The sequence below is a fragment of the Pseudomonas sp. PSE14 genome (assembly GCF_029203285.1).
Classification (GTDB): domain Bacteria; phylum Pseudomonadota; class Gammaproteobacteria; order Pseudomonadales; family Pseudomonadaceae; genus Pseudomonas.
The window spans coordinates 4,645,368-4,868,277 of sequence record NZ_CP115669.1 but is presented as its reverse complement, the minus strand read 5'-3'; the positions used below and the strand labels follow the sequence as shown (position 1 = coordinate 4,868,277).

General features: G+C 65.9%; 211 protein-coding genes and 1 riboswitch (2 of these 212 only partly in view). Of the genes, 112 read left to right on the top strand and 99 right to left on the bottom strand.

The features are described from left to right. Positions 1–916 carry the 5' portion of an MFS transporter gene (locus O6P39_RS22305; protein ID WP_275608591.1) on the bottom strand. It extends 584 nt beyond the left edge of the window, so only the first 916 of its 1,500 coding nucleotides appear in the window; it begins with the start codon at positions 914–916; its stop codon lies beyond the left edge, outside the window. Positions 917–1,025: 109 nt separating this feature from the next. On the opposite strand from O6P39_RS22305, the gene O6P39_RS22300 reads away from it, so the two are divergent. The 4 genes from O6P39_RS22300 (at position 1,026) to O6P39_RS22285 (ending at position 5,098) form a co-directional block, all read left to right on the top strand. Beyond that, positions 1,026–1,931: a LysR family transcriptional regulator gene (locus O6P39_RS22300; protein WP_275608590.1), complete on the top strand. Its 906-nt coding sequence runs from the start codon at positions 1,026–1,028 to the stop codon at positions 1,929–1,931. Between the two features lie 112 nt (positions 1,932–2,043). Then, entirely contained in the window at positions 2,044–2,619 is a 576-nt protein-coding gene (locus O6P39_RS22295) for a YceI family protein (protein WP_275608589.1), read from the top strand. Next, positions 2,616–3,773 (top strand): phospholipase D-like domain-containing protein, encoded by a 1,158-nt coding sequence (locus tag O6P39_RS22290; RefSeq protein WP_275608588.1) that lies wholly within the window; start codon positions 2,616–2,618, stop codon positions 3,771–3,773. Before O6P39_RS22295 ends, O6P39_RS22290 begins: the two co-directional genes overlap by 4 nt. 44 nt (positions 3,774–3,817) lie before the next feature. Beyond that, complete coding sequence (locus O6P39_RS22285; RefSeq protein WP_275608587.1) at positions 3,818–5,098, top strand: acyltransferase; 1,281 nt, start codon at positions 3,818–3,820, stop codon at positions 5,096–5,098. Positions 5,099–5,399: 301 nt separating this feature from the next. Here O6P39_RS22285 and O6P39_RS22280 read toward each other — a convergent pair whose 3' ends face one another. Further along, a complete protein-coding gene (locus O6P39_RS22280) occupies positions 5,400–5,798 on the bottom strand; it encodes a nuclear transport factor 2 family protein (protein ID WP_275608586.1) in 399 nt (132 codons plus the stop codon). A gap of 109 nt (positions 5,799–5,907) precedes the next feature. On the opposite strand from O6P39_RS22280, the gene O6P39_RS22275 reads away from it, so the two are divergent. Together O6P39_RS22275 and O6P39_RS22270 are read left to right on the top strand one after the other, a co-directional pair. Then, complete coding sequence (locus O6P39_RS22275) at positions 5,908–6,501, top strand: GNAT family acetyltransferase (RefSeq protein ID WP_275608585.1); 594 nt, start codon at positions 5,908–5,910, stop codon at positions 6,499–6,501. Then, positions 6,501–7,391, top strand: coding sequence for a carbon-nitrogen hydrolase family protein (locus tag O6P39_RS22270; protein WP_275608584.1), 891 nt, complete (start codon positions 6,501–6,503; stop codon positions 7,389–7,391). Before O6P39_RS22275 ends, O6P39_RS22270 begins: the two co-directional genes overlap by 1 nt. Here O6P39_RS22270 and O6P39_RS22265 read toward each other — a convergent pair. Beyond that, positions 7,385–7,672: a type II toxin-antitoxin system RelE/ParE family toxin gene (locus tag O6P39_RS22265; protein WP_275608583.1), complete on the bottom strand. Its 288-nt coding sequence runs from the start codon at positions 7,670–7,672 to the stop codon at positions 7,385–7,387. The genes O6P39_RS22270 and O6P39_RS22265 overlap by 7 nt on opposite strands. Beyond that, positions 7,663–7,932, bottom strand: a complete 270-nt coding sequence (locus tag O6P39_RS22260) for a CopG family ribbon-helix-helix protein (protein ID WP_275608582.1) — start codon at positions 7,930–7,932, stop codon at positions 7,663–7,665. Before O6P39_RS22260 ends, O6P39_RS22265 begins: the two co-directional genes overlap by 10 nt. A 188-nt stretch (positions 7,933–8,120) precedes the next feature. Between O6P39_RS22260 and O6P39_RS22255 the strand changes: the two genes are divergently transcribed. The 3 genes from O6P39_RS22255 (at position 8,121) to O6P39_RS22245 (ending at position 9,723) form a co-directional block, all read left to right on the top strand. After that, positions 8,121–8,699 carry a DUF2846 domain-containing protein gene (locus tag O6P39_RS22255; protein WP_275608581.1) on the top strand — a complete coding sequence of 193 codons (579 nt, stop codon included), beginning with the start codon at positions 8,121–8,123 and terminating at the stop codon, positions 8,697–8,699. A 106-nt stretch (positions 8,700–8,805) separates the two neighbouring features. Further along, a complete protein-coding gene (locus tag O6P39_RS22250; protein ID WP_275608580.1) occupies positions 8,806–9,387 on the top strand; it encodes a DJ-1/PfpI family protein in 582 nt (193 codons plus the stop codon). A 33-nt stretch (positions 9,388–9,420) separates the two neighbouring features. After that, positions 9,421–9,723 (top strand): ribbon-helix-helix domain-containing protein, encoded by a 303-nt coding sequence (locus tag O6P39_RS22245; protein ID WP_275608579.1) that lies wholly within the window; start codon positions 9,421–9,423, stop codon positions 9,721–9,723. A 239-nt stretch (positions 9,724–9,962) separates the two neighbouring features. On the opposite strand, the gene O6P39_RS22240 is transcribed toward O6P39_RS22245, so the two are convergent. Further along, entirely contained in the window at positions 9,963–11,486 is a 1,524-nt protein-coding gene (locus O6P39_RS22240; RefSeq protein WP_275608578.1) for a fumarate hydratase, read from the bottom strand. Positions 11,487–11,746: 260 nt separating this feature from the next. On the opposite strand from O6P39_RS22240, the gene O6P39_RS22235 reads away from it, so the two are divergent. Genes O6P39_RS22235 through O6P39_RS22225 form a run of 3 tightly spaced genes read left to right on the top strand, consistent with a single transcriptional unit; the run spans position 11,747 to position 14,618 of the window. Next, on the top strand, positions 11,747–12,865 hold the full coding sequence (locus O6P39_RS22235) for a sensor domain-containing diguanylate cyclase (protein ID WP_275608577.1): 1,119 nt from the start codon (positions 11,747–11,749) through the stop codon (positions 12,863–12,865). After that, complete coding sequence (locus tag O6P39_RS22230; RefSeq protein WP_275608576.1) at positions 12,858–13,796, top strand: iron-sulfur-binding ferredoxin reductase; 939 nt, start codon at positions 12,858–12,860, stop codon at positions 13,794–13,796. The genes O6P39_RS22235 and O6P39_RS22230 overlap by 8 nt, the downstream gene beginning before the upstream one ends. Before the next feature lie 48 nt (positions 13,797–13,844). Beyond that, the gene (locus O6P39_RS22225) at positions 13,845–14,618 is read left to right on the top strand and encodes an enoyl-CoA hydratase-related protein (protein WP_275608575.1); all 774 of its coding nucleotides are present in this window, start codon (positions 13,845–13,847) and stop codon (positions 14,616–14,618) included. Positions 14,619–15,047: 429 nt separating this feature from the next. Here the strand turns inward: O6P39_RS22225 and pyk are convergent, their stop codons facing one another. The 3 genes from pyk to O6P39_RS22210 all read right to left on the bottom strand — a co-directional run bounded on the left by pyk (position 15,048) and on the right by O6P39_RS22210 (position 18,394). Next, the gene (gene pyk, locus O6P39_RS22220; RefSeq protein ID WP_275608574.1) at positions 15,048–16,499 is read right to left on the bottom strand and encodes a pyruvate kinase; all 1,452 of its coding nucleotides are present in this window, start codon (positions 16,497–16,499) and stop codon (positions 15,048–15,050) included. Positions 16,500–16,587: 88 nt separating this feature from the next. After that, on the bottom strand, positions 16,588–17,496 hold the full coding sequence (locus O6P39_RS22215) for a universal stress protein (protein ID WP_275608573.1): 909 nt from the start codon (positions 17,494–17,496) through the stop codon (positions 16,588–16,590). Positions 17,497–17,587: 91 nt separating this feature from the next. Beyond that, entirely contained in the window at positions 17,588–18,394 is an 807-nt protein-coding gene (locus O6P39_RS22210) for an outer membrane assembly lipoprotein YfiO (RefSeq protein WP_275608572.1), read from the bottom strand. 99 nt (positions 18,395–18,493) lie between these two features. Here O6P39_RS22210 and O6P39_RS22205 point away from each other — a divergent pair, with 99 nt between their 5' ends. The 3 genes from O6P39_RS22205 (at position 18,494) to O6P39_RS22195 (ending at position 19,784) form a co-directional block, all read left to right on the top strand. Next, positions 18,494–18,865: a hypothetical protein gene (locus O6P39_RS22205; RefSeq protein WP_275608571.1), complete on the top strand. Its 372-nt coding sequence runs from the start codon at positions 18,494–18,496 to the stop codon at positions 18,863–18,865. A gap of 76 nt (positions 18,866–18,941) precedes the next feature. Beyond that, positions 18,942–19,364 carry a DUF4124 domain-containing protein gene (locus O6P39_RS22200; RefSeq protein ID WP_275608570.1) on the top strand — a complete coding sequence of 141 codons (423 nt, stop codon included), beginning with the start codon at positions 18,942–18,944 and terminating at the stop codon, positions 19,362–19,364. Between the two features lie 60 nt (positions 19,365–19,424). Then, a complete protein-coding gene (locus O6P39_RS22195) occupies positions 19,425–19,784 on the top strand; it encodes a PilZ domain-containing protein (protein WP_275608569.1) in 360 nt (119 codons plus the stop codon). A 394-nt stretch (positions 19,785–20,178) separates the two neighbouring features. Here the strand turns inward: O6P39_RS22195 and O6P39_RS22190 are convergent, their stop codons facing one another. The 7 genes from O6P39_RS22190 to O6P39_RS22160 all read right to left on the bottom strand — a co-directional run bounded on the left by O6P39_RS22190 (position 20,179) and on the right by O6P39_RS22160 (position 27,913). Further along, entirely contained in the window at positions 20,179–21,507 is a 1,329-nt protein-coding gene (locus tag O6P39_RS22190; protein ID WP_275608568.1) for a DUF58 domain-containing protein, read from the bottom strand. Beyond that, the gene (locus tag O6P39_RS22185; RefSeq protein ID WP_275608567.1) at positions 21,504–22,511 is read right to left on the bottom strand and encodes a MoxR family ATPase; all 1,008 of its coding nucleotides are present in this window, start codon (positions 22,509–22,511) and stop codon (positions 21,504–21,506) included. Before O6P39_RS22185 ends, O6P39_RS22190 begins: the two co-directional genes overlap by 4 nt. Then, on the bottom strand, positions 22,508–23,773 hold the full coding sequence (locus O6P39_RS22180) for a DUF4350 domain-containing protein (protein WP_275608566.1): 1,266 nt from the start codon (positions 23,771–23,773) through the stop codon (positions 22,508–22,510). The genes O6P39_RS22185 and O6P39_RS22180 overlap by 4 nt, the downstream gene beginning before the upstream one ends. Further along, on the bottom strand, positions 23,770–25,347 hold the full coding sequence (locus O6P39_RS22175) for a DUF4129 domain-containing protein (RefSeq protein WP_275608565.1): 1,578 nt from the start codon (positions 25,345–25,347) through the stop codon (positions 23,770–23,772). Before O6P39_RS22175 ends, O6P39_RS22180 begins: the two co-directional genes overlap by 4 nt. Beyond that, positions 25,334–26,320 carry a stage II sporulation protein M gene (locus O6P39_RS22170; protein ID WP_275608564.1) on the bottom strand — a complete coding sequence of 329 codons (987 nt, stop codon included), beginning with the start codon at positions 26,318–26,320 and terminating at the stop codon, positions 25,334–25,336. Before O6P39_RS22170 ends, O6P39_RS22175 begins: the two co-directional genes overlap by 14 nt. Further along, on the bottom strand, positions 26,317–27,057 hold the full coding sequence (locus O6P39_RS22165) for an RDD family protein (RefSeq protein ID WP_275608563.1): 741 nt from the start codon (positions 27,055–27,057) through the stop codon (positions 26,317–26,319). The genes O6P39_RS22170 and O6P39_RS22165 overlap by 4 nt, the downstream gene beginning before the upstream one ends. Positions 27,058–27,145: 88 nt before the next feature. Further along, on the bottom strand, positions 27,146–27,913 hold the full coding sequence (locus tag O6P39_RS22160) for a hypothetical protein (RefSeq protein WP_275608562.1): 768 nt from the start codon (positions 27,911–27,913) through the stop codon (positions 27,146–27,148). A 428-nt stretch (positions 27,914–28,341) separates the two neighbouring features. On the opposite strand from O6P39_RS22160, the gene sbcB reads away from it, so the two are divergent. After that, positions 28,342–29,772 (top strand): exodeoxyribonuclease I, encoded by a 1,431-nt coding sequence (sbcB, locus tag O6P39_RS22155; RefSeq protein ID WP_275608561.1) that lies wholly within the window; start codon positions 28,342–28,344, stop codon positions 29,770–29,772. A gap of 60 nt (positions 29,773–29,832) precedes the next feature. On the opposite strand, the gene mvaT is transcribed toward sbcB, so the two are convergent. Beyond that, positions 29,833–30,207 (bottom strand): histone-like nucleoid-structuring protein MvaT, encoded by a 375-nt coding sequence (mvaT, locus tag O6P39_RS22150; protein WP_275608560.1) that lies wholly within the window; start codon positions 30,205–30,207, stop codon positions 29,833–29,835. Between the two features lie 260 nt (positions 30,208–30,467). On the opposite strand from mvaT, the gene purU reads away from it, so the two are divergent. Next, entirely contained in the window at positions 30,468–31,319 is an 852-nt protein-coding gene (gene purU, locus O6P39_RS22145) for a formyltetrahydrofolate deformylase (RefSeq protein WP_207886010.1), read from the top strand. Between the two features lie 90 nt (positions 31,320–31,409). Beyond that, positions 31,410–31,595, top strand: coding sequence for a hypothetical protein (locus O6P39_RS22140; RefSeq protein ID WP_275608559.1), 186 nt, complete (start codon positions 31,410–31,412; stop codon positions 31,593–31,595). Positions 31,596–31,598: 3 nt separating this feature from the next. On the opposite strand, the gene O6P39_RS22135 is transcribed toward O6P39_RS22140, so the two are convergent. From O6P39_RS22135 to upp, 3 genes are all read right to left on the bottom strand, one after another. Continuing rightward, positions 31,599–32,597, bottom strand: coding sequence for a lysylphosphatidylglycerol synthase transmembrane domain-containing protein (locus O6P39_RS22135; protein ID WP_275608558.1), 999 nt, complete (start codon positions 32,595–32,597; stop codon positions 31,599–31,601). Positions 32,598–32,757: 160 nt separating this feature from the next. After that, positions 32,758–34,059 (bottom strand): uracil-xanthine permease family protein, encoded by a 1,302-nt coding sequence (locus O6P39_RS22130; protein WP_275608557.1) that lies wholly within the window; start codon positions 34,057–34,059, stop codon positions 32,758–32,760. Positions 34,060–34,062: 3 nt separating this feature from the next. Further along, positions 34,063–34,701 (bottom strand): uracil phosphoribosyltransferase, encoded by a 639-nt coding sequence (gene upp / locus O6P39_RS22125; RefSeq protein WP_275608556.1) that lies wholly within the window; start codon positions 34,699–34,701, stop codon positions 34,063–34,065. Between the two features lie 155 nt (positions 34,702–34,856). Here upp and O6P39_RS22120 point away from each other — a divergent pair, with 155 nt between their 5' ends. The 3 genes from O6P39_RS22120 to O6P39_RS22110 all read left to right on the top strand — a co-directional run bounded on the left by O6P39_RS22120 (position 34,857) and on the right by O6P39_RS22110 (position 37,531). Beyond that, positions 34,857–35,414, top strand: a complete 558-nt coding sequence (locus O6P39_RS22120) for a hypoxanthine-guanine phosphoribosyltransferase (protein ID WP_275608555.1) — start codon at positions 34,857–34,859, stop codon at positions 35,412–35,414. 1 nt (position 35,415) lies between these two features. Then, positions 35,416–35,892, top strand: a complete 477-nt coding sequence (locus tag O6P39_RS22115; protein WP_275608554.1) for a WbuC family cupin fold metalloprotein — start codon at positions 35,416–35,418, stop codon at positions 35,890–35,892. Positions 35,893–36,106: 214 nt separating this feature from the next. Further along, the gene (locus tag O6P39_RS22110; protein WP_275608553.1) at positions 36,107–37,531 is read left to right on the top strand and encodes an aldehyde dehydrogenase family protein; all 1,425 of its coding nucleotides are present in this window, start codon (positions 36,107–36,109) and stop codon (positions 37,529–37,531) included. On the opposite strand, the gene O6P39_RS22105 is transcribed toward O6P39_RS22110, so the two are convergent. Then, entirely contained in the window at positions 37,515–38,432 is a 918-nt protein-coding gene (locus O6P39_RS22105; protein ID WP_275608552.1) for a LysR family transcriptional regulator, read from the bottom strand. The genes O6P39_RS22110 and O6P39_RS22105 overlap by 17 nt on opposite strands. 137 nt (positions 38,433–38,569) lie before the next feature. Here O6P39_RS22105 and O6P39_RS22100 point away from each other — a divergent pair, with 137 nt between their 5' ends. The 3 genes from O6P39_RS22100 to O6P39_RS22090 all read left to right on the top strand — a co-directional run bounded on the left by O6P39_RS22100 (position 38,570) and on the right by O6P39_RS22090 (position 40,383). Then, the gene (locus O6P39_RS22100) at positions 38,570–39,055 is read left to right on the top strand and encodes a hypothetical protein (protein WP_275608551.1); all 486 of its coding nucleotides are present in this window, start codon (positions 38,570–38,572) and stop codon (positions 39,053–39,055) included. A 98-nt stretch (positions 39,056–39,153) separates the two neighbouring features. After that, positions 39,154–39,441 (top strand): PA4642 family protein, encoded by a 288-nt coding sequence (locus tag O6P39_RS22095; RefSeq protein ID WP_275608550.1) that lies wholly within the window; start codon positions 39,154–39,156, stop codon positions 39,439–39,441. Positions 39,442–39,981: 540 nt separating this feature from the next. Then, the gene (locus O6P39_RS22090) at positions 39,982–40,383 is read left to right on the top strand and encodes a glyoxalase/bleomycin resistance/extradiol dioxygenase family protein (RefSeq protein ID WP_275608549.1); all 402 of its coding nucleotides are present in this window, start codon (positions 39,982–39,984) and stop codon (positions 40,381–40,383) included. A 70-nt stretch (positions 40,384–40,453) separates the two neighbouring features. Here the strand turns inward: O6P39_RS22090 and mqo are convergent, their stop codons facing one another. Beyond that, positions 40,454–41,947 (bottom strand): malate dehydrogenase (quinone), encoded by a 1,494-nt coding sequence (gene mqo, locus O6P39_RS22085; protein WP_275608548.1) that lies wholly within the window; start codon positions 41,945–41,947, stop codon positions 40,454–40,456. 811 nt (positions 41,948–42,758) lie between these two features. Here mqo and O6P39_RS22080 point away from each other — a divergent pair. Further along, complete coding sequence (locus tag O6P39_RS22080) at positions 42,759–43,346, top strand: YajG family lipoprotein (RefSeq protein ID WP_275608547.1); 588 nt, start codon at positions 42,759–42,761, stop codon at positions 43,344–43,346. Between the two features lie 66 nt (positions 43,347–43,412). Here O6P39_RS22080 and O6P39_RS22075 read toward each other — a convergent pair whose 3' ends face one another. Beyond that, a complete protein-coding gene (locus tag O6P39_RS22075; RefSeq protein ID WP_275608546.1) occupies positions 43,413–43,619 on the bottom strand; it encodes a hypothetical protein in 207 nt (68 codons plus the stop codon). Between the two features lie 268 nt (positions 43,620–43,887). On the opposite strand from O6P39_RS22075, the gene O6P39_RS22070 reads away from it, so the two are divergent. Further along, a complete protein-coding gene (locus O6P39_RS22070; RefSeq protein ID WP_275608545.1) occupies positions 43,888–44,166 on the top strand; it encodes a hypothetical protein in 279 nt (92 codons plus the stop codon). A gap of 39 nt (positions 44,167–44,205) precedes the next feature. Here O6P39_RS22070 and O6P39_RS22065 read toward each other — a convergent pair whose 3' ends face one another. Further along, positions 44,206–45,363: a 1-acyl-sn-glycerol-3-phosphate acyltransferase gene (locus O6P39_RS22065; protein WP_275608544.1), complete on the bottom strand. Its 1,158-nt coding sequence runs from the start codon at positions 45,361–45,363 to the stop codon at positions 44,206–44,208. A 142-nt stretch (positions 45,364–45,505) separates the two neighbouring features. On the opposite strand from O6P39_RS22065, the gene O6P39_RS22060 reads away from it, so the two are divergent. From O6P39_RS22060 to O6P39_RS22050, 3 genes are read left to right on the top strand one after another with little or no spacing between them, the layout of a single operon-like run. Then, positions 45,506–45,688, top strand: coding sequence for a CPXCG motif-containing cysteine-rich protein (locus O6P39_RS22060; protein ID WP_275608543.1), 183 nt, complete (start codon positions 45,506–45,508; stop codon positions 45,686–45,688). Beyond that, positions 45,688–45,954 (top strand): DUF2007 domain-containing protein, encoded by a 267-nt coding sequence (locus O6P39_RS22055; protein WP_275608542.1) that lies wholly within the window; start codon positions 45,688–45,690, stop codon positions 45,952–45,954. Before O6P39_RS22060 ends, O6P39_RS22055 begins: the two co-directional genes overlap by 1 nt. 19 nt (positions 45,955–45,973) lie before the next feature. Next, entirely contained in the window at positions 45,974–46,585 is a 612-nt protein-coding gene (locus O6P39_RS22050; RefSeq protein WP_275608541.1) for an SOS response-associated peptidase, read from the top strand. Positions 46,586–46,901: 316 nt separating this feature from the next. On the opposite strand, the gene O6P39_RS22045 is transcribed toward O6P39_RS22050, so the two are convergent. Further along, a complete protein-coding gene (locus tag O6P39_RS22045) occupies positions 46,902–49,034 on the bottom strand; it encodes a methyl-accepting chemotaxis protein (RefSeq protein ID WP_275608540.1) in 2,133 nt (710 codons plus the stop codon). Between the two features lie 189 nt (positions 49,035–49,223). Here O6P39_RS22045 and O6P39_RS22040 point away from each other — a divergent pair, with 189 nt between their 5' ends. Beyond that, entirely contained in the window at positions 49,224–50,045 is an 822-nt protein-coding gene (locus O6P39_RS22040; protein ID WP_275608539.1) for a M48 family metallopeptidase, read from the top strand. A gap of 34 nt (positions 50,046–50,079) precedes the next feature. After that, on the top strand, positions 50,080–51,087 hold the full coding sequence (locus tag O6P39_RS22035; protein WP_275608538.1) for an NAD-dependent epimerase/dehydratase family protein: 1,008 nt from the start codon (positions 50,080–50,082) through the stop codon (positions 51,085–51,087). Between the two features lie 123 nt (positions 51,088–51,210). On the opposite strand, the gene O6P39_RS22030 is transcribed toward O6P39_RS22035, so the two are convergent. The 6 genes from O6P39_RS22030 to O6P39_RS22005 all read right to left on the bottom strand — a co-directional run bounded on the left by O6P39_RS22030 (position 51,211) and on the right by O6P39_RS22005 (position 56,953). Then, positions 51,211–51,654, bottom strand: coding sequence for a ketosteroid isomerase-related protein (locus O6P39_RS22030; RefSeq protein WP_275608537.1), 444 nt, complete (start codon positions 51,652–51,654; stop codon positions 51,211–51,213). A gap of 107 nt (positions 51,655–51,761) precedes the next feature. Next, positions 51,762–52,343: a TMEM165/GDT1 family protein gene (locus O6P39_RS22025; protein WP_275608536.1), complete on the bottom strand. Its 582-nt coding sequence runs from the start codon at positions 52,341–52,343 to the stop codon at positions 51,762–51,764. Between the two features lie 90 nt (positions 52,344–52,433). Next, positions 52,434–52,550, bottom strand: a riboswitch (yybP-ykoY riboswitch). A 44-nt stretch (positions 52,551–52,594) separates the two neighbouring features. Next, the gene (locus O6P39_RS22020) at positions 52,595–54,052 is read right to left on the bottom strand and encodes an amino acid permease (RefSeq protein WP_275612008.1); all 1,458 of its coding nucleotides are present in this window, start codon (positions 54,050–54,052) and stop codon (positions 52,595–52,597) included. Between the two features lie 117 nt (positions 54,053–54,169). Next, positions 54,170–55,174, bottom strand: coding sequence for a class I SAM-dependent methyltransferase (locus O6P39_RS22015; RefSeq protein WP_275608535.1), 1,005 nt, complete (start codon positions 55,172–55,174; stop codon positions 54,170–54,172). Positions 55,175–55,226: 52 nt separating this feature from the next. After that, positions 55,227–55,991, bottom strand: coding sequence for a DUF1835 domain-containing protein (locus O6P39_RS22010; RefSeq protein WP_275608534.1), 765 nt, complete (start codon positions 55,989–55,991; stop codon positions 55,227–55,229). Further along, positions 55,988–56,953 (bottom strand): 2-hydroxyacid dehydrogenase, encoded by a 966-nt coding sequence (locus O6P39_RS22005; protein WP_275608533.1) that lies wholly within the window; start codon positions 56,951–56,953, stop codon positions 55,988–55,990. The genes O6P39_RS22010 and O6P39_RS22005 overlap by 4 nt, the downstream gene beginning before the upstream one ends. An 82-nt stretch (positions 56,954–57,035) precedes the next feature. Between O6P39_RS22005 and O6P39_RS22000 the strand changes: the two genes are divergently transcribed. Beyond that, positions 57,036–57,665 carry a LysE family transporter gene (locus tag O6P39_RS22000; protein ID WP_275608532.1) on the top strand — a complete coding sequence of 210 codons (630 nt, stop codon included), beginning with the start codon at positions 57,036–57,038 and terminating at the stop codon, positions 57,663–57,665. Between the two features lie 241 nt (positions 57,666–57,906). On the opposite strand, the gene O6P39_RS21995 is transcribed toward O6P39_RS22000, so the two are convergent. Continuing rightward, a complete protein-coding gene (locus tag O6P39_RS21995; RefSeq protein ID WP_275608531.1) occupies positions 57,907–58,683 on the bottom strand; it encodes a helix-turn-helix transcriptional regulator in 777 nt (258 codons plus the stop codon). An 88-nt stretch (positions 58,684–58,771) separates the two neighbouring features. Here O6P39_RS21995 and O6P39_RS21990 point away from each other — a divergent pair, with 88 nt between their 5' ends. After that, positions 58,772–59,956, top strand: coding sequence for an MFS transporter (locus O6P39_RS21990; protein WP_275608530.1), 1,185 nt, complete (start codon positions 58,772–58,774; stop codon positions 59,954–59,956). 50 nt (positions 59,957–60,006) lie between these two features. Here the strand turns inward: O6P39_RS21990 and O6P39_RS21985 are convergent, their stop codons facing one another. Then, the gene (locus O6P39_RS21985; RefSeq protein ID WP_275608529.1) at positions 60,007–61,182 is read right to left on the bottom strand and encodes an acetyl-CoA C-acyltransferase; all 1,176 of its coding nucleotides are present in this window, start codon (positions 61,180–61,182) and stop codon (positions 60,007–60,009) included. Between the two features lie 270 nt (positions 61,183–61,452). Between O6P39_RS21985 and O6P39_RS21980 the strand changes: the two genes are divergently transcribed. From O6P39_RS21980 to O6P39_RS21965, 4 genes are all read left to right on the top strand, one after another. Further along, a complete protein-coding gene (locus O6P39_RS21980) occupies positions 61,453–63,135 on the top strand; it encodes a fatty acid--CoA ligase (RefSeq protein WP_275608528.1) in 1,683 nt (560 codons plus the stop codon). A 206-nt stretch (positions 63,136–63,341) separates the two neighbouring features. Next, positions 63,342–65,264 (top strand): DUF1302 domain-containing protein, encoded by a 1,923-nt coding sequence (locus tag O6P39_RS21975; RefSeq protein ID WP_275608527.1) that lies wholly within the window; start codon positions 63,342–63,344, stop codon positions 65,262–65,264. Between the two features lie 152 nt (positions 65,265–65,416). Further along, a complete protein-coding gene (locus tag O6P39_RS21970) occupies positions 65,417–66,784 on the top strand; it encodes a DUF1329 domain-containing protein (RefSeq protein WP_275608526.1) in 1,368 nt (455 codons plus the stop codon). 217 nt (positions 66,785–67,001) lie between these two features. Further along, positions 67,002–69,728, top strand: coding sequence for a LuxR C-terminal-related transcriptional regulator (locus tag O6P39_RS21965; protein WP_275608525.1), 2,727 nt, complete (start codon positions 67,002–67,004; stop codon positions 69,726–69,728). Positions 69,729–69,919: 191 nt separating this feature from the next. Here O6P39_RS21965 and O6P39_RS21960 read toward each other — a convergent pair whose 3' ends face one another. Continuing rightward, on the bottom strand, positions 69,920–70,792 hold the full coding sequence (locus tag O6P39_RS21960) for a hypothetical protein (protein ID WP_275608524.1): 873 nt from the start codon (positions 70,790–70,792) through the stop codon (positions 69,920–69,922). 100 nt (positions 70,793–70,892) lie between these two features. Here O6P39_RS21960 and O6P39_RS21955 point away from each other — a divergent pair, with 100 nt between their 5' ends. After that, entirely contained in the window at positions 70,893–71,537 is a 645-nt protein-coding gene (locus tag O6P39_RS21955; protein ID WP_275608523.1) for a TetR/AcrR family transcriptional regulator, read from the top strand. Between the two features lie 72 nt (positions 71,538–71,609). Next, positions 71,610–72,548, top strand: a complete 939-nt coding sequence (locus O6P39_RS21950; RefSeq protein WP_275608522.1) for an alpha/beta hydrolase — start codon at positions 71,610–71,612, stop codon at positions 72,546–72,548. Between the two features lie 344 nt (positions 72,549–72,892). On the opposite strand, the gene O6P39_RS21945 is transcribed toward O6P39_RS21950, so the two are convergent. Then, positions 72,893–73,732 carry a metal-dependent hydrolase gene (locus O6P39_RS21945; protein WP_275608521.1) on the bottom strand — a complete coding sequence of 280 codons (840 nt, stop codon included), beginning with the start codon at positions 73,730–73,732 and terminating at the stop codon, positions 72,893–72,895. Between the two features lie 121 nt (positions 73,733–73,853). Between O6P39_RS21945 and O6P39_RS21940 the strand changes: the two genes are divergently transcribed. The 3 genes from O6P39_RS21940 to O6P39_RS21930 all read left to right on the top strand — a co-directional run bounded on the left by O6P39_RS21940 (position 73,854) and on the right by O6P39_RS21930 (position 76,388). Beyond that, a complete protein-coding gene (locus tag O6P39_RS21940; RefSeq protein WP_275608520.1) occupies positions 73,854–74,873 on the top strand; it encodes an AraC family transcriptional regulator in 1,020 nt (339 codons plus the stop codon). A gap of 70 nt (positions 74,874–74,943) precedes the next feature. Then, the gene (locus O6P39_RS21935) at positions 74,944–75,585 is read left to right on the top strand and encodes an MBL fold metallo-hydrolase (protein WP_207885970.1); all 642 of its coding nucleotides are present in this window, start codon (positions 74,944–74,946) and stop codon (positions 75,583–75,585) included. Between the two features lie 92 nt (positions 75,586–75,677). Then, on the top strand, positions 75,678–76,388 hold the full coding sequence (locus O6P39_RS21930; RefSeq protein WP_275608519.1) for an OmpA family protein: 711 nt from the start codon (positions 75,678–75,680) through the stop codon (positions 76,386–76,388). A gap of 199 nt (positions 76,389–76,587) precedes the next feature. On the opposite strand, the gene O6P39_RS21925 is transcribed toward O6P39_RS21930, so the two are convergent. The 4 genes from O6P39_RS21925 to O6P39_RS21910 form a co-directional block, all read right to left on the bottom strand. Further along, positions 76,588–77,502, bottom strand: coding sequence for an acyltransferase (locus O6P39_RS21925; RefSeq protein ID WP_275608518.1), 915 nt, complete (start codon positions 77,500–77,502; stop codon positions 76,588–76,590). Between the two features lie 79 nt (positions 77,503–77,581). After that, a complete protein-coding gene (gene pta, locus O6P39_RS21920) occupies positions 77,582–79,708 on the bottom strand; it encodes a phosphate acetyltransferase (RefSeq protein WP_275608517.1) in 2,127 nt (708 codons plus the stop codon). Between the two features lie 60 nt (positions 79,709–79,768). Next, the gene (locus O6P39_RS21915; RefSeq protein WP_275608516.1) at positions 79,769–80,959 is read right to left on the bottom strand and encodes an acetate kinase; all 1,191 of its coding nucleotides are present in this window, start codon (positions 80,957–80,959) and stop codon (positions 79,769–79,771) included. A 2-nt stretch (positions 80,960–80,961) separates the two neighbouring features. Then, complete coding sequence (locus tag O6P39_RS21910) at positions 80,962–81,294, bottom strand: DUF3565 domain-containing protein (RefSeq protein WP_243806424.1); 333 nt, start codon at positions 81,292–81,294, stop codon at positions 80,962–80,964. Between O6P39_RS21910 and O6P39_RS21905 the strand changes: the two genes are divergently transcribed. From O6P39_RS21905 to O6P39_RS21895, 3 genes are all read left to right on the top strand, one after another. After that, entirely contained in the window at positions 81,263–81,748 is a 486-nt protein-coding gene (locus tag O6P39_RS21905; protein ID WP_275608515.1) for a peptidylprolyl isomerase, read from the top strand. The two genes, O6P39_RS21910 and O6P39_RS21905, sit on opposite strands and share 32 nt — an antisense overlap. A 214-nt stretch (positions 81,749–81,962) precedes the next feature. Beyond that, positions 81,963–82,448 carry a glutathione peroxidase gene (locus O6P39_RS21900; protein ID WP_275608514.1) on the top strand — a complete coding sequence of 162 codons (486 nt, stop codon included), beginning with the start codon at positions 81,963–81,965 and terminating at the stop codon, positions 82,446–82,448. A 112-nt stretch (positions 82,449–82,560) separates the two neighbouring features. After that, a complete protein-coding gene (locus tag O6P39_RS21895; RefSeq protein ID WP_275608513.1) occupies positions 82,561–83,301 on the top strand; it encodes a nitroreductase family protein in 741 nt (246 codons plus the stop codon). Here O6P39_RS21895 and O6P39_RS21890 read toward each other — a convergent pair. Then, positions 83,288–83,695, bottom strand: coding sequence for a tautomerase family protein (locus O6P39_RS21890; protein ID WP_275608512.1), 408 nt, complete (start codon positions 83,693–83,695; stop codon positions 83,288–83,290). The two genes, O6P39_RS21895 and O6P39_RS21890, sit on opposite strands and share 14 nt — an antisense overlap. Before the next feature lie 107 nt (positions 83,696–83,802). On the opposite strand from O6P39_RS21890, the gene O6P39_RS21885 reads away from it, so the two are divergent. The 4 genes from O6P39_RS21885 to O6P39_RS21870 all read left to right on the top strand — a co-directional run bounded on the left by O6P39_RS21885 (position 83,803) and on the right by O6P39_RS21870 (position 87,990). Next, a complete protein-coding gene (locus O6P39_RS21885) occupies positions 83,803–84,693 on the top strand; it encodes a LysR substrate-binding domain-containing protein (protein ID WP_275608511.1) in 891 nt (296 codons plus the stop codon). A gap of 75 nt (positions 84,694–84,768) precedes the next feature. Then, on the top strand, positions 84,769–85,359 hold the full coding sequence (locus O6P39_RS21880; RefSeq protein ID WP_275608510.1) for a TetR/AcrR family transcriptional regulator: 591 nt from the start codon (positions 84,769–84,771) through the stop codon (positions 85,357–85,359). 81 nt (positions 85,360–85,440) lie between these two features. After that, positions 85,441–86,553, top strand: coding sequence for an NADH:flavin oxidoreductase (locus O6P39_RS21875; RefSeq protein ID WP_275608509.1), 1,113 nt, complete (start codon positions 85,441–85,443; stop codon positions 86,551–86,553). Between the two features lie 477 nt (positions 86,554–87,030). Beyond that, complete coding sequence (locus O6P39_RS21870) at positions 87,031–87,990, top strand: DegV family protein (protein WP_275608508.1); 960 nt, start codon at positions 87,031–87,033, stop codon at positions 87,988–87,990. Positions 87,991–87,992: 2 nt separating this feature from the next. Here O6P39_RS21870 and O6P39_RS21865 read toward each other — a convergent pair whose 3' ends face one another. The 3 genes from O6P39_RS21865 to O6P39_RS21855 form a co-directional block, all read right to left on the bottom strand. After that, positions 87,993–89,195 carry a glycosyltransferase family 1 protein gene (locus tag O6P39_RS21865; protein WP_275608507.1) on the bottom strand — a complete coding sequence of 401 codons (1,203 nt, stop codon included), beginning with the start codon at positions 89,193–89,195 and terminating at the stop codon, positions 87,993–87,995. A gap of 191 nt (positions 89,196–89,386) precedes the next feature. Then, positions 89,387–90,127: a sulfate transporter CysZ gene (gene cysZ, locus O6P39_RS21860; RefSeq protein ID WP_275608506.1), complete on the bottom strand. Its 741-nt coding sequence runs from the start codon at positions 90,125–90,127 to the stop codon at positions 89,387–89,389. A gap of 96 nt (positions 90,128–90,223) precedes the next feature. Continuing rightward, entirely contained in the window at positions 90,224–92,158 is a 1,935-nt protein-coding gene (locus O6P39_RS21855; protein WP_275608505.1) for a diguanylate cyclase, read from the bottom strand. A 407-nt stretch (positions 92,159–92,565) separates the two neighbouring features. Here O6P39_RS21855 and trxB point away from each other — a divergent pair, with 407 nt between their 5' ends. Continuing rightward, on the top strand, positions 92,566–93,513 hold the full coding sequence (trxB, locus tag O6P39_RS21850) for a thioredoxin-disulfide reductase (RefSeq protein WP_275608504.1): 948 nt from the start codon (positions 92,566–92,568) through the stop codon (positions 93,511–93,513). 233 nt (positions 93,514–93,746) lie between these two features. Here the strand turns inward: trxB and O6P39_RS21845 are convergent, their stop codons facing one another. From O6P39_RS21845 to folM, 5 genes are all read right to left on the bottom strand, one after another. Next, positions 93,747–94,085, bottom strand: coding sequence for a HopJ type III effector protein (locus O6P39_RS21845; protein ID WP_275608503.1), 339 nt, complete (start codon positions 94,083–94,085; stop codon positions 93,747–93,749). Between the two features lie 13 nt (positions 94,086–94,098). Continuing rightward, positions 94,099–94,410 carry a DUF1244 domain-containing protein gene (locus O6P39_RS21840; protein WP_275608502.1) on the bottom strand — a complete coding sequence of 104 codons (312 nt, stop codon included), beginning with the start codon at positions 94,408–94,410 and terminating at the stop codon, positions 94,099–94,101. 127 nt (positions 94,411–94,537) lie between these two features. Next, on the bottom strand, positions 94,538–94,909 hold the full coding sequence (folX, locus tag O6P39_RS21835) for a dihydroneopterin triphosphate 2'-epimerase (protein WP_275608501.1): 372 nt from the start codon (positions 94,907–94,909) through the stop codon (positions 94,538–94,540). Position 94,910: 1 nt separating this feature from the next. Then, a complete protein-coding gene (gene folE, locus O6P39_RS21830; protein WP_275608500.1) occupies positions 94,911–95,471 on the bottom strand; it encodes a GTP cyclohydrolase I FolE in 561 nt (186 codons plus the stop codon). Between the two features lie 31 nt (positions 95,472–95,502). After that, the gene (gene folM / locus O6P39_RS21825) at positions 95,503–96,228 is read right to left on the bottom strand and encodes a dihydromonapterin reductase (protein ID WP_275608499.1); all 726 of its coding nucleotides are present in this window, start codon (positions 96,226–96,228) and stop codon (positions 95,503–95,505) included. A 140-nt stretch (positions 96,229–96,368) separates the two neighbouring features. Here folM and O6P39_RS21820 point away from each other — a divergent pair, with 140 nt between their 5' ends. After that, complete coding sequence (locus O6P39_RS21820; RefSeq protein WP_275608498.1) at positions 96,369–96,821, top strand: flavodoxin; 453 nt, start codon at positions 96,369–96,371, stop codon at positions 96,819–96,821. Beyond that, positions 96,821–97,288 (top strand): cupin domain-containing protein, encoded by a 468-nt coding sequence (locus O6P39_RS21815; protein WP_275608497.1) that lies wholly within the window; start codon positions 96,821–96,823, stop codon positions 97,286–97,288. Before O6P39_RS21820 ends, O6P39_RS21815 begins: the two co-directional genes overlap by 1 nt. Positions 97,289–97,374: 86 nt before the next feature. On the opposite strand, the gene O6P39_RS21810 is transcribed toward O6P39_RS21815, so the two are convergent. Beyond that, a complete protein-coding gene (locus O6P39_RS21810; protein ID WP_275608496.1) occupies positions 97,375–98,271 on the bottom strand; it encodes a LysR family transcriptional regulator in 897 nt (298 codons plus the stop codon). A 113-nt stretch (positions 98,272–98,384) separates the two neighbouring features. On the opposite strand from O6P39_RS21810, the gene O6P39_RS21805 reads away from it, so the two are divergent. Both O6P39_RS21805 and O6P39_RS21800 read left to right on the top strand, forming a co-directional pair. Then, a complete protein-coding gene (locus O6P39_RS21805) occupies positions 98,385–98,762 on the top strand; it encodes a CidA/LrgA family protein (protein ID WP_207885936.1) in 378 nt (125 codons plus the stop codon). Then, positions 98,749–99,435 carry an LrgB family protein gene (locus tag O6P39_RS21800; protein WP_275608495.1) on the top strand — a complete coding sequence of 229 codons (687 nt, stop codon included), beginning with the start codon at positions 98,749–98,751 and terminating at the stop codon, positions 99,433–99,435. The genes O6P39_RS21805 and O6P39_RS21800 overlap by 14 nt, the downstream gene beginning before the upstream one ends. 3 nt (positions 99,436–99,438) lie before the next feature. Here the strand turns inward: O6P39_RS21800 and O6P39_RS21795 are convergent, their stop codons facing one another. Next, positions 99,439–99,687, bottom strand: a complete 249-nt coding sequence (locus O6P39_RS21795) for a WbqC family protein (RefSeq protein ID WP_275608494.1) — start codon at positions 99,685–99,687, stop codon at positions 99,439–99,441. Then, complete coding sequence (locus O6P39_RS21790; RefSeq protein ID WP_275608493.1) at positions 99,582–100,151, bottom strand: WbqC family protein; 570 nt, start codon at positions 100,149–100,151, stop codon at positions 99,582–99,584. The genes O6P39_RS21795 and O6P39_RS21790 overlap by 106 nt, the downstream gene beginning before the upstream one ends. A gap of 421 nt (positions 100,152–100,572) precedes the next feature. Between O6P39_RS21790 and O6P39_RS21785 the strand changes: the two genes are divergently transcribed. From O6P39_RS21785 to O6P39_RS21765, 5 genes are all read left to right on the top strand, one after another. Then, the gene (locus O6P39_RS21785; RefSeq protein ID WP_275608492.1) at positions 100,573–101,355 is read left to right on the top strand and encodes a class II aldolase/adducin family protein; all 783 of its coding nucleotides are present in this window, start codon (positions 100,573–100,575) and stop codon (positions 101,353–101,355) included. Beyond that, a complete protein-coding gene (locus O6P39_RS21780; protein WP_275608491.1) occupies positions 101,355–102,233 on the top strand; it encodes an alpha/beta hydrolase in 879 nt (292 codons plus the stop codon). The genes O6P39_RS21785 and O6P39_RS21780 overlap by 1 nt, the downstream gene beginning before the upstream one ends. A gap of 99 nt (positions 102,234–102,332) precedes the next feature. Next, the gene (locus tag O6P39_RS21775) at positions 102,333–102,626 is read left to right on the top strand and encodes a hypothetical protein (RefSeq protein WP_275608490.1); all 294 of its coding nucleotides are present in this window, start codon (positions 102,333–102,335) and stop codon (positions 102,624–102,626) included. Positions 102,627–102,732: 106 nt separating this feature from the next. After that, complete coding sequence (locus tag O6P39_RS21770) at positions 102,733–103,644, top strand: SDR family oxidoreductase (RefSeq protein ID WP_275608489.1); 912 nt, start codon at positions 102,733–102,735, stop codon at positions 103,642–103,644. 123 nt (positions 103,645–103,767) lie between these two features. Further along, on the top strand, positions 103,768–104,535 hold the full coding sequence (locus O6P39_RS21765) for a crotonase/enoyl-CoA hydratase family protein (RefSeq protein WP_275608488.1): 768 nt from the start codon (positions 103,768–103,770) through the stop codon (positions 104,533–104,535). Between the two features lie 242 nt (positions 104,536–104,777). On the opposite strand, the gene O6P39_RS21760 is transcribed toward O6P39_RS21765, so the two are convergent. The 3 genes from O6P39_RS21760 to O6P39_RS21750 form a co-directional block, all read right to left on the bottom strand. Further along, positions 104,778–105,125, bottom strand: coding sequence for a cupin domain-containing protein (locus tag O6P39_RS21760; RefSeq protein ID WP_275608487.1), 348 nt, complete (start codon positions 105,123–105,125; stop codon positions 104,778–104,780). A 33-nt stretch (positions 105,126–105,158) separates the two neighbouring features. Continuing rightward, entirely contained in the window at positions 105,159–106,580 is a 1,422-nt protein-coding gene (locus O6P39_RS21755) for an FAD-binding oxidoreductase (protein WP_275608486.1), read from the bottom strand. A gap of 113 nt (positions 106,581–106,693) precedes the next feature. Continuing rightward, positions 106,694–107,446: a nuclear transport factor 2 family protein gene (locus O6P39_RS21750; RefSeq protein ID WP_275612007.1), complete on the bottom strand. Its 753-nt coding sequence runs from the start codon at positions 107,444–107,446 to the stop codon at positions 106,694–106,696. Between the two features lie 294 nt (positions 107,447–107,740). On the opposite strand from O6P39_RS21750, the gene O6P39_RS21745 reads away from it, so the two are divergent. The 3 genes from O6P39_RS21745 to O6P39_RS21735 all read left to right on the top strand — a co-directional run bounded on the left by O6P39_RS21745 (position 107,741) and on the right by O6P39_RS21735 (position 113,657). Further along, entirely contained in the window at positions 107,741–109,549 is a 1,809-nt protein-coding gene (locus O6P39_RS21745) for a DUF1302 domain-containing protein (RefSeq protein ID WP_275608485.1), read from the top strand. A 23-nt stretch (positions 109,550–109,572) separates the two neighbouring features. After that, positions 109,573–110,943 (top strand): DUF1329 domain-containing protein, encoded by a 1,371-nt coding sequence (locus tag O6P39_RS21740; protein ID WP_275608484.1) that lies wholly within the window; start codon positions 109,573–109,575, stop codon positions 110,941–110,943. 185 nt (positions 110,944–111,128) lie between these two features. Next, a complete protein-coding gene (locus O6P39_RS21735; RefSeq protein ID WP_275608483.1) occupies positions 111,129–113,657 on the top strand; it encodes a LuxR C-terminal-related transcriptional regulator in 2,529 nt (842 codons plus the stop codon). 11 nt (positions 113,658–113,668) lie between these two features. On the opposite strand, the gene O6P39_RS21730 is transcribed toward O6P39_RS21735, so the two are convergent. Further along, on the bottom strand, positions 113,669–114,478 hold the full coding sequence (locus tag O6P39_RS21730) for a transglutaminase family protein (RefSeq protein WP_275608482.1): 810 nt from the start codon (positions 114,476–114,478) through the stop codon (positions 113,669–113,671). A 157-nt stretch (positions 114,479–114,635) separates the two neighbouring features. Here O6P39_RS21730 and O6P39_RS21725 point away from each other — a divergent pair, with 157 nt between their 5' ends. Continuing rightward, entirely contained in the window at positions 114,636–115,670 is a 1,035-nt protein-coding gene (locus O6P39_RS21725) for a Glu/Leu/Phe/Val dehydrogenase (RefSeq protein ID WP_275608481.1), read from the top strand. Between the two features lie 410 nt (positions 115,671–116,080). Here O6P39_RS21725 and O6P39_RS21720 read toward each other — a convergent pair whose 3' ends face one another. The 3 genes from O6P39_RS21720 to O6P39_RS21710 form a co-directional block, all read right to left on the bottom strand. Then, a complete protein-coding gene (locus O6P39_RS21720) occupies positions 116,081–117,010 on the bottom strand; it encodes a transposase (protein ID WP_275608156.1) in 930 nt (309 codons plus the stop codon). A 307-nt stretch (positions 117,011–117,317) separates the two neighbouring features. Then, on the bottom strand, positions 117,318–117,584 hold the full coding sequence (locus O6P39_RS21715; protein WP_275608480.1) for a YebG family protein: 267 nt from the start codon (positions 117,582–117,584) through the stop codon (positions 117,318–117,320). A 251-nt stretch (positions 117,585–117,835) separates the two neighbouring features. Further along, entirely contained in the window at positions 117,836–118,117 is a 282-nt protein-coding gene (locus O6P39_RS21710) for a DUF3509 domain-containing protein (protein ID WP_275608479.1), read from the bottom strand. A 197-nt stretch (positions 118,118–118,314) separates the two neighbouring features. On the opposite strand from O6P39_RS21710, the gene O6P39_RS21705 reads away from it, so the two are divergent. The 7 genes from O6P39_RS21705 (at position 118,315) to O6P39_RS21675 (ending at position 123,763) form a co-directional block, all read left to right on the top strand. Continuing rightward, entirely contained in the window at positions 118,315–118,794 is a 480-nt protein-coding gene (locus O6P39_RS21705) for a phosphate-starvation-inducible PsiE family protein (RefSeq protein ID WP_275608478.1), read from the top strand. A gap of 85 nt (positions 118,795–118,879) precedes the next feature. Then, positions 118,880–119,851, top strand: coding sequence for an efflux RND transporter periplasmic adaptor subunit (locus O6P39_RS21700; protein ID WP_275608477.1), 972 nt, complete (start codon positions 118,880–118,882; stop codon positions 119,849–119,851). After that, on the top strand, positions 119,833–121,005 hold the full coding sequence (locus O6P39_RS21695) for an ABC transporter permease (RefSeq protein WP_275608476.1): 1,173 nt from the start codon (positions 119,833–119,835) through the stop codon (positions 121,003–121,005). Before O6P39_RS21700 ends, O6P39_RS21695 begins: the two co-directional genes overlap by 19 nt. Positions 121,006–121,014: 9 nt before the next feature. After that, entirely contained in the window at positions 121,015–122,148 is a 1,134-nt protein-coding gene (locus O6P39_RS21690) for an ABC transporter permease (protein WP_275608475.1), read from the top strand. 24 nt (positions 122,149–122,172) lie between these two features. After that, positions 122,173–122,532 (top strand): YceK/YidQ family lipoprotein, encoded by a 360-nt coding sequence (locus O6P39_RS21685; protein WP_275608474.1) that lies wholly within the window; start codon positions 122,173–122,175, stop codon positions 122,530–122,532. A 54-nt stretch (positions 122,533–122,586) separates the two neighbouring features. Next, on the top strand, positions 122,587–122,934 hold the full coding sequence (locus O6P39_RS21680) for a YceK/YidQ family lipoprotein (protein ID WP_275608473.1): 348 nt from the start codon (positions 122,587–122,589) through the stop codon (positions 122,932–122,934). 43 nt (positions 122,935–122,977) lie between these two features. Then, the gene (locus O6P39_RS21675) at positions 122,978–123,763 is read left to right on the top strand and encodes a 3-hydroxybutyrate dehydrogenase (RefSeq protein ID WP_275608472.1); all 786 of its coding nucleotides are present in this window, start codon (positions 122,978–122,980) and stop codon (positions 123,761–123,763) included. Positions 123,764–123,803: 40 nt separating this feature from the next. Here O6P39_RS21675 and O6P39_RS21670 read toward each other — a convergent pair whose 3' ends face one another. Further along, positions 123,804–125,834 (bottom strand): DEAD/DEAH box helicase, encoded by a 2,031-nt coding sequence (locus O6P39_RS21670; RefSeq protein WP_275612006.1) that lies wholly within the window; start codon positions 125,832–125,834, stop codon positions 123,804–123,806. 440 nt (positions 125,835–126,274) lie between these two features. Beyond that, positions 126,275–127,162 (bottom strand): DMT family transporter, encoded by an 888-nt coding sequence (locus O6P39_RS21665; protein ID WP_275608471.1) that lies wholly within the window; start codon positions 127,160–127,162, stop codon positions 126,275–126,277. A gap of 138 nt (positions 127,163–127,300) precedes the next feature. Here O6P39_RS21665 and O6P39_RS21660 point away from each other — a divergent pair, with 138 nt between their 5' ends. The 4 genes from O6P39_RS21660 (at position 127,301) to O6P39_RS21645 (ending at position 131,391) form a co-directional block, all read left to right on the top strand. After that, positions 127,301–128,698, top strand: a complete 1,398-nt coding sequence (locus O6P39_RS21660) for a PLP-dependent aminotransferase family protein (protein ID WP_275608470.1) — start codon at positions 127,301–127,303, stop codon at positions 128,696–128,698. Positions 128,699–129,233: 535 nt separating this feature from the next. Next, positions 129,234–129,548: a DUF3649 domain-containing protein gene (locus O6P39_RS21655; protein WP_275608469.1), complete on the top strand. Its 315-nt coding sequence runs from the start codon at positions 129,234–129,236 to the stop codon at positions 129,546–129,548. Further along, positions 129,545–131,068 (top strand): PepSY-associated TM helix domain-containing protein, encoded by a 1,524-nt coding sequence (locus O6P39_RS21650; protein WP_275608468.1) that lies wholly within the window; start codon positions 129,545–129,547, stop codon positions 131,066–131,068. The genes O6P39_RS21655 and O6P39_RS21650 overlap by 4 nt, the downstream gene beginning before the upstream one ends. Then, on the top strand, positions 131,068–131,391 hold the full coding sequence (locus tag O6P39_RS21645) for a DUF3325 domain-containing protein (RefSeq protein ID WP_275608467.1): 324 nt from the start codon (positions 131,068–131,070) through the stop codon (positions 131,389–131,391). Before O6P39_RS21650 ends, O6P39_RS21645 begins: the two co-directional genes overlap by 1 nt. Before the next feature lie 848 nt (positions 131,392–132,239). Here the strand turns inward: O6P39_RS21645 and O6P39_RS21640 are convergent. Continuing rightward, positions 132,240–133,115 carry an AraC family transcriptional regulator gene (locus O6P39_RS21640; RefSeq protein ID WP_275608466.1) on the bottom strand — a complete coding sequence of 292 codons (876 nt, stop codon included), beginning with the start codon at positions 133,113–133,115 and terminating at the stop codon, positions 132,240–132,242. 137 nt (positions 133,116–133,252) lie between these two features. Here O6P39_RS21640 and O6P39_RS21635 point away from each other — a divergent pair, with 137 nt between their 5' ends. After that, complete coding sequence (locus O6P39_RS21635; RefSeq protein WP_275608465.1) at positions 133,253–134,152, top strand: DMT family transporter; 900 nt, start codon at positions 133,253–133,255, stop codon at positions 134,150–134,152. Positions 134,153–134,197: 45 nt separating this feature from the next. Here O6P39_RS21635 and O6P39_RS21630 read toward each other — a convergent pair whose 3' ends face one another. The 3 genes from O6P39_RS21630 to O6P39_RS21620 all read right to left on the bottom strand — a co-directional run bounded on the left by O6P39_RS21630 (position 134,198) and on the right by O6P39_RS21620 (position 137,207). Further along, positions 134,198–134,887, bottom strand: coding sequence for an alpha/beta hydrolase (locus O6P39_RS21630; RefSeq protein WP_275608464.1), 690 nt, complete (start codon positions 134,885–134,887; stop codon positions 134,198–134,200). Between the two features lie 102 nt (positions 134,888–134,989). Next, the gene (locus O6P39_RS21625) at positions 134,990–135,964 is read right to left on the bottom strand and encodes a D-glycerate dehydrogenase (RefSeq protein WP_275608463.1); all 975 of its coding nucleotides are present in this window, start codon (positions 135,962–135,964) and stop codon (positions 134,990–134,992) included. 307 nt (positions 135,965–136,271) lie between these two features. Further along, complete coding sequence (locus O6P39_RS21620; RefSeq protein ID WP_275608462.1) at positions 136,272–137,207, bottom strand: LysR family transcriptional regulator; 936 nt, start codon at positions 137,205–137,207, stop codon at positions 136,272–136,274. Between the two features lie 217 nt (positions 137,208–137,424). On the opposite strand from O6P39_RS21620, the gene O6P39_RS21615 reads away from it, so the two are divergent. From O6P39_RS21615 to O6P39_RS21600, 4 genes are read left to right on the top strand one after another with little or no spacing between them, the layout of a single operon-like run. Beyond that, positions 137,425–138,918, top strand: a complete 1,494-nt coding sequence (locus tag O6P39_RS21615) for an efflux transporter outer membrane subunit (RefSeq protein WP_275612005.1) — start codon at positions 137,425–137,427, stop codon at positions 138,916–138,918. 1 nt (position 138,919) lies between these two features. Next, positions 138,920–141,109, top strand: a complete 2,190-nt coding sequence (locus tag O6P39_RS21610) for an FUSC family protein (protein WP_275608461.1) — start codon at positions 138,920–138,922, stop codon at positions 141,107–141,109. A gap of 1 nt (position 141,110) precedes the next feature. Further along, complete coding sequence (locus O6P39_RS21605; protein WP_152228250.1) at positions 141,111–141,311, top strand: DUF1656 domain-containing protein; 201 nt, start codon at positions 141,111–141,113, stop codon at positions 141,309–141,311. Positions 141,312–141,324: 13 nt separating this feature from the next. Next, positions 141,325–142,230 (top strand): HlyD family secretion protein, encoded by a 906-nt coding sequence (locus O6P39_RS21600; protein WP_275608460.1) that lies wholly within the window; start codon positions 141,325–141,327, stop codon positions 142,228–142,230. Positions 142,231–142,397: 167 nt separating this feature from the next. Here the strand turns inward: O6P39_RS21600 and O6P39_RS21595 are convergent, their stop codons facing one another. From O6P39_RS21595 to O6P39_RS21495, 21 genes are all read right to left on the bottom strand, one after another. After that, positions 142,398–142,640 carry a hypothetical protein gene (locus tag O6P39_RS21595; RefSeq protein WP_275612004.1) on the bottom strand — a complete coding sequence of 81 codons (243 nt, stop codon included), beginning with the start codon at positions 142,638–142,640 and terminating at the stop codon, positions 142,398–142,400. Positions 142,641–142,679: 39 nt separating this feature from the next. After that, a complete protein-coding gene (locus O6P39_RS21590; RefSeq protein ID WP_275608459.1) occupies positions 142,680–143,567 on the bottom strand; it encodes a TIGR01459 family HAD-type hydrolase in 888 nt (295 codons plus the stop codon). Between the two features lie 75 nt (positions 143,568–143,642). Next, on the bottom strand, positions 143,643–144,308 hold the full coding sequence (locus tag O6P39_RS21585; RefSeq protein WP_275608458.1) for a dual specificity protein phosphatase family protein: 666 nt from the start codon (positions 144,306–144,308) through the stop codon (positions 143,643–143,645). 85 nt (positions 144,309–144,393) lie between these two features. Beyond that, complete coding sequence (locus O6P39_RS21580) at positions 144,394–144,780, bottom strand: hypothetical protein (protein WP_275608457.1); 387 nt, start codon at positions 144,778–144,780, stop codon at positions 144,394–144,396. Further along, positions 144,780–145,610, bottom strand: a complete 831-nt coding sequence (locus O6P39_RS21575; RefSeq protein ID WP_275608456.1) for an SDR family oxidoreductase — start codon at positions 145,608–145,610, stop codon at positions 144,780–144,782. Before O6P39_RS21575 ends, O6P39_RS21580 begins: the two co-directional genes overlap by 1 nt. Before the next feature lie 60 nt (positions 145,611–145,670). Next, a complete protein-coding gene (locus tag O6P39_RS21570; protein WP_275608455.1) occupies positions 145,671–146,969 on the bottom strand; it encodes a glycoside hydrolase family 3 N-terminal domain-containing protein in 1,299 nt (432 codons plus the stop codon). A 27-nt stretch (positions 146,970–146,996) separates the two neighbouring features. Continuing rightward, the gene (locus tag O6P39_RS21565; RefSeq protein WP_275608454.1) at positions 146,997–147,461 is read right to left on the bottom strand and encodes a multidrug transporter; all 465 of its coding nucleotides are present in this window, start codon (positions 147,459–147,461) and stop codon (positions 146,997–146,999) included. 1,141 nt (positions 147,462–148,602) lie between these two features. After that, on the bottom strand, positions 148,603–150,048 hold the full coding sequence (locus O6P39_RS21560; protein WP_275608453.1) for a mannose-1-phosphate guanylyltransferase/mannose-6-phosphate isomerase: 1,446 nt from the start codon (positions 150,046–150,048) through the stop codon (positions 148,603–148,605). Between the two features lie 281 nt (positions 150,049–150,329). Continuing rightward, positions 150,330–150,980 carry an alginate O-acetyltransferase AlgF gene (gene algF, locus O6P39_RS21555; RefSeq protein ID WP_275608452.1) on the bottom strand — a complete coding sequence of 217 codons (651 nt, stop codon included), beginning with the start codon at positions 150,978–150,980 and terminating at the stop codon, positions 150,330–150,332. A gap of 59 nt (positions 150,981–151,039) precedes the next feature. Then, positions 151,040–152,242 (bottom strand): alginate O-acetyltransferase, encoded by a 1,203-nt coding sequence (locus O6P39_RS21550; RefSeq protein WP_275608451.1) that lies wholly within the window; start codon positions 152,240–152,242, stop codon positions 151,040–151,042. Positions 152,243–152,255: 13 nt separating this feature from the next. Next, the gene (locus O6P39_RS21545; protein ID WP_275608450.1) at positions 152,256–153,818 is read right to left on the bottom strand and encodes an MBOAT family protein; all 1,563 of its coding nucleotides are present in this window, start codon (positions 153,816–153,818) and stop codon (positions 152,256–152,258) included. Positions 153,819–154,196: 378 nt separating this feature from the next. Continuing rightward, the gene (locus O6P39_RS21540; RefSeq protein WP_275612003.1) at positions 154,197–155,321 is read right to left on the bottom strand and encodes a mannuronate-specific alginate lyase; all 1,125 of its coding nucleotides are present in this window, start codon (positions 155,319–155,321) and stop codon (positions 154,197–154,199) included. A 38-nt stretch (positions 155,322–155,359) separates the two neighbouring features. After that, complete coding sequence (locus O6P39_RS21535; RefSeq protein ID WP_275608449.1) at positions 155,360–156,778, bottom strand: alginate O-acetyltransferase; 1,419 nt, start codon at positions 156,776–156,778, stop codon at positions 155,360–155,362. 9 nt (positions 156,779–156,787) lie between these two features. After that, complete coding sequence (gene algG / locus O6P39_RS21530; protein ID WP_275608448.1) at positions 156,788–158,473, bottom strand: mannuronan 5-epimerase AlgG; 1,686 nt, start codon at positions 158,471–158,473, stop codon at positions 156,788–156,790. 152 nt (positions 158,474–158,625) lie between these two features. After that, a complete protein-coding gene (locus tag O6P39_RS21525) occupies positions 158,626–160,059 on the bottom strand; it encodes an alginate export family protein (protein ID WP_275612002.1) in 1,434 nt (477 codons plus the stop codon). 83 nt (positions 160,060–160,142) lie between these two features. After that, complete coding sequence (gene algK / locus O6P39_RS21520; RefSeq protein ID WP_275608447.1) at positions 160,143–161,552, bottom strand: alginate biosynthesis TPR repeat lipoprotein AlgK; 1,410 nt, start codon at positions 161,550–161,552, stop codon at positions 160,143–160,145. A gap of 13 nt (positions 161,553–161,565) precedes the next feature. Further along, on the bottom strand, positions 161,566–162,735 hold the full coding sequence (locus O6P39_RS21515; protein ID WP_275608446.1) for a PilZ domain-containing protein: 1,170 nt from the start codon (positions 162,733–162,735) through the stop codon (positions 161,566–161,568). Positions 162,736–162,769: 34 nt separating this feature from the next. Beyond that, positions 162,770–164,254 (bottom strand): mannuronan synthase, encoded by a 1,485-nt coding sequence (gene alg8 / locus O6P39_RS21510; RefSeq protein WP_275612001.1) that lies wholly within the window; start codon positions 164,252–164,254, stop codon positions 162,770–162,772. Between the two features lie 147 nt (positions 164,255–164,401). Continuing rightward, a complete protein-coding gene (gene algD, locus O6P39_RS21505; protein ID WP_275608445.1) occupies positions 164,402–165,712 on the bottom strand; it encodes a GDP-mannose 6-dehydrogenase in 1,311 nt (436 codons plus the stop codon). A gap of 976 nt (positions 165,713–166,688) precedes the next feature. Continuing rightward, positions 166,689–167,468, bottom strand: a complete 780-nt coding sequence (gene yaaA, locus O6P39_RS21500) for a peroxide stress protein YaaA (RefSeq protein ID WP_275608444.1) — start codon at positions 167,466–167,468, stop codon at positions 166,689–166,691. Between the two features lie 57 nt (positions 167,469–167,525). Further along, entirely contained in the window at positions 167,526–168,482 is a 957-nt protein-coding gene (locus tag O6P39_RS21495) for a LysR family transcriptional regulator (protein ID WP_275608443.1), read from the bottom strand. A 159-nt stretch (positions 168,483–168,641) separates the two neighbouring features. On the opposite strand from O6P39_RS21495, the gene O6P39_RS21490 reads away from it, so the two are divergent. The 13 genes from O6P39_RS21490 (at position 168,642) to O6P39_RS21430 (ending at position 181,432) form a co-directional block, all read left to right on the top strand. Then, positions 168,642–169,931 (top strand): MFS transporter, encoded by a 1,290-nt coding sequence (locus tag O6P39_RS21490; protein WP_275608442.1) that lies wholly within the window; start codon positions 168,642–168,644, stop codon positions 169,929–169,931. A gap of 16 nt (positions 169,932–169,947) precedes the next feature. Further along, positions 169,948–171,177 carry a Zn-dependent hydrolase gene (locus O6P39_RS21485; protein ID WP_275608441.1) on the top strand — a complete coding sequence of 410 codons (1,230 nt, stop codon included), beginning with the start codon at positions 169,948–169,950 and terminating at the stop codon, positions 171,175–171,177. A 12-nt stretch (positions 171,178–171,189) separates the two neighbouring features. After that, a complete protein-coding gene (locus O6P39_RS21480) occupies positions 171,190–172,206 on the top strand; it encodes a histone deacetylase family protein (RefSeq protein WP_275608440.1) in 1,017 nt (338 codons plus the stop codon). A 313-nt stretch (positions 172,207–172,519) separates the two neighbouring features. Then, the gene (locus tag O6P39_RS21475; RefSeq protein ID WP_275608439.1) at positions 172,520–173,911 is read left to right on the top strand and encodes a PhoH family protein; all 1,392 of its coding nucleotides are present in this window, start codon (positions 172,520–172,522) and stop codon (positions 173,909–173,911) included. 283 nt (positions 173,912–174,194) lie between these two features. After that, positions 174,195–174,686, top strand: a complete 492-nt coding sequence (gene moaC, locus O6P39_RS21470; protein WP_275608438.1) for a cyclic pyranopterin monophosphate synthase MoaC — start codon at positions 174,195–174,197, stop codon at positions 174,684–174,686. Then, a complete protein-coding gene (locus tag O6P39_RS21465; RefSeq protein ID WP_275608437.1) occupies positions 174,683–174,931 on the top strand; it encodes a MoaD/ThiS family protein in 249 nt (82 codons plus the stop codon). Before moaC ends, O6P39_RS21465 begins: the two co-directional genes overlap by 4 nt. A 4-nt stretch (positions 174,932–174,935) precedes the next feature. Continuing rightward, a complete protein-coding gene (moaE, locus tag O6P39_RS21460) occupies positions 174,936–175,388 on the top strand; it encodes a molybdopterin synthase catalytic subunit MoaE (protein WP_275608436.1) in 453 nt (150 codons plus the stop codon). Between the two features lie 189 nt (positions 175,389–175,577). Continuing rightward, positions 175,578–177,092 (top strand): C69 family dipeptidase, encoded by a 1,515-nt coding sequence (locus O6P39_RS21455; protein ID WP_275608435.1) that lies wholly within the window; start codon positions 175,578–175,580, stop codon positions 177,090–177,092. 135 nt (positions 177,093–177,227) lie between these two features. After that, complete coding sequence (moaB, locus tag O6P39_RS21450; protein ID WP_275608434.1) at positions 177,228–177,782, top strand: molybdenum cofactor biosynthesis protein B; 555 nt, start codon at positions 177,228–177,230, stop codon at positions 177,780–177,782. Then, positions 177,779–179,014, top strand: coding sequence for a gephyrin-like molybdotransferase Glp (gene glp / locus O6P39_RS21445; protein ID WP_275608433.1), 1,236 nt, complete (start codon positions 177,779–177,781; stop codon positions 179,012–179,014). The genes moaB and glp overlap by 4 nt, the downstream gene beginning before the upstream one ends. A 54-nt stretch (positions 179,015–179,068) precedes the next feature. After that, positions 179,069–180,064 (top strand): peptidase U32 family protein, encoded by a 996-nt coding sequence (locus O6P39_RS21440; RefSeq protein WP_275608432.1) that lies wholly within the window; start codon positions 179,069–179,071, stop codon positions 180,062–180,064. Between the two features lie 10 nt (positions 180,065–180,074). Then, entirely contained in the window at positions 180,075–180,965 is an 891-nt protein-coding gene (locus O6P39_RS21435) for a U32 family peptidase (RefSeq protein ID WP_275608431.1), read from the top strand. Next, the gene (locus O6P39_RS21430; protein WP_275608430.1) at positions 180,959–181,432 is read left to right on the top strand and encodes an SCP2 sterol-binding domain-containing protein; all 474 of its coding nucleotides are present in this window, start codon (positions 180,959–180,961) and stop codon (positions 181,430–181,432) included. The genes O6P39_RS21435 and O6P39_RS21430 overlap by 7 nt, the downstream gene beginning before the upstream one ends. Before the next feature lie 3 nt (positions 181,433–181,435). On the opposite strand, the gene O6P39_RS21425 is transcribed toward O6P39_RS21430, so the two are convergent. The 3 genes from O6P39_RS21425 to O6P39_RS21415 form a co-directional block, all read right to left on the bottom strand. After that, positions 181,436–181,804, bottom strand: coding sequence for a putative zinc-binding protein (locus O6P39_RS21425; RefSeq protein ID WP_275608429.1), 369 nt, complete (start codon positions 181,802–181,804; stop codon positions 181,436–181,438). Positions 181,805–182,021: 217 nt separating this feature from the next. Further along, complete coding sequence (gene narL / locus O6P39_RS21420; RefSeq protein WP_275608428.1) at positions 182,022–182,675, bottom strand: two-component system response regulator NarL; 654 nt, start codon at positions 182,673–182,675, stop codon at positions 182,022–182,024. Continuing rightward, complete coding sequence (locus O6P39_RS21415; RefSeq protein WP_275608427.1) at positions 182,672–184,534, bottom strand: histidine kinase; 1,863 nt, start codon at positions 184,532–184,534, stop codon at positions 182,672–182,674. Before O6P39_RS21415 ends, narL begins: the two co-directional genes overlap by 4 nt. A gap of 173 nt (positions 184,535–184,707) precedes the next feature. On the opposite strand from O6P39_RS21415, the gene O6P39_RS21410 reads away from it, so the two are divergent. The 9 genes from O6P39_RS21410 to O6P39_RS21370 all read left to right on the top strand — a co-directional run bounded on the left by O6P39_RS21410 (position 184,708) and on the right by O6P39_RS21370 (position 197,662). Then, positions 184,708–186,015 carry a nitrate/nitrite transporter gene (locus O6P39_RS21410; protein ID WP_275608426.1) on the top strand — a complete coding sequence of 436 codons (1,308 nt, stop codon included), beginning with the start codon at positions 184,708–184,710 and terminating at the stop codon, positions 186,013–186,015. 7 nt (positions 186,016–186,022) lie between these two features. Continuing rightward, complete coding sequence (locus O6P39_RS21405) at positions 186,023–187,426, top strand: NarK family nitrate/nitrite MFS transporter (protein WP_275608425.1); 1,404 nt, start codon at positions 186,023–186,025, stop codon at positions 187,424–187,426. A 101-nt stretch (positions 187,427–187,527) separates the two neighbouring features. Continuing rightward, positions 187,528–191,307 (top strand): nitrate reductase subunit alpha, encoded by a 3,780-nt coding sequence (locus O6P39_RS21400; protein ID WP_275608424.1) that lies wholly within the window; start codon positions 187,528–187,530, stop codon positions 191,305–191,307. 11 nt (positions 191,308–191,318) lie between these two features. Then, a complete protein-coding gene (narH, locus tag O6P39_RS21395; RefSeq protein WP_275608423.1) occupies positions 191,319–192,854 on the top strand; it encodes a nitrate reductase subunit beta in 1,536 nt (511 codons plus the stop codon). A 17-nt stretch (positions 192,855–192,871) separates the two neighbouring features. Beyond that, on the top strand, positions 192,872–193,612 hold the full coding sequence (gene narJ, locus O6P39_RS21390) for a nitrate reductase molybdenum cofactor assembly chaperone (RefSeq protein WP_275612000.1): 741 nt from the start codon (positions 192,872–192,874) through the stop codon (positions 193,610–193,612). Positions 193,613–193,614: 2 nt separating this feature from the next. Then, the gene (narI, locus tag O6P39_RS21385; RefSeq protein ID WP_275608422.1) at positions 193,615–194,301 is read left to right on the top strand and encodes a respiratory nitrate reductase subunit gamma; all 687 of its coding nucleotides are present in this window, start codon (positions 193,615–193,617) and stop codon (positions 194,299–194,301) included. A gap of 52 nt (positions 194,302–194,353) precedes the next feature. Next, positions 194,354–195,172 (top strand): peptidylprolyl isomerase, encoded by an 819-nt coding sequence (locus tag O6P39_RS21380; protein WP_275608421.1) that lies wholly within the window; start codon positions 194,354–194,356, stop codon positions 195,170–195,172. Positions 195,173–195,294: 122 nt separating this feature from the next. Next, positions 195,295–196,281 carry a GTP 3',8-cyclase MoaA gene (moaA, locus tag O6P39_RS21375; protein WP_275608420.1) on the top strand — a complete coding sequence of 329 codons (987 nt, stop codon included), beginning with the start codon at positions 195,295–195,297 and terminating at the stop codon, positions 196,279–196,281. 604 nt (positions 196,282–196,885) lie between these two features. Beyond that, positions 196,886–197,662 carry an ABC transporter substrate-binding protein gene (locus O6P39_RS21370; protein WP_275608419.1) on the top strand — a complete coding sequence of 259 codons (777 nt, stop codon included), beginning with the start codon at positions 196,886–196,888 and terminating at the stop codon, positions 197,660–197,662. A 111-nt stretch (positions 197,663–197,773) separates the two neighbouring features. Here O6P39_RS21370 and O6P39_RS21365 read toward each other — a convergent pair whose 3' ends face one another. From O6P39_RS21365 to O6P39_RS21330, 8 genes are all read right to left on the bottom strand, one after another. After that, entirely contained in the window at positions 197,774–198,397 is a 624-nt protein-coding gene (locus O6P39_RS21365; RefSeq protein WP_275608418.1) for a transcriptional regulator, read from the bottom strand. 69 nt (positions 198,398–198,466) lie between these two features. Continuing rightward, positions 198,467–199,597, bottom strand: a complete 1,131-nt coding sequence (locus O6P39_RS21360; protein ID WP_275608417.1) for an FAD-binding oxidoreductase — start codon at positions 199,595–199,597, stop codon at positions 198,467–198,469. Between the two features lie 13 nt (positions 199,598–199,610). After that, positions 199,611–200,558, bottom strand: coding sequence for an ornithine cyclodeaminase family protein (locus O6P39_RS21355; protein ID WP_275608416.1), 948 nt, complete (start codon positions 200,556–200,558; stop codon positions 199,611–199,613). Positions 200,559–200,741: 183 nt separating this feature from the next. Further along, positions 200,742–202,700: a methyl-accepting chemotaxis protein gene (locus tag O6P39_RS21350; RefSeq protein WP_275608415.1), complete on the bottom strand. Its 1,959-nt coding sequence runs from the start codon at positions 202,698–202,700 to the stop codon at positions 200,742–200,744. Between the two features lie 300 nt (positions 202,701–203,000). Then, positions 203,001–204,527, bottom strand: coding sequence for an ATP-dependent RNA helicase RhlB (gene rhlB / locus O6P39_RS21345; protein WP_275608414.1), 1,527 nt, complete (start codon positions 204,525–204,527; stop codon positions 203,001–203,003). Positions 204,528–204,669: 142 nt separating this feature from the next. Next, entirely contained in the window at positions 204,670–205,827 is a 1,158-nt protein-coding gene (locus tag O6P39_RS21340) for a dipeptidase (protein WP_275608413.1), read from the bottom strand. Between the two features lie 93 nt (positions 205,828–205,920). Continuing rightward, positions 205,921–206,859, bottom strand: a complete 939-nt coding sequence (locus O6P39_RS21335) for a GGDEF domain-containing protein (protein ID WP_275608412.1) — start codon at positions 206,857–206,859, stop codon at positions 205,921–205,923. Between the two features lie 239 nt (positions 206,860–207,098). Next, a complete protein-coding gene (locus O6P39_RS21330) occupies positions 207,099–207,752 on the bottom strand; it encodes an alpha/beta fold hydrolase (RefSeq protein WP_275608411.1) in 654 nt (217 codons plus the stop codon). Positions 207,753–208,266: 514 nt separating this feature from the next. Between O6P39_RS21330 and O6P39_RS21325 the strand changes: the two genes are divergently transcribed. The 5 genes from O6P39_RS21325 (at position 208,267) to pcsA (ending at position 213,528) form a co-directional block, all read left to right on the top strand. Then, positions 208,267–209,295, top strand: coding sequence for an amino acid ABC transporter substrate-binding protein (locus O6P39_RS21325; RefSeq protein WP_275608410.1), 1,029 nt, complete (start codon positions 208,267–208,269; stop codon positions 209,293–209,295). A 125-nt stretch (positions 209,296–209,420) separates the two neighbouring features. Next, entirely contained in the window at positions 209,421–210,605 is a 1,185-nt protein-coding gene (locus O6P39_RS21320) for an amino acid ABC transporter permease (RefSeq protein ID WP_275608409.1), read from the top strand. 10 nt (positions 210,606–210,615) lie between these two features. Then, positions 210,616–211,713, top strand: a complete 1,098-nt coding sequence (locus tag O6P39_RS21315; protein WP_275608408.1) for an amino acid ABC transporter permease — start codon at positions 210,616–210,618, stop codon at positions 211,711–211,713. A 12-nt stretch (positions 211,714–211,725) separates the two neighbouring features. Further along, entirely contained in the window at positions 211,726–212,502 is a 777-nt protein-coding gene (locus O6P39_RS21310) for an amino acid ABC transporter ATP-binding protein (protein ID WP_275608407.1), read from the top strand. A gap of 309 nt (positions 212,503–212,811) precedes the next feature. After that, the gene (gene pcsA / locus O6P39_RS21305; protein WP_275608406.1) at positions 212,812–213,528 is read left to right on the top strand and encodes a phosphatidylcholine synthase; all 717 of its coding nucleotides are present in this window, start codon (positions 212,812–212,814) and stop codon (positions 213,526–213,528) included. 92 nt (positions 213,529–213,620) lie between these two features. Here pcsA and O6P39_RS21300 read toward each other — a convergent pair whose 3' ends face one another. Next, the gene (locus O6P39_RS21300; protein WP_275608405.1) at positions 213,621–214,577 is read right to left on the bottom strand and encodes a helix-turn-helix domain-containing protein; all 957 of its coding nucleotides are present in this window, start codon (positions 214,575–214,577) and stop codon (positions 213,621–213,623) included. Between the two features lie 112 nt (positions 214,578–214,689). Between O6P39_RS21300 and O6P39_RS21295 the strand changes: the two genes are divergently transcribed. The 4 genes from O6P39_RS21295 (at position 214,690) to O6P39_RS21280 (ending at position 217,244) form a co-directional block, all read left to right on the top strand. Beyond that, positions 214,690–215,172: a nuclear transport factor 2 family protein gene (locus tag O6P39_RS21295; RefSeq protein ID WP_275608404.1), complete on the top strand. Its 483-nt coding sequence runs from the start codon at positions 214,690–214,692 to the stop codon at positions 215,170–215,172. A 72-nt stretch (positions 215,173–215,244) separates the two neighbouring features. Then, positions 215,245–215,946 (top strand): glutathione S-transferase C-terminal domain-containing protein, encoded by a 702-nt coding sequence (locus tag O6P39_RS21290; RefSeq protein ID WP_275608403.1) that lies wholly within the window; start codon positions 215,245–215,247, stop codon positions 215,944–215,946. Beyond that, a complete protein-coding gene (locus O6P39_RS21285) occupies positions 215,943–216,245 on the top strand; it encodes a GIY-YIG nuclease family protein (RefSeq protein WP_275608402.1) in 303 nt (100 codons plus the stop codon). Before O6P39_RS21290 ends, O6P39_RS21285 begins: the two co-directional genes overlap by 4 nt. Before the next feature lie 63 nt (positions 216,246–216,308). Then, positions 216,309–217,244 carry a glutathione S-transferase family protein gene (locus O6P39_RS21280; protein WP_275608401.1) on the top strand — a complete coding sequence of 312 codons (936 nt, stop codon included), beginning with the start codon at positions 216,309–216,311 and terminating at the stop codon, positions 217,242–217,244. Here the strand turns inward: O6P39_RS21280 and O6P39_RS21275 are convergent. The 3 genes from O6P39_RS21275 to O6P39_RS21265 all read right to left on the bottom strand — a co-directional run bounded on the left by O6P39_RS21275 (position 217,225) and on the right by O6P39_RS21265 (position 220,793). Beyond that, the gene (locus O6P39_RS21275) at positions 217,225–218,145 is read right to left on the bottom strand and encodes a DUF4344 domain-containing metallopeptidase (RefSeq protein WP_275608400.1); all 921 of its coding nucleotides are present in this window, start codon (positions 218,143–218,145) and stop codon (positions 217,225–217,227) included. The two genes, O6P39_RS21280 and O6P39_RS21275, sit on opposite strands and share 20 nt — an antisense overlap. A 160-nt stretch (positions 218,146–218,305) precedes the next feature. After that, entirely contained in the window at positions 218,306–219,313 is a 1,008-nt protein-coding gene (yejK, locus tag O6P39_RS21270; protein ID WP_275608399.1) for a nucleoid-associated protein YejK, read from the bottom strand. Positions 219,314–219,428: 115 nt separating this feature from the next. Further along, positions 219,429–220,793, bottom strand: coding sequence for a TAXI family TRAP transporter solute-binding subunit (locus tag O6P39_RS21265; RefSeq protein WP_275608398.1), 1,365 nt, complete (start codon positions 220,791–220,793; stop codon positions 219,429–219,431). 133 nt (positions 220,794–220,926) lie between these two features. Here O6P39_RS21265 and sbcD point away from each other — a divergent pair, with 133 nt between their 5' ends. Then, on the top strand, positions 220,927–222,153 hold the full coding sequence (gene sbcD, locus O6P39_RS21260) for an exonuclease subunit SbcD (protein ID WP_275608397.1): 1,227 nt from the start codon (positions 220,927–220,929) through the stop codon (positions 222,151–222,153). Then, a protein-coding gene (locus tag O6P39_RS21255) for an AAA family ATPase (RefSeq protein ID WP_275608396.1) crosses the window boundary here: on the top strand, positions 222,150–222,910 show its 5' portion. The gene runs 2,689 nt beyond the window's last position; 761 of the gene's 3,450 nt are visible here — the first part of the coding sequence; its start codon is at positions 222,150–222,152; its stop codon lies off the right edge, out of view. Before sbcD ends, O6P39_RS21255 begins: the two co-directional genes overlap by 4 nt.

Genomic DNA, 222,910 nt, shown 5'->3' with positions numbered 1-222,910 from the left:
GCGACCAGCCGGCCTTCACGTCGTCGTAGCCGAGCACGCCGTGGTAGTAGACCGGCAGGTAGATCATCAACGGCCAGAAGCTCACGTTCATTCCCGCCGAGCCGAACATGGCGCCGGAGAAGGCGCGGATGCGCAGCACGGAGAAGTCGAACATCGGGTGCGCCACGCGGCGTTCGATGGCGATGAAGGCCACCAGGCAGGCGAAGCTGATCAACAGGATCGTCAGTGCGGCCGGGCTGGCGAAGCCCATGTCGGCACCCTGGATGATGTAGAAGACGGTGCCGAGCACGGCCAGCGACAGGGTCAGCATGCCGCCCAGGTCGAGCCTTTCGGCGTCCGGGTCGCGGGATTCCACCGCGCCGTACTGCGCCAGCGCCAGGGTGAGCAGGGCGAGTGGCCCGTGCACCAGGAACACCCACTGCCAACTGGCCAGGGCGACGATGGCGCTGCCGATGATCGGTCCGAAGCCCAGGCCGATGCCGAAGATCACGCCCCAGGCGGCGAAGGCGCGGACGCGCTCGGCCGGGTCGCTGAACTGGCTGGTCAGCACCGCCACCTGGCAGATCAGCATGACCCCGCCGGCGGCGCCCTGCAGGAAGCGCCCGGCGATCATGGCTGGCATGCTGGTTGCCAGCCCGCAGAGCAGCGAGGTGAGGCCGAACAGCGCCAGGCTGATGACGAACAGGCGCTTGCGGCCGAAGCGGTCGGCCAGGGTGCCGGCGGCCATCAGCACGCTGGTGACGGCGATGGTGTAGGCGTTCATCACCCATTGCAGGTCCTGGAAGTCGCCGTGCAGCACGCGCTCCAGCGCCGGCAGGCTGGCCGGCACGCTGGAGATTTCCAGGCCGAACATCATCGAGGACAGGCACACCGCCGCCAGGGCGATGAGGTTTCTGGGGTTGTGGTGGGCAGTCATGGGAGTGGGCTCCGTTTGGCGAGCCACCATTGTCGAAAAGAATGGGGTTCCCCATTGGCTCCATTTCGTCCCATCATTAGGTCTTCTCAGGATGCAAAAGGGCAGGGCGATGGATGACCGACTCGATGGCATCGCCACCTTCGTCCAGGTGGTGGATGCCGGCAGCTTCGCCCTCGCGGCGGAGCGGCTGAATCTCACGCGCTCCGCGGTGGGCAAGGCCATCGCCCGGCTGGAGGCGCGCCTGGGCGTGCGCCTGCTGCAGCGCACCACGCGCAGCCAGAACCTCACCGACGACGGCCAGGTGTTCTACGACAGCTGCGTACGCGCGCTGGCGGAGCTGGACGCCGCGCACACGGCGCTGGAGGGCGGCCGCAGGGAGCCGCGCGGGCGCTTGCGGGTCAGTGTGCCGATCTCCTTCGGCCACCTCTGCGTGGCGCCGCTGATGCTGGAGCTGGCGCGGCAGTATCCATCGCTGAAGATCGACCTGTCGTTCACCGACCGCCGCGTCGACCTAGTGGAAGAGGGCATCGACCTGGCCGTGCGCATCGGCCCGCTGAGCGACAGCGCCACACTTGCCGCACGCAAGCTGGGCGTGCAGTACACCGGCATTGGCGCCGCGCCGTCGTACATTGCCGAGCATGGCATGCCCGACCACCTGGACGATCTCGTCGGCCACGCGTCCATCAGCTATTCCGTCGCGGGCGTCACCTCGCCCTGGGACATGCGTGATGACGACGGCTATGCCAGGCGCATCGAGATGGACCCGCAGCTGAGCATGGACGACCTGCAGGCCATCACCGCCGCCGCCGTGGCCGGCTTTGGCCTGGCACGCCTGCCGACCTGGCTGCTGGCGCGGCACGTGAAGCGTGGCGAGCTGGTGGTGGTGAAGGGGCGCTGCCGGTTGCCGCCGCTGGACATCCATGCGGTGTGGCCCAAGACCCGCTACATGCCGTCGAAGATCCGCTGCGCCATCGATGCGCTGGTCGCGGGGATTCCCGCGCTGCTGGCCGACTGAACCATTGGCGCCGCCGCCTGCCCAATGGGCTCGCCGCTTGGCTGGTTTGCAAGCCGCCGCGCGGCCGCTATCGTTGGCCGTTGATCCGTCCGTTTCTCATGTAAGGGATTTCATGCGCTCGCTGTTCGCCTTCCTCCTCGCGGCCTGTTTCGCCGCTTCCGCCCAGGCCGCCTGGTACCTCGACTACGAGTCGTCGCGGCTGACCTTCGTCACCAGCAAGAACACCGACATCGCCGAGGTGAGCCGCTTCCTGGTGATGCACGGCAAGGTCGACGAGCAGGGGCAGGCCGAGCTGCGCATCGAGATGGACTCGGTGAGCACCGGCATTCCGCTGCGCGACGAGCGGGTGCGCGAGAAGCTGTTCGAGACCGAGAAGTACCCGGATGCGCGGATCACCGCCCGCCTGGACCTGCGGCCGATCACCGATCTGGCCAGCGGCGTGCAGATGGAGATGCGCCTGCCGCTGCGTCTGGAGCTGCGTGGACAATCCAGGGACTACCGCACCGACGTGCTGATCACCCGCCTGGACGAGCACCGCTTCCAGGTGGTGACTCTCTCGCCGCTGGTGGTCAATGCCGCTGACTTCGGCCTGGCGCCGGGCGTGGCCCAGCTGCGCAAACTGGCCGGGCTGAAAAGCATCGGCCTGTCGGTGCCGGTGGGCGCCGTGCTGATCTTCGCCTCGCGGTGAGCGGCCCGATCTTTCCCTGGCGAAGCGGCAATCGCTTCGCCCTGCTCTGTGATGGAGAGTGCTTCTTTCCGCGCATGTTCGAGGCCATCGACGGCGCCGAGCGGCAAGTCGAATTGGAACTCTACCTGGTGGAGAGCGGCAGCTGCGCCGAGGCATTGCTGGACCACTTGCTGGCCGCCCGCGCGCGAGGTGTGCGGGTACGCTGCCTGTTCGACGCCTTCGGCAGCCTGAAGCTTTCCAACGCCTGGACGCGGCAGCTGGTGGAGGCTGGCGGCGAGCTGCGCCACTACAACCCGCTGAACTGGAAGGCCGGGTTGCGCAATCTTTACCGCGACCATCGCAAGCTGCTGCTGGTGGACGAGCGCATCGCCTATGTCGGAGGGACCGGTGCCACCGACGAGTTCTGGTCGGCGCGGGAAAACCGCAGCGACTGGCACGAGGTGATGGTGGAGATGACCGGCACCGTCGTCGCCGACTGGCAGCGCCTGTTCGAGCGCCAGTGGCACGCCACCTTTGGCGTGCGGGCGTGGAAGCCGCGCGAGGAAGTCCTGCTGACCCGCCTGCCGCCTCGACCCAGCGAAGGGGATGGCATGGCGCGGGTCGCATACGCCGACGCCAGCCAGCACCGTGACATCCTCCAGGCGCTGGTGCGCTCATTGCGTGGGGCGCGCCAGCGGGTGTGGCTGGCGACGCCGTACTTCCTGCCGACCTGGAAGGTCCGTCGCGCGCTGCGCAAGGCGGCCCAGCGCGGTGTCGATGTGCGCCTGTTGCTCACCGGGCGGCTCACCGACCATGCGCCGGTGCGCTATGCCGGCCAGCGCTACTACCCACGCTTGCTGCGCGCCGGCGTGCGGATATACGAGTACCAGCCACGCTTTCTTCATCTGAAGATGGTACTGGTCGACGATTGGGCCAGTGTCGGCTCCTGCAACTTCGATCATTGGAACCTTCGCTTCAATCTGGAGGCCAATGTAGAAGCGTTCGATCCACAGTTCACTGCGGCGGTCGCCGATTGTTTGCGCGCTGACTTCGAGCAGAGCCGCGAGATAGACCTCGGCAGCTGGCATGCCCGGCCCTGGTGGAAGCGCCTGCGTGAACGGCTATGGGGTTCCCTGGACCGGCTGGTGGTGACTTTTCTCGACCGCCGGCGCTGATCCGGTGGAGCGCCCGAACCGATTTTTCGAAGAGGAGAGCGGCGTTGAGTACGAGTCAGAAGGAACGCTTCATCGGCCTGGAGTGGCTGCGCTTCCTGTTGGGCCTCTACGTGGTGATCTACCACACCCTGCACAGCTACCCGACGGAGCAGAAATTCGCCGGTCTCGATGACCTGACCAGTCTGGGCTTCTTTGCCACCAGCACCTTCTTCGTGCTGTCGGGCTTTCTGCTCTGCCACGTCTATGTCAGTGACGGGCAACTGCGGGAGAGCCCGCGCAGCTTCTTCACCAAGCGGCTGTCCAACCTCTATCCGCTGCACATCTTTTCGATCCTGTTGACCATCGCCGTGCTGCTGGTAGTCAGCGGCCTGGGCATAGGCCCGGACCTGGACCAGGCCACGCCGCGCTTCGTCATCTATGACACCAACGAGGTCATCGGGCGCCTGCAGCCGCAGCTGTTCCATCACTGGATGAGCGACCGCGAGCTGCTGTTCAACAGCATCCTGCAACTCACCATGATGCAGGCGTGGAATCCGTACTACCTGACCTTCAACGCGCCGCTCTGGTCGCTGTCGACGCTGTTCTTCTTCTACCTCTGCTTCCCCTATGTCGCGCCGCGGCTGGCGCGGGTGCGGCACAAGTGGCGCCTGCTGGTCATCCTCTGGCTGCTGTACCTGGTGCCGCCGTTGCTGGTGGTGGCCAGCCAGGAATACGGCATGCCCTGGACCGGCCTGCTGCACCGCAATCCGCTGCTGCGCCTGCCGGAGTTCCTCGGTGGCATCCTCGCCTATGGACTGTTCCGCCAGTACAAGGATGCCGGTCACACGCCGGGTCGCGGGCTGGCGCTATCCATGGGGGCGTTCGTGCTGGTGAATTTCCTGGTGGCGGACTACCTCTACACCCACGGCGCCAAGTTCTGGTACTTCCTGCTGCACAACGGCCTGCTGCTGCCGGCGCAGTTGATGCTGGTGTACCTCAGTGCGTTGCCGCGCGATCCGCGCAGCAGCTTGATCCGGCGCTGGTCGCCGCGCCTGGGGGCGGCGTCGCTGTCGCTGTTCGCCTTGCATGTGCCGTTGTTCACCCTGTTCTCGCGGACCGAGAAGCTGATCCGCGCACCGGGGGATTGCCTGGCCGACTGGGCCTTCTGCGTCGACGAGGCGACCCGCCAGCCGCTGTCGTTGTGGCTATACCCGCTGTTCCTGCTGTTCATGGTGACCAGCTGCGTGCTGGTGCAGGAGCGCTGCGTGGTGCCGGTGCGCAAGTGGCTGGTGCGGCATCTGCTGCCGGCGCCGCCATCGCGGTCGAGGGCGGTGACGGAGAGCTGAGCCCTGGAGTCAGCCTGCGGGGTTCGCGGACAAGGGCCGGCTATCGGTGCGCACGGTGCAGGAACGTAGGGCGTACAACCGTTCGCGGTTGTACGCCGATACGCCGTGTATCTTGTCGGCGCCATGGTCAGGCTCGGAGCGCCCTGGGCTGCGACTCCGAGATCAGCATCGGAGCGTGCCTCCAGTACGGTCAAGCGGCGTATAACGTCGAACGTTATCCGCCCTACGGTTCGGCCTGGGCGTGAGCGGCTCTTGTAGGAGCGGATTCATCCGCGATCAAGGCCGCGTCTGGGCATCCGGTTCAGCCCACCTGCGCCTGCCAGTCATTGAGGTTGTAGTAGTTGGTCACCCGCGCGACCTTGCCGTCGCGAATCTCGAAGAAGGCGCCGGCCGGCAGCACGTAGGTCTGCCCGTTGGCCGGCGGCAGGCCCTCGTCGGTGCTCAGGTATTCACCATGCACGACGAACTCCGCTGCGCCGCGCGTGCCATCCTCGCTGGCCATCACCACGATGTCCGCCAGGCGTTCGCGATAGCAGCGGTTCATGTGCTCCATGAAGCGCGCGAAGGCCTCCTTGCCATGCTGGCGCTCGCCCTGGTTGATGTCGTGTACCACCTCGTCGTGCAGCAGGCTGAGGAAGGCGGGCATGTCGCCGGCGTTGAAGGCGGCGTAGTAGGCACTGATCAGGGCCTTGGCGTGCATGGGTATGCTCCTGTCGCGGGTAGGGCTTAAGGTGAGCTCGCCGGCCATGATAGGTTGACCCGTCGGCCATCACTTTGCCGTTTGCGGCATCCAGCGGACGAAAACGACCATGCCCACGGACATCCGCCTGCTCACCGGCAGCGCCATCCGCCCGTTCATCGATGACCTGGCGCGCCTGCGGATCACCGTGTTCCGCGAATATCCCTATCTCTACGACGGCAGCCCGGAGTACGAGGCGAACTACCTCGATACCTACGTGCGCTCGCCCTGGAGCCTGTGCGTGCTGGTACTCGACGGGAAACAGGTCGTCGGCGCTTCCACCGGCCTGCCGCTTGCGGATGAGACCGAAGAGTTCCAGCGGCCCTTCCTCGAACAGGGCTGGAACCCCGAGCACATCTTCTACTTCGGCGAGTCGGTGCTGTTACCGGCGTACCGCAATACCGGCCTGGGCCTGCGCTTCTTCGAGGAACGCGAGCGCTATGCACGCGGGCTGCAGCGTTTCGACTGGTGTGCCTTCTGCGCGGTGCAGCGGCCACAGGACCACCCGGAGCGCCCCGCCGGCTACCGGACGCTGGATGAATTCTGGCGGCGCCGGGGCTTCAGCCCCCGTCCGGAATTGCACACCGAGTACCACTGGCGCGACGTGGGCGAGCCGTGCGAGAGCGCCAAGCCCATGTCCTTCTGGCTCAAGGAGCTGACCTGATGATCCGCGTTGCCGCCTGCCAGTATGCCATCGAGTTGCACGAACACTGGGAGGCCTACGCGCAGCACCTCGAAGACCTGTGCGCCGAGGCGGCGGAGCAGGGCGCGCGTCTGCTGGTGCTGCCCGAATATGCCGGGCTGGTGTTGAGCGGCCTGTTGCCCGAGGCGCAGCGCAGCGACCTGCACGGCTCCATCGCCGGTCTGCAATCGTGGTTACCGAAATGGCTGGCGCTGTGCGAATCCATCGCCCGGCGGCTGAATCTCTACCTGGTGCCCGGCTCCGCGCCGGTGCTGGACGATGACGGCCTGTATCGCAACCGCGCCTGGCTATTTGGCCCGCAGGGCCTGCTCGGCGCCCAGGACAAGCTGCTGATGACGCGCTTCGAGCGTGAGCAGTGGAACATCGTCGGCGGCGAAGGCCTGCGCGTGTTCGAAACCGAGTTCGGTCGGCTGGGCATCCTCATCTGCTACGACAACGAATTCCCGCTGCTGGCGCGCACCCTCGCCGAGCAGGAGGTCGACCTGATCCTCGCGCCCAGTTGCACGGATACCGAGGCTGGCTATCACCGCGTGCGCATCGGCGCCCAGGCCCGTGCGCTGGAGAACCAGATCGCCGTGCTGCACTCGCCGACCGTGGGGCTTGCGCCCTGGTCGCCGGCGCTGGACGAAAACGTCGGCCGCGCGGGGCTCTACGTGCCGCCGGACTACGGCATGCCCGCCGATGGCGTGCTGGCGCTGAGCGAAGAACTGATGCCGGCAACCAGCCGCTGGCTGCTGCACGACCTGGACCTGGACGAAGTCCGCCGCGTGCGCCGCGAAGGTCAGGTGTTCACCCGCCGCGACTGGCCGGAGCAGTTCACGCCGGGGCGCCTCAAGGTGTTGGATCAGTAACCGGCTTCGCGTTGGTGGCGGATGGCGAGGACCACCAGGGTTTCGCCATCGATGCGGTATCTAGCCAGGTAGCCGCTGTCGCCGAAGTCGATGGGCCATTCTCGATAAACCACGGGCAGGTCATCGATCAGCCGCCCCATCTGCGGATGCGCCCCCAGTGCCTGGGTGGCCTGGAGGATGATCTGGCCGGCGCGGCGTGCGGCAGTTGGGTTGGTCTCGCGGAGGAAGCGGCGCAAGCGCTCGAGATCGCGAAGCGCGGCGGGTGCGTAGATCACTCGCATTTCGGTGCGGCTTGTTCGTCCTCATCGCCCCAGCTGTTCAGCCAGTTCTCCACCGCTTCGGCAGTGACATGCTGGCCGGTCGCCTGGAACTCTTCCCAGGCCTGCTCGGTGTCGCGCTTGAGCTTTTCGCGCTGTTCTTCACGCACAACGTACTGGCCGATCGCCTCGCGCATGATCCAGTGCGGTGAGCGCTGGCGCAGCTCGGCCAGCTCGCGCACGCGAGCGAGCATTTCCTCGTCGAGTTTGACCGAAGTGGCCATAACGGTGCCTCTGTAGTGAAAGGTAATACCGGGTAATACTTCGTCCGAAGAGGATCAGTGTCAAACTGCACGGGATGAGCGGGGCGCCATCTCTGCACATCTGTGAACTCATCGACCCGGACTTTCGACGGGTGGCAAGGCACGGCGCCGTGGTTATGCTCCGGGCATAACCATAAGAGGGACTTTCCATGCTCCGACTGGCCCTGTGCGCCTTCCTCCTGTTGCTGGCCGGCTGCAGTTCTCCCGGTGCGTTCTTCGGTGCGCTCGATGGCCCGATGTTCAGCGCGCTGCCGAGCGATCCACAGCATGCGACGGTGTACATCTACCGCCCGCAGAACCAGTGGTCCGACGAGGAACTGGAGGCGCCGGGGCTGTTCCTCAACAACGAACTGATCGGCAGCCTGCCGAGCAACGGCTATTTCGCCATGAGCTTCGCGCCGGGCAGCTACAAGTTGCAGATGCGCCGTCCGCTGTTGGGCAGCTTCTGGACCTGCTTCGCGGGCGGCACCCTGGACTTCACCCTGATCTCCGGCTTCGCCCTGGAGGCGAAAGCTGGCCAGGTCTACTACCTGCGCTACGACGAGACCCACACGCCGCCCAAGTTCCAGCACAACGCCGGGGAGGGCGCCGGCCCGTTGAACCTGGTAGGCAATGAGCTGGGCTCGCGGGAGATACCCGCCACGCGTCAGGTGCAGGCGCCGGTGAGCATCGCCGCCAGCGGCAAGACCGTCGAGGGGCCGGGCTTTTTCGAGCGCATCGGCCTCTGAGGTGATGCGCTGTAGTAGCGGCTTATTACCCGCCGATTGCGCGACTGACTAAGCTCTCCCGCATGCCCGGTCACCACGGCCGGGCCCTGCCGGGAGGATGCCCACGATGGCCGCGAAGAAGATCCTGATGCTGGTCGGCGACTACGCCGAAGACTACGAAACCATGGTGCCGTTCCAGGCACTGCTGATGGTCGGGCATACCGTCCATGCCGTCTGCCCGGACAAGAAGGCTGGCCAGAGCATCCGCACTGCCATCCACGATTTCGAAGGCGACCAGACCTACAGCGAGAAGCCGGGCCACAACTTCGCGCTGAACGCCACCTTCGCCGAGGTGCGCGCTGAGGATTACGACGCGCTGCTGATCCCTGGCGGCCGCGCCCCGGAATACCTGCGCCTGAACGCCAAGGTGATCGAACTGGTGAAAGCCTTCGATGCCGCGAAGAAACCCATCGCCGCCGTCTGCCATGGCGCCCAGTTGCTGGCCGCTGCCGGTGTGCTCAAGGGCCGCGCCTGCAGTGCTTACCCAGCCTGTGGCCCGGAAGTGAAGCTGGCGGGTGGCGAGTACGTGGACATCCCGGTGGATGCCGCCCATGTCGACGGCAATCTGGTGACCGCGCCCGCGTGGCCGGCGCACCCGGCCTGGCTGGCGAAGTTCCTCGACGTGCTGGGCACGAAGATCAGCCTGTAAACTGGCCCCTCATCGAAGCTGGAGAAGCCGTCCATGTGCGAACTCTACGTAAAGGCCGACCCGATTCTCTATGAGTCGCGCTCCCGCTCGCTGCGCATCCGTGGCGTGGTCACCACACTGCGCCTGGAGAACCAGTTCTGGGACATCCTGCGCGAGATCGCCGAGGTGGACGGCATGACCACCAATCAACTGATCACCAAGCTCTATGACGAGGTAATGGACTATCGCGGGGAGGTGGTGAACTTCGCTTCCTTCCTGCGGGTGAGCTGCACCCGTTTTCTAGCCCAGCGCCGTGACAATGTCGTGGAACTGAACCGGGTGCCGCGCAGCGCCTGACTCCGCTGACGGCTTTTTCGTAGGAGCGAGCTTGCTCGCGAACCGCCCAGCGCCAGTGCTGCCGGGAACTCCGTTCGCGAGCAAGCTCGCTCCTACAGGGAAACACCGTTGCTGCCGGCTGTTGTAGGAGCGGATTTATCCGCGATCGGCCAGCCACAGGTCGATACCACAAAAAATTCCACCCATGAAAAAGCCCGGCACATGGCCGGGCTTTTTCATGGGGCGAAGAAGGCGAAGCCTTACTTCACTTCCACCGCCAGGTTCTCGGCGATCTTCTTCTGCCAGATGGCCGGGCCGGTGATGTGCACCGACTCGCCATTGGTGTCGACCGCGACGGTCACCGGCATGTCTTTCACGTCGAACTCGTAGATCGCTTCCATGCCCAGTTCGGCGAAGGCCAGGACCTTGGACTTCTTGATCGCCTGGGCGACCAGGTAGGCGGCGCCGCCCACAGCCATCAGATACACGGCCTTGTTGTCCTTGATCGCCTCGATGGCGATCGGGCCGCGCTCGGACTTGCCGATCATGCCCAGCAGGCCGGTGCTTTCCAGGATCTGGCGGGTGAATTTGTCCATGCGGGTCGCGGTGGTCGGGCCAGCCGGGCCAACCACTTCGTCACCGACCGGATCGACCGGGCCGACGTAGTAGATGAAGCGGCCCTTGAGGTCTACCGGCAGCTCTTCGCCCTTGTTCAGCATGTCGACCATGCGCTTGTGTGCAGCATCGCGGCCGGTGAGCATCTTGCCGTTGAGCAGCAGGGTTTCGCCCGGCTTCCAGCTCTGCACTTCTTCCGGGGTGATCTTGTCCAGGTCGACGCGGCGCGCGGAGGGACCGGCTTCCCAGACGATTTCCGGGTAGGCGTCCAGCGGCGGCGCTTCCAGCGAAGCCGGGCCGGAACCGTCGAGCACGAAGTGGGCGTGACGGGTGGCGGCGCAGTTGGGGATCATGCAGACCGGCAGGGACGCTGCGTGGGTCGGGTAGTCCATGATCTTCACGTCGAGCACGGTGGTCAGGCCGCCCAGGCCCTGGGCGCCGATGCCCAGCTGGTTGACCTTCTCGAACAGCTCCAGGCGCAGTTCCTCGATGCGGTTCTGCGGGCCGCGGGCCTTCAGCTCATGGATGTCGATCGGGTCCATCAGGACTTCCTTCGCCATCACCGCGGCCTTCTCGGCGGTACCGCCGATGCCGATGCCGAGCATGCCCGGCGGGCACCAGCCGGCGCCCATGGTCGGAACGGTCTTCAGCACCCAGTCGACGATGGAGTCGGACGGGTTGAGCATGGCCATCTTCGACTTGTTCTCGGAGCCGCCGCCCTTGGCCGCGACGTCCACTTCCACGGTGTTGCCGGGGACGATGGAGTAGTGGATCACCGCCGGGGTGTTGTCCTTGGTGTTCTTACGGCTACCTGCCGGGTCGGCCAGGATGGAGGCGCGCAGGACGTTTTCCGGCAGGTTGTAGGCGCGACGCACGCCTTCGTTGATCATGTCGTCGACGCTCATGGTGGCGCCGTCCCAGCGTACGTCCATGCCGACGCGGACGAACACGGTGACGATGCCGGTGTCCTGGCAGATCGGGCGATGGCCGGTGGCGCACATGCGCGAGTTGATCAGGATCTGCGCCATCGAGTCCCGGGCAGCCGGCGATTCTTCGCGCAGGTAGGCCTCATGCATGGCCTGGATGAAATCAACCGGGTGGTAGTAGGAGATGAACTGCAGGGCATCGGCGACGCTCTGGATCAGGTCGTCTTGCTTGATCACGGCCATGGAGCACGGTCCTCTTCAGGCGGGAAATACAGGCGCAGGGCCTGTTACATCGGGAGTACGCCGGCACGGTTCCGGCGAAAAAAGGCGCCGTAGTATACCGCTGCGGCCGCTTGCCGCGCACGCGCCAGTGATCCGACCTTGGTCACAGGGGCCTCCGCTTTTCTTTGGAAGCCACATGGGCGCCCACATTCCGATCGGCTAGGCGACCAGGCGCTTTGATAGTAGAGTGGAGGCCAGGTGCCATTACGGGATGGAGCCCCATGAGCACACTGCTGAAACAGCGCGCCTTACAAAAACTACTCATCAGGCGATTCGGCATGGCCGTTGGCACTTACGCGCTGGCGCAGCTATTGCTATGGATGGCAGTGTTTGGTGACTTCTTCCGCGGCACCGTCGCCTTCGCGCTGGGTTGCACGCTATTGGTGGTGGCCAGCCAACTGGTCTTCTTCTGGTTGTTCCTTACCGGGCGCAACCAACGCTTCTCCGACCCGAGCATGACCGAGCCGCAGGTGCTGGTCGCGCTCATCTGGCACACCCTGTTCCTGGCCAACGTCGACAGCGCGCGCGGCACCCTGATGGTGTTCTACGTGCTGATCCTGCTGTTCGGCGTGTTCCAGCTACAGCCCAGGGTGTTCGCCCGTTGCGCGGGGCTGGCGTTCATCGCCTTCGCCGGCCTGAACCTGTGGGAGGCCTTCCAGCAGCGCCTCGAATTGCCCGCCCAGGCGATCCTGCAACTGCTGGTGCTGTTCATCGTCCTGGTCTGGCTCAGCCTGTTCGCCGGCTATGTCCAGGCGCTGCGCCAGCGCATGCGCCAACGCCGCTACGCGCTGCAGGCTCACCAGGACACGCTGCGCGGGATGATGCGTCAGCTGGAGGACCTGGTGGCCACCGATGAACTGACCGGCCTGTTCAACCGCCGCCACTTCCTGCGTCTGGCCGGCCGCGCGCTGGACGAAATGCAATTGAACCAGCGTCATGGCCTGGCCCTGATCGACCTGGATCACTTCAAGCGCATCAACGACCTCCACGGCCACGCCGCCGGCGACCGTGTGTTGCAGACCTTCGCCGCGGTGGCGCGGGCCTGCCTGCGCGAGGGCGACATCCTGGCGCGCTATGGCGGCGAGGAGTTCGTCCTGCTGCTGCCCAACGCCGATGCCGACCGGCTGGCGACCTGCTGCGAACGGCTGCGCATGGCCTACGCCGACGCGCAGCCGGTAGGGGTGAATATCGAAGTGCTGAGTCTGTCGGCGGGGATGACCCTGCTGGAGCCCACCGACGATCTCGACGAGGCCTTGCAACGGGCCGACCAGGCGCTCTACCGTGCGAAACGCAGCGGACGTAACCGCTGCGATGCCGCATGGGAGTGGACGCGTGCCTGAGATACAGGCCGGATCGCAACGCTTTTCGGTAACCCCCGGAGTCAACCTGCTCGATGCCCTGCGCGGGGCCGGCGTCGCCGTGCCCTACAGTTGCCGCGCCGGCAGCTGCCACGCCTGCCTGGTGCGCTGCACGCGCGGAGAAGTCCGCGATGCATTACCCGATGCGCTGGAGGCCGCACGACGCGACGAGGGCTGGCGGTTGTCCTGCCAGTGCCAGGTCATCGAAGACCTCGCCGTGGAAGTCTTCGACCCGCAGCGCGACGGCCTGCCCGCCAGCGTCGCCGAGCTGGACTGGCCGGCGCCGGACGTACTGCGTCTTCGCCTGACGCCGCAACGCCCGCTGCGCTATCGCGCCGGGCAGCACCTGATCCTCTGGAGCACCGAGGGCGTGGCGCGGCCCTACTCGCTGGCCAGCGTACCGGGTATCGACCCCTGGCTGGAGTTCCACATCGATTGCCGTCTGCCTGGCGCGTTCAGCGGCTTTGCCCGCCAGTTGAAGGCGGGCGATAGCGTACGCCTGGGCGAGCTGCGCGGCGGCGCCCTGCACTATGACCCCGAATGGCACGACCGGCCGTTGCTGCTGATGGCCTCCGGCACCGGTCTGGCGCCGCTCTGGGGCTTGCTGCGCGAGGCGTTGCGCCAGCATCACGCAGGTCCCATCCGGGTCATTCACCAGGCTCATGACAATGCCGGCCACTACCTCGCCGAAGCGCTGCGCGAGCTTGCCGCCGTGCACCCGGAGCTGGAGGTGACGCTGATGACCGCGGCCGAGTCGGCCGAAGTTTTGGCGCAACTCCGGCTTGTTTCGCGGCGGAGCATCGCCTTACTCTGCGGCCACCCCGACAGCGTCGATGCCTTCGCCCGCCGCCTCTACCTCTGTGGCGTGCCGCGCGGCCAGACGCTGGCCGACCTGTTCCTTCCGCACGCCTGAAGCGGCGCGCGGCCCCAATAAGTAGAAGTCCAATAAGAAGGATTTGCCATGAGCGAACAGATTCTCGTCGAACGCGAACAGGGCCTGCTGACCCTGCGCCTGAACCGTCCGGACAAGATGAACGCGCTGACCCGCACCATGTACTCCGCCCTGGCCGAGGCCCTGGAGGCGGCGGAGGCGGACCGCACCGTGCGCGTGGTACTGATCACCGGCGGCGCGGAATGCTTCACCAGTGGCAATGACATCGTCGACTTCCTCCAGCAACCGCCCAGCGGCCCGGACAGCCCGGTATTCCGCTTCATGCGCGCGCTGATGGACTTCACCAAGCCGGTGGTCGCGGCGGTGGCCGGCCCCGCCGTGGGGATCGGCACCACCCTGTTGTTGCACTGCGACCAGGTCTTCGTCGCCCAGGGCTCCAAGTTCAAGATGCCCTTCGTCAACCTCGGCCTGTGCCCGGAGTTCGGCTCCAGCTTCCTGGTACCGCGCCTGGTCGGCCCTGTGAAGGCGGCCAGCCTGCTGATGCGTGGCGAAGGTTTCACCGGCGAGCAGGCGGTGGCGTACGGCATCGCCAACGAAGCGCTGGCCGACGGCGCCGCTGCCATCGAGCGTGCCCGTGAGGTCTGCCAGTCGCTGCAGCAACTGCCGCCGGCGGCGGTGGCGCTGAGTAAGCGCCTGCTCAAGGCGCCTTACATCGAGCAATTGCGCCAGGTAGTGGCGGAGGAGGGACAGCTCTTCGTCGAGCGCCTGCACTCGCCGGAGGCCCAGGAAGCGCTGAGCGCCTTCACCCAGCGTCGCCAGCCGGATTTCTCCAAGTTCCTGTAACAACTCCCGCAGGTTTGGAATGTAGGGCGTATAACGCTCCGCGTTATACGCCGCCTGGCCTTGGTCTCCATGCGCTCCGTGCTCGGTCGTGGCGCCAACGATGACGACGACGTATCGGCGTACAACCGCGAACGGTTGTACGCCCTACGGATGCACCCGGTTGCCCACACAATCTGTGGAGCGTGCTGTGGATAAGCTTTGGGGCAACCTGGCGAACCCACGTCCGCCGGGGCTTTCAGGGGGGTGGGTGGTATTTGAGCGACGCCCGGCAGGTTGCCCACACAAGATGTGGAAGGTGTTGTGGATAACCTTGGGGTCAAGACGCCAAGCCCGTACGGCGCCTGGCTTCCAAGACATTGGTTGCCCTTTGAGCAACCCGGAATGAAAAGGCCGCCCATAAGGGCGGCCTTTTTTGTTGCCGGTGCGGGATCAGACCAGCAGATCACCCACGTGCAGCACCTTCATGGTGTTGGTGCCGCCCTGGGTGGTGTAGCTGTCGCCCTTGGTCAGGATCACCCAGTCACCCTTGGTCACCACACCACGCTGCAGCAGCGCGTCGACGGCTTCCTGGCTGACCCGCTCCGGCGGCAGGGCTGCCGGGTCGAAGGGGATGGTTTCCACTCCGCGGAACAGCGCCACGCGGGCCTGGGTTTCGCGGTGCGGGGAGTAGGCGAAGATCGGTACCGAGGAGCGGATGCGCGACATGATCAGTGGGGTGTAGCCGCTTTCGGTCAGGCAGATGATCGCCTTGATGCCCGGGAAGTGGTTGGCGGTGTACATGGCCGCCAGGGCGATGCTCTCGTCGCAGCGCTCGAAGGTCTGGCCCAGGCGGTGGCTGGACTTCTTGGTGGTCGGGTGCTTCTCGGCGCCGGCACAGATGCGCGCCATGGCCTGGACCGCTTCCACCGGGTATTCGCCGGCGGCGCTCTCGGCGGAGAGCATCACGGCGTCGGTATAGTCCAGCACGGCGTTGGCCACGTCGGAGACTTCCGCGCGGGTCGGCATCGGGTTGTGGATCATCGACTCCATCATCTGGGTCGCGGTGATCACGGCCTTGTTGTAGCGGCGTGCGTGCAGAATGATTTTCTTCTGGATGCCCACCAGCTCGGCGTCGCCAATTTCCACACCGAGGTCGCCGCGGGCCACCATCACCGCGTCGCTGGCGCGAATCAGGCCGTCCAGGGCTTCGTCGTCGGCCACGGCTTCGGCGCGCTCGATCTTGGCCACCAGCCAGGCGGTGCCGCCGGCCTCGGTGAGCAGGCTACGGGCGTATTCCATGTCCTTGGCGTCACGCGGGAAGGACACGGCGACGTAGTCCAGGTCCATGCTTGCGGCGAGCTTGATGTCGGCCTTGTCCTTGTCGGTCAGGGCCGGCGCGGTGAGGCCGCCGCCACGGCGGTTGATGCCCTTGTGGTCGGACAGCGGGCCGCCGATCAGCACTTCGCAGACCAGTTCGTCCGCCTTCACTTCCTTGACCGCCATGACCACGCGACCGTCGTCCAGCAGCAGTTCGTCGCCGACGCCGCAATCCTTCACCAGATCCGGATAGTCGATGCCGACCACTTGCTGGTTGCCTTCGGTGCGCGGGTGGCTGGTGGAGAAGCGGAAGGTGTCGCCGACGGCCAGTTCGATGCGCTTGTTGGCGAACTTGGCGATACGGATCTTCGGGCCCTGCAGGTCGCCCAGCAGTGCGACGAAGCGGCCGTGCTTGGCGGCGAGGTCGCGGACCAGTTTGGCGCGGGCGCGGTGTTCATCGGGAGTACCGTGGGAGAAGTTCAGGCGGGCGACGTCGATCCCGGCGAGGATCAGCTGTTCCAGGACTTCGGGGGAGTTGCTGGCTGGGCCGAGGGTGGCGACGATCTTGGTGCGGCGAAGGGACATGCGGGACTCCTAGGGGAAAGCAGCGGTCAGGCCGCCCGGAGAGCCTGGAAAGGTTCCGAAGGCAGCCAGGACGCCATCTTACTCTCTTTCAGGTGACAGGTCTGATCACCAGCAGGTCGCATTCCACCTCTTCGAGCACCCGTTCGGCGGTCTGGCCGATCAGCGCGTTGTCGAACTGCCCGCGGGCGACCGCGCCCATCAGCAGCAGGTCGATGCCCTTGTCGCGTACGTAGGTGGGGATTACCTCTTCGGCAAAGCCCTGGCTCAGTTGGGTGCGCGCGCGGTCGATGGCCGGGTATTGCGCGAGCAGGGCGTCGAAGGCCTCGCGGTGGTGGGTTGCGGTACGTTGCACATAGTCGTCGTAGTTGGCCAGCAGTTCGGCGTTGAATGCCAGGGTCTGTGGCACTGCGACGTAGGCGTGCAGGTAATGCGCCTGCAGTTTCAGGCGTTGTTCGAACTCGCGGGCCACGCCGATCAGGCGGTGGTCCAGCTCCGCCGGCTTGTCGCTGGCGTGCAGCGGGTCGAGTGCCGCGCACAGGCGTTCGCCGCGCCATTGGCCGTGTTGCACCAGCCACAGCGGCTGCGGGCAATGGCGGATCAGCTGCCAGTCGTGGTTGGTCAGCACCAGGCGCTTGAGCAGGCTGTGGTGGTGCGCGGACTTGAGAACCAGGTCGGGCTGGCTCTGCTCGCAGTGCAGGACGACCTGCCGGTGCAGCGGTTTGCCCCAGCGAGCCTGGCATTTCACCTCAATGCCGGCCTGGCGCAGCGGCGCGGCGAGCTGCTCCAGCCAGGCCAGGCGCTGTTCGAGCAGGCTCTGCCTTCCCCGTTCGAGATCGCCCTGATCCAGCAGCAGGTTGTTGTCCAGGGCGGGATTGAACTCGCAGGCCAGCAGTTCCAGTCGCGCGCCGCTGCGTTCGGCGATCCACTGGGCGCGGGTGAGGGCGGGCTGGTCTTCGCGGGTGGGGTCGATGACGACGAGCAGATGCTGGAGTTTCATGTCGGCTTCCTCGCGCGGGCTGCGACCATTGCAGTCCAAGCCTAGCGCGTAGCGCTTGATCTGGGTCAGCGCTGCGCGCGGGAAGCCGCCCTCAGTTGCGCTGGCTGTTCAGCGCCTGGTCGAGGTGGTGCGCCGCCTTGTCGGCGAGATCGCCGTTGGGGTACTCGGCCAGTTGCCGGCGCAGGTAGGCGATGGCCTGGTCGCGGTCGGGGTGCGGGTTGTCCGGCGCCATGTACATCAAGCCGAGCTGGTACAGCGCCTTTTCGCGGATGTCCGGCGGGATGGCCGGGTCGTTGGCGCCCAGCAGGTAGAGCTGCGCGGCTTCGTCGACGCGGTCCTTGAGCACCGCGCGGCGCGACAGCAGGGTCATGTCCGGATCGAGGCTGGGCTTGTTCAGGTCGAGGTTGTACTGCGGCTTCCAATCCGCCAGCAGCTCGCGGGCGTTCTTCTGCACCGGGTCCTTGGCGCGCTGGCGGATCATCAGGATGCGCGCGTCCGCATGGGCGGCAGCCTGGGTGCCAGGGAATTCGCGGTCGATGCGCTCGAAGTACTGCAGCGCCTTCGCATCGTCGCGCTGGTCGTTGAAGCGGCTCATGTAGATCAGGCCGATCTGGTACAGCGCGATGGCGCGCACTTCCGGGCTGTAGCGGGTGTTGCCGTAGCCGGTCAGGTAGAGCTGCTCGGCCTCGGCACTCTTGTTGTCGCGGATGGCCTGGGCGCTGTAGGTCAGCAGGTCGCCTTCCTCTTCCACCGCGGCGGTCATGCGTTTGTTCTTCAGCTGCTTGTATTCGGCGACTTCACCGGTGGTGACCTGCGCGACGAACAGCGGCGTGGTGGGGGCGCAGCCGGCGAGCAGGGGAAGGAGCACCACGAAGGGCAGGGCGAAAGCTGAGCGCATGGCATCTCCTTGGCGCCGGGGCGTTATCCGCGCCAGTCTAGTGGCGGGCTTCAGTACGGCCAAGACGGGCCGATACACTTCCCAACGGAGGATATGCCCATGCGAACCCTGGCCACCCTGCTGCTGCTCCTGAGTGTTACCGGATGCACCAGTTGGTCGATGAATTACCACCTGAACAACGCCTACCGCTCGTACAAGAGCGGCGATTGCGATCGGGTCATGCTCGAACTCTCGGAAACCGAGCGCAAGAGCCGCGCGCGCCCCTGGCTGCAGCCGGAGATCTCCATGCTGCGCGGGCAATGCCTGGAACGGCAGAAATTCTTCGTCGACGCCGCGCAGACCTACCAGTTCATCATCGCCCGCTACCCCACCAGCGAGTATGCTTACCGCGCCAAGGCCCGGCTGGAAACGCTGCGCCTGAATGGCCGTCTGCCCGGCGATACGGCGCGCAGCTATCCGGTCACGCCCTGACCGCCGGTCGGTGGCGAACTTGAGCGCCCCCGATCGCTGGCTAATCTCATGGAGTGACTTCACGGAGGAGGTTGGAATGCGTGCCCTGTGGCTCTGCGTCTGGTGTTTTCCCTTGTTGGTCCACGCCGACATCTATCGCTGGACCGACGCGCAGGGCAAGGTGCATTTCAGCGAAACCCCACCGCCGGGGGCGCAGCGCATCGAAGTGAAGCCCCAGGTCGTCGAGCGTGACGCGGCGACCCGTGAGCGGGAAGAGCGCACCGCCCGCTTCTACGATGCCCGTCGTGACGAGCAGGCCGCCGCGCAAGCCAAGGCGACCGAGCAGCAGGCCAAGCTGAACGCCCAGTGCGCGCAGTGGCAGCAGAGCCTGAACAACCTCAGTCTGGGCGGTCGCTACTTCACGCAGGATAGCGACGGTAAACGGACCTACTACAGCGATGCACAGATCGACGCCGCCCGTCGCGAGCTCGAAGCGCGACTGGCGGAAGGTTGTCGTTAGGACTGGCCCCAAGCGGGCGGCATTGCCATACTGGACGATATTTCATAGCGAAACGCCATTATGCGCCATCAACGACATATCGAGCGCCATCAGCTGCCCTACTACCTGAAGGTGTTCAACAGCATCACCGACAAACCGATGGGTTACCTGGGCAACGTCTCGCTGGACGGGATGTTGCTGATCAGCCAGCTGCCGATGCTGGTGGGTGGCCGTTTCGACATGCGCCTGAAGATCCCGGGCCATGACGGCAAGCTGCAGCTGATCGAGTTCTCCGCGACGTGCCAGTGGTGCCGCGAGGACGTCAATCCGGGCAACTTCGACTCCGGCTTCAGCCTGGTGGCGCCGCCGATGGAGTACGTCGAGCTGGTCGATGCGCTACGCCGTTATTTCAGTTTTCGCCGTCAGGTGGAGTCGGTCTGAGGCGCAGGACGCGCTGAACCGACCTGGCGGTAGCGGAAGGCAGGACGCCGGGAATTCCCGCCGTCAGAACAAGGTGTGACCTCGATCCCCCGCGCTCCGAACTTGGCCCTGTCGTCGGCGGCTGAGCTCGGCGTATCGGCGTACAACCGCGAACGGTTGTACGCTCTGTGTTCCTTTCTTATCCGCTTGCAGACGGCCAACCTGTAAGCGAGCTTGCTCGCGCACAGTGTTTCCAGGCCGCATTGATGCTGGGCTGTTCGCGAGCAAGCTCGCTCCTACGAAAAGCAGAAAGCCAAAGCGGTTTCCAGCGAAACATCCGCTCGCCCGAGGGCGAAACCCAATCTTTCAGTAAACGCCGAAGCGGCGCAGAAACACCGAACAAGACGGCGTCGCCCTACAACGCCCCCGCCTTCTTCCACCCCAGGTAGCGGCTGACCAGCTCCGGTCCGAGCTGGCTGGGGCGTGCGTCCAGCACCGGCACGCCATGGGCCACCAGCTTCTCATGCAGCCCGGCGCGGGCATTCAGGTATTCCACCGTGCCGCAGTAGGCCAGCGCTTCTTCGTAGCCCTCCACGGGTGACTGCCGCAGCCGGTCGAGCACTTCCTCGCGCAGGCTGGCCACCAGCACCCGGTGTTGCCGTCCCAGCCGCTTCACCGCGGCTACCAGGTCTTCGTCATCCTCGTCGCGCAGGTTGGTGATGATCACCACCAGGGCACGGCGCCGTTGGCGGGTGAGCACGGCCTGCACCGCCGTCGCGTAGTCCGCCGCGCGCTGGCTGCTGTCGAGGTCGTAGACGCCATTGAGCAGCACGCTCAGCTGCGCGCTGCCCTTGCCTGGCGGCAGGTGCCGTGTCTGGTCGCCGGCGAAGGTCATCAGGCCCACGGCATCGCCCTGGCGCAGCGCGACATAGGCCAGCAGCAGGCTGGAGTTGAGGGCATGGTCGAAGTGCGACAGGTCGCCATCGTGGCTGCGCATGCGCCGGCCGCAGTCGAGCAGGAAGAGAATCTGCTGGTCGCGCTCGTCCTGATATTCCCGGGCGATCGGTGTGCGTTTGCGCGCGGTGGCTTTCCAGTCGATTTGCCGCAGCGTGTCGCCGTCGCGGAATTCGCGCAGCTGGTGGAACTCCAGACCCAGTCCGCGGCGCTGCCCGGCGCGTACGCCGATGCGGTTCAGCCAGTGGTCCACGGCCATCAGCTCGGCGCCGTAGATGCGCGCGAAATCGGGGTAGACGCGGGTTTCACTGCGTTCTTCCAGATAGCGCCGGCCCTTCCACAGGCGCAGCGGGCTGGACAGTTCCAGCTCGCAGCGGGGGAATACGAAATGCCCGCGCGACAGGGGACGCACGCGATAGCCCAGCTCGGTCTGCTCGCCCGGGTGGAGTTCGACCACCTGCGGCAGGTGCTCGAAGTCCATGGCGCCGGGCAGGTGATCGAACACGGTCACCCGTTGCACCTGCGCGTAGCGATGGTGCAGTTGCAGGCGTACTTCGCTCCAGCGGCCCAGTGGCAGGTTGCCGCTCATCTGTCGCTCCAGGCGCGGCGAGGGCAGGCGGCGCAGCCACAGGGCGTCGGCCAGGGCGAGCAGGCCCAGGGCGCAGAGGGCGCCCCACCAGAGGCGGCCGAGCAGCGGCGCCGGAGCGTCCAGGGCCGTCGCCGTGCCCAGGGCGATGGCCACGGCCAGCAGCACGCCGAGCAGCTCGAGAAGGGCGCGCGATGGCTTCATAGGCGCGGCGCCGGTACCTGGTCGAGCAGTTGTTGCAGCACCTGATCCACCGACAGGCCCTCGATGTCCAGCTCCGGCGACAGCCGCACGCGGTGCCGCAGCACCGCCAGGGCGCTGCCCTTGACGTCGTCCGGCAGCACGAAGTCGCCGCCGCGCAGCAGCGCCCGCGCCCGCGCGCAACGCACTAGCGCGATGGATGCGCGCGGCCCGGCGCCCAGGGCCAGGCCCGGCCAGTTGCGGGTGGTGCGGGCGATGCGCACAGCGTAGTCCAGCACTTGGTCGTCGATGGGCAGGTCGGAGGCGATCTTCTGCAGCGCCATGACGTCCTTTTCCTTGAGCAGCGGACGAATCGGCGCCACGTCGAGCATGTCGCTGCGCGCCGAGCGGGTCACCTGGCGCACCAGGGTCTGCTCCTCGGCTTCCTGCGGGTAGTCGATACGCAGCTTGAGCATGAAGCGGTCCAGCTCCGCCTCGGGCAGCGGATAGGTGCCTTCCTGCTCGATGGGGTTCTGGGTGGCCAGCACCATGAACGGCTGCGGCACCGGCAGGGCGCGGCCTTCGAGGGTGACCTGGCGTTCCTGCATGACTTCCAGCAATGCTGCCTGGGTCTTGGCCGGCGCGCGGTTGATCTCGTCGGCCAGCAGCAGGTGGGTGAATACCGGGCCCTTGCGCAGCTTGAATTGCTCGGTGGCGAGGTCGTAGACCGCGTGGCCGGTGACGTCGCTGGGCATCAGGTCGGGGGTGAACTGGATGCGCGCGAAGCCGCCGTCGAAGCAGCGGGCGAGGGCGCGCACCAGCAGGGTCTTGCCCAGGCCGGGGACGCCTTCGATGAGTACGTGGCCACCGGCGAGCAGCGCGGTCAGCACATCGTCGATCACGCCCTGCTGGCCGATCAGCGCCTTCTGCAGTTCATGGCGCAGCGCCTGGGCCAGCTGGCTGGCGCGCTGGCGCTGGGCGGCCGGATTGGATGGCGGGCTGGCTTGTTCAGGTATCTGTTCGCTCATAGGGAATTCCTGAGGCTTTGCAGGTGGGCGACCTGGCGGGTGAATTCGGCGATGGCCATGCGTTGCTGCGGATAGGGGCGCATGGCCTGGCTGATGGCGCTGACCGGCAGCCGCGTCATGCGGCCCAGGGTCTGCCATTGTTCGGCGACGGGCAGGCGCTCGAAGCCCGGCTGGCGCTGCCGCGCCCGGCGCAGGATGTCGCGTTGCAGACCCTGCAGCAGGGCAATCTGGCCGCGCTGGCGGAGGACGAAATCGGCACCGGCGCGCAAGTGCTCTTCCAGTTGCCGGCGTCCGCGCGCCGGGCTTGGTTGCAGCGGGCCCTGGCGCATGCCCTGGCGCCACAGGGCGAGCGCCAGCAGCACGGCGCAGGCGACCAGCGCTTGCGGGAAGTAGCGCGCCAGCAGGGAGAACAGGCCGTCGCCGTCGGCGCGGTAGACCAGTGTCACGCTGCTGTCCTGGGTCAGGTACCAGAGCAGCCAGGCGTTGTCGTAGTCGCTCAGCTGGTTGTTCTGCCAGATCCAGTTGTCGGTCAGTACGGTGACCAGACCCTGGCCCTGCTGCAGTTGCAGCAGGTGAGTGGCTTCCGAACTGTTGGCCCAGGCGTAGGCGACGTTCTTCGAGTCGAACAGGTGGTAGTCGGTGTCGAAGTCGATGTAGGCCGGCGCCTTTTCGTTTTCCAGGTAGAGCTTGGTCAGCTTCGGGTAGGGATCTTCTTCCTCGGCGGGGGCAGCGAGTTCGGGGTCGGCAGCGGGGGCGGCCGGCTGCTCGGCCGGCTCTTCCGGCACCGCGGGCTCCGCATCGGTCTTGTCTTCCGGCTGGGCGGCGCCCTTGTCCTTGTCGAGGTCTTCGGTGAGGAACTGCTGCACGCCGAGGCGATCGAGCAGCAGGTCGCCGCTCTTGCCTTCTTCCTCATCCCACAAGCGTTCGGCGGTGACCACCAGGTGGCCGCCGCGGGAGGTCCAGTCGAGCAGGCGTTCGGTCTGCTTCGGCGTGAGGTTCTCGCGGCTGCCGAGCAGGATCAGTGTGTGGCCCTTGCTCGGCAACTGCTCCAGCACTTCCATTCCCTTGGCCGCGTTGACCTTCAGGCCGCGTCCGCGCAGGTAGGCCTCGGCGGCCAGATAGGGATTGGCGCGGACTTCCGGCGCGGGGCCGTGCTCGATGGTCTCGGGATAGGGCTTGAGGTGGGTGTAGAGGTAGTACCCGGCGACGCCCAGTACCAGCAGGGCGGCCAGGGTGATCAGCAGGGCGACGGAGCGCTTCATGGGCGCACCTCGTTGCCGAACAGGCCGCGCCATTGCCCGCAAAGCTGCTGCTTGAGGTCGTCCCGGGGCGTGCGATGACCGTAGGCAAGCGCCTGCCAGTGCTGGGTCAGGCTGCGGGTGAAGCTGTCCAGTGGCGGGTTGTCGAGGGCTTCGACACGTACCAGCACCTCGCCTTCCGTGGTGGAGTCGCGCAGTGGCACGCGGTAGTCATGCAGCAGGCGGCTGAGCAGTGCGCGGTACAGCAGGCCCAGCGCGGCGCGCGGTTGCTCGTCCCACAGGCGCTCGGCTTCGCTGGCGACATCTTCGGGCAGGGTTTCCGGGGCCAGTTCCAGGCCGAACAGCACACTCGGCACCTCGCGGCGCTGGCGCTGCGGCAGGCCGATACGGCCGGCGAACAGTCGCAGCCACTCGCGGTAGCGCCAGATCAGCAGGGCGACAACGCTGATCAAGGCGCCCCACAGCAGCACTTCGATGATCTGCGCGATGTACTTGAACGCCTGCCAGTGCTCCAGGGCCTCGAAGAAACGCTTCAGGCTCTGTTCGTCGTCCTTGCTCGGTTTGTCCTTGTCCTTGGGATCGTTTAGTCGCCAGCGGGTCACCGTCTCGCTGTTGCGGAACGGCGGCGCCGCCAGGATGGCTTCGGCGGCGTGGCGCGATTGTTCGCTGTTCAGCACCTGGTTCTGCAGGCGGGTGGCCTGGGGGCCGTTGGGGTTCTGGTCGGGTAGCGGGCAGCTGTAACCGGGTTGGTTCGCGGCCCAGGCGCTGGAGTCGGGTAGTGGCGCCAGGCAGACGGCGGCGATCAACAGCAGGGCATAGGCGCTGCCGATCAGGCGCTGGCGCAGGCGACGCAGCACCAGCTCGATATCCCAGGCTTCCAGTTCGGTGCGCCGGTTCAGGTAGAGCGTGAAGCCGCAGGCTACGTAGACCGGTTCCCAGACCACCAGAACCAGCGCATAGAGCAGATTGCTCAGGTGTTCCAGCCAGCCCCATTCGCCGTCGGCCAGACTGATCAGCGATTGCCATTTCCAGTCCGAGACCCACTGCTGCGGCAGCAACAGGTAGAGCAGCACGGACAGCCCGAGCCACAGGGCCGATTCGAAGTGCATGCCGATCAAGGTCAGCCAGGTGGCGCCGCCGGCGTTGCGCTGACCGAGGACCACCAGGCGCTGGCTGCGGGCCTGGCCCTTGAGGCCTTCGAGCTGCAGCACCGGCAGGTCGAAGCTGCGTGTCGGGCTGAAGCGGCGCCACAGCAGGCTGGGCAGCAACTGGTTCTTGAGCAGGCCGGGGAAGGCCCGTAGGGCCTGCCCGAGGGTGGGCGTGTCGTCGAACAGGGCTCGCGACAGGATGTACAGCGGCAGGCGCTCGAAGGCTGGCTTGAGCCACCAGAACAGCAGGATCGCCCAGCCCGAATGGTTCCACAGCAGCAGGCTGAGCACGGCGAACACCGGCAGGGTGACCAGCGCCCAACTACCCATCAGCAGGCCGGCGTGGCGGCGCGCCAGGAGAATCCCCAGGTCCAGGGCTTCCCATGGGCTGCGCGGACGGATGGCGACGCTGGCGTCAGTCAGGCGCATGGCGGCTCCGTCCGGCAAGCAGGAAATAACCGCCGACCAGCAGCCAGAGGCAGGCGCCGACGATGTACTTCACGGTCGCCGGGAACTGCGTGAGCGAGGACCAGTAGCCTTCGATGAAGGCGGCGATCAGCAGCAACAGGATTACCCCGCCCACCAGTTGCACGGCTCGGGCTGCCGCCTGGCGCAGCGCATCGAGGCGACTCAGGCGACCGGGCGCGAGCAACGCCCAGCCGAGCTTGAGGCCGGCGGCGCCGGCGAAGGTGATGGCGGTCAGCTCGAAGGCGCCGTGACCGATGACGAAGGACCAGAAGGTCTCGATATAGCCGACCTGGGTCAGGTGCCCGGCCGCGGCGCCGATCATCAGGCCGTTGAACAGCAGGAAGAACAGGCTGCCCAGGCAGAACAGCAGGCCGCTGGCGAAGGTCTGAAAGGCGATGCCGATGTTGTTCATGATGTAGAAGGCGAACATCTTCCAGTCATCGCCGGTGTCCCGTTCGCTCATCGGGCCGAGGCGCCGCGCCTCAGGCGAGTACATGGTCTCCATCTCCGCAACGCGCTCGGGTGCCATCACGCTGTAGGTGAGGTCGGGGAAGTGATAGGCCAGCAGCCCCATGAGCAGGGCGCTGCCATAGAACAGCAGGCTGGCGACCGCGATGAACTGCCACTCCTCGCGCACCAGGCGCGGGAAGCCGGCGGTGATGAAGCCGAGGATGCGCGCGCCGAGATGGCTGCGGTGCCGGTAGAACTGCTGGTGCCCGCGCATGGCCAGCTGTTGCAGGTGATCGATCAGGTGGCTGCTGTAGCCGCGTTCCTGCGCCAGTGCCAGTTGCTGGCAGATGCGCCGGTAGTCCGCGGCGAATTCGTCGGGGCGCTCGGAGGCTTCCTGGCGCTTGCCGTTTTCCAGTTGTTCCAGGCGCTTGCCGAAACGCTTCCATGCACCCTGGTGGCGTTGTTCGAACAGGGCCTGCTTCATGGGGTCACCTGGCCGCTGCCGAGCAGGCCGCTGGCGATGGCATTGAGGCGTGCCTCCGCGTGTTCGGGGGGGACGCCCAGCGGTTCGGCAAGGATGCCGGCCAGTTCTTCGCGGCGTGCCGCGGACAACTGTCCGGAGCGCTCGGCGAAGCCCATCATCGCGCGCTGTTCTTCCAGGTTCAGCGGCCAGGGCGCCAGCTGCGGCGCTACCTGGGGCGGCTGCGGACGGCCCGGCGGCGGATCGCGGTAAATCACCAGGGTGCCGGCGGCCAGGTCGCCCAGACGCTTGAACGCCGGATTGGACAGGCAACTGAGCAGGCCCAGGGCGTAGCCGAACGGCAGGATGTCGGCGAAGCGCAGCAGGTTGCGCAGCAGCGAGGCGGACCAGCCGATCGGCGTGCCGTCATCGTGGACCACGCGCAGCCCCATCATCTGCTTGCCGGGCGAGCGACCCTGGTTGAGCACTTCGAAGAGCACCATGTACCACCAGGTCATGACGAAGGTGAGCAGCAAGCCCAGGCCGGTGCCGAGCTGGCCGAGGAAGGCCAGCGCCATGAACAGGGCGAACATCAGCAGGGCGCGGATACCCAGGTCGATCAGGTAGGCGATCGCTCGTGGGATAACGCCGGCGGGACGCAGCAACAGGTCGATCCCTTCCGGCGTCTCCACGTGGTAGCGGGTATCCAGCGCGGGGCTGGGCGGACGTGCGTCCGGGCGTGGAACGGCGGCTGCGGTCAAGGGGAATCGCTATCGATGGCTGAAAGGCAGATGCTAGCCAGCGCGCTGCGGCGAGGCAACCGCGCTGGCGGCAATTGGCGAACGGGGTTCAATTGGCCGGTGGCAGTACGCCGAAGATGGTGCGGTACAGCACACCGATGCAGATGATTGCCAGCGGCAGCGACCAGACCATCCCGATACCGAGCGGAATGGCGCTGACCATGATGATCACGCCGAGCACGAGGAACAGCCCGAAGACCTTGAACCAGTGCTGGGTGATGGCCTTGCGCGAAGCTTCCAGGGCCTGCCAGGGGCTGAGCTTGCGCTCCACAGCCAGCGGGATCGCCAGGATGTAGGCGATGCTCAGGTAGATGCCGGGCAGCACCAGCAGCAACATTCCCAGGTAGATCAGTACGGTCATGATCAGGCCGGTGATCAGCAGCGGGATGAACAGGCCGAAGTGGCTGAACATCTCGTTGAAGGAAACTGGCTGGTCAGCGGCGCGGCGGATCCCGAGCATGTTGATGCCTGCCAGGAAGGGATATCCCACCGCGCCAGCAATGACTCCCACGACCAACTGCAGGATAGCTACGCTGGCGCTGACTTCGGTGCCGGACGCTGCGTAGCCAATGCCTAGCACCAGCCCCAGCGCGAAGCTGATGATCTGCACGACAACCCCATAGACGATGAAGCCAGCGATGATCAGCCCCTTGGTTCCGCTGACCCGCTGCCAGGCCTCCTGGATCACGTCTCCGATGGTGAAGTCGTAGCCTCTGGCCAGTGCTTCTTCGATGCTCGGAACACTGGAGCCCCGAGCGTCGTCCTGCAGTTGGCTGGTCGGAGGAGTGAAGGGGTTGATCGCGTTTTCGTTCGACATTTGGCAGTTCCGCTCTGCTGGTAAATAGGGGCTCGAAGTGTGCCGTTTTTGCTTGATTGGTCTGTCAGGAGAAGCGATGGCCAGTTGAGCGATCTTTCCTGAAATGGGGTGGGAGGTTGGGCTGTAGCTGGGCGGATGCTGTATGGGACAGCCTGAGCGATCCAGTTGCGAAGCCGTAACTGCAGACAGACGCCGTTTCCGCGGCGCGCGCAGCGAGCATGGCGGGAATGAGGGACAGGTCGCTCTGCGGAGGACTGCAGGGATTGTGCACAGAGATATCTTGCATGGAAGTTCCTTTCCTTCAGGCGAGTCCGTTGGAGGTGAAGCATAGGATGGCAGCTGGCCATGGGCCAGGACCGCAGTTTGGAAGTGAGGCAACGCGCACTGTTAGACTGCGGCGCAATCGCACGCAGGCAAGGAAACGCGCCATGACCGCCAGTATCTTCTGGTACGACTACGAAACCACCGGTATCGACCCGCGCCGCGACCGCCCCCTGCAGGTCGCCGGCATCCGCACCGACGAAGCCCTCAACGAGATCGGCCAGTCGCTGAATCTCTACTGCCGTCCCAGCGACGACATCCTTCCCCATCCGGCGGCCTGCCTGGTCACCGGGATAGTCCCGCAGCGGCTGGAGGAACTTGGCTTGGGCGAAGCCGAGTTCATGACCCGCCTGCATGCCGAGCTGGCGCAGCCGGGCACCTGCGTCGCGGGTTACAACACCCTGCGCTTCGACGATGAAGTGACGCGCTACAGCCTGTATCGAAACTTCTTTGACCCCTACGCCCGCGAATGGCAGGGCGGCAACAGCCGCTGGGACCTGATCGACCTGGTGCGCACCTGCTATGCGTTGCGCCCGGAAGGCATCGTCTGGCCCGAGCAGGACGGCGCCGTCACCCTCAAGCTGGAGCGCCTCACCGCCGCCAATGGCATCGACCATGGCCAGGCCCACGATGCGCTGTCGGACGTGCGGGCGACCATCGCCCTGGCGCGGCTGATCCGTGCCCGTCAGCCCAAGCTCTACGACTATCTCTACCGCCTGCGCAGCAAGCAGGGCGTGCTGGATCAGATCCGTATGCACGAGCCGCTGGTGCACGTGTCCGGGCGCTTCTCCGGGGCACGCCATTATCTGTCGGTGGTCCTGCCGCTGGGCTGGCACCCCCGCAACCGCAATGCGCTGATCGTCTGTGACCTGGCCGCCGATCCAGCGCCGCTGCTGGAGCTGGACGCCGAGACCCTGCGCCAGCGCCTGTACACGCGCCGGGACGAACTCGCCGAAGGCGAGCTGCCGGTCCCGCTGAAACTGTTGCACATCAACCGCTGCCCGGTGGTGGCGCCGCTGAAGGTACTCCGTCCGCAGGATCGCGAACGCATCGGTCTGGATGTGGAGGGATGTCTGGCAGTTGCGCAGACATTGGTTCAGGCCAAGGCGGTCTGGCAGGAAAAACTGGCGCCGATCTATTCCGAGGAAAGTTTCGCGACGACCGAGGACCCGGAGCAGCAGTTGTATGACGGATTTATCGGAGACCGGGACCGCCGATTGTGTGAGCAGGTGCGTCAGGCAGATCCTATGCGACTGGCCAAAGAGCAATGGCCGTTCGATGATCCGCGACTTCCAGAACTTCTGTTCCGATACCGGGCGCGTAATTTCCCGGAAACTTTGTCTGCCACCGAACAGCAACAATGGCAGGACTTCTGCCGTTTGCGCCTGAGTGCGCCGGAGTGGGGCGCGCCGAATACTCTGTCGAACTTCGACAGCGCAATGGCCGAGCAGATGAGTAATGCCGGTGCAGCAAACCGCGTGGTGCTTGAAGCCTGGACGAAATATGCACTCGCATTGCGCGGGCGCTATGGCCTCTAGCTGTTGCCAGGCAATAAAAAACGCCAGCGCAAGGCTGGCGTTCTTTATTGCGAGAAGGGCTTAGCCCAGCAGCGTGGCCCAGCCTTCAACGGCCTCGGCGCCCCACTTGGCCTTCCACTCCTTGAGAGTCTTGTGGTTGCCGCCCTTGGTCTCGATGACTTCACCAGTGTGCGGGTTCTTGTATTGCTTGACCTTGCGAGCGCGCTTGGTCACGGTGCTCTTGGCGGCACGCGGCGATTTGCTCAGCTTCGCGTCCGGATCGAGCAGGGCGATGATATCGCGCAGGGATTTGCCGTAGCTGCCCATCAGTGCGCGGAGTTTCTCTTCGAACTCAAGCTCTTTCTTCAGCTTGTCGTCCTGTTCGAGGGATTTCAGGCGCTCTTGAAGTTCCTTGATGGCTTCTTCGGTGGCGCGGTACTCATTGATCAGCGACATGTTGGGTACCTTGTTCTTGAGGTCCAGCGGTGGCGGATAGTTTGTAGCACCCATAATAGTCAGCACAGTTGTTCAAGTAAACTGCGAAGACAACTTTTGTGGGTAATTAGTCAAGTATTTAAGTTATTAGCGCGGTGGATTTAACCGGAAAACTTAGTGCCAGGCCTAATTGGCTCTCGTCGGCCACTCCCGCGCAGTGCTGAACTTTTCCCCTCCAGCCGCTAGAATGGCGGCCTTCGCGATGTATCTGGAGTACACCCATGCGCACTTTTCGACTGGTGATCGCCTGCCCTGACGGGGTCGGCATCGTCGCCAAGGTGAGTAATTTCCTGGCCACTTACAACGGCTGGATCACCGAGGCCAGTCACCATTCCGATAATGACAACGGCTGGTTCTTCATGCGGCATGAAATCCGTGCCGATTCCCTGCCGTTCGACCTCGACGGATTCCGCCAGGCCTTCGCGCCCATCGCGCGCGAGTTCTCCATGGAATGGCGTATCACCGACTCGTCGGTGAAGAAGCGCGTGGTGCTGATGGCCAGTCGCGAGTCGCACTGCCTGGCCGACCTGCTGCACCGTTGGCACAGCGGCGAACTGGACTGCGAGATTCCCTGCGTGATCGCCAACCACGATGACCTGCGCAGCATGGTGGAGTGGCACGGTATTCCGTACTTCCACGTTCCGGTGGACCCGAAGAACAAGCAGCCGGCCTTCGAGCAGGTCTCGCGCCTGATCGACGAGCACCAGGCCGACAACGTGGTGCTGGCGCGCTACATGCAGATCCTGCCGCCGGACCTGTGCCAGAAGTACCGCCACCAGGTGATCAACATCCACCACAGCTTCCTGCCGTCCTTCGTTGGCGCCAAGCCCTACCACCAGGCTTCGCTGCGTGGGGTGAAGCTGATCGGTGCGACCTGCCACTACGTGACCGAGGAGCTGGACGCCGGCCCGATCATCGAGCAGGACGTGGTGCGCATCACCCACCGCGACAACGTCGAGGACCTGGTGCGCCTGGGCAAGGACGTGGAGAAGCTGGTGCTGGCCCGCGGCCTGCGCTACCACCTGGAAGACCGCGTGCTGGTGCACGACAACAAGACCGTGGTGTTCGACTGATTCGCAGTCGGTCGTTCGCTACACTGGGTACTCCGCATGCGCCTGCCGTCGTTTGACGGCAGGCGCTGCGCCCAACCGGAGAGTGCCACGATGAACGATCCGAAGAACCCTGGCACCGCCACCCCGCCGCCCACTCTGGGCGAAGGCTGTACCAGTCGCTACGACCCCGAAGCCTTGAGTGAAGAGGATGGCACCGAGTTTCCCGGCGCCGCCGAACTCTGGGATTCGCTGAAGCCGAAAACACCGTCCGAAGGCGATAAGCCTGCCGAAGACTGAGTCTCAGCCTTTCTCCCGCAGCCCGATCAACCTGCGCAGCAACGGCCGCCCGGCCAGCAGGGCGAATACCGGCGCGCCCATCACCAGGTAGAAGTAGTAGGTCACCACGCGCCAGATCAGGATGGCCGCGGCTGCCGTGGATTTGCCCACCAGCGGGGCGAGCAGCGCGGCGGAAGTCAACTCTGTGCCGCCGGCGCCGCCGGGTAGCAGCGTAGCCAGTCCCGCGGCCAGCGACAGCAGCTGGATGAGGAAGGTCCAGGCCCAGTGCAGGTCCACGCCCATGGCGTACAGGGTGAGGTAGAGCACCGAGAAGCGCAGCGTCCAGTGGCAGCAGGTGAGGGAGAAGATCAGCGCCAGGCGGCGCTTGGGCTGGCGCAGGCTGCTGACCAGGGTGTCGCGGAAGTGCAGGCTCTTGCGCGCCCAGTGCAGGCGCGTACGCGGCTTCATGCCCAGGCGTGCGAACAGGCGTCCGATGGCCTTGATCACCCGGCGCTGGAAGCGGGCCAAGAGCACCACACCGAAGAGAATCCCGCCCAGTAGCGCGCCGCTGGTGATCAGTGAGGTCTCCAGGTTCGGGCTGACGCTGTGCGACAGGGCCCAGACCAGTACCGCCGCCAGCGCGCAGAGGAAGAACATCAGGTCGCTGAGCTGGTCCACGGCGAAGATCGCGCTGCTGTGCGCCGGGCGCATGCCGTGGCGCGACAGCAGGGCCATCAGTGTCAACGGGCCGCCGGTCCCGCCCGGGGTGGCGTAGAAGGCGAACTCCGAGGCCATGATGATGCCAACCGACTGGACCCGGCCGATGTCGCCGGCGCGGCCATTGAGCAGCACCCGCAGTTTCTGGGCGTTGATCAGCCAGCACAGGAGGATCATGCCGAACATGATCAGCAGGCTGTCGAGGGGGAAGGCCAGGACCTGGGTGAGCATCTCCGGGCCGCCCAGGGCCAGGGGAATCAGCGAGGCGCCGACCAGGCCCAGCAACAGCCACCAGCCACGTGTCACGGGCGCGCCTCCGGCAGGGGCGGAGGAGTGGGCAGGATAGGGTGGAGCGGCAAAGTGTGCTGGGTGAGTCGCTGTTTCATGCAGAGTGGACCGTCAGCGGAGGACTGCGTTCGCCGAACTTTCCGTGGGCAGGGCGCCGCCATCGGGCGGCGCCCCTCGCTCACTCGGCGGATTTCTCTGCTGAAGAGACGCCGGCGCCTTCTTCCAGCGCCTTGTTCTCCCAACCGTCTTCGCCCGGCAGGATCAGGTTCAGCAGGATGGCGACGATGGCGCACAGGGCGATGCCCTTCAGGCCGAAGTCGTCCGGGCCGGTGCCGGTGCCGATCAGCACGCCGCCGATGCCGAACACCAGGGTGACCGAGACGATGCACAGGTTGCGCGCCTGGGACAGGTCGACCTTGTGGCGGATCAGGGTGTTCATGCCCACCGAGGCGATGGTGCCGAACAGCAGGCAGAGGATGCCGCCCATCACCGGTACCGGGATGCTCTGCAGGATGGCGCCGAACTTGCCGATGAAGGCCAGGCCGATGGCGAACACTGCCGCCCAGGTCATGATCTTCGGGTTGTAGTTCTTGGTCAGCATCACCGCGCCGGTCACTTCCGCGTAGGTGGTGTTCGGCGGGCCGCCGAACAGGCCGGCGGTGGAGGTGGCGATGCCGTCGCCCAGCAGGGTGCGGTGCAGGCCCGGAGTCTTCAGGTAGTTCTTGCCGGTCACGCCGCCCACGGCGATGACGCCGCCGATGTGCTCGATGGCCGGAGCCAGCGCCACCGGGACGATGAACAGGATGGCCTGCCAGTTGAACTCCGGCGCGGTGAACTTCGGCAGCTCCAGCCAGGGCGCGGCGACGATCTTGGCCACGTCGACCACGCCGAAGGCGAAGGACAGGCCGTAGCCCACCAGCACGCCGGCGATGATCGGCACCAGACGCAGCATGCCCTTGCCGAATACGGCGACGATCAGCGTGGTCACCAGTGCCGGCATGGAGATCAGCATGGCGGTCTTGTAGGGGATCAGTTCGCTGCCGTCACCGGCCTTGCCCATGGCCATATTCGCAGCGATCGGCGCCATGGCCAGGCCGATGGAGATGATCACCGGGCCGATCACCACCGGCGGCAGCAGGCGGTCGATGAAACCGGTGCCCTTGATCTTCACCGCCAGGCCCAGGAAGGTGTAGACGAAGCCCGCCGCCACCACGCCGCCCATGGTCGCGGCCAGGCCGAACTGGCCTTTGGCGAGGATGATCGGGGTGATGAAGGCAAAGCTGGAGGCCAGGAACACGGGCACCTGGCGCCCGGTGACGATCTGGAACATCAGGGTGCCGAAGCCGGCGGTGAACAGCGCAACGTTCGGGTCCAGGCCGGTGATCAGCGGCATCAGCACCAGCGCGCCGAAGGCCACGAAGAGCATCTGCGCGCCGGAGATCACCTGGCGCCACAGCGGTTCATTGAATTCATCGGCCATGAATCAGGTGTCCTTCTGCTTGGTGCCGAAGATCTTGTCACCGGCGTCGCCCAGGCCCGGCATGATGTAACCGTGCTCGTTCAGGCACTGGTCGATCGACGCGGTATAGATGAGCACGTCCGGATGCGCATCGTTGACCGCCTTGATGCCTTCGGGCGCGGCCACCAGCACCATGGCGCGGATGTCCTTGCTGCCGGCTTTCTTGAGCAGGTTGATGGTGGCGACCATGGAGCCGCCGGTGGCCAGCATCGGGTCGATGATCAGCGAGCGGCGCTCGGCGATGTCCGGCGCGAGCTTTTCCAGGTAGGTGTGCGCTTCGAGGGTTTCCTCATTGCGCGCGACCCCTACGGCGCTGACCTTGGCGCCCGGAATCAGGCTGAGCACGCCGTCGAGCATGCCGATGCCGGCACGCAGGATCGGCACCACGGTGATCTTCTTGCCGGCGATCTTCTCCACCTGCACGGGGCCGGCCCAGCCTTCGATCTCGTAGTTTTCCAGCGGCAGGTCCTTGGTCGCCTCGTAGGTGAGCAGGGCGCCCACTTCCTGGGCCAGCTCGCGGAAATTCTTGGTACTGATATCGTGACGGCGCATCAGTCCGATCTTGTGGCGGATCAGGGGATGGCGAATCTCGAGTACGGGCATGGGCGGGGTCTCCGGACGGGCTGGCAAAAAAATTGCGGTAGCGTAATGCATCCTAGCTACCTTGGGCCACGATTGTCGGGGACTTTCGTCCGCTGACCCTTGCCCCATGGCACGCTGATAGGTACCTTTGCGCACTTTTTCACGGGAGAACCCCCATGTCCGTCGATCTCGCGCACATTCGCCAAGTCATGGCCGAAGCCGACTGCCTGTACACCAATGCCGAGGTGGAAGCCGCCATCGCCCGCGTGGCCGAGGCCATCAACGGCACCCTGGCCGAGACCAACCCGGTGGTGTTCTGCGTGATGAACGGCGGCCTGATCTTCTCCGGCAAGCTGCTGCCGCTGCTGAACTTCCCACTGGAAGCCTCCTACCTGCATGCGACCCGTTACCGCAACGAGACCACCGGCGGCGAGCTGTTCTGGAAGGCCAAGCCGGAAATCTCCTTCATCGACCGCGACGTGCTGATCATCGACGACATCCTCGACGAAGGTCACACCCTCTCGGCGATCATCGACTTCTGCAAGCACGCCGGCGCCAAGCGCGTGCATACCGCCGTGCTGATCGACAAGGACCATGACCGCAAGGCCCGTCCGGACCTGAAGGCCGACTACGTGGGCCTGTCCTGCGTCGACCGCTACATCTTCGGCTACGGCATGGACTACAAGGGCTACTGGCGCAACGCTGCCGGCATCTTCGCGGTCAAGGGGCTCTGACATGACCGGGCCGCGTTTTCTCGACAGTGCGCTGTTCGACGAGGTCGCGGCCCGCGCCGCCGCCAGCCCCCGGCGTCGGCAGAACCACAACTTCCACGAGCAGAGCGAGCCCTGCCACCGGCTGCTCAACGCGCTGCAGCCGGACAGCTACATCCCGCCCCATTGCCATCGCCACCCGGACAAGGCCGAAAGCCTGCTGGTGGTGAAGGGCGCGCTGGGTCTGCTGATCTTCTCCGACAGCGGCGAGCTGCTGACTACCCGCGTCCTGCGCGCGGGCGGCGAATGCGTCGGCGCCGACCTGCCGCCGGGCACCTTCCACGCCATCGTGGCGCTGGAGCCGGACAGCATCATGTTCGAAGCCAAGGCCGGCCCCTTCGTGCCGCTGGGCGAGGACGAGCGCGGGCAATGGGCGCCGAGTGAGGGCGAGGCGGACGCCGCGGATTACCTGGCCTGGATGCGCTCCCAGTTTCCCGCCTGAACAGGCTCTTCGGCTTTTCGTAGGAGCGAGCTTGCTCGCGAACATCCCGGCGCCGATGGGAATGTCTGGCGCGAAGCGGTTCGCGAGCAAGCTCGCTCCTACAGATCCCTGATGCATCTATTCACATCGATGTATGCATGGGCAAGCGAGCATTTTTCCCAATGCATGCCCTGCCTATCCTGCGACCCTCACCAAAACCCGCCCCGAGGTTCGCATGTCCCGTCTTCTCTATATCGATGGCCAATGGCAGGCCGCCGACAGCGGCGCCGTACTGCGCCCGATCGCTCCCGCCACCCGTGAAGCGCTGCCGGAAGTCGCCTGTGCCGGCGTGTCCGACATCGAGCGCGCCGTGGCTGCCGCCAAGCGTGCCTTCGCTGACTGGAAGCTGACCAGCGCCGCCCAGCGCGCCGGCTATCTGCGCGCCTTCGCCGAGCAGCTGGAAGCCCGCCGCGAAGCCCTGATCACCCTGCAGATGCAGGCCAGCGGCAAGCCGCGCCTGGAAGCCGAAATCGACATCGGCGACGCCATTGCCACCTTCGCCTACTACGCCGAACTGGCCGACCAGCTGGACGCCCGGCAGAACGCCGAAGTCGCCCTGCCGGACGCCGGCTATCGCTCGCAGACCCGCTTCGAGCCCATCGGCGTGGTCGGCCTGATCGTGCCGTGGAACTTCCCGCTGGTGACCAGCGCCTGGAAGGTCGCACCGGCCCTGGCGGCGGGCTGCACCGTGGTGCTCAAGCCCTCGGAAATCACCCCGCTGATCGAGCTGGTGCTGGGCGAGATCGCCGACGCCATCGGCCTGCCTGCTGGCGTGCTGAACCTGGTGCCGGGCCTGGCCGATGCCGGCGCAGCGCTGTGCAGCCATCCGGGCATCGCCAAGCTGTCCTTCACCGGCAGCAACGTCATCGGCCGCAAGGTCATGGAAGCCGCCGCCGCGCGCACCCTGCCGGTGGGCCTGGAACTGGGTGGCAAGTCGCCCATCCTGGTGTTCGAGGACTGCGACCTGGACGACGCCGTGCAGTGGATCATCGCCGGCGTCTACTGGAACGCCGGGCAGATGTGCTCCGCCACCTCGCGCCTACTGGTGCAGGCATCCATCGCCGAGCCGCTGCTGGCCAAGCTGAAGCTGGCGGTGGAAGGCCTGCGCGTCGGCGACTCTCTGCTGGGCGAGACCGACATGGGCCCGATGACCAGCGAAGCGCAGTACCGCAAGGTGCTCGACTACTTCACCGTGGCCCGCGACGAAGGCCTGGCCTGCCTGACCGGTGGCGAAGCCGGCGAGGGCTGGTTCATCCGCCCGACCGTCTACGCCGACGTACCGGCGGACAGCCGCCTGTGGCGCGAGGAAATCTTCGGTCCGGTTCTCTGCGTACGTACCTTCAGTGATGAAGCCGACGCCCTGCGTCAGGCCAACGACAGCGACTTCGCGCTGGCCGCCACCGTGTGCAGCGCCGACCTGGAACGCGCCCAGCGCGTTGCCGAGAACCTGGAGGCCGGCAACGTCTGGCTGAACTCGCCGCAAGTCGTCTTCCCGCAGACCTCCTGGGGGGGCGGCAAGCGCAGCGGTATCGGCCGCGAGCTGGGCCCGTGGGGCCTGTCGGCGTTCTTCGACATCAAGCACATCACCGCGCCGCGCTGATCGGCGTTACGCCGTGTTCCAGGCGCAGGTCTTCCATCAGCGCCTGGAGCGCTTCGTTGTGCCCCGGCTCGTCGCGCACCACCAAGCTATGGGTGATGCCGTAGCCGAGGCTGTCCGGCAGCAGCGCGCGCATCTCGCCCTGTTCCACCCAGCGTTCGGCGTAGTGGGTCGGCAGGTAGCCCAGGTGCGTGCCTGCGCGCACCGCGTGGAGCACCGCTTCCATGTGCTGGGTAAACGCCGTGCTGCGCTGCGGGTCGGCCGGCAGTTGCACGTCGGCCACCGCATAGCCGTGCTGAATCCAGTTGCAGCTTTCCAGTTCGGCGGCGTCCTTCACCGGCTTGTCGAACAACGGGTGCTCGCTCCCGCAGAACACCGCCACGCGCTCGTGGTACAGCGGTTCGTAGCGCAGGTTCGGCAGGCGTCGGCTGAAGCAGGCGATGGCCAGGTGCAGGCGGCCACTGAGCACCAGGCGTTCCAGTTCGGTGGACGACTCGATGAGGAAGTGCAGGCGTACGTCCTGGTCGCGGCGGTTGAAGCGCGCCAGGGTCTGGTGAATGCGCGCGCCGGGCAGGGTGGCGACGTTGTCGGCCAGGCCCAGGTGCAGTTCGCCCACCAGGCGCCCGGCCAATGACTGCACCTGGTCGCGGAAGTCGCCGAGCGCGGCGAACAGATTCTGCGTGTAATCCAGCACCCGCTCGCCTTTCTCGGTCAGGCGGAAGCCGCTCTTGCCGCGCTCGCACAGGCGATAGCCCAGGCGCGTTTCCAGGCTGGCGATGTGCGTGCTGATAGTCGACTGGCCCATGCCCAGCTCGCCCTGGGCCGCGGAGAAGCCGCCGCAGCGCACCACGCAGGCGAAGATGCGCAGCAGGCGCAGGTCAAGATCGGAGACGTTGTGCAGCATGATGAGGTAGTGATTGGTCGATGTAAGAGTAGTGTTGCGTTGAAGGCTATCAATGTATCGGCGGGTGTGCCATGTGCGCCTGTCGTGGCGCTTCGGGGCCGTGCTAGAGTGCTTGGCCCTGTCCTGCGGAGGTGATGATGTCCGTTCGCATACCGGGCGCCGCGTTGGTGCTGGCGCTCTGTCTACCCCTCGCGGCCTTCGCCGCGCCGCCGATGCACAGCCAGTTCCTGCCGCCGGACGATGCTGGCCTGCGCCAGGGCGAGCCGGAGCAGCAGCAACTGCTGCAGGTCACCGAATACAGCGTGGTGCTGGGCAACCAGCGCCAGTCCAACCAGCAGCCGATCCCGATCACCACGCCGGCGTTGCTGCGCCTGAAGGGCAAGCCGTTGAACAAGGGCGCGCAGATCAGCCAGGTGGTGATCAGCTTCGATGCCGAAGGCAAGAGCCTGAAGAAGCCGGTCTATGACGACAAGACCCGGGTGCTCAGCCTCTCTTACCCCCAGGCGTCCTATCCGAGGCTGCTCGACCTGCTGCGCAACGGCACTGTCTACGTACAGTTCCTGAGCTACGGCAATGGCCATATCTGGGCCGATCTGCACACCGGGGCGGTGCGCGCGCGTTGAGCCGCGCACGGCGCAGGGTTAAACTGCCCGACCCGTGGTGCCCGGCCTGAGCCGATGCGGGCCGCGATCCCCGAGACAGCCGTAGAGAGAAGCGAGCGATGCGTAAAGACAAGAAGCAGGTGATTGGCGAAGAAATCGGCGACGACGCCATCAAGCTGTTCCTCGACGTGGAACCGGCCGACGACACCCCGGCGTCCCTGCACAAGCTGGTCAAGGCCTATCGCGGCCTGCGCATCGATGACTTCGAGCGCTTCGTCGGCTTCTTCGTCGAGGCCGGCTACGACCTCAACGCCAAGGACGCCAAGGGCCAGGATTTCGTTGCCCTGATCCAGGACCAGCGCCAGGCCGAGCCCTACATCGAAGTGATCAAGGCTGCTCGCGGCTGATCGCATCGAAGCGCTGAAAAGCCCGCCTTGTGCGGGTTTTTTCGTTTTGACGGTTCGCGAGAAGGATTGTGGGTCTCCGCTGGCCTACGAAAAGCAAAAAAGCAGTTTCCAGAGGACTGTCCGCATGCACCGGAGCGCCCCTTCAGGAGGCCGAGCGGAATCGGAGATTCAGGGGTTGAGCGGCATGGATGCCGCGAGAGCCGCGATGGGCCAGGGATGGCCCTTCGCGGCGAGCCCCTGAAGCTTCGATGGAGCGAGGGAACCCCGGCGAAGCCGGGGCCGGATGATGGGGCAGAGACTTTTGCCTACTTTGCGTCGTTTGGCAAAGTAGGTCGCCCGAGGGGGCGAAACTAGAAGTCGCAGAACACGCCGGAGCGACGCTGAAAACCCAAACAAGAAGAATCGCGGAAAGAGTCCGCTCCTACGGAGGGTGTCACTTTTAGTAGGGCCGAGGGTGTCCGGTCCTTGCTCGCGAACCCATCTCCGATTCCCCGCCTAGACTTCTCCATACAACGATAACGACAAGGCGAGGACGAAGCCGTGCAAGTACAGCCCTATCTGTTTTTCCATGGACGCGCCGATGAGGCTATTGCCTTCTACCAGCACGCCGTGGGCGCCCAACTCAACATGCTGATGCGTTACGAGGAGGCGCCCGGCCCGTCGCCGGTGCCGGACGGTTGGCTGGACAAGGTGATGCACGCCAGCCTGCGAATTGGCGAGACGGACGTCTTCCTGTCCGATGGCCGTGGCGAGCACAACTCCACCTTCAATGGATTCTCCCTGCACCTGACGCTGCGTAGCGTGGTAGCGGCGGAGCAGGCGTTTGCCGCGTTGGCGGAGGAGGGGCGGGTGGAGATGCCGCTGGAGAAAACCTTCTGGGCGCAGCGCTTCGGCATGCTCACCGACCGCTTCGGCGTAGGCTGGATGGTCAGCTGTCACTGACCTCTTGCCTGGAACGAAAGCAGAAACGAAAAAGCCCGCCGGAAGGCGGGCTTTTTCATGAGCGCGAGGCTCAGGACGCGGCGACGATCTGCAGACGGTCGGCGGTCATCTGGTTGACTTCGCGGTAGACCGCGGCGTCGGTTTCCAGCTGCTTCTCGCGGGCCGGGAAGATCTCCTTGAGCTTCGCGGTCCACTCGGTCGACTTGTAGCGCTCGGGGAAGCAGCGCTCCAGCAGGCCCAGCATGATCGACACGGTCACCGAGGCGCCCGGCGAGGCGCCGAGCAGGGCGGCGATGCTGCCGTCCTGGGCCGCCACCAGTTCGGTACCGAACTGCAGGATGCCGCCTTTCTTCGGGTCCTTCTTGATGATCTGCACACGCTGGCCGGCGGTTTCCAGACGCCAGTCGGCCGGGTTCAGTTCCGGGTAGAACTTGCGCAGGGCTTCGATACGCTGGTCCATGGACTGCATGACTTCCTTCACCAGGTAGCGGGTGAGGTCCATGTTGTCGCGGGCCACGGCGAGCATCGGCAGCAGGTTGCTGGTGCGCACCGAGAGCGGCAGGTCGAGGAACGAACCATGGCGCAGGAACTTGGTGGAGAAGCCGGCGTACGGGCCGAACAGCAGGGAGGTCTTGCCATCGACTACGCGGGTGTCCAGGTGCGGCACGGACATCGGCGGGGCGCCGACTTCGGCCTGGCTGTAGACCTTGGCCTGGTGGTGCTTGACCACTTCCGGGTTGTCGCAACGCAGCCACTGGCCGCTCACCGGGAAGCCGCCGAAGCCCTTGCTTTCCGGGATGCCGGACAGCTGCAGCAGCGGCAGTGCGCCGCCGCCGGCGCCGAGGAAGACGAACTTCGCCTTGACCTTGCGGGCCTCGCCGGTCTGGGTGTTCTTGATGTCCACCAGCCAGCCGTCAGCGCTGCGCTCAAGGCCGACCACTTTCTGGAAGTAGCGGACTGCGCTGCCTTCGCGGCTGGCCAGGTAGCTCAGCAGTTGGTTGGTCAGGGCGCCGAAGTTGACGTCGGTGCCGCTTTCCACGCGGGTCATGGCGACCTGCTCGTCGGCCGGGCGGCCGGGCATGGTCAGCGGGGCCCACTCGGCGATCTTGCCGCGGTCCTCGGTGTATTCCATCGAGGTGAAGGCATGGTGCTGGCTGAGAAGCTCGAAACGCTTCTTCAGGAACGGAATGTCCTTGCCACGCACGAAGCTCATGTGCGGAACAGGGTTGATGAAGTTACGCGGCGAGCCGAAGGCTTCCTTCCCGCTCAGGTAGGCCCAGAACTGCTTGGACACTTCGAACTGGGCGTTGATGTTCACCGCTTTCTTGATGTCGATCGAGCCATCGGCGGCCTGCGGGGTGTAGTTCAGCTCGCAGAGGCCGGCGTGGCCGGTACCGGCGTTGTTCCACGGGTTGGAACTTTCGATGGCCCCGGACTCCTGCAGTTCGACGATCTCAAGCTTGACGCTCGGATCGACTTCCTTGAGCAGGACAGCCAGGGTTGCGCTCATGATGCCGGCGCCTACCAGCAGCACGTCCATCGATTCGTAATCGTTCTGCGCCATTAACGCGTCTCCAGAAAACTATCAGCAGCCAGTTGTGACAGGGGCCTTGCGCTCACTGCGCGTGAAGCCGCCTGTCCGAATTCTTCTCGGGTCGCGTGCGACCCTCCGCGAATGCCTTCGGCCGGGATTGGAGGAGGAGAAAGCTGCACCTTCGCTCGGCAATCCACGGCGGACGATCAGGGCATCCGCAAGTGCATCGGGTGGGCGCTTATGCGCGGCTTCCGGTGCCGAAAAAGCGATTCAGTGCTGCGGGGACAGACGTTAATGGTGCTGCTACCGACGCAAAACTCTTCATTGCTCGCCACACTCTCGTGAAGTAGTGAAAAACCTTCAAATCACGCTCTTTTGGAGGCGTGAAACTCAAAGGGGATCGTCGTTGCGGGCCGGTCCGGTCTCCGTACGGAGGGGGCGGCTGCATCCTTGCCAAGCGTTCTGCGCAACGAACGTAAAGCGCGACGGCCAGTGACCGAGGCGAGTGGCGACTCTCTTTGAGGGGTGGCAGAGGCGAGACACGGTGTGTCGGCATCGTGCGGGGCCCGATCTGGAGGCGTCCTTATAATCGGGGGGCGATTATAACGGCGAAACAGAAAAAAAGCCCTGCACCTTAGACTTTTTTCCTAGGGTATACCCCTTGATTTACGTTTTGCGCCCCGCCTTGGTGCGCCTCGCCCCGGGGCAGGTCAAGACGGCATGTGGCCGCGCCCGTCGGGGAACCCCGGGACGGTGATTCGCGTCCAATGGCCAGGCGCTATCTGCCCGCGCTGACGGCCGGTATACTGCCGGCCATTGCCCAACCCATGGAGAGATGAGCATGCTGCAACGTTTGTTGCTCAGCTTTATCGCTGCTGCCAGCCTGACCCTGACCGGCTGTGCGCTCAGCCCGCAACAACTCAATCCGGACCCGGTATTCAAGGGGCCCATCACCGCCGTTGGCCAGGGCCAGCCGGTGGTGGTCAAGGTCGTCGACGGCCGTCCCAGCACTGCGCTGGGTACCCGTGGTGGCCTGTACTCCGAAACCAGCCAGCTCACCGTGCGCAGCCAGGATGTAATTCCCAAGCTGCAGCTGCAGGCCGAAACCGCCGTGCGCCTGCTGGGCTTCACGCCGTCGCCCAACGCCTACAACGCACCGCAGCTGACCCTGACCCTGGCCGAGCTGAAGTACCAGTCGCCCAAGGAAGGCATGTACGTGACCGAGGCCGACATCAGCGCGACCTTCCGTGTCGACGTGCAGACCAGTGCGCGTCACTACAGCGGCCGCTACGGCGCCGCGCTGAACCAGCGTTTCGGCATGGCGCCCAACGAGGCGACCAACAGCAAGCTGGTCGGCGATGTGCTCAGCGATGCCCTGAACCGCGTGTTCAAGGACCCGAGCATCGGCCAGACGCTGAACCAGCGCTGATCGCCGCACGGACATGAAAAAGCCCGGCCAATGCCGGGCTTTTTCATGGGCGGCTGAATACTGCGATCAGGCGGCCTGGCGGTACGGATCGACCTCGATCGAGCGCATGCGCTCGTCGGTTTCAGGCAGGTCCAGGTGCTCATGGCCGCACGCCTGGGTGTAGACCAGCCAATGGTCGTCCTGGACGTTGAAGGACAGCTCGACGACGACGGCTTCGATTTCTTCCAGGTGTTCGATCAGGTAAGCGTTTTCGTGGGGGATGATTTCGAGCATGGCGAATCTCCTTGGCGAAAGACTTTGATTGGCAGCATTCGTTAAAGCCAACAACGTGCCAGGGCGCGGGAGAGGTCTTAGACCGATTCTCGATAATTCTTACGCTCGTCGTAATTAAGCGTTACGCGCTGGCTGCGGTGACTGGCCTGCGGATAAAATGCGCGACGATTGTTTCCCATCCATGACGGGCGATGCCCGTTCATCCAGTAGACTCACCCCCGGCTTTCCTTCGTGATAACTGGTGTGCAGTCCCGAAGCGGAGGTTGTGATGTCGCTGCAGGCGCTCTGGAATCTGTTCCAGGCCCATCCTGGCCGGGTCCTCAACGATCTGGCGCTGTTCTTCACCCTGGCCGGTGCCTGGCTGCTGCTGGCCACCCGTCGCCGTGAACGCCTGGCCCTGGCTCGTCTGGCCGCTGAAAGCGAAGTGCAGCCGATGCCGCTGGACAGCTTCGAGCCGACACTGCGACTGAACCGCTTCTTCTACCGTTTCGGCTTCGCCTGCATGGCGCTGGCATTGGCGGTCAGCTGGTACAGCACGCGGCTGTGACCGGCCGGAATTGAAAAAGGCGCCCGAGGGCGCCTTTTTTCATGCCTGCTTGAGGCGGTACTGGTTCAGCACCGGGTTGGCGTACTGCAGAATCAGGTACGGACGCTGCTCGGCGGGGCATTCTGCCAGGCGACGCTCCCATTCGGTGCGGGCGCGGCGCAGCTCCTCGTCCTTGAACAGGCTGGCGGCGGTGGGCACCTGCAGCGCCGGATCGCGCAGCGCGGAAGCCTCGTAGGCCAGGTAGTGCACCGGGAACAGCCGATAGTTGCCGAGGATCTGCCGGTCCAGCTCGGCGGCCAGCTGCTTGGTGTCGCCGAACTCCCCGGTGATTTGCTCGCCGAAGTTGATGTGCACCCGGCCCTTGTAGCCGGTGATGCCCTGCACGATGCTGCGGTCGTCCTCGCCCGGCGCCTTCTGGTACTCGCCGGTGGTGGCGCGGGTGAACAGTTCGCGGGCCTTGGCGGCATCGCACGGGTCGTATTCGTAGCTGATCGACACCGGGATCAGGTGCAGTTCGCGGATCACCTCGGCGAACGGCTCGTCCTTGCGGCTCATGTGGAACATCTTGAGGATCGCCGAGTCGGTGCGGTCGTCCCCGTCCTTGGCGCGGCCTTCGGCCTGGGCGATCCAGATTGACTGGCCGTCCTTGCAGATCGAGTGGTTGATGTAGGCCGAGAGCTTCTGGTATGCCGCCAGCTTCTCGCGCCGGCCGGTGATCGAGCGGTGCACGATGAAGCTCTTGTTCAGGCGCATCAGGTCGCTGACGAAGGGCTTCTGCAGCAGGTTGTCGCCGATGGCGATGCGCGGCGTCGGCAACTTGGCGTGATAGATCGCGTAGTTGCAGAAGGCCGGGTCCATCACGATGTCGCGGTGGTTGGCGATGAACAGGTAGGCGCAGCCAGGCTTCAGTCGTTCGACGCCGGAATAGGTGACGCCATCGGTGGCGTGCTCGATGGTGCGGTCGACGTAGGGCTCGATCTTGTCCTGCAGCGCGATGACGGTGCGGATGCCGGTGACTTCACGGGCCAGGCGATGAGCTATAAGAGGTCTGAGCAGCCAGCCGAGCGGACCGGACAGACGGGGGAAGCGGTAACGCGCCAGCGCGCCGAGGAAGGCGTCATCGCTCAGCAGGCGTTGCAGGACGGCCGGGACTTCGGCGTCGTTATACGGTCGGATGGCTTCGAACTCGCCCATCATGCTCTCTGATTGAATTTTTTAGGGGTATCACGGGCCGGGCCGCGAAGTAGACAGCTCGGAGGGTTGCCAGGGGACCGCTCGGTCAGACTGGGCACCCTGAAAGACCGCGCGATTATAAACGGAAGTCACGGGGGAACCAGCGATGCTCGAAAGTCAGGCCTATACCTGCCCCTATTGTGGCGAGCTGGCGGAGGCCGTACTCGACCTGTCCGGGGGCGACCAGCGCTACTATGAAGATTGTCCGGTGTGTTGCCGGCCGATTCTGTTCCAGCTCTACACCGACGGTGTGGAGTGGTCCCTGGAAGTCCAGCGCGAGGACGACTGATGCAGCGAATCTACGAACCCGCCGACCTGATCGAGGCCGAACTGCTGGGCGGGATGCTGGCCAACGAGGGCATTTCGTCGCACCTGGGCGGACGCCACCTGCTCGGCGGCATCGGTGAGCTGCCGGGCATGGGCCTGCTGCACCTGTGGGTCGAGGATGAGCATGCCGAGCGCGCGAGGGCGTTGATCGCCGCGTACAATGCCGCGCAACCCCTGCCGGGGCTTGCCGACGACAACGACGCCGGTCCCGGCGTCCTGCTGTGCTGATTGATCGTTTCGAGAGCCCATGACCAGCCGCTATGCCCTGTTCCGCTGGAACCGCGAACTTGCCGAGAGCGCCGGTTTCCCTGCGGACCTGCAGCCGCAATGGAACCTCGCGCCCGGCGCCCGCGTGCTGGCGCTGCGCGAGGAGGGCGGCGCCCGCCATGCCGACCTTGCGCGCTGGGGCCTGACGCCTGCCTGGCTCAAGGACCTGTCGCGCACACCGGCTCATGCCCGTGCCGAAACCATCGCCGAACAGCCGATGTTTCGCGACGCCTTCGCCCTGCGCCGCTGCCTGCTGCCGGCCAACGGCTTCTACGAGTGGCGCGGCGTGCGCAAGCGGCCGCACTGGATTTCCGGCGGCGGGTTGATCTGCTTCGCGGCGGTGTGGGAGGCCTATCCGGTGGAGGGCCACATCTATTACAGCGTGGCGATGGTGACCCAGGCGGCGGGGGACATGCGCCGGCCGCTGATCCTCGATGCGGCCGAGCAGGCGCAGTGGTTGTCGAACGGGACCGATACCGCGCGGTTGCTGGAACTGCTGCAGCTGCCCCAGGCGCGGTTGCGCGAGCAGGTGCTGGCGAACTTCGTCAACGATCCCGCGTGCAATGGGCCGGAGTGCCTGACGCCGGCCTGACGCCGGTCTCTCCCTGGCCGATCTCTCCCCTGTAGGAGCGGACCTTGTCCGCGAAGTCCTCAAGCCACTCCTGTGCGGAAGGCATGAACACCTGTAGGGGCGAGCTTGCTCGCGAACAGGGACCGCGACTGCAGCGTGACCAGGTGTGTATGTCAGGAGTGAGCAGCGCGCTGCGGAAGTTGCCCGTGGGAACGGATTCCGCCGCGTTGGATTTCGCGGACAAGGTCCGCTCCTACGGAGTCAGCATGGTGCCCAGGATCCCGGTAGGACGTGCGGGGGTTACGCACGAGCGTGCGTCCCCCGCGATGCTGCCTGATTACACCTTGAACTGATTCACCAGCCGGCGCTGCTGCTCGGCCAGCTTGGTCAGCTCGGCGCTGGCCTGGGAGGCTTCGTCCGCGCCGCCAGCCACCTGGTTGGCGACCATGCCGATGTTGGTGACGTTGCGGTTGATGTCCTCGGCCACCGCGCTCTGCTCCTCTGCGGCGCTGGCGATCTGGGTGTTCATGTCGTTGATCACCGACACCGCCTGGGTGATCGACTCCAGCGCCTGGGCCGCTTCGCTGGCGTGGCGCACGCTGTCGTCGGTCTTCTCCTGGCTCTGCTGCATCACCTGCACCACTTCGCGGGTGCCGTGCTGCAATTGCTGGATCATCGACTGGATTTCCTCGGTGGCCTGCTGGGTCTTCTGCGCCAGGTTGCGCACCTCGTCGGCGACCACCGCGAAGCCGCGCCCCTGTTCGCCGGCTCGGGCCGCTTCGATGGCGGCGTTGAGCGCCAGCAGGTTGGTCTGCTCAGCGATGCCGCGGATGGCCACCAGGATCGCATTGATGTTCTCGCTGTCGCGGGCCAGGGTCTGGACCACGCCCACCGCGCGGCCGATCTCGCTGGCCAGCGCCTGGATCGCCGCCGAGCTGCTCTCGACGATGCGCTTGCCGTGGTGCGCGGCCTGGTCGGCGTGGTTGGCCGCCTCCGCTGCGTGGGTGGCGTTGCGCGCCACGTCCTGGGCGGTGGCGGTCATCTCGTGGACGGCAGTGGCGACCAGCTCGATTTCCGCCAGTTGCTTCTGCACGCCCTGGTTGGTGCGAATGGCGATGTCCGCGGTGTGCTCGGAGGAGTCGCTGACGCGCTGCACCGAGGTCACCACCTGGCCGATCATGCCCTGCAGCTTGCCGAGGAAGGTGTTGAAGCCCTTGGCGATGGAGCCCAGTTCGTCGGCGCGGTCGCTGGACAGGCGGCGGGTGAGGTCGCCTTCCCCCTGGGCGATGTCATCGAGCATGCCGACCAGCTGGCGCAGCGGGCGGGCAATGCCGTGGCCGACCAGCCAGATCACGGCCAGGCCGATGGCGGCGATGATCAGGCCCACCAGGGTCATGCCCAGGGTATCGCCGTCGCGTTGGGACTTCAGGTCGCTCTGCAGCTTGTGCAGTTCCCCCAGCACCGCCTCCTGCGGCAGCTGCACGGCCAGCGTCCAGCGCACGCCGGTGTCGGCGATGGTGAAGGGCAGGAGCAGCTCGATCTGGCCGCGCTCGGCGTCGAGCTTCGACAGCGGCTGGTCCAGCGTCAGCTTGGAGAGGTTGGCGAGGGTATCGGCGTCCAGCACGGTGGTGGCCGGTTCGCCGAGCTTGCCGGCGTCCTTGGTGTAGGCGACCAGGCGGCCGTTGCCAGAGATCAGCGCCATCTCGCCGGCACCGTTGTAGAGCTGGCCGTCGGCGTTCTTGAGCAGGGTCTGGATGAAATCCAGCGACAGGTCGACGCCTACCGATCCCTTGAACTGGCCGTTGACCAGGATCGGCGCGTTGAAGGACGACATCAGCACCATCTTGCCGCCCATTTCATAGGGCGCCGGGTCGACGATGCAGGGCTGGCGCTTCTCTTTCGGGCACAGGTAGTACTCGCCCTCGCGCACGCCGGTGGGCTGCATCTTCTGGCTTTCCAGGGTGTCGCCCATGGCCTCGACGGTCAGGCCGCCGTCCTTGCGGTACCACCAGGGCATGAAGCGGCCGTCTGCGCCGTAGCCCGGCTTGCCGGCGTGCTCGCTGTCGCTGCCGGCGAAGGCGTTGGGCTCCCAGCCGGCGAAGGCGTCGAGCAGCTTGGGGTTCTGCTCCACGGTCTGGCGCAGCAGGCCGGACATCTCGTCACGGCTGATCTTCAGCAGCGGCGCGCCGCTGGCGTCGACCTTGCCCATCAGCGCGTTGGTGTTGGCCAGGTCCTTGGCGACGGTGAGCGGGTACTCCAGCTCACGCTGGATCTGGCTGACCTGGCCGCGCGCCATGGCCACCAGGCGCTCGTTGATCACCTGTTCGAGCAAGGCCTGGGTACGCTCCTGCACCAGTGCCTGGGTCCGTGACCCTGCGAACAGCGCATACAGCACCAATGCTGCGACCACCGCCAAGACGCTGGCCCCGGCCAGCGCCACCACGGAAAACTGGATCGACTTGAATTTCATACGGGTACCCGATGTCCCAGAGCCTGCGTGTGCCTGGTTATCGGCATGACCGGTCGGTTTCATTAGGCACTGCTTGTAAGGGGTTGTAACGCCGTTGTATGCCGCCTGCTGCGGGGTAGTTGCCGGCCATCGGGACGCGGCCTACCATGCGCGCTGTCTTTGGGTGATTGCACAGTTTCAGGAGAGCATATGCCCCGTCTTTTCCGTGTCGCCGGCCTGGCCGCAGCCCTGCTGCTGACCGCTTGCCAGCAGGTGAACACCACCAGCGGGGGCGTCGTCGGCGTCAACCGCCAGCAGACCATGTTCAGCATGCTGTCCAGCTCGCAGGTCGATCAGATGTACGCCCAGTCCTACCAGCAGACCCTCGGCGAGGCGTCCAAAGCTGGCAAGCTGGACGCCAGCAGCAGCGATGCCAAGCGCGTGAAGGCCATCGCCAGCCGGTTGATTCCGCAGACCGGCGCCTTCCGTCCGGACGCCCCGTCCTGGAAGTGGGAAGTCAACGTAATCAAGAGCGACGAGCTCAACGCCAACTGCGGCCCCGGCGGCAAGATCATCGTCTACACCGGGCTGATCGATAAGCTGCAACTGACCGACGACGAACTCGCCGCGGTGATGGGCCACGAAATCGCCCACGCCCTGCGTGAGCACGGCCGTGAAGCCATGTCCCGGGCCTACGCCGAGCAGATGGGCCTGGGTATCGGCGGCGCCTTGCTGGGGCTGGGCCAGGGCAGTGTCGACCTGGCCCACCAGGTGGTCGAATACAGCATGACCCTGCCCAACAGCCGGCAGAACGAGAACGAGGCCGACCTGATCGGCCTGGAATTGGCCGCCCGCGCCGGCTATAACCCCAACGCCGCGATGACGTTGTGGCAGAAGATGGGGCAGGCAGGTGGTGGCGAAGCGCCGCCGGAAATCCTCAGCACCCACCCGGCTGACAGCACCCGGATGGCCAACCTGAAAGCCGCCATTCCGAAGGTGATGCCGCTGTACGAGCAAGCCAAGGCTCGCTGATGGCCTGCCAGGAGCGGCGCGTGATCGCGCCGCTGTGCAACGTGAACAGGGAGCGCCCGTGAAAATTGCTGTACTCGGAGCCACTGGGCTCCTGGGCCATCACGCCGCCCGTGCCATCAAGGCAGCGGGACACCAACTGGTGCTGATCCACCGGCCGTCTTCGCAGATTCAACGCCTGGCCTATCTCGAGCCGGAGTGCCGGGTGGCCGAGCTCTTCGATCACCAGGGCATGGCGCGCGCACTGAGCGGCCTGGATGGGGTGATCTTCAGCGCCGGTTACTACCCGGTGCGCCCACGGCGCTGGCAGGAGGAAGTGGCCAGTGCCTTGGACCTGACCAACCATTTCTATGCCGCCTGCCTGCAGGCCAAGGTGCCGCGCATTCTCTACGTCGGCTCCGCCTTCGCCATGCCCTTGCACCCGCAGGGGCTGCCGGGGCACGAGGGGCTGTTCTACGAGGGCCTGCCCACCGGCAAGAGCGCCTACGTCATGTGCAAGTGGGCGCTCGACGAGCAGGCCCGCGAGCAGGCGCGCGGCGGGTTGCCGGTGGTGATCGGGATTCCCGGCATGGTGCTGGGCGAGCTCGACATCGGCCCCACCACCGGACGCCTGATCACCGCCATCGGGCATGACGAGATGCTTCACTACGTGCCGGGCCGGCGCAACGTGATCGACGCCTCCGAGGCCGGACGCGGCCTGCTGCTGGCGCTGGAGCGCGGCCGGGTCGGCGAGCGTTACCTGCTCACCGGGCACAACATCGAGATGGGCGAGCTGACCGCCACCATCGCCCGCCTGCTGGGCAAGCCGGCACCCACGCCGATGCCGCTGCACCGTGCCCGAGCCCTGGCGACCCTGGGACGCTGGCGTTACCGGCTGACCGGCAAGATGCCGCTGCTGGACGACACGGCGATCGAGGTGATGGCCGGCGGGCAGTTCCTCGACGGACGCAAGGCGCGCGAAGAGCTGCGCTTCGAGGCCCAGGTGCCGCTGGAAGAGACGCTGGAACGGGCGATTGCCTGGTTCCACGCCAACGACTATCTGTGACGCCTGTATGTGTAGGAGCGAGCTTGCTCGCGAACTCGCATCGCTGCGGAGTTTGTTCGCGAGCAAGCTCGCTCCTACGAAGAGCACAAATGAAAAAGCCCGGCATTGCCGGGCTTTTTCATGTCAGGGCAGGGCCTTCTCGGCGAAGGGCCGGTTCTGCAGCCCCATCTGCGCGCGGAAGCTCTCCATGTCGAACATGGTGCACAGTTCGAGGATTTCCCCGGTGCTGCTGAACACCCAGAAGCCCATGGCCGACAGGCTGAGGATCTTCTCGCTGGCCGGGTAGCCGAAGGCGGGGCGGGAGATGCTGCCCAGCAGGGTGCTCCAGGTGAACACCTTGTTGCCTTCGCGGATGCATTCTTCCACCACCACTTCCAGGTCCGGCATGGCCGAGCGGATGCCCTCCACCAGCCGGCGGTAGCCGGCATTGTTCAGCGGCTGCGCGGTGAAGGCGCTCTTGTAGAGGAAGTCCGGGCTGTGCAACTGCTCGGCCAGCGCCAGATGACCTTTGTTCCAGACAAGGTCGATGTGCTGGCGGGCGAGCCTCTTGAGATCCTTCTCAGACATGGCGCTTCCTGTGCTTGCTGAAATACGGGGGGCAATGGCACGCCACTGTGTATCGTTTGTGAAGCACAGGCATTGGCCGGCGCGCCAGGGTCCCACCGGGCTTCAGGTCAGACCACGCCACCCAGTTGCAGCGCGTGCCAGGCGGCGGCCAGGCCGAGGATGGCGAAGGCGGCGGCGGCCAGGCGACGGATCAGGTTCAGCGGCAGGCGGTCGGCAGCGAAGTTGCCCGCCAGCACCACCGGCACGTTGGCGATCAGCATGCCCAGCGTGGTGCCCAGCACCACCAGCAGGAAATGCGGGTACTGCGCGGCCAGCATCACGGTGGCGACCTGGGTCTTGTCGCCCATCTCGGCGAGGAAGAAGGCGATCAGGGTGGTGAGGAACGGGCCGAACTTCTTCAGCGCGCCTTCTTCGTCGTCATCCAGCTTGTCGGGGATCAGCGTCCAGGCGGCGACGGCCAGGAAACAGGCGGCCAGCACCCAGCTCAGTGCAGTGGCGGAGAAGAAGCTGGCGACCCAGCTGCCGACGGCGCCGGCGGCGAAGTGGTTGGCCAGGGTGGCGGCGATGATCCCGGCGATGATCGGCCAGGGCTTGCGGAAACGGGCGGCGAGAACGAGCGCGAGCAGTTGCGTCTTGTCGCCGATTTCGGCCAGGGCAACGATCAGGGTTGGGACGAAGAGGGATTCCATCAGGCTTCCTAAGGGGCGGGTCGACTAAGCACCATGACACGCGCCACCTGCCCGCCCCGGGTCAGGTTGCTCGTGTCATAGGTCTTGTCAAACCCGGGCCTGAGCGTTGCAGGCGGGTCGCACGCGCCATGGTCTGCGGACCAAGTGTGTTGACGCGTACCGGGCGAGCTGGGCGCTCGCGGGAGACTACTCCCCTAGGACGGGGCGCATTCTGCCCAAGTCGTAGGACTTGGGCAAGCCTGCAGGTCGGATCATTCGCGGCTGGAGCGAATGTCCATGTCCTCGTAGCGGATGAAGCGGGTGCCGTTCTTGAAGCGGTAACCCAGCCAGATCGCGAGGAACAGCGGGATGGTGATGTAGGTGGCGACCAGTCCCGCCCAGTCCACTTCCTCGCCGACGAACGCCTGGTAGTTCTGCCCCAGGGTGATGATCAGGCAGAGGGTGAAGGCGAACAGCGGACCGAAGGGGAACCATTTGGCGCGGTAGGGCAGGCTGTTCAGGTCGCCGCCCTGCAGGACGAAGGCCTTGCGGAAGCGGTAGTGCGACACGGCGATGCCCAGCCAGACGATGAAGCCGCACATACCCGAAGCGTTGAGCAGCCAGGTGTAGACGGTCTTGTCGCCGATGAAGCTGGTGAGGAAGCACAGCGCGCCGATGAAGGTGGTGGCCAGCAGCGCATAGCGCGGCACGCCGCTTTCCGACACCTGGGTGAACAGGCGCGGCGCCTTGCCCTGGGTGGCCATGGTGTAGAGCATCCGGGTCGAGGCGTACATGCCGGAGTTGCCGGCCGAGAGGATCGCCGAGAGGATCACCGCGTTCATCACGCCCGCCGCGGCGGCCAGGCCCGCGCGCTCGAACAGCAGGGTGAAGGGCGAGGTGCTGATGTCGGTGCTGTCGGTCTTGAGCAGGTTCGGATCGGTGTAGGGGATCAGCATGCCGATGACGAAGATCGACAGGATGTAGAACATCAGGATTCGCCAGAACACCTGGCGGATGGCGATGGGAATGGACTTCTGCGGGTTTTCCGATTCGCCCGCGGCGACGCCGATCAGCTCGGTGCCCTGGAAGGAGAAGCCGGCGATCATCGCCACCCCGATCATCGCCTGCAGGCCGCCGACGAAGGGCGCGTCACCGGCGGTGAAGTTGCTGAAGCCGGGGCTGTCGATGCCGTGCATGATGCCGATGATGCTGGCCAGCCCGATGCCGATGAACACCACGACGGCGACCACCTTGATCAGCGCGAACCAGAACTCGCTCTCGCCGAAACCCTTCACCGAGAAGAAGTTGAGCATGAACATGATGCCCAGGAACACCACGCTCCAGTACATGCCAGGCACGTCGGGGAACCAGAACTTCATCACCAGCTGCGCGGCCACCAGTTCCGCGGCGATGGTCACCGCCCAGTTGTACCAGTAGTTCCAACCCATGGCGAAACCGAAGCCATCGTCGATGAAGCGGCTGCCATAGGTGCAGAACGAACCGGAGTCGGGGATGTACGCCGCCAACTCGCCCAGGCTGGTCATCAGGAAGAACACCATCAGGCCGATCAGTGCGTAGGCCATCAGCGCACCGCCGGGGCCGGCGGTGGCGATGGTGCTGCCGGAGGCGACGAACAGGCCGGTGCCGATGGAGCCGCCGATGGCGATCATGTTCAGGTGGCGGGGCTTGAGAGAGCGCTTGAGGTGATGCGGCTTCTCTTTCGGCCCCATGGCGAATGTCAGCTCGACATCGTCTTTGATTCTTCGATTCACAGGTGTCCTCGATAAGTCTGGGCGTGCGGCGGCGCGCCGGTCCATGGCTCGGTGCAGTGTAGTGCGAGCCTTCGATCAGCGCCGCCGGGCGCTGTAGATTCGGAAGCCGTCGGCCTCGGCCAGGGTCTGGCAGGGGCCGAGGTGCTGCTCGATCAGCGGCGGGTATTTCAGGAAGCTGTTGGCCACCAGGCGCAGCTCGCCGCCGCTCGCCAGGTGGCGGGCCGACTGGCGCAGCAGGTGTTCGGTGGCGGCGTAGCTGGTGTGCACGCCCTGGTGGAAGGGCGGATTGCTGACGATCGCGGCGAGCCCGGTGGGGGCAGCGTCGATGCCGTCGCCGGCGATCACCTCGGCGCTGAGGCCGTTGGCGGCCAGGGTCAGTCGGCTGCTTTCGACGGCGAAGGCGTCGACATCCAGCAGGGTCAGCTGGCTTTGTGGATAACGGCGCTTGAGGGTGGCGCCGATGACGCCCGCGCCGCAGCCGAAGTCCAGCACCTGGCCGCTCGGCAGGCCGTCCAGCTGTTTCAGCAGCAGGGCGCTGCCGCGATCCAGGCGGCCGTGGCTGAACACGCCGGGCAGGGTGACTACGTGCAGCGGGCCGTCGGCCAGCGGCAGTTCGTAGCGTTGCGCCAGGGCGTGCAGATCGGGCGCTGCGGGCGCGCCGTCGACGTGCGCGTGCCACAGCTGGCAGTGGCGGGCGCTGTCGAGCTTGCTGGCGTGGCCGAAGACGGCGAGCTGCTTGCTGGCGCGCTCGACGCCGGCGCGTTTCTCGCCGACCAGGTACAGCTCGCCCGCCGGCACACGGTTGGCGAGGGCGGCGAGCAGGTAATCGGTGAGTTCGCGGGACTTGGGCAGGAACAGCACGGCGGCGTCGAACGCGCCTTCGGGTGGAATTGCGCCGAAGTGGCAGCGGCCCGGATAGCGGGCTTCGAGCTGCTGGCTTTCGCCGGCGTGCCAGCTCCAGCCCCGGGCCTGCGGCAGGTCGCCGAGCAGGGCGTCGGCGGGCAGGCCGGCGAGCAGGACGCGGCCCTGGAAGCGCTCGATCTGGCGCAGCAGCACTTCACTGGTGGGGGCGTTGGACATGCGGCCTCCTCGAAAAAAGGGCGCGAGTTTAGCAGGGCTGCGTCGACCGAGCCTAGGCGAGCCGCACTTCGGCGTTCGTCCAGAAGTCCTCGCCGCGCAGCGCAAGGCGGCCCGCTGCGACCAGTTCGCGCAGGCGCCAGGCGGCTAGCAGGTCGCTGACGAACAGACCCTCGACGTAGGCCATGGTCGGCCCGATCACCGACTGCACCGGACGCCAGGAGTCGCTGGCGCTGTCCAGCAGGATGCGGTCGATGTGATCAAAGCCGGCGCTGCTCAATTGGCCGTCCAGCCACAGGCGCAGTTCGGCGTTGGCGGCCAGCACGCGTTGCCAGTCTTCGCCCAGGCACTGGCGTTCGGTGGCATCCACTTCGTGGCTGGCGGCCAGGGCATTGGCCAGTTCCTCGGGCTTGAGCATGGCGATGGCGTGGCGGTTCTCGCAGCGGCACTGGCCGCTGCCGGCGCCGACGCTACGCAGGGTGACGTGCGCCGGCAGCAGGGCGCAGACGCGGCGCAGCAGCAGTTGCTCGCTGGCGCTGTCGCCGTGCCAGAGGGTGACGATGGCGGCGTCTGGGCTGCGCAGCCAGTTCGCGTCGGTGGCCAGTTCGACGGCGATTTCCCGTTCGCGCAGGGCGTCGCCGCCTAGCTCACGCCAGAACGTGGCGCGTTGCTGGCAGGGGGGCGAGTCGACGTCGCTCAGCGGGCCGACGGCCAGATCATCCGGCATCACGCGGATTCTCTTCTCGACCAGTACGCCGGCTTCCACTGCCCGGCGCAGTGCGTGGGCGGCGCCGTCGCCGCAGACCAGGTGCAGGCTCATGGCGCCACCACCCGGCGCGGCTCGCCAGCGAAGAAGCTGGCGGCGTTCTCGCTCAATTGGCCGACGATGCGTTGCCTGGCCTCGCGGCTCCCCCAGGCGCTGTGCGGGGTGAGGATGAAGCGCGGGAGGTCGCCGGCCAGCAGCGGGTTGCCGTCCTTGGGCGGCTCCACGCTGAGCACGTCGAACGCCGCGCCGCCCAGGTGGCCACGGCGCAGGGTATCGGCCAGCGCCTGCTCGTCGACGAGACCCCCACGGGCGGTGTTGATCAGGAAGGCGTGGGGTTTCATCAGGTCCAGTTCGCGCTGGCCGATCAGGTTGCGCGTGGCGTCGGTCAGCGGGCAGTGCAGGGTGAGGGCGTCGACCTGCGGCAGCAGTTCGTCCAGGGGCAGGCGGTCAGTGCGAGGCGGGCGGCCGGGCAGGGCGCCGAGCAGCACGCGCATGCCAAAGGCGTCCGCCAGCTTCGCTACCGCGCCGCCCAGTTCACCGTGGCCGAGCAGGCCGAGGGTCTTGCCTTCCAGTTCGACGATGGGGAAATCCAGCAGGCAGAACTGCGGGGCCTGCTGCCAGCGCCCGGCGCGTACCGCCGCCTGGTAGTCGGGCAACCGGGTGGCCAGGGCGAGCAGCAGCATCAGGGTGTGCTGGGCCACCGACGGGGTGCCGTAGCCCTGGCAGTTACTGACCGTCACGCCGTGACGGCGGGCGGCGGCGAGGTCGATGTTGTTGGTGCCGGTGGCGGCGACCAGGATCAGTTTCAGCTCCGGGCAGCGCTCCAGCACGACGGCGTCGATGCGCACCTTGTTGCTGATCGCCACCTGGGCGCCTTCGAGCCGCTCGGCCACCTGCTCCGCATCGCTGCGCCCGTGCAGGACCAGCTCGCCGAACGGCGCGCGCAGCGGCGCGAGGTCGAGGTCACCGAGGTCGAGGGAGGCGTGGTCGAGGAAGACGGCGCGAGCGCTGTTCATGGGTGGCTGTACCTTTTGCGGTGATTCGGTGTGACGTAAGGTAATCAGCCTAACTGTTTTCCGAACGCTCTGCGGAGGCGCGATGTACTGGACGGAATTTCTCACCGTGGCATTCATCCATCTGCTGGCGGTGGCCAGCCCCGGTCCGGACTTCGCCGTGGTGGTGCGCGAGAGCGTGACCCACGGGCGCCGCGCCGGCACCTGGACGGCGCTGGGCGTGGGCAGTGCGATCTTCCTGCACGTCACCTACTCGCTGCTGGGGATCGGCCTGATCGTGTCGCAGTCCATCGTGCTGTTCAACGCGCTGAAGTGGCTGGCGGCGGCCTATCTGCTGTACATCGGCATCAAGGCGCTGCGGGCGCGGCCCGCCGATCCGGCGGCTGCCGAAAGCATCGTCGCGCCAGTGGAACGCACGGCACGTGGGGCCTATGTCGCCGGGTTCGTCACCAATGGCCTGAACCCGAAGGCGACGTTGTTCTTCCTGTCCCTCTTCACTGTGGTGATCAACCCGCACACGCCGCTGATGGTGCAGGCGGGTTATGGCGTCTACCTGGCCTGCGCGACGGCCGCCTGGTTCTGCCTGGTGGCGCTGCTGTTCAGCCAGCAGCGCGTGCGCGCCGGTTTCGCCCGCATGGGCCATTGGTTCGACCGGATGATGGGGGTAGTGCTGGTGGGCTTGGGGATCAAGCTGGCGTTCACCGAGCTGCGCTGAAGCACGGGATGACCCTCCCGTAGGAGCGAACCCTGTCCGCGAAGTCCCGACCGAGCACGCCGGACGTCCCGGCAGAAAGCGAATCTCTTCGCGGATAAGATCCGCTCCTACAACAGCTATCGGACTCCGACGGTCCCTCGATGTAGGGCGCATAACGCCTTTGGCGTTATCCGCCATTGCCGGCGGATAACCCGTTCCGGGTTATGCGCCCTACGGGGAGTCGAGGACGATGCAGGTCGGCTCAGGCCTTGATCTCCGCCAACTGTGCCAACGCCTGCAGGTATTCCCGCGGATTTTCCCCCAGCAATCGCCTGAACATCGCGCTGAACGCCCGCCCGCTGGTGTAGCCCAGCGCCGCCGCCACGCTCTGTACGCTCTCGCCGGCCAGCAGGCGGGGCAGCGCTTCGGTCAGGCGCAGCTGCTGGCGCCATTCCTGATAGCTCATGCCCAGTTCCTGGCGAAACAGCCGGGCCAGGGTGCGCGAGCTGGCGCCCACCTGTTGGCCCCAGTCCTCCAGGGTATGCGGATGCTCGGGGTGCTTGAGCAGCGCCTTGCAGATCGCCTGCAGGCGGCGGTCGGCCGGTAGCGGCAGGGCCAGGGGCAGACGCTCCAGGGTGGCGATCTCCAGCAGGATCAACTGCTCCAGCAGCGGTAGTGCCGGCTCGCCCGGCTGTGCCTGCCAGCGGATGCAGCGCAGGATCATCTCCCGCAACAGTGGCGTGACCGCCAGCACGCAGCAGTCGGCCAGGTTCGCAAGGCACGCCTCGGCGCGGATGAACAGGGTGCGCATGTGCACCTCGCCGGACATATGGATCTCATGGCGGGTGCCCGGCGGAATCCACACTGCGCGGGTCGGCGGGATGACCCAGGCGCCCTGGCGGGTGACCAGGCGCATCATGCCGCTGGCGGCGTAGAGCAGCTGCGCCTGCGGATGGTCGTGGGGGTGCACGTGGTGCCCGTCGACGTAGTCGAGGCCGATCGCGGCGAGGCGTGAGTCCTGGGGAATGTGCAGATGCATGTCGGGTTCGATGACTTTTCTGTCAGGTCTGCGATTTTTCGACAGCCTAGCATGGACCTTCCTCCACTCAAGCCGAGAGCCCGACGCCATGTCACGACCTCGAACGATCATCCGCTACATCAACGCTGCCCATATCATCGACCACATGTTCATGCTGATCTTCCCGGCCGCCGTGCTGGGCATGACGCAGAGCTTCGGCCTGAGCTATGCCGAAATGATCGGCCTGTCCCTGGGCGGCTTCATCGCCTTCGGTGCCTGCTCGATCCCGGCCGGCTGGCTAGGCGACAAGTGGGACCGCCGGCACATGATGCAGCTGTTCTTCTTCGGCATCGGCGCGTCCTCCATCCTCACCGGCCTGGCCAGTTCGGTGCCGATGCTGGTTGCCGGCCTGACCCTGATCGGCGTGTTCGCCGCGATCTACCACCCGGTGGGTACCGCGATGCTGGTGGCCCATGCGCAGAACCGTGGGCACGAGATCGGCATCAACGGCATGTGGGGCAACCTGGGCGTGGCCTTCGCCGCCTTGCTGACCGGTTTTCTCACCGCGCACTTCGGCTGGCGCGCGGCGTTCATCCTGCCGGGCGCCGTGGCGGTGTTGATCGGCATCGGCTTCGCCTGGCAGGTCCGTGCCGAGGCGCCGGTGGCGGTGCAGCATCCGGCGCCACGGGGTTTGGGGGGGCAGAGACTGTCGATGCCCCGGGTGTTCGGCGTATTGGCGCTGGTGACGGCCACCGGCGGCGTGGTGTTCAACGCCAGCACCGTGACTTATCCGCGCCTGTTCCAAGTGCGTCTTGAAGAACTGCTGGCCTCGCCGGAAAGCCTTGGAGTGGTGGTCAGCCTGGCCTATGCCTTTGGCGCCGTGGCGCAGTTGATCATGGGGCGGCTGCTGGACCGCTTCAGCCTCAAGGGCCCGTTCCTGCTCATGACCTTCTGCCAGGGCCCGCTGCTGGTGGCGCTGGCCTATGCCGAGGGCTGGCCGGTGGCGGTGGTCGGTGCGCTGTTCATGTTCGCGGTGTTCGGCCAGGTGACGGTGAACGACGCGATGGTCGCCAACTTCGTCGCGCCGCAGTGGCAGGCGCGGGTGTTTGCCCTGCGTTACTTCGTGTCCTTCGGCGCCAGCGCGGCGGCGATTCCGCTGATCAGCTATATCGAGCCGCGCCAGGGGTTGGCCGGGTTGTACCTGATCCTGGCGGTGCTGGGGGTGGTTACCTTCCTGGCGGCGGTGGTGTTTCCACGCACGGCAGCGCATGCGCCGAAGGTGGCGACGGCCTGAAACGAAAAAAGGGGCGCCCGAGGCGCCCCTTTTTCATGCCTGACCGAAGATCAGACCAGTTCGATCGCCACCGCGGTGGCTTCGCCGCCGCCGATGCACAGCGAGGCGACGCCGCGCTTGCCGCCCTTCTTCTGCAGGGCGTTGATCAGGGTGATGATGATCCGCGAGCCGGTGGAGCCGACCGGGTGGCCCTGGGCGCAGGCGCCGCCGTAGACGTTGACCTTGGCGTGGTCCAGGCCGTGTTCGCGCATGGCGAGCATGGTGACCATGGCGAAGGCTTCGTTGATCTCGAACAGGTCCACGTCGTCCTTGGTCCAGCCCGCTTTCTTGAACAGGTTGGTCATGGCGCCGATCGGGGCGAGGGTGAACTCGGCCGGGTCCTGGCTCTGGGTGGCGTGGGCGACGATCCTGGCCAGCGGCTTCAGGCCACGGCGCGCGGCTTCTTCAGCGGTCATCAGGACCAGCGCGGAGGCGCCGTCGGAGATGGAGCTGGCGTTGGCGGCGGTGATGGTGCCGTCTTTCCTGAACGCCGGCTTCAGGCCCGGGATCTTGTCCAGGTTGGCGGTCAGCGGCTGCTCGTCGTCCTTCACCACGGTCTCGCCCTTGCGGGTGGTCACGGTGACCGGAACGATTTCCGAGTCCAGCGAGCCGTCCTTGATGGCGGTCTGGGCGCGCTTGAGGGATTCGATGGCGTAGGCGTCCATTTCTTCACGGGTCACGCCGTACTTGTCGGCGGTTTCCTGGGCGAAGGAGCCCATCAGGCGGCCGGTGCGGGCGTCTTCCAGGCCGTCGAGGAACATGTGGTCCTTGATCTCGCCGTGGCCCATGCGCAGGCCGGTACGGGCCTTTTCGATCACGTAGGGTGCGTTGGACATGCTTTCCATGCCGCCGGCGACCATCACGTTGTTGGTGCCCGCCTTGAGCAGGTCGTGGGCCAGCATCACGGCCTTCATGCCGGAGCCGCAGAGCTTGTTGATGGTGGTGCAGCCGGTGGCGGCGGGCAGGCCGGCGTTCAGCGCCGCCTGGCGGGCTGGGCCTTGCTTCAGGCCGGCGGGCAGTACGTTGCCCATGATCACTTCCTGCACGTCCTCGGGCTGGATACCGGCACGGGCAATGGCTTCGCGGATGGCGACAGCGCCCAGCTCCACGGCGGGAACGCCGGACAGGCTGCCCTGGAAGCCGCCCATGGGAGTACGGGCGCCGCTGACGATGACGATCTCGGACATGAAACTACCTCTTTGCTCTTGTTGTAGGAGCTCGCGTATGACCGGCTGCGCGTCGGCAGAGCTGCGTTGTAAGCAGGCCATACCCGAACTCCGGGTAAGGGGCCGGCCGTGAACGACCGGGCGGGGTGGATTCTACCGCGTGACTGGATGTGGCCAAAGAGTCATCGGCAAATCACTCTTTTGACTGATGAACGGACACCGGGAGGCCTCTAGAGTCGCAATCATCCTGATGTATTCCTTCTGGAAATCCAGCCGTGAGAGTGTCCCGCCATGCTGAAAACCCGCGTCATCCCTGCTGCACAGAATGCCTACCAGTACCCGTTGCTGATCAAGAGCCTGCTGCTTTCGGGCAGCCGTTATGAAAAGGGCAGGGAGATTGTCTACCGCGACAGCGTGCGTTACAGCTATGCCACCTTCAACGAGCGCGTGGCGCGTCTGGCCAACGTACTGACCGAGGCGGGCGTCAAGGCCGGCGACACCGTGGCGGTGATGGACTGGGACAGCCATCGCTACCTGGAGTGCATGTTCGCCATCCCGATGATCGGCGCGGTGCTGCACACCATCAACATCCGCCTCTCGCCCGACCAGATCCTCTACACCATGAACCACGCCGATGACCGCTTCGTGCTGGTCAACAGCGAGTTCGTGCCGCTCTATCAGGGCATCGCCGGCCAGCTGACCACGGTGGAAAAGACCCTGCTGCTCACCGACGGCGCCGACAAGAGCTGTGCGCTGCCCAACTGCGTGGGTGAGTACGAAACCCTGCTGGCGGCGGCCAGCCCGCGCTACGCCTTCCCCGATTTCGACGAGAACTCGGTGGCCACCACCTTCTATACCACCGGCACCACCGGCAACCCCAAGGGCGTGTACTTCACCCACCGCCAGCTGGTGCTGCATACCCTGGCGATGGCCTCGACCATCGGCAGCCTGGACAGCATCCGCCTGATGGGCACCGATGACGTGTACATGCCGATCACCCCGATGTTCCACGTCCACGCCTGGGGCGTGCCCTACGTGGCCACCATGCTGGGGGTGAAGCAGGTGTATCCGGGCCGCTACGAGCCGGAGCTGCTGTGCAAGCTGATCCGCGAGGAGAAGGTGACCTTCTCCCACTGCGTGCCGACCATCCTGCAGATGATGCTCAACGCCGCCAGCGCCAAGGACTACGACTTCGGCGGGCTGAAGATCATCATCGGCGGCAGCGCGCTGAACCGCGCCCTGTATGACGCCGCCAAGGCCCGTGGCATCCAGCTGACCGCCGCCTATGGCATGTCCGAGACCTGCCCGCTGATTTCCTGCGGCTACCTCAACCAGGAGCTGCGCGCCGGCACCGAGGATGAGCGCACCACCTACCGGATCAAGGCCGGCGTGCCGGTGCCGATGGTAGAGGCGGCGATCATGGACGAGCATGGCCAGCTTCTCCCGGCCGATGGCGAATCCCAGGGCGAACTGGTGCTGCGCGCACCCTGGCTGACCCAGGGTTACTTCCAGGAACCTCAGAAGGGCGAGGAGCTCTGGGCCGGCGGCTGGATGCATACCGGCGACGTCGCGACCATCGACGGCATGGGCTTCATCGACATCCGCGACCGTATCAAGGACGTGATCAAGACCGGCGGCGAGTGGCTGTCTTCGCTGGAGCTGGAAGACCTGATCAGCCGTCACGCGGCGGTGCGCGAAGTCGCCGTGGTGGGCGTGCCCGATCCGCAATGGGGCGAGCGTCCCTTCGCCCTGCTGGTGCTGCGCGAGGGCCAGTCGCTGGACGCCAAGGGGCTGAAGGAGCACCTCAAGCCTTTCGTCGAGCAGGGGAACATCAACAAGTGGGCGATTCCGTCCCAGATCGCCGTTGTTACTGAAGTTCCCAAGACCAGTGTCGGCAAGCTCGACAAGAAGCGTATCCGGGTAGACATCGCCCAATGGCAGGAGGCTGGCAGCGCCTTCCTCTCCACGGTTTGAGCGACGACCGGTTGGTCAGTGTCTGAAGCATCCGTGCCAAGCAAGCGCTTGGCGCGGCGCGGGCCAGTGATGACGCCGTCTCTGGCCCGCGCGACTGTCTAGTCAGGGCCTTTCTGAGAGAAATCACACTTTCGAGCGATCAAGGTGTGTAGGGCCGTGGATATAGTCGCCACTACTCATAACAAAAAACACATGGAGTAGCGTCGATGAAAACCATGCAACATATCTGGCGACTGGCGCGGTTGCCGCTGGCCGTCAGCCTGGCTTCCTCGCTGGCGACCCCCGCTTCCGCCGTCAGCTTCAACATCGGGGAAATCGAAGGTTCGTTCGACTCGTCGCTGTCCGTGGGGGCCAGCTGGTCGACGGAGAATCCGAACAAGAACCTCATCGGCGTAAACAACGGCGGCAAGGGCCTGTCCCAGACCTCCGACGACGGCCACCTGAACTACAAGGCCGGCAAGACCTTCTCGAAAATCTTCAAGGGCATCCACGACCTCGAGCTGAAATACCAGGACACCGGCGTATTCCTGCGCGGCAAGTACTGGTACGACTTCGAGCAGAAGGACGAGGACACCGAGTTCAAGCCGCTCAGTGATCACAATCGCAAGGAAGCCGCCCAGGCCTCCGGCGCCGAACTGCTCGACGCGTTCATCTACCACAACTACACCATCGCCGAACTGCCGGGCACCGTGCGCCTGGGCAAGCAGGTGGTGAACTGGGGTGAAAGTACCTTCATCCAGAACGGCATCAGCGTTATCAACCCGTTCGACGTGACCGCCTTCCGCCGTCCGGGCTCCGAGATCAAGGAAGCCCTGGTGCCGGTGAACATGTTCTACATGTCGCAGAACCTCACCGACAACCTCTCCGCCGAAGGCTTCTACCAGCTGGAGTGGGACCAGACGGTGGTCGACAACTGCGGCACCTTCTTCTCCCAGCCGGACGTCATCGCCGATGGCTGTACCCAGAACCTCGCGGTGCTGACCAACAACAAGGGCTCGATCAACACTCTGAACGCCCTGCTCGGCCCGAACCTGGCGCTGACTCCCTCGCCGTGGAACGAAGGCATCGTGGTCAAGCGCGGGCCGGACCGCGACGCTCGTGACAGCGGCCAGTACGGCCTGTCGCTGAAGTACTTCGCCGACAGCGTGAACACTGAGTTCGGCGGCTACTACATGAACTACCACAGCCGCCTGCCGATCTTCAGCGGCCGTGGCGCCGACACCGCCAAGGTGGCGCAGATCAACCAGCTGATCACCAACATCGCCGCCATCAGCCCGTCCCTGGCCGCCCAGGCCGGTGCGGCGGCCATGGCCGGCAACTCCAGCTACTTCGTCGAGTATCCGGAAGACATCCACCTGTACGGCCTGAGCTTCTCCACCACGCTGCCCACCGGCACCGCCTGGCAGGGTGAGATCAGCTACCGTCCGAACGCTCCGGTACAGCTGAACACCACCGATATCCTGTATTCCGGCCTGGACCCGGTGGCCATCGGCGGCAACCACGTCTACAACAACGCCTCGGTGCTCAACGGCAACGCTGGCGAGGACCTGCACGGCTACCGCCGCAAGGAAATCACCCAGCTGCAGACCACCTTCACCCACTTCTTCGACCAGGTCATGGGCGCCGAGCGTCTGACCCTGGTGGGCGAGGTCGGCTGGACCCACGTCGGCGGCCTGGAAAGCCAGAACAAGGCACGCTACGGCCGCGACCCGGTCTTCGGCCCCGGCCCGCTGAACGGCAGCCTCAACGGCCGTCCGACCTGCGAGGCGCTGAACGTGTCCACCCTGGGCACCGCCAACGCCAACAACGTCAGCCGCAACTGCGAAAGCGAAGGCTTCACCACCGCCGACTCCTGGGGGTACCGCGCCCGCGCCATCTGGGACTATAACGACGTCTTCGCCGGTGTGAACCTCAAGCCCAACGTGGCCTGGTCCCACGACGTCGACGGCTACTCCCCCGGCCCGGGCGGCAACTTCGAGGAAGGCCGCAAGGCCGTCAGCCTGGGTGTCGACGCCGACTACCTGAACACCTACACCGCGAGCCTGGCTTACACCACCTACTTCGACGGCAAGTACACCACCGTCGATGACCGCGACTTCGTCAGCCTCAGCTTCGGGGTGAACTTCTAAACCGGCCGTTCAACCGGTATCCGGCCCGCACACGCGGCGGGCCACCCGCCGGTCGGTCGAACCGGCCGGCGGTGCAGCAGATACAACCCGCGACCCGTCCCGCAAGGGGCGGCCACCGCGGTGGGCACAGACTCAACGAGGACGATAAACGCATGAGAACAACAAAGATCCTGCTGCACACCGGCGCGCTGGCACTCAGCCTGCTCGCCTCCCAGGTGATGGCGGCCGTCTCCGCCGATGAAGCGGCCAAGCTCGGCACCACCCTGACCCCGATGGGCGCGGAAAAGGCCGGCAACGCCGACGGCAGCATCCCTGCCTGGACTGGCGGCCTGCCCAAGAACGCCGGCACCGCCGACAGCAAGGGCTTCCTCTCCGATCCGTTCGCCAGCGAGAAGCCGCTGTTCACCATCACCGCGCAGAACATGGACCAGTACAAGGCCAAGCTGACCCCCGGCCAGCAAGCCATGTTCAAGCGCTATCCCGACACCTACAAGATGCAGGTCTTCCCGTCGCACCGTACCGCCACCGTGCCGGACAGCGTGCTGGCGGCGACCAAGAAGAACGCCACCACCACCACCCTGGTGCAGGGCGGCAACGGCCTGCAGAACTTCCAGACCGCCAACCCCTTCCCGATTCCGAAGGACGGCCTGGAAGTCATCTGGAACCACATCACCCGCTATCGCGGCGGCCACGTGCGCCGTCTGGTGACCCAGGCCACCCCGCAGGTCAACGGCTCCTACTCGCTGGTGTACTTCCAGGACGAATTCGTCTTCCGCACCGACCTGAAGGACTACGACGCCAGCAAGCCGAGCAACGTGCTGTTCTACTTCAAGCAGCGCGTGACCGCCCCGGCGCGCCTGGCCGGTAACGTGCTGCTGGTGCACGAGACCCTCGACCAGGTGAAGGAACCGCGCCTGGCCTGGCTCTACAACGCCGGCCAGCGCCGCGTACGCCGCGCCCCGCAGGTCTCCTACGACGGTCCGGGCACCGCCGCCGACGGTCTGCGTACCTCCGACAACCTGGACATGTACAACGGCGCGCCGGACCGCTACGACTGGAAACTGGTGGGCAAGCAGGAGCTGTACATCCCGTACAACAACTACAAGCTCGATGATCCGAAGCTCAAGTACGCCGACATCATCAAGCCCGGCCACCTGAACCAGGACCTGACCCGCTACGAGCTGCACCGCGTATGGCACGTGACCGCCACCCTGAAGCCGGGTGAGCGCCACATCTATGCCAAGCGTGACTTCTACATCGACGAGGACACCTGGCAGGCCGTGGAGATCGACCACTACGACGGTCGCGGCACCCTGTGGCGCGTGGCCGAGGCCTTCAACCAGTACTACTACAACTACCAGGTACCGTGGTACACCGCCGAAACCCTGTATGACCTGCTGTCCGGTCGCTACCTGGTGCTGGGTCTGAAGAACGAGGAGAAATCCGCCTACGACTTCAACTACAGCGCTTCGGAAAGCGACTTCACCCCGGCAGCGCTGCGCCAGGAAGGCGTTCGCTGATCCCCCGATCCCCACGGGTGGTTCCGCGGTGAGAAAAGACCGGCCTTCGGGCCGGTTTTTTTATGGGCGATCATCCACTGGATGAATGGGAATGCGGAATGTCGGAAGGCTTCTGGTCATCTTGTGGGCAACGGTAACAAAATCGGCTTCAAATACCGCTCGCGAGCGGCTAGGCTCCGTCCACATAGAAACAAGAGCTAGAGCAAGAGCCAGGCTGATGACCGACTTCTCGACTCTGCCACGACTGACCGAGGTTCCCACCAGCACAGGGGGCAGCCGTTTCTTCCGGCCGCCGCTGCCGCATGGCCACGTCTCGCGCTCGCGACTGTGCGAGCGCATGGCGTCCGGACTGGAGGGACGGCTGATTCTGGTGTCTGCGCCGGCGGGGTTCGGCAAGAGCTCATTGGCCATCGAGTTCTGTCAGACGCTGGAAAGCCAATGGCGCAGTCTGTGGCTGGGGCTCAGTGCCAGGGATAGTGATCCGGGGCGATTCCTCGAACGCCTGCTCGAAGGCTTGCGCCTGCACTTTCCCATGCTGGGCGAGGAGGCGCTGGGCATCCTGAAGATGCGTCAGCGGCACCAGCCGTTCGCCTTCGAAGCCTGGCTCGACGACCTGCTCGACGAACTGGTGGACTGCCTCTCCGTCGAGCGCCCGCTGCTGCTGGTGCTCGACGACTACCACCTGGCCCAGGGCGCGGTGCTCGACCGCTGCCTGCAATTTCTCCTCAACCACCAGCCACCCGGCCTGGTGCTGCTGGTCACCAGCCGCCAGCGCCCCGACTGGCACCTGGCCCGCCTGCGCCTGTCGCGGCACCTGCTGGAGTTCAGCGAACAGGACCTGCGGCTGACCGCCGAGGAAACCGCGCGGCTGGTATCCGCCAACGGCGCGCAGCTGGATGACAACGCCCTGGATAACCTGGTCGAGCGCAGCGAAGGCTGGATCGCCGGCCTGCGCCTGTGGCTGCTGGCCCATGACGACGAGCTGGCGGCTAAGGTGCCCGATCTTTCGGTGCACGGCGCCGAGGAGCTGATCCGCGATTACCTGCTGGAAGAAGTGATCGACAAGCAGTCGCCGGAGGTGCAGGTCTTCCTTTACCAGACGGCGCGCTTCGAGCGCTTCTCCGCCGAACTGTGTGATTCCCTTCGGGACTCTCATGACAGCGCTTCGATCCTGCGTCATCTGCAGCAGCACCAGGTATTCCTGGTGCCGCTGGACGAGCAGGGCCAGTGGTTCCGCTATCACCACCTGTTCTCCGACCTGTTGCTGGCGCGGCCGCTGCCCGGCTCCGGCCCTTCGGCGGCGGCACTGCATCTGCGTGCGTGCCGCTGGTTCAGCACCCAGGGATTGTTCGACGAGGCCGTGGAACAGGCCCTGCGCGCCGGTCACCCGGAAGTGGCGGCGAACCTGGTGCAGAGCCTGTCCGAGGAACAGCTGCTGGCCGAACAGAACGTCGCCACGCTGCTGCGCTGGAAGATGGACCTGCCCGACAGCCTGCTGGCCAGCACGCCGCGTCTGATCGTGCTGTACAGCTGGGCCCTGGCGCTGGCTTGCCAGCTGGACGCCGCCGAGGAACTGGGGCTGCAACTGTCGCGCTTCCTGCCGGCGGCCGATCCGGCCACCCAGCGCGACCTGATGGCCCAGTGGCAGGCGCTGGCGGGTGTCGTTGCCCGGGGTCGCGGCGACATCGCCACCGCCGAGCGACACTGCGAGGAGGCCCTGCAAGGGCTCGGACCGGAACGCTTCGGCCCGCGCCTGTTGTGCCTGTCGACCCTGAGCAACCTGGCCATCGTCCGCGACGACCTGTGGCGTGCCCGCAACCTGAACCGGGATGCCCTGGAGCTGGCGCAACGCTTCGGCAATCCGCTGTTCGAGGCCATGGTGCATTACGACCGCGCCCGCGTCCTGCAGGCGCGCGGCGAGGTGCTGCGCGCCGAAGAGGAGGTTCGCCAGGGGCTGGCGCGACTCTCCGGGCTGTCAAGCCAGCGCCGCTACGCCGTGCGCGGGCGGCTGATGCTCTACCAGGGCTACCTGCGCAGCCTCGCGCTACAGCCGGACGAGGCGCGCAAGTGCCTCAAGGCCGGCATCGAGGAAGCGCGTGCCTGCCGGGATATCAGCCTGATCATCGGCTTCTGCGTGCTGGCCAGCCTGGAAGGGCGGCTGGGCAACTACACCCGCGCCTTCGCCCACCTGGCCGAGGTCGAGCGGATGATGCACGTGTGGGACGTGCCGCCGGTCTACTACCTGTCGGCCATCACCCTGATCAAATGCGAACTCTGGCTCGGCCAGGGGCAGACCGAACTGGCGGCCGCCTGGCTGGAACGCCTGCGCGACACCTACACCGGCGACGAACCGGCCACGCCGCCGGAGTGCTCGCCGCAGCTGCCGCGCCACGTGGAAATGCTCCAGTCCCAGCTGGAGCGCCGCGAAGGCCGCATGGCCGAGGCCGAAGCGCGGCTGCGCGCTGCGGCCAGCGGCGCCCTGCAAGGCGGTGCGCAGTTGCAGGCGCGCTTCGCCCAGGGCCAACTGGTCGCCTTGCTGCTGCAGGACGGTCGCGAGCGCGAGGCCTCCTTCGAGCTGGGCGAGTGCCTGAATGGCCTGGCCGTGGGCCTGCTGATCCCGTTGCATGAAGTGCTGCTGCAGCATCCGGAATGGCTGCGTGAACAATTGGCTGTGCGGGCTTCTTCTCCGGCCATGGAGGCCCTGCGTGAACGCTTGCCGGCGCCGCCGGAGCGCTGCGTAGCACTCACCGATTGCCTGAGCGGCCGCGAGCTGGCGGTGTTGGAGCTGATCGCCCAGGGCTGCTCCAACCAGGAGATCAGCGATCGGCTGTTCATCTCCCTGCATACGGTCAAGAGCCACGCCCGGCACATCAACGACAAGCTCGGCGTGGAGCGCCGCACCCAGGCGGTGGCGCGGGCGAAGGAGATGGGGTTGTTGCGCTAGGAGTTCTGGCTCAGGTTCGCAGAGACTGGCGTAGGAGCGGACTCTGTCCGCGATTGGCCTGAGACGGCTCAGCGGGTGGGAAGCGATCGCGGACGGAGTCCGCTCCTACGCAAGCCGGTCCGTGCAGGAGCGCGCCTGGCTCGCTCCTGCAGGTAACTGCTCGGACAGGAGTGGCGCGTGCTGCGCCAGGATCACATCCCCTTCTTCTTCTCCGGCTCCGCCGGCGCACTCAGGTCCAGCCCCTTGGGCGCCGCCTGCCCCTTGGCCGGAGCGGCCAACTGTTTCTGCACGTCATCCTGGATCGCCTGCAGCACCGGCTGCAGATCGCGCATGTTCTCGCGCACTTCGGCATAGGCATGCTTCTGCGCCAGTTCGTCCACGCGCATCAGCAACTGCGCGCGCACTTCCGCCGGCAGGTGGATGAACAGCTCGGGCATTTGCTTGGACAGCTCGGCGCTGTAGAGCACCAGGTCCTGTCGGTCGAACTGGGCGGTGAGGCCGAGGTAGTCCAGCGCGCTGCTGGTGAGCATCGAGGCGGCCGCCTTGGCTTCCTGCATGCCTTGCAGACGCACCGGATTGCGTTGCTCGTTCTGCGCCAGGGTCATCCAGAATTCCACCGTCAGGTTGAACAGGATCGCCTGCTCGCGCAGCGAATAGCTCATCAGACCCAGCGCCTCGGCGCCGTAAGGCTGCTTGGCGGCGCGGAAGTCGAAGTACAGGCGCATCAGCTCCTTGAGCTTGAACAGCACCTCGCGCGCCTCGTTCTGCCGCAGCTCCAGCGGGGCGTAGATGTTCAGCTGCGGGCGGAAGTTCTCTTCGCTGACCATGCGCTGGTAGATCGGCCCGGTGAACTCGCCGCTGCGTCGGGGCAGGCCGTTGGCCTGGGATTCGTCGATCTTCTTCAGCGCGTCGATCAGCAGCTGGTAGTCGGCGCTGGTCCAGGGGCGTTTGATGTCCGGGATCTTCTGGCCGAGGTAGTACAGGTCGGCGCTGAAGGCGGGGCGACAGAGAACCAGCAAAAGGATGGCCAGCGGCCAGAGCAGACGGCGTGGTAGGTTCGGCACGAACGGGCTTTCCTTGCGCGGGGGAGCGGTCGGCCTAGGTTAACGAGGCCGGGGAGCGGCGTCATCCCGCGCCTTGGTTGGGTGATGCGGGGGAGGGGAGATGGAGTCGGCAGCGGTCAGCGCGGTCTTCGAGGACCTCGGCGGTATCGGCGCGGTGGCGCGCCAGAGCGACGGGCCGCTGGTGGGGCACCTGCAACGGGCCAACATCCAGTTGGCGAGCATTCCGGTGTTCGTCGCCAAGGGGCTGGCCGATACCACGGTGAACGACCTGCTGGACGCCGCCAAGGTGTCGCGGCGCACATTCTACAAGTACTTCCAGAGCAAGCTCGACGTGCTCGAAGGCATCTACCGCACGGCGGTGCAACTGCTCTTGATGCGCTTTCGCGAGATGCGCACCGACGCCGGCAGCACCGATGCCTGGCTGCGGGCGATGGTCGAGCGCTTCTTCGACTATCACCTGGCGGTGGGGCCGATCATCCGCCTGATGCACGAGGAAGCGTTGCGCACCGACTCGCCTCTCGCCGCCCATCGCGCCGAGGCGCACCGTGAGCTGCGGGCGTTGCTCGAAGAGCGCTTCCAGGGCGAAGGCGTGCGGCACGCGGCGCTGACCTACCAGGCGCTGATCTGGGCGTTGGAGGCCACTTCGCTGGAGCTGCTGGGCAAGGGCGGCGACATGCCGCTGGGTGAGGTGAAGCAGGTCATTGGTGACCTATTGGTAACGACGCTCTGCTCACGCACTACCTAGGTTGGGCGCGGTGGAAAGCGGGCTGTGGTGTGATCTCGGTTCGAGAACAACAAGCACGGGAGTCACTCGTCCATGTCCGCCACCCTGTCTCTGCAACCGCCACTGGCCGAGGGCCTGGCTCGCTACGGCTTCGGCGCCCTGTCGCTGGCTGCGCTGAAGGACCGCTACGCTGCGCCGGAAACCGGCTCGCGCTTCATCAACGTCGACGGCTTCGACATCCATTACCGTGACGAAGGCAGCCGCGACAAGCCGGTGCTGGTGATGGTCCACGGCGTGATGGCGTCGCTGCACACCTGGGACGGCTGGGTCGCCGAGCTGAGCGAGCACTTCCGCATCATCCGCCTCGACGTACCGGGTTTCGGCCTCACCGGCGGCGGTCACGACCGCGAATACAGCGGCGAGCGCCTGGTGAAGGTGTTCGGCATGTTCCTCGATCGCCTGGACCTCAAGCACGTCTCCATCGCCGGCAACTCCCTGGGCGGCTACATCGCCTGGAACTATGCGCTGGCGCAACCGCACCGGGTGGAGCGGCTGATCCTGATCGACCCGGCCGGCTACTACATGCAGAAGGTGCCGCTGATGATCGCCAGCGCCGTGTTGCCCGGCGCCGGCATCCTGATGCCGATGTGGATGCCGCGCGCGCTGGTGGCCCAGGGCATCAAGGAAGTCTACGGCGATGCGCGCAAGATCAAACCGGGTGTGATCGACCGCTACTACGACATCAGCCGCCGTCCGGGTAACCGCCGGGCGATGATCGATATCTTCCGCGTGCTGGTGAAGGCCAACCGCGAGGAGCTGACCTGCACCCCGAACCGCGTGGCGGGGCTCAAGGTGCCGACGATGCTGATGTGGGGCGAGCGCGATCGCTGGATTTCGCCGCGCCACGTGCCGATGTGGCAGCGTGATGTGCCGGGGATCGAGGTGAAGGTCTATCCGGGCGTGGGGCATATCCCGATGGAAGAGATTCCCCAGGAGTCGGCGGCGGATGCATTGCGTTTCCTGCATGCCTGAGCCCGACCGCTCCAGAAAAAGCCCGGCCCAGCGCCGGGCTTTTTCGTTCCCACAAGAGCCCCTCACCCTAACCCTCTCCCGCAAGCGGGAGAGGGGACCGTTCGATTTAGGAGGAAACCTTGGCGTCAGCCTGCACGGTCTGCCCCCTCTCCCTCCGGGAGAGGGCTGGGGTGAGGGGAAATACCGGCACCGACTTTCCCGAAGAAGACAGTTGCCCCTACAGGTGCGTCGCACCGGACCGTTTCGTAGGAGCGGATCTTATCCGCGAAACCGGCCGATAGGCCGGCATCTCGAAAACAACGCCGCCCCGACAAGACGGGGCGGCGGTTGCTGCGGCGAAAAACTCAGCCCGCGTGCGCCAGCGGCTGCGGGTCGTACTCCCGACGCACCTCGTGCAGCAGATCAAGGTTGTTGTGCTGCCAGGGATGGAAGTCGGCCCTGAAGAAGTCCAGGTACTCGCGCACCAGCGGGCGGAACACGCCGTGCTTGCCCCAGCTCCACTTCAGCCCGTCGCGCCAGACCCGCCAGTTCCACAGCAGGCCGTCCTTGCGCAGCATGTGGGTGAGGCCACGGAAGGTGTCGAGGACGAAGAAGAAGGTCGCCATGATCATCGCCCGGCGCAGCAGCTTGCGGCTGCCACAGACCTGGTTGTAGACGTCGAAGGCGACCGCCTTGTGCTCGGTCTCTTCCAGCGCGTGCCAGCGCCACAGGCGCTGCATCACCGGGTCGGCGCCCTCCATGGTACGCGGGTCGGTCAGCAGCCCGTTGGCCATGATCGCGGTGATGTGCTCCAGCGCGGCGGTGGCAGCCAGCTGGCGCTTGGCGGGGAATTTCTTCTGGGTGAAACGGATGCGCGCCTGGGCCAGCTTCTCGATGCGCGTGATGTCGTAGCCCTGCTCGCGCAGACGCTGGCTGTACACCAGGTGCTCGCGACTGTGGTGACCTTCCTGGCCGATGAAGCCACGGATCTGCTCCTTGAGCACCGGGTCGGTGATGTCCTCGCGGAACTGCCGCACCGAGTCGATGAAGAAGCGCTCGCCGTCGGGGAACAGCACCGACATCGCATCGAACAGATGGGACTTGAAGGCGTCTCCGCCATGCCAGTGACGCGGCAGCGGATCGGGCAGATCGAAGTCCATATGCCGGGGCTTGATTTCCAGTCCCGCGGGGGTGGTGCTGGCCATGGCGGCTCCATTGTTGTGGTTGTCCATGGTCAGTACTGTGGGCTTGTGGGGAAAGCGTCACAAGGTTATTGTCTGCCAACTTTCCGGTCATATCCGGCCAGCGGTCGACACAAGAAAAACGATGAAACAACCGCTCAATTTCACCGCCGAACTGGTGCCCGTCGCCTATGCACAGGCGCTGCTCGATCTTGCCGAGGAGCTGGGCGTGCCCCGCGCGCGCCTGTTCGAGCTGGCCCGTGTGCGCCCCGAGGTGCTGCAAAGCCCCAATGGCCGCCTGTCCTTTATCGACTTCAACCTGCTCGCCGGCACCGCCCTGGCACACTGCAACGAGCCGGCCTTCGGGCTGCTGCTGGGGCTGCGGCTGAACGTCTCCACCCACGGTATCCTCGGCTACGCGGTGCTCTCCAGCGCCAACCTCGAACGCGCCATCGGCTTCGCCCTGAAGTACTACCGCGTGCTCGGCCTGGCCTACGACCTGGAGATGGTGGAAGACGAAGGCATCTCCTACCTGCGCGCCAGCGAGTCGATCCCGCTCGGGCCGATGGGGCGTTTCGCCGCCGAAGGCCTGATGACCAGCCTCTACACCATCGCCCGCTTCCTCGTCGGCGAACCTTTGCAGGGCGTCAGCGTCGGCTTCGGCCATGCCGCGCCGGCCTACGCGGAGCGTTACGCCGAGGTGTTCGGCGGCGAGGTGTCGTTCGACCAGCCGTTCCATTTCATCGGCCTGCCCAGCGACTACCTGGCGCGGCCCATGGCCCTGGCCAACCCGGCCACCGTGCAGATGTGCGAGCAGCAGTGCGAGGCCCTGTTGGCCACGCTGGACGTGCAGGAAGGGCTGCTGACCCGTATTCGCCGACTGCTGCTGGCGCGTCCCGGCGAGTTCCCCGACCTGGAGACCGTGGCGGGCGAGTTGCACACCAGCGGCCGCAGCCTGCGTCGACATTTATCGAACCTGGGCACCACCTACCAGGAAGTGCTCGACGACGTGCGCAAGCGCCTGGCCCTGCAGTACCTCACCACCACGCATCTGCCGCTCTACGAGATCGCGCTGCTGCTGGGCTTCAACGACCCGTCGAACTTCCGTCGGGCGTTCAGGAAATGGACCGGCAAGCTGCCGACCGACTACCGCCGGGACGATTGAGCCGGCTCGCCAGGGCAGGGTGGAATAGGCGAAAATGCCGGTCCGCCCAATCCCATCGAGTGAGCCCGTGATGAGTGAGCAGCCCGCGTTGATCCGCGAAACCTTCCCCGTCGGCCCGTTGCAATGCAACTGCACCATCATCGGCGACCCGCTGACGAAGAAGGCCATCGTCGTCGATCCGGGCGGTGACCACGAACTCATCCTGCAGCGTCTCGACGCGCTGGGGCTGAAGGTGGTCAGCATCATCCACACCCACGCGCACCTCGATCATTTCCTCGCCTCCGGGCAGATGAAGGAAAAGACCGGTGCCACCCTGCACCTGCACAAGGATGACCAGTTCCTCTGGGACAACCTGGAGATGCAGTGCCGCATGTTCGGCGTGCCCTACACCCCGGTACCGTCGCCGGACCAGTGGCTGGCGGATGACGAGGAACTGGCCTGCGGTTGCGGCGTGGCGCTGCACACGCCGGGGCATACGCCGGGCTCGATGAGCTTCTGGTTCCCCAAGGACAAGCTGTTGATCGCCGGCGACACCCTGTTCCGCCGCAGCATCGGTCGCACTGACCTGTGGGGCGGTGATTACGACACCATCGAGCGTTCGATCCGCGAGCGTCTGTATTCGTTGGACGAGGAGGCGACCGTGGTGACCGGCCACGGTCCGGATACCTGTCTGGGCGACGAGATGCGCGAGAACCCATTCATTCGGGCCTGATGGCGCGCGTTAAGGAAAATTGAATCTTTTTGCTGTTGTATGATCTAACCAGCGCCCAATCGGGCGATTTCGTTATCCAGGAGTCTTCCTTCATGTTCACTGCACGTAGTCTGTCCATGGTCGCGGCTGCCACCGTCCTCGCTCTCATGGCCGGTTGCGCTTCCCAGAACCCTTATGATCCCAACACCCAGGCCCCGGCCGAGGGTGGCATGAGTAAGACCGCCAAGTACGGTGCCCTGGGCGCGCTGGCCGGCGCTGTCGCCGGTGCCGCGATCAACCACGACAACCGTGGCAAGGGCGCGATGATCGGCGCTGCCGCCATCGGTGCCGCCGCCGCCGGTTACGGCTACTACGCCGACAAGCAGGAAGCCAAGCTGCGCCAGCAGATGCAAGGCACCGGCGTACAGGTCGAGCGCCAAGGCGATGACATCAAGCTGATCATGCCGGGCAACATCACCTTCGCCACCGACTCGGCGAACATTGCTCCGTCCTTCTACACCCCGCTGAACAACCTGGCCAACTCCTTCAAGGAGTTCAACCAGAACAGCATCGAGATCGTCGGTTACACCGACAGCACCGGCAGCCGCCAGCACAACATGGACCTGTCCCAGCGTCGTGCGCAGTCCGTGGCGGCATACCTGACCTCCCAAGGCGTAGACTCCACCCGCGTAAGCACCCGTGGCATGGGCCCGGACCAGCCGATCGCGTCCAACGCCGACGCCAACGGCCGCGCGCAGAACCGCCGCGTCGAAGTGAACCTGAAGGCCCTGCCGGGCGCGCAGACTCAGCAGTACCAGCAGTAAGCGCCGCCCATGAAAAAGCCCGCCGATTGGCGGGCTTTTTCATGGGCGTCTTTTTTTTGGGGAATTCGTGTCACGGTTGTACGCGCTACGTTCCTGGGTTGCACGTGGCACGTGGCCGAACCTGTAGGAGCGAGCTTGCTCGCGAACCCCAGCCCCGCAGCGGGGGCTGTTCGCGAGCAAGCTCGCTCCTACAAAAAACTCACGCTTTGGCAGCGGCCGGAAACTCGCGGTGCAGCTGCGCCAGTATCTGGTCCTTTCGCTCCCAGAGCTGGTTCACCCACAGCTGGAATTCGGCGCGGTAGCCCTCGTCCTGGTCGTAGCTCTTGCCGACGAACTGGCGCGGAATCTCCAGCTCCTCGAAACGCACCACCACTTCGCGCAGCTTGCCCGACAGCAGGCACCAGAAGGTCGGGCGCCCGTCGGGGTAGTGGATGGTGACGTTCACCAGGGTGCGCAGTTGTTCGCCCATGGCGTCGAGGACGAAGGCGATACCGCCGGCCTTGGGCTTGAGCAGGTAGCGGAAGGGCGACTGCTGTTCGTCGTGCTTGGCCGGGGTGAAGCGGGTGCCTTCGAGGAAGTTGAAGATCGACACCGGAATCCGGCTGAACTTGGCGCACGCCTTGCGGGTGGTCTCCAGGTCCTTGCCTTTCTTCTCCGGGTGCTTGGCGAGATACGCCTTGGTGTAGCGCTTCATGAAGGGGAAATCGAGCGCCCACCAGCACAGGCCGATGATCGGAACCCAGATCAGTTCCTGCTTGAGGAAGAAGCGCAGCAGCGGCACGCGGCGGTTGAGCTGGTACTGCAGGACGAGGATGTCGACCCAGCTCTGGTGGTTGCTGGTGACCAGGTAGGAGTGCTCGTACTCCAGGCCTTCCAGGCCCTTGACGTCCCAGCGGGTGTCGCGGACCAGGTTCATCCAGCCCTTGTTGCAGCCGATCCAGCCTTCGGCGATCAGGCTCATGATCTTGCTGCAGACGCTTTGTGCAGCCGCGAATGGCAACAGGATCTTCACCAGGGTCATGCTGAACAGCAGGGTTGCCCAGCACAACGTGCTGACGAACAGGATGAGGCTGGCGAGGATGCCGCGCAGGTTGGCAGGAAGGAAACTCAACATCGAGGAATGGTCCTTGTACGTGGGCGCCCGGTCCACCGGGCGCGTGAAGCGTTCTCGGGCACATCCTCGTGCCGGGTTGTCAGCCGTCCTTGCCGCTGTCGGCCTGGATCGCGGTGAGCGCGATGGTGTAGACGATGTCGTCCACCAGCGCGCCGCGCGACAGGTCGTTCACCGGTTTGCGCAGCCCCTGCAGCATCGGCCCGATGCTGACGCAGTCGGCGCTGCGCTGGACGGCCTTGTAGGTGGTGTTCCCGGTGTTCAGGTCGGGGAACACGAACACGTTGGCGCGTCCTGCCACCGGGCTGTCGGGTGCCTTCTGGCGGCCGACGCTGGCGATGGCGGCGGCATCATACTGCAAGGGGCCATCAATCAACAGATCGGGGCGTTTTTCCTGCGCGATGCGCGTGGCTTCGCGCACTTTCTCGACATCTGCGCCACTTCCGGAGTCGCCGGTGGAGTAGCTGATCATCGCCACCCGCGGGGTGATGCCGAAGGCCTGCGCGGAGTCGGCACTTTGCAGGGCGATCTCCGCCAGGTCACTGGCCGAAGGATCGGGATTCACCGCGCAGTCGCCATAGACCACCACCTGGTCGGGCAGCAGCATGAAGAACACCGAGGACACCAGGTTGTAGCCGGGCGCGGTCTTGATCAGCTGCAGCGCCGGGCGAATAGTGTTGGCGGTGGTGTGGATGGCACCGGAGACCAGACCGTCCACTTCGTCCAGGGCGAGCATCATGGTGCCCAGCACCGTGTTGTCTTCCAACTGCTGCTCGGCCATCGGCGCGTTCAGGCTCTTGCCCTTGCGCAGTTCGACCATGGGCTCGACGTAGCGGCTGCGCACCAGGTCCGGGTCGATGATTTCCAGGTCCTCGGGCAGCACGATGCCGAGCATCTGCGCCACCGCCTGCACGTCGTCGGGCTTGGCCAGCAGCACGCAGCGGGCGATGCCGCGCGCATGGCAGATCGAGGCGGCCTGCACGGTGCGCGGCTCGCTGCCTTCGGGCAGGACGATGCGCTTGCCCGCGCGGTTGGCTCGCTGGGTCAGCTGGTAGCGGAACACCGGCGGCGACAGGCGCAGTTCGTGGGGCGCGCCGCAGCGGTCCTTCAGCCATTCGAAGTCGATGTGTCCGGCGACGAACTCGGTGACGCGCTCGGCGCGCTCGCGGTCATCCACCGGGATTTCCTTGTTCATCCGGGTAAGGTCGCCGGCGGTGTCGAAGGAGCCGGTCTTCACCGTCAGTACCGGCAGGCCGCTCTGCAGTGCGCTGCGGCACAGCTCCATGATCCGTGCGTCAGGCGTCAGCCCCGAGCACAGCAGCAGGCCGGCCAGCGGCACGCCGTTCATGGCGGCCAGGCAGGAGGCGAGGATGATGTCGTCGCGGTCGCCCGGCACCACCACCAGCACACCGGGCTTGAGCAGGTGCACGGTGTTCGGCGCCGAGGGGGCGCAGAGGATGATCTTCTGCACGCGGCGTTGTTCGTAGTCGCCGGCGTTGAGCACGCTGGCATCCAGCAGGTCGGCCACGTCGCGGGTTCGTGGGGCGTTCATCTCGTCCTGCCAAGGAATGCAGCCGAGCAGGCGCACGTCGCCGTCGCGCAGCAGCGACGAGTGTTCCTTCAGGCGTTCGCCGAACAGGCGGGCGGCGGCCTCCGCGTCGCGCGGTGCGTCGTCGCTTTCGCCGCCGCGCACCTTGTTCACGATCAGCCCGGCCAGGTTCGGATCGCGCGGGCCGCCGAACAGCTGGGCGAGGATTTCGATGCGGTCGGACAGTTCCTTCACCGTCTCGTTGTCCGGCGCCGACACCAGGATCACCTCGGCGTCCACGCTGCGCGCCAGGTGCCCGTTGATGCGCGCGGCGTAGCTGGCGTGCTTGGTCGGCACCATGCCCTCGACGATCATGACGTCCTTGTCTTCCGCCGCCCGGTTGAACATCCCGACGATGTCTTCCAGCAGCTCGTCGAGCATGCCATCGCCGAGCATGCGCTCGACCTTGGCCAGCGACAGCGGGGTAGGGGCATTGAGGCCGTGGGTGCGGGCGACCAGCTCGCTGGATCGTTCCGGGCCGTCGTCGCCAGCGTGGGGTTGGGCGATGGGTTTGAAGAAACCGACTTTAAGGCCGGCGCGTTGCAGGGCGCGGATCAGGCCCAGGCTGGTGGACGTCAGGCCGACACCGAAACCGGTCGGCGCGAGGAAGAAGGTGTGCATCCGGGCTCCTTAAGCCGTGCGGGAAAGGGCGCAGCCCTTGTGGGGCAGGCCCTGGAATCTTCAGTCGAGGACGGCCAGGGTGTCGAGTGCGATCTGCCGTTCCTCGTTGGTGGGAATCACCAGCACCCGGGGATGGCCGGGCAGGTGGATCGGTCCGCCGACGCCGCGTACGCAGCGGGCGTTGGCTTCGCCGTCGAGTTCGAGATTGAGTACGTGCAGGTGCTTCACCGTGAGGTTGCGCACCAGGGCCGAGTTCTCGCCAATGCCGCCGGTGAAGATGATGCCGTCCAGGCGCGGCAGCGCACAGGTCAGCGAGGCGAGGGACTTGGCCAATCGGTAACAGAATACTTCGATGGCCAGCGCCGCGCCGGCGTGGCCCTGTTCGCGTGCGTGCTCCAGGGTGCGCATGTCGTTGGACAGCCCCGACAGACCGAGCAGGCCGCTGTCGTGGTTGAGCATGTGGTCGATCTTCTCCAGGCTCCAGCCCAGGGTGCGCGCCAGGTGGCTGTGCAGGTTCGGATCGACGTCACCCGAGCGGGTGCCCATCATCAGGCCTTCCAGCGGAGTCAGGCCCATGCTGGTGTCGCGGCTCTGGCCGTTGGCGATGGCGCAGGTCGAGCTGCCGTTGCCCAGGTGCGCCGACAGCCAGTTGCTGTCGCCCACCGCCAGCCCGCTCATCTCGGCGGCCATGTGGCTGACGTAGCGGTGGCTGGTGCCGTGGAAGCCGTAGCGGCGCACGTGCTGCTCGCGGTACAGCGGCTCGGGGATGGCGTAGCGGTAGGCGCGCTCGGGCAGGCTCTGGTGAAAGGCGGTGTCGAACACCGCGATGTGCGGCAGGTTCGGGTAGAGCGCCAGGGCGGCGTCGATGCCCAGCAGGTTGGCCGGGTTGTGCAGCGGCGCGAGCGGTGAGGTTTCGCGGATCGCGCTCAGGACTTCGTCATTCAGCCGCGAGGCCTGGGTGAAGCGTTCGCCGCCGTGCACCACGCGGTGGCCGATGGCATGCAGTTCGCCCTGGGCGGCTTCATTCACCAGCGGCAGCAGGCGGGCGAGGGCGGCCTGGTGGTCGCCGCCGGGCAGTTCCAGGGTCTGTGGCTGCGCGTCGCCCTCGCCCTGCCAGCGCAGGCTGGCGCCGGTGGAGCCGAGGCGTTCGGCCAGGCCGTGGAGGATGAAGTCGTCGCGCCCCTCTCGAACCAGGGCGAATTTGATCGAAGAACTACCGCAGTTGATCACCAGGATGTTGCGTGCCGGCATGCCTACTCCTTGTCGCTGTTCTGTTCCTTGGCGCACCAGCCGCAGGGGAAGAGCCGGCCGATCTGCGCTTGACGTTGCTGCGGGTCCAGCACCCAGGGCCGGGATTGCCAGGGTGGCTGGTGCCGCAGGTGCTGGGTATGGCCGCAGGACAAGACTGCCACCCAGTACCCGTCTTCATCCTGATGAAAGTCAAGCAGGCGCGGGGCGTCCGCGTTGTCCCGTCCGTCCGTCTTCGGGTCGCATTCGGGGGCGTCGCAGCGTAAACTTGCGCGCTCAACTTCTATATCAGAAAGGTTTCGTACCATGCAGATCGCGGCCAACAAGGCGGTTTCCATCGACTATACCCTGACCAACGACGCAGGTGAGGTCATCGACAGCTCCGCCGGCGGCGCTCCGCTGGTCTACCTGCACGGTGCCCACAACATCATCGCCGGCCTGGAAAAGGCCCTGGAAGGCAAGCAGGTTGGCGACGAGCTGGACGTCACCATCGAGCCGGCCGACGCCTATGGCGAGTACAGCGCCGAACTGGTCGCCACCCTGACCCGTGAAATGTTCGAAGGCGTGGACGAGCTGGAAGTTGGCATGCAGTTCCACGCTTCCGCTCCGGACGGCGGCATGCAGATCGTCACCATCCGCGACATCGACGGCGACGACGTGACCGTCGACGGCAACCACCCCCTGGCCGGCCAGCGCCTGAACTTCAAGGTGAAGGTGGTCAACGTGCGTGACGCTTCCGCCGAAGAAGTCGCCCACGGCCACATCCACGGCGAAGGTGGTCACCACCACTGATCGTTTTCACCGGTCGGATGTGACCGGGTGAAGCCATCATTGAGCTGCTAAGCTCATCTGGGAAAGGCGCCTTCGGGCGCCTTTCTCATGCAGCCTTTCTAGTGCAACAAGGCCAGGGCATTTTTTCCCGTATCGATTGGGATGGCGCAGAGCGACGGACCCGCTGTCCGCCCCTGCGCGGGCACGCTGTGCCTACCTCTTCAAGGAGTAAGCAATGAGCGCTTTTCACGGTCTGACGCTGCAAGGGCTCGACGGCCAGGATCTGCCGCTGGCCCCGCTCAAGGGCAAGGTCGTGCTGGTGGTCAACGTCGCCTCGAAGTGCGGCCTGACTCCGCAGTACGCCGGTCTGGAGAATCTCTACCAGCAATACAAGGATCAGGGTTTCGTGGTGCTCGGCCTGCCGTGCAACCAGTTCGCCGGGCAGGAGCCTGGCAGTGAAGCCGAGATCCAGTCGTTCTGTTCGTTGAACTACGGGGTCAGTTTCCCGATGTCCTCCAAGCTGGACGTCAACGGTTCGGAACGCCACCCGCTGTACCGACTGCTGGCGGGCGAGGGCGCCGAGTTCCCCGGCGACATCACCTGGAGCTTCGAGAAGTTCCTGCTCGCCCCGGACGGCCGCGTGCTGGCGCGATTCAGTCCGCGCACCGCGCCGGACGATCCCGCGCTGGTGCATGCCATCGAGAAGGCGCTGGGCGCCTGATCCTTCCGGCGGGAGAGGGCGCTTGCGCCAATCCCGCCGGCATTTCTCCCACTCGACTTGTTCCGCGCCGAGCGTGGCGGCTTAATCGGGCGACCTGCCTGAGGAATCCGTCATGAGCCGTTTCGCCGCCGAATCATCCTGCCTGCCCGCAACCCCCGATGCGTTGCGCGCGCTGATCGAACAGCGCCGCGCGGTGCGGCGCTTCCTCGATGAGCCGGTGCCGGACGCCGTGCTGCGCGATTGCCTGGAGCAGGCGGTGCTCGCGCCCAACGCCTGCAACCTGCAGCCATGGAGTTTCCAGGTGATCCGCGATGCCGAGCTGCGCCGCAAGCTGGTGCCGGTGTGCCTGGGGCAGAACGCGGCGCGCACGGCGCCAGTGCTGATCGCCGTGCTGGCGCGCCCGGATACCTGGCGCGAGTCCTGCGCGGCGATCCTCGACCAGTGGCCGGAGCCGCAGGTGCCGGAGAAGGTGCGGGACTTCTACCAGCGCACCGCGCCCTTCCAGTACAACCAGGGGGCATTCGGCCTGCGCGGGCTGTTCAAGCGCACCCTCTATGCGTTCGTCGGCCTGCGCCGTGCGCTGATGCGCCAGCCCAACAGCCACGCGGAGATGCGCCTGTGGGCGGTGAAGTCCACCGCGCTGGCGGCGCAGAACCTGATGCTCGCCCTGCAGAGCCACGGCCTCGCCAGTTGCCCGATGGAGGGCTTCGACGAAGTACGGCTGCGCAAGGTGCTGGATATTCCCCGCCGCGCCGTGCCGATCATGCTGCTGGCGGTGGGGCGCGCCGCCGACAATGGCGTCTACAACGCGCGCCTGCGCTTCCCGCTGGAGCAGCGCGTCAGCTGGCACTGACCGCGTCGGGGCGGGTCATCACGCCCATGCGGCCGCCACCGAACGACCAGTCGTCCGCCTCGCTGCTGGTGATCTGCACCATCACGTCCTCGCTGGCGATGCCCAGCCGTTCGCCCAGCAGCGCGTTCAGGTGCCGGTAGAACGCCTGTTTGGTCTGCGCGTCGCGGGGGCGGCCGATGGTGATGGCGATCAGCACGAAGTCGTCGCTGCGCGGCCCGCCCAGATAGCCGCGGTTGTAGATGAACTCCTCCGGCTCGTGCTGGTGGATCATCACGAACTGATCGCCTTCCGGCACGTTGAAGGCTTCGTGCATGGCGTCGTAGACGGTATCGGCCAGCTCGTGCAGGTACTGCGGTTGTTTGCCTTTGCGCAGGGAAATGCGAACGGTGGGCATGGTGCCGCTCCTCGGTTGGTGATTGACGATTCCAGGCTAGCGCGGCAGGTTGATTCGGAAAATCGGGAAATATTTCACCGATAGTTCGATTAAATGGGATGGTTGCCATGGCCCGCATCAACTTCGATCTGGACGTGCTGCGCACCTTCGTCACCGGTATCGAGCTGGGCAGCTTCGCCCGCGCCGCGGATCGCCTGGGCCGCTCCACCTCCGCCGTCAGCGCGCAGTTGAAGAAGCTGGAGGAGCAGGCCGGCACCCCGGTGCTGCGCCGTGAAGGCCGTGGCATGGCGCTGACCGAGGCGGGCGAGACGCTGCTCGCCTATGCCCGCCGACTGCTGGAACTGAACGACGAGGCCGCTGGCGCCCTGCGCGGCGGTTCACTGGAAGGCCGTGTGCGCCTGGGGCTGCAGGAAGACTTCGGCGAAACCCTGCTGCCCGCCGTGCTGGCCCGCTTCGCCCGTGCCCATCCGAAGGTGCGTATCGAGGTGCGCACGGCGCGCAACCAGCAACTGATCGAAGGCGTGCGCAACGGCGAGCTGGACCTGGCGCTGGCCTGGGAAACCGGCGAGCGCACGGCGCACATGGAGCGTATCGGCGCCGTGCCGCAATGTTGGATCGGCGCGCCCGACAGCCTGCCGGTGCCCGGCGCGGAACCGTTGCCCCTGGTCATGCTGGAGTCCCCGTGCCTGCTGCGCAGCGCGGCGACGGAGGCGTTGGACCGCGCGGGTATCGCCTGGCGCGTGGCGTTCACCAGCGCCGGGCTGTCGGGCATCTGGGCGGCGGTGGCGGCCGGGTTGGGGGTTGGCCTGCGTACGCCCATCGGCTTGCCGGCCAGTGTCGAGCGGCTCGACCCTGAACGCGCTGGGCTGCCGGTCATGGCGCCGCTGGGGCTGTGCCTGCATAGCGGCGAGGCCGAGCCCGAAGCGGTGGTGGCGCGCCTGCGTGAACTGCTCTGCGAAGGCGTTGCCGAGCTGCTGGATAGTCCGGACTTTCGCTGATCCGCTTCTGAGGGAAAATCACCGCGATCAATGATGCTGGGAAAAGCGAGACGACCGGTCATATTCTCGCTCCCCATGAACAGCATCCGACTCGACAAACGCGACCTGATCCTCGCCAAGGGCTCCCTGGCGATGACCCGTTGCGGCTACCACGGCACCGGCGTGCAGGACATCGTCCAGGCCGCCGGCATCCCCAAGGGCTCCTTCTATCACTACTTCGAGAGCAAGGAAGACTTCGCCCTGCAGGCCCTGGAGCACCTTTATGCGCCGCGCCTGGCCCGCTACGCCGAGGCCCTCGGCAACCCGGCGCTGGGCCCGCGTGCGCGCATCCTCACCTATTACCGCGAGCTGCTGGCGCACTTCGCTCGCCAGGAAAAGCTTGAATACCACTGCCTCATCGGCAGCCTGAGCTACGAAATGGCCGAGCTGTCGCCGGCCATCGCCGAGCGCATAGACGGCATCCTGCAGCAGTCCATCGATACCCTGCGCGGCTGCCTCGCCGAGGCCCAGCGCGCCGGTGAGTTGCCGGCCGCGGAGAACGTCGAGCACCTGGCTGAGTTCGTCGGCAATGCCTGGCAGGGTGTGCTGGCGCGACTGAAGGTCAGCGCCTCGCTCAAACCCGTGGAGCGTTTCATCGAACGCCTGGAGCACCTGCTTCAGGCCTGATCTGCCTGAGTCATCCCAACCCTTCATAGCCCTTCATAAAAGAATGAGACGACCGGTCGCCTGGTCGTCATGGAGACTTCAATGACCGCATCCGTAGACACCCTGTTCTCGCCTTTCCGCCTGGGCGACCTGGAACTGCCCACGCGTATCGTGATGGCGCCGATGACCCGCAACTTCAGCCCGGGCGGCGTGCCCCATGCCCAGGTGGTGGAGTACTACCGCCGCCGCGCCGCCGCCGGTGTCGGCCTGATCGTCACCGAAGGCACCACGGTCAACCACAAGGCCGCCAACGGCTACCCGAACGTGCCGCGCTTCCATGGTGAAGACGCCCTGGCCGGCTGGAAGCAGGTGGTCGACGCCGTGCATGCCGAAGGCGGCAAGATCGTCCCGCAGCTCTGGCATGTCGGCGCCGTGCGCCGCCTGGGCACCGAACCGGACGCCAGCGTCCCGGGCTACGGCCCCAGCGGCAAGGAAAAGGACGGCACCGTGCTGGTCCATGAGATGACCAAGCAAGACATCCAGGACGTCATCGCCGCCTTTGCCCAGGCCGCCCGCGACGCCAAGGCCATCGGCATGGACGGTGTGGAAATCCACGGCGCCCACGGCTACCTGATCGACCAGTTCTTCTGGGACGGCAGCAACAAGCGCACCGACGAATACGGCGGCAGCCTGGCCAACCGCTCGCGCTTCGCCATCGAGCTGATCCGCGCCGTGCGCGAGGCTGTCGGCCCCGACTACCCGATCATCTTCCGCTTCTCCCAGTGGAAGCAGCAGGACTACAGCGCCCGTCTGGTGCAGACCGCCGAGGAGCTGGAAGCCTTCCTCAAGCCGCTATCGGACGCCGGTGTGGATATCTTCCACTGCTCGACCCGCCGCTTCTGGATTCCTGAATTCGAAGGCTCCGAGCTCAACCTGGCTGGCTGGACCCGCCAGCTCACCGGCAAGCCGACCATCACCGTCGGTAACGTCGGCCTGGACGGCAGCGAGTTCCTGGCCTTCTTCGGCAACACCCAGGAAGTCGCCCAGCCTTCGGGCATCGAGGGTCTGCTGGAGCGCCTGAACAAGGAAGAGTTCGACCTGGTCGCCGTCGGCCGTGCGCTGCTGGTCGACCCGGACTGGGCGCTGAAAGTGCGCGATGGCCGCCTGGCCGATATCAAGCCGTTCAGCCGTGATGCGTTGATGTCGCTGGCCTGATTCGAGACCTGATGTGAAAAAGCCCCTGGCGCCGACGGTGCCAGGGGCTTTTGGCTTTTCGTAGGAGCGAGCTTGCTCGCGAACCAACCTCCGCTGCGGGGCATGTTCGCGAGCAAGCTCGCTCCTACAGGTCGGCTCCGTGGTTTCGGCTCGCGTAGGAGCGGATCTTATCCGCGATCAGCCGGCAGGGCCGGTGTTGGGGCGGGCGGCCCTGGTCTTTCCCTATGGCATTGAGTTCCTGCGCCGCGGATTTCGTGGACAAGCTCCGTTCCCAGAGGTGAGGCTCTCTCCCTGGTAATCTGCGTCTGGATTATGACGATTCATAAATTGTATGAATGCTCTGAAAGCCCCGTCCTAGGCGTTTACAAATCTTTTCCGAGACCCACCTTTCCGCATGCTGACTTAAGGGTCTGAAACGGGCATTGTATGACCGCGTTCACACAACAATAGGCCGGGATACGGCCATAGGAGTAAGCCATGCGGATCGGCTTGGTGGTCGATGCGACCTGCGACCTGCCCCCCGAATTCCTCGCTGCCAACAACATTCGCGTCCTGCCCATCGGCATTCGCCTGGGCGAGCGCCGTATCGTCGATGATCGCGATCCCGACACCACCCTCAAGTTCTATTCCCAGGATCTGCCCAAGGTCGGCCCCGAGGACGGCAGCGAGCCGCTGACGCCGGCGCAGACCCACGACTGGTTCCTGGAACAACTGGTCACCGACTTCGATTACGTCATCTGCCTGACCGTCACCAGCCAGCGCAGCCCGATCTTCGAACACGCCACCCAGGCCTCCTTCAGCCTGCTGCAGAGCTACAAGGAGCGCCGTACCGCCGCCGGCATCGCCGGGCCCTTCGCGCTGCGGGTGATCGACAGTCAGACGGTGTTCGCCGGCCTCGCCGTGCTGGCCGCCGAAGGTGTGCGCCTGCTCGGCGAAGACCAGCATCCCAACGCTGTGCGCACCCGCCTGGAACAGCTCAGCCAGCAGATGAACACCTTCCTGGTCGCCAGCGACCTGGGGCACATCCGCCGCCGTGGTTTCCAGAAGGGCGACCGCAGCAGCATCGGCGATCGCCTGCGCGGCGCCTTCCTCGGCATTGGCTCGATGCTCGACATGAAGCCGGTGCTGAGCCTGGTGCAGGGCGAGGACAAGCCGGTGTCGGTATCGCCGAACTACGAGAAGTCCGCCGAGCGCCTGCTCAACTTCGCCCGCGCACGGGTCGAGGCGGGCGAGCTGCTGGCGCCGCAGATGTGCCTGAGCTACGCCGGCGATCCTTCCGCGCTGCGCGACCTGCCGGGCTTCTCCGCGCTGGAAGCGGCGTGCCAGGCCAAGGGTGTGCAGGTGCACCTGGCGATGCTCAGCCCCACCGGTGGCATCAACCTGGGGGCGGGCGCCATGAGCCTGTCGTTCGCGGCGCAGCCGATCCCATTCGCCTGACCTTACTTGTGTACGGAAGACCCGCCCACCGGCCCCAGGCGGGTGGTCTTCCTGGACAGCGTCAGGCGGCAGGCTTCCTGTAGATAACTTTCGAAACGCTCCACCACCGCGTCCCAGGCCTGATGGCTGGCGTGGTGACGGGCGTTCAGTCGTACCCGGCGCAGGCGCTCGGGGTCTTCCAGCAACCAGCTGGCCGCGTCGAAGAAGCCCTGGTTGTCATCCGGACTCGCCAGCGCACCGTTGTGCCCATGGCGGATGTGCTGCCCCGCGGCCGCCTGGTCGAAGGCCACCACGGCCAGGCCCGAAGCCAGCGCTTCCAGCACCACATTGCCGAAGGTTTCCGACAGGCTGGGGAAGAGGAACAGGTCGCCGCTGGCGTAGTGCCGCGCCAGCTCCTCGCCGCGTTGCAGACCGCAGAACACCGCTTCGGGCAGTTCCTTGTGCAGGTGGGCGCGCAGCGGGCCATCGCCGACGATCACCAGGCGCAGCTTGAGCTGCGGGTGTGCCGCGCACAGCGCGCGGAAGCTGCTGCCCAGCAGCGTCAGGTTCTTTTCCGCCGCCAGCCGGCCCACGTGCAACACCGCGATATCGCGCTCGCCCAGGCCCCATTCGCGGCGCAGAGCATCGTCGCGGCGGCCGGGCTGGAACAGCTGGCTGTCGACGCCGCGCGAAAGCTGCGCCAGGCGCTCGAAGCCACGCCGTTGCAGCTCCAGCGACTGGCTGGCGCTGGGCACCAGGGTCTGCTGGGTGCGGTTGTGGAACCAGCGCAGGTAGAGGGTTACCAGGCGCATCAGCGGGCCGAAGCCATAGTGCGCGCTGTACTGCTGGAAATTGGTGTGGAAGCCGCTGATCACCGGAATCCGCAGGCGCCGTGCGGCGCGCAGGGCGGCCAGGCCCAGCGGGCCTTCGGTGGCGATGTAGAGCACGTCGGGGCGCAGCCCCTTCCAGTGGCGCAGCAGCTTGTGCAGGCAGGATTGCCCCCACTGCAACCCCGGATAGCCCGGCAGCGGCCAGCCACGGGTCAGCACCAGTTCGGCGTCGCTGTGGCGCCCTCCGTCACACTGCTGCCGTGGCCGCACCACCTGGATCTGATGGCCCAGGCGCAACAGCCCCGCCGCCAGCCGGCCGAGGGTGTTGGCAACGCCGTTGATTTCCGGCGGAAAGGTTTTGCTGATCAGCGCAATGCGCAGGGGCTTTCTGGTCATATACGCAGTGTCGCGACGCGCAGTGGCGCGCCGATGACGCGGCGATGATCGAAATATGACAGCCACAAAGTGCAAACCTTGCGGGAGCGATTGACCTCGTCCCTGGGGGCGGTAGGACAGCCTCCGCTCCTCTCGGGGAAATAGGATGCCGAGAGGCGGGGCAAGGACGTTGCGCACCTGCCCCGGAAGGTTTAGCGAGTGAGCGCCTTGTCCCCACCCTCGCGCACCCAGAACAGCACCGCGCCGGCCACGGCGGCGGGCATGATCACCAGGTTCACCACCGGGATCAGCAGCGCGAGATAGGTCACACCGCCGAAGCCCATGCAGGCCCAGCGTCGCTCGCGCAGCCAGGCGAGCATCTCGTTCCAGCCCAGCTTGTGGTTGTCAGCGGGAAAGTCGATGTACTGCACGGCCATCATCCACACGCCGAACAGCAGCCAGAGCGGTGCGGCGATCAGGTTCAGGCCGGGGATCAGGCTGAGGATGAACAGGCCGAGGGCGCGCGGCAGGAAGTAGCCGAGCTTGCGCAGTTCGCGGCCGATGGTGCGCGGCACCATGGCCATCAGTTCGGTCCAGCTGAACTCCGGGAAGTCGTCGGTGCCGCGCACCACCACTTCGACCTTCTCCGCGAGGAAGCCGTTGAAGGGCGCGGCGATCAGGTTGGCGATCATCGTGAAGGTGAAGAACACGATCAGCAGTACCAGCGCGACGAACAGCGGCCAGAGGATGAACTGCAGGAAGCTCAGCCAGTCCGGCAGGCTTGGCATCAGGGCGTCGACCCAGTGACTGAACTCGCTGACCGCGAAGCCGATCAGGCCGATGAACAGGATGAGGTTGATGCTCAGCGGCAACAGCACGAACAGCCGCAGGCCGGGGCGCATCATCAGTTTCAGGCCTTCGCTGAGGTATTGCGGGCCGCTCAGGGTAGACATGGGATTCTCCAGGGGACTCCAAGGTAAAGCGGCTGCGACCTTAGCAGACCCGGCGAAGGGCCGGCGAGCCGTCTGTTTTGCCGGGTGTGTGGCGGTTCAGGCGCGGTGGTAGCGTTGGCAGCGGTTGCGCTCCTGCTTGGCCTGGTACATGGCGATGTCGGCGGCGCCGGTGAGGCCCTCGGCGTCGCTCGCGTCCTGTGGATAGAACGCGATGCCGATGCTCGGGGTGACGAAGTCGATGGTCTGGCCGTTCAGCTCGTAGGGGCTGCCCAGCACCCGCAGCAGGCGCGTGCCCAGGCTTTCGGCCTGCGGCGGTTCGGCGTTTTCCAGGAGCACGGCGAATTCGTCGCCACCCAGGCGGTACGCCTGGTCCGGCTGGCGCAGGCTGTTGTGCAGGCGGTCCCCGACGGCGGCCAGCAGGGCATCGCCGGTGGCGTGGCCGAAGCGGTCGTTGACCTGCTTGAAGCGGTCCAGGTCGATGTACAGCAGAGCGACCCGTTCGCAACGGATGATCGCAGCGGGCAGCTGTTCGTCGAACGCCTTGCGGTTGCCCAGGCCGGTCACGGCATCGCGGAAGGCCAGGTCGATCAGCTGGTTCTGGTAGGCGACGTGCTGGCTGATGTCACGCAGGATGCCGCGGAAACCGGTGAACACACCCTGGTTGTCGCGGATCGCCGAGCAGCGCGTCTCGCAGTTGAGCAGGCGGCCGTCGCGGCACTTGAAGGGGGCGGAAAAGGTGGTTTCACGCTGCTCGTCGTCGCGCACCTGGACGTAGAGCGCCTGGGCGCGTTGGGCGTCAGCCTCGGGCAGCAGCTGGCTGTAGTGACGACCGACGATTTCTTCGGCCGAGTAGCCGAGCATCCGGCACAGCGCGGCGTTGACGGTGAGCATGATGCCTTTGTCGTCCATCTCGAAGTAGCCATCGCGGATCGCGTCGAGGATCGCCCGGTCCCGTGCCTCGCTCTTTTCCAGGCGGTCGAGCATGTTGTTCATCTCGCCGGCGAGCTGACCGAGTTCATCGTTGCCCAGGCTGCCGAGGCGATGCTGGTTGTCGTCCGGGCCGATGCTGGAAACCTCGTGGTTGAGGGTGCGCACGCGGCGGATGATCCAGAACTCCAGCGCCAGGTAGGCCAGCAGCAGGGCAGTGGCGAGCAGGGCCAGCGCCAGGTAGAGGAACAGGCGGATCGATTGCCGGCCTTGCAAGTAAAGGGGCCTGGGGCTGGTGACCTCGATGCGCATCTGCGGCTGGCCTTTGGAGTTCAGGTACAGCAGCGACATCTGCTGCTTGTTCTTGCCCAGCAGCTCGCGTGGGCTGAGCAGGGTGGCGCCACGGTTGTTGGGGATGTTCAGTGGCCGCCAGCTGCTGTCGGGCCGGGCATCGTCGGCCAGGCGCAGACGCGCGCCCATCTGGTCTTCCAGGGCGGCCGTCCGCTGCTTGTCGAACAGTACGCCGGCGATCAGCGCGCCGGCGGGTTCGGCGCGCCCGGCGCTGTCGCTGATCGGATAGCTCAGCAGCAACTGCGGCACACCGTCGATCTGCACCAGCTGGTCGATGCTGTGCCGTGTATCGCCCTCTACGTCCAGGGCGCCCAGGTCGAGGGCGGTTTTCAGGATGTCGCGCTGCAGGACGTAAGGGTGGGGTGTGGACACCCCGGGGAAGCGGCCGGCCAGGTCGTCGAGCTTCCATTGCTGGCCGACGATCCGTTCCTTGCGGTCAACGTACAGCACATAGTCGAAGCCGAGGATGCCGAGCATGTCGACTTCGAGGTTATCGGCGATGAATTTGGCATCGGGGTGCTGCATGAAGGCGTAGCTGCTGTCCCACCAGGCGTAGCTGCGGGCGATATCGAGGAAGCGCTGTTTCTCGAAGCCGATGCGCTTGTGGACGATACGTACCTCATCGGCCAGGCGCTGGCGGTCGCCCCGGTCGAAGCGGTCGAGCAGGATCATGTCTGACAGCATCCATACCCCGGCCAGGCTGGCGGCGAACAGGGGCAGGAACAGCAGGAGCAGGCGGGCGCGAAGATTCATGCGGGCGACGAAGGGACCTTTGATGTTGGCTTGAGTCTAGTCAGTTGGAGAGTAGATGCGCGGCGGATAGACAATGGCTATGAAGTGAATTGAGATTGGGCATTTCTGTAGGGCTACGTCTGAGCTGTAAGCTGCGTCCCAAGTCAAATTGCGCCGGATCAATGGCAAATCAAGATACGCCTGACATATCTCAAGGGTATTTGGAAATTCTGCAGGACAATGGGTTCCGTGGTTCAGGCCACACCGCATTGCCGAAGGTCTCCAGGTCATGCGGTCCCGCGCAAGAAACCTTTCAGAGGAGCTGCCGTTCCTCCAACCTTCCCCCTGGTACTTTGGCAGCTCCCTTTTCTTCTGCCTGACGTTCTTCCACCGAACGTCGTTCTTCAACTGAACACTAGGAGGCTGCGATGTCCGAGAGTCGCCACGCGCGGGTCATCATTCTGGGTTCCGGTCCGGCCGGTTACAGCGCCGCGGTCTACGCCGCCCGCGCCAACCTCAAGCCGCTGCTGATCACCGGCCTGCAGGCCGGCGGCCAGTTGACCACCACCACCGAAGTCGACAACTGGCCGGGCGATCCCCACGGGCTCACCGGGCCTGCGCTGATGCAGCGCATGCAGGAACACGCCGAGCGCTTCGAGACCGAGATCGTCTTCGACCATATCCACGGTGTGGACCTGGCCGGTAAACCCTTCGTGCTCAAGGGCGACAGCGGCACCTACACCGCCGATGCGCTGATCATCGCCACCGGTGCCAGCGCGCGCTACCTCGGCCTGCCCTCGGAAGAGGCGTTCATGGGCAAGGGCGTGTCCGCCTGCGCCACCTGCGACGGCTTCTTCTACCGCAACCGCGAAGTGGCGGTGGTGGGCGGCGGCAACACCGCCGTGGAAGAAGCGCTGTACCTGGCCAACATCGCCAGCAAGGTCACCCTGGTGCACCGCCGCGATAGCTTCCGTGCCGAGAAGATTCTGCAGGACAAGCTCCGCGCCCGCGTCGCCGAGGGCAAGATCGAGCTGCGGGTGAACGCCCAGGTCGAGGAAGTGCTGGGCGATGCCATGGGCGTCACCGGCGTGCGCCTGCGCCACAACGATGGCGAGACGTCCGAGCTGAAAGTGGACGGTCTGTTCGTCGCCATCGGCCATACGCCCAATACTTCGCTGTTCGAGGGCCAGCTGGCGCTCAAGGACGGTTACCTGGTGGTCAATGGCGGCCGCGAGGGCAATGCCACCGCAACCAACATCCCCGGCGTATTCGCTGCCGGCGACGTGGCCGACCACGTCTATCGTCAGGCCATCACCTCCGCCGGCGCCGGCTGCATGGCCGCGCTGGACGTGGAACGTTACCTGGATTCCCTGTAACGGCCCGAAGAGCCGGCGTGCAGGAAGAGGCCCCGCTTGCGGGGCCTTTTTCTTTGCGCCGCTCAGTGACTGTGGCTCTTCGTAGGAGCGAGCTTGCTCGCGAATCGCTTGACGCCGTGCCTTGCAGGTTCGCGAGCAAGCTCGCTCCTTCAGGTCAGCATCAGGCGGTCGAGTGATTCGAGCACCCAAGAAAAAGCCCCGCATGAGCGGGGCTTTTTCATGAGCGCAGAACCTCAGCCGCGACGCGACAGCGGCTGGCGCTCGAAGTTGACGCCGGCCAGGCCGGTGCTCTGCAGGGCGCGGATGTTGGCGTGGTCGGTGCCCTCGGGGTTGTCACGCACGGCGCGGTAGTGCTCGCCGAACGCCAGCAGCGACTCCTCCTGGCTCAGGCCTTCGAGGATGGCGAAGCCCAGGGTCTTGCAGGAGCCTTCGTTCTGCCCGGCGGGGTTTTCCACAGTGCCGTTGCTGAAGGCGCTGGGGGTGTAGCTGTAGTGCTCGGCGATGTACGCCAGGGTGTCGGTGAACAGGTGCTGCTCGCTGCGCAGGCGCGCGCGAAAATCGTTGAGGGTCATCAAGGCAAACTCGTTAGTGCTTCTTCGCGTTATCGAAGGCCGCCTGCTGGGCAGGCGACGCTTCCGTCTGATACTTGGCCTTCCATTCGGCGTAAGGCATGCCGTAGATCTCTTCGCGGGCCTGGTCGGGGCTGACCGCCAGTCCCATGTCGTCGGCCGCGGCCTTGTACCACTTGGACAGGCAGTTGCGGCAGAAGCCGGCAAGATTCATCAGATCGATGTTCTGCACGTCCTTGCGGGTGCGCAGGTGCTGCACCAGGGTGCGGAACGCGGCGGCTTCAAGTTCGGTGCGCTGTTCGTCGGTCAGGTTCAGGGGCTCGGTCATGGCGTATCTCTCATTGGGCGCAACAGAGGCGCATGGCGGGGCTGGCGCGATTCTATAGAGCGAGGCGATCGGCCAGCAACGCCCGTTGGCCGACTGGCACGGGCGTACGGCTTGCGCGACCGGCCGGTCAGCGCCGGGCGGCCAGCGCGATGGACACCGACTCGGCGAAACGCAGCGCGTGCGGCTTGTCCACTTCCACTTCAGCGTAGTGCACCGCGGGATTGCTCATTACCAGGTCGAGCAGTTCCTGGGTCAGGCGCTCGAGCAGGGCGAAGCGGTTTTCTTCCACGTGGGCGATGATCGCCTTGGTGATGGTGCGGTAGTTCAGCGCATGATCGATGTCGTTGACCTGCACCGCATCGCCGGCCGGGTAGAGGATGGTGAGGTTGATCAGCACATCCTGCTTGTTGAGGATTTCGTCCTCCTTGATGCCGATGTAGGTGCGCACGCGCAGATCCTTGACCCGGATTCGCGCCATGCCTGGCTCCAGTTGCGTCATTTCACTTGCTCCGTCCGATCAGTTGCAGGAATTCCTGGCGGGTGGTGTTGGACTCGCGGAACGCGCCGAGCATCACCGAGGTGTTCATCACCGAGTTCTGTTTCTCCACCCCGCGCATCATCATGCACATGTGTTGCGCCTCGATCACCACCGCAACGCCGGCGGCGCTGGTGACCTGCTCGATGGCCTCGGCGATCTGCCGGGTCAGGCTTTCCTGGATCTGCAGGCGGCGGGCGAACATGTCGACGATGCGTGCGACCTTCGACAGGCCCAGCACCTTGCCGGTGGGAATGTACGCCACATGGGCCTTGCCGATGAAGGGCAGCAGGTGATGTTCGCACAGCGAGTAGAGCTCGACGTCCTTGACGATCACCATTTCGTCATTGTCCGAGGCGAACAGCGCGCCGTTGACGATTTCCTCCAGCGTCTGCTCGTAGCCGTGGCAGAGGAACTGCATGGCCTTGGCCGCGCGCTTGGGCGTGTCCAGCAGGCCCTCGCGGTCGGGGTCTTCGCCGAGCCCCAGGAGAATCTCACGGTAGTGGCGAGACATGTCTTCGATCATTGGGGGAGTCCTCGCGCCCGCGCTGTGCGGGTCATTTCAGGTGCCGGCCGCCGTTGATGGTCAGGGTGGTGCCGGTCACGTAGGGGCTGTCGAGCAGGTAGCGCACGCTCTGGTAGATCACGTCGGGGCCGGGCTCGATGCCCATGGCGGATTTGGCCAGGGTACGGGCGCGGTAGGCGTCGTCGTCGCCCGGGTTGAACATGATCAGTGCCGGCGCGATGCCGTTGACCTTGATGCGCGGGGCGAAGCGCGCGGCGAAGGACAGGGTGAGGTTGTCCAGGCCGGCCTTGCTGGCGCAGTAGGCGATGCGATTGGCGCTGCCCTTGCGGGCGACGTCGTCGGAGAGGTGGATGATGTCCGCCGGGGCGCCGCGCTCGGCCGCATCGCGTTCGAGCTGAGGCGCGCAGCGCAGGTTGATCAGGTAGGGCGCGAGCATGTGCAGGCGGAACAGTTCGCCGAAGGCGTCGGCCTCATGGCCGGGCGCTTCGGTGATCCAGGCCGAGGCATTGTGGATGATCGCGCGCAGGCGGTCGGTATGGGATGCGAGCGTTTCGATGAAGGCGAGGATGCCGGCTTCGTCGGCCAGCTCCGCGTGCAGGCAGGTTGCGCCCAGCTGGCGCAACTCATCGACGCCGGGTTTCTCCTGGCGGTAGGTCGCGATCACCGGATGGCCGTCCTGCAGCAGGCGTTTCGCGCAGTGCAGGCCGATGCGTTGGCTGGCGCCGGTGATCAGGATGGGAGCCGGGGTATTGCCCATGCGCGCCTCGTGGAATCGGGGAAAACGGCGCTGCGGGAAATATCCGAGCGGCCGGGTAGGGCAAAACTATACCAGCCCCGGCGCGGCCCGGCACGGATGGGGCATAATGGGGGGCCTTGTCTTGCCTTGTGGGAGTGAACATGAAAGTCGCCATTCTGTCCGGCTCGGTCTACGGCACCGCCGAAGAGGTCGCGCGTCACGCCAAGCGCCTGCTCGAAGCGGCCGGTTTCGAAGCCTGGCACGACCCGCGCGTCACCCTCGACGGCCTGCTGGCGTTCGGCCCCGAGGCGCTGCTGGTGGTGACCTCGACCACTGGCATGGGCGACCTGCCGGACACCTTCCAGCCGCTGTACTACGCGCTGCGCGACCGCCTGCCGAACTGGCGCGACCGTCCGGGCGGCGTGATCGCCCTGGGCGACTCCAGCTATGGCGATACCTATTGCGGCGGCGGCGAGCTGGTGCGCGAGCTGCTGGTGGAGCTGGGCATGCGCGAAGTGGTGCCGATGCTGCGCCTGGACGGCAGCGAGACGGTGGACCAGGAGACCGATGCCGAGCCCTGGATCGCCGACTTCATCGCCGCGCTGAAAGCCTGATGCACCCCCGCGCCCGTTATCTGATCGATACCCTGGGGCTCGCCCCGCACCCCGAGGGCGGCTTCTATCGCCGGGTGTTCGATTCGTCCCTGATGGGCGCCGATGGCCGCCAGCAATCCTCGGCCATTTTCTTCCTGCTGCCCGGCGGCACGGTCAGCCGCTGGCACCGCATCGATGCCGACGAACTCTGGCATTACCACGAAGGCGGTCCGCTGGAGCTGCTGGTGGCCGAAACACCGGAAAGCCTGCGCATCGAACGCCTCGGCCCGGTGGGCGAGGGCAGCCTGCCGCAGCGCGCGGTGCCCGCCCACGCCTGGCAGGCGGCGCGTTGCCTGGGGGATTACGTGCTGGTGGGTTGCACGGTGTCGCCGGCGTTCGAGTTCGCCGGGTTCAGACTGCTGGCCGATGATGCCGATGCGCAGCGGGCGTGGCCGAAGCTGATCGGGGCGTTTCCCGAGTTGCTGTAAAGCGGTTCGCGAGCAAGCTCGCTCCTACAAGAGCGGGCTCGGCACAGGGGCTAACCTGTAGGAGCGAGCTTGCTCGCGAACCCGCATCACGCCGTGCCCACCGGATGCAACGGCATCTCCTCCATCAGCGCCAGCCACGCCTTGGCCGCGTTCGACAGGTAGGCATCGCGCCGCCAGATGAAGCTGATATCCCAGCGCAGATCCGGCTGGCTCAGCAGCACACGCGCCACGCCAGGACGTTCCAGGTCCTCGGCCACCACCCGTGGCAGCAGCACCACGCCCTGGCCGGCGGCAACCAGCGCTCCGAGGAAGTCCGCCTGGCCGCTGCGGCCGCCTTCCTTCGGCTCGAAGCCGGCCTCGCGGCAGGCGCGCAGCAACCGGTCGTTGAGGGTGAAACTCTGCTGGTAGAGCAGGAAGGGCGTATCGGCCAGCTCCACCAGGCTCAGGCTCTTCCGCGTGGCCAGCGGATGATCGGCCGGGAGCAGGGCGTCGAGCGGCTCGTTGCAGAACGGCTGGTGGTCGAACGCCGGGTCTTCCGGGGTGAGGCCGCCGCCCAGTTCCAGCTCGCCGCTGTAGACCAGCTCTTCCATGGTCTTGCTGCCACCCTCGATCAGGTGCACGGCGATGTTCGGGTAGCGCCGCCGGTACTCGGCGAAGCGTCCGGCGAACAGCGCGTCGGCGCCCAGCAGCGGCAGGCCCAGGCGCAGTTCGCCACGGTGCAGGCGGGTGAGGTCGTCCAGTTCGGTGAGCAGTTCGCGGCGCAGGCGCAGCATGTCCTCGGCGCGCCGTAGCACCACCTCGCCGGCGGCGGTCAGGCGGATATGCGGGCCGCTGCGCTCCAGCAATTGCACGCGCAGGCTCTGTTCCAGCTGGGCGACCTGTTTGCTCACCGCCGACTGGCTGGCGTTCAGGTGCACCGCCGCCTGGGTGAAGCTGCCCTGGCGCACCACTTCGGCGAAGGTGCGCAGTTGCTTGAATTCCATTCTGGAATGGCTCCGATTCGATCAATTCGCTTTGGGGATGATAGGCGCGGGCGTAGGCTTTGCACCATTCCCGAACGTTTTCTTCTTCCCCCAAAAACATTGAGACCGCTGCCATGTTCCGCCGCGCCGCCCGCCTGATTTTCGAACTCGCCGTCCTGGCCGCCTTCTGGTGGATCGGCGGCTGGATCGCCACGCTCACCGGCCTGCCGCTGCCGGGCGGGGTGATCGGGCTGGCGCTGCTGCTGGTGCTGTTCGCCTGCGGGGCGATCCGCCCGGCCCTGCTGCAGGGCGGCGCCGGCGTGTTGCTGGCGGAAATGCTGCTGTTCTTCATCCCCGCGCTGATGAGCCTGCTGGACTACGGCCCGCTGCTGCGCAGCGAGGGCTGGAAGATCCTGCTGGTGATCACCGCCAGCACCGTGCTGGTGATGCTGGCTACCGCCCTGGCGGTGGAATGGATGTGCCACTGGAGGTCGCGCCATGAGTCTCGATAAGCAACCCCTGTTCTGGCTGGCCGCCACCCTCGGCGGCTACCTGCTCAGCCGCCTGCTGTACCGGCGTTACCAGCAGTACTGGCTGTCGCCGATCGTGTTCGTCCCGGTGCTGCTGTTCGCCCTGGCGATCCCGATGCACGCGACCTACGCCGACTACGCCCGCGACACCAACTGGCTGGTGGCGCTGCTCGGCCCGGCCACCGTGGCCTTCGCCATCCCGATCTGGCAGCAGCGTGCGTTGCTCGCCCGCCACTGGCCGGCGCTGCTGACCGGCATGCTCGCTGGCACGAGCATGGCCATCGGCAGTTCATGGGCGCTGGCCCATGCGCTGGCGCTGGACGGCCAGGTGACCCTGTCGCTGCTGCCGCGCTCGATCACCACACCGTTCGCCATGGAAATGTCCCATGACCTGGGCGGCGTGCCCTCGCTGACCGCCGCCTTCGTGATGATCACCGGGGTGTTCGGCGCCCTGGTCGGTGGCGTGCTGATGCGCCTACTGCACCTGCGCTCGGCCCTGGCCCGTGGTGCATTGCTGGGCGTCGGCGCCCACGGTGCGGGCACCAGCCGGGCTTACGAGTTCGGCGGGGAGGAGGGATCGGCGGCGGGGCTGCTGATGGTGCTGACCGGGCTGTTCAACCTGCTGATGGCGCCGGTCCTGGCCTGGTGCCTGTGACGTTCAGCTGAGCTCGTAGGCATCGAGCATGCGCGAGACGTCGGCGGGAGAGTTGAACATCATCACGTCGATGATCGACAGGCCCGCCTCGAAGGTCGGGCGCTTCTGTTCGTAGGGCACCAGCCTGGGCTCCTGGAAGCGCAGGGTCAGCCCGGCCGCATCGTATTTGCGGCGGTCGAAGAAGCTCTGCCCGCCTGGCGGGTTCCAGTACTCCTCCACGCCCCCAGTGCCTTGCAGATATTCAGCGCCCATTCATCCGGTGCGGTCGGTCGCTCCATCGGCAGGTCCATGCGCGAGAGCACCGGCATCTGGCGCGGGAAGCCCAGGTAGGTGCAGGTCGCCTCCAGGGTGGCCTTGTTCAGCGAGACGATGTCCTGGAACGGGTGGTCGAGGGAGGCGGCGATCATCTCGCGCACGTCGCGGTAGTAGGGCGCCACCTTGAGGTACACGTCCAGTTGCGAGAACAGGCTGCGCCGCCAGTCCTGGCGGTTGTCGACCTGCACGTCGCAGATCAGGGTCTCGCGGTGGTGCTTGACCCGTGGCACACGGATATACAGCCAGCCGTCCTGCTGCTTGAGGATGCGGTTGCGCTCGATCCAGCCGTGATGGATGTACTGCACCGTATCGAACAGCACGAACAGGTCGGTGTGCTTGATCAGGCTGAAGTACCCCAGGTACGGGAAGAAGTAGGGCTGCATGATGGCGGTTCGTTTCACGTCGGCTGCCTCGTTGGCCGAACTGGAGTCTCCTCCCGACTCCCGGGTACTACTCGAGTGTGTTGCGAAAGATATTGCGAAATGTTTCCAGGTGGATCGGATGCGCCTGGGAGGGCACCGGGGCAGGTCTGGAAGAGGGGCACGCTTCCGCCAGCCCTGACGCGCTGGCCGGTGGCCGCGCTGTCTGGATGGCGCCTTTGCGGGGAGTCGTCGTTGCGCCGGGTCGGGCCGGCGTCACAGGGACAACTGTCCCCACTATAGGTGGCGAAAAGCGCCGCGCAAGGCGACTCATCTGCCCACGCTTATAGGGGAACATTCGCCAGACACTGCCAGAGGCAACTGTCAGTTCCGTGACAGTCGCTTCGTCGTCACGCTGACTAGACTGCGCCATCGAACAACAACAACGAAGAGGCTACCGACCATGCACGCCGCTCATCCGCTGCCCACCGCGAACGTCAAGGACCAGGTTTCCGCCGCCGAATGGCAGACCCGCGTCGACCTCGCCGCCTGCTACCGACTGATCGCGATGCATGGCTGGGATGACCTGATCTTCACTCACATTTCCGCCAAGGTGCCCGGCACCGAAGACTTTCTGATCAACCCCTTCGGCATGATGTTCCACGAGATCACCGCGTCCAGCCTGGTGAAGGTCGATCTCGCCGGCAAGAAGCTGATGGACAGCCCCTACGAGATCAACCCGGCCGGCTACACCATCCACAGCGCCGTCCACGAAGTCCGCCACGACGTCTCCTGCGTGCTGCACACCCACACCGCCGCCGGCATCGCCGTTTCCGCGCAGAAACAAGGCCTGCTGCCGATTTCCCAGCAGTCGCTGTTCGTGCTCTCGAGCCTGGCCTACCACGGTTACGAGGGCGTGGCGCTGAACCATGACGAGAAGGCGCGTCTGCAGGCCGACCTGGGCGAGGCTGCCTTCATGATCCTGCCCAACCACGGCCTGATGACCTGCGGCCCGACCATCGCCGACACCTTCCTGATGATGTTCACCCTGCAGCGCGCCTGCGAGATCCAGGTGCTGGCCCAGGGTGGCGGCGCCGAACTGATCATGATTCCGCAGCAGATCCTCGACGGCGCCATGGCCATGGCTGCCGGCGTCACCCGCAGCAAGCAGGGCCTGGGCGGCGCGCTGGCGTGGCCGGCGCTGCTGCGCAAGCTGGACCAGCAGAACCCCGGCTACCGCGACTGATGGGCCTGCCTGGCATCGCCCTGCGCGACTGGCGCGCGCAGGGCAGTTCCTTCACCTTCCGCGGCCACCACATCCGCTACTGGAGCGCCGGCAGCGGCGAGCCGTTGCTGCTGATCCACGGCTTCCCCACCGCCTCCTGGGACTGGCATTACCTGTGGCGTCCGCTGGCCGAGCGCTACCGGGTGATCGCCTGTGACATGCTCGGTTTCGGCGACTCCGCCAAGCCGCGCGGCCACGACTACCGCATCCTCGAACAGGCCGACCTGAAGCAGGCGCTGCTGGTGCACCTGGACGTACACGAGCCGGTGCACCTGCTGGTCCACGACTATGGCAACAGCGTCGGCCAGGAACTGCTGGCGCGGCACGAGGAGGGCGGGTTCGCCCTGGCCTCCTGCGTGTTCCTCAACGGCGGCCTGTTCCCGGAAACCCATCGTGCGGTGTTCTCGCAGAAACTGCTGCTCAGCCCGTTGGGCGGCCTGTTCGCCCGGCTGTTCAACCGCCGCCGCCTGGCGCAGAACTTCGCCAAGGTATTCGGCCCGGCCAGCCAGCCAACGGAGGCGGAACTGGACACCTTCTGGGAGCTGATCCGGCATAACGACGGGACGCGGGTGATGCACCGGCTGATCCACTACATCCTCGACCGCCGCGAGCACCGCGAGCGCTGGGTTGGCGCGATGCAGCGCACGCAGGTGCCGCTGCGGGTGATCGATGGCCCGTTGGACCCGATTTCCGGCGCGCACATGGTGGAGCGCTACCGGGCGTTGATCCCTCGGCCGGATACCGTCGAGCTTTCCGGTATCGGTCATTACCCGCAGGTCGAGGCACCGGAGCAGGTGCTACAGCACTATCTGGCGTTCCGACAGGAAAGGGTTCGATAGGTACGGACTGATCCGTCTGGATATTCGGAACTGACTGATCGTTTGGCTTCGTGTGGCGGCGGTAGCTTCCCCGGATTTGTCCAACCGGAGGCCGCCGCCATGCCACTCAGATCCGTCATTCCCGTCCGCCAGCCCCAGGGCTCGATGCTGTACCGGGCGTTGCTGCACCTGCGCCGGGATTTCGTCTTCGTCGCCGTCCCTTTGCTGTTGCTGCTGGTAGGCATCTGCGCCGCCGGTTGCTATTACGCCTGGATGATCCAGCACTGGGTGCCCGCTGCACTGGGCGCCCTGGCGCTGCTGCCGGCGTTCGGCCTGCTGCTGTTCTGGAGCGAATATGACTGGTGGCTGTTCAAGCTCGGCCCGCGCGAGGAACTGAACCTGCCGATCCGCTGATCATCCCCCGGCCTTATTGGGCACCATTCGCCCTGATCGTCTTGCTTGTGACCCGATCGCGACTGCCGGACACTCCGGAAAAACAGACCTGCCTGGAGTTCCTGCCATGAGTGATGCCCTGCGTTTCGACGGAAAAGTCGTGATCGTTACCGGAGCCGGCGGCGGTATCGGCCGCGCCCACGCCCTGCTGTTCGCCAAGCACGGCGCCACGGTGGTGGTGAACGACCTGGGTGGCAGCACTCACGGTGAAGGCGCCAACGCCTCGGCCGCCGATCGCGTGGTGGCGGAAATCCGCGAAGCCGGCGGCACCGCCATCGCCAACCATGACTCGGTGACCGACGGCGAGAAGATCGTGCGCCAGGCCGTGGAAGCGTTCGGCCGCATCGACGTGGTGGTGAACAACGCCGGCATCCTGCGCGACAAGACCTTCCACAAGATGGAAGACGCCGACTGGGACCTGGTCTACAAGGTCCATGTCGAGGGCGCCTACAAGGTAACCCGCGCCGCCTGGCCGTTCATGCGCGAGCAGGGCTATGGCCGGGTGATCTTCACCTCGTCCACCTCCGGCATCTACGGCAACTTCGGCCAGAGCAACTACGGCATGGCCAAGCTCGGCCTGTACGGCCTGACCCGCAACCTGGCCATCGAAGGCCGCAAGAACAACATCTTCGTCAACGCCATCGCTCCCACCGGCGGCACCCGCATGACCGAAGGCCTGATCCCGCCGCAGGTGTTCGAGCAGCTCAAGCCCGAGCTGGTCAGCCCGCTGGTGGTGTACCTGGGTAGCGAAGCCTGCCAGGAGACTTCCGGCCTGTTCGAAGTGGGCGGCGGCTGGATCGGCAAGGTGCGCTGGGAGCGCAGCCTGGGTGTGGGCTTCGACCCGCGCAAGGGTTTCAGCGTCGAGGATGTGGCGGCCAATTTCGCGCAGATCTGCGATTTCGAGAACGCCGCGCACCCGAAGGACAACGTCGAGGCGCTGCGCGAGATGATGGCGAACCTGCAGAAATACGCCGGTTGATCCGGCCAGCCTGACCGGCGGAACGGCCAGCGGGCTGTTCCTCGGCGGCAGACGCAGTATGGTGAAAGGGCCGGCTCATAGTCGGCCCTTTGCTTTTCTGCCTCGATGCCCAAGGAGTTCGCCATGAGCGTGATAATCGAGAGGAACGGCCCGGTGACCACCCTGGTGATCGCCCGCCCGGCGGTACGCAATGCCGTGGACCTGCCCACCGCCCAGGCGTTGGCCGATGCCTTGCGCGATTTCGAGCACGACGAGGAGGCGCAGGTCGCCGTGCTTACCGGCGCCGGCGGCACCTTCTGCGCGGGCGCTGATCTTGCGGCGGTGGCCGAGGACGGTGAGCGGCGCAATCGCCTGGAAACCGAAGGCGACGGGCCGATGGGGCCCAGCCGCATGCAGTTGTCCAAACCGCTGATCGCCGCCATCGAGGGTTATGCCGTGGCCGGCGGGCTGGAACTGGCGCTGCTGGCCGACCTGCGGGTGATGGCCGAGGATGCGGTATGCGGGGTGTTCTGCCGGCGCTTTGGTGTGCCGCTGATCGACGGCGGCACCGTGCGCCTGCCGCGCATCATTGGCCAGGGCCGGGCGCTGGACATGATCCTCACCGGCCGCCCGGTGGGGGCGCAGGAGGCGCTGATGATGGGCCTGGCCAACCGCGTGGTGCCGCGCGGGCAGGCGCTGGAGGCGGCGGAAGAGCTGGCGCGGGAGATCGCCGAGTTTCCCCAGCGTTGCATGCTGGCCGATCGTGCCAGTGTTTTCACGCAATGGACCCTGTCCTTCGATGTGGCGATGGCCAATGAATTCCAGGGCGGGATGGCGGTGATCCAGAGCGGAGAGACAGTGGAAGGGGCGAAGCGCTTCACCGACGGGGAAGGGCGGCACGGGGAGTTTTGAGAGACGCAGGTCGATCAGATAAGAGCGCCCTCACCCTAACCCTCTCCCGGTGGGAGAGGGGACTGTCCTGAGCGGCGTTGGCCTCTGCATCATCCGGGCAGAACGGTTCATGTAGTCCGGTGTTTCAGGTGAAACACCGTCAATCCTGCCGGCACAGACTGCTCCCTCTCCCTCTGGGAGAGGGCTGGGGTGAGGGAAGGCCCGAGCTCCGGACCTTCCCTCCACACCAGCAACAGCGCCGATCAATCCCGCTGGATGATCACATAGGTCTTGCGCACGGTTTCCTGGATATCCCATACGCCCAGGCTGTTCTGCGGCAGCAGGAAGGCGTCGCCGGCCTGGAAGGCAATGGTCTCGCCGCCATCCGGGGTGAAGGTGCCGCGGCCGGAGATGAAGTGGCAGAACTCCTGCTCGACGATCTGACGGCGCCAGCGGCCGGGGGTGCATTCCCAGATGCCGGTTTCCACGCGGTCGGTGCGTTCGATGGATTCCACGCGGGTTTCCGACACCGGCTCGCCCAGCGGCACGGCGACCGGGCTGGCGGCGCCGAGCTCGGCGTGCAGGGTGTTCTTCAGGTGGGTCAGTTTCATTCGGGGCTCCAGTGGGTTTTCTCTAGGGGCTGATCAGCCGACCTTCCAGGTCATCAGGCCTTCCATGGTCGCGGCGAGCTTCTCCGCCAGGCGGCGGCGCCACGGGGCGCTGTGCGGGTTGGCCAGCACTTCGTCTTCATGCACGAAACTGCGGATGATCGCGTTGTAGCCCAGCCAGCGGCATGGCTCGGGCTCCCAGCCACGCAGGCCGTCCTGCAGGGTGCGGTCGTCGATCACCCAGGGCTGCCGGGTCAGTTCGCTGTGCTGGCCGAGGATCAGGTCGGCCAGGGTGCGACCACCCAGGTTGGTGGCGCCGACGCCTTCGCCGCCGTAACCGCCGGAAAGAGCGATGCCGTTGCGACGGTCGATCAGCATGTGTGGGCGGAAGCGCCGCGACATGCCGAGGTTGCCGCCCCAGGTGTGGGTGATGCGTACGTCCTTCAGGCGCGGGAAGAGTTCGCCGAACAGGTAGCGGCGCAGACCCACTTCATCGTCGGTCAGGCTGAAATCGGTGCGCAGCTTGCCGCCGAAGCGGTAGCCGCCGCGGGCGCCGAAGGCCAGGCGATTGTCGGCGGTGCGCTGGCCATAGGTGACCTGGCGGCTGAATTCGCTGAAGGCCTGGCCCTGCGCAAGACCAATCTCGGCCCAGACCGATTCCGGCAGCGGTTCGGTGGCCACCAGTAGGCTCTGCACCGGCAGTTGGTAGTTGCCCAGCGGCGGCAGGTCGGCGGCGTAGCCTTCGATGGCCGGCACCACCCAGTGCGCTTTCAGCTCACCTTGCGCGGTGCGCAGCAGGCCCGGCGCCCAGTGGGTCACGCGGCTCTTCTCGAAGATCTGCACGCCCTGGCGCTCCACGGCGCGGGCCAGGCCACGGGCCAGCTTGGCCGGGTTGATGGTGGCGCAGTGCGGGGTGTGGATCGCGCCCAGCGCGCTGGGAATGCGCAGCTGTTCGGCGAGCTGGCTGGCGGTGAGCCAGCGGTAGTCGTCTTCGGTCAGGCCCTCGGCATGGAGGTGCGCGAGGTAGTCGCGCAGGCGGCGTTCCTGCTCCGGATAGCGCGCGGCGGTGTAGAGCACGCCGCCCTTGCGGTAGTCGCAGTCGATGCCTTCACGTTCGAGCACACGGGCGACTTCGTCGGGGATGTCATGCAGCAGGTCGTAGGAGGCACGGCGCTGTTCCGGGGAGAGGCCGGCGAGCAGGCGGTCTTCGCCGAGAATGTTGCCCATCAGCCAGCCGCCGTTGCGGCCCGAGGCGCCGAAGCCGGCGGTTTCCGCTTCGACGATGGCGATCTTCAGCTGCGGCGCGCGCTGCTTCAGGTAGTAGGCGGTCCACAGTCCGGTGTAACCGGCGCCGGCAATGGCCACATCGACGTCCAGCGAGCCTTGCAGGGACGGACGCGGGACGAGGTCGTCGTCCAGTTGGTTCATCCACAGACTGATATGACGCCATGCCGACATAGACGACTCCGGAGGGGAAGTGGGGGAATGTCGTCAAGCCTAGAGGTGGCGCGGGCTTCTGTCGTCTGCGCGGGTACGCGGGGAGTGCCCGCGCGCCCGCCGGCAGCTCTCGGTCAGGCGTCGTTCTGCTCGTCGCGCAGGCGCTTCAGGTACTCGCGCGGGGACTGCCCGGTGTGCTGGCGGAAGCAGCGGTAGAAGGCTGACAGCGAGTTGAAACCGGCGGAGAACGCCAGTTCGTCGATGCGCGCCGGCAGCGGCGGGCGCAGCTGGCCGAGCAGGTGGGTGAGGCGCGTCTGGTTGACGTACTGGTAGAAGCTCAGCCCCATCACCTGGTTGAGCAGGTAGGAAATCTGGTTGCGGGTGTAGCCGGTGGCGGTGGCCACTTGGGTGAGGTCCAGGTCTGGAGCCAGGTACGGCTGGCTCTTGCTGAAGTAGTGCTCCAGGTCGCTGGCCAGCTGGCTCAGCTGGCGCGGCGAAAGACCCAGGCGGCTGGTGGCCGGGCGCGGGTCCGCCGCCTGTGGGCGGTTCTCGCCGCCTTCACGCACCACCGAGGCGTATTCGTTGATCCGCCAGATCAGGCCGTCGCGCACGGTGATGGCTTCGCTGGAATGGAAGGTTGCCAGGCGGCCGCTCAGGGTCACCGCGATGCGGTACTGGATGAACGCGGTGTCGCCATCCACGCGGATGCGGTCGATGTGGGCGAGGAACTCTTCCGGGCGGCTGGGCATGGTGCCCTGCACGTAGTCGCGCAGGTCGGCATAACCCAGGGTGCGATTCTGGAAGAAGTCGTTGTACTCCACCTGCGGATGGTAGAGCGCGAGCACCGCTTCGAGGTCGCGATGCTTCCAGCATTCGTGATAGCGCAGGACCACCGCGCGGGTCTGTTCGGTGAGGTGGCTGTCGGTCGGGCGTTGGTCGATGGCGTGCATAGGTTGCCAAGGATGCCAAAGAACCCTGCCCCTCGGGTAGTGGCAATGGCCGCTGCACTATCCAGATGCTCGATGGCCCGTCATTGCCTGCGCCAATATCGCCCGGAAAGGGCCGTGGCAGAGCAGGGATTCACTCTTTCGGGCGACGCCGCGAATACCACCTTGGAGCGCTTACTCCCCACCGGGGGCCTGAGTAGGGTGTAGCCACCTCGACACCGTCAGGAGAGCCGCATGACAACAAAAACAAGGCGCGGATTCTTCCAACCGCAACTTCTCGCCACCGCTGTCGCCCTGGGATGCGCCGCCCAGGCACAGGCCGTTTCATTCAACATTGGGGAGATTGAAGGACAGTTCGATTCCAGCCTGTCCGTGGGGGCCAGCTGGAGTACCCAGAGTCCCAAGCAGGATCTGATCGGTTCCGCCAACGGCGGCCACGGGATGACCCAGACCAACGACGACGGGCGCCTGAACTTCCGCAAGGGCCACACCTTCTCGAAGATCTTCAAGGGCATCCACGATTTGGAGCTGAAGTATGGAGACTTCGGCGTCTTCACCCGGGGCAAGTACTGGTACGACTTCCGCCTGGAGGATGAAGGCACCGAGTGGAAGCCGATCTCCAACAGCGGTCGCAAGGAAGGCGCCAAGTCCTCCGGGGCGCAGCTGCTCGATGCCTTCGGCTACTACAACTATTCCATCGCCGACATGCCCGGCACTGTGCGCCTGGGCAAGCAGGTGGTGAGCTGGGGCGAGAGCACCTTCATCGGCAACAGCATCAACGCCATCAACCCCATCGACGTATCCGCCTTCCGCCGGCCCGGTTCGGAAATCAAGGAAGGCCTGATCCCGGTGAACATGCTCTACATGTCGCAGAGCCTCACCGACTCGCTGTCCGTGGAAGGCTTCTACCAGCTGGAGTGGGACCAGACGGTGCTCGACAACTGCGGCACCTTCTTCTCCACCACTGACGTGGCGGCCGATGGCTGCAACACCAACTACAACATCCTCGACAAGAACACCGTCACTGCGTTGAACGCGCCGGCGACCAAGGCGCTGCTCAACTCCCTGGGCGTGACTGTCACCCCCGAGGGCCTGATGGTGCCGCGCGGCGCCGACCGCGATGCCCGCGACTCCGGGCAGTGGGGCTTGTCGCTGCGTTGGTTGGGCGATGACGTCGAGTACGGCGCCTACGCCATGAACTACCACAGCCGCACGCCCATCGTGAGCATGCAGAACGCCAGTGCCGCCGATATCGGCAATGCCCTGCGTGCCATCGGCGCGGGCGCCTCGGCGCTGGCCCAGCCGATCCTGCTGGGGCGCGGCCACTATTTCCTCGAATACCCCGAGGACATCCGCCTGTATGGCTTGAGCTTCTCCACCACGCTGCCCACCGGCACCGCCTGGCAGGGCGAGTTCAGCTTCCGGCCGAACATGCCGCTGCAACTCAACACCACCGACCTGACGCCGCTGTTGGCCACCACCGTGGCCGGCGGCTTCGCCAGCGGCGGTGTGGCGGGCGCGCTGGCCCAGGCCGAGCAGGTCAACCACGGCTATATACGCAAGGACGTGAGCCAGGCGCAGACCACCTTCACCCACTTCTTCGACCAGGCCATGGGCGCCGACCGCGTTACCCTGGTGGGCGAAGTTGGCGTGACCTACGTCGGCGGCATGACCCGCGAGGTCGGCGAACGCTACGGCCGCGACTCGGTGTACGGCGTGCCGGAGAACGCGGTGGCCGATGCCCAGTATGGCAGCGGCGGCTTCTACACCTCCTCGTCCTGGGGTTACCGCGCCCGCACCATCTGGGACTACAACAACGTGTTCGCCGGGGTGAACCTCAAGCCGAACATCGCCTGGTCCCATGACGTGCATGGCTACGGCCCGGTCTTCAACGAAGGCAGCAAGGCCGCCAGCGTCGGCATTGATGCCGACTACCAGAACACCTACACCGCGAGCCTGAACTACACGAACTTCTTCGGCGGCGATTACAACACCATCGTCGACCGCGACTTCGTTTCGCTCAGCTTCGGCGTGAACTTCTGACCGCCTGACCAAGGAACCGACGTATGAGAACGACAAGAATCCTTCAATGCGGCGCGCTGGCCCTGAGCCTGCTGTCCTGCGGGGTGATGGCCGCGGTCTCCGCCGATGAGGTGGCGAAGCTTGGCAGCAGCCTGACGCCGATGGGCTCGCAGAAGGAAGGCAACGCCGACGGCAGCATCCCGGCCTGGACCGGCGGCATCGCCCGCGATGCAGGCAAGGTGGACGCCAAGGGCTTTCTCTCCGACCCGTTCGCCGATGAGACGCCGCTGTTCACTATCACCGCGCAGAACGTGGATCAGTACAAGGACAAGCTTTCCGCCGGCCAGCTGGCGCTGTTCAAGCGCTACCCGGACACCTACAAGATCCCGGTGTACAAGACCCACCGCAGCTTCGCGTTGCCCGACGAGGTCTACGGCTCGATCAAGCACAGCGCCGAGTTCGTCCAGCCGATCAACGACGGCAACGGCCTGGAGAACTTCGAGAAGAGCCGCTACTACGCCTTCCCGATTCCGAAGAACGGCGTGCAGGCGCTGTGGAACCACCTGACCCGCTACCACGGCGGCAATATCTCCCGCGTGGTGGTGCAGGTGGTGCCGCAGACCAACGGCAGCTATACGCCGATCCGCTTCGAGGAATCGATTGCGGTGCCGCAGAGCATGACCGAGCAGGACGCCAGCAAGACCGGCAACATCCTCACCTACTTCAAGCAGGAAGTGACCGCTCCGGCGCGCCTGGCCGGCAACGTGCTGCTGGTCCACGAGACCCTCGACCAGGTGAAGGAACCGCGCCTGGCGTGGATCTACAACGCCGGCCAGCGCCGCGTGCGCCGCGCTCCGCAGGTGGCCTACGACGGCCCGGGCACCGCCTCGGACGGCATGCGTACCTCGGACAACTACGACATGTTCTCCGGCGCGCCGGACCGCTACGACTGGAAACTGGTGGGCAAGCGCGAGATGTACATCCCGTACAACAGCTACCGGCTGAACTCGCCGCAGCTCAAGTACGACGACATCGTCAAACCCGGCCACATCAACCAGGACCTGACCCGCTACGAGTTGCACCGTGTGTGGGAAGTGGTCGGCACCCTGAAGGCCGGCGAACGCAACATCTATGCCACCCGCCACTTCTACCTCGACGAGGACAGCTGGCAGATCGCCGAGTCCGAGCTGTACGACGGCCGCGGCCAGCTGTGGCGCGTGGGCGAGGGCCATTCGATGACCTTCTACCCGGAACTGGCCACCGGCTACGCCGCAGAGTCGCTGTACGACATCCTCGCCGGCCGCTACGTGACCTTCGGCCTGAACAACGAAGAGAAGCGCGGTTACCAGTTCGGCAACAAGGCCAGCATGGCCGACTTCACCCCGGCGGCCCTGCGCAACACCGGCGTGCGCTGATCCGCTGCTGTGCTCCTTGCCCGGCGCCTCACGGTAGGCGCCGGGTTTCTTTTTTTGGGGGCGCAGTGTCTGCGCCGGGCCGTGAGCAGCCGGCGCTATGACGCGCCATGAATGCCGCTGATGGTCCTTTGCCCGGTCCGCGCCGGGGCATAGTCTGGCCCGCAGCAAATGGCCGGAAGAAGCCCATGTCGACAATCGCCCTGCACAGCGCGGCGCTGCCGCGACTGCCCCGCAAGCATCTGCCCCGTGAACGCCTGCGGGCCAGTCTTGGCGCCGCCGAATGCCGCCTGCGTCTGCTGGTGGCGCCGCCCGGCTGCGGCAAGACGGTGCTGCTGAGCGAGTGCGCACGCCAGGCGCCAGCCGGCACCCGCGTGGTCTGGTTGAGCCTCGGTGGGCGGCCGCTGGAGCCGGCGCAATTCTGCGAGCGGCTGGCCGAAGCGCTCGGTGTGCTTGAAGGGGGCGAGGAGGCGCTGGGGGCCTGGCTGGAGACGGTGAACGAACCGATCTGGCTGATGCTCGACGATTACCCTCGGACGCCGGATACCGCGCTGGATGACTGCTTCGACCGCCTGCTCGCGGTGGCGTCCCCGCAGATCGGCTGGTGGCTGGCCAGCCGGCGGCGGCCGAAGTGCAACTTGACGCGCCTGCTGCTCGAAGGCGAACTGCTGGAACTGGACGCCGCCACCCTTGCCCTGACCCAGGGTGAGCTCGATCGTTATCTGCAGCTGTCGGCCCTGGAATGGCCGCAGGCCCAACGCGAAGCGCTGCACGAGTCGACCCATGGCTGGTTCGCCGGTATCCGCCTGCGCCTGCTGAGCCTGGCGAACGACAGCGAGGTGCCGTGCACGATACAGGTGGCGGAGAGCGGCAGCGCGCTGTTGCAGGACTACCTGCAACGGGAAGTGCTGACTGCTCTGCCCGCGTCCCTGGCGGAGATGCTCTGCGCGCTGGCAAGCATTCCGCGCTTTGGCCGGGAGCTCAGCGATTACCTGTTCGACACGCCCGGCCAGGGGCTGGACGGACTGCTCGCCTGGGGGGCGTTGATCGAGCCGGTGGACAACACCCAGCGCTGGTTCCGGGCTGCGCCGATGCTCGCACCGACCCTGGCGCGCCTGTCCCGCTGGCCGGCGGCGATGTTGCATCGCCGGGCTTGCCAGTGGTTCAGCCAGTCCGGCGACCTCCACGCAGCGTTCGAACACGCCTTGCTCGCCGAGCAGCCGGACGAGGCGGCCAGCCTGCTGCAGCGTTTCACCGAAGAACACCTGCTGCACGGGCGCAATCTCGAACGGGTGCTCAAGCTGCGCGAAATGCTGCCGGACGAGTTGCTGTGCAGCACGCCGTGCCTGCTGGTGCTCAATGCCTGGACCCTGTTGTTCGTCGGCCGGCTGGACGATGCCAAGGCACTGCTCGCCGGCTTCACCCGCTTCCTGCCGATGCCCGGTGAGCGTCGGCAGCGCACGCTGGTCGCCCAGTGGCAGGGCCTGGCCGGAGTGCTCACTCACGCCCGGGGGCGCGCCGGCGCCCGCGAACAACTGCGCGAGGCGCTGGAGTACCTGCCGGAGGATGCCTGGGCGCAAAAGCTGATCTGCCTGTCGGCGCTGACCCAGCAGGCCCAGGCCGGCGGCAACCTGGCCGAAGCCCGCCTGATCAACCGGGATGCGCTCAGGCTCGCGCGGCTGCATGGCAGCCTGACCTTCGAAGCGCTGCTGGAGCTGGACCGCGCCCAGTGGCTGGAGCAGCGCGGCGAGCTGCAACGCGCCGACGCCCTGCTGGCGCGGGTACAGGACTATCTGGACGAAATCAGCGTGACCGGCAACGCCATGGCTGGAAGCGTCGCCCTGCGCCGCGGCTGGCTGAGCCTGCGCCAGGGTCGCAACGACGAGGCGCGCGAGCTGTTCATCGCCGGCCTTACCGAAACCCGCCGCAGCCATGATCCGTGCCTGATCTACGGCCTCACCGGCATGGCCTGGCTGGATGCGCTGGATGACGACATCGACGGCGCTTTCAACCGACTGCTGGAGGCGGAACGGCTGATGCAGCTGCAGCATGTACCCGAGGCCGTGTACCGCGGCTCGCTGTTGCTGGTCAGCGGCGCCCTGAGCCTCCGCCAGGGGCGGGCGGAGCAGGCGCGCGAGGTGTTGCTGCGGGTCGCCTCGCGCTGCCGCACCGACCGCCTGAATCCGCCGGCCGCCATGCCTGACCTGATCCTGCGGGTGGAGCACCTGCTGGCGCTCGCCGAACTGTACGACGGCGAGGTCGAGGGTGCATTGCAACGCCTCTCCGCGATGCTGCCCGACCTGCTGCGGCAGGGGCGCAACACCCTGGCCTGCGATGTCTGGCTGGCGCTGGCCGAAGTCCATTACTTGGCCGGCAACCTGGATGACGCGCGCGCCGCGCTCGACCAGGGGGTGGCGCTGGTGCAGCGCTTCGGCCTGCTCGCCGCACTGCGGGAGACCCAGCGGCGCCAGCCGGGGCTGTTCGGCCTGCGCCCCTGCGCCAGCGAGATGCCCGCGCACAGCCTGCTCAGCCTGCGCGAGCTGTCGGTGCTGGAACTGATCGCGCGAGGCTGCTCGAACCTGGAAATCGGCGAGCGTCTCTACATCTCATTGCACACGGTGAAGACCCACGCCCGGCGGATCAACGGCAAGCTCGGCGTCGAGCGGCGCACCCAGGCGGTGGCGCGGGCGAAGGAACTTGGATTGCTCAAGATCTGAGGCTCTATGGCTCAGTGCAACGCCTTGGGCGGCACGCTGATCTCCGCCAGGCGCTGGGCCAGGCGCAGTTGCTCGGCGGGGTCGTCGCTGAGCAGCATCGCCCGCTCCAGGTCGTAGCGTTCGGCCTGCGGGCACTCCAGCGCGTGGTAGAGATCGGCGCGGGCCAGATGGTCACCGGCGGTCGGCGGGCCCAGTTCAAGCACACGCTGGGCATCTTTCAGCGCGGCCATCGGTTCGCCCACGCCCAGGTGCAGTTGCCGCAGGTTGCGCGACAGGCGCTGGAGCATATCGGCGGCGCTGGCGGTTTGCAGGTGCGCGGCGGAAAGCTCCACCTGCGGCCCCAATTGGCGTACCAGCAGGTCGCGGCAGTCGCGGGTGTAGAGGCGACGGCCGGTGGCTGGGTCGAGCAGGTGATCGGCGCCGGGAACGCGCAGCAGGAAGCGTCCGGGAAAATTCACTCCGACCAGGGAAATGCCTTGCTGGCGCGCCAGCTCCAGGGCGATCAGCGCCAGCGACAGCGGCTGGCCATGGCGGCGTTGCAGTACCCGGGGGAGCAGGGCGGCGCGGGGTTGCAGGGGGAACTCGTCGTCCTCGGCGAAGCCCAGCTCGCTCAGGCGGCGCAACAGCGCCTGGGCCCGCTCGGCGTCCGTGGTCGCCACCGGCAACGCCACCGCGACCTGATGCGCCAGGCTGTCGAGCAGGCGGCGTGCCTGTTCCGGGCCCTGGTGCGGCTCGTGCTCGGCGGCGATCCACAGCGCAGCCTCGAACAGAGCGGGTGGCTCCTGGGCGAGGCAGGCGAGGCAGGCTTGACGCGGGTTCATGGCGTTCTCCGGCTGACCCTGCGGTTTTAACCGTTGCGGGCCGCGCTCGTCCAGTCTCCGCCTGCGCTCGTCGCGAACAAACGCGGACGGAGGGGGATGCCTATACTGTTAGGGCCCGAAAGCTTGGGCGCCCGGTCACTAGCAAGGGAGCGCCGCCATGTTCGACATGATGGAAGCCACCCGGCTCGAGTCGCTGCATCTCACCCAGGACCCGGCCACGGGACTCAAGGCCATCATAGCCATCCACAATTCCCGGCTCGGGCCGGCACTGGGTGGTTGTCGTTATCTTCCCTATCCCAGTGAGGAAGCCGCCCTGCGCGACGCCGCGCGGCTGGCCCAGGGCATGAGCTACAAGGCCGCGCTGGCCGGGCTGCGCCAGGGCGGCGGCAAGGCGGTGATCATCCGCCCGCCTCACGTACCCAATCGCGGCGAACTGTTCGAAGCCTTCGGCCGCTTCATCGATTCCCTGGGCGGCGCCTACATCACCGCGGTGGACAGCGGCACCTCCAGCGCGGACATGGACTGCATCGCCCAATACACTCGCCATGTCACCAGCACCACCACGGGCGGTGACCCTTCGCCGCACACCGCACTGGGCGTGTTCGCCGGCATCCGCGCCAGCGCCCAGGCGCGCCTGGGCAGCGATGACCTGGACGGCCTGCGGGTAGCCATCCAGGGGCTGGGACATGTGGGCTATGCCCTGGCCGAGCACCTGGCCGCCGCCGGCGCGGAATTGCTGGTCAGCGATATCGATTCGGGAAAAGTGGAGCTGGCGGTGGAGGAGCTGGGTGCGCGTCCGGTGCCCAATGAGGCGCTGCTCACCACGCCCTGCGACATCCTCGCGCCGTGCGGGCTGGGCGGGGTGCTCACCTCGCAAGCGGTCGGCCATCTGCGCTGCGCGGCGGTGGCGGGGGCGGCGAACAACCAACTGGCGCAGCCCGACGTCGCCGACGAACTGGAGGCCAGGGGCATCCTCTATGCACCGGATTACGTGATCAACTCCGGCGGCCTGATCTACGTTGCGCTGCAACACCAGGGTGAGGCGTTGCCGACCATCACTGCGCACCTGTCGCGGATCGCCGAGCGGCTGACCGAGGTTTATGCCCATGCCCAGGCCGATCACCTGTCGCCGGCGCGGGTCGCCGACAAGCTGGCGGAGCGGATTCTCTACGGGGAGTATTCGGGGCACTGATGCCGCCGCTCCTATGGCTTTCGTAGGAGCGGACTCCGTCCGCGGTGCTATTGTTCTCCGATTCGCCGTCTTGTTTGGTGTTTCTGTGCCGCTTCGGCGTGCGCTGAAAGATTTTGTTTCGCCCCCTCGGGCGAGTCACTTCTTCCAAACGCCGAAGAAGTAACCAAGAAGGCTTGCCCCTGCATCCGGGTCCCGCTTCGCGGGACTTCCCTCGTTCCATCGAAGTTTCAGGGGCCCGCCGCGAAGGGCCATCCCTGGCCCATCGCGGCTCTCGCGGCATCCATGCCGCTCAACCCCTGAAACTCCGATTCCACTCGGCCTCCTGAAGGGGCGCTCCGGTGCGTGCGGAGATTTCTCTGGAAGTCTTCAAGAGCCAGAGCGGACGTGCTCTTCGTAGGAGCAACTGTCTTTTACTCGATCCCTGTTCTCCAGCAGGTACCGTCTCGGACCATTGCATTGAGTCGCACGATCAGCACCCGCATGCAGGCCACCAGCGCAACCTTGGCACACCGGCCATTCTCGCGCAGGCGCTGGTAGCGAAGGGCGAAGTCTGGTTGATAGCGGATGACCGACCAGGTCGCCATGTACAGGATGCGTCGAATCATGCCGCGCCCGCCGCGGATACGACGTTGCCCCGACTTCTGGCCACTGTCGCTGTTGTAGGGGGCCAAGCCGACCAGGGCGGCGATCTGACGCCGGTTCAGTTGCCCCAGCTCCGGCAGGTAGGCCAATAAACCGGCGACAGTTACCGGCCCTACACCTTTGACCTGGCCCAGTTGCTGGGCTTGCTCGGCATCCACCGTCGCCATGGCGTCGGCGATTTGCTCGTCATAGCTGCGAATCCTGGCTTTCAGGGCCTGGATAGCCTCCGTCAGGCATTCGCGGACAAAGGCGTCTTTGGCCTGCTGCAAACGTCGACGCTCATCATCGCGCTGGCCAACCAGTTGCTCGCGACGCTGTACCAGCTCTCGCAGCCGCTCGCGCTCCGGTGAAAGGGGCTGGCTGGGCGCCTCTTCCAGCGTCTGGGCCAGATGCGCCAGGACGGCCGCATCGATGGGATCAGTTTTGGCTTGCTTGCCCATGGCGGTGGCAAACGCCCGCACCCGCGTAGGGTTCAGGCGAGATACCGCGTGGCCGGCGCGGGACAGGGTGTGCAGGACAGCCCGCTCATATCCACCCGTGGCTTCCAGCACGATACGGCCAGGCTTCTCCTCGGCGAAGAGCGCCACCAGTTGCTGATGCCCCACTTCGTCATTGGACACGCTCAAGCTCCTGCCTTGCGGGCGAAGCCACACGGCCAGTGAGTCCTTGGCGACATCGATACCTACCCAACACGTCATGCTCAAACCCTCGTAAACTGCACGGCGAGAGCACTCTGACTGCCCACGCTTGTGGTTCGAGGTTTGGCTCGTTCAACTGTTCGGGCTTTGGTCAGAGGACGGCGGGAGGCAGCTTGGGCTCCTACTCGTGCTGCAAACACCGCGGACCTGCAGCTTGCCTCCCGTCGCTCTCACCTTCGATCCTATCGAAGTCGGCAGACACAAGCGGACCTTGTCCGCGAAATCCATCGCGGCTGACTCGGTGCTCCGTGTGAACGCCGGCGTCATGCGCCTGCGTAGGAGCGAACTCCGTCCGCGATGGGCCGCCTCACTCGTCGGCTGCGCCTTCGCTGAAGATGTCGTTCAACGCATCGGGCTGGTTCTTGAAGGCACGGGCGAAGGCGTCGCGGTTCTTGGCCATGAAGATGCCGATTTCCTCGACCTGGTCCTCCTTGAGCGAAGGCACCGCCTTCTGCAGCACTTCGGCCAGCGTTTCCGCCAGCTCCAGCATCTTGTCGTGCCGGTCGGCTTCTGCCTTATCCATGAACAGGCGCTCCGGATCGCGGCTGCTGCGGTACACCACTTCGACGGCCATTCATCACCTCGTAAGCCTTCTCTTGTTGGGGGAGTGGAAATTACTGTTTATTTATACAGTAAAGTGATTGCGCAATGCTACTGCCGGTGCGCGAATCATTCGTCAGAGCCTAGACGCAGGAAAGAGGGAGGCGGGTATCGGGTGATGGCTCAAATGAGTGCGCGCGCCCTGTAGGCGCGCGCAGCGGTCGGTTCCGACGTGACCGGCGCGATGCGCCGTCAGTCAGAATCTTCAGAAGATAGGAATTTGGCTTAGGAAGCGTTGAGCAGACCGTGGCCGCTGCCTGTCATCGAGGCCAGCAACTGCGGCGCCATACGGCCGTGCTCGATGGCGAGGCCGAAGCGGACGCTCTGGATGAAGCGCTGCAACTGCTTCGGGTCCTGCAGTTGGCTGTTGCGGATCATGCGGCGCGCGGCGACGCCGTCCTCGGTGGAGAGGGTGAGGACGATGCGGCCGTCGAGCCCTTCAAGGCTGAAGTTGACGCGGTACTGCTGCCCGAAGGCGTCGGTCAGTACCTGAAAGGGACTTTCCATGAATCGGTCCTGCCTGTTGTGGGCGTGCTTCTGGATTGACCGGAGGGCAACCGGAAAAGTTCGCCGTCATGGTGCCGCAGCGACGGGCTGCCATGACTGCTCAAGATCAATGGCGTAGTGCTTGCAATGCAGTTCTTGCAAAGAGTGACTGGCAGGCATTCCCCTCAGGAATCCTTTAAGACGTGGAGATCTAACCAATGAAACTGGACTGGGCCGAGCGCCTGCGAGAATGGATGCATGGCTGTGCCGAATCCCTGGGCAACCTGCTGGTGGAGGGCTTCCATTACCTGGCGCTGTTCGCCATTGGCGGCTCGGTGTTCTGGTCGGCGGCGGTGGCCTTCGGCGAGATGATGGGCAAGGGGCACGCGAGCATCGATGACATCCTGCTGCTGTTCATCTACCTCGAACTGGGCGCGATGGTGGGTATCTACTTCAAGACCAACCATATGCCGGTGCGTTTCCTGATCTACGTGGCGATGACTGCGTTGACCCGCCTGATGATCGCCGACATCCAGCACAACCACGTGCCGGACGACGGCATCATCCTGGTCTCGGTGGCCTTGTTGCTGCTGGCGCTGGCGATCCTGGTGGTGCGCTATGCCTCCTCGCGCTTCCCTTCGCCGGCTTCGCCGCAGCGCAGCGGCGAGCGTGAACTGATCAGCGACGACGAGCGCTGATCGCACAGGCATTGATCACGGCCCGCCGCACAGCGGCCGGATGCACTACCATCGGTGCATCCGGCTGCCGAGGAAGTCCGAGCCCATGAAGGGATGGAAGCTGTTCGCACCCCTGCTGATCCTGGTGATCATCGCCATTACCCTCTATCTCCGCCTGCACACCCAGCCGCTGCTGCTGCAGGGCGAGGCGGATGCCACCGATGTCATCGTCGCGTCCAAGGCCAAGGGCCGGGTCGAAGTGCTGCACGTGCGGCGCGGCGACGATGTGAAGCAGGGCCAGCTGCTGATTTCCCTCAGCAGCCCCGAGTTGCAGGCCCAACTGGATTCCCTGCGCGCCGCGCGCAACCAGGTACAGGCCAATCTCGACGAATCCCTCCACGGCACCCGCGAGGAAACCCTGCGCGCCCTGCAGGCCAGCCTGTCCCAGGCTCAGGCCGAGCTGCGCAATGCCGAGCTCGAGTACCAGCGCAACGAGGAGCTGGCCGGCCGTGGCTTCGTTTCCCAGGCGCAACTGGACCTGTCCCGCCGTGGCCGCGACGTGGCGCGCAACCGCGTGGCCGAGGCCCAGGCCAATCTCGACGAAGGCACCCAGGGCGACCGCGAGGAGCGCCGCCGCGCGCTGGAAGCCGCGGTGCGCCGGGCCGATGCGCAGATTCTCGAACTGCAGGCGCAGACCGACGACCTCAACGTGGTGGCGCCGGTGGACGGCGAAGTCGGGCCGATCCCGGCGGAGCAGGGCGAGCTGATCAATGCCTACAGCCCATTGCTGACACTGGTGCGGCTGTCCGACAGCTATTTCGTGTTCAACCTGCGCGAAGACATCCTCGCCGACGTGAAGAAGGGCGATGAGGTGAGCATCCAGGTGCCCGCCCTGAGGAACGCCGAAGTCCGCGCCAGGGTCAGCTACATCGCGCCGCTCGGTGACTTCGCCACCAAGCGCGCCACCCGCGCCACCGGCGACTTCGACCTGAAGACCTTCGAGGTGCGGCTCTATCCGGAGAAACCGGTGGAGGGGCTGCGTCCCGGGATGAGCGCGCTGTGGCACTGGAAGCAGTAAGGCGCAACCTGCTGCGTTTCGCCCAGGCCTTCGGCAGCGAGACGCGCATCGCCCTGCGCAGCTGGACCATCCACTGGCTCGGCTGGCTCTGGCCGCTGCTGCTGTTCGTGGTAATCAGCGGCGTCTACCAGGCCGGCACCCTGCTGGACATGCCGGTGGCGGTGGTCGATGCCGATCACAGCCACCTGTCGCGGCGGATCGTCCGCGAGCTGGACGCCGGCTCCCACGCCAAGGTCGAGGTGCTCGGCGGTGGCCTGCAGGAAGGTCTGCGCCGCCTGCGCATGGCCGACGACTATGCGCTGCTGTACATCCCCCGCGATTTCGAGGCGGACGCGCTGGCCGGCCGCCAGCCCACCGCCGAGCTGTACTACAACTCGCTGTTCTATTCCGCCGGCTTCTACTCCACCCAGGACTTCAGTGGGCTGATGAGCGCCGTCAACGCCGAGCTGCGCCCGCGCCTGGCCGCCGGGATGGATCGTCCGATGCCGGCGCTGGCCAGCGTCGCGGTGTCCTACGAGAGCCTGTTCAACGCCAGCGGCAACTACATCTACTTCCAGCAGTTCGCGGCCATTGTCCACCTGCTGCAGCTGTTCGTGATCGTCGCTACCGTCCATGTGCTGGCCCGCGAGGCGCCGGAGCTGCGCGCATCGTCCCCGCACATCCTGCGGGCCCAGGCCCTAGGCGTGCGCCTGCTGGGCAAGCTGGCGCCCTACACGCTGCTGTTCAGCACGCTACTGATGGTCGAACTGTTCCTGCTGGTGGGGCTCAACGGCGCGCGGATCAACGGCAATCCCTGGTGGATGCTGGCGATCACCGTCTGTTACGTCGCGGCGGCGCAGAGCCTCGGACTGGTGCTGTTCATCTTCACCGCCAACCGCTTCAGCGCCTATTCGCTGATCGGCCTGCTGATCGGTTTGGCGCAGACCTATTCCGGCGTGCTGCTGCCGGAGCTGGCGATGCCGCAGATCGCCCGGGTGATCGCCGAGGCGGAGCCGCTGACCCACACCCTGCACGGCCTGTTCGACCAGTTCCTGCGCAAGGCGCCGGCCGAGTCGGGTTTGTACACCTGCTGCAAGCTGCTGCTCTACCCGCTGCTGGCCTACATGATCGCCAAGATGCGCCTGCGTCGGCGTCTCGACCTGAGCCCGGCGTAAGGAAAGCGCATGGAAAACTTCTGGAGCGTCTTCCGCCAATCCCTGCGCAACATGCTGGGCAAGCCGCTGTGGCTGATGATGGTGCTGTCGGTGGCGCTGACCACCTTGCCCTACGCGCACCGCACCATGAACGACCTGCCGGTGGCGGTGATCGACATGGACCACAGCGCGGCGTCCCGCGAACTGGTGCGCCTGCTTGATGCCGCGCCGAAGATCGCCACCCGCGGCTACGACCAGTTGCCCGAGGCGCAGCATGATCTCGCCTGGCGCAAGCTGTTCGCCATCGTGGTCATCCCGCTGGACTTCGAAAAGCGCGTGCTGCGCGGCGAGTCGGTCACCGTGCCGATCTTCGGCGATGCCACCAACCGCATGGCCAACGGGCAGATCCAGCAGGACATCAGCGCCACCTACAACGAGCTGTCGCTGCGCTACAACCGCGAGCGGCTGACGCGCGGCGGCTTCTCCGAGCGGCAGGCCAGCGTGCTGCTGCAACCGGCGATCGGCCAGCTCACCGACCTGTTCAACCCCGGCACCAGCTTCGCCGCCATCGTCCTGCCCGGCCTGGTGACGCTGATCCTGCAGCACAGCCTGCTGCTCTCCTGCACGCGGGTGAACCTCAACCTGCGCGGCGGCACCCCGCGCTCGCTGCGCCAGCCCGTTTCGACGCGCTTCGGCCGCTACGCCGCGCAGTTGTCGATCTGGACGGTGCTGGCCATGCTCTTCTACGTGATCTGGCCATGGATGATGGGTTACCGGCAGACGGCCTCGTTCTTCATGCTGATGGGGCTGGTGCTGCCCTTCCTGCTGGCGGTGATCGCCATGAGCGAGTTCGTCGCCGAGCTGCTGCCGTCGGAGGAGGCGGTCTACCTGACCATGACCTTCATCACCCTGCCGCTGTTCTACATGGCCGGCTTTACCTGGCCACCCCAGGCCATGCCGCAGTGGGTGCAGCTGCTGGCCGATGCCATTCCCTCCACCTGGGCGATCCGCGCGGTGGTGGAGATGAACCAGATGAACCTGCCGCTCTCCGCCGTGGCCGACAGGATTCTTATCCTCTTCGCCATGGCGGCGGCCTATGGTCTCCTGGGTACACTGATCTACCAGTATCGAAACTGGCGATGGGACCAGCTCAAGGGCTGGTAAAGAAAGTTGAGAGGGAGTTTCGACATGAAGATGTACCTGGTTTGGCCGTTGCTCATGGCCGGCCTGCTCAGTGGATGCGGTTCCTACCACACGCTGCGCAGCGACGATGTGGTGAATGCCAGCGAGCTGCGGCTCAAGGGCACCTATTGCGGTGCCATTCCCCGGGTCTATAGCGGTGTGGTCTGGGATGCCTGCCAGCTGTACGGGGAGCCCCCGGCCGACACGGGTTACACGCCGCCGCCAACACCAGCCAACTCGACCTTCGGCCCGCCGATACTTCCCGTGCTGGACATGGCTTTCTCCGGCGTGGTCGACACCCTGGCCCTGCCCTACACCCTCTATCGGCAGAGCCGCGATGGCAGTATCGAACTGCGCAAGGATTGAGTGATGTATCCGCCACCCAACGTGGCCGGTCAATCGTTGACAGGGAGTTGAACCATGATCCTTCGCTCGATGGTTGCACTGCTGATCGCGGCGGGTGTGGCGGGTTGCGGGTCGGTACGGACGCTATCCAGCGACAACGTCGCCAAGGTCGGTGATCTGGATCTCGGGGGAACGGCGTGTGGCGACAAGCTGCCGCGAGTTTACGGTGGTGTCGTCTACAACGTTTGCGTGTTGAGCGGTGATGGTCATCGGCGAGGCGGGGCGCTCTATCGCTTCGGCCTGATGGAGTATCCGGCGCCAGTCATTGATATGGGCTTGTCCGCAGTGGCCGATACCCTGGTGCTGCCCTATACCCTGTACCGCCAGAATCGGGACGGCGACATTCAGATGCTCCGCGAATAGGCCGTCTAGAGTGAGTGTTCCAGACCCTTCGAGGAACGCTGTGATGAACCCATTGAACGGCAAGGTCGCGGTAGTCACTGGCGCGGCCAGCGGCATCGGCAAGCAGATCGCCCTGACGCTCGCCAAGGCAGGCGCGGCGGTGGCTATCGCTGACCTGCAGCAGGACGCTGCGCAGCGCGTGGTGGATGAGATCGAAAGCGCCGGCGGCAAGGCCCTGGCGCTGGCCATGGACGTCACCGACGAGCAGGCGGTGGACAGCGGCATCGATCGCGTCGTGGCGACCTTCGGCAGCATCGACATCCTGGTGTCCAACGCCGGCATCCAGATCGTCAATCCGCTGCAGGACTTCGCCTTCGCCGACTGGAAGAAGATGCTCGCCATCCACCTCGACGGCGCCTTCCTCACCACCCGCGCGGCGCTGCGCCACATGTACCCGGCCAAGCGCGGCGGCGTGGTGATCTACATGGGCTCGGTGCATTCCCACGAGGCTTCGCCGCTGAAATCCGCCTACGTCACCGCCAAGCACGGCCTGCTGGGCTTGGCCCGCACCCTGGCGAAGGAAGGCGGCCCGCACGGCGTACGCTCCCACGTGGTCTGCCCCGGTTTCGTGCGTACGCCGCTGGTGGAGAAACAGATCCCCGAGCAGGCGAAGGAGTTGGGGATCAGCGAGGAGGAAGTGGTGAAGAAGGTCATGCTCGGTGGCACCGTGGACGGCGAGTTCACCACGGTCGACGACGTGGCGCAGACCGTATTGTTCCTCGCCAGCTTCCCGTCGGCGGCGCTCACCGGGCAGTCGGTGCTGGTCAGCCATGGCTGGGGGATGCGCTGAACTCCCCGCTCCCACGTTCCTGCCCGCCTTGCGTTGTGCGTCAGACCGCCTTGGGCAACGGCGCGAACAGTGCGTCGATATCCGCGTCGTCGAGCTGCCAGTCGGAGCCTGTGCCTTCGAGGATGCCGGCGGCCAGCGCGGCCTTGTCGCGTTGCAGCATCTGGATCTTCTCTTCCACCGTGCCACGGGCGATCAGCTTGTAGACGAACACCGGCTTGTCCTGGCCGATCCGGTAGGCACGGTCGCTGGCCTGGTTCTCGGCGGCCGGGTTCCACCAGGGATCGTAGTGGATCACGGTGTCGGCGGCGGTCAGGTTCAGGCCCACGCCGCCGGCCTTCAGGCTGATCAGGAACAGCGGCACGCGGCCTTCCTGGAAGTCCTTCACCGGCGCGCGGCGGTCGCGAGTGTCGCCGGTGAGCAGGGCGTACTCCAGGTTGCGCTCGACCAGTGCCTCGCCGATCAGCGCGAGCATCGAGGTGAACTGCGAGAACACCAGCACGCGGCGGCCTTCGGCGAGCAGTTCTTCGAGCATGTCCAGCAGGTACACCAGCTTGCCCGAGGTCACCGTGCGCGCCGATTTGCCGGAGGGCGGCGGCGCTTCCTTGTTCACCAGGCGGATGTCGCAGCACACCTGGCGCAGCTTGAGCAGCGCCTCGAGGATGATGATGCGGCTGCGCGCCAGGCCTCGGCGGGCGATCTCGTCGCGGACCTTGCGGTCCAGCGCCAGGCGCACCGTCTCGTAAAGGTCGCGCTGCGCCTCGCTGAGTTCGATGTGCTGGATGAACTCGCTCTTGGGCGGCAGTTCCGAGGCCACCTGCTCCTTGGTGCGCCGTAGCAGGAAGGGGCGGATGCGCGCGGCCAGGTGGGTCAGGCGTGCCTGGTCGCCGTGGCGCTCGATGGGCGTGCGGTAGTCGATGGCGAACTGGCGTGCGTCGCCCAGCCAGCCGGGCAGCAGGAAGTGGAACAACGACCACAGCTCGCCCAGGTGATTCTCCAGCGGCGTGCCGGTCAGGCACAGGCGGTTGCGCGCTTGCAGGTGGCGCGCGGCCTGGGCGGCCTTGGTGCCTGCGTTCTTGATGTTCTGCGCCTCGTCGAGGATCAGCAGGTGGTACTCGTGCTGCGCGAGCTTCTCCGCATCGCGCGGCAGCAGGGCGTAGGTGGTGAGGATCAGGTCGTGCTCGGCGATCTTCGCGAACGCCTTGCGCCGCCCGGCGCCGTGCAGGGCGAGTACGCGCAGGCCGGGGGTGAAGCGCTCGGCTTCGTCCAGCCAGTTGGGGATCAGGCTGGTGGGCATGATCACCAGCGCCGGGCTGGTCAGGCGTCCGGCCTGCTTCTCCAGCAGGATGTGGGCGAGGGATTGCAGCGTCTTGCCCAGGCCCATGTCGTCGGCAAGGATGCCGCTGGCGCCGACTTCGCGCAGGGTCTGCATCCAGCTCAGGCCCTCGTGCTGGTAGGCGCGCAGCTCGGCGTTGAGGCCTTCGGGAATGGTTGCCGGGCGCGCGCGGTAGTCGCGCAGGCGGTGGGCTATCTCGCGCAGTTGCTCGCCGCCCTCCCAGGCCAGCGGCAGTTCTTCCAGTTCGGAGAGGCGCGAGGCGTCGGCCGCGCCCATGCGCAGGCGGCGCACCGGCGGCAGGTCGCCGATGTAGAACTCCGACAGCGTGCCGAGCATCGGCTTGAGTTTGCCGAACGGCAGCGATACCCGCAGAGGGCGATCCGAGGCGGTCTGCCAGGTGTGGATCGGGGTGCGCCCGGCATCCAGACGCAGCACCAGTTGTTCATCGTCGGCGTGGCGGGCGAGGGCGGCCGGGTCGAGCAGCGCCGGCATCCGGCGGATCAGTTCGATCAGCGACGGCAGCAGGCTGATGCGGCGGCCGTCCACCTGGATGCCCAGCTCCAGGTCGAACCATTGGCGGTCTTCGGTTTCCTCGATCTCGGCGTACCAGTCTTCCACCGGCGAGATGTCGAAGACGAACTCCGGGCGCACGTCGATTTCCCAGCCCTGCTCGCGCAGCTGCGGCAGTCCTTCGCGCATGAAGCCCTGCCAGGCGCTGTCGTCGGGCAGCTCGAACATTTCCCCGGCGCTGTCCTCCAGCGCATCGCTGCGCCGCATTGCCGGCCTGAAGCCCAGTTCGCGCAGGTCCAGGCGCCAGGCCTGTTCGAGTTCCAGCTGGCGGCTGACGCGCACGATGCGGTCATCGCGGAAGACCCGGATCTCGCGGCCCGAGCGCGGGGTAACGCTGCCGGAGACCGGCATGTCGTCATACAGGAAGGCCAGCGCGGCGCGGTGCCGGGAGATGTTCTGCATGCGCCCGCTGCGCAGGTCGAAGCCGCTGTGCACATGGCTGCCCAGGGTCAGCCGCGGGCGTGGCGCGAATTCGTCGCGCGCCACGGCGGGCAATGGAGATTCGGCGGGTGGCTTCATCCGAGTTTCCTTCCGGCGATCCAGCCGAGTACGCAAACGCCCGATGATACCGCGATTTTTCTCGCCTGGGCGCGGAAGGAAACCAGCGGTCAACGGGCGAAGCGTTTGGCTCCGGCGACGCACAGCACCACGGCGACGGTGGCGCCGGCCATCAGCGGGCTGATCTGCTCGTGCAGCAGCAGGCCGGCCAGCGCCAGGCCGAAGAAGGGCTGCAGTAGTTGCAGCTGGCCGACCGCGGCGATGCCGCCGGTGGCTAGGCCGTGGTACCAGAAGAAGAACCCGATCAGCATGCTGAACAGCGACACGTAGCCCAGGCTCAGCCAGGCCGGCCAGCCGGCGCCGGAGTAAGTTTCCGGCTGGGTGTACCAGGCCAGCGGCAGCATCAGCGGCAGGGACAGCACCAGTACCCAGCAGATCACCTGCCAACTGCCCAGGTGCCGGGCGATGCGTCCGCCTTCGGCGTAACCCAGGCCGCAGACGGCGATGGCGGCGAGCATCAGCAGGTCGCCGGTGAGATTGCCCGCGCCGCTTTGCGACAGCGCGAAGCCGGCCACCACAGCGCTGCCCAGCAACGAGCAGATCCAGAACGCCGGGCGCGGTTGTTCGCCGGCGCGCATCACCCCGAACAGCGCAGTGGCCAGCGGCAGCAGGCCGACGAAGACGATGGCGTGGGCCGAGTTGACGTGCTGCAGCGCCAGGGCGGTAAGCAGCGGGAAGCCGACCACCACGCCGCCGGCGACCACCAGCAGGGGAAGCAGGTCGCGGCGCGCCGGCAGCTTCTGCCGCAGCACGATCAGGATCAGCGCCGCCAGCAGGCCGGCGATGCTGGCGCGGGCGAGGGTGAGGAAGGTCGGGTCGAAGTCGGCCACCGCCACCCGCGTGGCCGGCAGCGAGCCACTGAAGATGAGGACGCCGAGGAAGCCGCTGAGCCAGCCGCCGAGATTGCTGTTCGTGGCGAGCGTGTGGGTGTTGTTCATGGTGGGTCATCCAGCAGGAGGGCGAGCTTGGAGAATGCGCGCGGACCCGCCGGGCGGCCAGTGACAGAAAGGTACAATTTTCGCAAACTGTCCGTAAATTATCCCGGTACACATTATCTCTGAGGGAGCGAGGGCAGCATGGGCAGGCCAAAGAGCACGCGAGTCGATACGGTGATGCACCACGTGCGCGAGCGCCTGGCCGCGCGGGCGCTGGTGCCGGGTGAGCGGCTGCCGTCGATCCGCCAGTTGGCCGAGCAGTTGGAGGTGTCCAAGACCACGGTGGTGGAAGCCTACGACCGTCTCGCCGCCGATGGGGTGATCGCCGCCCGGCGTGGCTCCGGTTTCTATGTCAGCGGCCATGCGCCGCCCCTGTCGCTGGCGGAGATCAGCCCGGCGCTGGACCGCAGCATCGATCCCCTGTGGATATCCCGGCAGTCGCTGGAAGCCGCCGACACCTCGCTCAAGCCCGGCTGCGGCTGGCTGCCGCCGTCCTGGCTGCCGGAGGACGAGCTGCGCCGCGCGCTGCGGCAGATCGCCCGGGCGCCGCAGTCGAGCCTGCTGGAGTACGGGCGCCCCTATGGCCACGCCGGCCTGCGCGAGCAGCTGGCGCGCCGCCTGGCGGACTACGGCGTGCCGGTCGGCCCGCAGCAGGTGGTGCTCACCGACAACGGCACCCAGGCCATCGACCTGGTCTGCCGCTTCCTGCTGGAGCCGGGCGACTGCGTGCTGGTGGACGATCCCGGCTACTTCAACTTCCAGGCCCTGCTGCGCGCCCACCGCGTGCAGGTGGTCGGCGTGCCCTACACGCCAACCGGGCCGGACGTGGCCGCCATGGCGAGCCTGCTGGAGCAGCACCGCCCGCGCCTGTACATCACCAACTCGGCCTTCCATAACCCCACCGGCGCGGTGCTTTCGCCGCTGGTCGCCCATCGCCTGCTGAAACTGGCCGAGGCCCACGACCTGCTGATCGTCGAGGACGATATCTTCGGCGACTTCGAGCACGAGAGTGCGCCGCGCCTGTCCGCCTTCGACGGGCTGGAACGGGTGATCCAGGTCGGCAGCTTCTCCAAGACGCTGTCCGCCTCGGTGCGCTGCGGCTACATCGCCACCCAGCCCGAGTGGTGTGAGCGGCTGGTGGACCTGAAACTGGCCACCAGTTTCGGCAACAGTCCGTTCAGCGCGGAAATGCTCCATGAGCTGCTGCGCAAGGGCAGCTACCGTCGGCATCTGGACAGCCTGCGCGCACGCCTGGCCGATGCCATGGGCGAGACGCTGCAGCGCCTGCGCACGCTGGATATCCAGCCCTGGCTGGAGCCACGCGGCGGGATATTCATCTGGGCCAGCCTGCCGGGTGGGCTGGACGCCGCCGAGGTGTCCCGCGCGGCGCTGGCGGACAACCTGGTGCTGGCGCCGGGCAATGTCTTCAGCCTCAGCCAGAGCGCCACCGGCTTCCTGCGTTTCAATGTCGCCCAGTGCCTGTCGCCGCGAGTGTTCGAGGGGCTGGAGCGGGCCATGGATGTGGCGCGCACGCGCTGACAGAAAATTTTTCGTATCGGCCTGCAGGTTTTCCTTCGCCGTTCGGCCTCTGTGCAATCCCGCTTGATCTGCACAAGGAAATTTCATGCCCGCCTGCGCGACGGCGTGCTGAAGGGCCTCGGTTTCGGCGCGGACGCTCGCTACAACGGCCGCAGTCCGGGGGCTTCGGACAACTCGCTGGACGTGCCCAGCTACGCCCTGCTGCACCCCCGCCGTGCGCTACGAAACCTTCGCCATCAACGCCGACAACCTCTCCGACCGCGATACATCGCCGGCTGCTACGACGCTACCCGCTGCATCTACGGCAACGGCCGTGTCGTTACGGGAACCGCGACCTACCACGGGTAGGTCGCGGCGCCGGGGCGGGCGGTTGTCCAAGGATGTCGGCAGCCCCTGTGCCGTGCAGCGGATGGCGGACACAGATGCTGACAAAGACGCCGAGTGATTTCTTTTAATTGAGAAGCAATATCATATAATTCTGCTTTTCAATCACTCTTCCGGGAAGCTCCCGGGAGGCTTCGCAGGATTCACCCGCATGTCAGCTACCCCGCGCTCCCGAGGCTTGAGCGGCGCCCAGGCCGGTGCCGTCACCGCCCGCATCCTGAGCGCCGTGGTCGGTGGTTACGCCCTGGCCTACACCGCCACTGCCTTCCTCAGTGTCTACCTGCCGATGTCGCGGCCGGACCGTGTATCCCTGGCCAGCCTGGCCTGCTTCATCGTCTGGGTCGCGGCGATCCTCTATGCCTTCGGTGCGCGCAGTCCCTGGCGTGCGGTCTGGGCGCCGCTGGCGCTGAGCGTCGTGCTCGGACTGGCGGCCTTCCTGCCGGCGAGCTACGGGGTGCGTCCATGAGCCTGCGCCAATCCATGTCCGGGCTGCATACCTGGAGCGGACTGCTGGTCAGCTGGATTCTCTTTGTCGTGCTGTTCTCCGGCACCGTCGCGGTGTTCGACAAGGAGCTGACCCGCTGGATGCTGCCGCAACTGCAGCCGCTGGAATCGATCCAGGTCGGCGCCGACCAGGTCCGCGAACTGATCGTCGAGCGTGCCCCCCGTGCCCACGCCTACTGGATGCTGCCGCCGAGCGAGCGCATGCCGTACTGGATCGCCGGTTGGGTGCCGGAAGACCTTGGCGAGTTCCAGTCCTTCCTGGTCGATGCGCGGACCGGCGAGGAGCTGCCGAAAACCGTGGGCGGCAATTTTTTCCTCGAACTGCACTACGAACTGCACGGCGGCATGATTGGCCTCTATGTGGTCGGCGTGGCCGGCCTGTTCATGCTGGTGGCGCTGGTCAGCGGGGTGATCGTGCACCGGCGCATCTTCAAGGATTTCTTCACCCTGCGGCCGCAGGCGGCCAGGCAACGCGCCTGGCTGGACGCGCACAACGTGCTGGGCGTGCTCGGCCTGCCGTTCCATCTGCTGATGGCGTACACGGGGCTGGCGATCTTCATCACCTTCTACATGACCGCCGGCATCCAGGCCGCCTACAAGAACGACATGGAGCGCTTCGAGCATGAAGTGCAGGGCGCCTTCGAGCGGGAGGAACTGGGCAAGCCGGCCAAGCCGCCGAAGTCCATCGACCGCATGATCCTCAAGGCGCGCGAGGCCTGGGGTGACGACAGCACCGTGGGCTGGATCAATGTCGAGCATCCCAATGACGCCTCGGCGATGGTCCAGGTGCGCCGAGCCGTCGAGCGCAGCATGGTGAATGATCAACGTACGGTGTCGTTCGACTCCGGCACCGGCGCGCTGCTGCATGTGCAGCCGCCCTACAAATCCGGCTATCACACCTACGCCTGGCTGACCGGCCTGCACATGGCGCAGTTCGGCAACCATCTGCTGCGGGTGATGTATTTCATCCTCGGCCTGCTGGGCTGCGCGATGGTCTTCGGCGGATTGCAGGTCTGGGTAAGCAAGCGTGAGGCGCGCGCTCATCGGGGCGTGGCGCTGGTACGGGTACTCAATGGCGCGGTGTGCGGCGGGCTGCCGCTGGCGTCGCTGGGGCTGCTGGCGGCATCGCGCCTGCTGCCCGCCGGGATGGCCGGGCGTGAGCGCTGGGAGGCCACCGCGTTCGTGGCGACCTGGCTGCTGGCGCTGGCCCATGCGCTGTGGCGCCGCGGTGGACGCGGCATGGCCCGTGAACAGTTCGGTGCGCTGGCCGCGCTGGCGCTGCTGCTGCCGGTGCTCGGCCTGTTCGGGCCCGAGCCCGGCCGACTGACCCGCCGTATCGCCGAGGGCGACTGGCTGATGGCGGGGATCGATCTTGGCCTGCTGCTGATGGGCGCGCTGTGCGCTGTACTGGCCTGGCACCTGGGCCGGGAACGCGCCGAGCCCGTGCGGGTGCGCCGTGGCCGTACCGAGGAGTTCGCCTGATGTTGCTGGTGTTCGGTCTGAACCTGCTGGCGCTGGCGGCGGCCTGTCTTTCGCTGTCGCGTCATCATCGTGATCTGTTCGGCAGCGCGCCCTCGGAATTCCGCGTGCGCCTGCTACGGGGTGTGGCACTGGTGGATGGGGCGCTGGCGCTGGCCTATGCGATTCATCGCATGGGGATCGAGCTGGGTATCGTCTACTGGGCGTGTCTGCTGATGATCGCCGGGGCCGCGCTGGTTTTGCTGCTGGCCTGGCGGCCGCGCTGGGCGCTGCCGACGGCGGCGGCGATGCCGGTGATTGGTGGCGTGGTGGCGGTGTTGGGCTGAGCCTTGTAGGAGCGAGCTTGCTCGCGAACCGTACTCTGCCGTTGCGCCCGATGCCTTTCATAGGGCGGATAACGTTCGACGTCATCCGCCGATTAGCCGCGGCTTCGGTGTTTCAGCGCCGCTTCGGCGTGTTCGGATGTCTTTGGTTTCGCCCCCTTGGGCGAGTTACTTCTTCCAAACGTCGGAAGGCCGCCTCCAAAGAAGTAACCAAGGGGGCTAGTCCCGGCATCCCTGGCCCTCTACGCCTCTCGCGCAATACCTCCACTTGACCTCCTGACGGGACTCTGCGCGTGCCGGTGACGGTGGATGTTCTTCATAGGATGGCGTGGAGCGAAGCGATACCCATCTCGGCGGATAACGCTGCGCGTTATTCGCCCTACGAAAAGCAAGAGTATCGCGGACGGAGTCCGCTCCTACGAACGCATGCACACTGCTCTGGCTCTGGATTTAAAGACTTCCAGAGAAATATCCGCGCGCACCGGGGCGCCCCTTCAGGAGGCCGAGAGGAGTCGGAGTTTCAGGGGTTGAGCGGCATGGATGCCGCGAGAGCGTCGTTGGGCCATGGATGGCCCGTCGACGCGGGCCCCTGAAACTTCGATGGAGCGAGGGAAGTCCGGCGAAGCCGGACCCGGATGATGGGGCAAAGACCTTTGGTTACTTTCTGTCGTTTGAGAAAGTGACTCGCCCGAGGGGGCGAAACAAAATCTCCCAACACACGCCGAAGCGACGCTGGACACCTAAACAAAAACCAAAATCCGCTCCTACGAAAGCAGCCCCCAGCGCGATCACACCGTAGGAGTGGACGTCCGTCCGCGATCCGCCTACCGGCTCGGTACGCCCCCGCTCCCTCACTCCTCGAACGCCTGCCGATACTCCCCCGGCGTCCCTCCCACCACCGAACGGAACCGGTTGGCGAAATGGCTCGCACTGGAAAATCCACAAGCCAAGGCAACCTGGGCGAGCGGCTGGCGGGTGTCGCGCAGCAGGCGCTGCGCCAGGGCCACGCGGCGGGCCAGGACGTATTGGTGCGGCGGCATGCCGAAGCTTTCCCGGAACATCCGCGCGAAGTGGTATTCCGAGAGCGCCGTCTGCATCGCCAGTTCACCCAGGGACAGCGGCTGGTCCAGGCGCTGTTCGATGTATTCCGCGACGCGTCGGCGCATCACCGGCGCCAACCCGCCCTTCAGGCGCAGCCCTTCACGCAACCCGACCTGATTGAGCAGCAGGTGATCGATCAGCTCATGAGCCAGGCTGCTGGTGCGGATACGTTCGCCCGGCTCATGCCAGTCCAGCTTCACCAACTGACGGAAGCGCGCCGCCTGTTGCGGGTCGTCGAGGAAGGTCCGCTCGTGCAGTTGCAGCTCGCGCGGTTCCCGGTCCAGCAGGCGGATGCAGCCCAGGGCGAACTGTTCCTGACCGATGTACAGGTGGGCCAGGCGGATGTCGCCGTTGACGATCCAGGCCGACTCGGAGCCGGCGGGCATCACGCACAGCTTGTCCGGCGCGCCCTTGCTACCCGGCGCGCCGCGGCGGAAGGTGCCGGTGCCATCGTTCAGGTAGCACGACAGCGTGTGGTGGCTGGGCGCGTGGTAGTCGCGGGCGTCGTGACTGTTGCTCCAGATGGCCGCCGACAGTCCGTCGCCCAGCTCGGCGCAACGCTCCAGGCGGGCGTTGGGCGAGGCGTTCATCGACTGGAAGACTTCGAGCTGTTGGATGGCGGACATGGGCGTTCCTCTGTTGTGCCCACTCTACCCGCGCGGGCGCGGGTTGCCAGCTGGCTTTTTAGTAATAAGCGCAAGAATCTGCAAGCCGGCGCCAGGGCCGGGCGGGAGACTGATTCCCCAGTACTCCGGAGACCGCCATGAATCTCTCGCTCTACCTGCTCACTGTGCTCATCTGGGGCACCACCTGGATCGCCATCAAACTGCAGGTCGGCGTGGTCGCCATTCCGTTGTCCATCGCCTATCGCTTCAGCCTGGCGGCGCTGGTGCTGTTCGCCCTGCTGCTGGTCTCGCGCCGCCTGCAACCGCTGGGACGGCGCGGCCAGGCGATCTGCCTGGCCCAGGGGCTGTGCCTGTTCTGCGTGAACTTCCTCTGCTTCTACACCGCCAGCCAGTGGATACCCAGCGGGCTGATCGCCGTGGTGTTCTCCACCGCCACCCTGTGGAATGCGCTCAATGCGCGGATCTTCTTCAAGCAGCGCATCGCGCCGAACGTGCTGGGCGGCGGCGCCCTGGGGCTGGTGGGGCTGGTGCTGCTGTTCTGGCCGGAACTGTCCAGCCATGGCGCCGGCCGCGAGACCTACTACGGCCTGAGCCTGGCCCTGGCTGGCACCCTGTGCTTCTCGGCGGGCAACCTGCTCTCCAGCCTGCAGCAGAAGGCCGGGCTGCGGCCGCTGTCGACCAACGCCTGGGGCATGCTCTACGGCTCGCTGATCCTGCTGGCGATCTGCCTGGTGCAGGGCGTGCCGCTGACCTTCGACAGCAGCACGCAGTACGTCGGTTCGCTGCTCTACCTGGCGATTCCCGGCTCGGTGATCGGCTTCACCGCCTACCTCACGCTGGTGGGGCGCATGGGGCCGGAGCGCGCGGCCTACTGCACCGTGCTGTTCCCGGTGGTGGCGTTGAACGTTTCGGCCTATGCCGAGGGGTATCAGTGGACGTTGCCGGCGCTGGCCGGCCTGGCGCTGGTGATGGCGGGCAACGTGCTGGTGTTCCGCAAGCCGAAGCCGCAGGTGACGGCGCAACCGGCGCGGGTATGAAGCGAGAAGGGCTGGAGATTTCCAGCCCTTTGCATTCTTGCTTGGTCAGAGCGACCTGGCGGCCTCATCTATAAGGGCGGTGACCTCCTGGGCCCGCGACGCCAGCGAGGCATGGCTGCTGTCGAGGGTGATGACCTTCCTCGGGTTCATGCGCGCGGACATGCGTTGCTGATTGGCGGGTGCGATCATCCGGTCCGCGCTGGAGACTTGATACCAGGACGGCTTGGCCTTCCAGGCCGGTGTGCTGAGCGTGTCGCCGAAGGTGCTGGCCAGCGGCGCCTTCTGCGTCACCGCCATCACCAGTGCCTCGTCGGCGCTCAGGTCCTGGCAGAAGCTTTCATGGAACTTGTCGGCCTTTATCCACAGGTAGCCGTCGCTGTCCGGTTCCAGGTTGGGCGCAGCTTCCGGCAGGTGCTCCTGGGTGATGCCGCCGGGGCTTTCACCGGCGTCCGGGGCGAAAGCCGCGATGTAGACCAGGCCCGCTACCTGCGGATGATTGCCGGCCTGGCTGATCACCGCGCCGCCGTAGGAGTGGCCGACCAGCAGGACGGGCCCCTTCTGCTGCGCGATCATTTTCGTCGTGCGTTCGACGTCGTTGGCCAGCGAGGTCAGCGGTAGCTCCACCGCGTGCAGGCCGGTGTGGCCCAGCCGTGTCAGTTCGACGATGACCTTGCTCCAGTGCGCGGCACCACCCCAGAAGCCGTGGACCAGGACGATGGTAGGCAATTCGCTCATAGGCTGCTCCTCAAGGGACGCCTGCCCGGCCGGGCAGGCGTGGTAAGGATAGGTGCGCTGCAGCGCGCAATGCGGCAGCCGGATGAGCGGTGGCGTCTGGGCTCAGCCCTTCCACACCTCTGGGTTGACCAGGTTCTTCGGCCGCTCGCCGCGCAGGGCGGTCTCGAAGTTCTCCAGCGCGCACTCGGCCATGGCACGGCGGGTGTCGAAGGTGGCGGAGCCGATGTGCGGCAGGGTCACGGCGTTGGGCAGGGCGAACAGCGGCGATTCGGCCAGCGGCTCCTTCTCGTAGACGTCCAGGCCGGCGGCGAGGATGCGTTTTTCCTGCAGCGCTTCCACCAGCGCGGCTTCGTCGATCACCTGGCCACGGGCAATGTTGACCAGGATGGCGCTCGGCTTCATCAGCTCCAGCTCGCGCTTGCCGATCAGCTTGCGGGTCTGCTCCGACAGCGGCACCACCACGCAGACGAAGTCCGCCTCGCCCAGCAGCTCCTCGAAGCCGCAGAAGCGCGCGCCCAGTTCCTGCTCCAGTTCCGGCTTGCGGCTGTTGCCGTGGTAGAGCACGTCCATGTTGAAGCCGAAGCGGCCACGGCGGGCGATGGCCGCGCCAATGCGGCCCAGGCCGAGGATGCCGAGCTTCCTGCCGTACACGTCGACGCCGAACTGCGGGGTATCCACGGTGCGCTTCCACTGGCCGGCCTTGGTCCAGGCGTCCAGCTCGGCGGTGCGCCGGGCGGTGGCCATGATCAGCGCGAAGCCCAGGTCCGCGGTGGTTTCGGTGAGTACGTCGGGGGTGTTGGTCAGCGGGATGCCGCGCTGGTTCAGGTAGGCGAGGTCGTAGTTGTCGTAGCCGACCGAGACGCTGGAGATCACTTCCAGCTGGCCGGCGTTGGCCAACTGCTTCTCGCCCAGCGGGCGGCCCACGCCGATCATGCCGTGGGTGGTCGGCAGGGAGGCGGCGAACTGTTCGTTCACGTCGCCCTGCTTGGGGTCGAGCACGGTGACGTTGAACTGGCTGCGCAGGCGGTCGAGGTGTTCCGGGGCAAGGCGGCTGAAGACGAAGACGTTCTTTTTCATGGCGCTCGGACGGCTGGTGAAATGAAGGGGGTAACCCTACCACCGTCAGGCCGGAGCGGGGCAAGGCCCACACGCGTGGCGGGCGCTTATCGAACGCTGGGATGGCTGTTGCCTTGGGGGAGGAGCGAGCTTGCTCGCGAACGGACTTCCCTGCGATCTCGGTGCCATGCGGTTCGCGAGCAAGCCCGCTCCTACAGGGAGTTTCCGGGCATTACGGAGCGGGAGAAGGAGGGTTGCGAGCAAGTTCGCTCACACCGGGGTAAGGAGTTACATCGAGCGAACTTGCCCGCAAACGCGGGAAAGCGGATCAGGGTGCGACGCTGGCGACACCCGCGCCGTCGGCCTGGAGCACGCCGGGCAGGTTTTCGCGCAGGTAGGCGACCCAGGTCTTGATCTTCGCGTCCAGGTACTGCCGCGACGGGTACAGCGCGTACACGTTCAATTGCTGCAGTTTGTAGCGCGGCAGCACCCGCACCAGCGAGCCGTCGCGCAGGCCGGCGACCGCCGAGTAGACGGGCAGGGCGCCGATGCCCATGCCGGAGCTGATTGCCTCGGTCATCGCATCGCCCACGTTCACCTGGAAGACCGACTGGCCAAGGGTAATCATTTCCTGGCCGTTGGGACCATCGAACAACCACCTGTCCAGGGGTAGTACTGGACTGATCAGGCGCAGGCAGTCGTGTTCGATCAGTTCCGAAGGCGTTTTCGGCGTGCCGCGCCGGGCCAGGTAATCGGGCGAGGCGCAGAGGATGCTGTAGGTTTCGCCGATACGCTGCGACACCAGGCCCGAGTCCGGCAGTTCCGAGGCGACCACGATGGCCACGTCGAAGCCTTCGTCGAGCAGGTCCGGCACGCGGTTGGCCATGGTCAGCTCGAAGGTCACCTCCGGATGCAACTGGCGGTACTCGGCGATGGCGCGGATTACGTAGTGCTGGCCGATGCCGGTCATCGAGTGCACGCGCAGGCGGCCGGCGGGGCGGGCGTGGGCGTCGCTGGCCTCGGCCTCGGCTTCTTCGACGTAGGCGAGGATCTGCTCGCAGCGCAGCAGGTAGCGCTGGCCGGCCTCGGTCAGGGCGATGCGCCGGGTGGTGCGGTTGAGCAGGCGTGCCTGGAGGTGCGATTCGAGGTTGGCCACCGCACGCGAAACATAGGCGGTGGTGGTGTTCAGCTGCTGCGCGGCGGCGGTGAAGCTGCCGGTTTCCGCGACGCAGACGAACGCTCGCATGGTCTGCAATGTGTCCATGGGGGCCTCGTCAGTGGGAGCGGCGTATTGTCACACGGATGGAAGGTTCTATTGTTTCATTATCGGTAACAAACAATCGCAAATCAGCCGTCTTATCCGTTCCCTTTCGCCTCCCTAAAATTCAATCGCCGCAATTGGCTCTGCCGGCATCTCCAAGCCCGGCCCCACGCTGAAAAGCTAGATCACTTCCAGGACCTCCACCGTGTCGCGTCACCTCATGAAAGGACTGACGTTCGTCGGCTCCTTTGTCATTTTTTCAACAATCGCCGGATGTATCAGCACCAATGGCATCGCCCCGCAGGAACAGCGCCTGGGCGATACCGAGCTGGCCACCGATGCCGCCATCGCGCACGCCAACCGGGAAGCCGGCTGGCCGGCGGAGCAGTGGTGGCGCGCCTATGGTGATCCGCAGTTGAATGCCTGGGTGAAGACCGCGCTGGAGGGCAGTCCGACCCTGGCCCAGGCCGAGGCGCGGGTGCGCATGGCGCTGTCCATGGCCGGCGTCGCCGAGTCCGCCGAGTCGCCGCAGATCAGTGCCGACGCCTCGCTGACCCGCCACCGCTGGCCGACCGACTACTTCTACGGTCCGGGTGACCTGGCCGACACCACTACCTTCAACAACAACGCCGCCCTGGGCTTCAGCTATTCGCTGGACCTCTGGGGCCGCGAGCGCAGCAACACCGAGCGCTACCTGGACATCGCCAAGATGACCGCCGCCGAGGCGCGCATGGCCCAGCTGGAGCTGGAGAGCAACATCGTCCGCGCCTATATCCAGCTGTCGCTGCAGTACGCCGAGCTGGACATCGGCAAGGCCATGCTCAAGCAGCAGCAGGACATCCTCGCCCTCGCCCAGCGCCGCCTGGCCGGCGGCATCGGCACCCATTTCGAAGTCAGCCAGGCGGAAACCCCGCTGCCGGAAACCGAACGCAAGATCGAGTCGGTGGACGAGGAAATCCAGCTGACCCGCAACCAGATCGCCGCCCTGGCCGGCAAGGGGCCTGGCGCCGGCGCCGCGATCCAGCGCCCGAGCCTGAAGCTCGCCGAAGGCCCTGGCCTGCCCAGCAAGTTGCCGATGGAACTGCTCGGCCACCGTCCGGACGTGGTCGCCAGCCGCTGGAAGGTCGCCGCGCAAGCCAAGGGTGTGGACGTCGCCCGCGCCGAGTTCTATCCCAACGTCGACCTGGTCGCCAGCATCGGCTACAGCGCGGTGGGCGGTGGTGTGCTGGAATTCCTCAACGCCGAGAAGTTCACCTACGGCGTCGGCCCGGCCGTCTCGCTGCCGATCTTCGACGGCGGCCGTCGTCGCTCGCAACTGGGCCAGGAATCGGCCGGCTACGACGCCGCCGTGGCGCAGTACAACCAGACCCTGGTCAACGCCCTCAAGGGCATCTCCGACCAGCTGATCCGCATGCACTCCATGGAGCTGCAGCAGGGCTTCGCCGAGAAGTCCGTGGCCTCTGCCCAGCGCACCTACGACATCGCCACCAAGGCCTACCGTGGCGGCCTGACCGATTACCTCAACGTGCTCAACGCGCAGACCCGCCTGTTCCAGCAGCAGCTGGTGGAACAGCAGGTGCGTGCCGCGCGCCTTTCCACCCATGCCGGCCTGGTGGTCGCTCTGGGCGGTGGCCTGATGGACGTCCAGGAAGGGCCGAGGGATTCGAAGATGGTCCCGGAGACCGTCGACGTCCGTGCGGTGAGCGAGCGCTGAGATGGCGGCGAATGACTACAGCGCCCATCCGCCGGCGCCGCTCGACGCCCTGCGTCGCGCACTGCTGGAGTGGGGGCGCAGCGACGGCGTCACCTGGATCTACATCGCCAAGGTGCTGCTCGCCGCGCTGCTGACCCTGTGGCTGGCGATGCGCCTGGAGCTGCCGCAACCGAGCACGGCGACCATCACCGTGTTCATCGTCATGCAGCCACAGAGCGGCCAGGTGTTCGCCAAGAGTTTCTACCGGATCATCGGCAGCCTGATCGGCCTGACCGTGATGGTGGCGCTGATCGCCATCTTCGCTCAGGAGCGGGTGCTGTTCCTGCTCGTCTCGGCGCTATGGATCGGCCTGTGCACCGTGGGCGCCGCGCGCTACCGCGACTTCCGCTCCTACGCCTGCATGCTGGCGGGCTACACCGCGACGCTGATCGGCCTGCCCGCCACCCTGCACCCTGAAGCCGCGTTCATGTCGGCGATCTGGCGGGTGCTGGAGATCTGTCTCGGCATCGTCTGTTCCACCGTGGTCAGCGCCACGTTGTTCCCGCAGACCTCCACCACCGCCATGCGCAGCGCGCTGTACCAGCGTTTCGGCGCCTTCGCCGGCTTCGTCCTGGACAACCTCGGCGGCGGCGAGCGGCCGAAGTTCGAAGCCGCCAACGTGGCCTTCGCCTCCCAGGCCGTGGGCCTGGAAGCGCTGCGCAGCGTCACCCGCTTCGAAGACCCGCACATGCGCCTGCGTTCGGGCCGCCTGTCGCGCCTGAACAACGAGTTCATGGTCGTCTCCACCCGCTACAACGCGTTGCACCAGTTGCTCGAGCGCCTGCGCGTGCAGGAAGCCGCAGCGGTGCTGCGCGCCTTGCAGCCCTGCCTGGACGAACTGGCCCAGGTGCTCGCGCCCTGGCGCGGCCAGTCGGTCACCGAGCGCGATGCCGAACGCCTCGCCGCGCAGCTGGAAAGCCACCGTTCGCGGATGATGCAGTGCATCCGTACGGGCCGTGGGCAACTGCTCGCCGAGCAGGATGACGCCGCCGCGCTGCTGGACTACAACACCGCCGGCGAGCTGCTCTACCGACTGGCCGACGACCTCTATAACTACGCCCTGACCCACGCCTCCCTGGCCGCCCACAAGCACGAGCGGGAGAACTGGAAGCACGGCTTCTCGCCCAAGGCCAACCTGGTCGCCTCGCTGGTGGCGGGCGGGCGTACCGCGCTGATGGTGCTGGTGTTCGGCCTATTCTGGATCGAGACCGCCTGGCCCAGCGGCAGCACCTTCGTACTCAACGCGGCCGCCGTCGCCGCGCTGGTCTCGGCGGCGCCGGACCCTGCGAAGCTGGCCATGCAGATGGCCGTGGGCACCTTCTTCGCGGCGATCCTCGGCTTCTCCGAAACCTTCTTCGTGTTCCCGCACCTGGACGGCTTCGCCCTGCTGGCCTTTGCCCTGGCGCCGGTGTTCGCGGTGGGCGCGTTCCTCTCGATCAAACCCCAGTACGCCGGCTACGGCCTGGGCCTGCTGGTGTTCTTCAGCTTCGGCGCGATCCCGGCCAACCTGACGGTCTACGATCCGGGCCGCATGCTCAACGAGTACATCGCCCTGGTGCTGTCGCAGAGCCTGGCTGCGGTGATCGTCGCGGTGATCATGCCGCCGACCAGCGCCTGGCTGTGGCGCCGCCTGGAGAATGAGTTGCGCCTGCGCGTGGTGGAAGCCATCAGCGGCAAGCTCGATGGCCTGGTGTCGTCCTTCGAGAGCGGCACCCGCGACCTGCTCAACCAGGCCTACGGCGCGGCCGCGCGCAGCCCGCAGATGCAGCGTCGCCTGTTGCGCTGGACCTTCGTGGTGCTGGAGATCGGCCATGCGGTCATCGAGTTGCGCGCTGAACAGGAAGCCCTGCCGAACGAGCCCTGCTACGCCGAGTCGACCCCCTGGCGCCAGTCGATCCGCGCCATGGGCCGTGCGCTGATCCGCCTGTTCGTCAAACCCAGCGAAGCCAACCGCGAGCGCGCCCTGGCCGCCGTGGAACAGGCCATCGACTGCGTGAAACACACCGACGAGCCGCGCGCCCCCGACTTCGAGAGTTCGCCCCTGCGCCGCGTGCTCAGCTACCTGCACTTCATCCGCAGCAGCCTGCTCGACCCGCAGTCGCCGCTGCGCGACAGCAAAACCTCTTCAGGAAAGACCCTCCATGTTGCCTGACCTGCCCCGCGAGATCGCGTTCCACGGGGTCTACATGCCGACCCTGACCCTGATGTTCATCGTTGCCGCGGTGATCTGCTGGGGCATAGACCGCATCTTCGCCTCCATCGGCCTGTACCGCTTCACCTGGCACCCGGCGCTGTTCCGCGTGTGCCTGTTCGCCTGCCTGTTCGGCGGCCTCTCCCTCACCATCTACAAGTAACGAGCGTGCATCCATGACCCTCAAATCCATCATCAGCCTGCTGGCGACCCTGATCATCCTGGCGGTCGCCGCGTTGATCGGCCGCGCCCTCTGGGTGAACTACATGGATACCCCCTGGACCCGCGACGGCCGGGTGCGCGCCGACATCATCAACGTCGCCGCCGACGTCTCCGGCGTGGTGGTGGACGTGCCGGTGCGCGACAACCAGCAGGTGAAGAAAGGCGACCTGCTGATGCAGATCGACCCGGACCACTACCAGATCGCGGTGAAGCAGGCCGAGGCCGCGGTAGCCTCGCGCAAGGCCACCCTGCAGATGCGCCAGCTCAATGCCAAGCGCCGCCGTGCGATGGACGAGGAAGTGGTGTCCCGCGAGAGCCTGGACGACGCCAGCAACACCGCCGCCGCCGCCGAGGCCGACTACCAGCAGGCCCTGGCCGCGCTGGACGCCGCCAAGCTGAACCTGGAACGCACCCAGGTGCGCGCCTCGGTGGACGGCTACGTGACCAACCTCAACGTGCACCGTGGCGACTACGCCCGCGTTGGCGAGGCGAAGATGGCCGTGGTGGACGAGAACTCCTACTGGATCTACGGCTACTTCGAGGAAACCAAGCTGCCGCACATCCAACTGGGCGATCCGGCCGAACTGCAACTGATGAGCGGCGAGCGCCTGAAGGGCCACGTCGAGAGCATCGCCCGCGCCATCTACGACCGCGACAACCCGGAAAGCCGCGAGCTGGTGGCCGACGTCAACCCGACCTTCAACTGGGTGCGCCTGGCCCAGCGCGTGCCGGTGCGCATCCATATCGACGAAGTGCCGGACGGCGTGCTGCTGGCAGCGGGTATCACCGCCACGGTGATCGTCAATCCGCAGACGCGCGATGCGGAGCATTCGGAAGGGGCGGCTGCGACGGTGCAGTGAGCTGATCCACTGGAAAAACGGGAGCTTCGGCTCCCGTTTTCAATGGGGCCCGTGCAGGCGATTGCTGGGCAGAGTGCCCTGGCTCTTCGTAGGAGCGAGCTTGCTCGCGAACAGCCCAGCTCCGGCGCCATGCGGTTCGCGAGCAAGCTCGCTCCTACAAAAGCTGTTCAGCCGCCAGTCTGTTCGCGCCGGCGGTTCTTGTAGCTCCCGCGAAGGTTCATCGCCGCCAGGCACAGCTGCAGCAGCACCAGCGCATAGGCCCTGGCCGGCAGACCCCAGGCGATCCACAAGGCATTGCTGGCGAGGAACACCCAGAAGCCCACCTTGCGTCGCTTGCGGTCGCGCGAGCCCACCAGCCAGGCGGCGAGGACGGTGACCAGCATGGCTGGCCATTGCAGCAGGTCGATCATCTCGTTCATGGGCGGTCGAACTCGGGGGATGTCCTGACTTCAGACCAGCCCCGGCGCGGCAAAGTGCGGGCGAACCGGGTAGCCGTCGAGCAGCGCGTTGGTCTGCTCCGGGTCGAGCGCGCCGTTGAACGGCACCCCCAGCGCCTGGCGGTGGATGCCGGTGGCGGCCAGCCAGAGGGTGTCGATGCGCGCGGCCAGCGCTCCGGGTACATCGGTCACCAGCGAGTCGCCGACGAACAGGATGTGCTGGGCACCACGCGCTTCCAGTTGCCGCTGGGCGATGCGGAAGGCCGATGGATCGGGCTTGCCGTACCAGTGCACGGTGCCGCCCTCTTCGGCGAAGGCCTCGGCCAGGCGGCCGGCGCCGAATACCGTCCTGCCGCCGGAGACCACCACGCGGTCCGGGTTGGCGCACAGGAACGGCTTGTCGGTGGCGCCGCGCAGCGGCGCGAAACGCGCCTCCAGCTCGTCCTGGGGGAAGCTGCCGACACCGAGAATCAGCGAGGCGGCGTGAAGGTCATCGCTGAAGCGTTCGCGGATTTCGTCGGGCCAGGTCGCCAGTGAGTCGACCACACCGACGGTATGGATGAGGCCGCGCTGGAGTTCGCGCTCATGGGTGAGGGCGTCGATGGCCAACTGGCCGGAGGTGGTGATGCCGCTGTAGAGATCGCGAGCAACGCCCAGATGCTCCAGGGTATCGGCCATCTCGTTGACGCTGCGCGAGGCATTGCTCAGGAACCACACCGGCTTGCCTTCGGCGGCGCGTCGGCGGAGCCAGGCGAGGGCGCCTGGGAATACGTCGAGGCCGTCGATCAGCACGCCCCAGAGGTCGAGCAGGAAGCCGTCGTAGTCGGCGCAGAAGGCGTCCAGCCCGGCGTGGTCGATGTAGCGGGTGTGGGTGACGGCGCTGAAGCGGGAGGAGGTCATGGCGGGCCTGGCGAGCGGATGGGAAAGTCTCCTAACCTACCGCACTCGCCGGCATTTGGCGTGAGTCGAAGTGGATCAGTGGCTGGGGTGCGGCGCGCGCGACTCGCTGAAGGTGCTGACCAGCCACTCCTTGAGGTGGCAGCTGGAGAGGGCGCTGGTGCTGCAGTCGCCGCTGGCCAGGGCCAGGCGCAGTTTGTTCACGTCGGCCTTCTGCACGTAGGCAATGGCGTCGGTCATGTCGTCTTCGGTGCCGAAGCCGCCTTCGGTCATTTCCTTCAGCGCGTCTTCCTTGCTCCAGCCCTGGACCACGGTGCGGTACATGGCCGCGAACAGGCCGGTGCGGTCACGCCCGTGCTTGCAGTGCATCAGCACCGGGCCCTGCTGCTCGGCCTGCTGGAGGATGCGCAGGACCTTCAGCACGTCGGCGTCATCGACGCGGTCGGCGTGGGTGGGGAAGCTCACCACATCGATCGGCTGCCCGCCGATCCAGGTCTTGTCGTCGTCCTTGATGAAGCTGACCACGGTCTTCACCTTGAGCTGCTGCAGTTCCGGCAGGTTCTGGCTGCCGGGCAGGGCGCTGCGGTACAGGGTCGGCGACATCTGGTAGAGGTTGAACGACTTGTCCACCGGCTTGGCCCAATCGGCCTGCGTCTCGCCAGTGGCGAAGGCGGGTAGGGTGGTCAGCGTGGCGATCAGGGCAACGACGCCGGCGGCGCCGCGCAGAATGCGGGGGAAGGACATGGGCACTCCTCGAAAGGTCCGCGCCACGATAGGTCGCGTCGAGTGGTGCCCGGATGAAATGGGTGTGAAAAATAAGTGAAGGGGCTCAGCGGGCGTCTTCGGGCAGGAAGCGCACCAGCACGCCAGGACGGAAGAACCACCAGAGGCTCAGCGGGTAGCACAGGTAGTTGAGGCCGTAGAGCAGCAGGGCGGCGGGACTGGGTGTGTTCTTCCAGGCCGCCAGTCCGACCAGGATCAGGTAGAGCACGGCCAGGCCACCCCCGTAGAGCGCGGTGAGCCGCCAGCGCTCGCCGGTCTGCGCCAGGCGCTTGTGCCGGCGGGCGAACCAGAAGGCCATGGCGGCGGCGATCAGCGCCGCCACCAGCAGGGTCGCCGGCACCCCGCCGACCCGCAACAGGCCGCGCGCCACCACGTTGAGGAAGAAGGCGGCGAGGATGCCGGCCAGAGCGAGGTAGCGGACCTGGTACGTCATCAGAGTTGTCCGTCGAGGCCGAAGCGTTTCTTCAGCACCTTGTCCAGCATGCCGCTGGGCAGCCAGCGGGCGATCAGCGGCAGGGCGCGGCTGCCGTGGCCGATGCGCACCAGGCGCGGGCGTGGCGAACGCTGTACGGCGGCGAGCAGTTCGCGGGCGAAGTCGCTGGCCGGGGTGGGCTTGTCCTGGGACGCGGCGGCGCGCGCCTGGATGAAGTTGCGTAGCGGCCACCAGGCGGAGTCCTCGCTGACCACTGCCGCCATCTCGCGGCTGGCGTTGGCGCCGAAGTTGGAGGCGATGGCGCCGGGCTGCACTTCCAGCACCTCGATGCCGAAGGGAGCGAGTTCCAGGCGCAGCGCTTCGTTCAGCGCATGCACCGCCGCCTTGGAGGCGCAGTAGGCGCCGGCGAAGGGCGTGACCAGCACACCGGACACGCTGCCGACGTTGACCACCAGCCCGCGTCGCGCCCGCAGTGCCGGGAATAGCGCACGGGTCAGGCCGACCACGGCGAACACGTTGGTCTCGAACTGCTTGCGGATTGCCTGGCTGCCGCCGTCCAGCAGCGGCCCCATGGCGCCGTAGCCGGCGTTGTTGACCAGCACGTCGAGGCCACCGGCTTCATGCTGCAGCTGTTCGGCGAGGCGCTCGACGGCGGGTTCGTCGTTGACGTCCAGCAGCACACCGCGCAAGCCTGCCTGGTCGAGGGCGGCGACGTCTTCGTCACGGCGGGCGGTGGCCCAGACCTGGTAGCCGGCGTTGCGGAAGGCATCGGCGAGGGCGCGGCCGATGCCGCTGGAGCATCCGGTGATGAGCGCGACGGGTTGGGGCATGGCGAGCGGTCCTTGGGCAATGGGCGGCACTAACGTACCGGATTGCGGCGGACGGGTGAATCATTTCGCTGGGCCGAAGGTTCGCGCCAGTCGGCGTGCGCTCTGCTCCAGCCGTTGCGTGGAAAGCTTGCCGTCCTCCAGTGCGCGCAAGGCGCAGGCCAGCGCGGGGTAGATCTTCTCGTCGTCATAGCTGACCAACAGCAGGTCGACGCCGGCGTTCAAGGCCTGCACCGTGGCATGGCACAGGCCCTGGTTGTAGGCGGCCGCCATGGTCAGGTCGTCGGTGATCAGCACGCCGTCGTGCCGCCAGCCTTCGCGGATGATCTTCTGCACCACGGTGGCCGAGAAGGACGCCGGGTTGCGTGCGTCCAGTTCGGTGACCTTCACGTGGCCCAGCATGATCAGCGCCTGGGTCTGCTGGGCGATCTGGCGGAATGGGCGCCAGTCAAAGGCCTGCAAGCGTCTGATGTCAGTCGTCAGGCTGGCGGAGAAGTGGTGGGTATCCTGCGGGACGTCCCCCAGCCCCGGGAAGTGCTTGAGGGTGGCGTGCACCCCGCTGTGTTCGAGTCCGCGGACATAGGCGAGGGCGACGTTGGTGGTCACTTGCGGATCGGCGGAGATCGCCCGCAACGTGACGGCGCTGTGGAAGTCCAGGCGTGAGCGCTGCGCGGGCTTGAGGTCCACCACCGGGCTGAAATCCAGGGTGACGCCCAGCTCGGCCAGCTCGCGGCCCTGGGTGGCGCCGTATTCGAAGGCGGCTGTCGCCAGGGCTTCCGGCGTGGAGTTGGCGTTCAGCAGCGCGGCCAGCGGTGGACGTCGCGGCAATGGCGGAGACAGCCGGGACACGATGCCACCCTCCTGGTCGGCGGCGATGATCAGCGGCGGCAATCCCGCTTCGCGCCGCAGCGCCTGCCATTGGCCGATCTGCTGGCGGAGGGCTTCGGCACTCTGCCCCTGGACGTTGCGGGCGGTGATGAACAGGCCGGCGACCAGTCCCTGGCGAATCAGCGGTTCGACGGTACGAGGGGCGCCGACACCGACGATGAAGTGTCCGCCGAGCGCTTGCAGGTTTGCGTTGCCACGCTCCAGGACCAGGGTCTTGTCGTCGAGCAGGCGGTAGTGGTTCCAGCCGGCCAGCAGCATCGCCAGCAACAGGGGAAGGCAACCGACCCAGCAGTACCAGCGCCGTCCTGACCCTAGCCAGATGAGGATGCCGATTGCGCAGACGGCCAGCAGGAGCGGCAGAGCGACGCCGCGTACCGGCAGCAGGTGAGGGTCCTGCAGGTTGGCGGCCAACACCAGCAGCAGAACGCCGATCAGCCAGCCCAGACCCACGAGGAGTCGTGTGCGAAGTGTCATGGGGTCCTTCCCGTGGGGGATGAAATCTCAGTTGCCGAATCGCCCGCTCACCCGCTCGGCGCGGAATTCCAGGGTGCTGGCGCGGTAGCCGGGGCGCAGCGGCGGCAGGGGCAGGCAGTCGCTCCAGGCATCGCCGGCGAGCAGCGCGCCGGGGCCGCGGTAGCGCGGGGATTCGTAGAGGTTTTCGGCCAGGTCGGTGGTGTCGCCGGGGCGGTAGGCGGCGACCTTCCAGCGCAGCTCCAGCAGGGGGCGGCTGGCGCCGTTCTTCAGACTGACGGCCAGCGGGCGGCCGGGTGGGCATTGCTCGGGCTGGTAGGCGATGCGCAGCTCCAGGTGTTGCAGTTGGCGGGTGTCGTTGCTGTCCTGCCAGATGGCGAGGGCGATCACTGCTGCCAGGCCGACCAGGCCGGCGCCGGAAATGGGCAGGGCACGGGAGGGGTAGCGGATCAGCAGGATGATCCAGGTGACGATCAGCAGGATGCCATACAGCATGGAGCGCTCCGTGGGGATTTGATGATTACCTTAGCAGGAGGTGGGGTGGGGCGGGTTGATGCAGAGCGGGGCGTGGCTCTTCGTGGGAGCGGACTTTGTCCGCGATGCTCTTTTAGGGCGGATGACGCTCAGGTGTTATCCGCCGTCTTGTTCTGTGTTTCTGCGCCGCCTCGGTGTGTGCTGATGTATTGGGTTTCGCCCCCTCGGGCGAGTCCCTTTTGTCAAACGACACAAAAGGAACCAAAAGGTCTTGCCCTGCATCCGGTTTTTCGCTTAGGCGAAAAATTCCCTCGTTACATCGAAGTTTCAGGGGCACGCCGCGAAGGGCCATCCCTGGCCCATCGCGGCTCTCGCGGCATCCATGCCGCTCAACCCCTGAAACTCCGATTCCACTCGGCCTCCTGAAGGGGCGCTCCGGTGCGTGCGAAAGTTTCTCTGGAAGTCTTCAAGAGCAAAGGCAGAGCGCTTTGTCCCGCGCTGGTCATGCTCTTGTAGAAGCGGACCTTGTCCGCGAGGGCTTAGCAGTGCACCCACGTAGCTGGGTGAACACCTGTAGGGCGAATAACGCGCAGCGTTATCCGCCTTGATGGATTTCGCTTCGCTCTACGCCATCCTACGAAGCGCCATCCAGCATGAAGCAGCCAAAGTTCCAGGCGCGCGCAGAGTCCCGTCAGGAGGCCGAGTGGAGGTATTGCGCAGAGGGGCGAGCGACATGGATGTCGCGAGAGGCGTAAAGGGCCAGGGACGGCCCTTGTACGCCGACCCTCGGAGCGATACCGGAGCGAGGGCAGTCCGGCGAAGCCGGACCCGGATGCCGGGACGGGCCCTTTTGGTTCCTTTTGGGGCCCAAAAGGGACTCGCCCGAGGGGGCGAAACAAGAAACATCCGAGCACGCCGAAGCGGCGCGGAAACACTCAACCCCAATACGGCGGATAAGGCAGAGGCGTTATCCGCCCTACGAAGAGCAAGATCATCGCGGACGAAGTCCGCTCCTACAGGGTGAGCCCCGTATGGCCTTTGCAGGAGCGGGCCAGGTCCTCGATGGGAGTATCAGTCCGCAGCGGAGTAATGGCGCACCCATAAAAAAGCCCCCGCACCAATCGGTGCAGGGGCGTTGGCGCCGATGAGGGAAGCGCCAGACTCAGCGGGCTACTGCACGCAGTGGCTCCACGTTCTCCGTGGTGCGCCCGTAGACGTCTTCCAGACGCTCGATGTCGTCTTCTCCCAGGTAGCTGCCTGATTGCACTTCGATGATTTCCAGCGGGATCTTGCCCGGGTTGGCCAGGCGGTGGACCGAGGCGATCGGGATGTAGGTGGATTGGTTCTCGGTGAGCAGGAAGGTCTTGTCGTCACAGGTCACCTGCGCGGTGCCGGATACCACGATCCAGTGCTCGGCGCGGTGGTGGTGCATCTGCAGCGACAGGCGTGCGCCGGGCTTCACGGTGATGTGCTTGACCTGGAAGCGGCCGCCCATGTCCACCGAGTCGTAGGAACCCCACGGACGGTAGACCTGGCAGTGGTTCTGGGTCTCGCTGCGACCGGCGGCGTCGAGCTGGTTGACCACCTTCTTGACGTCCTGCACGTGGTCCTTGTGGGCGATCATCATGGCGTCCTTGGTCTCGACGACCACGATGTCTTCAAGACCGACCACCGAGACCAGCTTGCCGTTGCCGTGCACCAGGCAGTTGTGGCTGTCGTGGACGACCACGTCGCCCATGGTGACGTTGCCATCGGCGTCTTTCTCGTGGACTTCCCAGATCGACGACCAGCTGCCGACGTCGTTCCAGCCGGCGGACAGCGGCACCACGCAGGCGCGGCGGGTCTTTTCCATCACGGCGTAGTCGATGGAGTTGTCCGGGCAGCACTCGAAGGTGGCGGCGTCGATGCTGATCAGTTCTCCGTCGTGCTGGCTGCGCTCCAGGGCCAGCAGGCAGGTGTCGTAGATGTCGGTGTCGTGCTTCTTGAGCTCTTCCAGGAAGCGGCTGGCGCGGAACAGGAACATGCCGCTGTTCCAGTAGTAGCCGCCTTCTTCGACGAACTGCTGGGCACGGGCTTCGTCGGGCTTCTCGATGAAGCGTTCGACGCGGATCACGCCTTCCGGCAGGCCGCGCTCGTCACCGGACTTGATGTAGCCGTAGCCGGTTTCCGGACGGGTGGCGGGGACGCCGAAGAGCACCATTTCGCCTTTTTCGGCGGCGTTGGTGGCCAGGGCGAGGGCGCGCTGGAAGGCACGCTGGTCCTCGATCACGTGGTCGGCGGGGAGGATCAGCAGCAGTTCGTCACGGCCTTCTGCGATCAGTTTCATGGCGGCGATCGCAACCGCCGGCGCGGTATTGCGGCCGAAGGGCTCGAGCAGGATCGCCTGGGTCTTGAGCTGCAGCGCTTCGAGCTGTTCCTGGACGATGAAACGGTGCTCCTGGTTGCTGACTACCACCGGGGGTTCCATGCCTTCGAAGGCCAGACGCTCCAGGGTCTGCTGGAACAGCGTGTGGTCGCCGGTGAGGGCGAGGAACTGTTTGGGGTACTGCTTGCGGGAAAGAGGCCAGAGTCGCGAGCCGCTGCCACCGGAAAGGATTACTGGGATCATGTGGATTCTCCTAAAGCGTTCATGCGTACTGTTTGCCGCGCCGCGTCATGCAGCCCGGCGTGCCTTGTGGGTGACCTCTCCTGTGCGTGCCGGAGTGGCGGCGCACCGATGCTTCTGCCGGCGTAGGACCGGTCTCGTTGTTGGGAGGGAGGCGCTTCACGAGCGCCTCACCCCGGCCCGCTCCCAGGGGGAGGGGGAGGCAGTGGGTGCCGGCGGGAGATGTGCAGTCTCGGCCGCACTCCGTATGGGAGTGGCAGGGCAGTGGCCGCCGGCTCATGGGATCAGTCCACCTTCACCGGGCGCTTGACCCAGACCGGGTTGAGCTTGCCGCCCTCGCCGGTGACGTAGAGGCAGACCACTTCGCCGCGCTCGAGGGTGACGGGCTTGAGGTCGCTGACCTTCTTCGCACCGTCGTACAGCGCGAGGTTTACTTTCACCGGGTTGATCTCGCGGTCGCCGTGGCTTTGCGGAGCGACGTTGGCAACCACGTCGGTCTTGCCGTCAGCGGTTTTCAGGGTCAGGGCCTGGCCGCTCAGGTTCTGTACGCGGACCAGGGCTTTCTGCTTGTTCTTGAACGGCGGCTCGGGCACCAGGCGCGGCTGCCCGCCGGGTTGGCTGACGAGGGTGTAGTAGGCGTCCGGATCGAGTTTCACCGGCAGGTTCTGGCTGCCGACCTTGGCGGTGTAGTTGCCCGCCGGGAGGAACTTGAAGTCGCTGGAACCCAGCGGCGAGACGTCGTTCAGGGTGGCGTTGCCGACCGCGACGTTCAGCTCGGAGCTGCCGGCGTTGTAGGCCCGCACGAAGGCCGAACCCTTGGGCGCCTGTGGCCCGTAGAGTGCGCCTTCACCGCCGGCGAAAGCACCGAAGGATGCGGCGCCCAGGGCGAGGGCCAGTGCGGACGACTTCAGGGTGCGAATGGTCAGTCGGTTCATGGGGTTGTACCTCCGTCTTTCTCTCTTGTAGGGGCATGGGTGATGCCCTGTCGCGGCGCTCAGTGCGCCGTTGGGTTGCCTGCCTGGTTGGCGGCCAGGCGTTCGTCTCGGTTGCCTTCCGCGCGCAGCTGCGCCACCCAGTCCGGGTTGAACTGGCTGAGGTCGCTGTGCATCGGCAGGTAGCGTTCGGGGAATTCCCAGACCAGCAGTTGCGCCGGCTTCTGCTTGAAGCCTTCGTCCTGCAGGAGTTCGAGCATCGGTTCCAGAGGGCCCTTGCCCTCCTTCGCGTAGTTGATGACATCCGCCGACAGCGCCTGCTTGAGGGCGCCGGCGAAGTTCCAGCGCGGGTTGGCGCTGTAGCTGGTGCCGACCAGGGCGACCTGCGGCTGGGCGCTGTCGCCGAAGAGGTCGCCAGCGCCGCTGTTGTCGGAGCCGGCTGCGGCTTCCTCGGCCGGATGGGTCTGGCGCTGCTCGAGCTGGTCTTCCGGCGGCAGCAGGTTGCTGAACAGCGGGTCCAGCGGCAGGAAGGTGAGCAGGTCGCCCTTGTGTGGGCCGCTCTTGCCGGCTTCGGTGATGAAGGTCTGGCTCGGCAGGTCGGCGCCCTGGCCGGCGCGGATGCTTTCGCCCAGGCGCTGGGCCACGGCTTCGGCGCCCAGCGGCGTCCAGTGGGTATCGGTGCGCAGGAAGACCTGGCCGTTGTCCTTGGCCTTCTCCATCGTTTCCAGCAGCTCGGGCGCGGCCATGCCGGCCTGGCGGGCGCGCTGCAGGAAGTCCTGGTAGAGCGAGGCGTGCAGCGCCGCCGGTTGTTCCTTGCCGAGGAATTCGGGGTAGAGGCGGGTCTTGGCCGGGATGATCGCCAGAACCAGTTTCACGCCACGGCGCTCCAGCTCCTGCTGCACGCCGCGCACCAGCGCCCAGTTGTCATCCAGCTGCTGCTGGGTAGGGGCGGGCTTGAATTCCTCGTCGGTGAACAGCCAGCCGTCCTTGCCCAGCACCACGCCCGGACGACCTTCCTCGAAGACGGTGTAGTCCAGCGCGGCCCAGAGGTTGGTGCCCAGGCGCTTGATCGGGAACTGGTCGTCGTAGTGGCCTTCGAAGGCGTGGGCCAGCTTGCCGTTGAGCACGGTGGTGCCCTCGGCGGCGGAGAAGCTGGGGAAGGCCTTCAGCGACAGGCCTGCCAGGCCCAGCAGCATCCCGCCGAACACGGCGATGTAGGTGTACTGCAGGGGTTTGCTGAGAGTGGGATGTGTAGTCGGTTGCATGATCCGGCCTCGCTCAGAACTGGAAGTAGAGGAACGGCGAGTAGCTCTGCGCCGAGAGCTTGAGCACCGAGGCGGCGAACAGCAGGAGCAGGGCGATGCGGGTCGCCAGCACCGGCAGCTGGGTCATCCAGTGCTGCGTGTAGACGGCAGCGCCACTGGGCGAGTAGGCGATGGCCGCCGGGTCGTCCTGGGCTGCCGCCGGGGTGCGCGGCTGGGCGCTGGCCGGGCCGTCGGCCTGGACCTCGTCGGATTTCGCCGCGGCCTTGGGCGCCTTGCTCTGCAGCGGCTGGCTGTAGAACTGGCGGATGCCGAAGAAGGCCAGGACGATGTAGGCGATCACCAGGGTGCCGACCTGCAGGCCAGTGAGGCTGGCGCGGTTCAGCTCGGAAAGCTTCCAGTCGCCGAAGCTGAACATGGCCTCGTACATGCGCCAGGCCACATGCAGGTTCTCGGCGCGGAAGATCACCCAGCCGACGATCACCAGCAGGAAGGTGAACACCCACTTCAGCGGGTTGAGTACGTGGGGCGCGGCGTTCACGCCCAGAGCGCGCTCGATGGCCAGCCACACGCCGTGCCAGGCGCCCCAGATGATGTAGGTGACGTTGGCGCCGTGCCACAGGCCGCCCAGCAGCATGGTGAGGAACAGGTTGCGATAGGTCTGGAAGGTGGTGCCGCGGTTGCCGCCCAGGCTGATGTACAGGTAGTCGCGCAGCCAGGTGGACAGGCTGATGTGCCAGCGCCGCCAGAACTCGGTAATGGACTGGCTGATGTAGGGCTGGTTGAAGTTCTCCATGAAGCGGAAGCCCATCATCAGGCCCAGGCCGATGGCCATGTCGCTGTAGCCGGAGAAGTCGAAGTACAGCTGCGCGGTGTAGGCCAGGGCGCCGAGCCAGGCGTCACCTGTGGTCGGGTCCTGCAGGGCGAAGCAGTGGTCCGCCACCGCCGCCAGGGTGTCGGCGATGAACACCTTCTTGACGAAGCCCTGCATGAAGCGGGTGCAGCCTTCGGCGAACTTGTCGACGGTGTGGGTGCGGTGGTTGAACTGGTCCACCAGGTCGCGGAAGCGCAGCACGGGGCCGGCGATCAGGTGCGGGAAGATCGCCACGAAGGCCGCGAAGTCGATCAGGTTGTGCGTGGCCGGGGTATCGCCGCGGTACACGTCGATGATGTAGCTGATCGATTCGAAGGTGTAGAAGCTGATGCCGATGGGCAGCAGGATGTGGGTCAGCACGAAGGGCTGCATGCCCATCGAGGTGATGAGCTGGTTGAGGCTGTCGACGCCGAAGTTGGCGTACTTGAAGTAGCCCAGCACGCAGAGGTCGACCACCACGCCGAGGATCAACCAGCGCTGCGCAGCCTTGGTGCGCACGCCGGCCGCGCCGATGCGCAGGCCGATCCAGTAGTTGAACAGCGTCACGCCGGCGAACAGCGCCAGGAAGTCCACCCGCCACCATGCGTAGAAGACGTAGCTGGCCACCAGCAACAGGAGGTTGTGGTAGCGGTTCCCGCTCAGGTAGTACAGGCCGAGAAATATCGGCAGGAACAGGAACAGGAACACGTTGGAAGAAAAGACCATTCCGCGTCTCTCTCTGGAGCTTCAAACCTAAGGTCGCTCCAGCCCTTCCGGCGTCTCTCGACGCCCTGAGGAAAGGCCGGGACAACCCGCCATTTCCTCCCCTGGTGTTGCTTAATCTCTTGCGCCCGCCCACGTCTTTGTCGCGTGGGTCGGGTGGATGTCCTTGCCGATATTTCGGCGTAGGGGTTCCCTCACCCAGGCCTTCTCCCAAAAGGAGAGGGGGTATCCGTGCTGGCGGGGATGCTCATGCCCACCGGCTGATTGGGTGCCGCCCGATCGCTCGGACAGTTCCCGCTCCCTTGGGGGAGAGGGTTAGGGTGACGGACCTTTCAAGTCGGACCTCTCGTCGTCACGGAGAGGCTGGGGTGGGTCGCTGCTTCAGCTCCCCGCCCCCTGTCGGTTGAAAACCTTGGTCACTTCACCCCCCAGGCGGAAGCTGTTGAAGGGTTCCATCTTCTTCTTCCAGTCCTGGGTCTTCGGGGCGCAGCTGTAGAGTGCGCAGTAGGGTTCCAGCCAGGCGAACTTGCTGTTGTCCTTCAGGTCGTCCATGTCCTGGTCCTTGCCAGTCTTCTCATCGAACTGGTCCTGGTCGTCCACGCCTTGCATCACGCGGTTGGCCAGGCGTTGCAGGGCGCCGTTGTTCTCCTGGCGCAGGTCGACGCCATTCACCTGGGCGAAGGCGGCGATCATGGTCAGCGGTGGCAGCGAGTAGTTGTGGTACGACAGGGCGCGCTGATTGCGCTTGAGTTCGTTGGGCAGGTAGCCGTCGTTGTCCACCTGGTTGGCGGCGACCTTGAATTCCTGCACGGACCAGTCGAACAGGTCGCGGCGGTTGGTCACCACGGCGGTGGACATCACCGACCAGGCGGCCCAGTAGGAGTGGTTGTTGATCTGCTTGAGCGGCAGGTCGCTCCAGTCGCGCACCACCTGGCTGCCCAGGGTGCTGAACCAGCTCTCGATGGTTTTCGCCTGCTCGGCGTAGGCCGACAGCGGGCGGCTGCTGGAGAACTTCAAGCGCATGTAGGACGACGACAGGCTGCCGAGGGCCCATTTGCGCATGGACTTGCCGGTGTGGTTGAAGTCGGTGCTTTCCAGCGCGCCGGCCTCGGCCCAGGCTTCCAGCCAGTTCATTGCGCAGTCCAGGTCGCCCTTGTTGCCGCTGCGCATGTACTTGGTGATGAGCTTGGCGGTGCCGCGCTCCATCTCGGTGATGTCCTTGATCTGGGTGCGGAACTTCTTCTCCGCATCGGCATTGAGTGTCGAGCGCGAGGAGTCCGAGCCCTCGTACTTGCTGGTGAACTGCAGGCTGCCGGTGTAGGGCGTGGGGATGGCCGGGCAGCTGTCCGAATCCTTCTTGCTGCCTTTTTCACCGACGGCGGAGAAGTAACCCGGCGGCGGCACGAGGTCGGCGGCGTGACCGATCCTGGGAAACAGGGGGCCGCCGAACAACGCGCCGACCACGGCGACGGTCAGGCCGACTCGGGCCACGATGGGTGTCTTGATCTTTCGTAGGCTGGGCATGGCTTTCGTCCCCGCTCTCTCTAGTTGGCGGCCACATCGGCCGACTTGGCTGTTGGGGTCTGACAGAGCTTGGCCTCGACCTCCAGACCCGCCGGCATGTCTTCCGGCGCCTCGATTTCCAGGGAGAGGAACTGCTGGTTCGACCAGTCTTCGTCGTTGCGCAGCTCGAAGACGTAGCGTCCACCGGTGTCCACCGACTTGGACTGCTCGATCTTCAGCTGTTCGCGCCGACCGTTCATGTACCAGATGGTGTTCTTGAGTTCGTGCACGCCGGGGTCCGAGTAGGTGACGTCGGCGGTGTAGCTGCCCGAACGGATCGGCATGGCGCCGCTGTTGACCAGCACCTCGTTGCTGCCCGGATGCAGCTTGACCTTGCGGGTCAACGCCGGCTTGCCGTTGGCGCAGCCGTTGTCCACCAGCGGCATGGCCTGGCGGTAGAAGCTCTTCTGCGCCATGTCGTAGTGGGTGGCGAATTCCCAGATGAGGATCTTCGGCGGCTTGTCGTGGAATTCCTTGCTGGTCATGTACGCCAGCAGGGAGCTGTCGAAGCCGCCGCCGGAGACCGCGTTGTTGAGGATGTCGACCTTGGCGTACTCCTCCAGGAAGCCGGCGAAGTTGTAGGCCGGGCCGCTGTTGGAGGTGCCGACCAGCGCGACCTGGGCATCGCCGCCTTCACCGAACAGATCGCCGCCGCCCGAATCGCCTACCGGTTCGGTCTCGAAGCGGTCGACGTACTGCGGCGCATAGCCGCTGCCGCAGAGCTGGGCGGCGGCCTTGTGGAAGGTGCCGAGCTTGGACAGCAGGCCCACGCGCTTGCTTTCGAATTCCTTCTTCGGCACGTCCTTGTAGGCGGGGATTTCCTTCAGTGTCTCGGCCACGATCTTTGCGCTGCGCATCGCGCCGTAGGGCGTCCAGTGGTGGTCACCCTTGAAGTAGAAGGGGTGCTCCTGCTTCTCGTCGAACAGTGGGGAGAAGTCCGGGGTGTAGATGCCGGCCTTGCGGAACTGGGCGATGGTCGCCAGGTAGTTCTGCTTGGCCAGTTCGTAGTTGAAGCTGGCCTTCTCCTGCGGGTTGAGCTTCTCGCGGTTCACCAGGCCGCGGGTGGGCTGGTAGACCACCACCAGGTCGATGCCCTTGCGCTTGAGTTCGTCGCGCAGTTGCTTGAGCTCGCGCCAGCCTTCGGCCGTGGTGCCGAAGTCGGTGCGCAGGTCGTAGGTGGTACGGAACAGCCAGTCTTCCTGGGCCGGCACCAGGTGGGTGAAGAAGCCCAGGTACTTGGTGTTGTAGGCCGCGTCGTTGGCCGCGTTCGGGCACAGCGCAGCGGTCGGCTGGGCGGTGTAGGTCGGCGCCGAGGCGTCGGCGGCCAGGGCCTGGTGGGCGAGCAGCAGGCTGGCGGTGAGGCCCGACAGGCGCAACAGGTTGGAAGTCATACGTTTCATGGTCGGTCCTCAGTTCTGCAATTCGGCCTGGCTTTCCACGGGGTCGAGCAGCACGGCGCGTTGCTGGCGCACCAGCAGGTCCAGGATCTGGTCCTGCTTCTCGCCGAGCACTCCGTTGAAGCTGATCCCGGAGGATTTGGTCGGGCCGAGCATGGCCACCTTGTAGAGCTCCAGCGACAGCGGCGAGTCCACCGACAGGGGGCCGGAGCCATTGCCGGCCAGCTTGCCGCCGACCACGATCAACGAGACCTTGGTATCGAAGGGGTCGAGGTCGATGTTGCGGTCGGTGTCGGACAGGTCCTTGATGTGGCCGTAAACGCCCATCAGATGGTTGCCGGCGGCCAGGTTCTCGTACAGGCGGATGTTCACGCTGTTGCGGATGCGGATGCCGTGGCGCTGGTTGGCCAGCACCTGGTTGCCGTAGATGAGGTTGTCGCTCGACTCGTAGAGGGTGATGCCGTCGGAGTGGTTGCGGTACACCTCGTTGTAGGCCACCAGGTTGCGTTCGGAGTTACGGTCCAGGACGATCCCGGAGAGGTGGTTGTCGTAGGTCTTGTTGTGGAAGATCCAGCTGTCGTTCACCTCACGGGAAACGATGATGCCGTGCTTCTTCTTGGTTCCATGGACGACGTTCTCGGCGATGACCAGGCGGCGCGAGCGGTCGTGCGGGTCGATGCCGTAGATGACGTTGTCCTTGTAGGTGTTGCCGCGTACCACGAGGTCGTCCGCCTCGTAGCAGTAGAAGCCGTACCAGGCGTCGACGAAGGTCGAGCCGATCACCCAGCCTTTCGGGCGCGGGCGCTTCATGGTCTTGTCCATGCCTGGGCTGTACTGGGAGATGGAGATGCCGTAGGCCTTGGAGGCGTTGTAGCCGAAGCTGGTGAAGGTGCTGTTCACCAGGTAGGCCTCGGCGCCGCCCCAGGAAATCAGGAACGGACGGAATTCGTTCGGGCTCTTGAACCAGGCCGGCTCTTTCTTCGCCTCGTTCCAGGCGGTGACCTTGGAGTCGCGCACGAACAGCTTGCCGTCGTTGACCAGGAAGGCGCCGCGGTCCTGGGACAGGCGCAGTTCCTTGACCTTGCCATCGATCTCCAGGGTCGCGCCCTGGTTCACCACGATCGGCAGGCGGGCAATGTAGATGCCCGGTTCGACCTCTTCCAGCGCGGTTTTCGGCAGCTTGGCGGCGAGGTCGGCGAGGCTGACGTAGCCGCCTTCGATGAAGATCGCCTGGGGCATCTGGCGTTGGCGCTTCACCCACTCGGCGAGGCGGTTCTTGCCGCCGGTGAATTCCTTCAGCGGCTGCTGCTGGACCATGCGCTGCACCACGGCCTTGCCATGCTTGCTGCGGTCGATCTTCTTCTGCACGGCCTCGGCGGTGTAGCCGGAGAGGTCAGGCAGCTTGGGCGGTTCCATGTGCAGCGGCTCGCTGGGCGCGGCAGTCACGGTGTAGCTGCCGGATTCCTTCAGCGTCTTGGTCTGGCCCGGTTCGGTGCCCGAGGGGGCTTCGGGGGCTTTTTCGGCACTGCTGTCTTTTGCTTTTGCATTGCCGTTCTTGCCATGGGCGGAGGCTTCCACCTTCGCGCTGGCGTGGGCCTTGTCCGCGGGCGGCGCGGCCCACACCGGCGCGGTGGCGCTGAACAGGCCGCCAAGCAGCAGCGCGGTCAGCGGCAGGGCGTGTAACGGATGGCGGTTCATGGCCGTTGTCTCCTTGCGAGCGCTGGCATGGTTTGTCGGGCTCCCTTGCTTGCGGGCGTGACGGGCGAGCCGCAGGCGGTCGTCCGCCTGCGCTTTTGCGTCATTCCCGCCACTGTGGGGAGCCATCAACAAACCAGCCATTGCTGCAGTCCTCAGAAGCGCCAGATCACATCGACGAAGGCGTGGTGCATGGTCGAGTCGACGTGGCTGCCGTAGGCGTCGCCGGGCTTGAACACACCGCCACGGAAGCGCACCAGCGCCGACGGTTCGTCGATTGCCTGGCTCATCGATGCCGGCAGCAGGCCCTGCTTGAAGTACTTGGTCATGACCAGGTCGACCTCTTGGCCGATGTCCTTGGAGTCGTTGACCAGCGGGGCGCTGATGCCGCTGTTGCCGATATCCGAGTCGCTGTCCACGCGCCGGAACTTGTTGTAGATGACGCTGGCGTCGTAGTCCTCGCGCAGTTGCCAGGAGCCGAACAGGGTGGCGGCCTCAAGGTTCGAGAGCTCACCCCGGAAGGCCTCGCCGAAGCGATGCGCGCGGGCGCGGGTGCCGGTGAAGTTGGAGCGGTTGCTTTCCAGGCCGGTCTGTTCGAACTGGTCTTCGCCGTTCTTGCCACCGCCGCTGCCACGGGCGTAGGCACCGCCGACGCGCCACTGCTCGTCGATGTTCCAGCGCAGGCCGAGGTCGGCGCCGTAGGCATCCACGTCGCCACTCTGCTTGCCGGTGGCGATGCGCTCGCCGTTCACCGGGACGGTGGTCAGGCGGTCGCGGTTACCGGTCAGCCAGGTGGCGCTGGCCCAGTAGTTGATGGGCATCTGCGAGCGCCAGTTGTAGCCGTCGCCGTTGGCTTCGATGCCGACCCAGGTCAGGTCGCCGGTGGAGCGCTTGTCCAGGGAGTCGACGGTCTCGCCCGGGTCCGGCAGGCTGCCGCTGTCATCGGAGTGGTGCAGGCGCAGGCCCACCCAGTGCTGGGGCATCCACTGCGTGGAGATGTCGCCGAAGACGTGGGTGCGGTCCTTGTCATCCGGCGCCAGGTCGGTGATGTCGGTGCGGTAGTCGGAGAAGCGCTGGGCGGCGCCGACATGGGCACGCAGCAGGGTGGTGTCGAAGGTCCAGTTCAGGGCCTCGATGTTGGTGTCCTGCCACATGCCGCTGTCTTCGCGCAGGCGCTGGCGGCCGAAACGCAGGTGCTCGCCGGGGTACTGGGTGAGGCCGGCGTAGTCCACCCAGAACTCGCGCAGGGCCAGGTAGGCGTCGTCCGGCTCGCGCTTGTTGTCGCTGCCCTGGGTGCTGTCGTTGTTGATGTCGTCGTTCTGCAGGGTGTCGGTCTGGATGGTGTCGGTGGCGGCGACCGCCTGACCCATCACGTAGGCGCTCCAGTCGCCCCACTGGCCGAAGGCCCAGGGGCGCAGGTCGATACCCAGGCCGTTGAGGTCGCCGCCGTGGGCGGTGCCCAGGTCGCGGTCATCCTCGGATTCAGCGGTGATCTTGACGTCAAGGCCGTAGTTCTTTGGCGGCTCCTCTGCCGCCAGAGCAAGACTGCCGAACAGGGTGCCGGCGAGGCTGATGCCGGCGCCGAGCATGGCTGGGAACAGGCGTGCGCGGCGAACAGCGGAAGCCAGAGCTCGCGGTTGAAACAGCGGGGTGGTCATCGGGACGTTGCGCTTCATAGGTTTTCTTGTTCCTGGTTGTTCTGCAGAAGGCTGACGGTGGCTTGCCAGTTGGCGCCGCGCGTTTGTTCCTCGCGCTTGAGCAACTGCTGGGCCGCAGTGCGGTCGGCCGGTTGTATCTGCGGCTCGATCAGCGCCATCAGGTCAGTTGCGGTGGGGACCTGCTGGCGTTTTGCAAGCTCGCCGAAGACGTAAGCGTTGACCAAATTCGGCCGAACGCCACGTCCTTGGGAAAACAATTGCGCGAGCGCCATGTCGGCGCTGGCCTGCCCGGCCCGCGCGGCGATCAGCAGGTGGTCCACCGCTTTCTGCGGGTAGACCTTGCCCAGGTAGCCACGGCGGTAGATCTGGCCGAGGTAGTAATGCGCCTGGGGCTCGGTGGCGGCGGCCTTGAGCAGGTACTGTTCGGCCTTCTGCGGCTCCTGCGGGGCCCACTTGCCGTCGTAGTAGAGGCGGCCCAGCAGCAGCTCGGCGCGCGGTTGGGCGGCGTCCTGGGCTTTCTTCAGGTAACTGAGCATCTGGTCCAGGTCGCCCAGGTCGGGGTTGTCGTACTGCAGCTTGGCCAGGCTCACCCAGGCCGCGGGGTAGGCCGGGGCGATTTCGGTAAGCAGCGCCTGGGCGGCTTGCGGGTCAGGCGTGCCGAGGTTTTCGTCGGCCAGCACGCCAGCCACCGAGTCGACGCGCTCGGAGGGCACGTGGCCGGCCTTCCAGGTGGTCTTGAGCGCTTCGATATGGGCGTTCTGCTTATCCTTGTTGCCCTGGATCTGGTACACGGTGGCCAGTTCCATCCAGCACACGTCCATGCGGCTCAGCCAGCGCTGGCAGACCTGCTCGATCTCGCCCAGGTGCTGGTTGTAGGTGCCCTGGGTGCGGTAGAGGATGATCTGCGCCAGGTCCGCCTGCGGCAGGCCCTGTTCGCGCCACTGGTCGATGCGCTGCTGCGGGTTCACGTTCGGCCAGGCCTGCGGGTATTGCAGGTAGAGGACGATCAGCGGCACCAGTGCGCTGTCCTCGCCCTCGTTGAAGGCGCGGGTCAGCAGTTGCTCGGCTTCGCGGTGCTCGGCGTCGGTGCCGCCGGGCTTGGCCGCCAGCCACTTGCCCAGGCGGGCACGGGCGCGCGGGGAGGTCTCGGCCGCTTCGCGGTAGAGCTTCTCGGCGCGGGCCTGCTCGGCGGGGTCGCCGGTGGCGGTTTGCATGTCGGCCAGTCCGACCTGTGCGTCGGCGTAACCCATGGTCGCCAGGGCCTGGAAGTTGGCCTGGGCGGTGGCGATGTCGCCACGTTCCAGGGCTTCCTGGGCCAGGCGCTGGTCAGGCAGGCCGGCGCAGCCAGCGGCCACGGCGATGGCCAGTGCCAGGGCCAGCTTAGGGGCCATCTTCAGGGCAAGGGCTTCGACGGGACGGTTCATGGCGTATTCCCTCTTAGCGTGCGGTGGCCAGGGCCATCGCCTTGTTCAGCAGGGTGCGGCCCGGCAGGCCGCCGATGCTGACTTCGGTCGGACGACCGGCGAGCAGGGTGTCCAGCGGCTGGTCCGGCTGGATCTGTACACGGATTTCCGAGGCGAGGTCGCCGTCCACCGGCGCGGTGCGGACGATGCGGCCGCCACGCACTTCGCTGTCACCGGCGATCTGGAAGTGCACGGCGGTGCCCGGCGAGAGTTCGGCGGCGTTGCGGTAGGGGAAGCGGGCCTCGACGGTGGCGGTGCTGTCGCGCGGGGTCAGGGTGAAGATGATGTCGCCCTTGTTGGCGAACTGGCCGTTGGCCACGCGCTGCTCGACCACGCGGCAGTCGCACGGGCTGGTCAGGGTGCCTTTCATCTGGTGGCCGAACAGCTTCTCGATGTTGCTCGGGCTGAGCTGCTCTTCGGTCAGGTTGCCCTTGAGCAGGTCCAGCAGGTTGGCGGAGAAGGTGGCGATCGGCGCGCCCTTGGCGACGTCGGCGCCAGCCTCCACCAGGCTCTCCACGGTGCCTTCGCGCGGCATGGTGATCTGCTGGTTGGCGACGTTGACCACGCCCGAGTCGGCGTGGGTGACGAAGTACAGGTTGTAGATGTTGTTGAGGATCACCGCGAAGGCGCCGACGCCGACCACGAAGATGGCGGTGCTCAGGGTCACCGCGCGGATGCGGCTGAAGAAGCCCATGCCGCCGCTGCCGATGCCGTGCTTGCGGGCCTTGGTGAAGTTCTCGCGCTGCAGGGTGTTGAGCATGTCGCCGACGCTGATCACTTCACCGGCGAGGAAGGAGGTGATCAGGTAGCGCAGGGCGGCGACCTCGCGCGGCTTCAGGTGCTGGAATTCGCAGCCGACGCGGCGGCTGTCCGGCTCGAAGGAGCGCACCTGGAAGTCGACTTCCAGGGAGAAGCTGATGCTGTCGATCTGGAACAGCAGCTTGCCCTTGTGCAGGTCGCCCACCTGGACCGGCGCGCTGCCCGCGGTGAAGGCGAAGCCCCCGGCGGAGATGTCCAGCAGGCGGGCATCGACGCCTTCACGGTTGGCACCGATGTAGCGGATGCGCGCGGGCAGTTTGACCCGGGCGTGCTGGCGCTGGGCTTCGGATTCGTGCACGACATTGACGTTGACGGCGGTATTCATGTGGGCGAGTCCTGTTGTAGCTAATAGGGGGCGGTCAGACGATGGTCAGCAGTACGGCAACGAAGACGCTGGCCGCGGAAAAGGTCATGGCGCGTGAGGACCAGGTGTTGAACCATTGCTGGAAGCTGGCCAGACCGCGGTCGAGCTTGGTGTTCTGGCGGGTCCACGACTGCTGGTCGAGGCGGAAGAACACGTAGATCTTCACCATGGCGCCGACGATCTGGTTGTAATAAAGAATCAGCGGGTAGGCCGGCCCGATGTGGTGCCCCGACAGCGACAGCAGCAGGGTCAAGATGAATCGGGTGATGCCGATCCACAGCAGGTAAATCAGCAGGAAGACGATGCTGTACTTGATGCTGGCGATGATTGCGGCGACCAGGCCCAGCAGGCAGGTCCACATCGACAGGCGCTGGTCGAACAGCACCACGCTGGTGAACCAGCCCAGGCGTTGCGGGCCCAGGGCCAGGGCGCGGGAGTTCTGCCGCAGGTTGTTGCCGTACCAGCGGAACATCAGCTTGCGGCTGGCCTTGATGAAGCTCTTTTCCGGCGGGTGCTCGACGGTGTTGATCGCCGCGTCCGGCACGTAGAAGGTGTCGTAGCCCAGGCGCATCAGGCTGTACCAGCTGGACTTGTCGTCGCCGGTGAGGAACTGGAAGCGGCCCAGACGCCAGTGGTCGAGGTGATCGCTTTCCACGTCGGCGATGAAGTCCGGGTCGGTGACGACCTGGGCGCGGAACACCGACATGCGCCCGGTCATGGTCAGCACGCGCTTGGACAGGGCCATGGAGCACATGTTGATGTGGCGTTGGGCGAAGCGCAGCTTGTGCCACTCGCTCATGATGTAGCCGCCCTGCACCTCGCAGAATTCGTTGGTGGTCAGGCCGCCGACGTTGCTGAACAGCTTGAACCAGGGCACGGTCTTGCGTACTACGCCGGGCTCCAGCACGGTGTCGCCGTCGATCACCGCGACCACGGCGTGTTCGTCCGGCAGGTCACGGGAGATGGCGCGGAAGCCGTGGGCCAGGCCGTCGCGCTTGCCGGTGCCGGGGATACGCACGAAGTCGAGCGAAACGTGTTCCGGCGGATTGAGTTTCTGCCACTGCTGCTTGATCAGCACCTCGTCGGACATCTCGACGATGGAGCACACCACGGTGGTGGGATAGCCGCAGGCGATGGCCTCCTTGATCACCGAGCGATAGACCATGGAAGTGGTCAGTGCGTCGATGCGGAAACTGGTGACCATCAGGAATACATGGGATGGATCGGCCGCGTCGCCCATCTTGCGCAGCTTGCGGCGGTAGTAGGGGTAGACGCCATAGAGGAACAGCATGCCGCGCAGGAAGTGCAGGCCGCCCATGGAATAGCGCCAGATGCCGACCGCACCGATCAGTAGCAGGAAGTCCTTGGAGTCGGCGTCGAACACGGTCTTGGGCACTGCCAGCGCCAAAACCATCAGCAGGCTGAGAAAGGCCAGCCAGCCCAGGGCTTCACCGATCACTCGTTTGTAGGTTTCCATGATGAGATCCGTCAGTCGCGTCGTTGGGGCGGTGGAGGCCCTCGTAGGAGCGAGCTTGCTCGCGAACCCGCCTGGCACTGTGGTGTGGCGGAGAGCGTTCGCGAGCAAGGACCAGGTGCCTCCCTCGCTCCTACGAAGAGCCGGTTGCGCTTACCAGCAGATGCCTTCGGCGCGTTCGTCGGTGACGCTCGGCATGAAGCCGATCAGGTCAACGACCTTCTTGCCTTCGGACGCCTTGTTCACCACGTCGACGAACAGCTCGTCGCCATTGCCCAGCACCAGGATGTCGGAGGACTTCACGACGGCATCCAGGTCCGAGACCAGCAGCGAGGAAACGTGGGGGATCTTCGATTCGATGTACTCCTTGTTCGCGCCATGGACGCGGGCGTACTCGACGTTGCGGTCGAAGATCTGCAGGTCGTAGCCCTTGCCGATGAGCATCTCGGCCAGTTCCACCAGCGGGCTTTCGCGCAGGTCATCGGTGCCGGACTTGAACGACAGGCCGAGCAGGCCGACCTTGCGGCTGCCGTGCGCGGCGATGATGTCGAAGGCCTTCTGCACCTGGTGCTGGTTGCTGCGCATGATCGAGCCGAGCATCGGGTGCTCGACGTCCAGCTGGCTGGCACGGTAGGTGAGGGCGCGCACGTCCTTGGGCAGGCAGGAACCGCCGAAGGCGAAGCCGGGCTTCATGTAGTAGCGCGACAGGTTGAGCTTGTTGTCCTGGCAGATGACATCCATCACCTCGCGGCCGTCGACGCCCACCGCCTTGGCGATGTTGCCGATCTCGTTGGCGAAGGTGACCTTGGCGGCGTGCCAGACGTTGCAGGTGTACTTGATCATCTCGGCGACCTCGATGGTCTTGCGGATGATCGGCGCGTCCAGTTCGCGGTAGATCTCTTCCAGCAGGTCGCCGGTCTGGGCGTCCAGTTCACCGATGACGGTCATGGGCGGGAAGTCGTAGTCCTTGATCGCGGTGGATTCGCGCAGGAACTCCGGGTTGGTGCCCACGCCGAAGTCGACGCCGGCCTTCTTGCCCGAGCAGTCTTCGATGATCGGGATCACCACGTTGTTCACGGTGCCCGGCAGCACGGTGCTGCGCACCACCACGGTGTGGCGGTCTTTCTTCTCGCGGATGGCGTAGCCGATTTCGCGGCAGACCGACTCGATGTAGCCCAGGTCCAGGTCACCATTCTTCTTGCTCGGCGTACCGACGCAGATGAACGACACATCGGTGTCCAGAACGGCCTTCTTGAAGTCGGTGGTGCCCGACAGGCGAGCGGAACGGATGCCCTGCTCCAGCAGCGATTCCAGACCGGGTTCGACGATGGGCGACTTCCCTTTGTTGATCAGATCGATCTTGGTGGTGGAAACATCCACCCCGACGACTTCGTGGCCTCGTGCGGACAGGCAGCCGGCACATACTGCGCCAACGTACCCAAGACCAAAGATGCTGATTCGCATCGCATTCACCTCGTTCAATTGTCGAGCTTTCAAAGTTGCCCCGAAGGGCGGTTTATTCCGTTTGCCCCGAAGGGCACTTTATTCAGGCTGAAAGAATCCGCGGAAGGCACACTCAGGTGTCCTCCGTACTTCCTCCGGTTAGGCAGGGAAAGTAGTGCTAAACTTCAGAGCACTGTCTTTGGGCAAATTTCAAATACTTGCCCCGTTATGTTTCAGGCGGATTTCACTGTGTGTTCATTTCCGCGCTGATGTGCTCCGGTTTGCTTTGATGATTGCCTTCATCATCTAAAAGTTCAGTTTTTTCATGTGCTTGCGATTGTTCAATGCCAATTGGGAATTATCGTTAGAACAAAAGAGCCCATGTCATCGATGCACTTCGGTGATCTGCATCAATGATCGTTGCGGAAATAGGATTTATCCCGAACAGGGTTAGTTCCTTCCACTCATCCCATCCCTGAAATCTTTTGAAATATCCAAATGACATCATTTGATGCCGCAGTAATGGCAAAAGGGAAGTTGTTCTGGAGTGTATCGGTGCAGTGCAATCTGCAAGGTGTGGAAAAGTTCAATTGAATTTTCGGTGAAATTCGACCGCGCGTCGCCTTCAATAGGTTCGTTCAGCTGCCGTTCAGCTTTCTCCATTGCAAGTTGCAATCGTGAAATGCACGTCATGGCCATGGGCTGTTAGTGGCAATTGAGAGGCTTGGGGAGGGCAAATCAGGGAGGTTTTCTTGCCACGAACGGCAGGTCGGGGGTCGAAAAAAAATCTCACGATTTTTCCCGAAGCAGACGAACGGCTATACAGACCCTATGAACAGTAAGGTCAATCGGGCGTTTTTTGAGCAAGAAATAGACAAGCCAGCCCCCTCTGGCTGACTCATTTCATGGTCAATGGCTTACAGGCGACTTGGCATCAGGCGGAGAGGCAGGGCAGGAACGGCGGGAGGGGAGCCCGATGGGCTCCCGGCAGGACGGGTCAGTCTTCGGGGTGATCGCGCAGGAACACCAGTTGGTCCGCCTTGGAGTGCTCGGCGCTGTAGAAGTAGCCGGCGTAGTTGAAATCCTTCAGGCCCTCGGGGTCTTGCAGGCGCTCCTTGATCACGTAGCGCGCCATCATCCCGCGGGCCTTCTTGGCATAGAAGCTGATGATCTTGTACTGGCCGTTCTTCAGGTCCTTGAACTCGGTGTCGATCACCCGCGCGTTCAATGCCTTGCGCTTCACCGCGCCGAAGTACTCGTTGGAGGCCAGGTTCAGCAGCACGTCGTCGCCCTGCTGGGCCAGGGCTTCATTCAGCCAGCCGCTGATGCGTTCGCCCCAGAAGGCATAGAGGTCCTTGCCACGGGCGTTGGCCAGTCTGGTGCCCATTTCCAGGCGGTAGGGCTGCATCAGGTCCAGCGGGCGCAGCACGCCATAGAGGCCGGACAGCATGCGCAGGTGGCGCTGGGCGAAGTCGAAGTCGTTCTCGCTGAAGTCCTCGGCCTGCATGCCGGTATAGACGTCGCCCTTGAAGGCCAGCAGCGCCTGCTTGGCGTTGGCCGGGGTGAACTCCGGGTGCCAGCTGCCGAAGCGCGCGGCGTTCAGGCCGGCGAGCTTGTCCGACAGGCTCATCAGCTCGGCGATCTGCGCCGGCGACAGTTCCCGCAGGATGCCGATCAGTTCCTGCGCATCATCCAGGTGCTCGGGCAGGGTGAAGCGCTCCGTCACCGGGGCGGTGTCGTAGTCCAGGGTCTTGGCGGGGGAAATCACCATCAGCATCGTGCGGTCTCCTACAAGCGAGCGGCGATTGTAAGGAGTCGCAGGCGTTGGCTCCAGCTATGGGGACGATAGGAGGCGCTGCTCCACCGGCACCTCTTCCATGCGTTTGAGCAGCTCGCCGAGGAAGCAGCGCTCAGCCTGGGTGTGCTTCTGCTCGCGATTCCACAGCAGGTGGATGTCCACATCGGCCACGCCGTCTTCCGGCGGCAGCGCCCACAGCCGCCCCATGGCAAGGTCGTCGGCGACGATGTGGTGGGGCAGGCAGCCGATGCCAAAGCCGCAGGTCACCAGGCGGCGCACTTCCTCAAGGCTGGGAGAGGAGGCCACCAGCTTGCCGGTGAAGCCCTGCTGGTCGCGGAAGATGGTCAGCGGTGAAAGCACTTCACCAATCTGGTCGCTGGTGAAGGTGACGTAGTCCTCACCCTGCAGATCGGCCAGGTGCAGGTCGCGGCGGCCGTAGAGCGCGTGGTGGCGGCCGCAGAGGAACACATAGCGCTGGCGCAGGAAGGCACGTTGCTCGAGGCGCGGCGAGGGTTGGCGGCACAGGGCCAGCCCCAGGGTGGCGGTCTTCTGCTGCAGCGAGCTGAGCACGTCGGCGCTGCGCATCACCTCTACATCCAGTTCCACGCCGGGGTGAGCGCGGTGGAAGTCGCAGAGGAACTGGTCGTAGAAGTCCGACTGGATGCGGCTGATGCTCAGCAGGCGGACCTTGCCCACCACCTGGTCGGCCGGCTGCTCCAGAGCGGCCGCCAGGCGCGAGACGTTGCCGTTGATGTCGCCGGCGATGCGCAGGATTTCCTCGCCCAGCGCGGTGATCTCGAAGCGCGGCCCGCGCCGTTGTACCAGGGCCGCGCCCAACTGCTCCTCCAGCCGCCGCAGCGCCTGGCTGACCGCTGGTTGGGTCAGGTGCAGGCGTGCGGCGGCGCGGCTGATGCTGCGTTCCTGGCCAATCACCAGCCAGGTGCGCAACAGGTTCCAGTCCAGGCGGTCATTGAGGAAGCGGCCGAGTTCCATGGGGGGCTCCGGTGAAAGAATGCTCCTATTATAAGCAGGGTTTATTCTTTGAATAACGATTAGAAAATTGACTGATTATCAGGTGAGGGGCGATAACGTCCCGGTGCGCCAGAGAGCGCCCAGCCCGCCTAAAACAATCGACAAGATCGGGAGCCTGAGATGTCCCAGCCCGCACCCCAGCCGGTTCGCGCCGCCACGGCCGCGTTCATCGGCACCATGATCGAGTGGTACGACTTCTATATCTACGCCACCGCCGCCGCCCTGGTGTTCGGCACGCTGTTCTTCCCCTCCGAAAGCCAGTTCCTCAGCACTATGGCTGCCTTCGGCACATTCGCCGTGGGCTTCTTCGCCCGCCCGCTTGGCGGCCTGATCTTCGGCCACCTGGGCGACCGTATCGGTCGCAAGAAGGCGTTGCTGGTCACCCTGGTGATGATGGGGGTGGCCACGGTCTGTATCGGCCTGCTGCCCACCTACGGACAGATCGGGTTGCTCGCGCCGGTACTGTTGGTCCTGTTGCGCATCGTTCAGGGCATCGCCGTTGGCGGCGAGTGGGGCGGGGCCGTGCTGATGGCCGGCGAACACGCGCCCAGCGGCCGGCGCACCTTCTTCGCGTCTTTCGCCCAACTGGGCAGCCCGGCCGGGCTGATCCTCTCGCTGCTGGCGTTCAAGGCGGTGACCAGCATGGACAGCCAGGCCTTCCTCGACTGGGGCTGGCGTCTGCCATTCCTTGCCAGTTCGGCGCTGTTGCTGGTGGGCCTGGCGATCCGACTGGGTGTCAACGAGTCTCCCGAGTTCGCGCGAATCAAGCAGCAGGCGCGGCAGCACAAGCTGCCGGCGCTGGAAGTCGTGCGCACGGCCTGGCGGCCGCTGTTGCTGTGCATCGGCGCCAACACCATCGGTATCGCCGGGGTCTATTTCACCAATACCTTCATGATTTCGTACACCACCCAGAACCTGGCCATCGACCGCACACTGATCCTCGATTGCCTGTTCTATGTGGCGATCATCCAGTTCTGCGTGCAGCCGCTCGCCGCACGGCTGGCCGAAGCCATTGGCGCGGCGCGCTTCCTCAAGCTGGCGGCGCTGCTGGCGGTGGCTTCGCCCTACCCGATGTTCCTGCTGGTCAGCCAGGGCCATGCGCTGGCGATCGTTCTCGGTATCGCCACCGCCGTGGTTTGCATGTCCAGCTTCTACTCGGTGATCGCCGGCTATGTCAGCGATGTGTTCGACACCCGCGTGCGCTACTCGGCGATTTCCATCGCCTACCAGGTCTGCGGCGCCATCGCCGGTGGCCTGACCCCACTGGTCGGCACCTGGCTGGCGCACCGCTTCGAGGGCCAGTGGTTGCCGCTGGCGTTGTTCTATTCCCTGCTGGCCGGCCTCTCGCTGCTGTGCATCGTCGGCCTCGACCGCCGTCTGCGGGTGCGCGCCGCGCCGGCCACCGTGTGATTTCCAGGAGACTGCAATGCTGAAGATCGATGGCGCTCGCCTGTGGGCGAGCCTGATGGACATGGCTGGGGTCGGTGCCACCGCACGTGGCGGCTCGCGCCGGCTGGCGCTCAGCGAAGAGGATCGCGCCGGCCGCCAGCTGTTCGAGCGCTGGTGCCGTGAAGCCGGCCTGAGCCTGCGTCGTGACCCGGTGGGCAACCTGTTCGCCCGTCGTGCCGGGGCAGACGACAGTCTTGACCCGGTGGTCATGGGCAGTCACCTCGACACCCAGCCCGAGGGCGGCCGCTTCGACGGCGTATACGGGGTGCTCGCCGGGTTGGAAGTGCTGCGTAGCCTGAATGACCAAGGCATCCGTACCCGCCGCCCATTGGAAGTGGCGGTCTGGACCAACGAGGAAGGCGCTCGCTTCACGCCGGCCATGCTCGGCTCGGCCACCTTCACTGGCGCTATGCCGCTGGATGCCGCGCTGGCCTCTCGGGATGCCGAGGGCGTGAGCGTCGGCGAAGCGCTGCAGACGCTTGGCTGGCAGGGGGACCTGCCGTTGGGACGGCGTCTGGATTCCTATTTCGAGGCGCACATTGAGCAGGGGCCGATCCTGGAGGACAACGGCATCGATGTCGGGGTTGTCACCGGCGGCCAGTCGATTCGCTGGCTGGACGTACGCGTCAGCGGCCAGGCCGCCCACGCCGGTACCACGCCGATGCCGCTGCGCAACGACGCGTTGTTCGGCGCTGCCGAGATGATCCAGGCCCTCGAAGCGTTGGCCCAGCGCTTTGCGCCCCACGGGCTGGTGACCGTCGGCCAGCTGGAAATTGCCAAGTCCTCGCGCAACACCATCGCCGGCCTGCTGGACTTCACCATCGACCTGCGCCACCACCGTGACGACGTGATCGCCGCGATGGAGCAGGAGGCTCGCGCGCTGCTCGAAGCAATCGCCGCACGCCGCGAGCTGACGCTGCAGATCGGTGTGCACTGGATCAGCCCGGCCACGCCCTTCGACGCCGATTGTGTCGGCCACGTGCGCGAGGCCGTGCAGAGCCTGGGTTATTCGCACCAGGACATCGTCAGTGGCGCCGGCCACGACGCCATCCACCTGGCGCGCATGTGCCCGACCGCCATGGTGTTCATTCCCTGCGTCGGCGGCCTGAGCCACAACGAGGCCGAGGACGTGATCCCCGAACAGGCGACCCAGGGCGCCGACGTGCTGCTCAACGCCGTGCTGGCCCGCGCCGGCCGTGACGACTGACAGGAGATAGCCATGCTGACTTTCTTCCATCCAGATCAACTGCTGCACCTGCCGCGCAGCTATTTTTCCCGCGGCCAGATGCGTACCCCCCAAGAGGTCCCGCAGCGTGCCGAATGCCTATTGAAAGCCGTGGGGGAACTGGGCTTCCCGATCGTGGCGCCAGCTGACTTCGGTCGCGAGCCGTTGCTGGGGGCACACAGCGCGGCATACCTGGACTTCCTCGAACACGCCTATGCGCGCTGGCACGAGGTACCGGAGGACTGGGGCGACGAGGTGATGTCCAACGTGTTCATTCGCGAGGGTAATCCGCTGCGTGGAATTCTCGCCCAGGCTGCGCGTTATCTCGCTGATGGCAGCTGTCCGGTGGGCGAGCATACCTGGCGGGCGGCGTACTGGTCGGCGCAAAGCGCCGTGGCGGCGGCGAGAGTTGTACGCGATGGTGCTCCGTCCGCCTATGCGCTATGCCGCCCGCCGGGTCACCACGCGCGGGAAGAAGCAGCCGGTGGCTTCTGTTACCTGAACAACGCCGCTATTGCTGCCGCCGAGTTGCGTGCGCGTTTCGACAAGGTCGCCATCCTCGACACCGACATGCACCACGGTCAGGGCATCCAGGAAATCTTCTACGGCCGCGATGACGTGCTCTATGTCTCGGTGCATGGCGACCCGACCAACTTCTACCCGGTGGTCGCCGGTTTCGACGACGAGCGGGGGGAGGGGCAGGGCGCAGGCTTCAATGTCAACCTGCCGATGGCTCACGGTGCCAGCGAGGAGGAGTTCTTCGCGCAGGTGAAAACAGCGCAGCAGGCGGTCCGTAAGTTCGGTGCGCAGGCGCTGGTGCTGTCACTGGGCTTCGACATCTACAAGGACGATCCGCAATCGAAAGTGGCGGTGACTACCGAAGGCTTCGCCCGGCTGGGGCGCGAGGTCGCGGCGCTGGGCATGCCGACGGTCATCGTGCAGGAGGGCGGTTATCACCTGCAGACGCTTCAGGCCAATGCGCAGGCGTTCTTCGGTGGGATGATGGACTGATCGGCCAAAAAACAGCCAACGCAAGGCGGGAGGCAGGACTTTTAAAACTAGCGCTGTCCGGAGCCCCCGCCAAGGTATTTTGTCGTGTGGCGAAAAAAACTGTTCTGAGAAAGAAAAAGACTTTTTATCGTCATGTTTTTTCCTGTATTTCTGGAGTCGTAGACCGCCGAACCCTGCAGACAGGTGGCGGCCCCGGCCCGTCCCCTTGTATGCAGTGCTCTCGTGCCCCGGTAGCGAGAGCAGGCGGCTCACCGCGCGGCGGAGCGCTGTAGTGGCATTCCGTCGTAACGCCCCCAGAAGAGGTGAACCGCGTATGGATGACCATGGACGCTCCAGCCCGACCCAGCCCACCCTGTACGTCCTCGATACCAATGTTCTGATCCACGATCCAAACGCCTTGCTGAACTTCCAGGAGCACCATGTCGCCATCCCGATGACGGTGCTGGAGGAACTGGACAAGCTCAAGACCGGTAAGCACACCGTGGCTGCGGAATGCCGCCAGGCGATCCGCCTCATCGATTCGGTGCTGGGCGAGGCGACGCCCGAGCAGGTGGAGGATGGCGTCCCCATCCAGCGCGGCAAGAGCGGTCCCTGCGGGAGCCTGTCGATCCTCATGAGCAAGCGGGCCGAGCCGATCACCTGGCTGCCCGAGCACCTCAACGACAACAAGATCATCAACCAGCTGGTGGAGCTGAAGAGTCGCCACAGCAGCAAGCGCGTGGTGCTGGTCACCAAAGACATCAACATGCGCCTGAAGGCGCGCGCCTGTGGGGTGTTCGCCGAGGACTATCACACCGACCAGCTGGTCGATGACGTCGCAATGCTGTCGCGTGGCTATCATTCGCTGTCCGGTTCGTTCTGGGACCGCGTGAGCAAGGTCGAGACCCGTCAGGACCACGGGCGCACCTGGCATCGCGTGCAACTCACCGACAACCTGCCGGCGGTGCACATCAACGAGTTCATCGTCGACGAGCAGGGCTTCGTCGGCTGGATCAAGGGCATCCAGCAGGATGAGCTGCTGATCCTCGACCTGCACCAGGAGCCGCTGCTGCACCAGGAAGCCTGGGGCCTGCGCCCGCGTGACATCTACCAGGCGCTGGCCCTCTATGCGCTGCTCGACCCGGACATCCACCTGGTCAACCTGTCCGGCGCCGCGGGCTCGGGCAAGACCATCCTGGCCCTGGCCGCCGCCATCGAGCAGACCATGGTCAGCAAGCGCTACCGTCGCATCATCGCCACCCGCAGCGTGCAGGGGCTGGACGAGGACATCGGCTTCCTGCCGGGCACCGAGGCAGAGAAGATGGAACCCTGGCTCGGCGCCATCACCGACAACCTGGAGGCGCTGCATTCGGACGACGAGTGCACCCATGGCAGCGTCGACTACATCCTCAGCAAGGTACCGCTGCAGTTCAAGTCGCTGAACTACATCCGCGGCCGCAGCTTCCAGCAGAGCCTGATCCTCATCGACGAGTGCCAGAACCTCACCCCGCACCAGATGAAGACCATCATCACCCGCGCCGGCAACGGCTCGAAGGTGGTCTGCCTGGGCAACCTGGCGCAGATCGATACGCCCTACCTGTCGGCGACCAGCTCGGGCCTGACCTACCTGACCGAACGCTTCAAGGACTTCCCCCACGGCGTGCACGTGACCCTGCAAGGGGTGCCGCGCTCGGTGCTGGCGGAGTTTGCCGAGGCGCATCTGTAACTCACCAAGGCCCGCCAATCGGCGGGCCTTTTCTTTTCAGGCCGGGGTGTTCGCGAGCAAGGACTGGGCGTCTCCTTCGTCCCGTGCGCGCAGTAACAACCGGTACGGCTCTTCGTAGGAGCGAGCTTGCTCGCGAAGCCGTCCGGCGCCATTGCCTAGCCTGTTCATACCTCTTTTTGTATACAATCCTCTCCCCAACGCGCCGCCCGTCGTACTGCCGTCGACGCGCCCCGGGGTTACACTGTTCCTTTGATCGTCCGCATTCTCCGGAGAGTTCCCGCCCGTGCTGACCCATCTCGATTCCCAAGGCCGCGCCAACATGGTCGACGTCACCGAAAAAGCCGTGACGTCCCGTGAAGCCGTGGCCGAAGCCCGGGTGCGCATGCTCCCGGCGACCCTGCAACTGATCCAGGACGGCGGCCACCCCAAGGGCGACGTGTTCGCCGTGGCGCGCATCGCCGGCATCCAGGCGGCGAAGAAGACCCATGAACTGATCCCGCTGTGCCACCCGCTGCTGCTCACCAGCGTCAAGGTCGAGCTCGCCGCCGAAGGCGAGGACACCGTGCACATCGTCGCCCGCTGCAAGCTGGCCGGGCAGACCGGCGTGGAGATGGAAGCGCTGACCGCTGCCAGCGTCGCCGCGCTGACCATCTATGACATGTGCAAGGCCGTGGACCGTGGCATGACCATCGAAAGCGTGCGCCTGCTGGAAAAGCTCGGCGGCAAGAGTGGCCATTACTTGGCGACAGATAGCGTGGCAGGAGACACCCCATGATCCGCGTGCAGTACTTCGCCCGCTACCGCGAAGCCCTGGGCCTCGACGGCGAGCAGCTGAACTGGAGCCAGTCCCTGGCCAGCCTCGACGACCTGCGGCGCCTGCTGCTGGAGCGCGGCGGTTCCTGGAGCGTGCTCGGCGAACAGAACCTGATGTGCGCGCGTAACCAGGAGCTGTGCTCCCTGGACGAACCCCTCGCCGATGGCGACGAGGTGGCCTTCTTCCCCACCGTTACCGGAGGCTGAGAGCATGGCGATCCGCGTGCAGCCGGCGGCGTTCGATCCGGGCGCCGAACTCAATGCGATGCATGCCGCCAACGTCGGCGTCGGTGCGGTGGTCGGCTTTGTCGGCTACGTGCGTGATTTCAACGACGGCCGCGAAGTCGGCGGGATGTTCCTTGAACACTACGCCGGCATGACCGAGAAGGCGCTGGAGAAGATCGCCGTGGAGGCCAACCAGCGCTGGCCGCTGCTGCGCCTGGAAATCCTCCACCGTATCGGCCGCCTGGAGCCGGGCGAACCCATCGTTTTCGTCGGCGCCGCCAGCGCCCACCGCCAGGCGGCATTCGACGCCTGCAACTTCGTCATGGACTACCTCAAGACCCGTGCGCCGTTCTGGAAGAAGGAAGACACCAGCGAAGGCCCGCGCTGGGTCGAGGGCCGCTGTAGCGACCAGGCTGCCGCCGAGCGCTGGAAAGGCTGAGTCCATTCGTCGCGCCTGCGCCCTGAAGAGGGCGTGAGCGCGGGGCTTGTCTATGCTCAGGGGCGATGCCAGGGAGGTGTCGTTGCTCTACGCCAAGGAAGCGTTCCGCGCCACGTTGTACATCTCCTGGCTCCAGCGCCGTGCCGGTGAATGCCGCCACGGCGGAATCGCTCGCCAAGGAGATTCCCCATGTACAAGCCCCATTTCGCGCTCAAGGCGCTCACCGCCGCCCTGCTGGTCGGCGGCCTCTGCCAGAGCGCGCTGGCCTGCACCACCATCATTGCCGGGCGCAAGGCCACCGCCGACGGCTCCGTGCTGGTCGCGCGCCTGGAGGACTACACCTACAACAACCACGCCAAGCGCTTCGTCGTGGTGCCGCCGCAACAGTACAAGGACGGCGACACGCTGAGTTTCGACAACGGCGTCAGCGTACCCGCGCCCAAGTCCGGGATGCGCTACACCGCCATGCGCGACTGGAACGGCGACCAGCGCGGCGCCCTCGGCCCCTGGAGCGAGTTCGGCGCCAACGAAGCCGGCGTGATTCTATCGGCCACCAACAGCACCGAGCCCAACGAGAAGGCGGCCAAGGCAGACCCTCTGGTGGCTGACGAGGGTGGGGTGATCGAGGCCATCCTGCCGGACCTGATCCTGCCCCAGGCGAAGACGGCCCGCGAAGGCGTGGAGCTGCTGGGCAAGTACGTCGAGACCCTGGGTGCCGGGGAAACCAACGGCATCCAGATCGCCGACGACAAGGAGGCCTGGCTGTTCGAGATCGGTTCCGGGCACCACTGGATTGCCGTGCGCGTGCCGGACGACGGCTACGTGGTGATGGCGAACGGCATGCGCGTGCACGACGCCGACCTCAACGACAAGGCCAATGTCCAGAGCAGCGCCGGCATCGCCGAGTTCGCCGAGAAGCACCAGTTACTGGAGAAAGTCGACCCGGCGAAATTCAACTTCGCCAAGGCCTTCGGCATCGTTGGCGACGCCTACAACGTCGACCGCGAATGGCTGGTGCAGAACAAGCTGGAGCCCGGCCGCAAGCAGGATATCCGTCAGCAGCAGTATCCCTTCTATACCAAGCCCGAGAAGCCCATCAGCGTCGAGCAGGTGGCTGCCATCCTGCGCATCGACAGCTACGCCGGTACGCCGCTGGACGGCAAGAAACCGGCCGGCGACCAGAAGCAGCGGCCGATTGCCATGGAGCGCAACGTCGAGGCACACATCCTGCAGGTTCGCCCGCAGATGCCCAAGGGCTTGCAGGTGCTGTCCTGGCAATCGCTGGGCAACGTGCGTGATGGCCTGCTGCTGCCGTACTACCTGGAGAGCCTGCGCGGCACGCCGCGGGTGTTCCAGCAGGGCAGCGACGACTTCGACGAGCACTCCGCCTGGTGGACCTTCCGTAGCCTGACTTCGCTCGCCCACGCCAACGACAAGCAGTACATGCCCTTGCTGCACGGCTGGCGCGACCGTCTGGAAGGCAGTCTGCGTGCCGCGCAGCCGGCCCAGGACGAGATGCTCAAGGCCCTCGCGCAGAAGGACGGCGAAGTGGCCCGCGCCGCCGCCGAACGCTTCAGCAACGGCACCGCGCTCTGGGCCCTGGACCAGGCGGGCGTGCTGCGCGCCAACATCCTCACCGACCTGACCAAATCCACCGAGCAGAACTACAGCCCCGAGGAGCTGGAGAAGATCAAGCATCTGTAGGGCTCTGACGGACGGTACTGCCCCGCACGCGCCGGGTCAGTACCTCCTAGGAGGAATGGGCGGTATCCGCGAACGGGCGCAGGCTGGCGCCAGCCCTTTTTCGCTCTTATTCGCCCTTCTTTGGAAAGCCCCTCCATGAGCCATCTCAGCACCCAGGAATTCCAGGCGCTGGAGATCGCTGTCCTCACCGTCAGCGATACCCGCAGCCTGCACAACGACACCTCCGGCCAGGCCCTGGTCACCTCCCTGCAGCGCGCCGGCCACGCCCTCGCCGAACGCCGGCTGGTCATCGACGACATCTACCAGATTCGCGCCGTGGTCTCGGCGTGGATCGCCGACCCCAAGGTCCAGGTCGGCCTGATCACCGGCGGTACCGGCTTCACCCTGCGCGACAACACTCCGCAAGCGGTCGCTCCGTTGCTGGAGCGCACCGTGGACGGCTTCGGTGAACTCTTCCGGCAGATTTCCCGCGAGGAAATCGGTACCTCCACCCTCCAGTCCCGCGCCATCGCCGGCATCAGCAACGGCACGCTGATCTGCTGCCTGCCCGGCTCCACCGGCGCCTGCCTGACCGCCTGGGAAAAGATCCTGGTGCACCAGCTGGACAGCCGCACCAAGCCCTGCAACTTCGTTCCCCATCTCAAACGCCTGCCCGAGCGCCCTGTGCTGGCCTGCGGTACCCGGTCATGAGCGGCTGCGGCTGCTCCGGCGCCAGCCTGCGCCCGGTGGACGAAGCCATTGCGGCACTGATGGAGTTCGTCCCCGTGGCGCCGCCGATCGTGCGCGTCGACCTGGATCACGCCCTGGGCCGCGTACTGGCCGAGGACATTCATGCGCCCATCGACCTGCCGCTGTGGGACAACAGCGCGATGGACGGCTACGCCCTACGCAGCGCCGATCTGGGCCTCGCCGGCGCGCGGCTGAAGATCGCCGGCACCATCGCCGCCGGTGATGCCGCGCAGGCCGAGCTGCAACCCGGCCAGGCCATGCGCATCTTCACCGGCGCGCCGCTGCCGCCGGGCGCGGACAGCGTGGTCGCCCAGGAGGACTGCGAGGTCGATGGCGACTGGCTGCAGGTCCCCGTGGCCGAGCACGGCAGCCACGTGCGCCGCCGCGGTGAAGAGCTCCGCAACGGCGATGCCTTGCTGAGCACCGGGAAGAAACTGCGTGCCCAGGACCTCGGCCTGCTGGCCAGCGTCGGGCTGGATCGCGTCAGCGTGTACCGTCCGCTGCGCGTCTGCCTGTTGAGCAGCGGCGATGAGTTGCGCGAGCCGGGCGAACTGCTGGCGCCGGGGCAGATCTACAACGCCAACCGCTTCAGCATCGGCGCGCTGCTGCGTGGCTGGGGCATGGAGGTGCATGACTACGGCGTGCTCGCCGACACCCTGGCGGCCAGCCGCGATGCCCTGAGCCTGGCCGCCTCCGAGTGGGACGTGCTGATCACCAGCGGCGGCGTTTCCGTGGGCGACCGCGATTATCTCAAGCAGGCGATCCGCGAACTGGGCGAGCTGCACCTGTGGAAGCTGAAGATGCAGCCGGGCAAGCCGCTGGCCTTCGGCAGCATCGCCGGCAAACCGTGGATCGGCCTGCCGGGCAACCCGGCCGCAGCGCTGGTCACCGCGCTGGTGATGGCCCGTCCCTTCCTCTGGCGTGCCCAGGGGCGCAGCGACGTGCAGACGCTGCCGGTGACGTTGCCGGCTGGCTTCGACTGGCCCACGCCCAATTCACGCCGCCAGTACCTGCGTGCGCGTCTGGAGCTGGGTGATGCCGGCGTGGCGCGCATCTGCCTGCACCCGCAGCAGGGCTCGGCCATGCTGCGCGCGGCGAGCTGGGCCGATGGCCTGGCGGTGGTGGAGGCCGGGCGCACCTTGCGCGCCGGCGAGCCGCTGCCCTTCCTGTCTTTCAGCGAACTTGGCGCCTGACGCCGTTCCCTGCCGCCGGCGGGGCCGGCGGCCTTCGAAGTGTCCGGGGGAAGCATGCAACTGGTCTGCCCGGCGGGAAGTCTGCCCGCCCTGAAATCGGCCCTGCGCGAAGGCGCCGACGCCATCTACGTCGGCTTTCGCGACGACACCAACGCCCGGCACTTCGCTGGCCTCAACCTCGATGACCGCCAGCTGCGCCAGGGCGTGGAACTTATCCACGGCGCCGGCAAGCAGATGTACGTGGCGGTCAACACCTACCCCGGCGCCGCCGGTTGGGCGCGCTGGCAGCGCGCGGTGGACCAGGCCGCCGACCTGGGCGTGGACGCACTGATCGCCGCCGACTGCGCGGTGCTCGGCTACGCCGCCAAACGCCACCCGAACCTCTCGCTTCACCTCTCGGTGCAGGGCTCGGCCACCAATGTCGCGGCGCTGGCCTTCTACCACGAGCGCTACGGCATCCGCCGCGCCGTGCTGCCGCGCGTGCTGTCGCTGGCGCAGGTGCGCCAGGTGGCGGCGAACAGCCCGGTGCCCATCGAAGTCTTCGCCTTCGGCAGCCTGTGCATCATGGCCGAAGGGCGCTGCCATCTGTCGTCCTATGTCACTGGCGAGTCGCCGAATCTCTGCGGCGTCTGCTCGCCGGCCAAGGCGGTGCGTTGGAGCGAGGAGCCCGAAGGGCTGACCTCGCGGCTCAACGACGTGCTGATCGACCGCTATGCACCAGACGAACCGGCGGGCTACCCGACCCTGTGCAAGGGCCGCTTCGTGGTCAACGGCGAGCGCTTCCATGCCCTGGAGGAGCCCACCAGCCTCAACACCATCGACCTGATTCCGCAATTGGCGGAAATCGGCGTGGCGGCCGTGAAGATCGAGGGCCGCCAGCGCAGCCCGGCCTATGTCGAGCAGGTCACCCGCGTCTGGCGCCAGGCGCTGGATTCCTGGAAGCGCGCGCCTGAGAGTTACCGCACGCTGACCCAGTGGCAGGAAGCCCTGGACAAGCTTTCCGAAGGCCACCAGACCACCCTGGGCGCCTACCATCGTTCCTGGCAGTGAGGGCGTCGTGATGAAACTGAGCTTAGGCCCGGTGCTGTTCTACTGGGACCGCCGGACACTCCTGGATTTTTATGCGCAGATGGCCGAACAGCCGCTGGACGTGATCACCCTCGGCGAGACCGTCTGCTCCAAGCGCCGTGCACTGTCGCTGGATGACTGGCTCGGCCTTGGCCGTGAGCTGCAGCAGCAGGGCAGGGCGCAGATTCTCATCTCGGGATTGGCGCTGATCGAGGCGGCCTCGGAGCTCTCCGCGCTGCGCCGGCTGTGCGGGAACGGCGAGTTGCAGGTCGAGGCCAACGACATGGGCGCAGTGCAGATTCTCTCCGGCCTCGGCGTCGAGTTCGTCGGCGGCCCTGCGCTCAACGTCTACAACGGCCACACGCTGGCGGAACTGCATGCTGCCGGATTGCGCCGCTGGGTGCCGCCGGTGGAGTGCTCCGGCGAGCAGATCCACGCGGTAATCGAGCAGGCCCGCGAGCTGGGTATCAGCGAGGTGGAGACCGAGGTGTTCGCCTACGGCCACTTGCCGCTCGCCTACTCGGCGCGCTGCTTCACCGCTCGCGCGGAAAACCGTCCCAAGGACGACTGCCAGTTCTGCTGCATGAACTACCCGGAGGGCATGTCGATGCTCAGCCAGGAGGGTTTCCCGCTGTTCACTCTCAACGGCATCCAGACGATGTCCGGCGAGGCCAGCAACCTGTTGGCGGACTACGCCTCGCTGCGTGATTGCGGCGCCGATTGGTTGCGCCTGAGCCCGCGTGCGGAAGGCATGGTGGACGTCGTGCAGGCCTTCGACCGCGTGCGCAATGGCGCCACGCCGCCGCTGGCGGTGGACGGTTGCAACGGATACTGGCATGGCCGAGCGGGCATGCTGCGCAGTGATGAGGTGAACCTGTGCTGACTCTGGAAACCGGCGCCCTGCGCGCCGCCGATCGACTCCTGCCGCTGGCCGCGCGCGTCCCCTCTGGATTGCAGCGCGCGGTGCTGCAGCGCGCCGCCAACCGGCTGTTCGCCGATGCGCTGGCCGAAGGTGCTTTCGACATACTCGACGGCCACTGGCTGCGCCTGGAGGTAAGCGACCTCGGATTGGCCTGGAGCTTCACCCACGATCGCAACGGCCTGCGCTTCGCCGACGCCTGCTCGCCGAGCGTGACCATCCGCGGAAGCTGGCGCGACTTCCTGCTATTGGCGGGGCGACAGGAGGACCCTGACACGCTGTTCTTCCGCCGGCGCCTGGTGATCGAGGGTGATACCGAACTGGGGCTGGCCGTGAAGAACCTGATCGACAGTCTCGACCCGGACAGCCTGCCGGCCTGGCTGTGGAGCGCCATGCACCGCGCCAGCCGGGTGGTGCAGGAAAACGCCTGAGTTTCAGGCCGGGGTGCGCACGAGGAACTGCAGTTCCTCGTAGAGCATCTCGAAATCCTGCACCGGCGCGTCCTGGCCGTAGCGTTTCTTCAGGCCATATTCGGTCAGGGTGATCTCATGCCTGGCCTTCACTCCGTGGCGTGCCAGGCAGTTCTGCACGCAGTGCAGGTGGCAGCCGTCGAGGGCAATGATCCGTCGGCCGGAGCAGGCTTTCTTCACCAGTGCCGGCACATCACCGCCGACTCCCGCGATGCAGGACATCTCCGCCAGTCCGTCACGGTCCAGGCGCAGGGCGAGGTCATTGGCCAACTGCGCGAGGTTGGAGCAGCCGGAGCAGGAATAGACGAGGGGCAGGTGCGGCGAGGGCGGCATGGGGACCTCCTGGGTGAGTTCCGCAGTGTCCTGCCGCCTTGGGCTGGCGCGACATGATCTGAATCAAGTCGGCGAGCGGACTACTACCAGTGAGGTAGAGGCTTCCTTGTAGGACCGAGGGGGACGCCCAGTCCTTGCTCGCGAACCAGCCCCGCAGCGGAGTCTGTTCGCGAGCAAGCTCGCTCCTACAGGTTGGGGCAGATCGGGTGGGGGACGGTCAGACCAGGTGGTTCTCCACCGCCCACACCGCCGCTTCGACGCGCGAACGCATCCCCAGCTTGTGCAGCACGCGCTTCACGTGGACCTTCACCGTGCCTTCGGTGATGTCGAGTTTGCGCGCGATCATCTTGTTGCTGTAGCCGTGGGCGAGCTGGCGCAGAATCTGCCGTTCGCGGTCGGTGAGCTCCTCGATGCCCTTGGGGCGGTCGTCGCCGCGCAGCGCCTGGGCCAGCACCTGGGTCAGTTGGGGGCTGATGGTGAGCTGGCCGGTGGCGGCCTGGCGGATGTGTTCGAGCAGGCGCTCGGGTTCCATGTCCTTGAGCAGATAGCCGTCGGCGCCGGCACGCAGGACGTTGATCACGTCGTTGCGATCATCGGAGACGGTGAACACCACGATGCGTGCGTCCACGCCCTGTTCGCGCATGGCGCGCAGGGTGTCGAGGCCGGTCATGCCCTTCATGTTGAGGTCGAGCAGGATCATGTCCGGTTCCAGCTCCGCAGCCAGGCGCAGCGCTTCCTCGCCGCTGCCGGCTTCACCCACGACCTGCAGGTCGTCCTCGAACTCCAGCAGCTGAACCACGCCCTTGCGCATCATCGGGTGGTCGTCGACGAGCAGGATGCGCGCGCGGTCGTCGGTGGGGGTGGCCGTCATGGGTGGGTCTCCGGGGACTGCGACAGGGGTTTGTGGGTGAAGCGCACGCTGACGCGGGTGCCCTGCGGCATGCGTGGGGCGATGCTGAAGTTCGCCTCTAGGGTCTGGCTGCGCTCCCGCATGATGCTAAGCCCATAGTGCCCATTGCGGCTCTGCGCTGGGTCAAAGCCGACGCCGTCGTCGTCGATGGTGATGCACACCTGGTCGTCGGCATCCTCGGCAAGGCTGACCTTCGCGTGGCTGGCGCGGGCATGGCGCACCACGTTGGACAGCGCCTCGCGGACGATCTGCAGGATGTGGATTTCCTCGTTGGGGTTGAGCGGGATGTGCGCCATGCGGTTGTCCAGCTCGATGGCCAGGTCGCCACGCTCGCCGAACTCCTCCACCGTCTTCACCAGCGCCGCCTCCAGGCTGGATTGCTCCAGACTCAGGCGGAAGGTGGTAAGCAGTTCGCGCAACTGGCGGTAGGCGCTGTTGAGTCCTTCGCGCAGCTCGTCGAGGGTTTCGTCGATCTTTTCCGCGGGCGCTTCGCGCTTGAGCAGGGTGGCCAGGCGGCTGACCTGGATCTTCAGGTAGGACAGCGATTGCGCCAGTGAGTCGTGCAGTTCGCGGGCGATGGTGCCGCGCTCGGCGAACAGCGCCAGGCGGTTCTCCTGCTCCTGTTGCAGGGACAGGGCGAAGGTGCGCGCGATGTTGTCGCAGAAGCCTTCTACGAACTGCCGCTGCCAGTCTTCCAGACGGCCGCTGGCAGTCTCGATGAACAGCTCGCCGAAGCGGTGCTCGCCAATGGACAGCGGCTGCATCAGCAACGGGTTGAGCCCCTTGGTCGGTTCGCTGCAGTGCTCGGCCTGGGCACGGCAGTCGCCGCAGTTGCCCTGCAGGCAGAAGCCGCCGGTGATGCCGTCGGTGGTCAGCGAGGTGTAGGCGCGTTCGACGCCGTCCTTGTTCAGGCACAAGGTCACCTTGCCGGCTTGCAGCACGCGTTCGAGCTGGTTCAGCAGCGGTTGCAGGGTACGTTCGTCGTAGGGGTCCTGGCCCAGGCGGCGGGCGCTGGCGTAGAGCAGTTCCAGGCGCTGGTGGCTGTTGGAGAGGTCGCGGGTCTTGTCTTCCACCCGCGCTTCCAGCTCGCGGTAGATGGCCTGCAGTTCCGTCGCCATCTGGTTGAAGCGTTCGCCCAGCTGACTCAGCTCATCCTCGCCGCTGCTGCTGACCCGCGCGCTGAGGTCGCCCTGGCCGAGCCGGCGGGCGGTGCTGGTGAGGTCGCGCAAGGGGCCGACCACGTGGTAGCTCAGGTCGTAGAGGCTGATGAAGACCACCAGCAGGCTGAGGAACAGGCACAGGCCCTGCACCGTGCTGAGCATCTGCGAGCGCTGCTCGGCGTTGCTCTGCAGCGTGCCGACGAAGGCATCGATATGGCTGACGAAGGTGTCCAGCGTCTCTAGCGCCGGGGCCTGGGCCAGGTCGAGCTTGCTCAGCTCCTGGCGCAGTTGTTCGTGTTGCCGGCGGATTGGCGCGTCGGCATCGGCGCGGCGCAGCAGGCGGTTGATCTCCTCGCTGTCCATGCGCGCGCGCAGGGTGGATTGCAGGGCCTGGCGGTTGATCGGCGATGGGTCCAGCGCCAGGCGGTAGGTGAGCATGCGCAGGGAACCGGCCTGGTTGATCACCGCCGCGTCCTGGTGCGAATAGTCGGCGAACAGCAGGGCGCTGAACATGCCGGCCAGCGCCAGCGACACCAGCAGGGTGAGGTAGCAGCCGAAGCGCACGACGATGGATTTGCGCAGGGAAGGGCGCCCGGCGGGGGGACTACCCACAAAGAATCGGTCGCTGGCGGAGGGTTCGGTCGAGTGCACCGTATTCATTAAAAATGCCTTTAAAAACAATAAATTAAGCATTCGTTTCGGTGATACCCACTAGGAGGTAGCGGCGCGCATCTGCTCATGAATCGCCCTTTGGCTCATTGATGACGATCAAGAGAAGGCGACTAGTCCTTACCTAACGTGCGGGCAAAGGCTGTCAGGAAGTGAGCTTAGCCATGCTGTCCCATCGTCAGAAACAGTACTCCGTGCTCGGCATGAGCACACTGGCGTTCGCCGTGAACTTCGCGGTCTGGACGATGTTTTCGATCATCGGTATTCGCATCAAGGAGGAGCTGGGGCTGTCAGAAGCCCAGTTCGGCCTGATGGTGGCGTTGCCGATCCTTACCGGTTCGCTGGTGCGCCTGCCGCTGGGGTTGATCACCGACCGCTTCGGCGGGCGCATCGTGTTCTTCATCCACATGCTGCTGGTGGCCATCCCGATCTACGGCCTGGCCTTCGCCACGCTCTACTGGCACTACCTGGTGCTCGGTCTGTTCGTCGGTCTGGCCGGCGGCTCCTTCGCGGTAGGCATCGCCTACACCTCCTCGTGGTTCGAGAAGGAACGCCAGGGCACCGCCATGGGCATCTTCGGCGCCGGCAATGCGGGCGCGGCGATCACCAACCTGGTGGCGCCGATGATCGTGGTCGCCGTCGGCTGGCGCATGGTCCCGCAGATCTACTCGGTGGCCATGCTGGTGACCGCGCTGCTGTTCTGGTTCTGCACCTGGACGGACCCGGCCCACACCAAGGGCGGCGACGCCGACCCGAGCCGTCCGCGGCCGACCCTGGCCAAGCAGCTGGCGCCGCTGGGCGAGCTGCGCGTGTGGCGCTTCGGCCTGTACTACTTCTTCGTCTTCGGCGGCTTCGTCGCCCTGGCCCTGTGGCTGCCCAAGTACTACATCGCCGAGTACGGCCTGGACCTGCGCACCGCGTCCTTCATCACCATGCTGTTCACCCTGCCGTCGGGCCTGATCCGTGCCCTGGGCGGCTGGTTCAGCGACCACTACGGCGCCCGTGCGGTGAACTGGGGCGTGTTCTGGATCTGCCTGGTCTGCCTCTTCTTCCTGTCCTATCCGCCGACCACCATGACCATCCACGGCATCAAGGGTGACGTCAGCCTCGGCATCGGCCTGAACGTCTGGCTGTTCACCTTCCTGGTGTTCGTCGTCGGCATCGCCCAGGGCTTCGGCAAGGCCAGCGTGTACCGGATCATCCACGACTACTACCCGCAGAACATGGGCACCGTCGGCGGCATGGTCGGGGTCATCGGCGGCCTCGGCGGCTTCTGCCTGCCCATCCTGTTCGGCTACGCCGCCGACCGCATCGGCGTGCGCTCCTCCTGCTTCATGTTGCTGTTCGGCCTGACCGTGATCTGCATGGTCTGGATGCACTACGCGATCAAGCAGCAACAGCGTCGCGACGGCCAGGCCCCGGCGGCCGATGTCGACGCCACCCCCATTCCTTCTTCGTCAATCCCGAGGTAGTGCCGTCATGGGCATGATCAACACCCAACTCAAAGCCGCCAGCGGTCCGCTGCTGATCGACTGGCGCCCCGAGGACTCCGAGTTCTGGGCGCAGAGCGGCAAGCGTATCGCCGCACGCAACCTGTGGATCTCGATTCCCGCGCTGCTGCTGGCCTTTGCCGTGTGGATGATCTGGAGCACCGTCACCGTGCGCCTGAACGCCGCCGGTTTCAGCTTCAGCAACGACCAGCTGTTCCTGCTTGCCGCGCTGCCGTCGATTTCCGGCGCCACCCTGCGGGTGTTCTATTCCTTCATGGTGCCGATGGTCGGTGGCCGTCGCTGGACTGCGCTGTCCACTGCCTCGCTGCTGATCCCTTGCATCTGGCTGGGCTTCGCGGTGCAGGAGCCGAGCACGCCTTACTGGGTGTTCGCCACCATCGCGCTGCTGTGCGGCTTCGGCGGCGGCAACTTCGCTTCCAGCATGTCCAACATCAGCTTCTTCTACCCGAAGAACCAGCAGGGCACCGCTCTGGGCCTGAACGCTGGCCTGGGCAACCTGGGCGTCTCGGTGATGCAGTTCGCCGTCCCGCTGGCCGTGGCCGGCGGTCTGTTCGGCGCCTTTGGCGGCGAGCCGCAGCAACTCAGTGACGGCGGTCGCCTGTTCCTGCAGAACGCCGGCTGGATCTGGGTGCCTTTCATCGCCGTGGTCTCCATCGCCGCCTGGTTCGGCATGAACGACATTGCCGATGCCAAGGCCTCGTTCCGTGAGCAGTCGGTGATCTTCAAGCGCAAGCACAACTGGCTGATGTGCTGGCTGTACGTGGCCACCTTCGGCTCGTTCATCGGCTTCTCCGCCGGCTTCGCCATGCTCAGCAAGACCCAGTTCCCGGACATCAACCCGCTGCAGTACGCCTTCCTCGGCCCGCTGGTGGGTGCCCTGAGCCGGCCGCTGGGCGGCTGGCTGGCGGACAAGTTCGGCGGCGCGCGCATCACCCTGTGGAACTACGCGGCAATGATCGCCGGCGTGTTCGCGGTGATCAGCTTCCTGCCCGGTGCGAGCGGCGCCGGCAGCTTCTTCGGCTTCCTCGGCTCCTTCATCGCACTGTTCTTCTTCGCCGGCATCGGCAACGGCAGCACCTTCCGCATGATCCCGGTGATCTTCCGCAATGAGTGGGCCGCGCGCCTGAAACAAGGCGGCTTCAGCGAGGCCCAGGCAACCAAGAACGCCAGCATGGAATCGGCCGCGGTGATCGGTTTCTCCGCCGCTATCGGCGCGTTCGGCGGCTTCTTCATTCCCAAGGCGTTCGGCACCTCGCTGGCCATGACCGGCAGCGCCGAGGGCGCCCTGTACCTGTTCGTCGCCTACTACCTGAGCTGCATCGTCGCCACCTGGTGGTGGTACGCGCGCAAGGGCGCGGAAAGCCCCTGTTGATCGATTGCCGTGGTGGGCGCCCCGTGCGCCCGCCGCAAGACCTGTTTCGCGAGCTTGATTAGCGTTTTAACGCCCGGCGCAGACCGGGTGAGGAGATACAGATGAGTTACCTGCTCGACCGCCTGCAATTCTTCAAGAAGAAGCAGGGCGAATTCGCCGATGGTCATGGCGAAGTCAGCAACGAGAGCCGTGCCTGGGAAAACAGTTACCGGCAGCGCTGGCAGCACGACAAGATCGTGCGTTCCACCCACGGGGTGAACTGCACCGGCTCGTGCTCCTGGAAGATCTACGTGAAGAACGGCCTGATCACTTGGGAAACCCAGCAGACCGATTACCCGCGGACCCGCCCGGACCTGCCCAACCACGAGCCGCGCGGCTGCCCCCGTGGCGCCAGCTACTCCTGGTACATCTACAGCGCCAACCGCCTGAAGTACCCCAAGGTGCGCAAGCCGCTGCTCAAGCTCTGGCGTGAAGCTCGCGCTGTTCACAACGACCCGGTGGACGCCTGGGCCAGCATCGTCGAAGACTCGGCCAAGGCGAAAAGCTACAAGAGCGAGCGCGGCCTGGGCGGCTTCGTGCGTTCGAGCTGGAACGAAGTCACCGAGATCATCGCCGCCGCCAACGTCTACACCGCCAAGACCTATGGCCCGGACCGCGTCATCGGCTTCTCGCCGATCCCGGCGATGTCCATGGTCAGCTACGCTGCCGGCGCCCGTTACCTGTCGCTGATCGGCGGCGTGTGCCTGTCCTTCTACGACTGGTACTGCGACCTGCCGCCTGCGTCCCCGCAGATCTGGGGCGAGCAGACCGACGTGCCGGAATCGGCCGACTGGTACAACTCCAGCTACATCATCGCCTGGGGCTCCAACGTCCCGCAGACCCGTACCCCCGACGCGCACTTCTTCACCGAGGTCCGCTACAAGGGCACCAAGACCGTGGCCGTCACCCCGGACTATTCCGAAGTGGCCAAGCTCACCGACCTCTGGCTCAACCCCAAGCAGGGCACCGACGCTGCGCTGGGCATGGCCTTCGGTCACGTCATCCTCAAGGAATTCCACCTCGACAAACCCAGCGCCTACTTCGTCGACTACTGCCGCCAGTACACCGACATGCCAATGCTGGTGCTGCTCGAACCGCACGAAGGCGGCGTGCTCAAGCCGACCCGCTACCTGCGCGCGGCGGACCTGGCGAACAACCTCGGCCAGGGCAACAACCCCGAGTGGAAGACCATCGGCCTGGACGAAATCTCCGGCGAGCTGGTTTCGCCCACTGGCGCCATCGGCTACCGCTGGGGCGAGTCCGGCAAGTGGAACATCGAGGAGAAGGAAGGCGGCGAGAAGCGTGACACCCGCCTGGCCCTGACCCTGATCGACGGCCCGGAAAAGGCCTGCGACGTGGCCTTCCCATACTTCGCCGGGCAAGAGCATCCGCACTTCAAGGGCGTGGACAACGACGAGGTGCTGGTGCGCCGCGTGCCGTTCCGCGAAGTGACTGGCGCCGACGGCCAGACCCTGCGCGTCGCCACCGTGTATGACCTGCAGATGGCCAACTACAGCGTCGATCGTGGCCTGGGCGGCGGCAACGTGGCCGCGTCCTACACCGACGCCGACGTGCCCTACACCCCGGCCTGGCAGGCGCGCATCACCGGTGTGCCGGCGGCGCGCGCCATCCAGGTGGCCCGTGAGTTCGCCGACAGCGCCGACAAGACCCACGGCAAGGCCATGGTCATCATCGGCGCGGCGATGAACCACTGGTACCACATGGACATGAACTACCGCGCGGTCATCAACATGCTGATGATGTGCGGTTGCATCGGCCAGAGCGGTGGCGGCTGGGCGCACTATGTGGGCCAGGAAAAACTCCGCCCGCAGACCGGCTGGGTCCCGCTGGCGTTCGGCACCGACTGGAGCCGTCCGCCACGGCAGATGAACGGCACCAGCTTCTTCTACCTGCACAGCTCGCAATGGCGCCACGAGAAGATCTCGATGCACGAGGTTCTTTCCCCGCTGGCCGATACCAAACAATTCCCTGAGCACGCGCTGGACTACAACATCCGCGCCGAGCGTATGGGCTGGTTGCCGTCCGCCCCGCAGCTCAACCGCAACCCGCTGCGCATCGCCGCCGACGCCGAGAAGGCCGGTATTCCGGTGCAGGACTACGTAGTGCGCGAGCTCAAGGCCGGCAACCTGCGCGTGGCCAGTGAGCAGCCGGACGATCCGCAGAACTTCCCGCGCAACATGTTCATCTGGCGCTCCAACCTGCTCGGCTCCTCGGGCAAGGGCCACGAGTACATGCTCAAGTACCTGCTGGGCGCTAAGAACGGCGTGATGAACGACGACCTCGGCAAGGCCGGCGGCCCGTGCCCGGGCGAAGTCGATTGGGTCGAGCAGGGCGCCGAAGGCAAGCTGGACCTGGTCACCACCCTGGACTTCCGCATGTCCTCCACCTGCATGTATTCGGACATCGTCCTGCCGACCGCGACCTGGTACGAGAAGGACGACCTCAACACCTCCGACATGCACCCCTTCATCCACCCGCTGTCCGCCGCTACCGATCCGGCGTGGGAAGCCAAGAGCGACTGGGAAATCTACAAGGCCATCGCCAGGAAGTTCTCCGAGGTTTCCGTCGGTCACCTGGGTGTGGAGAAGGACCTGGTCACCGTGCCGCTGCTGCACGACACCGCCAACGAACTCGCGCAGCCTTTCGGCGGCAGCGACTGGAAGAAGGGCGAGTGCGAACCGGTTCCCGGCCGCAGCATGCCGACCCTGCATGTGGTCGAGCGTGACTACCCGAACACCTACAAGAAATTCACCTCCCTCGGCCCGCTGCTGGACAAGCTCGGCAACGGCGGCAAGGGCATCGGCTGGAACACCGACAAGGAAATCAAGCTGCTCGGCGAGCTGAACCATCGGGTGACCGAACCGGGCATCAGCGAAGGCCGTCCGCGCATCGAGAGCGCCATCGACGCCGCCGAGGTGATCCTTGCCCTGGCACCGGAAACCAATGGCCAGGTGGCCGTGAAGGCCTGGGAAGCACTGTCGAAGTTCACTGGTCGCGACCACACCCACCTGGCGCTGCCCAAGGAAGAAGAGAAGATCCGCTTCCGCGACGTCCAGGCGCAGCCGCGCAAGATCATCTCCAGTCCCACCTGGTCGGGCCTCGAAGATGAGCACGTGAGCTACAACGCCGGCTACACCAACGTCCACGAAATGATCCCGTGGCGCACCCTCACCGGTCGCCAGCAGTTCTACCAGGATCACCCGTGGATGCAGGCCTTCGGCGAGGGTTTCGTCAGCTACCGGCCGCCGGTCAACACCCGCAGCACCGACAAGCTGTTCAACAAGAAGCCCAACGGCCACACCGAGATCACCCTGAACTGGATCACCCCGCACCAGAAGTGGGGCATCCACTCCACCTACAGCGACAACCTGCTGATGCTCACCCTGTCGCGCGGTGGCCCGATCATCTGGATGAGCGAGAACGACGCCAGGCGCGCCGGCATCGAGGACAACGACTGGGTCGAAGTCTTCAACGCCAACGGCGCCGCGACCTGCCGCGCGGTGGTCAGCCAGCGCGTGAAGGACGGCATGGTGATGATGTACCACGCCCAGGAACGCATCGTGAACCTGCCGGGCAGCGAAACCACCGGCACCCGCGGCGGCCACCACAACTCGGTGACCCGCGTGGTCCTCAAACCCACCCACATGATCGGCGGCTACGCCCAGCAGGCGTGGGGCTTCAACTACTACGGCACCGTCGGCTGCAACCGCGACGAGTTCGTCGTGGTGCGCAAGATGAACAAGGTCGACTGGCTCGACGAGCCGGAGCAGGGCGGGCTGGGCGGTGACGCCCTGCCGCAACCGCTGCCCCAGGACATTTGAGGATTACTGCCATGAAAATTCGTTCGCAAGTCGGCATGGTGCTGAACCTCGACAAATGCATCGGTTGCCACACCTGCTCCATCACCTGCAAGAACGTCTGGACCAGCCGCGAAGGCGTCGAGTACGCCTGGTTCAACAACGTCGAAACCAAGCCCGGCATCGGTTACCCGAAGGAGTGGGAAAACCAGGAGAAGTGGAAGGGAGGCTGGAAGCGTAACGCCGACGGCTCCATCGTCCCGCGCATCGGCGGCAAGTTCCGCGTGCTGGCGAACATCTTCGCCAACCCGGACCTGCCGGAAATCGATGACTATTACGAGCCCTTCGACTTCGATTACCAGCACCTGCACACCGCGCCCAAGGCCCAGCATCAGCCGGTCGCCCGGCCGCGCTCGCTGGTCTCCGGCCAGCGCATGCAGAAGATCGAGTGGGGCCCCAACTGGGAGGAAATCCTCGGCACCGAATTCGCCAAGCGCCGCAAGGACAAGAACTTCGATCAGGTCCAGGCGGACATCTACGGCGAGTACGAAAACACCTTCATGATGTACCTGCCGCGCCTGTGCGAGCACTGCCTGAACCCGGCGTGCGTGGCTTCGTGCCCGAGCGGTGCGATCTACAAGCGCGAGGAAGACGGCATCGTCCTCATCGACCAGGACAAGTGCCGCGGCTGGCGCATGTGCATCAGCGGCTGCCCGTACAAGAAGATCTACTTCAACTGGAAGAGCGGCAAATCCGAGAAGTGCATCTTCTGCTACCCGCGCATCGAGGCCGGCCAGCCGACCGTCTGCTCGGAAACCTGCGTGGGTCGCATCCGCTACCTCGGCGTGCTGCTGTACGACGCCGACCGCATCCACGAAGTGGCCACCTGCGAGAACGAGCGCGAGCTGTACCAGAAGCAGCTGGAAATCTTCCTCGATCCATTCGACCCGAAAGTGATCGAGCAGGCCCGCAAGGACGGCGTGCCGGACAGCGTCATCGAGTCCGCGCAGAAATCGCCGGTGTACAAGCTGGCCATGGACTGGAAGTTGGCCCTGCCGCTGCACCCGGAGTACCGCACCCTGCCGATGGTCTGGTACGTGCCGCCGCTGTCGCCGATCCAGAACGCCGCTTCCGAAGGCCATATTGGCAGCGACGGGGTGATCCCGGACGTCGAATCCCTGCGCATCCCCGTGCAGTACCTGGCCAACCTGCTGACCGCCGGCGACACCGCCCCGGTGCTGCTGGCCCTCAAGCGCCTGCTGGCCATGCGTGCCTACAAGCGTGCCGAGCACGTGGAAGGCAAGCAGGACCTGGACGTGCTGAAGAAGGTCGGCCTCTCCGTGAACCAGGTGGAAGAGATGTACCGCTACCTGGCCATCGCCAACTACGAAGACCGCTTCGTCATCCCGACTGCGCACCGTGAAGAGGCGCTGTCGGATGCTTTCGCCGAGCGTTCGGGTTGCGGCTTCAGCTTCGGCAACGGTTGCTCCAGCAACTCCGGCGTCAACCTGTTCGGCGGCAAGGCCGTGGACCAGCGCAACGTCATCCAGACCGTGCAGATACAGGAGTGAGCGCCATGACCATTTCCATGGAAAGCCACAGCCAGTTACTGAAGCTCAGCGCGCTGCTGCTGGACTATCCGCGCGTCGAACTGCGCGAGGAAAGCCTGGCGCTGCATGCATTGATCCGCACCTGCGACCTGCCCGAAGCGCAGCGCGACGGCCTCGCCGCGTTGCTCAACGAGTTGTGCCAGGGCGACATCCTCGACGTGCAGGCCCGTTACGACGGACTGTTCGAACGCGGTCGCTCGGTCTCGCTGCTGCTGTTCGAACACGTGCATGGCGAGTCCCGCGACCGTGGCCAGGCCATGGTCGACCTGATGGACCGCTACACCCAGGCGGGCCTGGCCATCGACGTCAACGAGCTGCCCGACTACCTGCCGCTGTACCTGGAGTTCCTCGCCCTGCAGGACGCCGAATCGGCCCGCGTGGGCCTGGCGGAAGTCGCGCACATCCTCGCGCTGATCGCGCTGCGTCTGGAGGAACGCGGCAGCGCTTATGCCGCCGTGTTCCAGGGCCTGCTGGAGCTGTCCGGCGAGCGGCCGGACATGAGCGCGCTCAAGCGCGACCGCGAACAGGAAGTGCGCGACGACAGCCTGGAAGCCATCGACAAGGCCTGGGAGGAAACCCCGGTGAGCTTTGCCGAGCCGGCCGCCGGCTGCCCGTCCACCAGCGCGCGACGTGTCTCCACGTCCGCCGAACAACCCATGCAGTGGGTCGCCCAGCCGGTTCCGCAGATGCAGTACCGGGCGGCCAAAGTAGGAGCCTGACCATGTCCCTCAATCTTCTCGCCTTCGGGATCTACCCCTATGTCGCGCTGCTCATCTGCCTGATCGGCAGCTGGGCGCGCTTCGACCTCTCGCAATACACCTGGAAAGCCGGCTCCAGCCAGATGCTGAGCAAGAAGGGCATGCGCGTGTACAGCAACCTATTCCACGTCGGTGTGCTGTTCATCCTCGCCGGCCACTTCGTCGGCCTGCTGACCCCGCACTCGGTCTATGAGCACCTGATCAGCACCGAGCAGAAGCAACTGCTGGCGATGGTTTCCGGCGGCTTCTTCGGCATCCTCTGCTTCATCGGCCTGACCGGCCTGATCCTGCGCCGCCTGACCAACGACCGCGTACGCGCCACCGGCAACGCGTCGGACCTGATGATCCTGCTGGTGCTCTACGTCCAGCTGATCCTCGGCCTGTCCACCATCGTCGCTTCCACCCATCACCTGGATGGTTCGGTGATGGTGATGCTCGCCAACTGGGCGCAGTCCATCGTCACCTTCCAGCCGCTGGCCGCCGCCGAGGCGATCGCTCCGGTCTCGCTGGTCTACAAGCTGCACGTGACCCTCGGCCTGACCCTGTTCGTTCTGTTCCCCTTCACCCGCCTGGTGCACATCGTCAGCGCCCCGGTGTGGTACTTCGGCCGCCGTTACCAGGTGGTCCGCACCAAGCGTCGCGCAGCGTAATGAAGCGGCGGATGACGCCACAGGCGTTATCCGCCGACCGGAGGTAGTCGAAATGAGTTGTTCCCACTACGAAGCCAAGGTCGAGCATGTCGACCTGCCTGCCATCTCCGTCAACGGCGTCGCCATCGACGAGGGCGAACTGGCCCGTGAGCTGCAATACCACCCGGCCGCCAGCCATGGCGAAGCCCTGTATTCCGCCTGCCGTGCGCTGGTCGTGCGCCAGCTGCTGCTGCAACGCGCCGACGCGCTGGATCTGGCGGCCGTCGCTGAGGAGGGCGAGGCCCCGGAAGAAGCACGTATCCGCGCACTAATCGACCGTGAGGTTGGGGTGCCCGAGGCGGACGAAGCCAGCTGCCGCCAGTGGTACGACGCCAACCCGACCCGCCTGACCACGCCCTGGCGCATGCGCCTGCGCCACGTGCTGCTGGGCTGCGCGCCGGACGATCTGGACGGTCGCGCCAAGGCCCGCGAGCACGCCGAGGAGCTGCTGGCCGAACTGCGCGAGCATCCTGAGCGCTTCGCCGAAAAGGCCATGCGCTTCTCCGACTGCCCGTCGAAAGACGACGGGGGTGGCCTGGGCTGGATCGAGCCGGGGCAGACCGTCCCCGAATTCGAAAAACGACTCCTGCAACAGCAACCCGGCCTGCTTGGTCATCCGCTGGAGAGCCGCTACGGCCTGCACGTCGTCGAGCTGATCGAGCGCGACGGCGGCGAGCCGCTGGACTTCGAGCAGGCCCGCCCACGCATCGCCGGCTACCTGCGCGCCCAGGTGCTGCAGCGCGCGGTCAGCCAGTACATCAGCGTGCTGGCCGGTGAGGCGCGGATCGAGGGCTTCGCCTTCGATGGCGCGGAGAGTCCGCTGGTGCAGTGAACCGGGTTCCGGGCCCCTCTCTCCCGACCGTCCCTCCCCAAGGAGGGAGGGGCTTCGGAAACGGATACGAATATCGGTCCTCACCGCGCCGCGCGCCGGACGACCGCCCGGAGTGAAACACCATGTCCGAATGGATTGACGGCCAGGGCCGCAAGGTCGACTACTTGCGCCTGTCCGTAACCGACCGCTGCGATTTCCGTTGCGTCTACTGCATGTCGGAAAACATGCGCTTCCTGCCGCGCCAGCAGGTGCTCACCCTGGAAGAGATCGAGCGGGTGGCGCGGATATTCGTCGAGCGCGGTGTGAAGAAGCTGCGCCTGACCGGCGGCGAACCGCTGGTGCGTCCCGGCATCGTCCACCTCTGCGAGCGCCTGGCTGCGCTGCCCGGCCTGCGCGAGCTGTGCATGACCAGTAATGGCTCGCAGCTCACCCGATTGGCCGGTGATCTCCACGCCGCCGGCCTTGCCCGCCTGAACATCAGTCTCGACACCCTCGACCCGCAACGCTTCGCCGCCATCACCCGCACCGGCCGCCTGGAGCAGGTGCTGCGCGGCATCGAAGCGGCGCAGAAGGCCGGTTTCGAGCGCATCAAGCTGAACTGCGTGGTGATGAAGGGCCGCAACGCCGACGAGGTGCCGGCGCTGGTGGACTACGCCATCGCTAACGGGCTGGACATCAGCTTCATCGAGGAAATGCCCCTGGGCCAGGTCGGTCGCGAGCGCGAGGAAAGCTTCTGCTCCAGCGACGAAGTCCGCGCGCTGATCGTCGAGCACCACGACCTGCTGGACAGTGCCGAGCACAGCGGCGGCCCGGCGCGCTACGTGCGCCTGGCGCAGCATCCGGGCACGCGTGTCGGCTTCATCTCGCCGCACTCGCACAACTTCTGCGCCACCTGCAACCGCCTGCGCCTGACCGCCGAAGGCCGTCTGCTGCTGTGCCTGGGCCACGAGCATTCCCTCGACCTGCGCGGTCTGCTGCGGCGCCATCCGCTGCACGACGAGCCCATCCTCGAAGCGCTGCACGGCGCCTTGCAGCGCAAGCCGGCGCGCCACGAATTCAGCGTGGGCGACGTGCAGGTCCTGCGCTTCATGAACCTCAGCGGCGGCTGATCCTTCCTCCCTCGGCGGGCCTTGCGCCCGCCCTTTGCCTTGCTTGCATCAGTTCCCGGCTACCTCGCCGATCAGCCCCCTCCCTGTGGGAGAGGGCTGAGGTGAGGGCGGCCCTCGCGCCCTGTCATCGAGCACCGCACTGACGTGGGCTTTCTTTCTGCAATAGAAAAAGGCCCCGGCGACATGAGCGTATCGCGGGGCCTCGGGCACTCTGCCAAGTTGAACCGTGGAATCTACGAAAAATCATGCAGGTTAACTGTTCGACTCCTCCTCGGATTGGCTGGAACACGTCCAGCCTAAGGCCAGCGACCCGCGGCCGACATTCCTCCGAAGGAGTAGCGGCGGGGCAGCAAAGGAGAGTGCGCCGGACGGTCGCAGGACAGATTGACGTTCTGTACTTTTTAGTCCAGATTGGATTTTAAGTTTATGCGTGATGGCACGCATGGACGAACAACAACAAGACGGTCGCCTGGGTAAGAGCAAGGCAATGCTGCTGCGGCGTTCTGCGCCGCGACCCCGGACGAGCCAAGCTCTTCCTGTGCACTGCCAACGCGGTACCGGCGCACGGCTGCCGGGTTCCCAGACTACGCCACGGAGTTCATCGATGAATCGTAAAGCCCTGCTGGGCGGCCTGATGCTGGCTGCCTTTGCCACCTTCTCCCACGCTGACGACAAGCCGCTGCGCATCGGCATCGAGGCGGCGTACCCACCCTTCGCCTACAAGACGCCCGAGGGCGGCATCGCCGGCTTCGACTACGATATCGGCAACGCCCTGTGCGAGCAGATGAAGCGCAAGTGCCAGTGGATCGAGCAGGAGTACGACGGCCTGATCCCCTCGCTGAAGGTGCGCAAGATCGACGCCGCGCTGTCGTCCATCACCATCACCGACGAGCGCAAGCGCTCGGTGGACTTCACCCACAAGTACTACTTCACCCCGGGCCGCCTGGTGATGAAGGAAGGCTCGCAACTGGATGACCAGTTCAGCCAGCTCAAGGGCAAGAACATTGGCGTGCAGCGCGGCTCCACCGCCGACCGTTTCGCCACCGAGGTACTGGGCAAGGCCGGCGCCAACGTCGTGCGCTACACCAGCCAGGATGAGATCTACCTGGACCTGGTCGCAGGCCGTCTGGATGGCACCTTCGCCGACTCCATTCCGCTGGAGATCGGTTTCCTGCAAACCGAGCGCGGCAAGGGCTTCGCCTTCATTGGGCCGGAGTTCAAGGATCCGAAGTACTTCGGCGAGGGCGCTGGTATCGCGGTGCGCAAGGGCAATACCGAGCTGGTCGGCCAACTCAACGCCGCCATCGATGCGCTGCGGGCTAATGGCAAGTACAAGGAAATTGAAGGCAAGTACTTCAAGAGCGATATCTACGGGGATTGATCTGCCCGTTGAGTTGCAGGAAAGGCCGCCTTTGGGCGGCCTTTTTATTTTGCCTTTCGTAGGAGCGAGCTTGCTCGCGAACCGGAGAATAAATCGCGGGAAGGAGTCGGCTCACACCTCCTCCTTCAACTCCTTCAAATGCTTGTAAACCGTCGCCCGCCCCATGTTCAGCACATTGGCCACATAGTTCGCCGCGCTCTTGCCCTTGAATGCACCCTCCGCATGCAGCGCCAGGACCAGCTCGCGCTTGTGGTCGCGACTTAGGGTGGACAGGCTCAACTGGCGCTGCCGCAACCAGGCATGGAGGAAGGTATTGATGCGCTCCTGCCAATCATCGCGGAACAGCGCATCGGGTTGCGGCACGATCTTGCTCGAGGACAGGAACAGGTCCAGCGCCGCCTTGGCGGTTTCGAACAGGGTGATGTTGAGGTTGATGCACAGCACCGCCAGCGGCTCGCCCTTGGCGTCGCGCAGCACGGTGCTGATGGAGCGGATCTTCTGCCCGTCCCAGTTGAGCTTCTCATAGGGGCCGATGTTGCGTTCGTCGTGACCGCCTTCGAGCATGTCTTCCAGGGCCGAGTCGTCGCCGATCTCGCGTTTGGAGATGTTGTTGGCCAGGTAGGCCACGCGCTGGTTGCGCAGGTCGTGGATGACCACTTCGGCGTGGGGGAAGAACAGGGCGGCGATGGCGTCGGCGATGGCCTTGTAGTTGTCCAGCGGATCAGCAGCGGTCATGGGCAAGGCTCTCGGGGCGGTGGGGCGGGCGCTGGCGAGTGTGCCGCAAGCGCCCGCGGGCTGTCACGGTCAGTTCTGCAGCAGGCGTGCCGGCGAGAGCATCTCGGCGGTCAGGCCGTGGCGCGTCAGATGCTCGGGCAGCGCTTCCCCGCGGATCAGCGTGGCGCTGGCTTCACCCATCGCCGCCGAGGTCTGGATGCCGTAGCCGCCCTGGCCAGCGACCCAATAGAAGCCGGGTGTGGCCGGATCGTAGCCGGAGACCAGGTCGCCATCGGCGAAGAACGAACGCAGACCCGCCCAGGTGTGGCTCGGCCGGCGGATGCTCAGGGTGGTGTGTTCCTCGATCTGGTAGATACCCAGGGCGATGTCCAGCTCTTCGGGCTGCACGTCGTGGGCTTCCACCGGGTCGGCGTTGGCCGGCGAGCCCAGCAGCATGCCGGCGTCGGGCTTGAAGTAGAAGGATTCGTCCAGGCTCACCAGCACCGGCCAGGAGTGGCTGTCGACGCCTTCGGGCGGGCTGAACAGGAAGGCCGCGCGGCGCTTGGGCGTGAGCCCCAGCGGGGCGACGCCGGCCAGTTCGGCGATCTTGTCGCACCAGCCGCCGGCGGCGTTGACCAGCACGGGCGCACGGTAGGTTTCCTGCGCGCAACGCACTTCCCAGCTGCCGTCGATGCGGCTGATTTCCAGGGCTTCGCTGTCCAGCTGGACGCTGCCGCCGTTGCGGCGAATGCCGCGCAGGTAGCCCTGCAGTAGGCCGTCGGTGTCGATGTCGGCGGCGCTGGGGTCGATCATCGCGCCGTGGACCTTCTCGCGGCGCAGTACCGGGACGATGGCGCAGGCCTCGTCGGCGTCCAGCAGGCGCATTTCCGGCACGCTGGCGCGGGCGCTCTCGTACTGGCGCTGGAGCTCTTCCGGGTTGCCTTCGAAGTCCACGGTCATCTCGCCGCGCGGGGTGAGGATCGGGTGTTCGACGAAGCCTTCGGGCGGATTGTCGAAGAAGGCGCGGCTGGCGGCGGTCAGCGCGCGGACCTGCGGCGTGCCGTAGGCGACGGTGTAGAGCGCCGCCGAACGGCCGGTGGAGTGGTAACCGGCGTGGGATTCGCGCTCCAGCACGGCGACCTTGCCGTGACGGGAGAGGAAGTAGCCGGTGGAGGCGCCGGCAATGCCGCCGCCGATGATGAGGAAGTCGACTTCGATCATGTTCGTCTCCGGCTCAGGCGTTCTTGGTCTGGAGGTGGTAGAGCGCATTGGCCAGGGCGACGTCTTCCAGGCCCAGGCCGATGGAGCGGAAGAAGGCGTGGCGCTGGTAGTCCGGCTTGGCGGCGCGGCCGCTGACCAGTTCCGGCAGGTCGCCGCAGATGCTGCCGTCCCAGCCGTGCTCGTCGCGGGCCAGGCGCATCTCGCCGGCGGAGGCCGGGGTGGTGGCGCGGTAGTCGCAGTACACGTCCATCTGCGCCAGGGAGTGCGGCGGGACTTCGTGGGCGCGGGCGACGTTGGTGCTGATGGAGGTGATCAGCGCCGGCTTGGTAAGGATCGCTGGGTCGAGCACCGGGGTGCCGGAGGAGGTGCACAGCAGCACCACGTCGGCATCGGCCACGGCGGTTTCGATACTGGTGGCCGGTTCGGCGCGGGAGTCGATGGCGCCGAACTGGGCCAGCACGCCTGCGCTCAGGTTCGGCGAGTAGACACGGATGCTCTGCCACTCGCGCAGGCCGGCGACATAGCGCAGGTGCGCGCGGGCGACCGGGCCGCTGCCGACGATGACCAGGTGCTTGGCATCGGGGCGCGCCAGTTCCTGCACCGCCAGGGCGGTGGTGGCGGCGGTGCGTGCGGTGGTCAGGCTGCCGGCGTCGCACAGCAGCAGCGGCTGGCCGGTCTCCATGGACATCAGCAGGCTCCACGCGGTGACCAGCGATTTGGGCTGGCGCACGATGTACGGCGAGGTCTTCACGCCGTAGACCTTCTGCGAAGCCAGCACGCCCAGGTAGTTGATGAAGTCGCCGCCGCCGTTGGGGAATTCCACCAGTTGCTGCGCGGGTTGCACTGCGTTGCCGCCGGCCAGCTCGGCGAACATGTCGCGCATCGCCTGGAGCACGTCGACCTGTTCGAGCAGGCGCTCGGCGTCGGCCTGGTTGAGGGTGAGGGGCGTGGCGGCAGACATGGCGAGACTCCAAATGTGGATTTATTTTTCCATTCTGGACTCTATTGTCTTGCTCGGCAAGAGCGGGTGGTCGGCTGCGGCTCTTCGTAGGAGCGAGCTTGCTCGCGAACGCATTCTGCCGGTGATTCCGGTGTGGTGCGGTTCGCGAGCAAGCTCGCTCCTACAATGGAAGGGCTCGGGCGGTCACAGCTTGAACTGCGCTACCAGTTCCTGCTGACCGCCCGCCACGCGGCGCAGGTGCTCGCCACAGTCGCGGGTGTGGGCGGCGGTCTTGCGGTTTTCCACGGTCATGTCGCTCAGGCGGTGCATGTGCTGGTTCACTTCCTGGGTCGTGGCGGCCTGCTGTTCGGCTGCCGCAGCGATCTGGAAGGCCATGGCGTGTACGCCCTGCAGGGACTCGTCGAGCACGCCGAGGGTTTCCAGTACCGCCTGGGTGTCCTGTTCCAGGGTGCGCGCCTGTTCGCTGGCGCCGCTCATGCTCGACTGGGCCTGGACGGAGGAATCGCCGAGGCTGCCGACGATGGCGACGATCTCGTCCGTGGCGCTACGGGTGCGCTGGGCAAGGTTGCGGACCTCGTCGGCGACCACGGCGAAACCACGGCCCGCTTCGCCGGCGCGGGCGGCCTCGATGGCGGCGTTGAGGGCGAGCAGGTTGGTCTGTTCGGCAATGGAGCGGATGACGTCCAGCACCGAGCCGATCTGCTGGCTTTCGCCGGCCAGCGTCTGCACCACGCCATCGGCCTGGCGCAGGCCGGTGAGCAATTGGTCCTGACGGCCGATCATGTGTTGCAGCGTGTCCTGCATGGCGGTGAAGGCCTCTCGCGCGGCGGCGCTGCCATCGGCGCTGCGGCTGGCGCTGCCGGCGATCTCCTGCACGGTGGCGGCCATCTGGTCGACGGCGCTGACCACCATTTCCAGCGCTTCCTGCTGCTGGTCCAGGTGATTGCTGGTGCGACCGGCGGCGTCGAGGATGTCGCCGCTGGCATCGCCCACGGCTTCGCTGGCCTGGCGCAGGCGCTCGACCACCTGGCGCCAGGCCGCGGTCATTTCGCGCAGGGCCTGCATCAGGCCGCTGCTGGCGCTGGCATCGTCGCTGAGGCGCAATTCGCCGTTGGCCAGGCGTTGGGCCAGAGCGGCCATGCTGGCCGGCTCGCCGCCCAGCGGGCGCATCACACTGCGGCTGACCAGCCAGGTGCCGGCGGCCACGCCGACCAGGGTCAGCAGGCCGAGCACGAGGATCTGCCACATCAGTTTGCGCACCGGGGCGAAGGCCTGGTCCTGGTCCATCTCCGCCACCAGCGCCCAGTGCAGGCCGTCGAGGTTCAGCGGGACGAAGGATTTCAGCGCCGGCTCGTTGCTCAGGCCGGTTTCGGCGAGGCGCCCTTGCTCACCGGCGAGGGCTTTCTCGATGGCCTGGCCGGGCAAGGGAGCGGGGCTTTCCTTGTCGCGGCGCACGTGGTGATCGGCGAAGCGAACCGAGTCCGAGCGCAGGCTGCCATCGCCGCCCACCAGGTAGGTTTCCCCGGCGTCGCCCAAGCCCTGGCGGTTCTGCATCACTTCGTTGATCGCCGTGAGCGGCAGTTCCAGGACGAGCAGCAGTTTCAGCTGGTCGTTCTCCTTGATCGGAGTGGCCAGCCATTGCACCGGTTGCTGGTCGTCCAGCGCGGGCTCCAGGTCGCTGATGCTGGCCTTGCCACTGTCCAGGGCCGAGCGGATGAAGCGCCCGAACGGCGTGTCCCGCCAGGTCGGAGAACCGATGTTCTGCTGGTAGTCGGCGCCGCGCCCGAGGCTGAAGACCACGGTGCCGTCGCCGGCCACCAGGCGCAGCTCGCGGTAGCCGAAGGTCTTGATGAAGTTCTCGAACACCGGGCGGTCGTAGTTGGCGGTGGTCACCAGGGCGTCGCTGTCGAGGCCCGCGTAGTTGCTGCCGAGGTTGTTGGCGAGGCTGCTGAGCTGGTCGTGTCGCGCTTTCCAGGCATCCATCAATTGCCGCTGCTTGATGCTGGCGACTGCCTCCAGGGCATTCAGGCTTTGCTCTTCGAGGGCTCGACTGGCCTGGAGGTAGACCACGATGGCCATCACCAGTACGGGAAGCAGGCCGATCGACAGGAAACTGAGGGCAAGTTTGGCGCGCAGGGACATGGGAGGATTCCGCCGAGGTTTCTTGGACTTGTTCTCGCTTGCTGTGCAAGAAGCGTGCGAATTAATTTACGACTGTAAATAAAAATGATCGAAAAGGGCGCGCGACTGGCGCCTACGCCGGAGGATGGCGTGTTGCCATTGTTTGCGGGGGCCGACGCCAGGTCGTCCCGGCGGGTCCGGCGGGATGAATGAGCGGCGCGGGAAGGGGGAGGGAGGCGAAGGCGTCACCGGACGTAACGCAACGTGGAAACAAAAAAGGCGAAGCCGTGTGGCTTCGCCTTCTTGTGGTGCAGCAGCGGATCAGTGCTTGCGCGGTACCGGCTTGAGCAGCTCGGTGGGCGGCATCTCGCAGTTGATCTTGCGGCCCAGCAGTTCCTCGATCGGCGGCAGGGCGAAGGCATCGTCCTCGCCGGCGAAGCTGATGGAGGTACCGGTGGTGCCGGCGCGGCCGGTACGGCCGATGCGGTGCACGTAGTCGTCCGGGTCTTCCGGCAGGGTGAAGTTGATCACGTGGCTGATGCCGTCGACGTGGATGCCGCGACCGGCGACGTCGGTGGCGACCAGGACGCGGATCTTGCCTTCACGGAAGCCTTCCAGGACCTTGATGCGCTTGTGCTGCGGCACGTCGCCGGACATCTGGGCGGCGCTGATGCCGTCCTTGGTCAGGCGTTCCTCGATGCGGCGCACCTCGTCCTTGCGGTTGGCGAAGACCATCACGCGGGTCCAGTCGTTCTGCGCGATCAGGTTGTACAGCAGCTTGTACTTGTCGCTGCCGGCCACGGCATAGACGTGCTGTTCGACGGTATCGCTGGCGACGTTCTCCGGCTCGATCTCGACGATGGCCGGATCGACCGTCCACTGCTTGGCCAGGTTCATCACGTCGTCGGTGAAGGTGGCGGAGAACAGCAGGGTCTGGCGCTCGCCCTTGTACGGGGTCTGGCGGATGATCTGGCGGACCTGCGGGATGAAGCCCATGTCGAGCATGCGGTCGGCTTCGTCCAGCACCATCACCTCGACCATGTCCAGGTGCACCTCGCCGCGCTGGTTGAAGTCCAGCAGGCGGCCCGGGGTGGCGACCAGGATGTCGCAGAAGCGCGATTCCAGGGTCTTGAGCTGCTTGTCGAAGTCCATGCCGCCGACGAAGCTCATCACGTTCAGGCCGGTGTACTTGGCCAGGCCCACGGCGTCCTTGGCGATCTGCACCACCAGCTCGCGGGTCGGCGCGATGATCAGCGCGCGCGGCTCGCCCATGTAGCGCTCTTTCGGCGGCGGGGTCTGCAGCAACTGGGTGATGATCGAGATGAGGAACGCGGCGGTCTTGCCGGTGCCGGTCTGGGCGCGGCCGATGGCGTCCTGGCCGCGGAGGGTGTAACCCAGCACCTGCGCCTGGATCGGCGTGCAGTAGGGGAAGCCCAGGTCATGGATGGCATGCATCAGACGCGGGTCGAGGTTGAAGTCGTGGAAACGGGTCTTGCCTTCGGCCGGCTCCACCACGAAGTCTTCCAGCTTCCAGTTGTCCACCACCGGCGGACGCGGTTTGCGCTCGCGGCGCGGCTTGTCGGCCTTGGGCTCGCGAGGCTTGTCGGTGCGCTCGGTCTTTTCGCCGCGTTCGGCTTTCTCGGAACGCTCGGCGCGGGGTTTGTCGCCTTTGGGGGCGCGGGCCTGCTTCTCGGCGGCTTCGCCTTCAGGACGCGGATTGCGCGGTTTGCGCGGACGCTTCTCGCCGCTCTGGGCGGGCTCGGAGGCAGCGGGGGCGGGGGCTGCCGGCGTGGCGACGGGCTGCTCGCCCTCGCCCTTGCTGAAGATTTTCTTGAGTGCTTTGAGCACGGTGGTCTCGTACTGGTTAAGGAATGAACGGCCGCCAGTGTAATGCAAGATGCCCGCAGGGCGAAGTGCCACAGGATTTCGCGGGCTTGACGGGCGGGGCGGATGCCGTTTCGACGCGGTGCGGCGAAACGGCAGCAGGCTCTCAGGGCAGCGTTTCCAGCAGCAGGCGACGCACGTTGCCACCCATGATGGCGGCGATGTCCGATTGGCTGAATCCGGCTTCCGCCAGGCCCTGGGTCAGTTGTGCCAGGCCGCTGGTGTCGAAGGGCGTGTGTACGGCGCCGTCGAAGTCCGAGCCCAGCGCGATGTGCTGAACACCGACCTTGTCGGCGGCGTAGCGGATGGCCTTGACGATGGCCTTGACCGAGGTGTCGCACACGGCGCCGTCCCAGTAGCCGATGCCGATCAGCCCGCCGGTGGCGGCGATGCGTTGCAGGTGGGCGTCGGTCAGGTTGCGGACGCCTGGGCAGGTGCCCTCGACGCCGGTGTGGGAGACCAGCACCGGGCGGGTGGCGATGGCCAGCACGTCATCGATCAGGGCGCGGGAGGCGTGCGCCAGGTCCACCAGCATCTTCTTCTCTTCCAGACGGGCGATCACCTGGCGGCCGAAGGGCGTCAGGCCACCCTTTTTCAGGCCGTGGGCGGAGCCGCCGACTTCGTTGTCGAAGAAGTGGGTCAGGCCCATGATGCGGAAGCCCGCGTCGTACATGCGGTCGATGTTTTCCAGTTTGCCTTCCAGCGGGTGCAGGCCTTCGGTGGCGAGCACCCCGGCGAGCTGATTCGGATCCTTCTGCCAGGCGGCGAGGTAGCGCGCGAGGTCGTCGCGGCTGCGGATCAGGGTGAGCTTGCCCAGGCTGTCTGCGGCGGCCTTGTCGAGCAGTTCGGCCTGATAGAGGGCACGTTCGAGCAGGCTGTTCCAGGTGCGGGCCGGCCAGCGCTGGGCGATGACCAGCGGGGTGATGTTGTCGCTGTCGGCGCCATTGCGTTCGTAGTTCAGGCCGCGCGGGGTCTTGGTGACGGTGGAGAACACCTGCAGGCCGACGTGGCCTTCGAGCAGGCGCGGCAGGTCGGTGTGGCCGTGGTCGTGGCGGTCCAGCAGGTTGCGGTCCCAGAGCAGGGCGTCGTCGTGCAGGTCGGCGACGAACAGTGTGTTGTGCAGGGCGGTCGCGGATTCCGAGGCGGGGTAGGGTGGCGGGCTGGCCACGGTGTTCATCTTGCGGTCCAGGTAGGCCGGCAGGTTGAAGAAAATCCCCAGGCCAACGGCCACCAGCAATAGCAACACGATCAGGGTTTTGCGCATGTCAGCTTCCCGGCTGTCTTGTTCTAGTGCGCGGACTCTAGCAAAGGTCGGGACGGACAGGCGCGGGAAATCCGCGCGGCTTGTGCGGGCAGGTCAGCCCACCAGGCGGTTGCGGCCTTCCTGCTTGGCCTGGTAGAGCGCACTGTCGGCCCGCAGGATCAGGTTCGGCAGGGTTTCCTGGTAGTCCATCTGGGCCAGGCCCAGGGATACGGTGACGCCGGGCAGCACGCCCATCGGCGAATAGAAGGTCTTCACCTGCTCCAGGCTCTGGCGCAACCGGTTGCCGATGCGCCGGGCCTCTTCCACGCCGATTTCCGGGAGCAGGATGACGAACTCCTCGCCGCCGTAGCGCGCCATGCTGTCCTTGGGGCGCAACTGGCTGCGCAGGGTGTGGGCGACCAGGCAGAGGGCGTAGTCGCCGGCCAGATGGCCGTGTTCGTCGTTGTAGTCCTTGAAGTGGTCGACATCCAGCATGAGCAGGCACAGCGGGTGTTCGTTGAACGCGCAGCGGGTGCTTTCGCGGTCGTAGATGTGCTCCAGCCAGCGCCGGTTGAACAGCCCGGTCAGGGTGTCGATGTTGGCGTTCTGCTCGGTGTCGAGAATGATCCGGTTGCCCTGGCGCACTTTTTCGCAAAGCACGCCCAGGAGGTTCTGCATTACCTGCGGGGAGTGCTGGAAGAGGCTGATCAGTGACTCGCGATGCAGGCGCAGGACGGTGGTCGGTTCGGCAGCCACCACGTAGGCGGAAGGGTGGTCGTTGTCGATGAAGCTGATCTCGCCGGCGCAGTCGCCGGGGTTGAGGGTGGTGACCGGCTGGTTGTCGAGCGAACCCAGGTACACCTTCAACTGGCCGTGCAGGACCATATAAAGGAAGTGGTTGCGGTTGAACGGGGAGAGGAGGATTTCACCGGCTTCCAGTTCGCAGGCGCGGAAGTCCTTCAGCAGCTGTTGCAGGCTGGCCGCAGCCACGTTCTGGAACAGGCGAAGGTGCTGCAGTTGCTGGATATCCTCCGTCCATTGCGCGGGCTTCATGGCGCAATGGAGGCGGGGAAGGAGCTGATGATGTGCACGACCGACTCTCCCTAGTAGTCCAATTCGCACATTGAGCCATCAGTATTAATCAGATTTGGATACTGGCAATCTGGCTTCACGCCGGGCCGACCGGCGGTCGGCCCGGCGATCCATCAGCTCTCCAGCCACTCCACCTGATGGCGCCGGCACGCCCGGCCTCCAGTGGCCGTGCGCCGGGCCTGGCTCCTGCGGAGGAGGGGTCAGAGGCGTTCGCGCAGCCACGCGGCGATGTCGCCGAGCTCCTCGTTGCTCACTTCATGGCTCATCGGATAGGTGCGCCACTGCGCCGGGACGCCATTGCCGATCAGGAAGTCGTACGCGGTGCGGCCCATGTCGGGCGTCACCACGTCGTCGAGCGTGCCGTGCAGGCAGAGCGCGGGCAGTTGCCGTTGGGGCGCGGGGATGCTGACGTCGTTCCCGAAGGTCGGGCCATAGGTGGACAGCGCCATGACGCCGCCCAGTTCGCCGTTCCAGCGCAGGTAGCCGGTGTGCAGCACCACGGCGCCGCCCTGGGAGAAACCGGCGAGGATGATGCGGCGGGCCTCGATGCCCTGGTCGAGCTGGCCCTGGATCAGCGCGATCACGCTGTCGGCCGAGGCGTCCAGCTGGGCCTGGTCGATGGCGCGGGCCGGCGCCATGGCGAGGATGTCGTACCAGCTCGGTGCGGGCATGCCGTTGAACACCGTGACCGGCCGGGTTGGCGCCTGCGGGAGGATGAAGCGGGTGCTGCTGAAGCTGCGCTGCAGCAGTTGTGCTACCGGCTCGAAGTCGTAACGGTCGGCCCCCAGGCCGTGCAACCAAATGACGCAGGCGTCGGCCGGGCGGGAGGGTTCGAGGATCAGGGGCTGGGTCATGGAGGCTCCAGAGTGGGGCGGGCGCTCTGCAAAGGCGCACCGCGCGCGAAAACTGTCGGAAGTGTTGTGCAAGAAGATGTCGCATTGCCATAACTTGCGGGGCTTGACGCTGGCGGATTGATGGCGGCGACGCGGAGCTGGTACGGCCCTTGCTATCTCAGGTTCCAGGCTTTGCCACCCCGTTTGCGGTAACACTTTACCGACCCCATCCGGAAAGCTGTACCGCAAGCGGGGTGGCAAGGGCCTTGGGCCGCTTCAGGGCCCGTCGTCGTCCGCCGTGGTCATCGGTTGGCGCGACGGGTCTTCGCCTTCATGCGCAATGATCTCTTATACCCGTTCCAGCCCGCATCACCTGCGGGCTCGGGGGACGTCTGCAATGCCTCGGTGCGGATTCCGAGAGCCGACTAGACTCACCCTTAGGTCTCCATCCCGTCAGTGGTCTTGCTTGTGCCTCACGAGGGTACGGCGGTGGAACCGGGACTCCAGAACACTAAAAAAGCAACGGAGAAGATCGATGAAGATGGTGAAATCCACCCTGGCTGTGCTGACTACCGCCGCCCTGTTCGGTATCAGCGGCCTCGCTCACGCGGGTGCCACCCTGGATGCAGTGAAGAAGAAAGGCTACGTGCAGTGCGGTATCAGTGACGGTCTTCCGGGCTTCTCCTACGCCGACGCCAAAGGGCAGTACAAGGGCATCGACGTCGATGTCTGCCGTGCCGTGGCCGCCGCCGTGTTCGGCGACGCCAGCAAGGTCAAGTTCAGTCCGCTGACCGCCAAGGAGCGCTTCACCGCGCTGCAGTCCGGCGAGATTGATATCCTCTCGCGCAACTCCACCTGGACCAGTTCGCGCGACAGCGCCATGGGCCTGAGCTTCGTCGGCGTGACCTACTACGACGGCCAGGGCTTCCTGGTGAACAAGAAGCTCGGCGTTTCCAGCGCCAAGGAGCTCGACGGCGCCACCGTGTGCATCCAGGCGGGCACCACCACCGAGCTGAACCTGTCCGACTACTTCCGCTCCAACAACCTCAAGTACACCCCCATCACCTACGACACCTCCGACGAGAGCGCCAAGTCGCTGGAGTCCGGCCGTTGCGACGTGCTGACCTCCGACCAGTCGCAGCTCTACGCCCAGCGCATCAAGCTGGCCAAGCCGGATGACTACGTGGTGCTGCCGGAAGTCATCTCCAAGGAGCCGCTGGCCCCGGCGGTACGCCAGGGTGACGAGGAGTGGTTCCACATCGCGCGCTGGACGCTCTTCGCGCTGCTCAACGCCGAAGAACTGGGCGTGAACTCGAAGAACGTCGAGGAGATGGCCAAGAACACCAAGAACCCGGACGTCGCCCGCCTGCTCGGCGCTGAAGGCGACTACGGCAAGGATCTGAAACTGTCCAAGGACTGGGTGGTACAGATCGTCAAGCAAGTGGGTAACTACGGCGAGATCTTCGACCGCAACGTCGGCGACGGCAGCGAGCTGAAGATCAAGCGTGGCCTCAACGCCCAGTGGAACAAGGGTGGTCTGCAGTACGCACCGCCGGTGCGCTGACCCTTCCCGTGTGTGCCCGGCGCCCTGATGGTGGGCGCCGGCCCTGTTTCTGATGACGTGAAGCCTCCGCTGGCGACGCGGGCGTAGCCCCGTGCCCGCTTGCGGAGGATTCCGAGAGGGCTTACATGCAGAATTCCATCAAAGCCCAGCGTCCGCGAGGGTTCTCGCTCACCGATCCCACGGTCCGTGCCTGGGCCTTCCAGGTCATCGCGGTGATCGTCGTTGTCGCGGTCGGCTGGTTTCTCTTCGATAACACCCAGACCAACCTGGCGCACCGGGGCATCCAGTCCGGCTTCGGGTTCCTGCAGAACAGCGCCGGATTCGGTATCTCCCAGCACCTGATCGACTACAGCGAGAGCGACACCTATGGCCGGGTGTTCCTGGTCGGCCTGCTGAACACGTTGCTGGTCACGGTGGTCGGCATCTTCTTCGCCACCGTCATCGGCTTCATCCTCGGCGTGGCGCGGCTGTCGCGCAACTGGCTGATCCGCAAGCTGGCGACCCTGTACATCGAGACTTTCCGCAATATCCCGCCGCTGCTGCAGATCTTCTTCTGGTACTTCGCCGTGCTCGGGCCGCTGCCCGGCCCCCGGCAGAGCATCAGCTTCGGCAACCTGTTCTTCGTCAACAACCGCGGCCTGCAGATGCCCGAACCGATGGCCGCCGACGGCCTGGGGCCGTTCATCGTCGCATTCGTCCTGGCGCTGGTCGGCTGGGCGGTGATCTGGAAGTGGGCCAAGGCCCGCCGCCATGCCACCGGCAAGACCTTCCCGGTGTTCCTCAGCGGCCTGGCGTTGCTGATCCTGCTGCCGGCGCTGGTATCGCTGTTCGCCGGCGCGCCGTTCCACTGGGACGTGCCGGTGCTGCAGGGCTTCAACTTCCGTGGCGGCTGGGTGGTGATCCCGGAGCTGGTGTCGATCATCCTGGCGCTGTCGGTGTACACCGCCGCCTTCATCGGCGAGACCGTGCGCGCGGGCATCCAGGCGGTCAGCCACGGCCAGACCGAGGCCGCCGGCTCCCTCGGCCTGCGACCGGGGCAGATCCTGCGCCTGGTGATCATCCCGCAGGCGCTGCGGGTGATCATTCCGCCGCTGACCAGCCAGTACCTGAACCTGGCGAAGAACTCCTCGCTGGCGGCCGCCATCGGCTACCCGGACATGGTCTCGCTGTTCGCCGGCACGGTGCTCAACCAGACCGGCCAGGCCATCGAGACCATGACCATCACCATGAGCGTGTACCTGGCCATCAGCATCAGCATTTCGCTGCTGATGAACTGGTACAACAAGCGCATCGCGCTGATCGAGAGATAGGGAGGCTTCGATGGCAACTCATACCTTCAAGCCCGACCTGCCGCCACCGGCGATGAGCGTGGGCGTCCTCGGCTGGCTGCGCGCCAACCTGTTCTCCGGCTGGTTCAACACCCTGCTGACGCTGCTGGGCCTGTACCTGGTGTACCTGATCCTGCCGCCGGTGCTGGAGTGGGCGTTCATCAAGGCCAACTGGAGCGGCGCCACCCGTGCCGACTGCACGCGCGAGGGCGCCTGCTGGGTGTTCATCGCCTCGCGCTTCGGCCAGTTCATGTACGGCTTCTACCCCGAGGAGCTGCGCTGGCGCGTGGACCTCACCGTGCTCTTCGTGATCTTCGGGGCGGCGCCGCTGTTCCTCAAACGCTTCCAGTACAAACTGAAGTACGGCGCGTGCTTCCTCGTGGCCTTGCCGCTGGTGGCCTTCTGGCTGCTGCACGGCGGCTTCCTCGGCCTGGAAACCGTCTCCACCAGCTCCTGGGGCGGCCTGATGCTCACCGTGGTGATCGCTGCGGTCGGCATCTGCGGGGCGATGCCGCTGGGCACCCTGCTGGCGCTGGGGCGACGGTCGAAGATGCCGGCGATCAAGGTCATCTGCGTCACCACCATCGAGTTCTGGCGTGGCGTGCCGCTGATCACCGTGCTGTTCATGTCCTCGGTGATGCTGCCGCTGTTCCTGCCCGAAGGCATGAACCTGGACAAGCTGCTGCGGGCCATGGTGATGGTGGTGCTGTTCGAGGCCGCCTACATCGCCGAGGTGGTGCGCGGTGGCATGCAGGCGATCCCCAAGGGACAGTACGAGGCCGCCGCCGCCATGGGGCTTGGCTACTGGCGGAGCATGGGCCTGGTGATCCTGCCGCAGGCGCTCAAGCTGGTGATCCCCGGCATCGTCAACACCTTCATCGCGCTGTTCAAGGACACCAGCCTGGTGATCATCATCGGCCTGTTCGACTTCCTCAACAGCATCAAGCGCGCCACCGCGGACCCGGCCTGGCTGGGCATGGCCATCGAAGGCTATGTGTTCGCCGCGGCGGTCTACTGGATCTTCTGTTTCAGCATGTCCCGCTACTCCATGCACCTGGAGCGCAAGCTGGACACCGGCCATAAGCGTTAGGAGTTCGTCATCATGTCGGAAGCCACCCAAAAGACCGCACAGCCGGCCATCGGCGATCACACGATGATCACCATGAAGGGCGTGAACAAGTGGTACGGCCAGTTCCATGTGCTCAAGGACATCAACCTGGAGGTGAAGCAGGGCGAGCGCATCGTCCTCTGCGGCCCGTCCGGCTCGGGCAAGTCCACCACCATCCGCTGCATCAACCGCCTGGAGGAGCACCAGCAGGGCAGCATCGTGGTCGACGGCACGGAGCTGACCAACGACCTCAAGCAGATCGAGGCGATCCGCAGCGAGGTCGGCATGGTGTTCCAGCACTTCAACCTGTTCCCGCACCTGACCGTGCTGCAGAACTGCATCCTGGCGCCCATGTGGGTGCGCAAGCTGCCCAAGCGCCAGGCCGAGGAAATCGCCATGCATTACCTGGAGCGCGTGCGCATCCCGGAGCAGGCCAACAAGTACCCGGGGCAACTCTCCGGCGGCCAGCAGCAGCGCGTGGCGATCGCCCGCGCGCTGTGCATGAAGCCGAAGATCATGCTGTTCGACGAACCGACCTCGGCGCTCGACCCGGAAATGGTGAAGGAAGTGCTCGACACCATGATCGGCCTGGCGCAGAGCGGCATGACCATGCTCTGCGTGACCCACGAGATGGGTTTTGCCCGCACCGTGGCGAACCGGGTGATCTTCATGGACAAGGGCGAGATCGTCGAACAGGCGCCGCCGGATCAGTTCTTCGACAATCCGAAGTCGGACCGCACCAAGCTGTTCCTCAGCCAGATCCTGCACTGAGGTATCTTGCAGGAGCGAGCTTGCTCGCGAACGGATTCCCCGGTTGCGCCGGTGTCATGCCGTTCGCGAGCAAGCTCGCTCCTACAGGCAGTATTCCGCCAGGCCCATCCTTCACGCTCGTCTCCCCCGATGGCACCCCGCCGCCGCGACAGCGTATGCTGGAACTTTCCACTGCCGCCAAGGCGGAATCGATGCGCGGGCGCTGAACTCGGCCGGCGGGTCGGTGTTCCCATGTGCAGTGGTTTGTCAGGGATGGGCTAACGTTTCAAGTAGCTCGCCTGCATCGCCGTCCGAAGGAAGAGAGCCGACGTGAACCTGATCCTATCGCCAGTGAACCTGAGCAAAGCCAAAGCCTGGAGCGCCCATGCGGTGACCTCCAGCGGTGTCATCCTTGCGCTTCTGGCGCTGCTGGCTCTGGTCGACAACCGACCCCAGGCGTGCCTGCTGTGGCTGGGCGTCGCCCTGCTGGTGGATGGCCTGGACGGCACGCTGGCGCGCAAGTTCGACGTCAAGGCGGTACTGCCGCACTTCGATGGCTCCACCCTGGACCTGGTGATCGACTACCTCACCTACGTCTTCATTCCGGCGATCTTCATCTACCGCTATGTGCCGCTACCGGTGCACACCGAGTTGCTGGCGGTGGGGGTGATCCTGGTGTCCTCGCTGTTCTGCTTCTGCAACGTCAACATGAAGAGCAAGGACAACTACTTCGTTGGCTTCCCGGCCGCGTGGAACGTGGTCGCGGTGTACTTCTACGTACTCGCCCTGCACCCCTGGGTGAGCTTCGTCACCGTGCTGGTGCTGGCCGCGCTGACCCTGACCAAGATGAAGTTCCTGCACCCGTTCCGCGTGCGTCAGTTCATGCCGCTGAACATCGCCGTGACCTTCGTCTGGATGCTCAGCAGTGCGCTGTTGATTCTCCAGCAGCCGCACGACCAACCCTGGCTGCTGGGCCTGTGGTTCGTCGCATCGGCCTACTTCGTCGGCGTCTGCGTATGGCGCACGGCGATGGAGTGGTTCCACTGATCCTCTTCCTGTAGGAGCGAGCTTGCTCGCGAACGGGTTCTCCTGCGATGCCTGTGTCAAGCGGGTTCGCGAGCAAGCTCGCTCCTACATTTCTACGCCGACCGTCCCATCAGCCTCTGCCGGAAGGCCCCCGGCGTCTCCCCGCACAACTGCTTGAACAGCCGCGCGAAGCTGGCTCGGTCGGCGTAGCCGATATCGCTGGCGATACGCTCCAGCGAGCGGCCCGGGTCGCCCATCGCCTCCTGTGCCGAGGCGATACGCAGGCGCTGCACATAATCGTTCGGCGTCATCCCCAACTGTTCCCGGAAGCGCCGCAGCAAGGTGCGCGTCGAGCAATGCGCGCGCTGCGCCAGCGCGGCCAGGTCGAACGGTTCGGCGTAGTTGTCTTCCAGCCATTCCAGCAAGGGGGACAGCGCCGAACCTTCGGGGACCGGCTCGGGCAGCAGCGGGGTGAAGCGCCGCTGCCGGCCACGTCCATGCTCGAACACCAGGGTGGCCGCCGCGCGTCGGGCCAGGGCCGCTCCGGCGTGGCGTTCGATCAGGTACAGGCACAGGTCCAGCCCGGCCTGCGCGCCGCCGGAGCAGAGGCGCCCGCCGTCTTCGGTGCATAGCGCGTCGATGTCCAGGTTCACCTGTGGATAACGCTCGCGGAAGGCCGCCTCCAGCGCCCAGTGGGTGGTGGCGCGACGGCCATCCAGCACTCCCGCTTCGGCGAGCAGGAAGGCGCTGCTGCACAGGCTGCCCAGTTCGACGCCGGTAGGCGCGGCGCTTAGCCAGGCGAGCAGCGGTTGATTGGCGCGGCAGGTGGCGGCCACGTCCGGTCCGGTGGCGGGGATCAGCAGCAGACTGCAGTCGCTGGCGAGGTCGAGACCGCCTTCGACTTCAATGCGTCCGAAGGAGAGGGCAACCGGCATGCCGTCGGCGCTCACGCGCAAGACCTCGAAGAGACGCCGGCCGGCGAGCCGGTTGGCCAGGTGGAAGGCATCCATGGCCAGGCCAAGGCTGGAACATAGCGTTTGCGGGCAGACGAACAGGGCTATCCTGAACATGACGTCTCACTGCGATTTTGGCGTTATCGATCATAATTTTGTCGATATTGCCAATCGTGTCCAGCCCAGGCTTCATCGAAACTGCGCTCAACCCCATCCTGCGAGCGCCGCCATGGCCCATCCCAATGCCCAGTTGATCGAACGCTTCTACCAGGCCTTCCAGCGCCGCGATGGCGAGGCCATGGCCGCCTGCTACAGTGCCGATGTGCGGTTCAGCGACCCGGTCTTCACCGACCTGCGTGGCGCCGAAGCCGGCGACATGTGGCGCATGCTCACCGCCCGCGCCGAGGATTTCTCGCTCAGCTACGAGGGCGTGGAGGCCGACGAGACGCGGGGTTCGGCGCGCTGGGTGGCGTCCTACACCTTTACCCAGACCGGTCGGAAAGTGATCAATCACATCCAGGCACATTTCCACTTCCGCGACGGATTGATCTGTCAGCATGTGGATTCGTTCGACCTGTGGAAATGGTCGCGCCAGGCCCTCGGCGCCAAGGGAGCCCTACTGGGCTGGGCACCTCCGGTGCAGGCCGCGATCCGCGCCCAGGCGGCCAGGGCACTTGCCGCCTATCGCGCACAGCGGGGCGCGACGGCCTGATGTCAAGGTGCCGGGCTCGCCCGCGCGGGGCGGATAGGCTTAAATGACAGGCGACTCCGACAGGATGCCGCCATGATCACTCTTTTTCAGTTCCCGCCCGCGTTCAATGTGCCCAACGTCAGTCCCTTCTGCCTGAAGCTGGAAACCTTCCTGCGCCTGGCCGGGCTGGAATACCAGATCAAGCATGTGAGCGACCCGCGCAAGGGGCCCAAGGGCAAGCTGCCGTTCATCACCCTGGACGGCAAGGCCATCGCCGATACCGCGATCATCATGCGCACCCTGCAGCAGTACTACGAATTCGACCTTGACGCCGGGTTGGACGCGCGCGGCCGTGGCTGGGCGGTGTCGATCACCCGGATGTGCGACGAGCACCTGGTGCCACTGCTGGTGTACTTCCGCTGGCTCGACGATCAGGGCTTCCGCCAAGTGAAGGACGTGATGTTCCGCAGCATCCCGGCGCCCCTGCGCCCGCTGGTGGGGCAGCTCATACAGCGCAAGATCCGTGGCCACCTCAGCGGCCGCGGCCTGACCCGGCACAGCCGTGAGGAGCTGCTGAGCTTCGCCCGCGATGACCTCGAAGCGCTCGATGGCATGCTCGGCGACCTGCCGTTCTATGGCGGCGCCCAGCCGTGCAGCGCCGATGCCGCCGCCTACGGCGTGCTGGCCAACCTGGTGCTGAGCACCCTGGAAACCCCGCTCAACGACATGGCGCGCAGTTATGAACGGCTGGTGGCCTACTGCGAGCGCATGCAGGCACGGGTCTGGGCATCGTGACCGCGGCAGAAGCCAAACCCTGGTTCGTCTACCTGGTGCGCGCCGAGAACGGCGCGCTCTACTGTGGCATCAGCGATGACCCGCAGCGCCGTTTCGAGACCCATCGCAGCGGCCGCGGCGCGCGTTTCTTCCATTCCAGCCCGGCGCAGGCGCTGGTCTATGTCGAAGCCTGCCCTGGCAAGGGCGATGCGCTGCGCCGCGAGCGGGCGATCAAGGGGCTGACCAAGCTGGCCAAGGAGCGCCTGGTGCAGGCCAATCCGGCCATCACTGCCGTGGATGTTGCCCTATCCGAGGCATGAGGTAGGCCGCCGCCGCCCTGCGGGTTAAGCTGCCTGTCTACCTTCAGGCTGTTGGAGCCCGTGATGTCCGAGCTGATCCTGCACCACTACCCGACTTCGCCCTTCGCCGAAAAGGCGCGTCTGCTGTTGGGCTTCAAGCAGTTGTCCTGGCACTCGGTAACCATCCCACCGCTGATGCCCAAGCCGGACCTGATGGCCTTGACCGGCGGCTACCGCCGGACCCCGGTGCTGCAGGTCGGCGCCGACATCTACTGCGATACCGCCCTGATCGCCCGCCGCCTGGAGCAGGAAAAGGCCGTGCCGTCGCTGTTCCCCGAGGGCCAGGAATTCACTACCGCCTGCTTCGCTCAGTGGGCCGATTCGGTGATCTTCCAGCACGCCGTCAGCCTGGTGTTCCAGCCCGAATCCATCGCGGTGCGCTTCGGCAAGTTGCCGCCGGAATTCCTCAAGGCCTTCATCGCCGACCGCAGCCAGCTGTTCAGCGGCGGCACCGCGAGCCGCCTGCCGGCCGAGCTGGCCCGGCACCAGTGGCCGGTGTTCATGGCGCGGATCGAGCAACAACTGGCGCGGGAGGAGGGCGACTTCCTGTTCGGCGAGCCGTCGATCGCCGACTTCGCCCTGGCCCACTGCCTGTGGTTCCTCAAGGGCACGCCGGTGACTGCGCCGCTGGTGGACGACTACCCGGCGGCCAGCGCCTGGCTGGGCCGGGTACTCGGCTTCGGCCACGGCGCCCACAGCGAGATGAGCGCGGAGGAGGCCATCGCGATCGCCCGCGACAGCCAGCCCGCCGCACTGCCGGAGGACGATTTTGTCGATCCCAATGGCTTCACGGCTGGTTCGCGGGTGGTGATCGCCGCCACCGACTATGGCGTCGATCCGGTGGAGGGCGAACTGCTGCACGCGGGGCGCGAAAGCCTGATCCTGCGTCGCGAGGACCCGCGCGCCGGCACCGTCCACGTGCACTTCCCGCGCCTGGGCTTCAGCATCCGCCCGGCCTGAGCCCCGCAGGCCCGGGGCACTGCCGCGTCACCGGGGTACGCAGGCGCGGCAGGTTCTCGGCCATCTCGCGGAAATGCTGCAGGCGCTCGTAACAGAGCGCCATTTCCCCCGCGTTGATGTTGTACCAGGCATCCGGTGCGCCGCAGTTGATCAGTCGCAGGGTCAGCGGGCGAGGCGGATGGAACTGCAGGAACACCTCGTTCACCAGGGCCTGGAGGTGGTTCTCGTCGCGCAGCAGTGCGATCAGCTGCTCGGTTTCCTCAAGATTGATCAGCGGTGGCTCAAACTCCAGGCGTGCCCCGGGATGATGCCGTATGGCCTGGGTGCGCCGGACGTGAAGCACCCAGTTCACGGCCTTGCTGGCCTGCTTGAATTCCTGGTCGCAATACACGGCGCGCTCGTAGGGCAGCCCCGTCAGCGCCGGCACCCAGTCCAGCCGGCCCATGTCGCTGCCGTACAGCAGGCAGGCGATGTTGTAGTAGCGCTGTTCGTCCAGTGGATGGCTGTCCCAGGCCAGCACCTGGTCCGGCGGTGGCTTTGGGGTCTGCCATTCCAGGCGCCAGTAGTCGGCGATGTCCAGCAGGCGCGCGTCGATCTCGTCCTGGGGCAGTTTCGCGTAGAGGCGGAATAACAGGATGAAGCCGAGCTGGTCGGCGGCATCCTCCTCACGTCCCAGCACAGGCAGATCGTATTCGGCGATCAGCATGTGCCCCATCTCGTGCATCACACTAAATTCGGCGTTGGCCAGCACGAAGCGCGCGACGTTGGGCGAAAGCGGCGGCGCGGTATCGGCGCAGACGAGCCCGGCACAGAGCAGGAACAGCAGTGCGAGGTACGAGCGGTGCGTCCGGGAGCACCCGGAGCGCGGAGGGGAGGCGGCGGTGAATGCGTGGGCGGACATGGCGGCCACCGTGAGAGTGAGGCGCCTCAATTGACTCTAGCAGCCGTGGCGTGGAGGTTTTCGGCGGTTCGTCGGTGGAGTGCCGCGAACGGCCCGGCCTCGAAGTCTCCCCCATGAAAAAGCCCATCTCTCGATGGGCTTTTTCATGCACGGTACGGCTTCAGTTCTTGCGCCGCTTGAGCTGGTCGTGCAGCTGGGTCGGCAGGCCGCGGATGATCAGCATGTCGCGCTCCTCGTCGTACTCCACCTTGCTGCCCAGCAGGTGTGCCTCGAAGCTGATCGACAGCCCCTCGGCGCGGCCGGTGAAGCGGCGGAACTGGTTGAGGGTGCGCTTGTCCGCCGGGATCTCCGGCGACAGGCCGTAGTCCTTGTTGCGGATGTAGTCGTAGAAGGCGCGTGGCGCCTGGTCGTCCATCAGCTCGGAGAGCGCGTCCAGGGCCATCGGCTCGCCGATCTTCGCCTGGCTGGTGGCGTAGTCCACCAGCACGTCGGTCTTCTCGCGGGCCTGCTCTTCGGGCAGGTCTTCGCTTTCCACGAAGTCGCTGAAGGCTTTGAGCAGGGTGCGGGTCTCGCTCGGCCCGTCGACGCCCTCGGTGCAGCCGATGAAGTCGCGGAAGTAGTCCGAGACTTTCTTGCCGCCCTTGCCCTTGATGAAGGAGATGTACTGCTTGGAGGTCTTGTTGTTACGCCACTCGGAAATGTTGATCCGCGCCGCCATGTGCAGCTGGCCCAGGTCGAGGTGGCGCGACGGGGTGACTTCCAGCGACTCGGTCACCGCCACCCCTTCGCTGTGGTGCAGCAGGGCGATGGCCAGGTAGTCGGTCATGCCCTGCTGGTAGTGGCAGAACAGCACGTGGCCGCCGGTGGACAGATTCGACTCTTCCATCAGCGACTTCAGGTGCTCCACCGCCTGCTTGGAGAAGGCGACGAAATCCTTGCCGCCGTCCAGGTACTCGGTCAGCCAGCCGCTGAACGGATAGGCGCCGGATTCGCCCTGGAACAGGCCCCAGGCCTTGTTCGGCTTGGCGTTGTAGCTCTCGTTGAGGTCGGCCATCAGGTTCTCGATGGCCTGGGAGTCGCCCAGCTCGGCATCGCGCGCGTGCAGCGTCGCGGGGTTGCCGTCGGGCTTCTTGTCGATCAGGTGGACGATGGCGTGGCGAATCGGCATGGCGGACCTGGATGTTCAATGCCGGCCTCGCCGCATGTGGGGTAGCGGCGGGGCGGGCAGATGATTGGAAAACGCCAGAGTTTACCCGACCCGGAGCACCTGTGCTCTACGCCGATCAGTCCGCCACCGGCACCGTCCCCGCGTCGCGCTCGCGGCGGTTGCGGCGCAGCTGTCGCAGGCGGCGGATCACGTAGTTCAGGTGCAGGTGCAGCTCGTACAGCTCGTTGTAGTAGGACAACGGCACCTCGACCTTGGCCAGCTCGGCTTCCAGTTGCTCCAGGCGCTCGATCTCGGTGCTCAGTTCGGCGCTGCCGGCGCGTTCGTCCAGGCGCCGGTCGATCTCGCGCAGGTAGCGGTACCAGCGGTAGATGCGCGCGCGGATGCGCCAGCGGTACAGCGGGCCGATGGATTTCATCAGCGGGATCAGGATGGCGATGAAGGGGATCAGCAGAATGATGTAGCGGTCCGCCAGCGAGGCGATGCGGAACGGCAGGAAGCGCTGCAGCAGCGGCGGGCCGCTCTTGTAGTAGCGCTCGGCGTCGCTCTGCAGGGCCAGGGTGCGCGGCTCGGCGCTGGGGAAGGCGCCGGCCGGGTCGAGCAGGGTGCCTTTGCTCATCACCCGGCGCGCGGCCTCCAGGATCAGCGGGGTGAGCGCCGGGTGGAAGTTATCGTTGATCACCAGGGTCGCCACCGGCGACAGCGTGGCCATGTCCTGTTCCGGAACGTTCTGCGCCAGGTTCAGCAGGCCTTCGCTGACCTCCACCCGCTTGAGGAACGGAATCCGCGCCTCGTAGGCGTGGGCACGGCGGAAGCCGGCGAGCTTGAGCTCCGGGCTGGCCGCCAGGCGCTGGATCAGCGGGTTTTCCGCCGGGCCGACGAAGAAGGCCGCGTCCAGGGTGCCGGCCAGCAGCTCACTGGCCACCGTGTTGCCGCCTCGGGCCTGCCAGTTCGCCGGCAGCGGGTCGCTGGGGATGTCATTGGCCTTGAGGATGGCCTCGGTCACCGCCTCGGTGCCGCTGCCCGGCGTGCCGATGGCCAGCCGCAGCGGCAGCAGGTCGGCGATGCGGTCGATCTTCAGGTCGCGACGCTGGAACAGCCACAGGGGCTCCTGGAACATCGCCCCGAGCGTCTGCAAGCCGCCGCGCTGGGCGGGTTCCAGTTGCTGCTCCTGGCCGCTCTGCACCAGCCCGATGTTCACTCCGCTGCCTTCATCCAGCAGCTTCTCCAGGTTCTGTCGCGAGCCCGCGGTTTTCACCAGGTTCAGCTCGAAGCCCTGCTTGGCCAGCTCCTCCTTCAGGTGTTCGCCGAAAATCGCATAGCCGCCGCCCGGCGCGCCGGTGGCGAGGGTCGCGCTCATGGGTGGTGGCGGGGCGACGAAGTAGAACAGCGCGGCCACCAGCGCGGCCAGCACCGGCACCAGCCAGAGGTTGGCGCGGACGAGGATGGCGAGGTCCTTGAGCATGTTGACGAGGCGTTGCATGGAGAGTCCTTTTCGCGTCGAGCCGTCCTGAAAAGATAGCCAGCCTGCGCGGCGGTGGCCGGCGAATCCGCCATCACGGCGGTGGAAGCCGCTATCATCCCAGCCTTTGGATAACGGCTGCGGACGTCACGGTATGCGCATTCTCCACACCTCCGACTGGCACCTGGGCCAGCACTTCATGGGCAAGAGCCGCGAGGCCGAGCACCAGGCGTTCTGCGCCTGGCTGGTCGGGCAGGTGCGCGAGCAGGGCGTGGATGCGGTGATCATCGCCGGCGACGTGTTCGATACCGGCGCGCCGCCCAGTTATGCCCGCGAGCAGTACAACCGCTTCATCGTCGAGCTGCGCGATACCGGCGCACGCCTGGTGGTGCTGGGCGGCAACCATGATTCGGTGGCGATGCTGGAGGAGTCCCGCGAGTTGCTGGCGCGCCTGGATACCCAGGTGATCGCTGCGGTCGGCACCGACCTCGAGTCGCAGGTGCTGGTGCTGCCGCAGCGTGACGGCGAACCCGGCGCGATCCTCTGCGCGATCCCCTTCATCCGCCCCCGCGACGTGCTCACCAGCCAGGCTGGGCAGAGTGCGCAGGACAAACAGCTGGCGCTGCAACAGGCGATCCAGTCGCACTACCGGCAGCTGTTCGAACGCGCCCAGGCGCAGCGCGAAGCCCTCGGCCGCCACTTGCCGATACTCGCCACCGGCCACCTCACCACGGTGGGCGCCAGCGCCAGCGAGTCGGTGCGGGAGATCTACGTCGGCACGCTGGAAGCCTTCCCCACCAGTGCCTTTCCGCCGGCGGACTACATCGCCCTGGGGCACATCCATCGGCCACAGAAGGTCGGTGGGCTGGAACACATCCGCTATTGCGGATCGCCTATCGCGCTGAGTTTCGACGAGGCCACCCAGGGCAAGGAGGTGCTGCTGGTGGACCTGGACGACAGCGGCCTGCGCAGCGTCAGTGCCTTGCCGGTGCCCTGCTTCCAGCCGTTGAAGTCGGTATCCGGCAGCCTTGCCAGCCTGCCCGCCGAACTGGCCCGCGTGGCTCGGGAGGGCAGCGTGGAACAGCCGGTATGGCTGGAGGTACTGGTGCACACCGACGACTACCTCACCGATATCCAGGTGCGAGTCGAGAAGCTGTGCGAAGACCTGCCGGTGGTCGTCCTGCGGACCCGCCGCGAGCGCGGTAATGCGCAGGCAACCCTGTTCAGCGAGGCGAAGGAAACCCTCGATGAGTTAAGCCCCGAGGATGTGTTCCGCCAGCGCCTGGACAGCGAGGAGCTGGACGCGCCGTTGCGCGATCGCCTGAGCGGGTTGTACCGGCAGGTGGTCAGCGAGTTGCAAGATCAGGAGCAGCAGCCATGAGAATCCTCAGCCTGCGCCTGAAGAACCTCAACTCGCTCAAGGGCGAGTGGAAGATCGATTTCACCGCCGAGCCCTTCGCCGGCAACGGCCTGTTCGCCATCACCGGCCCCACCGGCGCCGGCAAGACCACGCTGCTCGATGCCATCTGTCTTGCGCTCTATCACCGTACGCCGCGCATGAGCGTGCTGTCGCAGAGCGGCAACGAGCTGATGACCCGGCACACCGCCGATTGCCTCGCGGAAGTGGAGTTCGAGGTGAAAGGACAGCCCTACCGCGCCTTCTGGAGCCAGCGCCGCGCCCGCGACAAGGCCGAGGGCGCGCTGCAGGCCCCGAAGGTGGAGCTGGTGCGCATCGACCGCGCCAGCGGCGAAGGGGAAATCCTCACCGACAAGATCAACGACAAGCTCAAGCAGACCGAAATCCTCACCGGCCTCGACTTCGAGCGCTTCACCAAGTCCATGCTGCTGGCTCAGGGCGGTTTCGCCGCCTTCCTCGAAGCCAACGCCAACCAGCGCGCCGAGTTGCTGGAGGAACTGACCGGCACGGAAATCTACGGGCTGATCTCGCAGCGCGTCTTCGAACGGACCCGCGACGTGCGTGGCGCGCTCGACCAGCTGCGCGCCCGCGCCGAGGGCGTCGAGTTGCTCAGCAGCGAGCAGCGGGAAGCCCTCGAACAACAGAACCACCAGGCGCTGCTGAAGGAAGCCTCGCTGCAGGGCCGCCAGGTGGCGTTGCAGGCGCAGCATCGCTGGCGCGA

What these genes read in the sequence shown, in the direction of transcription:
- O6P39_RS22260 (WP_275608582.1), bottom strand. Translation starts at nt 7,932, where the DNA reads ATGGCCACTTCGGTCAAACTCGACGAGGAAATGCTCGCTCGCGTGCGC.
- O6P39_RS21355 (WP_275608416.1), bottom strand. Translation starts at nt 200,558, where the DNA reads ATGTCTGCCGCCACGCCCCTCACCCTCAACCAGGCCGACGCCGAGCGC.
- O6P39_RS21990 (WP_275608530.1), top strand. Translation starts at nt 58,772, where the DNA reads ATGTCACGACCTCGAACGATCATCCGCTACATCAACGCTGCCCATATC.
- O6P39_RS21275 (WP_275608400.1), bottom strand. Translation starts at nt 218,145, where the DNA reads ATGTCCGCCCACGCATTCACCGCCGCCTCCCCTCCGCGCTCCGGGTGC.
- O6P39_RS22115 (WP_275608554.1), top strand. Translation starts at nt 35,416, where the DNA reads ATGACCGGGCCGCGTTTTCTCGACAGTGCGCTGTTCGACGAGGTCGCG.
- O6P39_RS21640 (WP_275608466.1), bottom strand. Translation starts at nt 133,115, where the DNA reads ATGTCCGCCATCCAACAGCTCGAAGTCTTCCAGTCGATGAACGCCTCG.
- O6P39_RS21975 (WP_275608527.1), top strand. Translation starts at nt 63,342, where the DNA reads ATGAAAACCATGCAACATATCTGGCGACTGGCGCGGTTGCCGCTGGCC.
- O6P39_RS21480 (WP_275608440.1), top strand. Translation starts at nt 171,190, where the DNA reads ATGCTGACTTTCTTCCATCCAGATCAACTGCTGCACCTGCCGCGCAGC.
- O6P39_RS21475 (WP_275608439.1), top strand. Translation starts at nt 172,520, where the DNA reads ATGGATGACCATGGACGCTCCAGCCCGACCCAGCCCACCCTGTACGTC.
- O6P39_RS22030 (WP_275608537.1), bottom strand. Translation starts at nt 51,654, where the DNA reads ATGTCTGAGAAGGATCTCAAGAGGCTCGCCCGCCAGCACATCGACCTT.
- O6P39_RS21820 (WP_275608498.1), top strand. Translation starts at nt 96,369, where the DNA reads ATGAAAGTCGCCATTCTGTCCGGCTCGGTCTACGGCACCGCCGAAGAG.
- sbcB (WP_275608561.1), top strand. Translation starts at nt 28,342, where the DNA reads ATGACCGCCAGTATCTTCTGGTACGACTACGAAACCACCGGTATCGAC.
- trxB (WP_275608504.1), top strand. Translation starts at nt 92,566, where the DNA reads ATGTCCGAGAGTCGCCACGCGCGGGTCATCATTCTGGGTTCCGGTCCG.
- O6P39_RS21455 (WP_275608435.1), top strand. Translation starts at nt 175,578, where the DNA reads ATGTACAAGCCCCATTTCGCGCTCAAGGCGCTCACCGCCGCCCTGCTG.
- O6P39_RS21535 (WP_275608449.1), bottom strand. Translation starts at nt 156,778, where the DNA reads ATGAAACGTATGACTTCCAACCTGTTGCGCCTGTCGGGCCTCACCGCC.
- O6P39_RS21995 (WP_275608531.1), bottom strand. Translation starts at nt 58,683, where the DNA reads ATGCATCTGCACATTCCCCAGGACTCACGCCTCGCCGCGATCGGCCTC.
- glp (WP_275608433.1), top strand. Translation starts at nt 177,779, where the DNA reads ATGAGCGGCTGCGGCTGCTCCGGCGCCAGCCTGCGCCCGGTGGACGAA.
- O6P39_RS22270 (WP_275608584.1), top strand. Translation starts at nt 6,501, where the DNA reads ATGATCCGCGTTGCCGCCTGCCAGTATGCCATCGAGTTGCACGAACAC.
- O6P39_RS21265 (WP_275608398.1), bottom strand. Translation starts at nt 220,793, where the DNA reads ATGCAACGCCTCGTCAACATGCTCAAGGACCTCGCCATCCTCGTCCGC.
- O6P39_RS21315 (WP_275608408.1), top strand. Translation starts at nt 210,616, where the DNA reads ATGGCAACTCATACCTTCAAGCCCGACCTGCCGCCACCGGCGATGAGC.
- O6P39_RS21645 (WP_275608467.1), top strand. Translation starts at nt 131,068, where the DNA reads ATGTTGCTGGTGTTCGGTCTGAACCTGCTGGCGCTGGCGGCGGCCTGT.
- O6P39_RS22045 (WP_275608540.1), bottom strand. Translation starts at nt 49,034, where the DNA reads ATGAAATTCAAGTCGATCCAGTTTTCCGTGGTGGCGCTGGCCGGGGCC.
- O6P39_RS22300 (WP_275608590.1), top strand. Translation starts at nt 1,026, where the DNA reads ATGGATGACCGACTCGATGGCATCGCCACCTTCGTCCAGGTGGTGGAT.
- O6P39_RS22015 (WP_275608535.1), bottom strand. Translation starts at nt 55,174, where the DNA reads ATGTCCAACGCCCCCACCAGTGAAGTGCTGCTGCGCCAGATCGAGCGC.
- O6P39_RS21325 (WP_275608410.1), top strand. Translation starts at nt 208,267, where the DNA reads ATGAAGATGGTGAAATCCACCCTGGCTGTGCTGACTACCGCCGCCCTG.
- O6P39_RS21380 (WP_275608421.1), top strand. Translation starts at nt 194,354, where the DNA reads ATGAGTTGTTCCCACTACGAAGCCAAGGTCGAGCATGTCGACCTGCCT.
- O6P39_RS22245 (WP_275608579.1), top strand. Translation starts at nt 9,421, where the DNA reads ATGTGCGAACTCTACGTAAAGGCCGACCCGATTCTCTATGAGTCGCGC.
- O6P39_RS22140 (WP_275608559.1), top strand. Translation starts at nt 31,410, where the DNA reads ATGAACGATCCGAAGAACCCTGGCACCGCCACCCCGCCGCCCACTCTG.
- O6P39_RS22190 (WP_275608568.1), bottom strand. Translation starts at nt 21,507, where the DNA reads ATGAAGCCATCGCGCGCCCTTCTCGAGCTGCTCGGCGTGCTGCTGGCC.
- O6P39_RS21295 (WP_275608404.1), top strand. Translation starts at nt 214,690, where the DNA reads ATGGCCCATCCCAATGCCCAGTTGATCGAACGCTTCTACCAGGCCTTC.
- O6P39_RS21775 (WP_275608490.1), top strand. Translation starts at nt 102,333, where the DNA reads ATGCCACTCAGATCCGTCATTCCCGTCCGCCAGCCCCAGGGCTCGATG.
- moaE (WP_275608436.1), top strand. Translation starts at nt 174,936, where the DNA reads ATGGCGATCCGCGTGCAGCCGGCGGCGTTCGATCCGGGCGCCGAACTC.
- O6P39_RS21400 (WP_275608424.1), top strand. Translation starts at nt 187,528, where the DNA reads ATGAGTTACCTGCTCGACCGCCTGCAATTCTTCAAGAAGAAGCAGGGC.
- purU (WP_207886010.1), top strand. Translation starts at nt 30,468, where the DNA reads ATGCGCACTTTTCGACTGGTGATCGCCTGCCCTGACGGGGTCGGCATC.
- O6P39_RS22205 (WP_275608571.1), top strand. Translation starts at nt 18,494, where the DNA reads ATGCGAACCCTGGCCACCCTGCTGCTGCTCCTGAGTGTTACCGGATGC.
- O6P39_RS21415 (WP_275608427.1), bottom strand. Translation starts at nt 184,534, where the DNA reads ATGAATACGGTGCACTCGACCGAACCCTCCGCCAGCGACCGATTCTTT.
- O6P39_RS22215 (WP_275608573.1), bottom strand. Translation starts at nt 17,496, where the DNA reads ATGAAACTCCAGCATCTGCTCGTCGTCATCGACCCCACCCGCGAAGAC.
- O6P39_RS21575 (WP_275608456.1), bottom strand. Translation starts at nt 145,610, where the DNA reads ATGCCCCAACCCGTCGCGCTCATCACCGGATGCTCCAGCGGCATCGGC.
- O6P39_RS22225 (WP_275608575.1), top strand. Translation starts at nt 13,845, where the DNA reads ATGAGCGAACAGATTCTCGTCGAACGCGAACAGGGCCTGCTGACCCTG.
- O6P39_RS21925 (WP_275608518.1), bottom strand. Translation starts at nt 77,502, where the DNA reads ATGTTGAGTTTCCTTCCTGCCAACCTGCGCGGCATCCTCGCCAGCCTC.
- O6P39_RS21655 (WP_275608469.1), top strand. Translation starts at nt 129,234, where the DNA reads ATGTCAGCTACCCCGCGCTCCCGAGGCTTGAGCGGCGCCCAGGCCGGT.
- O6P39_RS21900 (WP_275608514.1), top strand. Translation starts at nt 81,963, where the DNA reads ATGAGCGCTTTTCACGGTCTGACGCTGCAAGGGCTCGACGGCCAGGAT.
- O6P39_RS21785 (WP_275608492.1), top strand. Translation starts at nt 100,573, where the DNA reads ATGCACGCCGCTCATCCGCTGCCCACCGCGAACGTCAAGGACCAGGTT.
- folE (WP_275608500.1), bottom strand. Translation starts at nt 95,471, where the DNA reads ATGATCGAAGACATGTCTCGCCACTACCGTGAGATTCTCCTGGGGCTC.
- O6P39_RS21730 (WP_275608482.1), bottom strand. Translation starts at nt 114,478, where the DNA reads ATGAACCCGCGTCAAGCCTGCCTCGCCTGCCTCGCCCAGGAGCCACCC.
- O6P39_RS21710 (WP_275608479.1), bottom strand. Translation starts at nt 118,117, where the DNA reads ATGGAAAGTCCCTTTCAGGTACTGACCGACGCCTTCGGGCAGCAGTAC.
- narH (WP_275608423.1), top strand. Translation starts at nt 191,319, where the DNA reads ATGAAAATTCGTTCGCAAGTCGGCATGGTGCTGAACCTCGACAAATGC.
- O6P39_RS21440 (WP_275608432.1), top strand. Translation starts at nt 179,069, where the DNA reads ATGCAACTGGTCTGCCCGGCGGGAAGTCTGCCCGCCCTGAAATCGGCC.
- O6P39_RS21585 (WP_275608458.1), bottom strand. Translation starts at nt 144,308, where the DNA reads ATGTCCTTCCCCCGCATTCTGCGCGGCGCCGCCGGCGTCGTTGCCCTG.
- O6P39_RS22240 (WP_275608578.1), bottom strand. Translation starts at nt 11,486, where the DNA reads ATGGCCGTGATCAAGCAAGACGACCTGATCCAGAGCGTCGCCGATGCC.
- O6P39_RS21910 (WP_243806424.1), bottom strand. Translation starts at nt 81,294, where the DNA reads ATGGAAACCGCCTTGTTGGCCGCGATCTGCATGGTACGAAACCTTTCT.
- algG (WP_275608448.1), bottom strand. Translation starts at nt 158,473, where the DNA reads ATGAACCGCCATCCGTTACACGCCCTGCCGCTGACCGCGCTGCTGCTT.
- O6P39_RS21985 (WP_275608529.1), bottom strand. Translation starts at nt 61,182, where the DNA reads ATGTCCGAGATCGTCATCGTCAGCGGCGCCCGTACTCCCATGGGCGGC.
- O6P39_RS21945 (WP_275608521.1), bottom strand. Translation starts at nt 73,732, where the DNA reads ATGGCCAGCACCACCCCCGCGGGACTGGAAATCAAGCCCCGGCATATG.
- O6P39_RS21335 (WP_275608412.1), bottom strand. Translation starts at nt 206,859, where the DNA reads ATGAAGCCCGCGCAATGGACGGAGGATATCCAGCAACTGCAGCACCTT.
- O6P39_RS22250 (WP_275608580.1), top strand. Translation starts at nt 8,806, where the DNA reads ATGGCCGCGAAGAAGATCCTGATGCTGGTCGGCGACTACGCCGAAGAC.
- O6P39_RS22065 (WP_275608544.1), bottom strand. Translation starts at nt 45,363, where the DNA reads ATGATGGGCGAGTTCGAAGCCATCCGACCGTATAACGACGCCGAAGTC.
- O6P39_RS21765 (WP_275608488.1), top strand. Translation starts at nt 103,768, where the DNA reads ATGAGCGTGATAATCGAGAGGAACGGCCCGGTGACCACCCTGGTGATC.
- O6P39_RS21650 (WP_275608468.1), top strand. Translation starts at nt 129,545, where the DNA reads ATGAGCCTGCGCCAATCCATGTCCGGGCTGCATACCTGGAGCGGACTG.
- yaaA (WP_275608444.1), bottom strand. Translation starts at nt 167,468, where the DNA reads ATGCTGATGGTGATTTCCCCCGCCAAGACCCTGGACTACGACACCGCC.
- upp (WP_275608556.1), bottom strand. Translation starts at nt 34,701, where the DNA reads ATGCCCGTACTCGAGATTCGCCATCCCCTGATCCGCCACAAGATCGGA.
- sbcD (WP_275608397.1), top strand. Translation starts at nt 220,927, where the DNA reads ATGCGCATTCTCCACACCTCCGACTGGCACCTGGGCCAGCACTTCATG.
- O6P39_RS21405 (WP_275608425.1), top strand. Translation starts at nt 186,023, where the DNA reads ATGGGCATGATCAACACCCAACTCAAAGCCGCCAGCGGTCCGCTGCTG.
- O6P39_RS21280 (WP_275608401.1), top strand. Translation starts at nt 216,309, where the DNA reads ATGTCCGAGCTGATCCTGCACCACTACCCGACTTCGCCCTTCGCCGAA.
- O6P39_RS21905 (WP_275608515.1), top strand. Translation starts at nt 81,263, where the DNA reads ATGCAGATCGCGGCCAACAAGGCGGTTTCCATCGACTATACCCTGACC.
- algK (WP_275608447.1), bottom strand. Translation starts at nt 161,552, where the DNA reads ATGAACCGTCCCGTCGAAGCCCTTGCCCTGAAGATGGCCCCTAAGCTG.
- O6P39_RS21855 (WP_275608505.1), bottom strand. Translation starts at nt 92,158, where the DNA reads ATGAATCTTCGCGCCCGCCTGCTCCTGCTGTTCCTGCCCCTGTTCGCC.
- O6P39_RS22005 (WP_275608533.1), bottom strand. Translation starts at nt 56,953, where the DNA reads ATGAACAGCGCTCGCGCCGTCTTCCTCGACCACGCCTCCCTCGACCTC.
- O6P39_RS22275 (WP_275608585.1), top strand. Translation starts at nt 5,908, where the DNA reads ATGCCCACGGACATCCGCCTGCTCACCGGCAGCGCCATCCGCCCGTTC.
- O6P39_RS21705 (WP_275608478.1), top strand. Translation starts at nt 118,315, where the DNA reads ATGAAACTGGACTGGGCCGAGCGCCTGCGAGAATGGATGCATGGCTGT.
- O6P39_RS22170 (WP_275608564.1), bottom strand. Translation starts at nt 26,320, where the DNA reads ATGAAGCAGGCCCTGTTCGAACAACGCCACCAGGGTGCATGGAAGCGT.
- O6P39_RS21635 (WP_275608465.1), top strand. Translation starts at nt 133,253, where the DNA reads ATGAATCTCTCGCTCTACCTGCTCACTGTGCTCATCTGGGGCACCACC.
- O6P39_RS21670 (WP_275612006.1), bottom strand. Translation starts at nt 125,834, where the DNA reads ATGTTCGAGCTGCCCGACGACAGCGCCTGGCAGGGCTTCATGCGCGAA.
- O6P39_RS21885 (WP_275608511.1), top strand. Translation starts at nt 83,803, where the DNA reads ATGGCCCGCATCAACTTCGATCTGGACGTGCTGCGCACCTTCGTCACC.
- O6P39_RS21465 (WP_275608437.1), top strand. Translation starts at nt 174,683, where the DNA reads ATGATCCGCGTGCAGTACTTCGCCCGCTACCGCGAAGCCCTGGGCCTC.
- O6P39_RS21545 (WP_275608450.1), bottom strand. Translation starts at nt 153,818, where the DNA reads ATGGTCTTTTCTTCCAACGTGTTCCTGTTCCTGTTCCTGCCGATATTT.
- O6P39_RS21630 (WP_275608464.1), bottom strand. Translation starts at nt 134,887, where the DNA reads ATGAGCGAATTGCCTACCATCGTCCTGGTCCACGGCTTCTGGGGTGGT.
- O6P39_RS21525 (WP_275612002.1), bottom strand. Translation starts at nt 160,059, where the DNA reads ATGCTCGGCGCCGGCATCAGCCTCGCCGGCACCCTGTTCGGCAGTCTT.
- O6P39_RS21865 (WP_275608507.1), bottom strand. Translation starts at nt 89,195, where the DNA reads ATGACCAGAAAGCCCCTGCGCATTGCGCTGATCAGCAAAACCTTTCCG.
- O6P39_RS21915 (WP_275608516.1), bottom strand. Translation starts at nt 80,959, where the DNA reads ATGCCGGCACGCAACATCCTGGTGATCAACTGCGGTAGTTCTTCGATC.
- narI (WP_275608422.1), top strand. Translation starts at nt 193,615, where the DNA reads ATGTCCCTCAATCTTCTCGCCTTCGGGATCTACCCCTATGTCGCGCTG.
- O6P39_RS22020 (WP_275612008.1), bottom strand. Translation starts at nt 54,052, where the DNA reads ATGGGGCCGAAAGAGAAGCCGCATCACCTCAAGCGCTCTCTCAAGCCC.
- O6P39_RS21840 (WP_275608502.1), bottom strand. Translation starts at nt 94,410, where the DNA reads ATGACCGAGCCCCTGAACCTGACCGACGAACAGCGCACCGAACTTGAA.
- O6P39_RS21620 (WP_275608462.1), bottom strand. Translation starts at nt 137,207, where the DNA reads ATGGACACATTGCAGACCATGCGAGCGTTCGTCTGCGTCGCGGAAACC.
- O6P39_RS21875 (WP_275608509.1), top strand. Translation starts at nt 85,441, where the DNA reads ATGACCGCATCCGTAGACACCCTGTTCTCGCCTTTCCGCCTGGGCGAC.
- O6P39_RS22100 (WP_275608551.1), top strand. Translation starts at nt 38,570, where the DNA reads ATGTCCGTTCGCATACCGGGCGCCGCGTTGGTGCTGGCGCTCTGTCTA.
- moaB (WP_275608434.1), top strand. Translation starts at nt 177,228, where the DNA reads ATGAGCCATCTCAGCACCCAGGAATTCCAGGCGCTGGAGATCGCTGTC.
- O6P39_RS21625 (WP_275608463.1), bottom strand. Translation starts at nt 135,964, where the DNA reads ATGAAAAAGAACGTCTTCGTCTTCAGCCGCCTTGCCCCGGAACACCTC.
- O6P39_RS21805 (WP_207885936.1), top strand. Translation starts at nt 98,385, where the DNA reads ATGTTCCGCCGCGCCGCCCGCCTGATTTTCGAACTCGCCGTCCTGGCC.
- narL (WP_275608428.1), bottom strand. Translation starts at nt 182,675, where the DNA reads ATGACGGCCACCCCCACCGACGACCGCGCGCGCATCCTGCTCGTCGAC.
- O6P39_RS22040 (WP_275608539.1), top strand. Translation starts at nt 49,224, where the DNA reads ATGCCCCGTCTTTTCCGTGTCGCCGGCCTGGCCGCAGCCCTGCTGCTG.
- O6P39_RS21560 (WP_275608453.1), bottom strand. Translation starts at nt 150,048, where the DNA reads ATGATCCCAGTAATCCTTTCCGGTGGCAGCGGCTCGCGACTCTGGCCT.
- O6P39_RS22070 (WP_275608545.1), top strand. Translation starts at nt 43,888, where the DNA reads ATGTCGCTGCAGGCGCTCTGGAATCTGTTCCAGGCCCATCCTGGCCGG.
- O6P39_RS21755 (WP_275608486.1), bottom strand. Translation starts at nt 106,580, where the DNA reads ATGTCGGCATGGCGTCATATCAGTCTGTGGATGAACCAACTGGACGAC.
- O6P39_RS21675 (WP_275608472.1), top strand. Translation starts at nt 122,978, where the DNA reads ATGAACCCATTGAACGGCAAGGTCGCGGTAGTCACTGGCGCGGCCAGC.
- O6P39_RS21565 (WP_275608454.1), bottom strand. Translation starts at nt 147,461, where the DNA reads ATGCTGTATGGCATCCTGCTGATCGTCACCTGGATCATCCTGCTGATC.
- O6P39_RS22110 (WP_275608553.1), top strand. Translation starts at nt 36,107, where the DNA reads ATGTCCCGTCTTCTCTATATCGATGGCCAATGGCAGGCCGCCGACAGC.
- O6P39_RS22265 (WP_275608583.1), bottom strand. Translation starts at nt 7,672, where the DNA reads ATGCGAGTGATCTACGCACCCGCCGCGCTTCGCGATCTCGAGCGCTTG.
- O6P39_RS22175 (WP_275608565.1), bottom strand. Translation starts at nt 25,347, where the DNA reads ATGCGCCTGACTGACGCCAGCGTCGCCATCCGTCCGCGCAGCCCATGG.
- O6P39_RS22095 (WP_275608550.1), top strand. Translation starts at nt 39,154, where the DNA reads ATGCGTAAAGACAAGAAGCAGGTGATTGGCGAAGAAATCGGCGACGAC.
- O6P39_RS21550 (WP_275608451.1), bottom strand. Translation starts at nt 152,242, where the DNA reads ATGCAACCGACTACACATCCCACTCTCAGCAAACCCCTGCAGTACACC.
- O6P39_RS21980 (WP_275608528.1), top strand. Translation starts at nt 61,453, where the DNA reads ATGCTGAAAACCCGCGTCATCCCTGCTGCACAGAATGCCTACCAGTAC.
- O6P39_RS21570 (WP_275608455.1), bottom strand. Translation starts at nt 146,969, where the DNA reads ATGACACTTCGCACACGACTCCTCGTGGGTCTGGGCTGGCTGATCGGC.
- O6P39_RS21600 (WP_275608460.1), top strand. Translation starts at nt 141,325, where the DNA reads ATGACCCTCAAATCCATCATCAGCCTGCTGGCGACCCTGATCATCCTG.
- O6P39_RS21490 (WP_275608442.1), top strand. Translation starts at nt 168,642, where the DNA reads ATGTCCCAGCCCGCACCCCAGCCGGTTCGCGCCGCCACGGCCGCGTTC.
- O6P39_RS21435 (WP_275608431.1), top strand. Translation starts at nt 180,075, where the DNA reads ATGAAACTGAGCTTAGGCCCGGTGCTGTTCTACTGGGACCGCCGGACA.
- O6P39_RS21495 (WP_275608443.1), bottom strand. Translation starts at nt 168,482, where the DNA reads ATGGAACTCGGCCGCTTCCTCAATGACCGCCTGGACTGGAACCTGTTG.
- O6P39_RS21370 (WP_275608419.1), top strand. Translation starts at nt 196,886, where the DNA reads ATGAATCGTAAAGCCCTGCTGGGCGGCCTGATGCTGGCTGCCTTTGCC.
- O6P39_RS21870 (WP_275608508.1), top strand. Translation starts at nt 87,031, where the DNA reads ATGCGGATCGGCTTGGTGGTCGATGCGACCTGCGACCTGCCCCCCGAA.
- pyk (WP_275608574.1), bottom strand. Translation starts at nt 16,499, where the DNA reads ATGTCCCTTCGCCGCACCAAGATCGTCGCCACCCTCGGCCCAGCCAGC.
- O6P39_RS22000 (WP_275608532.1), top strand. Translation starts at nt 57,036, where the DNA reads ATGTACTGGACGGAATTTCTCACCGTGGCATTCATCCATCTGCTGGCG.
- mqo (WP_275608548.1), bottom strand. Translation starts at nt 41,947, where the DNA reads ATGGCGCAGAACGATTACGAATCGATGGACGTGCTGCTGGTAGGCGCC.
- folM (WP_275608499.1), bottom strand. Translation starts at nt 96,228, where the DNA reads ATGGGCAATACCCCGGCTCCCATCCTGATCACCGGCGCCAGCCAACGC.
- O6P39_RS21845 (WP_275608503.1), bottom strand. Translation starts at nt 94,085, where the DNA reads ATGACCCTCAACGATTTTCGCGCGCGCCTGCGCAGCGAGCAGCACCTG.
- O6P39_RS21880 (WP_275608510.1), top strand. Translation starts at nt 84,769, where the DNA reads ATGAACAGCATCCGACTCGACAAACGCGACCTGATCCTCGCCAAGGGC.
- O6P39_RS21340 (WP_275608413.1), bottom strand. Translation starts at nt 205,827, where the DNA reads ATGCGCAAAACCCTGATCGTGTTGCTATTGCTGGTGGCCGTTGGCCTG.
- O6P39_RS22055 (WP_275608542.1), top strand. Translation starts at nt 45,688, where the DNA reads ATGCAGCGAATCTACGAACCCGCCGACCTGATCGAGGCCGAACTGCTG.
- yejK (WP_275608399.1), bottom strand. Translation starts at nt 219,313, where the DNA reads ATGCCGATTCGCCACGCCATCGTCCACCTGATCGACAAGAAGCCCGAC.
- mvaT (WP_275608560.1), bottom strand. Translation starts at nt 30,207, where the DNA reads ATGTCGCTGATCAATGAGTACCGCGCCACCGAAGAAGCCATCAAGGAA.
- O6P39_RS21725 (WP_275608481.1), top strand. Translation starts at nt 114,636, where the DNA reads ATGTTCGACATGATGGAAGCCACCCGGCTCGAGTCGCTGCATCTCACC.
- O6P39_RS22025 (WP_275608536.1), bottom strand. Translation starts at nt 52,343, where the DNA reads ATGGAATCCCTCTTCGTCCCAACCCTGATCGTTGCCCTGGCCGAAATC.
- O6P39_RS21595 (WP_275612004.1), bottom strand. Translation starts at nt 142,640, where the DNA reads ATGATCGACCTGCTGCAATGGCCAGCCATGCTGGTCACCGTCCTCGCC.
- narJ (WP_275612000.1), top strand. Translation starts at nt 192,872, where the DNA reads ATGGAAAGCCACAGCCAGTTACTGAAGCTCAGCGCGCTGCTGCTGGAC.
- O6P39_RS21760 (WP_275608487.1), bottom strand. Translation starts at nt 105,125, where the DNA reads ATGAAACTGACCCACCTGAAGAACACCCTGCACGCCGAGCTCGGCGCC.
- O6P39_RS21770 (WP_275608489.1), top strand. Translation starts at nt 102,733, where the DNA reads ATGAGTGATGCCCTGCGTTTCGACGGAAAAGTCGTGATCGTTACCGGA.
- O6P39_RS21935 (WP_207885970.1), top strand. Translation starts at nt 74,944, where the DNA reads ATGAGTGAGCAGCCCGCGTTGATCCGCGAAACCTTCCCCGTCGGCCCG.
- O6P39_RS21330 (WP_275608411.1), bottom strand. Translation starts at nt 207,752, where the DNA reads ATGACCCAGCCCCTGATCCTCGAACCCTCCCGCCCGGCCGACGCCTGC.
- O6P39_RS22160 (WP_275608562.1), bottom strand. Translation starts at nt 27,913, where the DNA reads ATGTCGAACGAAAACGCGATCAACCCCTTCACTCCTCCGACCAGCCAA.
- O6P39_RS21665 (WP_275608471.1), bottom strand. Translation starts at nt 127,162, where the DNA reads ATGAACAACACCCACACGCTCGCCACGAACAGCAATCTCGGCGGCTGG.
- O6P39_RS21685 (WP_275608474.1), top strand. Translation starts at nt 122,173, where the DNA reads ATGAAGATGTACCTGGTTTGGCCGTTGCTCATGGCCGGCCTGCTCAGT.
- O6P39_RS22075 (WP_275608546.1), bottom strand. Translation starts at nt 43,619, where the DNA reads ATGCTCGAAATCATCCCCCACGAAAACGCTTACCTGATCGAACACCTG.
- algF (WP_275608452.1), bottom strand. Translation starts at nt 150,980, where the DNA reads ATGAACCGACTGACCATTCGCACCCTGAAGTCGTCCGCACTGGCCCTC.
- O6P39_RS21700 (WP_275608477.1), top strand. Translation starts at nt 118,880, where the DNA reads ATGAAGGGATGGAAGCTGTTCGCACCCCTGCTGATCCTGGTGATCATC.
- O6P39_RS21795 (WP_275608494.1), bottom strand. Translation starts at nt 99,687, where the DNA reads ATGGGCGCTGAATATCTGCAAGGCACTGGGGGCGTGGAGGAGTACTGG.
- O6P39_RS22255 (WP_275608581.1), top strand. Translation starts at nt 8,121, where the DNA reads ATGCTCCGACTGGCCCTGTGCGCCTTCCTCCTGTTGCTGGCCGGCTGC.
- O6P39_RS21425 (WP_275608429.1), bottom strand. Translation starts at nt 181,804, where the DNA reads ATGCCGCCCTCGCCGCACCTGCCCCTCGTCTATTCCTGCTCCGGCTGC.
- O6P39_RS21815 (WP_275608497.1), top strand. Translation starts at nt 96,821, where the DNA reads ATGCACCCCCGCGCCCGTTATCTGATCGATACCCTGGGGCTCGCCCCG.
- O6P39_RS22010 (WP_275608534.1), bottom strand. Translation starts at nt 55,991, where the DNA reads ATGAGCCTGCACCTGGTCTGCGGCGACGGCGCCGCCCACGCACTGCGC.
- O6P39_RS21940 (WP_275608520.1), top strand. Translation starts at nt 73,854, where the DNA reads ATGAAACAACCGCTCAATTTCACCGCCGAACTGGTGCCCGTCGCCTAT.
- O6P39_RS21735 (WP_275608483.1), top strand. Translation starts at nt 111,129, where the DNA reads ATGTCGACAATCGCCCTGCACAGCGCGGCGCTGCCGCGACTGCCCCGC.
- O6P39_RS21950 (WP_275608522.1), top strand. Translation starts at nt 71,610, where the DNA reads ATGTCCGCCACCCTGTCTCTGCAACCGCCACTGGCCGAGGGCCTGGCT.
- O6P39_RS22200 (WP_275608570.1), top strand. Translation starts at nt 18,942, where the DNA reads ATGCGTGCCCTGTGGCTCTGCGTCTGGTGTTTTCCCTTGTTGGTCCAC.
- O6P39_RS21715 (WP_275608480.1), bottom strand. Translation starts at nt 117,584, where the DNA reads ATGGCCGTCGAAGTGGTGTACCGCAGCAGCCGCGATCCGGAGCGCCTG.
- O6P39_RS21350 (WP_275608415.1), bottom strand. Translation starts at nt 202,700, where the DNA reads ATGTCCCTGCGCGCCAAACTTGCCCTCAGTTTCCTGTCGATCGGCCTG.
- pta (WP_275608517.1), bottom strand. Translation starts at nt 79,708, where the DNA reads ATGCACACCTTCTTCCTCGCGCCGACCGGTTTCGGTGTCGGCCTGACG.
- O6P39_RS21930 (WP_275608519.1), top strand. Translation starts at nt 75,678, where the DNA reads ATGTTCACTGCACGTAGTCTGTCCATGGTCGCGGCTGCCACCGTCCTC.
- O6P39_RS22130 (WP_275608557.1), bottom strand. Translation starts at nt 34,059, where the DNA reads ATGGCCGATGAATTCAATGAACCGCTGTGGCGCCAGGTGATCTCCGGC.
- O6P39_RS21740 (WP_275608484.1), top strand. Translation starts at nt 109,573, where the DNA reads ATGAGAACGACAAGAATCCTTCAATGCGGCGCGCTGGCCCTGAGCCTG.
- O6P39_RS22060 (WP_275608543.1), top strand. Translation starts at nt 45,506, where the DNA reads ATGCTCGAAAGTCAGGCCTATACCTGCCCCTATTGTGGCGAGCTGGCG.
- O6P39_RS22235 (WP_275608577.1), top strand. Translation starts at nt 11,747, where the DNA reads ATGAGCACACTGCTGAAACAGCGCGCCTTACAAAAACTACTCATCAGG.
- O6P39_RS21320 (WP_275608409.1), top strand. Translation starts at nt 209,421, where the DNA reads ATGCAGAATTCCATCAAAGCCCAGCGTCCGCGAGGGTTCTCGCTCACC.
- algD (WP_275608445.1), bottom strand. Translation starts at nt 165,712, where the DNA reads ATGCGAATCAGCATCTTTGGTCTTGGGTACGTTGGCGCAGTATGTGCC.
- O6P39_RS22080 (WP_275608547.1), top strand. Translation starts at nt 42,759, where the DNA reads ATGCTGCAACGTTTGTTGCTCAGCTTTATCGCTGCTGCCAGCCTGACC.
- O6P39_RS22195 (WP_275608569.1), top strand. Translation starts at nt 19,425, where the DNA reads ATGCGCCATCAACGACATATCGAGCGCCATCAGCTGCCCTACTACCTG.
- cysZ (WP_275608506.1), bottom strand. Translation starts at nt 90,127, where the DNA reads ATGTCTACCCTGAGCGGCCCGCAATACCTCAGCGAAGGCCTGAAACTG.
- moaA (WP_275608420.1), top strand. Translation starts at nt 195,295, where the DNA reads ATGTCCGAATGGATTGACGGCCAGGGCCGCAAGGTCGACTACTTGCGC.
- O6P39_RS21890 (WP_275608512.1), bottom strand. Translation starts at nt 83,695, where the DNA reads ATGCCCACCGTTCGCATTTCCCTGCGCAAAGGCAAACAACCGCAGTAC.
- O6P39_RS21590 (WP_275608459.1), bottom strand. Translation starts at nt 143,567, where the DNA reads ATGACCTCCTCCCGCTTCAGCGCCGTCACCCACACCCGCTACATCGAC.
- O6P39_RS22120 (WP_275608555.1), top strand. Translation starts at nt 34,857, where the DNA reads ATGTCCGTCGATCTCGCGCACATTCGCCAAGTCATGGCCGAAGCCGAC.
- O6P39_RS21300 (WP_275608405.1), bottom strand. Translation starts at nt 214,577, where the DNA reads ATGTTCAGGATAGCCCTGTTCGTCTGCCCGCAAACGCTATGTTCCAGC.
- O6P39_RS22185 (WP_275608567.1), bottom strand. Translation starts at nt 22,511, where the DNA reads ATGAGCGAACAGATACCTGAACAAGCCAGCCCGCCATCCAATCCGGCC.
- O6P39_RS22280 (WP_275608586.1), bottom strand. Translation starts at nt 5,798, where the DNA reads ATGCACGCCAAGGCCCTGATCAGTGCCTACTACGCCGCCTTCAACGCC.
- O6P39_RS21310 (WP_275608407.1), top strand. Translation starts at nt 211,726, where the DNA reads ATGTCGGAAGCCACCCAAAAGACCGCACAGCCGGCCATCGGCGATCAC.
- O6P39_RS21610 (WP_275608461.1), top strand. Translation starts at nt 138,920, where the DNA reads ATGGCGGCGAATGACTACAGCGCCCATCCGCCGGCGCCGCTCGACGCC.
- O6P39_RS21745 (WP_275608485.1), top strand. Translation starts at nt 107,741, where the DNA reads ATGACAACAAAAACAAGGCGCGGATTCTTCCAACCGCAACTTCTCGCC.
- O6P39_RS21360 (WP_275608417.1), bottom strand. Translation starts at nt 199,597, where the DNA reads ATGATCGAAGTCGACTTCCTCATCATCGGCGGCGGCATTGCCGGCGCC.
- O6P39_RS22180 (WP_275608566.1), bottom strand. Translation starts at nt 23,773, where the DNA reads ATGAAGCGCTCCGTCGCCCTGCTGATCACCCTGGCCGCCCTGCTGGTA.
- O6P39_RS21615 (WP_275612005.1), top strand. Translation starts at nt 137,425, where the DNA reads ATGAAAGGACTGACGTTCGTCGGCTCCTTTGTCATTTTTTCAACAATC.
- O6P39_RS21800 (WP_275608495.1), top strand. Translation starts at nt 98,749, where the DNA reads ATGAGTCTCGATAAGCAACCCCTGTTCTGGCTGGCCGCCACCCTCGGC.
- O6P39_RS22295 (WP_275608589.1), top strand. Translation starts at nt 2,044, where the DNA reads ATGCGCTCGCTGTTCGCCTTCCTCCTCGCGGCCTGTTTCGCCGCTTCC.
- O6P39_RS21810 (WP_275608496.1), bottom strand. Translation starts at nt 98,271, where the DNA reads ATGGAATTCAAGCAACTGCGCACCTTCGCCGAAGTGGTGCGCCAGGGC.
- O6P39_RS21895 (WP_275608513.1), top strand. Translation starts at nt 82,561, where the DNA reads ATGAGCCGTTTCGCCGCCGAATCATCCTGCCTGCCCGCAACCCCCGAT.
- O6P39_RS21410 (WP_275608426.1), top strand. Translation starts at nt 184,708, where the DNA reads ATGCTGTCCCATCGTCAGAAACAGTACTCCGTGCTCGGCATGAGCACA.
- O6P39_RS22050 (WP_275608541.1), top strand. Translation starts at nt 45,974, where the DNA reads ATGACCAGCCGCTATGCCCTGTTCCGCTGGAACCGCGAACTTGCCGAG.
- O6P39_RS21485 (WP_275608441.1), top strand. Translation starts at nt 169,948, where the DNA reads ATGCTGAAGATCGATGGCGCTCGCCTGTGGGCGAGCCTGATGGACATG.
- O6P39_RS21660 (WP_275608470.1), top strand. Translation starts at nt 127,301, where the DNA reads ATGGGCAGGCCAAAGAGCACGCGAGTCGATACGGTGATGCACCACGTG.
- O6P39_RS22105 (WP_275608552.1), bottom strand. Translation starts at nt 38,432, where the DNA reads ATGCTGCACAACGTCTCCGATCTTGACCTGCGCCTGCTGCGCATCTTC.
- O6P39_RS21680 (WP_275608473.1), top strand. Translation starts at nt 122,587, where the DNA reads ATGATCCTTCGCTCGATGGTTGCACTGCTGATCGCGGCGGGTGTGGCG.
- O6P39_RS21955 (WP_275608523.1), top strand. Translation starts at nt 70,893, where the DNA reads ATGGAGTCGGCAGCGGTCAGCGCGGTCTTCGAGGACCTCGGCGGTATC.
- O6P39_RS21780 (WP_275608491.1), top strand. Translation starts at nt 101,355, where the DNA reads ATGGGCCTGCCTGGCATCGCCCTGCGCGACTGGCGCGCGCAGGGCAGT.
- O6P39_RS21965 (WP_275608525.1), top strand. Translation starts at nt 67,002, where the DNA reads ATGACCGACTTCTCGACTCTGCCACGACTGACCGAGGTTCCCACCAGC.
- O6P39_RS21720 (WP_275608156.1), bottom strand. Translation starts at nt 117,010, where the DNA reads ATGACGTGTTGGGTAGGTATCGATGTCGCCAAGGACTCACTGGCCGTG.
- O6P39_RS21580 (WP_275608457.1), bottom strand. Translation starts at nt 144,780, where the DNA reads ATGACGTACCAGGTCCGCTACCTCGCTCTGGCCGGCATCCTCGCCGCC.
- O6P39_RS21690 (WP_275608475.1), top strand. Translation starts at nt 121,015, where the DNA reads ATGGAAAACTTCTGGAGCGTCTTCCGCCAATCCCTGCGCAACATGCTG.
- O6P39_RS21290 (WP_275608403.1), top strand. Translation starts at nt 215,245, where the DNA reads ATGATCACTCTTTTTCAGTTCCCGCCCGCGTTCAATGTGCCCAACGTC.
- O6P39_RS21515 (WP_275608446.1), bottom strand. Translation starts at nt 162,735, where the DNA reads ATGAATACCGCCGTCAACGTCAATGTCGTGCACGAATCCGAAGCCCAG.
- O6P39_RS21365 (WP_275608418.1), bottom strand. Translation starts at nt 198,397, where the DNA reads ATGACCGCTGCTGATCCGCTGGACAACTACAAGGCCATCGCCGACGCC.
- folX (WP_275608501.1), bottom strand. Translation starts at nt 94,909, where the DNA reads ATGACGCAACTGGAGCCAGGCATGGCGCGAATCCGGGTCAAGGATCTG.
- O6P39_RS21970 (WP_275608526.1), top strand. Translation starts at nt 65,417, where the DNA reads ATGAGAACAACAAAGATCCTGCTGCACACCGGCGCGCTGGCACTCAGC.
- O6P39_RS22210 (WP_275608572.1), bottom strand. Translation starts at nt 18,394, where the DNA reads ATGCGCTCAGCTTTCGCCCTGCCCTTCGTGGTGCTCCTTCCCCTGCTC.